The organism is Azospirillum sp. UENF 211521 (assembly GCF_058780535.1).
The window spans coordinates 1,128,896-1,351,014 of the sequence record NZ_JBSNCF010000001.1; the positions used below are offsets into that span (position 1 = coordinate 1,128,896).

Below are 222,119 nucleotides of genomic sequence, written 5' to 3' on the forward strand. Positions count from 1 at the left end.
ACGATGGCCGCGTTGGTGGTGACGCCCGTCTGGGTGATCGTGCCGCCGCTGTGGTCCAGTCGCTCGAAGGCGCGCACCCCGTTGCCGGGGTCCTTGTTGCCGGTGCGGTCGCTCAGAACGAAATCGGCGAACTGGGTTTCGGACGCCTTGAAGCCGGACGTGGAGGCGTTCGCGATGTTGTTCGAAATGGTGCCCAGGGCGCGGTTCTGCGCCGTCAGCCCGAGAACGCCATTGTTGAAGATCGTGGTGATGCCCATGGTCCGGCCGCCTTGTTCCCGTCCGTGCGCGTCCGCCGGAACGCGCCGAACATGGAAGTGCAACCGTCGTGCCAGAAAGCGGTCACCCGCTGAAACAACCCTCCCCGCGGCGGGGGGCGGACTTGCTCGGGCCGCGGGAAACAGGGGATGGGCAGAAATTTCCCGGCGGAAGCGGCTCCTCACCGTCCGCTGGGCAGCTTTCGCCCACCCGGCACCCTCAGTCGGCTAGCTTCAGTCGGCCGGCCTCAGTCGACCGGCCTCAATCGACAGGCTCGAACATCTTGGTCTGGGAATTGATGGCCCACAGGTCGCCGCTGTCCAGATCGAACCACCAGCCGTGCAGTTCCAGCGACCCGGCCTCCACCCGCTCGCGGACGAAGGGGAAGGTCATCAGGTTGTCGACCGAGGTGCGGACGGCGGCGCGCTCGATCACGTCGGGCTTCTGCTGGAGACGCTCGAACTCGGCCTTGCGCCGTTCCTCGTCGGTGTCCCCCTGGGCGGGCGGGATGTAGGGATCGAGCGCCGCGCTGGCGATGGACACCCAGGGCGACACGAAGTCGTTCTGGTCCGGCTCGCCCTTGCGCAGGCGGATCAGCCCCTGGATGCCGCCGCACAGGGCGTGGCCCAGCACGATGACGTGGCTGACCTGGAGCACCCGCACCGCGTACTCGATGGCCGCCGAGGTGCCGTGGTAGCTGCCGTCCGGCTGGTAGGGCGGAACGAGGTTGGCGACGTTGCGGACGACGAACATCTCGCCCGGCTCGGCCTCGGTCAGCAGCGCCGGATCGACGCGGCTGTCGGAGCAGCCGATCATCAGGATCTTCGGCTTCTGCCCCTGCTCGACGAGCTGGCGCATGCTGTCGGGCCGGCGCTCGTAGTAACGCGCCCGGAAACCTTTCATCCCGGCGAGAAGCTGACGAATCGGAACGTCCTGGTCGCGGGTGTGTGGCATCGTTCTGATACCCCTCATCGGTCGGGATTTAGCGGATGCGGTATAGCCCAGGCCGGGTCATGTTTCCAGAACCTCCGCAGGCGCCGGCTCGCCCCAGCGGCGGACAATGCCCGCGTCCAGCCCGAACAGGTCGAGCGCACGCCCGACGGCATGGTCGACCAGATCGTCGATGGTCTGCGGGCGGCTGTAGAAGGCGGGAACCGGCGGGGCGATCACCGCCCCCATCTCGGCCAGCTGGGTCATCGTGCGCAGGTGCCCGAGATGCAGCGGCGTCTCGCGCACCATCAGCACCAGCGGGCGGCGCTCCTTCAGCGTGACGTCGGCCGCACGGGTCAGCAGGGTGGAGGTCACGCCCGTGGCGATTTCGCTCATCGTGCGGACGGAACAGGGGGCAACGATCATGCCCATGGCGCGGAAGCTGCCGCTGGCGATGGCCGCGCCGATGTCGGCGGCGGCGTAGGACACGTCGGCCAGAGCGCGCAGCTCCGCCACCTTCATGTCCGTCTCATGGGCCAGGGTGACCTCGGCGGACCGGCTGACCACGAGGTGCGATTCGACGCCGATCCGGCGGAGCACGGACAGCAAGCGGACGCCCAGGATCACGCCCGAGGCTCCGCTGATGCCGACGACAAGACGGGAGGGTGCAGTCATGGCGAAGAAGTAGCGCGCGGGTGGGGTGTCGTCCAGAGCGCGGTCTTCACGGGCCTTTCCGCAGGGCCGGCGCCGGGGACGGAGGGACGGCCATCCCCGGGGCACACAAGCAAAAAGCCCCCCTCCCGTCGGGGGAGAGGGGCCGGAAAAGCGGCGTCAGCGCGCCTCTTCCCGCTCCGAATAGGGCGACTCGTCGCCGTAGCCGTCCTCGCCGTCCTGCGCCTCGCGCTCCTCCTGCGACAGAGGAACACCGCCGCGACGGACCGCCAGGGCCAGCGCCTCCTCCAGCTCGCGCTGGGTGCACAGACCGAGCAGCACGGGGTTGCGCGGCTTGATGTTCGGGGCGTTCCAGTGCGTGCGGTCGCGCACCGCCGCGATGGTCGGCTTGGTCGTGCCGATCAGGCGGCAGAGCTGGGCGTCCGACAGCTCCGGATGATGCTTCAGCAACCAGGCGATGGCGTCGGGCTTGTCGCCGCGCTTGGTGATCGGGGTGTAACGCGGACCCTTCGACCGCGCCGCCGGGAGCGGCAGGTCGGGGACCAGCAGCTTCAGGCGCAGGTCCTGGTTGCGCTCGCAGCGCTCGATCTCGCCCTTCGTCAACTGACCGTTGGCCACCGGGTCCAGCCCGACCATGCCGACCGCCACCTCGCCATCGGCGATGGCCTGGACCTCCAGGGAATGCAGGCCGCAGAAGGCGGCAATCTGCTCGAAGGTCAAGGATGTGTTCTCGACCAGCCAGACGGCCGTCGCTTTCGGCATCAAGGGCAGTGCCATCGTCCCTCCTGACAACTCCAACCCGACCGCACCCGCTGGCGGGTGGCGCGATCGGCCATACTTTACCGGATGGTCCCGAGCTTCGCCCTCCATATCAGGGCCGGAACCGGTCGATGTAAGCGTGCTCGGGCAGGCGGCCGGGAAAACCCGGACACCGATCCTTCTGCTAACCGTCTTGGCGCGCTTTAGCAAGCCCACCCGGCGGTTCGGGAACAGGAATGAAGCGAAAAAAATGCTTGAAAGGGAATTCCCGGCTGTGCTGCCGGGGAATTCCCTTCGCAATCCTACGGTCCGCGGCGGCACTGACGATCAGCGGCCGACCGTCATGACGATCTTGCCGATGTGCGCGCTGGATTCCATCAGCGCGTGCGCCTCGGCCGCCTGCTCCAGGGTAAACACCTTGTGGATGACCGGCTTGACCGTGCCGCCTTCCAGCAGCGGCCAGACCTTTGCGCGCAGGGCGGCGGCGATGCGGCCCTTCTCCTCGACCGAGCGGGCGCGCAGGGTGGAGCCGGTGAGGGTCAGGCGCTTGGTCATCACCGGGAACATGTTGATGGAGACCTTCGGCCCCTGGAGGAAGGCGATGGAGACGTGCCGCCCGTCCGGGGCCATGATGCCGATGTCGCGGGCGATGTAATCGCCGCCGACCATGTCCAGCACCACGTCGACGCCGCGTCCGCCGGTCTCCTTCTGAATGACCGCGGCGAAGTCCTCGGTCTTGTAGTCGATGGCGCGGTCGGCGCCGAGTTCCTCGCAGGCGCGGCACTTCTCGGCGCTGCCGGCGGTGGTGAACACCTTGGCGCCGAAGGCCTTGGCGAGCTGGATGGCCGTGGTGCCGATGCCGCTGGAACCGCCATGGACCAGCAGGGTCTCGCCGGGCTTCAGCGCGCCGCGCTCGAACACGTTGGTCCAGACGGTGAAGAAGGTTTCCGGCACCGCGGCGGCCTCGACCATGCCGTAGCCCTTGGGAACGGGCAGGAGCTGGGGCGCCGGGACAACGCAATACTGGGCGTAGCCGCCGCCGGAGATCAGGGCACAGACCGCGTCGTCGGCGGCCCACTCCGTCACGCCCTCGCCGATGGCGACGACGCGCCCGGCGATCTCCAGGCCGGGCAGGTCGGAGGCGCCCGGCGGCGGGTCGTAGCGGCCCTGGCGTTGCAGCATGTCCGGGCGGTTCACGCCCGCCGCCTCCACCGCCACCAGGACCTCGCCGGGGCCGGGCACCGGGGCGGGGCGCTGCACGGTGCGCAGGACCTCCGGGCCGCCGGGTTGCGAAATCTCCACGCAGGTCATGCTGTCCGGCAGGGCGATGCCCATGGTCTCTTCCCCATTCCTCGTTGACGCGGTGTCCACCGATCCGGCCGTCGCCGCTCCGGGCGGCCGGGCCGTTTGTGTCCGCAGGCGTCCAAAGTTAGAATTCCGCACCGGCGCTGACAAGCACGCCCCGCCGGCCTTTCCGACGGGCGGGAAGCGGACGGCGCGGGGCAGGGATGCGCGGAAGCGGGAGGAGAAGCCCAATGGACATCGACGATCTGGAGCCGCGCAAGGCCAAGCCGGCGCTGAAGGACCTGACCGCGCTGGGCGTGGCGGAGCTGAAGGACTACATCGCCGGGCTGGAGGCGGAAATCGCCCGCGCCCGCGCCGCCATCGCCGCCAAGGAGGCGCAGAAGAACGCCGCCGAGGCCTTCTTCAAGAAGTCGTCCTGAGAAGGGCGGATAAAGATTTTCCCTCTCCCGCCCCGGGAGAGGGAATAAGGCTGTGAAAGCTCAGTCCGCGCCGACCAGATCGCGGTAGCAGTGCCAGGAGGCGTGGCCGATCAGCGGCAGGGCCAGCGCCAAGCCGAGGAAGCCGGTGACCATCCCCGCCGCGGTGAACAGCACGATCAGGAAGGCCCAGCCGGCCATGGTCCGCAGATTCGCGCGCAGCACGGCGACGCTGGTCGCCATGGCGGTGAAGCTGTCGGTTTCGCGGTCGAGCAGCATCGGGATCGACACCACGCTGATGGCAAAGACCGCCGTGGCGATGACGCCGCCGACGATGGTGCCGGTCAGCAGGAAGGGGAACGTCTGGGCCGAGAAGAAGATGCGGTCGACGAGTTGGTCGAAGGCCGGCGGCTCCGTCGCGAAGAACAGCGCGAAGATCAGGAAGGCGATGCGGATCCAGGCCAGCATGGCCAGCGTCAGCGCCAGCCCGATCCCGGCGATCTGCACGCCGTTGCGGCGGTAGGCCCCGGCGACCTTCATCAGGGTCGGAGTCTCCCCCGCTCCAGCAGGCGGCTGGTCTCGTAGAGGCCGACGGCGAACACCGGCCCCAGCAGCATGAAGCCCGCCGCCATCGGCAGGACGAGATAATGCATGTCCTGCATCGACAGCACCGCCACGAGCGCGAAGCTGGACAGCACCGCGAGCAGGCCATAGGCGGCGCTGACTGCCGGGCTGGCGCACATGTCGCGCCAGCCGGCGCTCAGCCACAGCCAGGGGCGGTCGACGTCGACGCTGCGAATTCGTGGAAGATAGGGCGCCGGCTTGTGGAACTCGGAGGGTTCCTTGCGCCGGACCGGCCGATGGAATTGGGACGCACCGCGGTGAGACGACATGTCGACCATGATGATGGTCCTCCCCTTTGCCCATTGCGCCTCTCGTCAGCGCAACTGTAGCAAAGCGGTCCGCGGCGATCCAGATTGTCTTATGGACGAATTGTTAGAGTACCAAATTGTCACAAAAGCGATACCAAAGCACGGGCTCGGCCGTTACTCGTCCCCCGTCCCGTCCTCGACCTTCTTGCCGTCCAGCTCCGCCGCGCGGCGCTCGGCCTCCTGGCGGTCGCGCAACTTCTCGGTCTTGGTGCGGCCGAAGCGGATGCGGTTCGCCTCCGCGTTTTTTTCACGCTCTTCCTTCTGGCGCATCTTCCGGAAGCGGTTCAGGTTGACGACATCGGCCATGGGGGAAATCTCCGCAGGGCGGGGCATTTGATCCTTCGTTCAACGCGGCCGTTGGAATGCCCAAATTGCTTGTTTTCTTTCGGGACGATAGTTTAGCGAAACCCCGTGCCACCCGGAAGACCGGAGCGGGCGCCAGCGGTTCTCGCGGCTTGTGGCGGCAACACGGCGACTCAACAGCCGAACGGTGGGGAAGGCGCGTCAACCGGTGAAGAGATTCCTGATCGCAGCTCTGATAGTCGTCGGTCTGCTGGTGGCCGCGGTGCTGATCGTGCCCAGCGTCGTCGATTGGAACGCCTACAAAGCCCAGATCGCGGAGCGGGTGTCCGCCGCGACGGGGCGTGAGGTGGAGCTGAGGGGCGACATCGGCCTGTCGCTGCTGCCGGCCCCGGCGCTGACCGTGCGCGACGCCCGTCTGGCCAACGCGCCCGGCGGGTCGGAGCAGGACATGGCCCGCCTGAAGGAGCTGGACGTCCGCGTGGCGCTCGGCCCGCTGCTCAGCGGCCACATCCAGGTGCAGAGCATCCGCCTGATCGATCCCACCTTCCTGTTCGAAACATTGCCCGACGGGCGCTTCAACTGGGACCTGTCCGGCGCCGGGCGACCGGCCGGCGCGGAGCGGAGCGGGTTCGGCGACGGGCTGGCCTCGGCGGTCAGCTTCGACCAGGTGACGGTGCAGAACGGCACCATCCAGTACCGCGACGCCCGCACCGGCCAGTCGGAGGTGATCGACCAGGTCGACGCGCGCATCGTCGCCGGCAGCTTCACCGGGCCGTTCCAGGGGCAGGGCAGCTTTCGCGCGCGCGGCGTGCCGCTGCGCGGGGAGATGTTCGTCAGCCGGCTGATCGACGGCGCCGCCGTCCAGGTCCGGGCCGCCCTGTCGATGGCCGACACCGACGCCACGCTGCGCTTCGCCGGGATCGTGACCAACCCGCCGGGCAACGGCGGGTCGCGCGCCCAGGGCGACCTGCGCGCCGAGGGCAGCGACCTGTCCCGCGCCCTGGCCCTGGTCCGCAACGGTGCGGCGGCCGGCGAGGACCGGAAGGCGAACGCGTTGCTCGCCCAGTCCTTCGGCATCCGCACGGCCGTCGAGGCGTCGCCGACCACGGCGACCTTCACCAATCTGGAGGCGCAACTCGGCGACACGCGCGCCACCGGCACGGCGACCCTGCGCAGCGGAGCGCCGGCGCGGGCGGAACTGACCCTGGCTTTGAACCGGCTGGACCTCGACGCCTGGCTGGAGCGCGCCCGGTCGAGCGGCGGCGCGGAGACCGGCGCCCCGTCGACCGCTCGCAACGGCAACGGGGGCAAGGGCGCGGCGCCCAGCGCCCCATCCGTTGGCGCCCCCTCCGCCGGCGCTCCTTCGGGTAGCGTCGGCCAGCCGGGCGGCTTCGCCCTGCCGGACGCGCTGGACGCCAAGCTCGATCTCGCGGTGGACGGCATCACCTACAACGGCGGCGTGATGCGCCAGGGGCGGGTGGAGGCCAGCCTGACCGGCGGCACGCTGAACATCGACCGTATCAGCGCGCTGCTGCCCGGCGGGTCCGACATCGTGGCGGCGGGCGAGCTGGCGGCGGCCAACGGCCAGCCCAACCTCAACCTGCGGATGGAGGCGAACGCCGACAACCTGCGCGCCCTGCTGGAGTGGCTGCGGGTGGACGTCCGCGCCGTGCCGGCGGATCGCCTGCGCCGGGCCTCGATCGCCGCGCAGCTGCAGGGCCGGCCGGGGCGTGTGGACGTGAGCGGGCTCGACCTGCGGGTCGACGCCAGCCGGCTGACCGGCGCCGTCGCCTATGTGGACCGTGGCCGGCCCGCCTTCGGGGCGCGGCTCGACCTCGACCGGCTGAACCTCGACGCCTATCTGCCCCCGCCGGGCGGCGCCAACGCGGCCCAGACCGCTCCCGCCGCGAACGGGACGGCGGCCCCGGCGCGCAACGGAAATTCATCCGGCAATTCGTCGATGACCCCGGCCCGGCTGCTGGCCGGCGTGGACGCGAATCTGGAAGTGTCGGTCGGCCAGTTGACCGTGCGCAACACGCCGGTGCAGGGGCTTCGGCTCGACGCCACCGCCGCGGGCGGCGCCCTGTCGATCAAAGAGGCGACGGTGCAGGACGCCGCCGGGGTGAAGCTCCGCCTGGACGGGCAGATCGCCGGGCTGGAGCCGCTGCGCGGCGCCCATCTGACGCTGAACGCCGAGGCCCCCAGCCTGGATGGGGTGGCGCGCGCCGTTCCCTGGCCGGAGGGCGCGCCCTCGCCGGAGCGGCTGGGCGCGGTGAAGGCGCAGGCCCGCCTGTCGGGCGACGCCGACCGTTTGGCGGTCGAGCTGGGCGTCGAGGCGGTCGAAGGCTCGCTGGAGGCGGGCGGCACACTGTCGAACGTCGAGAAGGACCCCAGCGCCGACCTCAAGCTGCGCGTCAAGCATCCGGAACTGGCCCGGCTGGCCAGCCTGTTCGCCGATACTCCGCCCGCCGGTGGCGCGGGGCCGGCCTCCTTCGGCCCGATGGACCTCTACACGGAGCTGGCGGGGACGCGGAAGGCGTTCACCCTGGGCAACATCCAGGGGACGGTGGCCGGTGTCACCGTCAAGGGCAAGGCCAGCGCCGACCTCAACGGCAGCAAGCCGCGGGTCGAGGCCGACCTGCAGACCGGCGACCTGGAGCTGGACCGGCTGGCGGCGCTCCCCGCCGCGGCGGCCCGCCCGGCGGGTGCCCCGTCTCCATCGGCCGAGACGTCCTCGGGCGCGCCCGCCGCGACGGGGGATTTCAGCGGGCTGCGCCGCTTCGACGGACGCTTCGCGCTGACCGCCTCCGCCCTCGTCAAGGGCGGCACGCGGATCGAGAATCCGGCCCTGCGCGCCACCGTGACCAACGGCGTGCTGACGGTGGAGCGTTTCGACGGTGCCCTGATGGGCGGCCAGCTCGGCGCCACCGGGCGGCTCGCCGCGCCGGGCAACCAGACGCCGACCGCCGAGGCCACCATCACCCTGTCCAAGGCCAAGCTGGCCGAGGCGGTGGGCGGCGGGCTGGGTGGCGGAGCGCTGGAGATCGCCGGGGGCGTTCTGGACGCCGAGGCCAACCTGACGACCAGCGGCGCCGACGGCGACGCCATGCTCAAGGCGCTGGGCGGCCAGGGCCGGATCAGCGCCCGCGACGGCCTGCTGCGCGGCTTCGACCTGGGCGCCCTGCGCGACCGGCTGACAAAGCTGGAGCGCCCGCAGGAGTTGCTGGGCGCGGTGATGGGCGGCCTTCAGGGCGGCGAGACGCGCTTCGCCCGGCTGGACGGCAGCTTCGCCATCGACAAGGGCGTGGCCCGCACCGAGGACACGCGCCTGACTTCCGACCTGGGCGAGGCGGTGGCGGTGGGGCAGGTCAACCTGCCGGCGCAGACCATCGACATGCGCGTCCGCCTGACCGTGCAGTCCGATCAGTCGCTGCCCCCGCTGACCGTCCGCATGACCGGCGCGCTCGACAAGCCCACCCGCTCCTTCGAGATGCAGGAGGTGCAGGAGCATTTCGCCCGCCGCGCCGCCGAGGGTCTGCTGAACAAGGTGGTGCCGAAGGACCTGCCGATTCCCGGGGGCGGCAACGCGCCGAAGCCGGACGCGCTGTTGAAGGGGCTGATCGACGGGCTGCGGCGTTGAGAGGCGCGCGCGTGGCGCATCGCGTCCAAGCCCCGTGACGCATTGCGTCCAAGCCCCGTGACGCATTGCGTCCAAGCCCCGTGACGCATTGCGTCCAAGCCCGTTGAAGTTCCGTGGGGCGGGTCCCATAATGCGACAGACAAGAAGCGGATTTTGAGTCGATGCAGGTGGACAATAAGATTCTGGACGATCTGGCCCGCGTCGCGGGCGGTGCGCTCGGCGCGCTGTCGTCCCTGCGTGAGGAAGCCGAGGCGCAGATGCGCCAGCAGTTCGAGCGCGTGCTGTCGCGCATGGACGTGGTGAGCCGCGAAGAGCACGAGGCCGTCCGCGCCATGGCCGCCAAGGCCCGTGAGGAGCAGGAGACCATGGCCGAGCGGCTCGCCGCTCTGGAGGCCACGGTCGCGGCGCTCAAGGCCGAACGCGACTCGAAGCCGGACACGGGCGCCTCCGCCCCCGCAGCGGCTCCCTCCGTCGGTCCCATCGCGGGCGGGGGCACCGGACCGGTCTGATCCGGTTCCCGCCACGCCTCCGATCCTTCACGGATGCAGTGCCGAAAACCAGTTGCGCCGGCCAGACCCTTTTGGCACGGTGCCCTGGGTGGTATTCATCCGTCTGCCAGCCACAACATCTCGGGGCTTCCCCTTCTCGCGCGAAGGCGGAGCAGCCCCGGGGCGGTTCCGTCCACCGCGCCTTTACAGGAGGACGCCGACATGTCGGCTGTTGCCGTCGACACCCCCTCATCCGCGCACAATCCCCTGGACATCGTCGAGGAGATCGTCACCGCCAACGAATGGCCCTTCGAGCGGGCCGGCGAGGACGAGCTGATCGTCGAGATCGGCGGGCGCTGGTGCGATTACCGGCTCTATTTCGTCTGGCAGTCCGACGTCAGCGCGATGCAGTTCTCCTGCCAGTTCGACATGAAGGTCCCGGCGGCGCGCCGGTCCTCGGTCAATGATCTGCTGGCGGAGGTGAACGCGCGCATGTGGCTCGGCCATTTCGACGTCTGCTCCGAGGAGCACACCCCGATGTTCCGCCAGACCATGCTGCTGCGCGGTTCGCGCGGCGCGACGGTCGAGCAGCTCGAGGACCTCGTCGAGATCGCCCTGTCGGAGTGCGAGCGGTTCTACCCCGCCTTCCAGTTCGTGATCTGGGGCGGCAAGTCGGCGTCCGAAGCGGTGTCCGCCGCCATCCTCGACACCGCGGGGGAGGCGTGACCGCCATGGCGCAGGGTGGAAGGCAGGGCTGCTCGTTGCTTCTGGCCGGCTGCGGCAAGATGGGCGGCGCGATGCTCGACGGCTGGCTGACGGCCGGCATCGCCTCCAGCGTCGCCGTGGTCGAGCCGTCGGGCCTGCCGGAGTCGCTGCGCGGCAACCCCGCCGTCGCCCTGGCGAGCGGTCCGGATGCTCTGCCCGCCGGTTTCGCACCGGATGTGGTGGTCCTTGCGGTGAAGCCGCAGGTGATGGATTCGGTTCTGCCCGCCTACCGGGCTCTGGTCCGCCCCGGCACGGTGTTCCTCTCCGTCGCCGCCGGCAAGACCATCGCCTCCTTCGAAGCGGCGCTGGGCGAGGGAGCGGCCATCGTCCGCTCCATGCCCAACACGCCCGCCGCCATCGGCCGCGGCATGACCGTCGCCGTCGGCAACCCGGTGGTGACCGAGGCGCAGAAGACGCTGTGCGATTCGCTGCTGCGCGCGGTCGGCGACGTGGCCTGGGTTGAGGACGAGTCGCTTCTCGATCCGGTGACCGCCGTCTCGGGCAGTGGTCCCGCCTATGTCTTCCTGATGGTGGAGGCCATGGCGAAGGCCGGCGAGGCCGCCGGATTGCCCGCCGAACTTGCCATGCGTCTGGCGCGGGCCACCGTTGCGGGCGCTGGCGAGCTGCTTCACCAGTCCCCGACCGCCGCCGCCGACCTGCGCAAGGCGGTGACCAGCCCCAACGGCACCACCCAGGCGGCGCTCGACGTCCTGATGGCCGGTGACGGCATGCAGCCGCTGTTCGACCGCGCCGTGGCTGCCGCCGCGAACCGTTCCCGCGAATTGGCGAAGTAACGCGGCATGGCGGCCCTCAGCCCTTCCGCCCAACGGGTTCAAGCCTTGCTGGATGGCTTCGGCCACGGCCACAGCGTGGTCGAGCATGAGGGCAGCACCCGGACGTCGGAGGACGCCGCGACCGCCGTCGGCTGCGCCGTGGCGCAGATTGCCAAGTCCTTGATCTTCCGCGCGAAAGACAGCGGCCGGCCGGTGCTGGTGGTGGCCAGCGGGGCCAACCGGGTGGACGAGAAGGCGGTGGGCCGGCTGATCGGCGAGAAGATCGAGCGGGCCGATCCCGACTTTGTTCGGGAGAGCACCGGCTTCGCCATCGGCGGGGTGCCTCCCATCGGCCACGCCGTGCCGCCGCTGGTCCTGATCGACGCCGACCTGCTGGCGTTGGACGCCATCTGGGCCGCCGCCGGCACCCCCAACGCGGTCTTCCGCCTGACTCCGGCGCAGCTCGTCGCCATGACCGGCGGGCGGGTCGAAACCGTCCGCAAGGGCTGAGCGCACCCCGCGAAAACCGGTCAAGCGGTCAGGATGCCGCAGCGCGGCATGATCGCGCATCGCCCGGCCACCCCTCTTCCAAGCCTCTGGATTCTCTGGCAAGACTCTCCGCAACGAGTTCTTGAACAGAGACGCATCAGGGAGGCATCCGTGACCGACGCCCGGCATAACCCGTACGAGACCGACCTCGACCAGAACGCCGCCAACACGGTGCCGCTGTCGCCGCTTTCGTTCCTGCGCCGCACCGCCGCCGTCTACCCGCAACGCACCGCCGTGATCCACGGCCCGGTCCGCCGCACCTGGGCGGAAACCTACGAGCGCTGCGTGCGCCTCGCCTCGGCCCTGGCCAAGCGCGGCATCGGGCTGGGCGACACGGTCGCGGTGATGGCCCCCAACACGCCGGAATCCTTCGAGGCGCATTTCGGCGTCCCGATGGCCGGCGCGGTCCTGAACGCCCTGAACATCCGCCTGGACGCCGAGGCGCTGGCCTTCATCCTGGAGCATGGCGAGGCCAAGGTCCTGCTGACCGACCGGGAATTCTCCGGCGTCATTTCCAAGGCCGTCCACATGCTGGAGCCGAAGCGCCGCCCCATCGTCATCGACATCGACGACCCGCAGGCCAAGGGCGGCGAACTGATCGGCGAGCAGACCTACGAGCAGTTCCTGGAGACCGGCGACCCGGCCTATGAATGGGCGATGCCGTCCGACGAGTGGCAGGCCATCGCGCTGAACTACACCAGCGGCACCACCGGCAACCCCAAGGGCGTCGTCTACCACCACCGCGGCGCCTACCTGAACGCCATGGGCAACGTGCTGACCTGGGCGATGCCGCACCATCCCGTCTATCTGTGGACCCTGCCGATGTTCCACTGCAACGGCTGGTGCTTCCCCTGGACGGTCACCGCCATGGCCGGCACCAACGTCTGCGTGCGCACCATCACCGCCAAGGGCATCTACGACGCGCTGGCCGACCTCGGCGTCACCCACATGTGCGGCGCCCCCATCATCATGGGCCTGATCGTCAACGCGCCGGAGGAGCAGAAGCGGGAAATCCCGCGCGGCGTCAAGATGATGACCGCCGGCGCCGCCCCGCCCGCCGCGGTGATCGAGAAGATCGAGCGGATGGGCTTCGACGTGACCCACGTCTACGGCCTGACCGAGGTCTACGGCCCGGTCACCATCTGCGCCTGGCACGAGCACTGGAACGACCTGCCGCTGGAGGAGCGCGCGGCGCTGAAGGCGCGGCAGGGCGTGAACTACGCCACGCTGGAAGGGCTGATGGTCGCCGACCCCAACACGCTCCAGCCGACCCGCAAGGACGGCGTGACGATGGGCGAGATATTCATGCGCGGCAACACCGTCATGAAGGGCTATCTGAAGAATCCGCGGGCCACCGAGGAGGCCTTCTCCGGCGGCTGGTTCCACACCGGCGACCTCGGCGTCTGGCATCCCGACGGCTACATCGAACTGAAGGACCGCTCCAAGGACATCATCATCTCCGGTGGCGAGAACATCTCGACCATCGAGGTCGAATCGGTCCTCTACAAGCATCCGGACATCGTCGAGGCCGCCGTGGTCGCCCGCCCGGACGAGAAGTGGGGCGAGACGCCCTGCGCCTTCGTCACCGTCAAGGAGGGCAAGCAGCTGACCGAGGCGGAGGTGATCGCCTATTGCCGCGAGCATCTGGCCCACTTCAAGTGCCCGCGCACCGTCGTCTTCACCGCCCTGCCGAAGACCTCGACCGGCAAGATCCAGAAATACGTGCTGCGCGACCAGGCCCGCGCGCTGAACGGAGCGAAGGTGTGAGCGCTGTGACCGGGGGCTTCGGCCCCCTTCTGCCCGAGGAACGGGCGGACGCCGCGACCCTGGTTCGCCAGGGTTTCGGCATTCCCCGCGAGTATTTCGACCGGTCGGTGGAGTTGTTCGGGCCGGGCGTGATGCGTGGTCTGCGCGCCGGGCCGGAGGCAGGCCGCGCCGGCCAGCTCGTCGGCTGCGCCGCCGTCTGGCCGATGGAGCAATGGTTCGGCGGTCGTCCTGTGCCGTCCTGCGGCGTGGCGGCGGTCGCCGTCGATCCGGCGGAGCGCGGGCGCGGCTATGGAAGCGCGCTGATGCGCGGCCTGCTGGAGGAGGCGCGGGCCGGGGGCGCCGCGCTGTCGGCGCTCTACCCGGCGACCCTGCCGCTCTACACCCGCCTGGGATTCGGGCGGGGCGGGGTGTCCTTCGACTGGAGCGCGCCGCCGGCCGCCCTGTCCGCCGGGCCGCCGCCGGGGGATGGCTGGATCCGCCGCACCGACGCCAGCGACGCCAGCGAGCTTGCGGCGCTACGCCGCAGCCTGCTCGCCACCACCAACGGTCTGGTGGTGCGCAATGAGGGGCTGTGGAGTTTCGCCCTCTGCCCGGACGGCGTCCCATCCGATGTTTACACCTTGGGTGGCGCTGGCGGTGCGGAGGGATACGTTGCGGTGGCACCGCCGGCCGACCGGAAGCTCAATGTTGCGGATCTCTGCCTCCTCAGCCCGCGGGCGGTGCGGCTGGTGCAGGGCTTCCTGGCCGGTTACCGGGCGCAGGTCGACCGCGTGACGTGGCGCGGCGGACCGGACGATCCGCTGGTTCTGCTGGCGCCGGAGCGTGGGGTGCGCGCCGACGCGTGCGACGAATGGTTGTTGCGCATTCTCGACCTGCCGCGCGCCCTGGAAAGCCGCGGATACCCGCCTGGGGTTGCGGGAGAGCTGATCCTGGAGGTGTCGGACGCGCTGATTCCGGAGAATTCCGGCAGCTTCCGGTTGCGGCTGTCCGAGGGGAACGCGTCCGTGCGCCCGTTGCGGAGGACGCCGAACAGAGCGGAAAAGGCGGGTGGGACGACGGACGACGCGGTGCTGTCGCTGTCCATCGGCGCTCTCGCCAGCCTCTACAGCGGGCATAAGGGGCCGCATGTTCTCCGACAGGTTGGTCTTCTGCGCGGCGGTGAAGACGCGGTGGCGCTGGCGGCGCGGTTTTTCTCGGGGCCGGCGCCCTGGATGCCGGACCGGTTCTGAAGCGGTGTTACCAGTTGCGTTTATCAAACCAGAAATTAACCCTTTCTGCTGTATCCCTTAATGACAAAGGCATGACGACGGCCGGCGAACAAGGCCGTACGATCCGGGGGAGCCCGATTTCATGACGATTGGAACGCGGATTGCGCTCGGTTTTGCGGCGGTCCTTCTGATGACGGTTGGCGTGGCGTTCGTTGGTTGGAACAGCCTGCGCACCTACGCGGGACGCGTCGATCTGGCGGCCCACACAGCCGAACTGGACGCCCGGCTGAAAACCGTGCGGATCGAGGAAGCCCGCTTCGTCACCGAGCGCGACTCCAAGGCCGCCGACAATGTGCCCGGCATGTTGGACCGGCTGCGCGAAGAGGCGCAGGGCACGCGGTCCGCGCTGGAGGACGCCGGCAGCGTCCGGCTGGTCGACGAGATCCTGGCCGGCATCGCCGGCTACCGCAGCGCCTTCGCCAACTTCGTCGCCCAGGACCAGGAGGCCCGCGCCCGCACCCAGAGCATGGAGACGCGCGCCCAGGCCCTGCGGGAGATCGCGGAGAAGATCGGCACGCAGCAGTCCGACCGCTACGACCAGAACATGGTCAGCCTGAAGGACGCGGAGCACGCCGTGCGGCAGAGCCGTGACACCTCCGACCGCGCCGACCGGCTGATCGAGATGGTGCTGGAGGCGCGGCGCCTGCAGTCCGACTTCGCCCACACCCGCAACCCCGCCACGATGGCGGCCGCCGGGGAGGCCATCGCGGCGCTGCTGGCGAACGCCGAGGCCATCGAGAAGGACCTCGTCGGCACCAACGACGAGGAGCTGGCCCAGCGGATCGTCACCATCGCCGGCGCCTACCGCATGGTGTTCGATCAGACCCGCACCGAGGGCGCCGGGGAGTCGGCCAGCGGCCGCATCCAGGCGCTGGACCGCCACGCCCAGGAAATCCAGAACCTCGCCCACGAGATGCAGGAGAACCAGGCGATGGTCTCCAGCGCGCTCCAGGAGGCCGCGAACTTCGCCCAGAGCGAGGTGAACGAGGCCGTCCAGCTGCGCGGCATCGCCATGCGCCTGATCCAGGGCGCGCAGTCCGCCATGCTGGGGCAGCGTGACTTCATCCTGATGAACGGCGAGGAGCCCCGCAACCGGGTGCATGGCGCGGTCAAGGAGACGCTGGCGCTCGCCACCCAGGCCGGCGCCGTGCTCGTCGATTCGGAAGGGCGCGCGCTGATCGCCGCCATCACCGAGGCGGCCCAGGCCTTCGACCGCGAGTTCGCCGCCCTGGTCACGACCAGCGAGAACCAGCGCACCGCCTCCAAGACCATGGCCAAGGCGGCCGGCGACGTCAGCGAGCAGGTGGCCCGTCTCGTCTCCATCCAGCGCGACGACCGCGAGAACGGGCGCAGCGGGGCGGAGCTGATCATCATCATCGGCGCCGCCGTGGCGCTGGCGCTCGGCGTGCTGATGGCGTGGATCATCGACCGCGCCATCACCCACCCGATGCACGCCATGACCAAGGCGATGGGGCGGCTGGCCGAGGGCGACCTGACGGTGGACATCCCCGGCAGCAGCCGCAAGGACGAGCTGCGCGCCATGGCCGAGGCGCTCAGCGTCTTCAAGGAGAACGCCCTGGAGATGCAGCGCATGGAGGGCGAGCGGGAGGAGATGCGCCGGCAGATCGACGCCGACCGCCGCCGCACCATGAACGAGTTCGCCAACGGCTTCGAGCAGGCGGTGTCGGGCGTCGTCCAGTCGCTGACCGAATCCGCCGGCAACCTCGGCCGCGACGCGCAGGAGATGTCGTCGGACGCCGCCCTGACCACCGCCAAGTCGAGCGCCGTCGCCGCGGCGTCGGAGCAGGCGTCGAGCAACGTGCAGACCGTCGCCGCGGCGGCGGAGGAGCTGTCCTCCTCCATCGCCGAGATTTCCCGTCAGCTCAACAGCAGCTCCCAGGTGGCGGTCGGCGCGGCGGCCAAGGCGACCGAGACCAACGGCATCGTCGAAGGGCTGGCCGAGGCCGCCCAGCGCATCGGGCAGGTGGTCGACCTGATCGGCGAGATCGCCGAGCAGACCAATCTGCTGGCGCTCAACGCCACCATCGAGGCGGCGCGCGCCGGGGAGGCCGGAAAGGGCTTCGCCGTCGTGGCGACGGAGGTGAAGAATCTCGCCGGGCAGACCGCCAAGGCGACCGAGGAGATCTCCAGCCAGGTGGCGCAGATGCAGGCGGCAACGGGCGGGGCGGTGGGCGCCATCCGCACCATCTCCGACGCGGTCGGCACCATAAGCAGCACGGTGACCGAGATCGCCCGCGCCATGGAGCAGCAGGGGCTCGCCACCCGCGAGATCGCCCAGAACGTCAACCAGGCCGCCGAGGGCACGCAGGAGGTGATGCACCACATCGCCGAGGTGACCAACGCCGCCACCAAGACCGGGGGAGCCGCCGACGCGGTTCTGGACGCCAGCCGCACCTTGACCCGGCAGGCCGAGCATCTACGGTCCGAGGTGCAGGGCTTCCTCAACAAGGTGCGGACCGCCTGACGGACGTCCATCCGGGGAGCGGGCCCGCGGGGGGAGGGGGACGAGGCCGAATTTTCGCCCGTCCCGTCCCCGTTGCTTTCGCGCGGGGCATCTGTTAAGCCGCGCCGTGCCCCACGGACGTGAGACCTCATGGCCTTCCCCTTGTCACAGCGCGATTCCACACGGGGAATTCCCGACGCGATTCTTGCGGGAACGGCCGGTCTGCTCGTCGCTCTGCTCGGTCCGCTGGCCGCCATGGCGCCGCGCGGCCTGCCGGTGTGGGTCATCCTGATTGCCGGTCTGTCGCTGGCCGGTCTGCTCCGCCGCGGCGCCCTGGGGCGGCTTCAGCGGGCGATGCCGGGCACGGCGGTCGTCCTGGCCTTCCTGGCGCTGGCCACCCTGTCCATCCTGTGGAGCCCGTCGCCGCGCGCCGGCCTGACGGTGGTGGAAATCGGCTATGTCGGTCTCGGCGCGCTGGCCGGCGGGGCATGGCTGTCCTCGCTGCCGGCGGTGGAGGCGCGCCGCCTGACCGGCCTGTTCCTCCTGGGTGTCTTCGCCGGCGTGCTTCTGTTCACGGTGGAGGCGGCGCTGGATTTCCCGCTGCACCGCTGGTGGAACCATGTGCCCGCCAACGCCGAGATCGCCGAAAGCAACGTGCCGAAGCGGACGGCGGTGCTGCTCTGCCTGCTGGTCTGGCCGGCGGCGATGGCGCTCGACCGGGCCGGACGGCGGGGGCTGGCCTTCGTGCTTCCCGCGGTCTTCGCCGGCGCCTGCCTGCTGTTGACCAGCCGGTCGGCCATGCTGGGGATCGCCGCCGGCGGGGTGGCCTTCGCGCTGGCCGTCTGGTCGCCGCGGCTGGTCCGCGGGGCGCTCGCCGCGGTCCTCGGCATCGCCTTCACCTTCGTGCTTCCGCTGGTGCTGCTGTTCGACCGCGTGCTGAATCTGGACGGCGCCGATTGGCTGTTCCGATCCGCCCAGCACCGCGTCGAGATTTGGGGGATGGCCGCCGGCCGGGCGCTGGAAACCCCTGTCTTCGGGCAGGGGATCGACGCCTCCCGGGCGCTCGACCCGGACGGGGCGGTGTCGCGTTTCGGCACGCTGACCGACAGCCTGCTGCCGCTGCATCCCCACAACGCCTTCCTCCAGGTCTGGCTGGAGCTCGGCGCGGTCGGGGCGGCGCTGGCTCTGGCGGCGGCCCTGCTGCTCCTGCTCGGCACCGGCCGGATGGAGCGGCGCCTGCAACCCTTCGCGCTGGCCCTTTTCGCGTCGGCGCTGGCGATGGCGAGCACGGCCTACGGGATCTGGCAGGCGTGGTGGATGGGCGGCATGCTGGCCGCCGGCCTGATGCTCCGGCTGGCCGCCCGCACCCCGGCGGGGGGCGAATGACGGGAACGTTCGGCAACGGCCGCCGCCGCATCCTGATCATCAAGCTAGGGGCCTTCGGCGACTTCTTCCTGGCCCAGACCGCCTTCTCCGCCATCCGGCGGCATCACGCCGCCGATCATCTCGCGCTGCTGACCCTGCCGTCCCTGGCCCCGCTCGCCCGCCTCAGCGGCCTGTTCGACGAGGTTCTGGAGGACCCGCGCGGCCGTTCCATCGGCGCCTATCGGCGGGTTCGCCGCCTGCTGCGCGCCGGGCGCTTCGACCGGGTCTACGATCTCCAGGCGCAGCCGCGCACCGACCGCTATTTCTGGCTGCTCGCCCCCGGTCCGTGGCCGGAATGGTCGGGCACGGCCTGGGGCGCCTCGCACCGCGACAAGTATCCGGGGCGGCGCAAGGTGCCGGTGATCGAGCGCTACACCCGGCAGTTGGCGCCCTTCGGAATCGTGCCCGACGCGGTGCCGGACCTGTCCTGGCTCGATGCCGACACCGGCGGGTTCGGCATCGCCGCGCCCTACGCCCTGCTGATCCCCGGCTCCTCCCCGGGACGCCCCGACAAGCGCTGGCCGGTGGAGCGCTACGGCGAACTGGCGCGTGCGCTGGCCGCGCGCGGCATCACGCCGGTCGTGCTGGGCACCGCCATCGAGGCGGACCTCGCCCGGGCCATTGTGGACGCCTGTCCGCAGGCGGTGGACCTGACCAGCCGCACCGGCGTGCCGGAAATCGCCGGGCTGGCCCGCCGGGCCTGGGCGACGGTTGGCAACGACACCGGCCCCACCCATCTGGTCGCGGCCGTCGGCGGTCCCGTGCTGGGCCTTTTCTGCGACGCCTCCGTCCCCATCCACGCCAACGGGCCGCGCATGGTCGTCCACCACCGTCCGTCCTTCGCCGACATGGACGTGGCCGGCGTGCTGGCGGCGATCGATGCTCTTCCGCCGAACCGCTAGTGTGCCGCCGATCATGTTGCAGGAGCCATGAAGGATTTGAGCAGACAGGACGCCAGCGCCATGCCCGCCGATGCGGTCACCCTGCCCGCCGGAAAGCCGGGTGGACGCCTGATGCTGCTCGCCAAGCTGGCGGTGACCCTGGCGGTTCTCGGCGTGCTGGGCGCCAAGGCCGACTGGCCGGCCCTGCTGACGCGGGTCGCCGGAGCGGACCCGGCTTGGCTGGCCGCCGGCTTCCTGGCCAAGTTTCTGTCGGTGGTCTGCGCGGCCGAGCGTTGGCGCGACTCCCTGTGGGCCGCCGGCGAGCGGGTCTCGCACGGGCTGGCGATGCGGCTGATGTTCACCGGCCTGTTCTTCGGGCAGGTACTGCCGGGCGCGCTGGGCGGCGACGTGGTGCGCGGCTGGCTGACCTACCGGGGCGGCGCGTCCTCCGCCGCCGTGGTGCTGGCGCTGGTTCTGGACCGGCTGCTGGCGCTGGTCGGCTGCATCCTGCTGCTGTTCCTCGGCCTGCCGCATCTGGTCGCCACCGCGCCGCCCGCGGTCGCCTGGGCCGGGCCGGCGGCGGTCCTGCTGCTCGCGGTCGCCATGGTCGTTGGGCTCCAGGCCGACCGCCTGCCGCTGCCGGACATCCTGCTGCGCCCTCCGGTGCGGGCGGCGCAGGCGCAGGTGGCCCGCCTGCGCGTAGCGTTGCTCGGCCGCGCGGCGTTGGCCGGGCTGCTGCACAGCGCGGCGGTGCATCTGTGCACCGTGTTCGCGGTGATCGCCTACGCCCAGGCCCTGGGCATTCCCGTGCGGGTCCTGGACGCGCTGGCCGTAGTGCCGATGACCATCTTCGCGGCGGCCCTGCCGATCTCGCTGAACGGCTGGGGCGTGCGGGAGGGAGCCTTCGTCGCCGGTTTCGCGCTCTACGGTCTCGGGGCCACCGACGCGCTGGCCCTGTCGCTGATGATCGGCCTGTCGGTCACCCTGTCGTCGCTGCCCGGTGGCCTGCTCTGGCTCAGCCTGAAGGGCTCTGCGCGCTCCTGAGCCGGCCCAGCGCCCAGCCCGCGGCGTCGCGCACCACATCGCTGGTGTCCTCGAGTAGCCACTCGGCCACCGCGGCGTGGCGGGCGTCGCCGCTGTTGCCCAGGGCCACCAGCACGTTGCGCACGAAGCGGTCGCGGCCGATCCGCTTGATCGGCGAGCCGCTGAACACCTGCCGGAAGCCCGCGTCGTCCAACTGCGCCAGATCGGCCAGCCGCGGCGCCGTCAGCTCTGCCCGCGGCAGGAAGGCCGCCTCGCGCGAGCGTTTGGCGAACTTGTTCCACGGGCAGGCGGCCAGGCAATCGTCGCAACCGTAGATGCGGTTGCCCATCAGCGGGCGCAACTCCTCGGGGATCGGTCCCTTGTGCTCGATGGTCAGGTAGGAGATGCAGCGCCGCGCGTCCAACTGGTTGGGAGCGGGAAAGGCGGCGGTGGGGCAGGCGTCCAGGCAGCGCCGGCACTGGCCGCAGCGGTCCACCCCCGGCGGATCCGGTGGCAGCTCCAGCGTCGTGTAGACCTCGCCCAGGAACAGCCAGGAGCCGTGGGTCCGCGACACGAGGTTGGTGTGCTTGCCCTGCCAGCCCAGCCCGGCCTTCTCGGCCAGCGGCTTCTCCATCACCGGGGCGGTGTCGACGAAGACCTTCAGCTCCGCCTTGAAGCGGTGGGCGATCCATTGGCCCAGCGTCTTCAGCCGGCCCTTGATGAGGTCGTGATAGTCGCGGTTCTTCGCATAGACCGACACGATGCCGCGGTCGGGATGCTCCAGCAGGGCGCGCGGGTCCTCCGCCGGGGCGTAGCTGGTGCCGAGCGCGATGACGGTGCGGGCCTCCGGCCAAAGGGCCTGGGGATGGACGCGACGGTCGGCCTTGTCGTCCATCCAGCCCATGTCGCCGTGCCGGCCCTGGCGCAGGAATTCGGCCAGCCGTTCCCTAGCCTCCGGACCCAGCTCCGCCCGCGCAAAACCCACCGCGTCGAAGCCCAGCGACAGGGCGCGGTCGCGGATCGCTTCACGGGTGGAGGTGGTGGGGTCGGACATGGTGATGGCTTGATCGCTTAGCCCTCTCCCCTCTGGGGAGAGGGTGGCCCGGAGGGCCGGTGAGGGGGATGCGCATGGCGTGAGGTTCGGCAGAAGCTCACCCCCCTCACCCTAACCCTCTCCCCAGAGGGGAGAGGGGATTTGGGAGGGTTACACTCCCGGATCAGCCGCGGCCGCGGTAGGTTTGGACGTCCTGCGACGGAATCCACACGCCCTTCGGCGGTTCGCCGGTGGCGTAGAACACGTCGATGGGGATGCCGCCGCGCGGGTACCAATAGCCGCCGATGCGCAGCCACACCGGCTTCAGCTCGTCCACCAGACGCTTGCCGATGCCGACCGTGCAGGCCTCGTGGAAGGCGCCGTGGTTGCGGAAGCTGGTCAGGAACAGCTTGAGCGACTTCGACTCCACCAGCCACTCGCCCGGCACGTAGTCGATGACCAGATGGGCGAAGTCCGGCTGGCCGGTGATCGGGCAGAGCGAGGTGAACTCCGGCGCGGTGAAGCGTACGACGTAGTTCTCACCGGGGTTCGGATTCGGCACGCGCTCCAGCACCGCCTCCTCCGGCGTCTTCGGCTGGACGGTGGCGCCGCCGAGCTGGGTCAGGCCGGCGTAGATGTTCTCAGACATCGGCGGATTCCTTCTTGGCGGGCTTCGCCGGCTTGGCCGGCTTCACCTTCAGGTGGGCCAGCGGGTCTTCGGTGGCCGGGATGTCGCCCTCGTTCAGGCGGGCCTCCAGCGCGCCCGCGACCTCGTCGAAGCGGCCGTCCTCGATGGCCTGCCGAAGCTCGGCCATCAGGTCCTGGTAGTAATGCAGGTTGTGCCAAGTCAGCAGCATCGGCCCCAGCATCTCGCCCGCCTTGAACAGGTGGTGCAGATAGGCGCGGCTGTGGTTGCGGCACGCCGGGCAGCCGCACTCCTCGTCGAGCGGGCGCTCGTCGTGGGCGTTGCGGGCGTTGCGGATGTTGATGGTGCCGCGCCGCACGAAGGCCTGACCGGTGCGGCCCGAGCGGGTGGGCATCACGCAGTCGAACATGTCGACGCCGCGCCGCACCGCACCGATCAGGTCGCTGGGACGGCCGACGCCCATCAGGTAGCGCGGGCGCTCCTTGACCATCAGCGGTTCGGTGAAGTCGAGCACGGTGAACATCGTCTCCTGGCCCTCGCCCACGGCCAGCCCGCCGATGGCGTAGCCGTCAAAGCCGATGTCGGACAGGGCCGCCACGCTCTCCGCCCGTAGGTCGGCGTAGACGCCGCCCTGGACGATGCCGAACAGGCCGTAGCCGGGCCGCTCGACGAAGGCGTCCTTGCTGCGCTTGGCCCAGCGCATCGACAGGCGCATGGAGGAAGCGGCCTGGGCCTCCGTCGCCGGGAAGGGGGTGCACTCGTCCAGGCACATGGTGATGTTGCTGTCCAGCAGATGCTGGATCTGGATCGAGCGTTCCGGCGTCAGATGGTGCTTGCTCCCGTCGAGGTGGGATTTGAAGGTCACCCCCTCCTCGGTCATGGTGCGCAGGTCCGACAGGGACATGACCTGGAAGCCGCCGCTGTCCGTCAGGATCGGCTTGTCCCAGTTCATGAAGCGGTGCAGGCCGCCCAACTGCCCGACGCGCTCCGCCGTGGGGCGCAGCATCAGGTGGTAGGTGTTGCCCAGCAGGATTTCCGCGCCGGTGGACTTGACCGCGTCGCTGGTCATCGCCTTGACGGTGGCGGCGGTGCCCACGGGCATGAAGGCCGGCGTGTTGATGACGCCGTGCGCGGTGGAGACCCGCCCGCGCCGGGCGCGCCCGTCGGTCTTCAGAAGCTCGAACCCGATCCCGGTCATCACACCCTCCGGAGCAGCGACGCGTCGCCGTAGCTGAAGAAACGATAGTTCTGGCCGATGGCGTGCGCGTAGGCCGCCTTCATCCTGTCCATGCCGGCGAAGGCGCAGACCAGCATGAACAGGGTGGAGCGGGGCAGGTGGAAGTTGGTCACCAGAAGGTCCACGATCTTGAAGCGGTAGCCGGGGGTGATGAAGATGTCGGTGTCGCCGCTGAAGGCCCGGATGCTGCGGTCGTCCAACCCCGCCGTCTCCAGGATGCGCAGCGCCGTGGTGCCGACCGACACGATCCGCCCGCCCGCGGCGCGGGTGGCGTTGATGGCCTCGGCCGTCTCCGCGGAGATTTCGCCCCACTCGCTGTGCATGCGGTGCTCGGCGATGTCGTCCACCTTGACCGGCAGGAAGGTCCCGGCCCCGACATGCAGCGTCACCGGCACGCGGCGGACGCCGCGCGCGTCGAGCGCGGCCAGAAGCTCCGGCGTGAAGTGCAGCCCGGCGGTGGGGGCGGCGACGGCGCCCTCGCGCGCGGCGAAGACGGTTTGGTAGTCGGCCGAGTCCTGCTCGTCCGCCTCGCGCCGGATGTAGGGGGGCAGAGGCATCCGGCCGTGGCGGTGCAGCGCCTCCATCAGCGCCGGCCCGCCCTTGGAGAAGCGCAGGCGCACCTCCATCCCATCCTTGGCGACGACCTCCGCCGCGAAATCCTCGGCGATGGCGATCACGTCGCCGGGCTTCAGCCGTTTGCCGGGGCGGGCGAAGGTCGCCCATTCCCGCTCACCCTCGCGCTTGTGGAGCGTGATCTCCACCCGCACCTCGCCGCGCCGGCCGTCCAGCCGGGCGGGGATGACGCGGGTGTCGTTGACGACCATCAGGTCGCCCGGCTCCAGCAGGGCGGGCAGGTCGCGGACGGTGCGGTCGTGCAGACGCTCCGCCACGTCGAGCAGACGGGCGGCGTCACGCGGCTTGGCCGGATGCTCGGCGATGCGGTCCGGCGGAAGGTCGAAGTCGAAATCGGCGGTCTTCATGGGAGCCGCTCGTATAGACCAAAGCGGTGGGAGGGGGGAAGCATTACGAGTCGGGGTTCATTCGGGCAAAGGAAGGGCCTGGGCGGTCAGGGCGGCGGTCTGGCGGGCGTGCAGGACGTCCACGTCGAAGCCCTGGATCATCTCCTGGAACAGCCGGTACCAGTTCACCTCGGCCTGGAGATGCAGGAAGACGGAGCCAAGGCCGATGGCCGCGCGGTCCATGAAGACGAACTCCCGCGGCACCTCCACCCCGCCGACGCGGCGCAGCTCGGCATGGACCTTGGCGGCGGTCTCGCGGCCGTAATGGCCGGAGTTGGTCTCCTCGATGCGGCGGCTGCGGTCGTCCATGATCGGGGCGTAGACGAAGCGCGCCCAGATGTTCAGAACGTCCACCAGCTCCTTGGTCGGGTTGGCGAAGCCCCAGGTGCGGTAGGCCTCCACCGCCTTGTCCTGGTTGCCGGTCTGCAGCGCGTCGTAGAGATCGATCACCCCCTTCACGAAGCGGGCCGGGAAGACGCGGATGCAGCCGAAATCCAGCAGGTTGATCCCGCGGTCGGGCCGCACCGTGTAGTTCCCCAGATGCGGGTCGCCGTGGATGATGCCGTAGCCGTAGAAGGGCACGTACCAAGCCCGGAACATGTTCATCGCCAGCGCGTCGCGAGCGTCCGGCTGGTCCTTGACGAAGTCCAGGATCTTGCGGCCTTCCACCCATTCCAGCGTCAGCAGGCGCCGGGTGGAGAGGTCGGGCACCACCGCCGGCACATGAACGCCGGAGGTGTCGGCCAGCATGGCGCGGTAGAGGCGGGCGTGCTTGGCCTCGCGCTCGTAATCCAGCTCCTCGCGCAGCCGGGCGCCGATCTCCGCCTGGATCTGCTTGGTGGAGATGGCGCTGTCGGTGCGCTCGAAGATGGCGAAGATCAGGCCGAGCTGGCGCAGGTCCGCCTCCACGGCGGAGGCCATGTCCGGGTACTGGAGCTTGCAGGCGAGGGTCTGCCCGTCCAGCCCGACGGCCCGGTGCACCTGCCCCAGCGAGGCCGCCGCCGCCGCTGTCTGTTCGAAGTGCCGGAAGCGCTTGTGCCAGGCGGGGCCCAACTCGCTTGCCATGCGGCGCTTGACGAAGGGCCAGCCCATCGACGGCGCGTCTGCCTGGAGCTGCGAGAGCTCCTGCACATACTCGCGGGGCAGTGCGTCGGGGATGGTGGACAGCAGTTGCGCCACCTTCATCAGCGGACCTTTCAGCCCGCCCAGCGCGGCGCGCAATTCGGCGGCGTGGCGATCCCGCTCCAGGGGGATGCCCAGCACCCGTTCTCCGGCGAAACGGGCCGCAAGGCCCCCCACGGCGGTTCCGACCCGCGCATACCGCGCGATCCGGCCGCCAAGCCTGTTCTCATCCGTGTTCGGCATGCCGAATAGGTGGGTGCGGCGGGGCCGAAAGGCGAGTCCCCTGGCGTCGCCTCAGGTGGCGGGGCCGATCCGGACCAGGCCCGGCAATCCGCTTCGGGCAGCGACTTCCGCCAGTTTGCGGTCAGCGGTCACCAGTCCCACGTTCCTCGACCAAGCGAGAGCCAGATAGAGGCAATCGACCAAGGGATGCCGAAGTGTGCCGCTGAGGTCGAGCGCACGCTCCGCCACATCCACCGCCGGAGTCAGCGTCAGCGGGAGTTGGGCGACCAATCCACGCAGGCGGCCCAAGAGCGTGTCGGCATCCGACGTCTCCAAAGTGCCCGTGTGGACGCGTTTGGCGAGCGCCGCAGCCACTTCGATGAGCAGAATATCGGGCGCCAGCAGCGGCCTTTCCTGGGCAAGGAACGCAAGTGCGTCTGAGCTTGCGTCTTCCCTGATGATCCATTTCACGGCGACACTGGCGTCTACGACGACCGCTTGGCCCGCCACGCTCACCGGTCGCGCCATTCACGGATCAGCGGCGTGCTGTCGGGAAGCACACCGTACTTGCGGGCAAGTTCGTCTTGCTCCCGCTGGAGTTCCTCAATGAGCGCCGCACGGCCGGGGCGCGCGGCCTGCGACAGGATGGCGCCGACCTCCTCCTCGACCGAACGCCCGTTAATCGCGGCGCGTTCGGTCAGAGTCGCGTGCAGCGCTTCGTCGATTTCGAGCCTGACGATCTTGCCCATTTCGCTCTCCTGGGGGTCGGTGACACTGTAACCCGCTTGCGCGGGATGGTGCCACCGTTCCGCAGGATCACCGAACTCACCCGCCCGGCGCGATGTTCTGGTTCACGCAGAACAGGTTGGTCGGGTCGTATTTCGCCTTCAGTGCCCGCAGGCGTTCGTAGTTCGGCCCATAGGCGGCCTGGACGCGCTGTTCGTCGTCGGTGACGAAGTTCACGTAGACGCCGCCGGTGGCGTAGCGGGCGGTCCGGTCGGAGACGCCGCGCGCCCATTGGATGCAGGCGCTGTCCTCCGGCGGGGTGTTCCAGCGCGCGTGGACGTTCATGACGAACAGGGCGTCGCGGTGCGGGTAGGCGGTGGCGTCCGCCGGCACGCGATTGGCCGCAGCGCCGAGCAGGCCGACGAAGATCTCGCATTGGTCGGAGGGCAGTCTCCCGGCCTCCTCGACCAGCATGTCGATCAGCCCGTCCTCCAGCCCGGTGAAGTTCTGCGATTTCCAGTAGTTCCGCGCGCCCGGCACCAGAAGCGGGTCAAAGGCCGCCTGCCACGCCACGTAAGGCATGAGGCCGAAATGCTCGCCGACGGGCGTGCCCAGCGACAGCACCGGTTCCAGCGCCTTGCGGGCCGCCGCCTCGTCGTCTCCGGCGTAAATGACGGGCATGACGACCACCTCCTTGCCATGAACGTCCGGCGGCAGGAAGGGCAGGGGCGGTGCCTTGCGCAGCACCATCCAGGCGGTGGCCTCGTCGGGCAGGGCCGCCGTGGCGTCGCGGTAGCGGCGCATCAGGTCGCCGGCCCCGGCGAAGGGATGGACGACCAGCCCGGCGAACACCATCGGTCCCACGGGGTGCAGGCGGAAGGTGAAGGAGGTGACGACGCCGAAGTTGCCGCCGCCGCCGCGGATGGCCCAGAAGAGGTCGGCGTTCTCGTCGGCGCCGGCCCTGAGGAACCGGCCGTCGGCGGTGACCACGTCGGCGGACAGCAGATTGTCCACCGTCAGCCCATACTTGCGGGTCAGCCAGCCGAACCCGCCGCCCAGCGTCAGCCCGGCGATGCCGGTGGTGGAGTTGATGCCGACCGGCACGGCCAGCCCGAAAGCCTGCGTCTCCCGGTCGAGGTCACTCAGCGTGGCGCCGGGCGCCACCCGCGCCGTCCGGCTGATCGGGTCGACATGGACGAAGCGCAACGCGCCGAGGTCGATCAGCAGGCCGCCGTCGCACAGGGAGTTGCCGGCGATGTTGTGACCGCCGCCGCGCACCGAGACCAGCAGCCCATTCTCCCGCGCGAAGCGCACCGCCTGCATGACGTCGGCGGCCCCGGCGCAGCGGGCGATCAGGCCGGGCCGGCGGTCGATCATGGCGTTCCAGATCGTCCGGGCCTCGTCATAGCCCGGCGACCGCGGGGTCAGCAGCGGGCCGCGCAGACGGGCGGCAAGATCGTTGACGGCGTCCTCGGAAAGGGTCGCGTCCCGCCGGTCGGCGGTGCGAAGCGTGAAATCGCCCATCAAGCACCTCCCACGTCAAAGCAGCAATTTTCGCGAATATCCGGAGCGGATTGGCGCAACAAGGGTAAATTTTCACCCCTGCACAGGCCATCCGGGAAAGGACTCCCTCCGGTGTTCTTCCGGACGGAGCCACCCCTCAATTCGGTGTTTTTTGCGGCTTTGACGGTGAGGGGCGGTGGATCAGCCGCCCTGGCTGCGGATCCAGGCGGCGGTGGCGCTGTCCATGGTGTTCTTGTGGTTGATGAACCACTCCGGCACAACTTCGGTCAGATAGCCGCGGACCAGGGCCAGATTGCCGGCGGCCATGCGTTTGGCGATGCCTTCCAGTTCCAGACGGACGCGGTTGTGCTCGTGCACATGGATGGGGGTCGGCGGGAAGCCGTACTGGTGCATCAACTCCTCCTCGCGGGCCAGATGGTCGCGGAGGTGCTGGGCGAAGGCGGTGAAATGGGCGGGCAGGTCGGCGTCGGGAGCCTTGGCGGCTTCGGCCAGAAGCTCGATGGTTTCCTTGTGGTCGGCGTCGATGATGGCGTTGCCGACTTCCAGGGACGGGCTCCAGGCGGGGATCGAGAGGGTGGGCATGGTGCTCTCCGAAGGGATCGTTGGAGGCCACCATACCCATCCCCCGATTATGGATTCTTGACGTCCGTCAAGAAAACCCGGTCAGGACTGATTTTCCAGCTCGTCAACAAAGCCGCGGATGACGTTCAACCCCTTCTGCCAGAAGGCCGGATCGCTGGCGTCCAGCCCGAAGGGGGCCAGAAGCTCCTGGTGGCGCAGCGTGCCGCCCGCCGATAGCATCGCCAGATACTTCTCCGCGAAGCCCTTCTCCGACTCCTGGTAGACCGCGTAGAGCGAGTTCACCAGGCAGTCGCCGAACGCGTAGGCGTAGACGTAGAAGGGCGAGTGGATGAAGTGCGGGATGTAGGACCAGTAGTTCCGGTAGCCCTCGTCGAAGCGCAGCGCCGGGCCGAGGCTTTCGGTCTGCACCGCCATCCAGATCTCGCCCAGCCGCTCCGCCGTCAGTTCGCCCTCGCGGCGCTCGGTGTGGACGCGGCGCTCGAAGTCGAAGAAGGCGATTTGGCGGACCACCGTGTTCAGCATGTCCTCGACCTTCGAGGCCAGCATGATCTTGCGGCGCTTCGGGTCGGTCTCGCGGTCGAGCAGGGCGCGGAAGGTCAGCATCTCGCCGAACACCGACGCGGTCTCCGCCAGGGTCAGCGGCGTGTCGGACAGCAGGTGCCCCTGGCCGCCGGCCAGGATCTGGTGCACGCCGTGGCCCAGCTCATGCGCGAGCGTCATCACGTCGCGCGTTTTGCCCTGATAGTTGACCAGCAGATAGGGGTGGACACTGGGCACCGTGGGGTGGGCGAAGGCGCCCGGCGCCTTGCCGGGGCGCACCGGCGCGTCGATCCAGGCGTTGTCGAAGAAGCGCTTGCCCAGTGAGGCCAGATCCGGCGAGAAGCGGCCGTAGGCGCCCAGGACCAGATCGCGCGCCTCGTCCCAGCGGATGCTGCGGTCGGCGTCGTCGGGCAGCGGGGCGTTGCGGTCCCAGTAATCCAGATGGTCCTGCCCGAACCACTTGGCCTTCATCGCGTAGTAGCGGTGGGACAGGGCCGGGTAAGCGTCCTTCACCGCCGCAGCCAGCGCGTCCACCACCTCGTCCTCGACGCGGTTGGACAGGTTGCGGGCCGAGGTGGGCGCCTTGTAGTTGCGCCACTTGTCGTCGATCTCCTTGTCCTTGGCCAGGGTGTTGGTGACCAGGGCGAACAGGCGGATGTTGTCGCCCATCACCCGGCCGATCACCGTCCCGGCCTCCTTGCGGACCTCCGGACGGCGGTCGGACAGGCGGTTCAGCGCCTCCGCGCAGGTCAGCTCCTTCCCGCCGATGGGAAAGCGCAAGCTGGCGATGGTCTCGTCGAACAGGCGGTTCCAGGCGGCGCGCCCGACCACATGCTTCTCATGGAGCAGGCGTTCGACCTCGTCGGAAAGCTGGTGCTCGCGGAACAGGCGGACGTCGCGCAGCCAGGGGGCATAGCGGGCGAGGTCCTTCGACGCCTTCAGCTTGGCGTCCAGCACCTTGTCGTCCAGCCGGTTGATCTCCAGCGTGAAGAAGACGAGGTGGGTGGAGATGCCGTTCACCCGCTCCTGCGCCGACTGGTAGAACTTGGCGATGGCCGGGTCGGTCATGTTGCCGTTGTAGACCAGCCCGGCGTAGGACATCACCCGCGACAGCACCTCGTCGATGCGCTCGTACTCGCGGATGGCGGCGGCGAAGGCGTTGCCGTCCAGCCCGGCCAGCTTGGTCGCGTAGGTCTCGTAGAAGTCCTTGGAGGCGCGTTCCATCCGCTCCAGGTCGGCCTTCAGCTCCGGCGAGTCCATGCCCGGATAGAGGTCGGTCAGGTCCCAAGAGGGCAGGGCGCCGAGGTCCGGCCCGTCCCCCGTGGCGGCCAGGGCAGTGTCGGGCGCGGTGGTCTGGGGAGCGCCAAGGAAATCGCCAATCGGGTGCCGGGTGGCGCTGCGGGTCATCTGTCCCTCCGTTCTGGGCTTTGGCCGTTCTGGGCTTGGGCCGTTCTGAGCTTTGGAACCGGATATAAGCGCCGCGTGCGACCGGGGGAAGGATGCGTTGCGGTATCGGCTCAGGGAGCCTGGCTTTCCTGCGCGCGGCGGATCGCCGCCTCCACGCATTGCAGGTGCAGCTTCTTGCGGGCGAGCTGGCGGGTCCGCCGCTCCTCAAGGTCGGTGGTCGGCATCGCCTCGATGGCGCAGCCGCGCCAGCCGTTGGCGTCGAGCGCGCGGGCGACCTCCGCGTAACCGAAATAGCCCTTGTCCGGCTGCTCCCATGGGGCGCGGAAGTCGGCGCGGCGCAGGACGAAGCGGTTGGACTGGCTGGACCCGCCGAGACTGGTCAGCCGGGCCACGATCAGCCGCTCGCCGTTGGTGTGGACGACGGTCAGGATCGGGCGGATGCCGAAGACGGGCGGGTCGCTGCTCATGGGACCATCCATAGCGCTCCGGCGCTGGTTAGGCCAGCAACAATGGCCAGCGATAACTGGATGCAATGCCGATATCCGCGCCAGTCGATTTTCGCTCGGATGATCATCCACTCTTAACGAAGAATAAGCCAATATTGGCCGCGAGATTGCAGAATAACATACCGCAGTATGATTGTTATAATTGGTGCGGAGATTGGCGGTCTAATAAGTCAGCATTGCTTTGCATGCTGCCTTGTCCGCAATCGTAATAGGCGGCATCATCGGTCCATTACGGTGAAACGGAGAGAGTATTATGGCGCTAGGAGCATGGCTGCGCGTGTCGCTGGCGGTGGCGATCATCGGGCTATCGACCCTTTTGTCGGGGCATGCCTCGGCGCTGTCACCGCGTCAGTATCGTTGGGACGAACTGCCGGGCGATGCCTTCAACGCCCAGGGCAGTGCGCTCAAGGCGAGCGTTTACGTATCCGTGGGCGCGCGGGTGCGGGGCAAGGCTCCGCTTCTGGTCCTTCTTCACGGCTGCGAGCAGGATGCGTCGTCTTTCTTCACGGATTCCGGATGGATGGACATAGCTGACCGCTACGGCCTTATCGTCCTGCTGCCGGAGCAGCAGCACAATGCCTTTGCCATGGTCGGAGGGGCCTCCCGCTATGGCAACCCGCTCGGCTGCTTCAATTTCGCCGACCGCCTGACCAGTCCGCTGAAGGGCGGTGTCCCACGGGAAGCGGGGGCTATCGTCTCCATGGTCGACGCGGTGCGCGCGGGCAAGGGGCTTGACCGCGACGGTCCCCGAATCGAGGACGGACGTGTCTATGTCACCGGCCTGTCGGCGGGGGCGGGCATGGCGGCGACCCTGCTGGCCGACTTCCCGCAGGTCTTCGCGGGCGGGGCGCTCTTCGCTGGCGTTCCGGCACTGTGCGCCCAGAGCATGCAGTCTGCCGCGTCGCTTTGCGGCATCTCGGTTATGCGCGGTTGCGCCGAGGTGAAGGCGCGCTCCGGCGGCTACGACAGCCGCGAATGGACGAAGGCGGTGCAGCGCGCCCAGCACCCCGCCGGGCGTCCGCGCGTGCTGATCGTCCAGGGCACGGCAGACTGCACCGTGGACCCGCAGAACGCCCTCTACCTGACCAACCAGTGGACGGCTTTCCACAGCTTGAAGGCGGATGCTCCCGTGGTCATCGGGCAGGAGCCGTCCTGGCCGGACCGCGCCGTGCGGCAGGGCTTCGCCCCGGCGGGAGCCAATACCCTGTGGGTCGAGACGGTGCTTTTGAAGGATGTCGGCCACGTCATGCCCATCGACACGAGCAACGCGCAACACCCCTGTGGGCGGGTGCGGGTGTCGGACACGAAGACCTACATCGAGGATGTCGGCTTCTGCGGCGCGGCGCTGGCCGCCGAGTTCCTGCAACTGGAGCAGTAACACCCGCTTGAGGGGCGGCGAGGGGGTCCAGCACTCACCAAAGTGGTGCGACAGCCCGCCGCACCTTCCGGAATGCCGTTTGCCAAACGATGCGGATCTGACGCAGATTGGGGCCGCTGCGTGAACGTTCATTGCGCGGCTGCGGAGAAACGCGAACCAAACAAAATATAAGGGACGCCCCCATGAGCCAAAGCTCGGCCGATCGCTACAACCAGATCCACGCCCGTTCCCTGTCCGATCCCGACGGATTTTGGGGCGAGGCGGCGGAAGACATCACCTGGATCAAGCGTTGGGACAAGGTGCTGGACGACAGCAACGCGCCCTTCTACCGCTGGTTCACCGGCGGCGTCCTGAACACCTGCTACAACGCCGTCGACCGCCATGTGGAGGCCGGACGCGGCGCCCAGGCGGCGATCATCTACGACAGCCCGGTCACCAAGACCGTGCAGACCATCACCTACGCCGAACTTCAGGATCAGGTCGCCCGCTTCGCCGGCGCGCTGCGCGCCCAGGGCGTGGAGAAGGGCGACCGCGTCATCCTGTACATGCCGATGATCCCGCAGTCGCTGGTCGCCATGCTGGCCTGCGCGCGTCTCGGTGCGGTGCATTCGGTGGTGTTCGGCGGCTTCGCCCCGCACGAGCTGGCGACCCGCATCAACGACTCCCGGCCGAAGGCCATCGTCTCGGCCTCCTGCGGCATCGAGCCGAACCGCGTCGTCAAGTACAAGCCGATGCTCGACGCCGCCATCGAGCAGGCGGAGCACAAGCCGTCCAGCGTCATCGTCTTCCAGCGCCCGCAGGAGACCGCGACCCTGGTCGAAGGCCGCGACGTGGATTGGGCGGAGGCCGTCGCCAAGGCCGTACCGGCGGAATGCGTGCCGGTGGCCGCGACCGACCCGCTCTACATCCTCTACACCTCGGGCACCACGGGCCAGCCGAAGGGCGTCATCCGCGACAACGGCGGCCACGCCGTGGCGCTGAAGTGGACGATGAAGAACATCTACAACGTCGAGCCGGGCGAGGTGTACTGGGCGGCGTCGGACGTGGGCTGGGTGGTCGGCCACTCCTACATCGTCTACGGCCCGCTGCTGCACGGCTGCACCACGGTGGTGTTCGAGGGCAAGCCGGTGGGCACGCCGGACGCCGGCACCTTCTGGCGGGTGATCGAGCAGCACAAGATCGGCACGCTGTTCACCGCCCCGACCGCCTTCCGCGCCATCAAGCGCGAGGACCCCAACGCCGAATTGCTGAAGAAGTACGACCTGTCGCACTTCCGCGCCCTGTTCCTGGCCGGCGAGCGCTCGGACCCCGACACGCTGCATTGGGCCGAGGACAATCTGAACGTTCCGGTCATCGACCACTGGTGGCAGACCGAGACCGGCTGGGCGATCTCCGGCAACCCGCTGGGCGTGCAACTCTTCCCGATCAAGTACGGCTCCGCCACCCGCCCCATGCCGGGCTGGGACGTGCAGATCCTGAACGCCGAGAACAAGGAGGTGCCGCGCGGCGACATCGGCGCCATCTGCGTGAAGCTGCCTCTGCCTCCGGGCACGCTGCCGACGCTGTGGAACGCCGATGACCGCTACCGGAAGTCCTACCTGTCCGACTATCCCGGCTACTACCAGACCGGCGACGCGGGCTTCATCGACGACGACGGCTACGTCTACATCATGGCCCGCACCGACGACATCATCAACGTCGCCGGCCACCGCCTGTCCACCGGCGGCATGGAGGAGGTTCTGGCCAGCCACAAGGACGTGGCGGAATGCGCGGTGATCGGCGTCGCCGACGACCTGAAGGGGCAGGTGCCGCTGGGCTTCCTCTGCCTGAAGGCCGGCGTGACCCGCCCGCACGAGGAGATCGTCAAGGAGGTGGTCCAACTCGTCCGCGAGCAGATCGGCCCGGTCGCCGACTTCAAGCGCGCCGTGGTGGTGGAGCGCCTGCCGAAGACCCGCTCCGGCAAGATCCTGCGCGGCACCATGCAGAAGATTGCCGACAACCAAGACTACAAGACGCCTGCGACCATCGACGATCCGGGCATCCTGCCGGAGATCGCCGAGGCGCTGCAGTCGCTCGGCTACGCCAAGACGCATCAGGCCGGTTGACCGGTTCCGCGTTCGAAGCCCCTTCCCCGGCATGGCCCGGGGGAGGGGTTTCCTTTGTCGGCTAAGCCTTGACCAGCGCGGTCAGGGACTCGTCCAGCTCGTCCAGCCGGGCCTGTTCGGCCTCCAGCTCGGCCAGCGCGCGGCGGGCGTTGGTGATGTCGAGGTCGAGCTGGTCGCGGCGCCGCCGGATCAGTTCCTCCAGCGGCGTCAGCTCCTCCACCGCCAGCGCCTGGGCGATGGCCGCGTTGCTGCCGCCGCCCAGCGCCAGCCGCAGCATGCGCGTGGTCGGGCGGATGCCCTGGGCCTCCAGATGGCGGGCGGTGACCAGGATTTCGATGGTGTCGTGATGGCGTGCCATGGCCCCGCCCTGATGACGCAGTGCGGTGGATTGTGCCAAGCCGCGCACCGGTTTCGAGGGCTTATCCGCGCGCAGCGGCGATATGCCACAAGCCGGCGCTCCAAAGGAGACGGTTTTCGGCCCCGCCACCTTTCCGCCGAATTTTTGCTGCACGGGCATCAAAGTCTGGAATAAACGATGAGCGGGGGGCGTTCATCCTGGCGTACCGGGTCCTGAATGGGGCTCGGCCCTGGGAGGCCGCGCCACCCGTTCCTACCTGAAGGAGTGCCATGATCCGCCACCCGGCGGTCCGTGGAGCCTTCGAGGCAACAATCGGGTGCGCGGTTGAGCACGTTCGGGGTCGAGCTGGAAGTCCACATTGCGTCGCTGCGCCGCTACGCGCGCGCGTTGCTGCGCAACCGTTCGGATGCCGAGGATCTGGTGCAGGAGGCGTTGACGCGGGCGGTGGCGCGCGCCGACACCTTCAAGGCGGGGACGAACCTGCGGGCGTGGCTTTTCACCATCCTGCACAACGTCCATGTCAATCAGGTCCGCTCCAAAGCGTCGCGGCCCGACGAGGTCGATGTGGACAGCGTCGAGTCGAAGCTGGTGACCCCGGCCCGGCAGGAGGAACGTGTGGAGTTGCGCGAGATGATGCGCGCGCTCGACGACCTGCCGGAGGAACAGCGCAAGGTGCTGCTCCTCGTCGCGCTGGAGGGCCTGAAATACGAAGAGGTCGCCGAGACGCTCGGCGTGCCGATCGGGACCGTCATGTCGCGCCTCTCGCGGGCGCGCGAGGCGGTCAGGGCGAAGCTGGCGAACGAGGGCTCGGTGGCCCTCAGGCGGGTGAAGTGATGAACGCGCATTGCGTAACGGACGACGAACTGCACGCCTATGTGGATGGGCAACTGGCTCCGGAACGCCGGCTCTTCGTGGAGCGATGGCTGGCCGATGACCCGGATGCCGCCCGCCGGGCGGAGGATTACCGCGCCCAGGCCGCGTTGCTGCACGAACTCTTCGACCCCGTGCTGCGCGAGCCGGCAAGCGGCCCGGTCGATGAACTGACGGGCAAGCTGCGCGGGCGCATGCCCGGCAACGACAACGCCGCCCCCTGGCACGCCCGCCACTGGGTGCGCATGGCCGCGGCGGTGATGCTGATCGTCGGCGGGGCCGGCGGCGGCTGGCTGGGCCGCGGCGCCGTCGACCAGTCGCCGGTCGTCCAGCAGCGCCAGACGCTCCAGACCTTCGCCGAGGAGGCCACCCAGGCCCACCGCTTCTACACCTCCGACGAGCGCTTCCAGGTGGAGCTTGGCGCCGACAACCAGGACGAGCTGAACAGCTGGCTGTCCAAGCGCGTCGGCCGCGACGTGTTCGGCCCGGACCTCGGCGGGGTCGGGCTGCGGCTGATCGGCGGGCGGTCGCTGCCCACCGAGTTGGGGGCCGGCGCCCAGTACATGTACGTGAACGAGGCGAACAAGCGCGTCACCCTGTTCGTCGGCGCCCCGCGCTCCGGCAACCCGGCGAAGTTCGGCTTCTCGCAGAACGGCGACGTGGCGACCATCTACTGGGTGGAGGGGCCGCTGGCCTATGCGCTGGCCGGCCGGATGTCCAAGGAGGACCTGCTGCGCGTCGCCGAGGCCGTCTACAACGACGTCAAGGCCGGCCCGCGCCGCCCCGAGCCACAATCCCAGCAGAACCCGCAGCCCCAACAGCAACAGCAGCAGGAGCAGCAGCCCCAGCCGCAGCAGGACCAGCCGCCGGCCGGCGTCCAGCCGATCAGCGACACGCACAAGCCGAAGGACAGCTGAGGTCGGAACGGAACCGTTGTGCGAGGGGCTCCCACCGCCCCTCGCACATCCTGTCGGGATGATGCGACCCTTTATCATGTGACGTTGAGATAGCCTTCCGCCTTTCGTTTCCCGGTTTACTCTTGTCCCGCCGCCGCTCCACAATGCGCCGGTGACGGCGCGGAACGGGGCATGCGGGACTGGTACTTCATCGGCGACAGCCACGTGCAAGCCTTCGAGGTCGCCGCAACGTTGCGTCTGCTCAACCGTCCGGCGCGCTGTCTGCCGGTCCCCGGAGCGACCTCGGTCGGCCTGCGCAACCCGGAGAGCCAGACCCACGCGGTCGCTCTCTTCAAGGAGGCGCTGCTCCCCGCCCAGGCGGACGCCATTCCTGTGATCCAACTCGGCGAGGTCGATTGCGGGTTCGTCATCTGGTGGCGGGCGCAGAGGCACGGTGATTGCGTCGAGCGGCAGTTGGAGGACTCGGTGGCCGCCTGCGCCGCCTTCGTGGATGATCTGCTGGAGGGCGGCTATCCCACGCTGGTGCTGACCGGGGCGGTGCTGCCGACCATCCGCGACGGCGAGACCCGTGGGAAGGTCGCGCGCGCCCGGCACGAGGTCACCGCCACGCTGCGCCAGCGCACCGAACTGACCCACCGCTACAACGCCCTCCTGCGCAACGAGGCGGCGGCGCGCGGGCTGCCCTTCATCGACATCACGCCGTGCATCACCGACCCGGACAGCGGTCTGGTCGCCGAGGCGTTCCGCAGCCCGAATCCCGGCGACCACCACCTCCACCCCATCCGCGCCGCCGAGGTCTGGGCGGAGGCGCTGAACGCGCTGGACCTGCCGTCATGACCGACGCGATGGACTTTCTCCGCGCGGGCGCCGCCGCGCTTCAGCGGGGCGACCGGGCCGGCGCGGAACGCCGGGTCGTCCGTGCGCTGGCGCTGGTCCCCGGCCATGGCGAGGCCTGGAACATCCTGGGCGTTCTGGCGGTTTCGGGAGGCGACCCTGGCGGGGGAGAGGCGCGCTTCCGCCGGGCGTCGGCCTGCGCGCCCGACAACCCCGCCTACGCGCGCAGCCAAGCGGAATGCCTGAAGCGTCAGGGGCGGGCGGACAGGGCATCGGCCCTGCTGGCCGGCGCCGTGCGCCGCGCCGTGCTGTCGCCGGATCTTGCCTGCGATCTCGGCGATTTGCGGCTGGGCGCGCGGGATGTCGCCGCCGCGATGGCGCTCTATCGGCTTGCTCTGGTCCTGGCCCCCGGCCATGCCCGCAGCCAGAACAACTTGGCGGAGGCGCTGGGCACGGCGGAACGGCCGGAGGCGGCGGCCGAGGCCTTCGCCCGGCTGGCGGTGCTGCGCGGCACGGCCGCCGCCTGGGGGGCGGCGGGGGCGGCGCTGCTGGCGGCGTGGCGGCAGGACGAGGCGCGCGCTGCGCTGCGCCGGGCGGCAGCGCTCGACCCGTCCGCGGCCGAGCCCTGGGCCAACCTGGGCTTTGCCGGGCTGGGGCGGCACGCGGTCGCCCTGGCCGAGGCCGCCTTCGAGCGCGCCTTGCGTCTGGCGCCGGGGATGGACACGGCGCGGGCAGGGCGGGGAACGCTGCGGATGCTCACCGGGCGCCTGCGCGCCGGGGCGGCGGATTACGAGGCGCGGTTGAGCCTGCCCGCCTTCGCGCCGTCGCGCTCCTACAGCCGGCCGGTCTGGGACGGTCGGGTCCGGCCGGGCCGGACGCTGCTGATCCACGCCGACCGCGGCCATGGCGACGCCATCCAGTTCATTCGCTACGCCCCGCTGCTGCGGGCGCAGGGGATGCGCGTGGTCTTCCACGGGCCGGAGGGGCTGCTCGCCCTGTTCCGCGCGTCGGAGCTGGCGGACGAGCTGTCCGGGCTCGACGGGCCGCCGCCGGCCCACGACGTCCATATCCCCATCATGAGCCTGATCCATCGCATGGGCACCGACCTGGACAGCGTGCCCGCCGCCGTTCCCTATCTGCGGGCGCCCGACGCGGCGGCGCGGCGGTGGGCGGACCGGCTGGCCGGGCTGCGCGGGGTGAAGGCGGGGCTGGTCTGGCACGGTTCGGTCGCCTTTCCCTACCACCGCCAGCGCTCGCCGGGGTTCGAGGCGGTGCGGCCGCTGTCCGGTATCCCCGGCGTGACGGCGGTCCTGCTCCAGGTCGGGCACGGGCGTTCGGAACTGGAGCGCTGCCCCCCGTTCGGACCGGTCCTGGACCTTGGAGCGGAACTGCGCGATTTCGCCGACACCGCCGCGGCCATCCAGGCGCTGGACATCGTCATCAGCCCCTGCACCGCCGTGGCCCACCTCGCCGGAGCGCTGGGGAAACCGGTGGCGGTGCTGCTCGACCAAGGGGCGGAATGGCGCTGGATGCACGGGCGGACGGATTCGCCCTGGTACCCGACGGCCCGTCTCTACCGCCAATCCGTGTTCGGCAACTGGACGGAGCCGGTGGACCGGCTGCGCCGCGATCTGACTAAAGCGGGCTTTCCTTGGAGGATCCGGTCTGCTTAGACGCACTCCCTCCAAAAATATTCTGCATTTGCTTCATGGTGGGTGTTTCGTTGATTGAAACGGTTTTCTTTTCGGAACTCCATTGTTCCAGATAAATTTTCTTTTCAAATTCCTCAATTGGAATGCCGCTGCTCGTCACTTCACAGGGAACCGGTGCTGGATCCTTTTCCGAGCGGAGTTCATTGTACGGCATATTTGTTTCTTTGTTGAAGCGATGCACAACAAAGGATTTTCTTCTGACAGAGGTTCGGCATACCGCCCATCTGATCTCGATCAGCCGGCCTTTCCACTTGTCCACGGCATAGGCAAGAATTGCACTGAGTGGAACGATGCAGTCCGGACGGGCCTGAATCAAGTAGGTGTCGGTATCCCAAGGCCCTTCCAGAAAAGCCTGAGCGCGCATCTCGCACTCCAAGGAAATGGAGTCGCACGAATAATGCTCGCAGAGCGGAGTGGTCACCACCCCCGTGGGCAGAGGGGATGTGAAGGCGCCCTTGAGGATCGCGGATGAAAAATCTTTCCCCACCGAGTTTCCCTGGCATCCGTACCAAGTGAGGGCCACTTTCTCCGGCACGTTGCACAAGAGATTTTCGTCGCACCGCCCGTGGCCGCCAATGAATATTATGATCATCTCCGTCTCCTTCGCCTTGCTCCATGATGACGGGCCATGATGGTGATTCGTGAACTTGGGCGTTCACGTGTCAGGCGACGGGCAACCTTAACCAAGGAGGTCCGGACATGGGTGGTCCGGACATGGGTGGTCCAGACAGGGGCGGCACGGCATGGCTTTTCGCCCGCACGCGCGATGGATGTGCACGCTCCACCAAAAGCGGTCGGCTCTTGGTGGAGCGTGCAGGAGCAGCTTGCGCGCAGGTGCGGCAGCCCTACGGCAGCGGCTCTTGATCCTGACCTTTCAAAATCAAGAGCTTCTGCGGTTGCCAACCGTCGGCGCGGATATCGGCGATCATCATCAATGACGGTCGATATCACGCCGCGGCCGATATTACTCAGCCGCCAACGGCTGCGGGGCGGCGGGCTGGCGGAAGCCGTCGAGCAGGGCGGCCTCCTTCGCCTTGGCCGCCGCGACGTTGCGGGCCTTCACCGGGCCGTAGCCGCGCATTTCCTGCGGCAGGCGGGCGATCTCCACCGCCGTGGCGTGGTTGTCGCGGGTCAGGCCGTGCAGGATTTCGCCCATGATCGCTTCGTACTCCGCGATCAGGCGGCGCTCCATGCGACGCTCGGCCAGCCAGCCGAAGGGGTCGAGCGGACTGCCGCGCAGGCGCTTGCCTTTGGCGAGCAGGCGCAGGGCTTTCAGCATCCACGGGCCGAAGCGCTTCTTCTTCGGCTCACCGCCGTCCTCGCCGCTCTCGCCCATCACCGGCGGGGCCATGTGGAAGACCAGCTTGTAGTCGCCCTCGAACATCCGCCCGACCTGCTCGACGAAGCCGGTGTCGGTGTAGAGCCGGGCCACCTCATACTCGTCCTTATAGGCGAGCAGCTTGAAATATCCCTTGGCGACGGCCTCGGTCAGGGCGGTGGAGCCGGGAAGCCTCTGCCCCTCGACGCGCCGCGTCCAGTCGACCAGCGCGTGGTAGCGGCTGGCGTAGGCCGCGTCCTGATAGTCGGTCAGGAAGGCGGTGCGGCGGGCGATGGCCTCGTCCAGGCTGGCCGAGGGGCGGCGCTGGTCGAGGATGAACAGGTCATGAGATGCCGCCTGCTCCTGCGGCGGGTTGGCGGCGGCTTCCACCGCGGCCAGATCGACGGCGGCGCGGCGGCCCCAGTTGAAGGCGTCGGTGTTCATCTTGACCGCCACGCCGTTCAGCTCGATCGCCTTCAGGATGGCCTCGGCGGTGATCGGGATCAGACCCTTCTGCCACGCGTAGCCCATCAGGAAGGGGTTGGTGGCGATGCTGTCGCCCATCAGCGCGGTTGCCAGTTTGGTCGCGTCGAAGGCGTTCACCGCACCCTCGCCGCAGGCCTTGCGGATGTCGGCCACCAGATCGCGCACCGGCACCGCGAAATCCGGCTTCTTCAGGAAGTCCACGGTGATGGTGTCGTGGGTGTTGATGACCGCGCGGGTGTGGCCGTGCGCCATCTTCGACAGGGCGTCGCCCGCCCCGGCGACGATCAGGTCGCAGCCCACCACCGCGTCGGCCCCGCCCGCCGCGATGCGGACGGAATGGATGTCCTCCGGCGTGGCGGCGATGCGGATGTGGCTGGTCACCGCACCGCCCTTCTGGGCGAGGCCGGTCATGTCGAGCACGCCGACGCCCTTGCCCTCGATGTGGGCGGCCATGCCGAGCAGGGCGCCGATGGTCACCACGCCGGTGCCGCCGACGCCGGTGACGTAGATGCCCCAGGGCCGGTCGAGCGCGGGCAGGGTCGGGGTGCGCAGGTCCGACGCGTCGGCCCCGACCTTGGCCGCGGCCGGTTTCGGCTTGCGGAGCTGCCCGCCCTCCACCGTCACGAAGCTGGGGCAGAAGCCCTTGGTGCAGGAATAATCCTTGTTGCAGCTCGACTGGTCGATCTGGCGCTTGCGCCCGAACTCGGTCTCCAGCGGCACCACCGACACGCAGGAGGATTTGGCGGAACAGTCGCCGCAGCCCTCGCAGACCAGCTCGTTGATGATCACGCGCTTGGCCGGGTCGACCATCTTGCCGCGCTTGCGGCGGCGGCGCTTCTCGGTGGCGCAGGTCTGGTCGTAGATCAGGACGCTGACGCCGGACACCTCGCGCATCTCCTTCTGCACGCGGTCCAGGTCGTCGCGGTGCTCGACGCTGGTGTACTGGGGCAGGCCGTCGCCGATGCCGTACTTCTCCGGTTCGTCGGACACGACGACGATGCGGCCCACGCCCTCGGCGCGGAGCTGGTTGGCGAGCGACTGGACGGTCAGCGTGCCGTCCACCGGCTGGCCGCCGGTCATCGCCACGGCGTCGTTGAAGAGGATCTTGTAGGTGATGTTGGCCTTCGCTGCGATGGACTGGCGGATGGCCAGGATGCCGGAGTGGTAGTAGGTGCCGTCGCCGAGGTTGGCGAAGATGTGCTTCTCCTCGGTGAAGGGCGCCTGACCGACCCAGGGCACGCCCTCGCCGCCCATCTGGGTGAAGGTGTCGGTCTTGCGGTCCAGCCACGTCGCCATGTAGTGGCAGCCGATGCCGCCCAGCGCGCGGCTGCCCTCCGGCACATGGGTGGAGGTGTTGTGCGGACAGCCGGAGCAGAAGGTCGGCTTGCGGATGACGCGGGCCTGATGGGCCTTCTGCTTTTCCTGGGCGTCCAGGAAGGCGACGCGGCGCTTCAGGTTCTCGTTGTCGACGAAGCGCTCCAGCCGGCGCCCGATGACCACGGCGATCTGTGCGGGCGACAGCTCACCGGCGGAGGGGAGGATCCACTCGCCATGCTCGTCGAACTTGCCGACCACCTTCGGGCGGACGTCGGGATGCCAGTTGTAGAGCTGCTCCTTGAGCTGGTTCTCGATGACCGCGCGCTTCTCCTCGACCACGACGATCTCGTCGAGCCCCTCGGCGAAGTGGCGCACGCCGTCGCGCTCCAGCGGCCAGGGCATGCCGACCTTGTAGACGGTGAGGCCCCAGTCGGCGGCCATCGCCTCGGTGATTCCCAGCTCGTCGAAGGCCTGCCGGACGTCCAGATAGCTCTTGCCGGTGGTGACGATGCCGAAGCGCGGGCGGGGGGAGGACACCATCACCTTGTCCAGCCGGTTGGCACGCGCGAACGCCAGGGCGGCGTACAGCTTGTGCTTCATCAGCCGGTATTCCTGCTCCAGCGGCGGGTCGGGCCAGCGGATGTTCAGGCCGCCCGGCGGCATCGCGAAGTCGGCGGGGACGATCGGGCTGACGCGGTGCGGGTCGATGGTCACCGAGGCCGAGGTGTCCACCGTCTCGGCGATCGTCTTCATGGCGATCCAGCAGCCGGAATAGCGGCTCATCGCCCAGCCGATCAGGCCGTAATCCAGGATCTCCTGCACGCCCGACGGGTTCAGCACGGGAATCATCGCGTGCATGAAGGCGTGTTCGGACTGGTGCGGGAAGGTGGAGGACTTGGCGTTGTGGTCGTCGCCGGTCAGCACCAGCACGCCGCCGTTGCGCGAGGTGCCGGCGGCGTTGGCGTGCTTGAACACGTCGCCCGACCGGTCGACACCCGGACCCTTGCCGTACCACATGGAATAGACGCCGTCGTACTTGGCGCCGGGGAACATGCCGACCTGCTGGCTGCCCCAGACGGCGGTGGCGCCCAGCTCCTCGTTCACGCCGGGCTGGAAGCGGATGTGGTTCTTCTCCAGGAACTTGCGCGCGTTCCACAAATTCTGGTCGAAGCCGCCCAAGGGCGATCCGCGGTAACCCGAAATGAAACAGGCGGTGTTCAACCCGGCGGCAAGATCGCGCTGGCGCTGCATCATCGGAAGGCGCACGAGCGCCTGGGTTCCCGTCAGGTACACGCGCCCCTGTTCAAGCGCGTACTTGTCGTCAAGGGTCACGGTTGCGAGAGCCATTGTTCCATCCCCTTTGTGGCGCCCTGAAAAGCGCTGTTCGGGGCGCGTTCGCCGCGCCGCTTCTTGTGTTTGTTCGACAAGCAAAAAGGTAACGAAGGCTGTCTTATTCGGCAACTGGCGCCGGACCCCCTCCTGCAAAAAGCAAGGAACGGTCCGGCGCTCGCAGCGCTGTGAAACGGACGGGCGGGAATCGCCCTCCGGCGGGACATTCCCGCTCGCGTTCCAATGCGTTTGACCGCTGCCCCCTCCCTAACCCTCCCCCTCTTCGAGGTGGAGGGGATTGCCGCCGCTTCGCGGAAGGCACCCTCTCCTGCGATAGCGGGGGAGGGCTGGGGTGGGGGCCACTTACCCGATATGGGACGTCTTCAGACCGGCGGGAGGGGAGAATGACCGGAGGAGGGGCCAGCCTCGCCCCCATGGTCCGGCGCACCGAAGGCGCCATCCGGCCACAGGCTGGGGCCGGTGCCGTCGCGCAGGCTGAGGCTGCGCACCATGGCGCGCAGGGCGCCGATCATCACGCGCAGGGCGGCGGTGGACTCCGTCCCGCCGCCGATGCTGACCGTCCAGCGCAGGGCGTCCATGTGGGCCTGCACCGCCTCCTGGAAGCTTTCTCCGTCATGGTCCACCCAGGTGATGCAGGTGGACAGCGAGGCGACGATCGCGGTGGCCGCGGCGTTGCCGGCGGCGGCCAGCTGCAGGTCGGACACCGCGTGGCGCAGCCGGGTGCCCAGCGCGTCGGGGTTGGCCAGTGCCCTTTCCATCCGGTCGAGCGCCAGCACCAGATGGACCATCTTCGGGTCGGTGGAGCGCAGCGGACCTGTTCCCGCTGTGGACGGGCCGGGCAGGCGCGGCGGCGGCGGGGGGAGGCGCAGCGGGGCGGGGACGGAGGAGATCGCCGGGCGGGTCGGCGCCGCGTGCGAAGGGGAGGGCGTGTTGCTGTTCGTCGGCTTGGCGGCGCCCGCCTCGGCTTGGGAGCGGCCACCCCGGCGTGGGTTGGTCAGCACGGTTTCGATGCGCCGGGCGATGGTGCTGGCGGAGGCCGGCTTGGCGAGGACGGTGTCCGCTCCGGCGTCCCAGGCGGCGCGCACGGTGGCGACGTCGGCGTTGGCGGTCAGCACGATGATCGGCAAGTCGGGGCTGAGGCAACTGGCCGAGCCGCGCACCCAGCGGACAAGCTGCCCGCCGCCCACCGGTTCCATCACCCAGTCGGTGACCATCAGGTCATAGGGCTCGCGGCGCATCAGCTCCATCGCCTCCCGCCCGTTGGCGGCCGGGGCGACCTGACCGACCCCCCAATGTTCCAGCATATCCCGCAGCGCCCGCAGCAGCAGCGGGTTGTTCTCGACGACCAGGATCTTCAGGTGGGTCGGGTAGCGGCGCGGCATGTCGGGTCCGAAGGTTCGGGAACGAAGCGTTACCGAATATCCGAACGCCGCCCTGGGATTTCAGGACGCGGAGACGTGTTAGCGCCAAACGGCGCGCGACCGGGGGAGCCTTTTCGCCTCATGGAGTGCGCCTGGTCTTCGGCTCCCCCGTCCGGGGACTTGGTCGAGGTCCGGGGTGCCTCTAGCGGACCAATGCAAGATCCTTCAGGACAGCCACCTCGTGGGCCTGCTCGTCCAGGCGGGCCTTCACGGCGTCGCCGATGGAGATCACCCCGGCAAGGTCGCCCGCGTCGTTGCACACCGGCACATGGCGGTGGCGACGCAGGGTCATCATCTGCATCAGGTCCTTGATCGTATCCTCCGGCCGGCAGGTCTTGACCTGACGGGTCATCAGATCCTCCACCGGCATGTCCAGCGCATCGGCGCCATGCATCGCCACGGCGCGGACGATGTCGCGCTCCGACAGGATGCCGGCCAGCCGGCCCCGGCGGTCGCACACTACCAAGGCGCCGATGCGCCGCTCGGTCAGCGTGCGGGCGGCGGTCCGGATGGATTCGGACGGCAGGATCGATGCGACGTTATGGCCTTTGCGGTTCAGAACCTCGGAAACGACGGTCATGTCCACCCTCCCTCTTTGGGGTTGGCGAATCGGCGGGGTCCGATTCGGAATGAGCCTGGAGCGGCCGGCGGTTCCGGCAAGGGCTTGGCGGTCCGGATTGGAAAATCGGTTTTGCCGTCTCGACGGGGCCGCTATGCATGAATGCGTGGCAACCGCCGGGTGGCGGAGGAAAGGGAGCGCGCGCATGACCACCGAGCAGAGGGTTCTTCGCCTGTCCATCGCCGTCACGGTGCTGCTGGCGGGCGCCGGCATCCTGTTCGGCCTGCTGTCGGGCTCCTTCGCCATCGTCTTCGACGGCATCTATGCGCTGGTGGACGCCAGCATGACGATGGTGACGCTGCTGGTGTCGAACCTGATCACCGCCTCGACCGCCACCTTGAGCACCGGCGGACCGCGCCGCGGAAAGCTGGCCGAGCGTTTCACCATGGGCTTCTGGCATCTCGAACCCATGGTCCTCGGGCTGAACGCCACCCTGTTGATGGGGGCGGCGATCTACGCGCTCATCAACGCCGTAGGCAGCCTGATGACCGGCGGCCGCGATCTGGCCTTCGACCACGCGATCGCCTACGCGGCGGTGACGGTTCTCGTCGCGGCCGGCATGGCGGTCTTCGCGACGCGGGCGAACCGGACCGTCCGCTCCGATTTCCTGGCGCTTGACGCGAAGGCCTGGATCATGTCGGCGGCGCTCACCGCGGCGCTGCTCGTCGCCTTCGTGTTCGGGTATCTGATCCAGGGCACCCGGCTTCACTGGATGTCGCCCTACATCGACCCGGCGGCGCTGGCCCTGGTCTGTCTGGTGGTCATCCCGATCCCGGTCGGCACGATGCGGCGGGCGCTGGCCGATGTCCTTCTGGTCACGCCCGCCGACCTCAAACGGCACGTCGATGCCGTCGCGTCGGACATCGTGCAGCGCCATGGCCTCGCCTCCTACCGCGCCTATGTCGCGCGGGTGGGGCGGGGGCGGCAGATCGAGCTGTTCTTCATCGTCCCGCGCGGCTGGCCGCCGCGCACGCTGGAGGAGTGGGACAAAATCCGCGACGAGGTGGGTGCCGCGATCGGCGGCGAAGGCCCCGACCGCTGGCTCACCATCGTCTTCACCAGTGATCCGGAATGGGCGGAGTGATGACCGGTCCTGTGGACGGTCCGGTTCGTGTATATTAGAGTGTCCTTGATAAACGGTGCGCGTGGCGCGGGCGGAGGGTGACGGAATGGCCGGCAATTGCTGTGGAGGCTCCTGTGGGGGCGGCGGGGGCGGCGGTCGTCCGAATGGCGGGCGGCAGGCTGATTATCGCCGCACCCTGCGCATGGCTCTGCTCGTCAACGGGCTGATGGCCGCCGTCGCTCTGGCCGCGGGGCTGGAGACGCAGTCCATGGCCTTGCGGGCGAGCGCGCTGGATTTCCTGGCAGCCGCGCTGACCCATGGCGCCGGCCTGTGGATGATGGGGCGGGGGCTGGAGTTCCGCGGCTGGGCCACGCTGGCACGAGGGCTGGCGCTGACCGTCCTCGGGCTGGGGCTGGTGGCCGCCACGGCGTGGAGCGCCATCGCCGGCACCGTTCCTGACGCGCCGGTGATGAGCCTCGTCGCGCTTCTCGGCGTGGGGACGAGCCTGTCGGTGGCGGTCCTGCTGTTCGCCGGACGGCGCGGCGGAGTGTCGCTGCGCGCGGTCTGGCTGTGCGCCCGCAACGGCGTGCTGACCAACGCCGCGGTGATGATGGCGGCGGCGGGCGTTTGGACGATGGGGCAGGGCTGGCCGGACCATCTGGTCGCCGCGGTCATCGCCGCCACGGTGCTGTCCACCGCCGTCACGGCGCTGCGGCAGGCGGTGGCCGAACTCCGCGCGTGGCACGCCCCCGCCGACCCGACCGGGCTGGGCAAGGGGGCTTGACAGGGCCGCATCCCTGTGGCGAACTCGACGCCATGATTTTCGTTGCGCCCTCCCTGTCGTGTCGTTGGTGGTGGCCCGTCTAACCGGGCCGGCCAGCCGACGCGCGTGAGCGCACAGAGTATCGAAAGGCCGCCCGGAGCTTCCGGGCGGCCTTTTTCCTGACCAGGAAATCCAGGTGTCGAGCAAGGGAACTCCGGGTGTCCGTCCGCCAACGGATCGACCATCGGAGACCCCACCATGTATCCCGCCGATCTCCTCGCTTCCCCCGGCCTCCTCGAACCGCTGCGTTTCCGGACGCGCGGCGGTGTCACCGTCACGCGGCGGGCGATGGCGCTCGACCCGCAAGGCGCTCTCGATCCGGTGATCGACGCGCTGGACCGCCGCCGCGGCCTGCTGCTGTCCAGCGGGGTGGAGGCGCCGGGCCGCTACCGCCGCCACGCGCTGGGCTTCACCGATCCGCCGCTGGCACTCACCGCGCGCGGACGGACGTTGCGCCTCGACGCGCTGAACGCGCGGGGCCGGGTGCTGCTGCCAGCCATCGCCGAGGCCCTGCGCGGTTTGGAGGCGCTGGCCGGGCTGGAGGAGGAGCCGTCGCGCGTCACCGCCCTGGTCCGCAAGCCCCAGCATCCCTTCCCGGAGGAGGAGCGGAGCCGCCAACCCTCCGTCTTCTCGGTCCTGCGCGCGGTGCTGAACCTGTTCGCCGCCCCCGACGACCCGATTCTCGGACTCTATGGGGCCTTCGCCTACGACCTCGCCTTCCAGTTCGAGCCGATCCGCCTGCGGCTGGAGCGGCCGGACGACCAGCGTGATCTGGTGCTCTACCTGCCGGACCGGCTCGTCGCCCTGGACCCGGTGGCGGGCCTCGCGCGGCTCGTCGAGTATGAGTTCGTCACGGCGGCGGGCAGCACCGAGGGGCTGGAGCGCGCCGGGCGCGACCACCCGTACCGCCCCGACACCAACACAGAAACCGGCTGCGACCACGCGCCCGGCGCGTATCAGCGAGTTGTCGAGAATGCCAAGGCCGCTTTCCGTCGCGGCGACCTGTTCGAGGTGGTTCCCGGCCAGACCTTCGCCGAGCCCTGCGCCGACGCGCCCTCGGCGGTGTTCCGGCGGCTGCGCGCCGCCAACCCGGCGCCCTACGAGGCCTTCGTCAACCTCGGGCGGGGCGAGTTCCTCGTCGCCGCCAGCCCGGAGATGTACGTGCGGGTGGCGGGCGGTCGAATGGGCGGGCGGGTGGAGACCTGCCCGATCTCCGGCACCGTGGCGCGCGGGGCCGACGCGCTGGGCGACGCGGCGCAGGTCCTTCGCCTGCTGACCTCGGCCAAGGACGCGGCGGAACTGACCATGTGCACCGACGTGGACCGCAACGACAAGGCGCGGGTGTGCGAGCCGGGGTCCGTCCGGGTGATCGGGCGGCGGATGATCGAGCTGTACTCCCGCCTGATCCACACGGTGGACCATGTGGAGGGGCGGCTGCGGCCCGGTCTGGACGCGCTGGACGCCTTCCTCACCCACACCTGGGCGGTGACGGTGACCGGGGCGCCCAAGCGCTGGGCCATGCAGTTCCTGGAGGACACGGAGCAATCGCCGCGGCGCTGGTACGGCGGGGCCTTCGGCCGCCTGGGCTTCGACGGCGGGATGGACACCGGCCTGACCCTGCGCACCATCCGCATGGCCGAGGGCGTTGCCTACGTGCGGGCGGGGGCGACGCTGCTGTCCGACAGCGACCCGGACGCGGAGGACGCGGAGTGCCGCCTGAAGGCCGCCGCCTTCCGCGACGCCATCCGCGGGACGACGGTGGGTGCGGCGCCCGCTCTTCCGGCGGCTCCCAACGGCGGGCGGGGCCGGCGGGTGCTGCTGGTGGATCACGACGACAGCTTCGTCCACACGCTGGCCGACTATCTGCGCCAGACCGGCGCGTCGGTGACGACGCTGCGTCACAGCCACGCGCGGGCGGCGCTGGCGGAGCGGAAGCCGGATCTGGTCGTGCTGTCCCCCGGTCCGGGACGCCCGGCGGATTTCGACGTGGCCGGCACCATCGACGCGGCGCTGGCGCTCGGCCTGCCGGTCTTCGGCGTCTGCCTGGGCTTGCAGGGGATGGTGGAGCGGTTCGGCGGCGCGCTTGACGTTTTGCCGGAGCCGGTCCACGGCAAGGCGACGGAGGTCCGGGTGCTGGGCGGCGCGCTGTTCGCCGGCCTGCCGGAGCGGATGAGGGTCGGTCGCTACCACTCGCTGGTGGCGCGGCGCGACCGGCTGCCGGCAGACCTTACGGTGACCGCGGAAACCGCCGACGGTCTGGTGATGGCGGTCGAGCACCGGCGGCTTCCGCTCGCCGCGGTGCAGTTCCACCCCGAGTCGATCCTGTCGCTCGACGGTGGGGCCGGTCTCGCCCTGCTGGGCAACGTGATGGACCGGCTGGCCGCCGGCGTCTTTGCAGACGCGGCGGCGTGACGGGGAAGAGGCCGGGGGTGGTTACTCCACCATCCCCAGCGCTTCCTTGTAGAGTTCCAGGATGGCTTCCTGTTCCTGGCGGTCGGCCTTGTCCATTTTGCGCAGCCGGATGATCTGGCGGATGATCTTGGTGTCGAAACCGGTGCCCTTGGCCTCGGAGTAGACCTCCTTGATGTCCTCCTGCAGGCCGCGCTTCTCTTCTTCCAGGCGCTCGATGCGCTCCACGAAGGATTTCAGGCGATCCGCCGCAATGCCGCCGACGTCGGACATGATAAGGGTAACCTCAAATTGGGTGCTTCCGGGGAATCCGGCGCGGACGATATCGGCGGTCGCCGTCGATGGCAAGCGACTCCCGGCGTCGTCGGCGCGGATGCCACAGGGCGCGGCAAACCGCAGCAACGTCTCGGCGGGGTGTGCCCGGATAGTGGGATACGCCCGTGGCGACGAGCGTCGCCCCGGACGGACGCCTGATGCGAAAGACCGATGGCGGGAGCGTGCGAAAGCGGCGACCTTGCACTTTCCGTTGCACGCGGGCGTGCCATCCCTCTCCGGGCTGTTGCGCCGCACCCATCACCGCTGGTAATACCATCGACGCTCTTGAGCTTCACAAAGTCACATAAATCCGGCATTGATGCCGACGGTCTAGGCCGATTGCACGCAAATCGGCCACTTGCGGCAGGGGAGATAAAGAACCATGAAAATCGCCATACCCAGGGAGCGGCGCGCGGGCGAGAATCGCGTCGCGGCTTCTCCGGAGACGGTCAAGAAACTCAAAGCCCTCAGCCTGGAAGTGGTCGTGGAGACCGGCGCCGGTCTGGGCTCGAACCTGCCGGACCGGGTCTATCAGGACGCCGGCGCGGAGATCGCGCCGGACGCCGCGTCGGCGCTGGCCGACGCCGACATCGTGCTGAAGGTGCAGCGCCCGCTGCTGGCCGGGGAGGGGGACCTCGACGAGCTGGCGCTGATCAAGCGCGGCGCGCTGCTGTTCGCCATCCTCAACCCCTACAACAGCCGCGACCACGTGGCCGCCTACGCCGCGGCCGGGGTGAACGCGTTTGCCATGGAGTTCATGCCGCGCATCACCCGCGCCCAGGTCATGGACGTGCTGTCCTCGCAGGCCAACCTCGCCGGCTACAAGGCGGTGGTCGATGCGGCCAGCGAGTACGGCCGCGCCTACCCGATGATGATGACCGCGGCGGGCACGGTGCCGCCGGCGCGCGCCTTCATCATGGGCGTCGGCGTCGCCGGTCTGCAGGCCATCGCCACGGCCAAGCGGCTGGGCGCCATCGTCTCGGCGACCGACGTGCGCCCGGCGGTGAAGGAGCAGGTGCAGTCGCTGGGCGGCAGCTTCGTCGCGGTGGAGAACGACGAGTTCAAGCAGGCGGAAACCGCGGGCGGCTACGCCAAGGAGATGTCGGACGACTACAAGCGCCAGCAGGCGGCGCTGGTGGCCGAGCACATCAAGAAGCAGGACATCGTCATCACCACCGCGCTGATCCCCGGGCGCAAGGCGCCGATCCTGGTGACGCGCGAGCATGTGGCGTCGATGAAGCCGGGCTCGGTGCTGATCGATCTGGCGGTGGAGCAGGGTGGCAACGTCGAGGGCTCGGAACTGGGCAAGGTGGTCGTCACCGACAGCGGGGTGAAGATCGTCGGCCACGCCAACTACCCCAGCCGCATCGCCGAGAGCGCCTCGCTCTTGTACGCCAAGAACCTGCTCGCTCTGCTGCAGTCGCTGCACGACAAGGAGAAGGGCGTCACGCTCAACTGGGACGATGAGATCGTGAAGGCCATCGCGCTCACCCGCGATGGGCAGGTCGTTCATCCCGCCTTCGCCGGCCAGACGGTCTAAAGGCCGGACGGAATTAGGGAGAGACACATGGATCAGACTCAATTGTCCAACCGCGTCGCCGAGCTGAAGGCTCAGCTCGCCGCGGCCAGCCAGCAGATCGACGCGCTCGCCGCCCAGGCCGCCGCGCTCGGCCACGCCGCTCCCGTCGCGGACGCGGCGAGCCACGGCAACTTCTTCATCACCGGCCTGACGGTGTTCGTGCTGGCCTGCTTCGTGGGCTACTACGTGGTGTGGCGGGTGACGCCGGCGCTGCACTCGCCGCTGATGGCGGTGACCAACGCGGTGTCCTCGGTGATCATCGTCGGCGCCCTGATCGCCGCCGGCCCGGCCGGCTTCGGCTTCTCCAAGATCATGGGCTTCCTCGCCGTCATCCTGGCCAGCGTCAACATCTTCGGCGGCTTCCTGGTCACCCAGCGCATGCTGTCGATGTTCAAGAAGAAGGGCAAGTAACCATGGAAACCCTGTCCGCCCTTCTCTATCTGGTCGCCTCGGTCTGCTTCATCATGGCGCTGCGCGGCCTGTCCAGCCCGGAGACCTCCCGCCAGGGCAACTTCTTCGGCATGGCCGGCATGACCATCGCCGTGCTGACCACGCTGGCCCTGCCCATCGTCCAGTCCTACTGGATGATCGTGCTCGGCATCGCCATCGGCGGCGGCATCGGCTACGTCATCGCCAAGAAGATCGAGATGACCGCCCTGCCGCAGCTCGTCGCCGCCTTCCACTCGCTGGTCGGTCTGGCCGCGGTGTTCGTGGCGCTGTCGGCCTTCTACTCGCCCGAGGCCTACGGCATCGGCGTCCCCGGCGCCATCGCCAAGGGTTCGCTGGTCGAGATGGCGCTCGGCACCGCCATCGGCGCCATCACCTTCACCGGCTCGATCGTCGCCTTCGCCAAGCTGCAGGGCTTGGTCACCGGCAAGCCGCTGGTCTTCCCCTTCCAGCACCACCTCAACGCCGCCCTCGGCGTGCTGACCATCCTCCTCATCGTCTGGCTGGTGCAGAGCAACTCCGGCGTGGCGATGTGGATCATCGTTCTGGTCGCGCTGGCGCTTGGCTTCCTGCTGATCCTGCCGATCGGCGGCGCCGATATGCCGGTGGTGATCTCGATGCTGAACAGCTACTCGGGCTGGGCGGCGGCGGGCATCGGCTTCACGCTGCAGAACAACCTGCTGATCGTCACGGGCGCGCTGGTCGGCTCGTCGGGCGCCATCCTGTCCTACATCATGTGCAAGGGCATGAACCGCTCGATCTTCAACGTCATCCTGGGCGGCTTCGGCGGCGACAGTGGGGCGGCGTCGGCGGCGGCGGGCGGCGGTGAGCGCGGCACGGTCAAGGCCGGCTCGCCGGAGGACGCGGCCTACATCATGAAGAACGCCCAGTCGGTGATCATCGTCCCGGGCTACGGCATGGCGGTGGCCCAGGCCCAGCACGCGCTGCGCGAGATGGCCGACCTGCTGAAGAAGGAGGGCGTCGAGGTCAAGTACGCCATCCATCCGGTGGCGGGGCGCATGCCCGGGCACATGAACGTGCTGCTGGCCGAGGCCAACGTGCCCTACGACGAGGTGTTCGAGCTGGAGGACATCAACCGCGACTTCGGCACGGCGGACGTGGCCTTCGTGATCGGCGCCAACGACGTGACCAACCCGGCGGCCAAGACCGATCCGCAGTCGCCGATCTACGGCATGCCGATCCTCGACGTCGAGAAGGCCAAGACGGTGTTCTTCATCAAGCGCGGCATGGCCGCCGGCTACGCCGGTGTCGAGAACGAGCTGTTCTTCCGCCCCAACACCATGATGCTGTTCGGCGACGCCAAGAAGGTCACCGAAGAGGTCGTGAAGTCGATGGAGTAACCCGCACCCTTACCGGTGTGGCGTAAGATGAACCCCCGGGGCCGGCGCGCCCCGGGGGTTTCTTTTTGCCATCACAAGAAACGGAGAGAGGACGCCATGCCCGCCTACATCATCGCCGACGTGAACGTGACGAATCCCGCGGCCTATGAAAACTACAAGAAGCTGACCCCGAACGCGGTCGCCCAAAATGGCGGGCGCTTCATCGCCCGCGGCGGGCAGGCGGAGGCGCTGGAAGGCGGCTGGCAGCCCAACCGCGTGGTCATCCTGGAGTTCCCGGATTACGCCGCCGCCAAGGCCTTTTACGACAGCCCCGAATACCGTGAAGCGCGCGAGGCCCGGAAAGACGCCGCTGACTTCCGCATGATCGTGGTGGACGGCGCCTGACGCTCCCCGGAACAAGAAAAAGCCGTGCGAGGCCGCACGGCTTTTTCTTTGGGGCAGGGGAGGGTGCCCTATGCCTTCCTGATGCCGAAGCAATGCTCCGGACCGGGGAAGCTGCGGGCCTTCACCTCGGCGGCGTAGGTCGCGGCGGCCTCGCCGATGGCGGTGCCGAGCTGGGCGTAGCGCTTGACGAACTTGGGCTGGAACTCGCCGAACAGGCCGAACATGTCGTCCGACACCAGGACCTGCCCGTCGCAGGCGGGGGAGGCGCCGATGCCGATGGTCGGGATGGTCACATCCTCGGTGATCTGGCGGGCCAGCGACTCCATCGTGCCTTCGATGACCAGCGAGAAGGCGCCGGCCTCGGCGATGGCGCGGGCGTCGGCGCGGATGCGCTCCGCCGCTTCCGGATCGCGGCCCACCGCCTTGTAGCCGCCGAGCGCGTTGACCGACTGCGGCAGCAGCCCGACATGGCCCATCACCGGCACGCCGCGGGTGGTCAGGTAGGCCACCGTCTCGGCCATCTCCAGCCCGCCTTCCACCTTCACCGCCTGGGCACCGCTCTCCGCCATGACGCGGGCGGCGTTGCGGAAGGCCACCTGGGGGCTCTCCTGATAGCTGCCGAAGGGCAGGTCCACCACCACGCAGGCGTGGCGCGAGCCGCGTACCACGGCGGCGCCGTGGGCGATCATCATGTCGAGCGTGACGGGCAGCGTGCTGTCGAAGCCGTAAATCACCATGCCCAGCGAGTCGCCGACCAGCAGCAGGTCGACATGCGGGTCCAGCAGCCGGGCGACCGGGGTCGTGTAGGCGGTCAGGCAGACGATCGGCTCTCCGCCCTTGCGCGCGCGCAGCGCCGGCACGGAGACGCGCGGAGTGTCCTTGGATGCGCTCATTGGCGACCCTCCCCATTCTTTTCTTGGCAGGCTTTATTCGGTGCGGCGAAGCGGACCGCAGATGCACCAAAACCGCCCACGCGCAGACGCGGGGCGGCAGGTGCAAGACACAAGAGGGGCAAGCGCGCGAACGCGCATGGATGCCCGGCGCGCCGAAGCGCGCCTGTCAATCCGGCGCGAAACGCGCCTGAGGATTAATAGCCCTCGCGCTCCATACGCTTGCGGAGCAGCTTGCGGGTGCGACGCACCGCCTCAGCCTTCTCACGCGCGCGCTTCTCCGAGGGCTTCTCGTAGTTCCGGCGCAGCTTCATTTCCCGGAAAATGCCCTCGCGCTGCATCTTCTTCTTCAGCGCGCGGAGGGCCTGATCGACGTTGTTGTCTCGGACCAGAACTTGCACGTTAACCGTCACCTTTATCAAGTGAGCCGAGTTGCCATGAAGCAACAAACAGGCATGCGACAGGCATGCGCTTTCGGGCGCACCCCTTGTGTGGACCTTTATGTAGCACGGACGGGGCCGCCTGTGAAGCGGAGTCTTCCAACCCTGCGTGTTCCGCTGCGACAATGCGTGGGCAAAACGGTTGCCCGGCGGCCCGTGGCGCCCAGATAATAGGGCATGGCCCTGTTGAAGATCGCCCGCATGGGGCACCCGGTGCTGCGCAAGGTCGCGGACCCGGTGCCCGACCCGACGGCCCCGGAGATCCGGCGGCTGGCTTCCGACATGATCGACACCATGCTGGACGCGCCCGGAGTCGGGCTGGCGGCCCCGCAAGTGCACGAATCGCTGCGCATGATCGTGTTCCGCGTTCCCGCCATGCGTTCCGGCGGCGAGCCGGTGGAGCCGACCGTCCTCATCAACCCGGTGATCGAGCCGCTGGACGATGGGATGGAGCACGGGATGGAGGGCTGCCTGTCGATTCCCGAGCTGCGCGGCGTCGTTCCACGATTCGCGCGCATCCGCTACCGCGGCGTCGGGCTGGACGGCGAACCGATCGAGCGCGAAGCGGAGGGATTCCACGCCCGGGTCATCCAGCACGAGTGCGATCACCTGGACGGCGTGCTTTACATCGACCGGATGACCGATCTGCGCTATCTGGCCTTCACCGACGAGGCGCATCACGTGACCGAGGCGCTGGAACAGCAGGAGGGGAGAGACTGACATGGACGCTGCGCTGGATATGGACGCGGTGCGGGACGACATCCTGCTCTCCACCCTTCCCAACATCGTGTTCGACGGCTGGAGCCAGCAGGCGCTGCGCGACGGCGCGCAGATGGCCGGCTACGACACGGCGACCATGCACCGCGCCTTTCCCGGGGGCGTGCCGGAACTGGTCGAGCATTTCGGCGCCTGGACCGACCGCCGCATGCTGGCGGAGCTGGACAAGCATCCGCTCGATGAGATGAAGGTGCGCGAGAAGATCGCGCTCGCCATCCGCACGCATTTCGAGGTGCTTGAGCCGCACATGGAGGCCAAGCGCCGGCTGCTCGCCTACCTCGCCATGCCGCAGAACATCGCCATGGGGCTGAGCATGCTCTACCGCACGGTGGACGCCATGTGGTTCGCGGCGGGCGACACGGCCACCGATTTCAACCACTACACCAAGCGGGCGACGCTGGCCGCGGTGCTCAGCTCCGCCACCTTCTACTGGCTGGACGACCAGTCGGAGGGCCATGCCGAGACCTGGGCCTTCGTGGATCGCCGGCTCGGCGACGTGATGAGCATGGGCAAGGCGATGTCCGCCATGGGCCGCGCCGGGCGCCTGCTCAGCCATCTGCCGAGTCCGGCGCGCTTCGCCCGTCAGGTGCGCCAGCGCGCTGGCAACACGCCGGTGGACACCGCCTCCGCCCATATGGCGGAGAACATCTGACGCCTCAAACTTTCGCTTTCCTGCGGGACGGTTTCTTGACGGCGGCGGTGCGGATCGCCGCCGCCAAGGCCGGACGGGCCCAGAGCAGAAGCTCGTCCGGGTCATCCAGCGCCGAGTCGGGCGGGGGGAAGTAGGGCAGGACCGTCGGCTTGTCGTCGAAGGGCTTGAAGGGGCGCAGGCCCATCGCCTCGTACTCTGCGCGGTTGCCGTCGTCGGTCTTGAAATACAGGACGTTGCGGGCGACCAGAGCGAAGACGACGCCGTCGCAATAGACCGCGTAACCGCCGAACATGCGGCGGGCGGTGATGGCTCCCAACGGTGTCAGCGACTCGCACAGGAAACGGACGAGTTCGCTGACCGTGGCCATGGTGGGGAGCCTGTTGGTAAAAGCCTATTTTTTGCGGAAGGCGTCGAGCGCCACGACCTCACCGCGCTTCGGCTCCTCGCCGGAACGGTCGGAGTCGGGCTTGCCGGATTCGGCCTTGCCGATATCCGACTTGGCGAGCTTCGCGATGGACGGCTTCGCCCCATCCTTGCCGTCCGCAGCCTTCTTCTCCGACGCCTCACGCGCGGGAATGGTGGCGATCTCCGCCGATTCGGCGGGCTCCACCGGCTGGAACTGGAGGGCGAAATTCTCCGACGGGTCGGCGAAGGTGGTGATGGCAGCGTAGGGAATCACCAGCCGCTCATGCACGTTGTTGAAGCTCAGCGTCACCTCGAAATGATCGTCCAGCGCCTCCAGCCCGTAGAACTGGTACTGGATGACGATGGTCATCTCGTTGGGATACTGGGACGACAGATATTCGGGGATGTCGACGCCCGGGTAACCCGTCCGGAAGGTCAGGTAGAAGTGATGATCGCCGGGGAGCCCGCGGTCCGTCACCTGGCGGAGCGCGTCACGGACGACACCGCGCAGGGCGGCCTCGACCATGCGGTCATAACGCAACTGCTCTCTCGGCATTCTTGGGCGGGTCCTTAACGCCAGACGGGTAAGTGTGGGCCTTCTGTTGCTAGGCGGCCCACGGCCCCACCCTCAGGTGCTACCCATCGGGGATTGATTTCGGTCAGTTACCGCTGTTAGGCGGCAACGGCGACCGGAGCAACGTTGTCGTTGGCAACTATTGCAATGGCCCGATAACGGCGGAACCATGCCGGGCGAAGACCATGCCTTTACCACGCGTGTCGATCCTATTTCGCCCCCAACGAACCCGCTCCCTACGGCAACGCCCGAGAGACCGGTGGTTTGTTTGGTGGAGGCGCCGGGTACCGCCCCCGGGTCCACAACGCTTATTCCGCAAGGCGTTTATCGCCATAGTCGGCTGCTGCCGACGGACCCAATATAGGCCCTTCGTCCGGATATGGAAAGGGGGTGCGGCGGATTCTGACCAGAGGCCGCCGCGAAGGGGGTGACTGGCCGGGTCCGGGGACGTAGAGTGCCGCCCGAATTTCAGTCCCCGGAGTACCCATGCCGATCACGCCCGAGCAGCGCGCCGAGATCGACCGCCTGCGCGCCGTCACCGCCACCACCCGCCGCGCCACCGTTCCGGCCCTGGAGGAGATCCTCTACGAGCCGCTGGAGGTCCTGGACCACGGCTTCGTGCGCGTCGTCGACTACATGGGCGACGATTCGGCCGTCGTCCAGGCGGCGCGCGTGTCCTACGGCAAGGGCACCAAGAAGGTCACCGAGGACGCCGGTCTCATCAAGTATCTGATGCGCCACCGCCACTCGACCCCGTTCGAGATGTGCGAAATCAAGTTCCACGTCAAGCTGCCGATCTTCGTGGCCCGCCAGTGGATTCGCCACCGCACGGCGAACGTCAACGAATACTCCGCGCGCTACTCCATCCTCGATCGCGAGTTCTACATCCCGACGCCCGAGAACCTGGGCGCCCAGGCCGTCGTCAACCGGCAGGGCCGCGGCGACGTCCTCCAGGGCGACGAGGCGGCGGCGGTGATGAAGCTGCTGCGCGACGATTCGGAGGCGGTCTACGCCCACTACGAGGAGATGCTGAACCAGCGCGAGGACGGCACCACCATCGCGGAGGGCCGCCAGGGTCTGGCGCGCGAACTGGCGCGCATGAACCTGACGCTGAACTACTACACCCAGTGGTATTGGAAGGTTGATCTCCACAACCTCCTGCATTTCCTCAGCCTGCGCGCCGACCCGCACGCCCAGTACGAGATCCGCGTCTACGCGGAGGCCATGCTGGACGTGGTCAAGCGCTGGGTCCCCGCCGTGTTCGACGCCTTCAGCGAGTACCGGCTGGGCGGCACCCACATGTCGAAGACCGGGCTGGAGGTCGTGAAGCGCCTGCTCTCCGGCGAGGCCGTGACCCAGGAGGCCAGCGGCCTGTCCAAACGCGAGTGGCGGGAGCTGATGGACCAGCTCGGCCGCGCCGAGTAACGCCCGCTCCAACCCTGCAAGGACCAGCCGTCATGACGCCGCCCAAGATGACGCCGCACGAGGCCGATGGACTCCACCGCCAGGGCCTCGTTGCGGCGCAGGCCGGGCGGTTCGACGAGGCGCTGGAGCTGATCGGGCGGGCCATCGCGGCCTATCCCTCGGTCCCCGTCTGGTGGGCCAATTACGGGCTGGTGATGGAAAGCCTGGGCGACGTCGCCGGGGCGGCCAACGCCTACGCCGGGGCGCTGAACCTCGATCCATCGCTGGAGATGGCGATGGACGGGCTGCTCACCATGGCGGAGGCAGTGCGCCAAGCCAGCGATTCGGCGCGCGCGGAGGCCTTCTTCCGCCGCGCCATCGCGCTGAACCCGAAGACGCTGGCGGCCGTCGCCAATCTGGGCGTGCTGCTGCGCGCCCAGGCGCGGCGAGCGGAGGCGGTGACGCTCTATGAGAGGGCCGGGCGGCTCGACCCGGCCAACTGGGCGCACCCCTACAACCTCGGCAACGCGCTGGCCGAGATGAACCGGCTGGGCGAGGCCGACGACGCCTATGGAGCGGCGCTGGCCCTGGCGCCGGGCCGGGCGGAGGTGCGGGCGAACCGCGCCACCCGTGTGCTCGCCATGCAGGGGCGGACGGACGAGGCCCTGGCGGAGATCGAGGCCGTGGTGGCGCAGCATGGCACCGTCGATTCGCTGCACGCCTCGCGCCTCTACCTGATGCAGTTCGTGCCGGGGCTGACCATGCCGGCGATCGCCCAGGCCCACGCGGACTGGGGCGCCCGCTACCCCGACCGTCCGGCGCCCGCGGTGGCCGCTCCGGCCCCGAAGATCCGCATCGGCTATGTCTCGCCGGACTTCCGCGCGCATCCCGTGGGATTCTTCCTGGAGCCGGTGCTGGCGAACCACGACCGCTCGGCCTTCGAGGTCGTCTGCTACGCCAACACCGCCAACCCGGACTGGAAGACGGAGCGGCTGATGGCCCAGGCCGACCACTGGGTCTGGACCACCGGCCTGGACGATGCGGCCCTGGCCCAGCGCATCCAGGCGGACGGCATCCACATCCTGGTCGATCTGGCGGGCCAGACCTTCGGCAACCGCCTGCCGGTCTTCGCGCGGCGCGCGGCGCCGGTGCAGGCGACCTGGGCGGGCTATGTCGGCACCACCGGCCTGCCGGCCATGGACTATCTGATTTCCGATTCGCGGCAGAGCCCGCCGGGATCGGACGGCTGGTGCATCGAGGGCGTCGTGCGCATGCCCGACGCCTACGTGCCCTGGGCGCCGCCCGAGGACGCGCCGGCCGTGGCTCCGCTGCCGCTGGCGGCGCGCGGTCACGTCACCTTTGGGTCCTTCAACGCGCTGCCCAAGCTGAACGCCGAGGTCGCGGCGCTGTGGGCGCGCGTGCTGGGCGCCGTCCCCGGTTCCCGCCTGCTGCTGCGCACGCCGGGGCTGGACGACGCCGGCACCGCGGCCCGCACGCTGGCCCTGTTCGAACGGGCCGGGCTGAACCCGGCGCGGGTCGATCTGCGGGGTGGGGCGCCGCATCGGGAGTTCCTGGCCGGTTACGGCGAGGTCGATGTGGCGCTCGACCCCTTCCCCTATTCCGGCGGTCTGACGACCCTGGAGGCGCTGTGGATGGGCGTGCCGGTGGTGACGCTGGGCGGCGACCGCTTCTGCGCCCGCCATTCGGTGACGCACCTCGCCTCGGCGGGGTTGTCCGATCTGGTGGCCGACGGGCCGGACGGCTACGTCACCAAGGCGGCGGCGCTGGTGGCCGACCCAGCGGGGCTGACGGCCCTGCGCGGCGGGCTGCGGGACCGGCTGGCGGCGTCCCCGGCGCTGAACGGCGTGCGCTTCACCCGCGCGCTGGAAGCCGCCTACGGCGTGATGTGGCAGCGCTTCCAGGGCGGACAGGGGCGGGCGAGCTTCGCCCTCAGTTTCGACTGAGCCAGCTTCGATTAAAGGAGATCAGGCGCGCTCCGACCCCGGCGCGCCGGTGCTCCACAGCAGCCCCAGCACCACGCCCTTGCAGCGCGGCAGCAGCAGGCCGGTCAGCAGCAGGGTCAGCAATGGCCAGATGGTGAGATGCACCCAGGTCGCCGGCTCGTAGCGCTGCTCGACCGAGAGGACCGCCGGGATGATGATGTGGCCGACGATCAGGATGGTCATCCAGGGCGGGGCGTCGTCGGCGCGCAGGTGGCCGAACGCCTCGCCGCAATGGGCGCAATGGTCGACCGGCTTCAGGTAGTTCCGCAGCAGGCGCCCGCGTCCGCAGGCCGGGCATTGCCCCATCAGCCCACGCAGCGCCGCCGTCGTTTTCGACCGCGCACCGTCCTGAGTGCCGTCTTCCACCGTCCTGTCTTCCGCCGTCATGACCGTACCCCTGCGATCCGCTCCCCGAAGGGCCACATATGGGGAGGGAGCGACCGATCGTCACGCCGTTCCGTCACCCGCACCCCGGGGTTGCGCCGCGCGCAGGGCCTCCACGCGGCGGGCGATGTTCTCCAGCCGCATCTGAAGCTCATGGGCGCACAGCGCGTGCGCGGCGGCGCGGGCCTCCGCCTCGATGTCGGCGATGGCGGATTCGAGGGCTTGGAGTCGGGCTTGAAGTCGGGCGTCGTGCGGGTCGTCGCTCATCGGATTCCTGTTCGGGCAGTTGACGGACCGGCCCCTGGGCGTCTACGGGATGCACAAACCCTCCCCGGGAGCCTGGAGCCATGACGATCACCCGCCTGTTTCTCGCCGCCGCCACGGCGGCTGTCGCGCTGACCAGCGCCGCCGCCTTCGCCCAGACCAAGACCGTCGCGATCACCGCCATCGTCGAGCATCCGGCGTTGGACGCCACGCGCGACGGCGTGATCGAGGCGCTCAAGGCCGCGGGCTACACGCCGGGTGACTCTCTGAAGGTCGAGTATCAGAGCGCCCAGGGCAACCCCGCAACCGCCGCGCAGATCGCGCGCCAGTTCGCCGGCGCCCGTCCGGACGTCATCGTGCCGATCTCCACCCCCTCCGCCCAGGCCGTCGTCGCCTCGACCCGCGACATCCCGGTGGTCTTCACCGCGGTGACCGACCCGGTCGGCGCGCAGCTCGTCCGCAGCCTGGACAAGCCGGGCGCCAACGTCACCGGCGTGTCGGACATGGCCCCGGTGGCCGAGCATGTCGCGCTGATCCGCGAGATCGTGCCGTCGGTCAAGCGTCTGGGCGTTCTCTACAACGCGGGCGAGCCGAACTCCGTCTCGCTGGTCAAGGCGCTGAAGGACGAGGCGCAGAAGGCCGGGCTGACGGTGGTCGAGGCGACCGCCACCAAGTCCGCCGACGCCCAGCCCGCCGCCCGCAGCCTCGTCGGCAAGGCCGACGCGATCTACGTGCCGCTGGACAACACGGTCGTCTCGGCGCTGGAGAGCGTCGTCGCGGTGGGCCAGCAGGCCAAGCTGCCGGTCTTCTCCGCCGACACCGACAGCGTGGCGCGCGGCACGGTGGCCTCCATCGGCTTCGACTACCGGCAAGTCGGCCGCCAGACCGGCGAGGCCGTGGTCCGCATCCTCAAGGGCGAGAAGCCGGGCGACGTCCCGGTGACCTTCGCCAAGGGCACCGACCTGTTCGTGAATCCGAAATCCGCGGCGGCGATGGGCGTGACCATCCCCGAGGCGGTGACCCGGCGCGCGACCAAGGTGGTCGGGCAGTAAGTTTAAGCAGTAAGTTTAATCGGTAAGGACCAAGTTCCGCTGGCTCTGCCCCGTCCCTAGCCCTCCCCCGCCTTCGGCGAGGGAGGGGACTGATTCTCCCTTTCTCGCGTGAGCGGGGGAGGGTCGGGGAGGGGGCGAACCGGCGAAGCCGGATACACACATGAGTGAAATCGCCTTCTTCGGGGCCGTCGAGATCGGGCTGGTGTACGCGCTGGTCGCCCTCGGCGTGTACCTGTCCTTCCGGGTGCTCGATTTTCCGGACCTGACGGTGGACGGCAGCTTCCCGCTGGGGGCGGCGGTCTGCGCCACGCTGCTGGTCGCCGGGGTCAACCCGTGGGCCGCCAGCCTCGTCGCGGCGCTGGCCGGGTCGATGGCCGGGCTGGTCACGGCGACGCTGAACGTCCGCTTCAAGATCCTGCACCTGCTGGCCAGCATCCTGACCATGATCGCGTTGTTCTCGGTGAACCTGCGCGTGATGGGCCGCCCGAACGTGGCGCTGCTGATGCAAGACACGGTGCTGACGCCCTTCTACGGGCTGGGGCTGCCCGACCATGTGGTGCGGCCGCTCGTCGTCCTGGTCGTCGTCGTCGTGATCGTCCTGCTGCTGGCCCGCTTCCTGAACAGCGAGTTCGGCCTCGCCATGCGGGCGACCGGCGTCAACGCCCGGATGGCCCGCGCCCAGGGGGTTCAGACGGACTTCCACATCTACGCCGGCATGGCCCTGTCGAACGGTCTGTGCGCCCTGGCTGGCGCGCTATTCGCCCAGACCAACGGCTTCGCCGACGTGACCACCGGCATCGGCACCATCGTGGTCGGTCTGGCCGCGGTGATCGTCGGCGAGACGGTGCTGCCGGCCCGCGCGATGCTGTGGGCGCTGGTCGGCTGCGTCGTCGGCTCCATCCTCTACCGTCTGGCGGTCCAGCTGGCCCTGTCGGCGGACGCCATCGGGCTCCAGGCCTCCGACCTCAACCTCGTCACCGCCGTCCTGGTCGCGGTGGCGCTGATCCTGCCGCGGATGCGGCTGAAAGCCGCGTCGAAGAAGAGAGAGGCCGTCCGATGATCACGGTCAACGGCATCCACGTCACCTTCGGGCGCGGCACTCCGCTGGAGAAGCACGCCCTGCGCGGCGTCGACCTGACGATTCCGGAAGGGCAGTTCGTCACCGTGATCGGCTCCAACGGCGCCGGCAAATCCACCTTCCTGGGCGCGCTGGCCGGCGACGTGATCGCCGAGGAGGGCCGCATCGCCATCGACGGCGTGGACGTCACCCGCTGGGCGACGCCGAAGCGCGCCTCGCTGGTCGCCCGCGTCTTCCAGGACCCGATGGTCGGAAGCTGCACCGCGCTGACCATCGAGGAGAACATGGCGCTGGCCGCCGCCCGCGGACGGCGCCGCGGCCTGGGCTCCGCCCTGCGCGGCGACCGCCGCCGGCATTTCCGCGAGCGCATCGCGGAGCTGGGGCTGGGGCTGGAGAACCGGCTGCACGACCGCATGGGCCTGCTGTCGGGCGGGCAGCGGCAGGCGGTCAGCCTGCTGATGGCGACGCTCGCCGGGTCGAAGATCCTGCTGCTCGACGAGCACACGGCGGCGCTCGACCCCGGAACGGCGGAGTTCGTGCTCGGCCTGACCCGCCGCATCGTCGAGGAGAACCGGCTGACCACGCTGATGGTCACCCATTCCATGCGGCAGGCGCTGGATTACGGCGACCGCACGGTGATGCTGCACGAGGGGCGGATCGTGCTCGACGTGTCGGGGGAGCAGCGCGCCGGGCTGGACGTGCCGCATCTGCTGGCGCTGTTCGCCAAGCAACGCGGCGGCGAGGACATCACCGACGACAGCCTGCTGATCGGCTGAGGCGGGGGAGGGGCGTCAGACGGACTTGCGGTCGCGCTCCTTCTCCGGTTCCTCGCGGTCGGCCTCGAACAGGGCTTGGAGCTCGGCGGCGGCCTGGCGGGAAGTCTGGATCAGGCGGTTCTCGTCGTGGTGCACGGCGTGCTGCCGGATCAGGGTGCGCTCGTCATGCTCGCGGAAGGTGTCCAGCGTGTGGCGGGTCTCTTCCGGCGGCAGGCCCAGCGATTCCAGCACGCCGCCGGTCAGCCGCAGGCTCGAATCGTAGGTCTCGCGCACGAAATGCGTAACCCCGCGGTCCATCAGGAAATGGGCGTGGCGGCGGTTGCGGGCGCGGGCGTGGATGACGAGGTGGGGGAAATGGCGCGTCGCCAGCTCCACCACACGCAGCGACTGCTCCATGTCCTCCAGCGCCACCACCAGCACCTTGGCCTTGTCGGCCCCGGCGGCGCGCAGCAGGTCGAGCCGCGACGGGTCGCCGTAATAGACCTTGTTGCCGAACCGCCGCACGACGTCGACCTGCTCGGCGCTCTGCTCCAGCGCCGTGAAGGGGATGCCGCGCAGCCGCAGCACGCGCCCGACGATCTGCCCGACCCGGCCGAAGCCGCAGATCAGCACCGGCGGCTCCCCGTCCGGCGCGATGGTGTCGTAGGGGCGGACGGGCTTCACGATCAGCCTCGGCGCCAGCCAGCGCTCCTCCGCCGCGAAGACGAAGGGGGTGGCGATCATCGACAGGGTGACCACCAGCATGGCCGTCGCCGCCTGTCCCCCGCTCATCGCCCCGACGCCGACGGCCAGCCCGAACAGCACGAAGCCGAACTCGCCGCCCTGGCTCAGCACGGTGGACAGCCGCGTCGAGCCGCCCGGACGCAGCCCGGATAGGCGGGCCAGCCCGAACAGAGCCGCCGCCTTCAGCGCCATCAGGCCGAGCGCCAGCGACAGGTAGCGCACCGGCTCGGCCATCAGCGCCGCCACGTCGGCCCCCATGCCCACCGAGACGAAGAACAGGCCGAGCAGCAGCCCCTCGAACGGCGCGATGTCCGCCTGCACCTCGTGCCGGTATTCCGAATCGGACAGCAGCACCCCGGCCATGAAGGCGCCGAGCGACATGGACAGCCCCGCCCAGGCGGCGAACAGGGCGGTGCCCAGCACGATCAGCAGGGCGGTGGCGGTGAAGATCTCCGGCGTCCGGGCGCCGTCCACGGCGCGCAGCACCGGGCGCAGCAGGTAGCGCCCGCCGGCCAGGATCACCGCGATCGCCCCGCCGGCCTTCAGCACGGCCAGCCACGCCGTCCCGGCGTCCGGCACCTCTCCGGCGCCATGGCCGAGCAGGGGCAGCAGCGCCACCGCCGGGATGATGGCGAGGTCCTGGAAGAGCAGGATGGAGAAGGCGCTGCGCCCGGCGTTGGTGGTCAGCAACTCCCGCTCCGCCAGCATGGGCAGCACCATGGCGGTGGAGGAGAGAGACAGGCCGAATCCGGTCACCGCGGCGGCGGCGGGGGAGAAACCCAGCAGGAGAATGGCGGAGGCGGCGATCACGATGGTTGTCACCGCGACCTGGGCGCCGCCGAGCCCCAGGACCGATCGTCGCATCACCCAGAGGCGGGCAGGGCGCAGTTCGAGTCCGATCAGGAACAGCAGCATGATGACGCCGAGTTCCGAGACGTGCCGGATCGCTTCGACGTCCGTCACCAGCCCGAGCCCGCCCGGCCCGATGGCCAGCCCCGCGGCCAGATAGCCGAGCGGCCCGCCGAAGCCGATCCGCTTGGCCACCGGCACCGCCAGGACCACGGCGGCCAGCAGCACCACCAACGTCACGAAATCCGGCATTGGCCCCGTCCGCGCTGTGTCGAGGGACGGAATATGGGGGGTTCTTGCCCCCGGCAAAACATTGCCCCCTCCCTATCCCTCCCCCGCTGACGCAGGGGAGGGGACAAAACTCCCTCTCCTGCGAAGCGGGGGAGGGAAGGGGCCCGCGGCGCAAGCCGTGGGAAGGGTGGGGGCAAGCACGCCCCCTTACGACACCACGATCCGCGGCGCCGCTCGCGCCGGACCCTGCTCGCCGGCGATCTTCTCCCACAGGCGCTTGGCAATCCCGCGGTAGACCTTCGCGTGCTCCGACTCGGGCTGGGACACCACGATGGGCTGGCCCTGGTCGGAGGTTTCGCGGATGTCGAGGTGCAGCGGGACCTCGCCGAGGAACTCCATGCCCAGGTCGGACGCTTCCTTGCGGGCGCCGCCGTGGCTGAAGATGTCCGTGCGGTGGCCGCAGTTGGGGCAGCAGAAGTAGCTCATGTTCTCGATGATGCCGAGGACGGGCACGTCCACGCGGCGGAACATGTTCAGCCCCTTGCGGGCGTCGAGCAGCGCGATGTCCTGCGGGGTCGAGACGATCACCGCGCCGGCCAGCGGCACCTGCTGCGCCATGGTGAGCTGGGCGTCGCCGGTGCCCGGCGGCATGTCGACCACCAGAACGTCCAGCGTGCCCCAGTTCACGTCGCGCAGCATCTGCTGGAGCGCGCTCATCACCATCGGGCCGCGCCAGATCATCGGCGTATCCTCGGCGACCAGGAAGCCCATCGACATCACCTTGATGCCGTAGTTCTCCATCGGCTCGAGGATCTTGCCGTCGCGGCTGGTCGGCCGGCCGGAGATGCCCAGCATGCGCGGCATGGACGGGCCGTAGATGTCGGCGTCCAGAAGCCCGACCTTCAACCCGTTCGCCGCCATGGCGAGGGCGAGGTTGCTGGCCGTGGTGGACTTGCCGACGCCGCCCTTGCCCGACGCGACGGCGACGATGGCCTTCACGCCCGGCACCAGCGGCTTCTGCTCCGCCGGCTGCCCATGGGAGTGGCCGCCGTGGGAGTGGCCGTGCCCGCCATGGGAATGCCCGTGATCGTGCCCGTGACCCTGCTGCGGGGCCGCACCCTGCCCGGCGGGGCGGTGCGCCGTCAGGACCGCGGTGACCGACAGAATGCCCGGCAGGGCCTCCACCGCCTTCTCGGCGGCGTGGCGCACCGGCTCGGCCTGGGCGCCGCGTTTGGGGTCCACTTCGATCGAAAAGGCGACGTGCCCGTCACGCACGACAAGGCCGGAAAGCATGCCGAGGCTGACGACGTCCTTGCCCCGTTCCGGATCGACAACCGTCCTCAGAGCTTCAAGGACTTGAGCTTCGCTGACCTGCGCCATGGTTGAAAACTCCGCTTCCTTCCCGATATTGGCGGATATCCGTCGGTGAAATCCTTCCCCGAATGGGATGGGCACTATAGGGCCGGCGGACAATAATGGTAAAGGGATCGGACGGTCCGGAAACGATTTGTTTTCCGGAATTTCCGTCCCAAGAATTGAGAGAGCGCGAAGGGGAACGAACGGAATGCCGTGGAGCAATCAGGGAGGGGGCGGCGGTGGCGGCCCCTGGGGTCCTCCGCCGGGTGGCGGCGGTCAGAATCCGTGGGGCCGTCCGCCGGGTGGCGGTGGAGGCGGCGGTGGTGGCGGCGGCGGAGGGCCGCAGCCGCCGGACCTGGAGGATCTGCTGCGCCGCGGCCAGGACCGCCTGAAGCGGGTGATGCCGGGCGGCGTCGGCAGCGGCCGGGGCATCGCGCTCGTCGTCGGCCTGCTGGCCGTGGTCTGGCTGGCCAGCGGCATCTACCGCGTCGAGGCGGACGAGCAGGGCGTCGTGCTGCGCTTCGGCCAGTGGGTGCGCACCGAGCAGCCCGGTCTGCGCTACCATTTGCCGTCGCCCATCGAGACGGTGCTGATGCCCAAGGTGACGCGCGTCAACCGCATCGAGGTCGGCTACCGCTCGGCCGGCGACGGGCGTCGCGGCGACCGTGACGTTCCCGACGAGTCGCTGATGCTGACCGGCGACGAGAACATCATCGACATCGACTTCACCGTCTTCTGGGTCATCAAGGACGCGGGCGAGTATCTGTTCAAGATCCGCGACCCCGAGGCCACCGTGAAGAAGGCGGCGGAAAGCGCGATGCGCGAGGTCATCGGCCGCACCGACCTGCAGCCGGCCCTGACCGAGGCCCGCCAGCAGATCGAAACCTCCACCCGCCAGCTCCTCCAGGCCATGCTGGACGACTATGAGGGCGGCATCGAGGTGACGCAGGTGCAGCTGCAGAAGGCCGACCCGCCGTCGCCCGTCATCGACGCCTTCAACGACGTGCAGCGCGCCCGCGCCGACCGCGAGCGCGCCCGCAACGAGGCCGAGGCCTACCGGAACGACGTGATCCCGCGCGCCCGAGGCGACGCGGAGCGGCTGATCCAGGAAGCGTCCGCCTACCGCGAGCAGGTCGTGAACCTGGCCCAGGGTGACGCCGACCGCTTCCGCAAGGTGTTCGACGCCTACTCGACCGCCAAGGACGTGACCGCCAAGCGCATGTATCTGGAGACCATGGAAGAGATCCTGAGCGGCGCCAACAAGGTCATCATCGACGGCAACGCGCAGGGTGCCCAGGGCGTGGTTCCCTATCTGCCGCTCAACCAGCTCCAGCCTGCTCCGGCGCGGCCCGCCGGCCAGCAGCCGGCCCGTTGAGGAGGGATGCCATGAACCGCACTTTGTTGGTCGCCGGCATCGGCATCCTCGCCGCGGGCGTGCTCGCCTCGGCCTCGCTGTTCACGGTGAACGAGGCGCAGCAGGCGCTCGTCCTCCAGTTCGGCGAGCCGATGCGCGTCATCCGCGAACCCGGCCTGAAGGCCAAGGTTCCCTTCATCCAGGAAGTCCGCATCCTCGACCGACGCGTGCTCGACCTCGACCCGCCGGTGGAGCAGGTCATCCTGGCCGACCAGAAGCGCCTGGATGTGGACGCCTTCGCGCGCTACCGCATCCTGGACCCGCTGCGCTTCTACCAGACCGCCGGCAACGAGGCGGTGGCCGAGACGCGGATGAACGCCATCGTGAACTCGGCGCTCCGCCGCGTTCTCGGCAGCGTGACGCTGCTCGCCATCCTGTCGGACGAGCGTCCGCGCGTGATGAACGACATCCGCGGGCAGGTGAACGACGAGGCGAAGCGCTTCGGCATCGAGATCGTCGATGTCCGCATCCGCCGCGCCGACCTGCCGGAGGAGACCAGCCAGTCGATCTTCGCCCGCATGCGGTCGGAGCGTGAGCGCGAAGCCGCCGAGGCCCGCGCCCAGGGTCAGGAGCAGTCGCAGCAGATCCGCTCCCGCGCGGACCGCGAGCGCACCGTCATCCTGGCCGAAGCGCAGCGCGATTCGCAGATCCTGCGCGGTGAGGGCGACAACCAGGCGCTGAAGATGATCGCCGAGGCGACGTCGCAGGACCCGCAGTTCTACAGCTTCTACCGGACGCTCGAAGCCTACCGGAAGTCGCTGAACAAGGACGACACCACCATGGTGCTGTCCCCGAGCGGCGAGTTCTTCCGCTACTTCGGCGACATCACCGGCGGCGGCAACGGCCAGCCGGCGCCGGCTTCGGGCAATGGTGCCGTGCCGCAGCGGGCTCCGGCCCCGGCGACCGCCCAGCAGCAGTAAGACGTCGCGCTCGTCTCCCCTTCCCCCGTCCCGGGGGAGGGGGTGGGGTGGGGGCTCCCGTTCTCCCACCCCGATTTTGTCTTCCCGCCCAGTCTTCCTTCTCGGAAATGCCGCTCGACCGATGACGGATTTTCTCACCGCGCTGGCCCTGGTCCTGGTGATCGAGGGCGTGCTCTACGCGCTGTTCCCGTCCGCGATGCGGCGTCTGATCGTCGAAGCGCTGACGATGCCGGAGAACCGGCTGCGCACCGTCGGGCTGGTGACGGCGATGGCAGGCGTCGGATTCGTCTGGCTTCTGCGCGGCGCCTGACACCCTTTTGCCGCGCGCGCGTCGCTGGACCCCGCCGCCATTTTCCGGCCATACTCCGACTTCTATACTCGCGCGTCCTCCGTGGCGGATGGGCTCCGTGCGCCTTTGCTTGAAGCGATGACGCGCGGGGATTACATCCGGCACACGGATCGGTGAAGCGCCCCCTCGGGCCGCGAGTCGCAGGACGCCGCGGGCCGATTGGAACAGATGGCCGATTGGAACAAGAAGGTGCCGGATGTCCGGCAGGGAGAGCTGAGTTGAACCCGAACCACCCCATCCACCGCGCCGAATCCGGCCGCCGGCTGCGCATCGTGCCGCTGATCGCCGCTCTCCTGTTGGGGCTGTCCGCCGCCGTCGGCACCCCCGCCATGGCCCAGTCGCGCCCGGCGCCGACCAGCTTCGCCGACCTGTCGGAAAAGCTGCTGCCCGCCGTGGTCAACATCTCCACCAGCCAGGCGGTGCCGCAGCGCCAGCAGGGCGCCCGTCCCGAGATGCCGCAGTTCCCTCCGGGCTCGCCGTTCGAGGAGTTCTTCCGCGACTTCTTCGACCGTCAGCAGCAGGACCAGCCGCAGCAGCCGCGCAAGTCGACCTCGCTCGGCTCCGGCTTCATCATCGACGCCAAGAACGGCTACGTGGTCACCAACAACCACGTCATCCAGGACGCCGACGAGATCACCGTCATCCTGCAGGACGACACCAACATCAAGGCGGAGCTGATCGGCAAGGACCCGAAGACCGACGTCGCCCTGCTGAAGATCACCACCAACCACCCGCTGGTCGCCGTTCCTTTCGGCGATTCGGACGCCATGCGCGTGGGCGACTGGGTGCTGGCCATCGGCAACCCGTTCGGCCTGGGCGGCTCGGTCACCGCCGGCATCATCTCGGCCCGCCAGCGCGACATCAACGCCGGCCCCTACGACGACTTCCTGCAGACCGACGCCTCGATCAACCGCGGCAACTCCGGCGGCCCGATGTTCAACCTGAACGGCGAGGTCATCGGCATCAACACGGCGATCTTCTCGCCGTCGGGCGGTTCGGTCGGCATCGGCTTCGCCATCCCGTCCAACCTCGCCAAGCAGGTGGTCGCGCAGCTCCGTGAGTACGGCAAGACCCGCCGCGGCTGGCTGGGCGTGCGCATCCAGGGCGTGACCCCGGAGATCGCCGAGAGCCTGGGCCTGCAGGGCCACAAGGGCGCGCTGGTCGCCTCCATCACCCCGAACGGTCCGGCGGCCAAGGCCGGCATCCAGGCGGGCGACGTGGTGACCAAGTTCGACGGCAAGGAAATTAACGAGATGCGCCGCCTGCCGCGCGTCGTTGCCGAAACGCCGATCGACAAGGCCGTCCCGGTCGAGGTGTGGCGCAAGGGCAAGTCGCAGCAGCTCCAGGTGAAGGTGGGCGAGCTTGAGGCCGCCGAGGAATCGGGCCTGCTCGCCGCCAATCCGGAGGAGCAGCGCCGCCAGCCGCAGCAGGCCCCGGCCCAGAAGCCCACCGAGACGCTGGGCCTGAAGCTGACCAACATCACGCCCGAGCTGCGTCAGCAGTTCGAGATCAAGCCCGAATTGAAGGGCGTCGTGGTGACCGAGGTGGCCGGCAATTCCACCGCGTCGGAGAAGGGCATCCGCGCCGGCGACGTCATCATCGAGGTCGGACAGGAGGAGGTCCGCAAGCCGGAGGACGTGACGTCCAAGATCCAGAAGGCCAAGGAGCAGGGCAAGAAGTCCATCCTGCTGCTGGTGGACCGTCACGGCGACCTGCGCTTCGTCGCCATCCCGCTCAGCCAGGGCTGATCCGGGGGCTGTCCCCAAACGAAAAGGGCACCGGCGGGAGATCGCCGGTGCCCTTTCGCTTTGTGAAGTGCGTTGGTGGGCGATCAGCCCTCCACGAACTCGCCGATCCGGTAGCCCTGGGCGAACAGCAGGGCGGTGAGGTCGCCATGGTCCACGCGGGCGCGGGCCTGGGCGGCCACCGTCGGCTTGGCATGGAAGGCGACGCCCAGCCCGGCGGCCAGCAGCATCGGCAGGTCGTTCGCGCCATCGCCGACGGCCATCGTCTCGACGGTCGGGACGTGGCGCTCCCCGGCGTAGGCGAGCAGGGACTCCAGCTTGCTGTCCTTGTCGAGGATCGGCTCGACCACCGCGCCGGTCATGACGCCGTCGACCACCTCCAGCAAGTTGCCGCGGTCATCGTCGAAGCCGACCCACTGGCGAACCCGCTCCGTGAAGCAGCGGAAGCCGCCGGAGACCAGCACGCAGGTCGCCCCGTTGGCGCGCATGGTGGAAACCAAAGTCTTGGCGCCCGGCATCAGGGTGGCGCGCTGCCACACCTCGTCGATGACGCTCTCGTTCAGGCCCTTGAGCAGGGCGACCCGCTCGCGCACCGCGCCCTTGAAGTCGATCTCACCATTCATGGCGCGGGCGGTGATCGCGGCGATGTGGTCCTTCAGCCCGACGTAATCGCCCAACTCGTCCAGCATCTCCTGCTCGATGATCGTCGATTCCATGTCGGCGACCAGCAGGCGCTTCTTCCGGTTGCCCGGCTTCTGGGCGATCACGTCGATGGCAAGGCCGTCCAGCGCGCGGCGGACGGCGGCTTCGGCCTGCTCGGGCACCAGCCCTTCCTCGGCGATGTCGCAGGCGCGGTCCGGCGCCAGCCAGTCCGGCTTGGCGGTGTCGGCTCCCAGCGCGGTCAGGGACGCGCGGGCGGCCTGCACGGCCTGCTCGTCGAGAACGGCGGAGGCGGCGGCGATCAGCGTAACGACAGCGCTCATGGCGGGGCGATCCTGGAAGAGCCGTGGGGAAGGGCGCGCGCGCTCCCTAGCACAGCCGGGAGTTTGCGCCAACCCACTCCGCCAAGCGTCGTAGACATTCCGCGCCGGGGACCCGGAAGCTTCCCGCCGCGTTTCCGCTGAAATCGCGGGAGGGTTCGTCCATGATCCAGCGGCCTGCCACCCTTCTTACTCCATCCATTCTCGCTTTCACCCTGATCCTGGCCGGATGCGGCGCCGGGACCGATCTGGCGCAGCGACCTCCGCCCGGCTATGTCGGCGACGTGGCGGCGCGCGTCTCCGCGGTGGATTGGGCGCAGGCCCGCCCCGTGACGGTTCAGTTGGACGAGTTCCGGTTCCAGCCCGACCGTCTGGCCTTCGAGCGGGGAACCCCGTACCGCCTGACGCTGGAGAACCGTGGCAACGTCGCGCACACCTTCACCTCCGAAGGCTTCTTCAAGGCCATCGCGGTGCGCCGGGTCACCACCGCGCAAGGCGCCGTGGAGACGCCGGCCCTGGTGAATCTGGAGATTCCCGCCGGCCAGACCGACGTGGTGGAGTTCGTTCCGGTCGAGGCCGGAACCTACGACCTGGCCTGCCACGAACCGCTGCACAGCAGCTTCGGCATGACTGGGACGATCACGGTTCGCTGAGGGCCCGCACCGGTCGCCGCACCGGTCGCCCTTGCCAAGCCGAGCCTTCCCCTGCCATACGCTGTAGCCGGAGGAACGTCAGGCAAGGCGACATGGCAGAGGACAGCCCGCGGAACCGGGATGTGCAGCACCGGCATGTGGTGGTGATCGGCGGCCCGACAGCCTCGGGCAAGTCGGGCATGGCGCTCGACATCGCCCTGGCGCGCAACGGCACGGTCATCAACGCCGACAGCATGCAGCTTTACGCCGAGCTGGACGTGCTGACCGCCCGTCCGGGGGCGGAGGATCTGGCGCAGGCCCCGCACCGCCTCTACGGCGTGCTTTCCGCGGCGGCGCGCGGGTCCGCCGCGCGCTGGCGCGACATGGCGCTGGCCGAGATCGCCGCCGCTCACGCCGCCGGGCGGCTGCCCATCGTCGTCGGTGGCACCGGCCTCTACCTGCGCACGCTGATGGAGGGCTTGAGCGCCGTTCCCGCCGTCCCGGACGAGGTCCGCAAGGCCGCCCACGCCCGGCTCCAAAAGCTGGGGGGCGAGGCGTTCCGTGCGGAGCTGGTGAGCCGCGACCCGGCCTCGGCCAAGCTGAACCCCGGCGACACCACCCGCCTGACCCGCGCCTGGGAAGTGCTGGAAGCCACCGGCCATCCGCTGTCCCACTGGCAGACCCAGCGCGCCGAAGGCGCGCCGGAGGGGCTGGCCTTCTCCGTGCTGGTGATCGACCCGCCGCGCGACGCGCTCTACGCCAACTGCGACCGCCGCTTCCGCGTGATGATGGGGCAGGGGGCGCTGGAGGAGGTGCGGCGGCTCGACGCGCTCGGCCTCGATGCGGACCTGCCGGCGATGAAGGCGCTGGGCGTGCCGGAACTGCGCGACCATCTGCGCGGCGCGCTGACCCTCGACGAAGCCATTGCGCTGGCTCAGCAATCGACGCGCCGCTACGCGAAGCGGCAGGTCACATGGTTCCGCCACCAGCTCGCGGCGCGGCCCCCGGCCTCCGCGCTGCATGGCTGCCATACGATCAATTCGCTCTACACAAGACCACTTAGTGAAGCAATACTGACCTATCTTGAAACGACGTTGCGTCGTTGACCCTCAGGAGGATTGAAAGTGACGGTCGATTGGGGAAACGTGTTTGCCGGTCGCGTCGCCGGTATGGGAGCTTCGGAAATCCGGGAGCTGCTGAAGCTGCTCGAACGGCCGGAAATCATCTCCTTCGCCGGAGGCATCCCGGACCCCGATTTCTTCCCGACCGCGGCCATCGCCCGCGCCTATGAGAAGATCTTCCAGTCCAACAGCGGGGCCGGCGGCGCGCTTCAGTACACCATCAGCGAGGGCTTCACGCCGCTGCGCGAGTGGATCTGCGCCTATCTGGGCCGCCGCGGCATCCAGGCCGGGCTGGACGAGGTGCTGGTGACCAGCGGCTCGCAGCAGGCGCTGGAGTTCGTCGGCAAGCTGCTGATCGGGCCGGGCGAAAAGATCCTGGTGACCCGCCCGACCTATCTCGGCGCGCTCCAGGCCTTCTCGCCCTACGAGCCGCAGTATCTTTCGGTTCCCGGCGACGCCGAGGGGCCGGACCTCGCCGCGGTTGAGGCGGCGCTGGAGCAGAAGCCGAAGTTCTTCTACCTCGTCCCCGACTTCCAGAACCCCAACGGCACGACGATCTCGCTGGCCCGCCGCGAGGCGCTGCTCGACCTCTGCGCCGAGCACGGCGTGCCGATCGTCGAGGACGCCGCCTACACCGAGCTGCGCTACGAGGGCGAGCCGATCCCGTCCCTCGTCGCGCTGGACGCCGCCCGCAACGGCGGCAAGATCACCAACGTGCTCTTCTGCGGCTCCTTCTCCAAGACGATGGTGCCGGCGCTGCGCGTGGGCTGGATCAACGGCCCGGCCGAGGTCATCAACCGGCTGGTCCTGATGAAGCAGGCCGGCGACCTGCACACCAGCACCATCAACCAGATCGTGCTGCACGACGTGGTGTCGCAGAATTTCGACAGCCACATCCGCCGCCTGCGCGCCGGCTACAAGGAGCGCCGCGACGCCATGCTGACCGCGCTGGACGAGTTCGCCCCGGCCGGGGTGACCTGGACCAAGCCGGAAGGCGGCATGTTCGTCTGGATCGAGCTGCCGGAGGGCACTGACGGGGTGGACCTGCTGGCCCGCGCCATCAAGGAGGCCAACGTCGCCTTCGTCCCCGGTTCGGCCTTCCACGCCGACCGCTCGGGCAAGAACACGCTGCGCCTCAGCTTCTCCAACAACAATCCGGAGCGCATCCGCGAAGGCATCCGCCGCCTCTGCGGGCTGCTTCAGACCGTCGCGGCGTAACCTCCGCCCGTCGTCGCGCAACGGCCTGCCTCCGCACCCGCGGGGCAGGCCGTTCGTGTTTCCGGGCAGCTTTGCGGGGAGGGCGGTCTTTCCAGCTTGCGAAATATTTGGAAAAACTGCGGCAAAAAATCTTTTCGATCATTCGCAAAATGGGTTGACCAAGGACTGGCGGATTGTCTAGTTTGCCGGTCCCGGCCTTCGCCTTTGGGGATAACCCCTTGTTTTCCCAGCAGGCCATCGCCGGGGTTTGAGAAGGAACAGGGCCGCCCGTGAAAAGAGGGGCCCCCATTGGAAGGTCGTGAGCTATGCCCGAACAGAAGCTGACCGGCGCGCAGATCGTCATCAAGGCCCTGAAGGATCAGGGCGTAGACATCATCTTCGGTTATCCGGGCGGCGCGGTACTTCCGATCTACGACGCCATCTTCCAGCAGAACGACATCAAGCACATCCTCGTCCGGCATGAGCAGGCCGCCGTGCACGCCGCGGAAGGCTACGCCCGCTCCACCGGCAAAGTGGGCTGCGTGCTGGTGACCTCCGGCCCCGGCGCCACCAACGCCGTGACGGGCCTGCTCGACGCGCTGTGCGACAGCATTCCGCTGGTCTGCCTGTCCGGGCAGGTGCCGACCCACCTGATCGGCAACGACGCCTTCCAGGAGGCCGACACCACCGGCATCACGCGCCCCTGCACCAAGCACAATTACCTGGTGAAGGACGTCAACCAGCTGGCCCGCACGATGCACGAGGCCTTCTACGTGGCGCGCAGCGGCCGCCCCGGCCCGGTGCTGGTCGACATCCCGAAGGACGTGCAGTTCGCCGACGGCACCTACATCCCGCCGACCGAGGTCAAGCACAAGACCTACCGCCCGCAGGTGAAGCCCGAGATCGCCCGCGTGGAGGAGGCCATCGAGCTGATCGCCACCGCCAAGCGCCCGATCTTCTACACCGGCGGCGGCGTGGTGAACGCCGGCCCGATCGCGGCCAAGCTGCTGACCCAGTTCGTGAAGCTGACCGGCTTCCCGATCACCTCGACCCTGATGGGGCTGGGCGCCTTCCCGGCGTCGGACCCGCAGTGGCTGGGCATGCTGGGCATGCACGGCACGTACGAGGCGAACCTCGCCATGTACAACTGCGACGTCATGATCAACATCGGCGCCCGCTTCGACGACCGCGTGACCGGCAAGCTGTCGGAATTCGCGCCGGGCTCGAAGAAGATCCACGTCGACATCGACCCCAGCTCGATCAACAAGAACGTCGCGGTGGACATCCCCATCGTCGGTGACGCCGGCGCCGTCCTGGAGGACATGATGCGCATCTGGAAGGCCCGCCAGAAGCGCGCCGACCAGACCGCCATGAAGGAGTGGTGGGGCCAGATCGAGGGCTGGCGCGCCCGCAATTGCCTGAACTACAACCGCACCGAGGCGGTCATCAAGCCGCAGTACGCGCTGGAGCGGCTGCGCGAGGCGCTGCGCGGCAAGAACCATTACGTGACGACCGAGGTCGGCCAGCACCAGATGTGGGCCGCCCAGTTCCTGCCCTTCGACGAGCCGAACCGCTGGATGACCTCCGGCGGCCTGGGCACCATGGGCTATGGCCTGCCGGCGGCCATCGGCGCCCAGCTCGCCCACCCCGACGCCATCGTCGTGGACGTGTCGGGCGAGGCCTCCTTCCTGATGAACATGCAGGAGATCGGCACGGCGGTGCAGTACCGCGCCCCGGTCAAGATCTTCATCCTGAACAACAAGTACATGGGCATGGTGCGCCAGTGGCAGGAGCTGCTGCACGGCTCCCGCTACTCCAACAGCTACTCCGAGGCGCTGCCCGACTTCGTGAAGCTGGCGGAAAGCTGGGGCTGCGTCGGCCTGCGCGCGACCACGGTGGCCGAGGTGGACGAGGTCATCGAGAAGATGTTGGCCGTCACCGACCGCCCCTGCATCATCGACATCGCCGTGGACCCGAAGGAGAACTGCTTCCCGATGATCCCCGGCGGCAAGGCCCACAACGAAATCCTGTTCGGTCCGGAGGACAGCCCGTCCGACGCCACGCCGGAAGACGGCATGGTGCTGGTCTGATCGCGGCGACCAAGACGAACGGTTGAAGGCCCTCTGGCGGAGTACGGATCGTGGAAGAGAAGATCGAGAAGCACACCATCGCCGTGCTGGTGGACAACGAGCCGGGCGTGCTGGCCCGCGTCATCGGCCTGTTCTCGGGCCGCGGCTACAACATCGAAAGCCTGACGGTGGCGGAGGTGAACAACGCCGACCACCTGTCGCGCATCACCCTGGTCACCTCCGGCACCCGCATGGTGGTGGAGCAGATCAAGGCCCAGCTCGACCGCCTCGTGCCGGTGCACAAGGTGCACGACCTGACGGACGAGGGTCCGTCGGTGGAGCGCGAACTGGCGCTGGTCAAGGTCGCCGGCACCGGCGAGCGCCGCATCGAGGCGCTGCGCCTGGCCGACATCTTCAAGGCGAAGGTGGTGGACGCCACCCTGACCTCCTTCGTGTTCGAACTGACCGGCACGACGGCGGAGGTCGACGATTTCGTCGGGCTGATGGCCCAACTCGGCCTCGTCGAGGCCAGCCGGACCGGCGTCGTCGCCATGTCCAAGGGAGCCACCGGCTTCTGATCCCGGCCTTATGACGGCCAGGATGATGGCGGGCCATGAGTTTGAAGCGACCCAGCCCGCCGTCCTTTATCCGTCTACCGAACAGTGTTCTGCTTGACGCGGCCCTTTCGCCGGTGGAGTAATTCCGCTGCGCAAAACTCGCACCACCAGATCGAAAAATCCAAGGAAGACCACCATGCGCGTCTATTATGATCGTGATGCCGACGTGAACCTGATCAAGGGGAAGAAGGTCGTCATCGTCGGCTACGGCAGCCAGGGCCACGCCCACGCCAACAACCTGCGTGACAGCGGTGTGAAGGACGTGCGCATCGCCCTCCGCCCCGGCTCGGCCACCATCAAGAAGGCTGAGGCCGCCGGCTTCACGGTCATGGCTCCGGGCGAGGCCGCCGCCTGGGCCGACGTGGTGATGATCCTCACCCCGGACGAGCTGCAGGCCGACCTGTACCGCGACGACCTCGCCAAGAACCTGAAGGAAGGCGCCGCTCTGGCCTTCGCGCACGGCCTGAACGTGCACTTCAACCTGATCGAGCCGCGCGCCGACCTCGACGTGTTCATGATCGCGCCGAAGGGCCCCGGCCACACCGTCCGCGGCGAGTACCAGCGCGGCGGCGGCGTGCCCTGCCTCGTGGCCGTGCACCAGAACGCTTCGGGCAACGGGCTGGACATCGCCCTGTCCTACGCCTCGGCCATCGGCGGCGGCCGCGCCGGCATCATCGAGACGACCTTCAAGGAAGAGTGCGAAACCGACCTGTTCGGCGAGCAGGCCGTGCTCTGCGGCGGCCTGACCGAGCTGATCAAGGCCGGCTACGAGACGCTGACCGAGGCCGGCTACGCCCCGGAGATGGCCTATTTCGAGTGCCTGCACGAGGTGAAGCTGATCGTCGACCTCATGTATGAGGGCGGCATGGCCAACATGCGCTACTCGATCTCCAACACCGCCGAATACGGCGACTACAAGACCGGCCCGCGCATCATCACCCCGGAGACCAAGGCCGAGATGAAGCGCGTTCTGGAGGACATCCAGACCGGCCGCTTCGTCCGCGACTGGATGCTGGAGTGCAAAGCCGGCCAGCCGTCCTTCAAGGCGACCCGCCGCCGCAACGCCGAGCATTCGATCGAGCAGGTCGGCGAGAAGCTGCGCGCCATGATGCCGTGGATCGCCGAGCGCCGTCTGGTCGACAAGTCCAAGAACTGATCGGTTCCTGGACTGGACATGGAAAAGCGCGCCGTAAGGCGCGCTTTTTCGTTTGTGGAGGGAGGATTGGGACGATCTGTGCCCCCTCCCTAACCCTCCCCCGCTTCGCGAGGGAGAGGACCAAACTCCCTCCACCGCGAAGCGGGGGAGGGCCGGGGAGGGGGCAGCCGGAGGATTCCCCTCACACATCCCCCCGCGACCGGTCCGCCCGCGGACGCTCGTCGAGCAGCGGCCGGCCGGTCTGCACGAAATGCACCACCTCCGCGATGTTGGTGGCGTGGTCGCCGATGCGCTCCAGGCTTTTGGCGATGAACAGCAGGTGCATGTGGGCGGTGAACATCTCCGGCAGGCGGCCGGCCGACTGGTTGATGCTCTCGCACAGGCTGGTGTAGAGCGCGTCGACCTCGTCGTCGGTGCGCCAGACGCGCAACGCCAGTTCGACGTCGCCGTCCACATAGGCGTCCACCGCGGTGGTCAGGCGCTGGCGCACCAGACGGCCCAGGTTGGGCAGGGTGCTCATCGCCGGGGATTCGGGGAATTCGGCCACGGAGACGGCGCGGCGGGCGGTGTTGGCGGCGTGGTCGCCGACGCGCTCCAGGTTGCCGGCGATCTTCAGGGCGGCGATCACCTCGCGCAGGTCGTCGGCCACCGGCTGGCGCAGCACCAGCATGCGCATGCAGTTCGCCTCGATCTCGTGCTCATAGCTGTCGAGGCGTGCGTCGGACTCGACGATGGCGCGGGCCTGCTCCGGGTTGCGCTGGGTCAGGCAGGTCAGCGCGCCGTCCAGCTGGGTTTCCGCGGCGCCCGCCATCTGCACGATGCTGGCCTTCAGCCGCTTCATGGCGTCTTCGAACGCGGTGACGATGTGCGGGGCGGGGTGCTTCATGGGACTGGCCTTATCGGTGCGGCGGACGGCCGGAAACCTTACCGGTTCGCGGCCCGGCAGGCCAGCGCCGTCGCTGCGGGGGATGCGGCGCGCGGTGCATGGGGACGGTTGATTTCGCATGTGCGGAATGGCAAGAGTTCGGCCCTCCTACCCCTTTTGACCGAGCGCGGACGCCAACCGTCATGATCGAACGCCGTTTCGAACAGATCATCTTCGCCAGCCGCTGGCTGCTCGCCCCCTTCTATCTGGGGCTCGTCGTGTCGCTGGTGCTCCTGCTCGCGAAGTTCACCCAGGAGATCTTCCACATCGTCCCGCACGTGCTGGAGATGCAGGAGAAGGACGTCCTCCTGGCCGTGCTGACCCTGATCGACCTGTCGCTGGCCGGCAACCTGCTGCTGATGGTGATCTTTTCGGGATACGAGAACTTCGTGTCCAAGATCGACGTGGCCGACCACAAGGACCGGCCGGACTGGATGGGCAAGGTCGACTTCGGCGGGCTGAAGCTGAAGCTGATCGCCTCCATCGTGGCGATCTCCGGCATCCACCTGCTGAAGGCCTTCATGAACATCGACCACATCAGCAAGGAGAACCTGATGTGGATGGTCGTCGTCCACATGACCTTCGTGCTGTCCGGCGTGCTGCTGGCCCTGATGGACCGGCTGGAGGGGAGTCATCGAGGAGCGCACGGCACGGCCGCGGCCGCTGCGAAATCCGACCATCATTGAGGCCGCCGGAGCGGTTTCAAACCCGACACAAAGCCGTTGCGGCGGGTGGGGAATCAGCCTAAGGATAGCCCCCGGCGCGAGCGGGGCGGTGGCCCGGATGCCGGAGGCTTCCGCCTTCTGTTGACGGAAAATTAACCCTGACGCGGCAGTGTGGCGAACACCGGAGGACGGCGTTCCGCCAGGACTTCGGGGATTGGACATTCCGCCGGGACCGGCCTTGCCTCAAGGACCGCCTCCCATCGACCAGAGCGCCGGACCGGCGCCGGCATCCGCCCCACGGGCGCCGGAAACAGGGTTCGGCAAGGCGTGCCGTCTGCACTCTCCGCTTGAGCGCGAAGGGGCATTCGTCTATGGAACCGTTGGCGGGCGTGGCCCTCCGCACCGGAGCGGGCACATCGCCGGCAAGGCCGTCTCAACCGCATTGAAGAGTTAGTCGGGTCCATGCTTTCCAAACTCCTCGGCGTGCTTTCCGCCGACATGGCGATCGATTTGGGGACGGCCAACACCCTGGTCTATGTCAAGGGCCGCGGCATCGTTCTGAACGAACCCTCGGTCGTGGCCATCGCCAACGTCCGCGGCAAGAAGCAGGTGCTGGCCGTCGGCGACGAGGCGAAGATGATGCTGGGCCGCACGCCCGGCAACATCCAGGCCATCCGCCCCCTCCGCGACGGCGTCATCGCCGACTTCGAAGTCGCCGAGGAGATGATCAAGCACTTCATCCGCAAGGTGCACAACCGGCGCAGCTTCGCCAGCCCGCAGGTCATCATCTGCGTGCCGTCGGGCTCCACCGCCGTGGAGCGCCGCGCGATCCAGGAATTGGCGGAGGCCGCCGGCGCCCGCCGCGTCTTCCTGATCGAGGAGCCGATGGCCGCCGCGATCGGCGCCGGGCTTCCGGTGACGGAGCCGACCGGTTCCATGGTCGTCGACATCGGCGGCGGCACCACCGAGGTGGCCGTGCTGTCGCTGGGCGGCATCGTCTATTCCCGCTCGGTCCGCGTGGGCGGCGACAAGATGGACGAGGCCATCATCGGCTACATCCGCCGCACCCACAACCTCCTGGTCGGCGAAGGCTCGGCGGAGCGGATCAAGAAGGAAATCGGCTCGGCCTGCCCGCCGGAAGACGGCGAAGGCCGCATCCTGGAGATCAAGGGCCGCGACCTGATGAACGGCGTGCCCAAGGAACTCATCATCTCCGAGCGGCAGATCGCCGAGTCCCTGGCGGAGCCGGTGTCGGCCATCGTCGAGGCGGTGAAGGTCGCGCTGGAGCACACGGCGCCGGAACTGGCCGCGGACATCGTGGACAAGGGCATCGTGCTGACCGGCGGCGGCGCCCTGCTGGGCAACCTGGACTTCGTCCTGCGCCACGCCACCGGCCTGCCGGTGTCGATCGCCGACGACCCGCTGTCCTGCGTCGCGCTGGGCACCGGGCGGGCGCTCGAAGAGATGAAGACGTTGCGAAACGTCTTGGTCAGCGCCTACTGATTGGTGTATTGCTCGCTTGGGTTCCCCCGGTGGTTCGTCCATTCGCCGGCGTAGCCGGGGGCGGATCGCGTACCTGGACGGGATGATCCTGTGAAGCCTCGCAATTCCGGTTCCGTCGTGCGCCTTGCCGCCCCGCTGCGGGCGCTCGCCCAGCGCTTCTCCTTCCTGTTGCTGGTGCTCGCCTCGATCGCCCTGATGATGGTGGGCCGGATCGACGCGCTGTCGGTGGACAGCGCGCGCGCCCGGGTGACCGACGCCTTCGCCCCGATCCTCGACGCGATCTCGCGCCCCGCCGCCACCGCCGCCCATGTCGTGGAGTCGGTGGTCGAGGTGCAGAACGCCTTCGAGGAGAACCAGCGGCTGAAGGCGGAGAACGCGCGGCTGCTGCAGTGGAAGCAGGCGGCGCTGCGGCTGGAGGCGGAGAACATCAGCCTCCGCTCGCTGCTGAAGGCGACGCCGGAGCCGTCCTCCTCCTTCATCACGGCGCGGGTCATCGCCGCTCCGGGCAGCTCTTTCCTGCGCACGCTGGTGGTCACCGCCGGCCGCCGCGACGGGGTGCGCAAGGGGCAGGCGGCCATCGCCGGCAGCGGGCTGGTCGGCCGGGTGATCGAGGTCGGGGAATGGTCGTCCCGCGTCCTCCTGCTGACCGACATCAACACGCGCATCCCCGTCGTTCTGGAGCGCTCGCGCCAGCGGGCGGTGATGGCGGGCGACAATTCCGACCAGACCCGGCTTCTCTACCTGCCGCCGGAAGCGCCGGTGCAGGTGGGCGAGCGGGTGGTGACCTCCGGTCACGGCGGGCAGTTCCCGCCGGGCCTGCCGGTGGGCGTGGTGTCCTCGGCCGGTGAACGTGGCGTCCGTGTGCAGCCGAACGTCGACCTGTCGCGGGTGGAGCACCTGCAGCTGGTCGAGTTCACCCTGCCGGGAAGCGAGACGGAACCGTCGTCCGAGTCGAAATGACGCTGACCCTGTGGCAGCGGCTGGACAAGACGGGGCGGAATCTCGCTCCGTTCGCGGTGACGGTCATGCTGGCGCTGGCCGGGATGATCCCGGTGCCGCTGCCCGGCTATGCGTCGGTGGCGCCTTTCCTGACCGCCGTCGCCGTCTATTATTGGGCGATCCACCGGCCCGATCTGATGGGGCCGGGCACCGCCTTTCTGATCGGTTTGCTGCAGGACCTGCTGACCGGCGGACCGCTGGGGGTGAACGCTCTGGTGCTGGTGCTGGTCCATTGGGCGGTGTCCAGCCAGCGGCGCGTGCTGGTGTCCAGCACCTTCGCCCTGATGTGGTTCGGCTTCGGCTTGGTCATGATGGGCGTGGCCTGCATCCAGTGGCTGGCCTTTTCGGCGCTTCAGGCGACGGTGCTGCCGTTCCGGCCGGCGCTGTTCCAGGCGCTGCTGACCATGGCCTTCTTCCCGGCGATCGCCTGGATGCTGATCCGCGTCCATCGGGCGTTTCTGCAGGGGTGATCGGCGGGCGTGAGGGCAAGGATGATCTGGCAGGGGATGTGAGCCTTTGACTGCGATGGACCGCGACACCGACCGCTACCGCCTGCTGACCCGCCGCGCCGCCGTGCTGGGTGGGCTGAAGCTTGCCGGTCTGTCCGCTCTGGTCGGGCGGCTCTATTACCTGCAGGTGGTGGAATCCGCGCGCTACACCATGCTGGCGGAGGAGAACCGCATCAGCCTGCGCCTGGTCGCCCCGTCGCGCGGCACCATCGTCGACCGGTTCGGCGCGCCGCTGGCGGTGAACCAGCAGAATTACCGCGTCGTCGTGGTGTCGGAGCGCACGCGCAACATCCAGGACACGCTCGACAAGATCTCGAAGATCGTCCCGCTGACCGACGGCGACCGCCGCCGCGTCATGCGCGAGCTGCACCGCAAACGCCGCTTCGTGCCGGTCACCGTGCGCGAGAACCTGACCTGGGAGCAGGTCGCCACCATCGAGATGAACACGCCGGACCTGCCCGGCGTCGCCATCGAGGTCGGCGAGATCCGCCACTACCCGGAGGCGGAGGCGACCGCCCACATCCTGGGCTATGTCGGCGCCGTGTCGGAGGCGGAGCTGAACGGCGACCCCGTTCTGTCGCTGCCCGGCTTCCGCATCGGCAAGGCGGGGATGGAGAAGTATCACGAGAAGGCGCTGCGCGGCACGGCGGGCACCAGCCAGCTCGAGGTCAACGCGGTCGGGCGCGTCATCCGCGAGCTGTCGCGCGACGAGGGGCAGCCGGGCCGCGAGGTCCAGCTGACCATCGACATCGGCCTGCAGAAGTTCGTGCAGCAGCGGCTGGCGCAGGAGGTCAGCGCCTCCTGCGTGGTGATGGACGTGCACACCGGCGGCATCTACGCCCTGTGCTCCCACCCCAGCTACGACCCCAACCAGTTCACCATGGGCATCAGCGCCGAGCTGTGGGAGGAGCTGCTCTCCAACCAGGCAACCCCGCTGAACAACAAGGCGGTGGCCGGGCAGTACCCTCCGGGCTCGACCTTCAAGCCGGTGGTGGCCCTGGCGGCGCTGGAGTCCGGCTTGATCAGCCGCAACCACTCGGTCTTCTGCCCGGGCCACATGGACCTCGGCGACCACCGCTTCCATTGCTGGAAGAAGGGCGGGCACGGCACGGTGGACGTGGTCGGCGCGCTGCGCCATTCCTGCGACGTCTGGTTCTACGACGTGTCGCGGCGCATCGGCATCGACCGCATCGCCGAGATGGCCAACCGCTTCGACATGGGGCAGCTGACCGGGCTGGACCTGCCGCACGAGCGGCCGGGCCTGATCCCGTCCATCGACTGGAAGAAGGGCGCGCTCGGCAAGCCCTGGGCGCAGGGCGAGACGCTGATCGCGGCGATCGGGCAGGGCTATGTGCTGTCCACGCCGATGCAGCTCGTCGCCATGACGGCGCGGCTGGCCAACGGCGGTTTCGCGGTGAAGCCCCACCTGACCAAGCAGATCAAGGCGCTGTCCGGCGAGCAGACGAGCTGGCCGCCGATCGGGGTCAAGAAGGAGAACCTCGACCTCGTCCTGCGCGGCCTCTACGAGGTGACCAACGCGCCGAACGGCACCGCCTACAAGTCGCGCATCACCGAGCCCGGCTATGAGATGGCCGGCAAGACCGGCTCCGCCCAGGTCCGCCGCATCACCATGGCGGAGCGCAGCACCGGCGTGAAGAAGAACGAGGACCTGCCCTGGCGGGAGCGCGACCACGCGCTGTTCATCTCCTACGCGCCGGTCAGCTCCCCGCGCTACGCCTGCGCGGTGTTCGTGGAGCATGGCGGCGGCGGGTCCACCGCGGCGGCGCCGATCGCGCGCGACATCCTGCTGGAATGCCAGAAGCGCGATCCGGGCCGCGCCGCCGTGGCGGAGAGCGCTCCGCCGCCCCCGCCGCCGGGGGGCACCCGGGGCTAGGGGCTTCGGAGCCGCGCGGCCGCTTACGCCGCGCGGACCTCGGCGAGGAACTGGTCCACCTGATGCTTGAGGCTTGAGGCACGCTCGGCCAGCTGGTCGGCGGCGGTCTTCACGCTGTGGGTGGCGGCGCTGGTCTCCGCCTCCGCCTGCTGGATGCCGGCGACGTTGCTCGACACCTCGGCGGTGCCGCCGGCGGCCTGCTGGGCGTTGCGGCTGATCTCGCCGGTCGCCGCGCTCTGCTGCTCGACCGAGGCGGCCATCTCCGCGGTGGAGCGGTCGATGTCCTCGACCTGGGTGATGATGGCGCGCATGGCCTCCACCGTCCGCCCGGATGCGCTCTTCACCGCGGCGATCTGGTTGCCGATCTGCTCGGTCATCGCGTGGGTCTGGTTGGCAAGGTTCTTCACCTCGCTGGCCACCACGGCGAAACCCTTGCCGGCCTCCCCGGCGCGGGCGGCCTCGATGGTGGCGTTCAGCGCCAGCAGGTTGGTTTGCGAGGCGACGGCGTTGATCGAGGCGACGATCTGGTCGACCTGTTCGATGGCAGCGGCCAGGGCGTCGAGCTGGGCCTGGGCCTGATTGGCCCCCTCGGCGGCGGCCTTGGAGCGGGCGGCGGAGCGGGTGACGCGTTCGGCCAGCTCATGGATGGAGGCGGACATCTCCTCCGACGCCGAGGCGACGGTCTGGACGTTGGCGCTGGCCTCCTCCGAGGCGCCGGCGACGGCGTTGCACTGGGCGCCGACCTCCTCGACCGCGGAGGCGAGCTGGGCGGCGGTGGCTTGCAGCTCGGTGGCGGCGCCGCCGACGTCGTTCACGATGACGCCGACCTGCGACTCGAAGCGGCCGGCCAGGGCGAGCATCGCGGCGCGCTTCTCCGCCTGGGAGCGGGCCTCGGCCTCCTTGGCCTCGCGCTCCATGGCGCGGCTGTGCAGCAGGTTGCGCTTGAACACGTCGGCGGTGGCGGCGATGGCGCCGACCTCGTCCTTGCGGTCGGTGCCGTAGACCTCGGTGTCGAGCTTGCCGTCGGCGAGGCCGCGCAGGCAGGCGACGATGGCGTTGACCGGCCGGACAATGCCGAACTGCGACATCAGCCAGCCCAGCAGCAGGCCGGCCAGGATGCCGACCGACGCGGCGGCGATGAGCTGGGTGGTCCGCCGCTCCGCCAGTTGGGTGGCGTCGTCCGACAGGCGGGACGCCTCCTCGTCCGTGTAGGCGGTGTAGGCCATAGTCATCTGCTGAAGCTTATTCGCAACCTCGGCGCTCTTCTCCACCGAGGCGAGAATCTCGCGTTGGACGCTGACGTTTCCGTTCGCCCCGATCCGGCGCGCCACGGTCAGCGTCTCTTGAAGTTCCCGGTTGTAATAGGACGTCAGCAACGTCGAGAACTCGCCCAACAGGCGCTTCTGCTCGGGATCGCCGGATTCGATGATCTTGCCGAGATGGGTGACGATGGTGTCGCGGGTTTTGGCGATGCTGGAGGTGACCTGTTCAAGGTCGTTGGGATTGGCGGCCAGCCGGTACTCGTCGCGGATCAGCTCGACCACCAAGCGGTTCAAGCGCGCGCCGATCCTCATCTCCTCACCCGACACCTTGATCTCGTCGGTCGCGCGATTCAAGGCATCCAAACCGGAAATGGAAGTGGCGGTGATGCCGCCACAGATTGTGGCCAGCAGAACAATGATTGACAAAATTTTTGTGGATATTTTCAGGTTGCCTAGGAGCATGGGGAGGACTCTCTTTTGGAGCCCCGACTCTCTGGGTATGCCGTGGCAGGACTCGAGGGGAGGGGCTTGTTTGCACACATAAGTGTGTACGTCTCTTACCTATTTTATATCTAAACATTTGTCAGCTGAATGTGACATGCGGTTTTGCGCCGCGATAACCGCCAGGAACCGACCGCCGTCCGCGCTGTTTTTTTGAGGGATTAAAATCTGGGTGAGCAGATATGGCCGGCGGACTGACCAATTGGCTGGTGGATGTGATGCACACGATGAATTACGTGGGCATTTTCCTGCTGCTGGTTCTGGCGCGGGTTATCCCGCCCGTTCCCGCGGAATCGGTCATTCCATTGGCTGGCATCGCGGCGGCGCAGGGCGAGTACAACCTGCTCGGCGTTGCCTTGGCCGGTGGGTTGGGCTCGCTGGCCGGGCAACTGGTGTGGTTCCTGCCCAGCCGCCTGATGGGCCGCGACCGGCTGGAGGCGTTTCTAAAACGCTACGGTCACTGGTTGACGATCCACCCCAGGAAGGTCCGACGAAGCACGGAGTGGTTTGGAAAGCATGGCGGGATCGCCGTCTTCCTGACCCAGCCGGTGCCCGGGGTACGGACGCTGATCTCGATCCCGGCGGGGGCCTGCCGGATGTCGATCCCGCTCTACTGCCTCTATTCCGGGGCCGGGTCGATCCTGTGGACGCTGCTGCTCGCCTGGACGGGCTACATGCTCTCCCGCTGGCCGTTCGCGCACAGCCTGGTGGGCTATTTCACCGTGGGTCTGCTGGTGGTTCTGGTCGGGCTCTATCTGTACAGGCTGGTCAGCCATTTCCACGGCATACGCCGCGCCCAAAAATCCCCCGGCGGCGACCCGCCGGTGGCCGGGGCCCCGTTCAGTCCCTGAGTTCAGCCCGTAAGGATCAACCCATGGCCCAGGAGGCCATGCCGGTGAAGGCCATGCCCAGCGCCCAAATGCCGAAGGCCGCCAGCGCCACTCCCGTGCAATGGTTCAGCCGGGTCAGCCCGCGGTCGGAAATGCGGTGGCGCACCGCGGCAACACCCATCGACAGGGCGAGCCACCACAGCGACGCTCCGATGAAGACGCCGGCCACCAGCGTGGAAGCGTCCACCCGCCCCAGATTGCCGCCCAGCCCGAAGCCGGCGAAGATGGCGATGAAGGCCATGATGGTCGCCGGGTTGGTCAGGGTCAGCGACAGGCCCGTCATGAAGCCGCCGAGGAAGGACGGCGTGTCGGGGGCGCTGGCCGCCTCGCGCTCCTCGTCCTCCGGTTTCTGGCGGAAGGTGCGGATGGCCACCACGATCAGGAAGATGCCGCCGACGAGCTGGAAGGCGATCTCGTGCCCCTGCAGGAAGTCCAGGGCGGCGGACACGCCGAAGGCGGCGATGGCGCCGTAGATGGTGTCGGCCACGGCGGCGCCGAAGCCGGTGAAGAAACCCATCAGCGGCCCGTGCTGCAGCGTGCGCCGGATGCACAGCAGACCGATGGGACCGACGGGGGCGGCGATGGCGATTCCAAGGACGATGCCCTGCAGCAGCACCACCAGACCATGCACGCCGATCACCTCGTCCAATATGGGATTCCCCTCCTCCGGGCAATGGCGGGCGTGATAGCGGGCCACCGCCCTTCCGTCAACCGGCGTCGCGGGGGGAGGTCCCGCAAAGGGCTTTTGCCTGCGGCGGAAATCCCTCCCGCCATGTGCCCCCTGTCACCGGGCGGGAGGAGCGGCTATCCTGGCCGCCACGCCCCGGCAAGCGGGCGCACCGGAACGGGGAAGCGGAACGATGACGATGACGCGCATTCTGACCATCCTGGCCCTGTCGCTGACGGCGGCGACCGTTCCCGCCGCGGGGCCCGCCCTGGCAGCGGACGAATTCATGCCGGCGGTGGTGTTCGACCAGGGCGGCAAGTTCGACAAGTCCTTCAACGAGGCGGCCTACAACGGGGCGGAGCGCTTCAAGAAGGAGACCGGGATCGTCTACCGCGAGTTCGAGGTCACCAGCGAGAGCCAGCGCGAGCAGGCGCTGCGCAACATGGCGCGGCGCGGCGCCACCGTCATCACGGCGGTCGGCTTCTCCCAGTCCGCCGCCGTGGACAAGGTGTCGCGGGAGTATCCCAACACGAAATTCTGCCTGATCGACGACAAGCTGGACCTGCCCAACGTCCAATCGGTGACCTTCAAGGAGCATGAGGGCTCGTTCCTCGTCGGCATGCTGGCGGCGCTGGCCTCGCAGAGCGGCAAGGTGGGCTTCATCGGGGGCATGGACATCCCGCTGATCCGCAACTTCCTGACCGGCTACGAGCAGGGCGTTCGCCATGTGAAGGCGGACGGCGAGGTCTTCACCAACATGACCGGCACCACGCCCGCCGCCTGGAACGACCCAACCCGCGGGGCGGAGCTGGCCAAGAGCCAGTTCGGGCGCGGCGCCGACGTGGTCTTCGCGGCGGCCGGGGCGACCGGGCTGGGCGTTCTCCAGGCCGCGGCGGACGCCGGCAAGCTGGGCGTCGGGGTGGACAGCAACCAGAACTGGATCCACCCGGGCAAGATCCTGACATCCATGGTCAAGCGGGTGGACGTGACCGTCTACGACTGCATGAAGTCGGCCAGGGACGGCAGCTGGACGGCTGGGCACCGCGTCGTCGGGCTGAAGGAGGAAGGCGTCGGCTACGCGCTCGACGAGAACAACCGCAAGCTGGTCACGGCGGAGATGGAGACGGCCGTCGAGGACGCCAAGCGCAAGATCATCGCGGGCGAGCTGGTGGTGAAGCCGTATCAGCCGTGAGCTGAGTTTCCGCGTTGCCGAGCATTGCCCCCTCCCTGACCCTCCCCCGCTGGGCGGGGGAGGGAAATCGGCCCTCTCCTGCGAAGCGGGGGAGGGAAGGGGCCCGCGGCGAAGCCGTGGGAAGGGTGGGGGCAAGGACCTTCCAATCATGAAAGTCCCCATGCCCCAACACCCTCCCGCTTTGGAAACCCGCGGCGTCAACAAGTGGTTCGGCGCCAACCACGCCAATCGCGACGTGTCGCTGGCTGTGCCGAAGGGCACCATCCACGGCGTGATCGGCGAGAACGGCGCCGGCAAGTCGACGATCATGAGCATCGTCTACGGCTATCTGCCCGCCGACGGCGGCACGATCCTGGTGGACGGCCGCCCGGTGGCGGTGCGCAGCCCGCGCGACGCCCTGGCTGTCGGGATCGGCATGGTCCACCAGCATTTCATGCTCGTCGATCCCTTCACCGTGCTGGAGAACGTGCTGCTGGGGGCGGAGGGTGGCGTCACCCTGGCCGCCGGAATGGCGCGGGCGCGGGCGGAGCTGACCCGGCTCGCCCGCGACTACGGGCTGGAGGTGGACCTCGACCGTCCGGTCGGCGAGCTGCCGGTGGGGGCGCAGCAGAGGGTGGAGATCCTCAAGGCGCTCTACCGCGGCGCCGACCTCCTGATCCTCGACGAGCCCACGGGCGTCCTGACCCCGCAGGAGACCGACCACCTCTTCCGCATCCTCCGCGCCTTGCGCGGGCAGGGAAAGACGGTCGTCATCATCACCCACAAGCTGCGCGAGATCATGGAGCTGACCGACAACGTGACGGTCATGCGCCGCGGGCAGGTGGTGGCGAACGTCGCCACCGCCGACACCAGCCGCGAGGCGCTGGCCGAACTGATGGTCGGGCGCAAGGTGCTGCTGCGGGTGGAGAAGGCGCCAGCCACGCCCGGCCCGGCGGTGCTGGAGGTCTCCGGCCTGCGCGTGTGCGACGGCGCCGGGGTGGAGCGGGTGAAGGGCGTCGGGCTGACCGTGCGCGCCGGGGAGATCGTCGGCATCGCCGGTGTCTCCGGCAATGGCCAGTCCGAACTGCTGGAAGCGCTGGCCGGGATGCGCACGCCGGCGGGTGGCTCCGTCCGCCTGCGCGGGGAGGAGCTGGCCGACCGGCCCGACCGCTTCACCGCGCGGGGGCTGCGCGCCCTCGGCGTCGGCCATGTGCCGGAGGACCGGCAGAGGGTCGGCCTCGTCACGAGTTTCGAGGCGCAGGAATGCGCGATCCTCGGCCATCAGGGCGATCCGGCCTTCAACGGGCGGCTGCTGATGGACCGCCGCGCCCTGTTTGACCGCTGTGCGGCGGAGATGGACGCCTACGACGTGCGCCCGCGCGACCCGCGCCTGCCCGCCGCCAACTTCTCCGGCGGCAACCAGCAGAAGATCGTGCTGGCCCGCGAGATGGAGCGGAATCCCGACCTGCTGCTGGTTGGCCAGCCCACCCGCGGCGTGGACATCGGCGCCATCGAGTTCATCCACCGCCGTCTGGTGGCACTGCGCGACCAGGGCAAGGCGATACTGCTGGTGTCGGTGGAGTTGGACGAGATCCGCGCCCTGTCCGACCGCATCCTGGTCATGTTCGACGGCCGGCTGGTGGGTGAGGTCGCCCCGGACGAGGCGGACGAGCGGCGTCTCGGCCTGATGATGGCCGGGGTGACGGAGGCAGCGTAAGGTTGACCCCGAACGCTCCCGCTTGCGCTGGCCCCGTGCGCGGGGCACTTTCCTTGACGCCGGGACGCTCGAACCGTCCGGTCTGTGAACGGAAATCACCACGGATGGAGCCGGGATGGCGCAGGACGCGGCGCAGGGGGGACGGGCCGGGGCTTCGGCCGGCCGGGCGCGATTCCCGGCTGGGTCGGCTACGCGCTTCTGCCGCTGCTGAACCTGCTGGCCGCCCTCGTCCTGTCCGGGCTGGTCATCCTGGTGATCGGCGAGAATCCGCTCGACGTGCTGGCGCTGCTGGTGACCGAGGCGGTCGGCTACCCCGAGGCCATCGGCTACACCCTCTACTACACGACCAGCTACATCTTCACCGGGCTGGCGGTCGCCATCGCCTTCCATTGCGGGCTGTTCAACATCGGCGGGGAGGGGCAGGCCTATCTCGGCGGGCTGGGGGCCGGGCTGGTCGGGCTGGCTCTGACCGGCTGGCCCTGGCCGGTGGCGGCGCTGGGCGCGGTGGTCCTGTCGGCTCTGTTCGGGGCGGTCTGGGGGGCGGTTCCCGGCTGGCTCCAGGCCAAACGCGGCAGCCACATCGTCATCACGACGATCATGTTCAACTTCATCGCCGCGGCGATCATGACCTACCTGCTGGTGGACGTGCTGATCCGCCCCGGATCGCAGTCGCCGGAAACGCGGGAGTTCGATCCCGGCGTCTGGCTGCCGACCATGGACCGGGCGCTCGGCTGGTTCGGCGTCGCCATCCCGGCCTCGCCGCTGAATCTGTCCTTCCTGTGGGCGCTGGCCTGCTGCGCGCTGTTTTACCTGTTCCTGTGGCGGACCCGCTGGGGCTACGAGATCCGCACGGTCGGGCGGAACGAGCGGGCGGCGATCTACGCCGGCATCTCGCCGGCGCGGAACATCATCCTCGCCATGGCGATCTCCGGGGCGTTTGCCGGCTTCGTCGGCGTGAACGAAATCATGGGGGTGCAGCACCGCATCCTGCTGAACTTCACCGGCGGGGTGGGCTTCGTCGGCATCGCCGTGGCGCTGATGGGGCGCAACCATCCGGTGGGGATCATCCTGGCGGCGCTGCTGTTCGGCGTGCTGGCGCAGGGGGGCGGACAGGTGTCCTTCGAATACCCCACCGTGAACCGGGAGCTGGTGATGGTCATCCAGGGCCTCGTCATCCTGTTCGCCGGGGCGCTGGAGAACCTGTTCAAGCCGCGGGTCGAGGCGCTGTTCCGCCGTCGTCGCGAGTGGCGCGGCGGGGGCCATGACGGGGGAACAGCGCATGGATGACGCCCTGCTCGTCGTCCTGCTGCTGGCTGACGCCACCATCCGCGTGGCGACCCCGCTGGTGCTCGCCGCCTTCGCGGCGCTGTACAGCGAGCGGGCGGGGGTGGTGGACATCGGGCTGGAGGGCAAGATGCTGGCCGGCGCCTTCTTCGCCGCCGCCGTCGCCTCCTCCACCGGAAACCCCTGGCTGGGCCTGGGCGCCGCCATCGCGGCCTCGGTGGCGCTGGCGCTGGTCCATGGCTTCGCCTGCATCACCCACAAGGGCAACCAAGTGGTGTCGGGCATGGCGATCAACATCCTGGTCGCCGGGCTGGCGCCGACGCTGGCCTACGCCTGGTTCCGCCAGGGCGGCCAGACCCCTCTGCTGCCGGGGGAGGCGCGGTTGCCACAAATCCATCTGCCGGGGGTGGAGGCATTGTCCGGGATTCCGATCCTCGGCCCCGTCTACCGGGAGCTGATCGACGACGCCAACGTGCTGATCTGGCTGACCGTCCTTCTGGTGGTGGCGACCCACTGGCTGTTCACCCGCTCGCGCTTCGGGCTGCGGCTGCGCGCGGTGGGGGAGAACCCGTCGGCGGTCGACACGGCGGGCCTGTCGGTCACGCGGCTGCGCTATCAGGCGGTCATCATCACCGGGGTGCTGACCGGCATCGCCGGCGCCTACCTGTCCACCGCGCACGGCGCCGGATTCGTGCGCGACATGACGGCGGGCAAGGGCTATCTGGCGCTGGCCGCGCTGATCTTCGGGAAATGGCGGCCCTGGCCGACGCTGTTCGCCTGCCTGCTCTTCGCCTTCACCGACGCGGTGCAGGTGCGCCTGCAAGGCGTGCCGCTGCCGGTGGTGGGGGTGATCCCGGTGCAGTTCATCCAGATGCTGCCCTATGTGCTGACCGTGCTTCTGCTCGCCGGCTTCGTCGGGCGGGCGGTGGCGCCCAAGGCCAGCGGCGTCCCCTATGTGAAGGAACGGTGATGAGCGACCCGCAAAACGTCCCCGACTCCCTGCTTGCTGCCGCCCGCGACGCGATGGCGCAGGCCTACGCGCCCTATTCTCATTTTTCGGTCGGTGCGGCCATCTTGGGCGAATCCGGGCGCATCCACGCCGGGGCGAATGTGGAGAACGCCGCCTACCCGCAGGGTCAGTGCGCCGAGGCCTCGGCCATCGGGGCGATGATCCTGGCCGGGGACCGAAGCATCCGGGCGATCGTCGTGATGGGCGGCCGGACCGGCGACGGCCGGCTGTGCACGCCCTGCGGCGGCTGCCGCCAGCGGTTGCGCGAGTTCGCCAAACCCGACACGCCGATTCATGTCTGTGGACCGGAAGGGCTTCGGCAAACGTTTCGGTTGGACGAGTTGCTGCCGCACTCCTTCGGCCCTGACAATCTCGACTTCTGAGGGGAACTGACCGCCATGACCGCCGCACGCGCCGCCGCGGAAATCCTGCACCGGGTCCCCGGCTTCCGCCCGCGGGTGGGGATCGTGCTCGGCTCCGGCCTGGGCGGGGTCGCCGACCGCATCGAGGGGGCGACCGTCATGCCCTACGGCGACCTGCCCGGCTTCCCGCTGCCCAGCGTCGAGGGGCACATGGGCCGGCTGGTGCTGGGCCATCTCGGCGGCCAGCCCGTCGCCTGCATGCAGGGCCGCGTCCACGCCTACGAGGGCAACGGCTTCGACGCGCTGAAGACGGCGGTCCGTGCGCTGAAGCTGGCCGGCTGCGACACGCTGGTGCTGACCTGCGCCGCCGGCTCGCTGCGGGTGGAGGTCGGGCCGGGGCGGCTGATGGCGATTTCCGATCACATCAACATGCTGGGCGCCAACCCGCTGACCGGCCCCAACGAGGACAGCTTCGGCCCGCGCTTTCCCAGCATGACCGACGCCTGGGACCCGGCCCTGCGCGCGCTGATGCGGCGCCGGGCGCTGGAGCTGAACATCGATCTGGTCGAGGGCGTGTACGCCGCCTATCCCGGCCCCTCCTTCGAGACGCCGGCCGAGGTCCGGATGTTGAAGGTCCTGGGCGCGGACGCGGTCGGCATGTCCACGGTGCCCGAATGCATCGTCGCGCGGCATTGCGGCCTGCGGGTCGTGGGCTGCGCGGTCATCACCAACCTGGGGGTGGGACTCGGCGACGGGCCGGTGGACCATGACCAGACCCTGCGCGCCGCCTCGGCCGCCGCCTCCGACCTGGAGCGGCTGCTGACCGGCTTTCTCGACGGGCTGAACATAGACGAAGGACGCCGGTCATGAAACTTCCCGCCGATCTGCAACGGGCGCTCGACAGCGCGACCGCCGTCAAGGCCGACGCCAAGGGGGCCGGCCGCGCCGTCGGCCTGCTCGACCTGACCAGCCTGAACGACGACGACACCGAGCAGGCGGTGGAGGCGCTGTGCAAACGCGCCGTCACCCCCGCCGGCAAGGTCGCCGCGGTGTGCGTCTGGCCCCGCTTCGTCAAGACCGCGCGCAAGGCGCTGAAGGGCAGCGGCGTGAAGATCGCCACCGTCGTCAACTTCCCTTCGGGGGAGGCCGACGCGGCGACGGTGGCGGCGGAGACCAAGGCGGCCATCAAGGACGGCGCGCAGGAGATCGACGTGGTGCTTCCCTACCGCGCCTTCATCGACGGCGCCCGCACCCAGCCGATGAACGTGATCCGCGCCTGCCGCGAGGCCTGCGGGACCGACGTGACCATGAAGGTGATCCTGGAGTCCGGCTGCTTCCCCGATCCGGAGCTGTTGGCCTGGGCCGCTCGCGACTCCATCGCCGCCGGGGCGGATTTCCTGAAAACCTCCACCGGCAAGGTGCAGCCGGCCGCGACGCTGGAGGCGGCGGCGCTGCTGCTGCACGTCATCCATGAATCGGGCAAGCCGGTGGGCTTCAAGGCGGCGGGCGGCATCCGCGACGCCGATGGGGCGGCGGCCTTCCTGGCGCTTGCCACCGCGATCCAGGGCAAGGGCTGGGCCAAGCCGGAGACCTTCCGCTTCGGCGCGTCGGCGCTGCTCGAACTCGCTGCTCGCCACCGCCGGCCATGGCGGCGGCAAGGGTGAGGGAAAGGGCGAGGGCAAGGATGGGAAGGACGGCAAGGGCGACGGCAAGGGCGGTGGGGCGGTTGCCCAGCCGGCCGCCGCCGGCTATTGATCCGCGCGACAGACCAGACCACGGAACGGACGCACGGATGCTTCCCCAGGAACTGATTCGCAAGAAGCGCGACGGCGCACGCCTGGACGCGGCGGAGATCGGCGCCTTCGTGCGCGGCATCACCGACGGCTCCGTCACCGAAGGGCAGGCGGCGGCCTTCGCCATGGCCGTCTTCTTCCGCGGCATGACACTGGAGGAGCGGGTGGCACTGACGCTGGCCATGCGGGATTCCGGGACGGTGATGCGCTGGGACCATCTCGACCTGCCCGGTCCGGTGGTCGACAAGCATTCGACCGGCGGCGTCGGCGACAAGGTCAGCCTGATCCTCGCCCCGGCGCTGGCCGCCTGCGGCGGCTTCGTGCCGATGGTCTCGGGGCGCGGGCTGGGCCACACCGGCGGCACGCTCGACAAATTCGAGAGCATCCCCGGCTACCGCGCCAAGCCCGACCGGGCGACGCTGGAACGGGTGGTCAAGGAGGTCGGCTGCGCGGTGATCGGCGCCACCGACGACATCGCCCCCGCCGACCGCCGGCTCTACGCCATCCGCGACGTGACGGCGACGGTGGAGACCATCGACCTGCTGACCTCCTCGATCCTGTCGAAGAAGCTGGCGGCCGGGCTGGACGCGCTGGTGATGGACGTGAAGTTCGGCTCCGGCGCCTTCCTGCCCGACATCGCCAAGGCGCGGGAGCTGGCCGACAGCCTCGTCACCGTGGCCGAGGGCGCCGGGCTGCCCACCGTCGCGCTGCTGACCGACATGAACGAGGTGCTGGGCCTGACCGCCGGCAACGCGCTGGAGATGCGGGAGTGCATCGACATCCTGCGCAGCGGCGCGGCCGACTCCCGGCTCTACGAGGTCACCGCCGCCCAGGCCGCCGAGCTGCTGGTGCTGGCCGGGCTGGTCCCCGACGCCGCCGCCGGCCGCACCCGCTTCGACCAGGCGATGGCGAGCGGGCAGGCCGCCGAGCGCTTCGCCCGCATGGTCCACGCGCTGGGCGGCCCGGCGGACCTGCTGGACGCGCCGGACCGCTATCTCGACGCCGCCCCCGTCGTCCAGCCGGTCTTCGCCGAGCGGGCGGGCGTGGTGGCGGCCATCGACGTGCGGGCGGTCGGCATCGCCGTGGTGGCCCTGGGCGGCGGGCGGACCAAGACGACCGATCCCATCGACTTTGCGGTCGGGCTTGCCGACGTCGCCGGGCTGGGCGCTTCGGTGGGACCGGCGGAGCGCCCGCTCGCCGTCGTCCACGCCCGCAGCGCGGCGCAGGCGGAGGACGCGGCGGCGCTGCTCCGCCGCGCCTTCACCTTGGCCGACAGCGCTCCGCCGGCCGGACCGCTGATCGCCGACCGCATCCGGCTGTAAGAGGCGGCTTCACGCGGCACGGCGTCCGTCCTCGGCCTGCCGCGCCCGCGCCGGCCCCACCAGAGCCTCCGCGGCGCGGCGGCCCGAGATGACGCAGGCCTCGACCCCCGGACCGGGGAAGACCCCGCCACCGGCCAACAGCAGGCCGGGCACCGGCGACTTGGCGGGAAGCGCCGGATCGGTGCCGTAGATCGCCCCCTCCGTCGTGTGGGCGTAGCGGGCGAAGGTGGCGGCGCTGGCGTCCTGCCGGTGCAGGATGTGGCGCTCCAGATCCGGGATCACGGCCGCGGCCGCGGCGATCATCGCGTCGCCCTCCCGTGTCTTCCGCGCGCGGTAGTCGGGGGCGGAGCGGTCCCAGGCGGCGCCCGCCGGGTCCAGCCGCATCAGCGTCAGCGCCGCGCAACCCGACGGAGCCAGATTTGAGTCATGGGCGGAAGGCAGGGCCAGCGCCAAGCCGGTCTCCCTCAGAAAGGTCATCGCCGGCAGGTCCGGGCGTATGTCCAGGGCCAGCGTGACCAGAAAGGCCGAGGTCGTGGGGCGCAGCGCGCGGTATTGGTCCGCGCTCCCGGCGGGCAGATGCTCCTCCCCCACCAGTTCCAGCAGGGTCCGCCGGGCGTCGGCGTTGGAGATCACCGCGGCGGCGGCGATGCGCTCTCCATCCAAGGTCTCGACCCCGGCGGCCCGGCCGTTCTCGACCAGGATGCGACGGACGGGGGTGCGCAGCCGGACCTCGCCGCCCTTGGCGCGGATCGCCTCGACCAGAGCGTCGGCGAGCCGCTGCGATCCGCCCTCCGGGTAGGCGCCGCCGTCGAAGACATAGCCGAAAATCGGCGCCATCTGGGTGGCGCCCAGCCGCTCCGGCCGGTCGGACAGGTAGCCGGTCAGGCTGGACAGCAGGGCGCGAGCCCCGGCGTCGGGCACATAATGCGCCAGCATCTCCAGAAAGCCGCGGTCCTGCCAACGGAAGGCCTGCGGGCACTCCAGCGGATAGGCGCGCATCGCCGCGACGTCGCGCGGGATGTGGGGAAGGCCGGTGTCGGCGCAGCCGCGGTAGAGGTCGCGGTAAACCCCGCGCATCTCCTCCAGAAAGGCGGTGGCCCCAGCGGCGCTGCCGGGATGCTCCCGCGCGATCAGGGCGGCCAGACCCTCGGCGTCGACGGGCAGCGGCTGAAGGGCGCCGTTCCGGACGATGCCGCGGGTCACCGGCTGCCAGCGCACGCGGTCCGCCACGCCGACCGTGCGCAGCAGATGCCCGACCGGGCCATCCGGATGGGTGCCGCTGACGTCGTGCACCCCGGCGTCGAAGGTGAATCGCCCCATCGACCCGTCGCGCAGCCAGACCTTGCGGTCCCAGGAGGAGCAATAGCCGCCCGGACGGTCGTGCGCCTCCAGAACGGTGACGCGGACCCCGGCCTCCGCCAGCAGGGCCGCCGCGGTCAGCCCGCCGATGCCGGCGCCCACCACGACGACACCGTCCTTCTGCCCGAGCACGGCGGGGGCGGGCCAGCGGTGGGGCTCCCGCTCGGCCAGACGGCGGGCGACGGTCCGGTCGACCAGCCAGTCCGGCAATCGACGGGTCGCCAGCATACCGGCCAGGGTGGCGAGGGTCGAGGTGACGACGCCGACCTCGGTCGCGATGGCGAAGCCGCCGGCGCCGGCCAGGAAGACCACACCCCACAGCGCGGTGACCGCCTTGTTGATGGCGACGAACTGCGGCAGATGCCACAGGCCGGGCGGAGTCGTTTCGCGGGCATAGGGCAGGGTGAAGGGGCGGCCCAGCGCGAGCGAGGCGAAGGCCATGCCGGCCAGGGCGAGATGGACGGTCATCCCCATGCGCTCGAACGGCCCGCTGAGGAGCAGCGCGGCGAAGAAGGCGGCGGCGACCAGTTCCGGCGCCTTCGGCGAACCGCGCCGCCAATCCTGGGCGCAGAGCGCCAGGCTGAGCAGCAGCGCCGCCAGCACGGCCGCCGCATGGCCCGCCGGCTGCAGAACGCCGAAGGCGATCCAGGGCGAAAATCCGACGAGGATGCGGATCGATTGGGGCATCGGCTTGGACAGGAGCATGGCGGACCCTTGGTGTGATGGAAATGTCCGCCAGACTGTCCGATGCGCCGGATGGGACCAGCGCCGATCCGCGAAAAGCCGGGTTCGCTTCGCCAAACGTCCGCCCGGCGATTCACGAAGCGTGAATTGCCGACGCCCCCCGAGGCGATGCGGCGCGGGCCAGACCTGCGGTTGCGGCATTGGGCAGCGTCATGGTTGCTCAGATACTGTGCAATCATGACCCAAACCGCCGCTCTTCCCGCCGCTGCCGCCAGCGATGACACCCGCCGTGCTATCGGCTGCTTCGTGCTGGCCATCTTCCTGTTCGCGGGCATGGACACGCTCATCAAATATCTGAGCAGCGGCTACCCGGTGGCGCAGCTCATGTTCGCGCGGTCGGTGGTGGCGGTGGTGCTGGTCGGCGGCATTTCGGTGGCGCGCGGCGGCTGGGGCGGGATGCGCACGCAGCGCCCGGTCGCCCACGTCCTCCGCTCGCTCGCCGGGCTGCTGTCGATGGGCTGCTTCTTCTATGCCTTCAAGCACTTGCCGTTGGCTGAGGTCTATGTGCTGAGCTTCGCCGGCCCCCTGTTCATCACGGCGCTGTCCATGCCGCTGCTCGGCGAGCCGGTGGGGTGGCGGCGCTGGGCGGCGGTGCTGGTCGGGTTCGGCGGCGTGGTGGTGATGGCCCGCCCGGAGGCCGACGCGCCGCTCCTGCCGATTCTCGTGGGCGTGGCAGCGGCCTTCTTCTACGCGCTGGCGATGATCGCGGTGCGCGGCCTGTCGCGGACGGAGAGCAACACCGCCATCGTCGTCTATCTGCTGCTGACCACCACGGTGGTGAGCGGCGTGGCGGCGATCCCCGACTGGGTGCAGCCGGGCGGGTTCGACCTGTGGCTGATGCTTCTGGTCGGCACGCTGGGCGGGGCGGCGCAGGTGCTGATGACCCAGGCCTTCCGCCTGGGCCGCGCCGCGGTGGTGGCGCCCTTCGAATACACGGGGATGATCTGGGCGACCCTGCTCGGCTTCCTGGTCTTCGGCGACGTGCCGACCCCTACGGTCCTGGCCGGGGCTGGGATCATCATCGCCAGCGGGCTCTACATCCTCTACCGGGAAACGCGGCGCCGCGGCGACTGATCGGTCAGGCCGCGGCGGAGAAGGTCAAGCCGCTGTCCGCGACACGCGGCGGGTCGGTCAGCGCGACGATCCGGCTGCGCTCCAGCACGCGCCGGATGCGCGGCGGGTGGTTCTCGAAGGCGATGACGCCGCCGCGCTCAAGCACGGCCTTGCGCAGAGCCAGCAATATCCCGATGCCGCAGGAATCGAGGAACTCCACCCGTCCCAGATCGACGCGCAGGGTCAGGGTCCGCGCATCCGCGGCGCGGCGGAGCAGGGGCGTCAGCCCCGGCAGGGCGGCGTGGTCGATGCGCCCCGACAGGACGGCCCGCAGCCCGCAGCCGTCCGGCGCGGCGGCGAAGCGGTGGAGGGTGACGGTGCCGTGCGACGGGGTGGGCCGCATGCTGCGTGACGACTTTCCGGTTGGGGCGACGATCCGGCGTGGGCCGGGGGCGGCGGAAGGAACCACGGGAAGCGCGACTCTCCGGTGTCTGTTGCGTTGCGAAATTGTGAAAAGGCGCCGGGCCGCCGCTTGACAGCCGGGCGCCGGGCTCACACTGTGCACACGAACGGCTGGGGTGCCTGCCGCAAGGCGGGCTGAGACCACACCCATCGAACCTGATCTGGGTCATGCCAGCGAAGGGAGCCAAGCGTTCGAGGCTGTGCCGCCGCTACACCCCTGGCCTCCTCGTCCTCGCGCGGTTCTTCGCCGGGCAGGAGGAGACACATCCATGCGGCGCTTCCTTTCCATCCTCTCGGCAACCGTCTTTACGGCGTCCCTCCTGTCCGGCGCGGCGCGGGCGGGCGATGCCTCGGTCCCCGTGCTGGTGCCGCTGACCGGCTTCCTGTCGCTGGAGGGGACGAGCCAGCGCAACGGCGCCGTCCTGGCGCTGAAGGACGCGCCCGCGGGTGTGACGGTGCGGTCGGAGGTGATCGACACCGGCACCTCGCCGGAGGCTGCGGTCACGGCGCTGGAGCGCGCGGCGGGCGGCACGGTCACGGCGGTGGCGGCCAGCATGCTGGGCACGCAGATGCTGGCGATGCTGCCGCTGGCCCAGGATTACAAGATTCCGCTGGTCACCGTGTCGGGCACGGCGAGCATCACCGAGCAGGGCAACCCCTGGGTCTTCCGCTTCTTCCCCGGCGACGCCGTGACCAAGGAGGCTCACGCCCGCTACGTGACGGAGGAGTTGGGCAGGAAGCGCCCGGCGGTGATCTACCAGACGACGGCCTACGGCCAGAGCGGCAAGGCCCATCTGGAGCAGGCCTTCAAAAAGCTCGGCGTCGAGCCGGTGTTCGAGGAGGGGGTGGACCCCGCCGCCAAGGATCTGCTGCCGGTCCTGACCAAGGCGTTGGCGGCCAAGCCCGACGTGCTGGTGCTGCACCTGCATTCCGGCCCGACCGCCCTGTTCATCCGGCAGGCGGCCGCCAACGGGGTGGCGGTGCCCATCGTCGCCGGTTCCGCCATGCACCAGCCGAGCACCGCGGCGCTTCTGGAACCGGCCGAACTGAAGGGCGTGTGCGCCGAGACGGCGGCCTCGCCGATCTCCGGCGGCAGCCCGGAGGTGGAAGCCTTCACCACGGCCTACCGCACCGCCTTCAACGCGGAGCCGGACGCCTTCGCGCTCGGCCAGTATGACGGCATCCGCATGGTGCTGGCGGCGGTGCAGGATGGGGCGGGGAACGCGGAGGCCGTGCGCAAGGCCCTGTCCACCGGGACCCACCAGGGTCTCGCCATGACCTACAAGTCGGACGGCAAGGGCAACATGGCGCACTCCGCCGTGATCGTCTGCTACGACGGCGCCTCGCGCGTGCCGGCGATCGCCAAGCGCTACGACAACCTGACCGGCGTGGTGACCGGCATGGTGAAGTGAGCATGTCTTGATCACCCTGCAGCTTCTCGTCAACGGTCTGGCCCTGGGTGCGGCCTACGCGCTGGTCGCGCTGGGCTTCGTGCTGGTGCTGAACGCCACGGCGGCGGTGAATTTCGCGCAGGGTGACCTCGTGATGGCCGGCGGGCTGCTCGGCGTGGCGCTGGCGCCGCATCTGCCGGGGTATCTGCCGCTGCCCGGGCTGCTCCTGCTGCCGGTGGTGCTGGTGCTGATGGCCGGGCTGGGGCTGCTGCTGGCAGCGGCGGCCTATCTGCCGCTGCGCCGCCGTCCGCCGGTGGCGGTCTTCATCAGCACCATCGCAGCGGGGATCATCCTGCAGAACGGCGCCTCCGTCCTGTTCGGACCGGAGCCGCGCGCGGCACCGCCGCTCCTGGGTGGGGGAACGCTCGACCTCGGCGGGCTGGTGGTGGCGGAGCAGTCGCTGGCGATCATCGCCGTCGCCGCTCTGCTGATCGCCGGGCAGCAATGGCTGTTCGGGCGGACCCAACTCGGCCGCCGCCTGCGCGCCACGGCCCAGGACCCGGAGATGGCACGGGCTTGCGGCGTGCCGGTGACGGCGATGATCCTGATCACCTTCGCGCTGGGCACCGCCTTCGCCGGGGCGGCGGGGCTGCTGCTGGCCAACCGCTACTTCGTCACGCCCACGGCGGGCGGCGACCTGATCCTGAAAGCCTACATCGCGGTGACCATCGGCGGCTGGGGCTCGGTTCCGGGCGCGGTGGCCGGCGCGCTGCTGATCGCGCTGTTCGAGGTCGGGGTGTCGTCGGTGCTGTCCTATCCGGTGGCGCTGGGGCTGCTCTACGCCACGCTGCTGGTCATTCTGGTCGCCCGCCCGCAGGGGCTGTTCGGCGAGGCGGCGCGGCGTCGTGCGTAAGGGCGTGCGCAAGTTGTGGGCGCTGGCCCCCACCCTGACCCTCCCCCGCTGGGCGGGGGAGGGGATTGGGGTCGCGGTGCTGCTGGCGTACGCGCTGCTGTACGCGTCGCCCTACGGGCTGCGCGTGCTGACCGTGGCGGGGGTGTACGCGCTGGCCGCCATCGGGTTCCAGATCGTCTTCGGGCTGGGCGGTGCGCTGTCGCTGGCCCATGGCGCTTTCTTCGGGATCGGGGCCTACGCGACGGGCATCCTGGGCAGCCAGTGGGGGTGGGGCTTTGCCGCGACCTTTCCGGTGTCGCTGCTGGTGCCGCTGCTGCTGGCCCTGCTGGTCGGGTTGCCGGTGCTGCGGCTGGAATCCCATTACTTCGCGCTGGCGACGCTGGGGATCGCGCAGGTCGTCCATCTGCTGGCGGTCAACAGCCCCGCCCTGACCGGCGGCGCCAACGGATTGCCGGGGGTGCCGGGCATCGTCCTGTTCGGCTGGGCGGTGCCGCGTGGCCTGCCGCTGGCGGCGGTGGTCTGGGGCTTCGTGGCGCTGGGCGGGCTGCTCGCCTGGAGGCTGGCGCGCGGGCGCTGGGGGCGGGCGCTGACGCTGGTGCGCGACGACCCGCTGGCCGCCGGCACGCTGGGTCTGGACGTCGGCGGGCTGCGGCTGGCCGCCTTCACGCTGAGCGCCGTCTATGCCGGGGCGGCGGGCGCCTTGGCGGTGCACACCCAGCGCGTCGTCTCGCCGGAGGTGCTGGAATTTCCGGTCATGGTCTCCGTCCTGACCATCGCTGTGGTCGGCGGGCGGGGGCGGGTGGCCGGGGCGATCCTGGGAGCGGTGCTGCTGCTCCACCTGCCGGAGTGGTTCCGCTTTCTGGAGCGCAGCTATCTGATCGTCTACGGCGTGGCGCTGCTCGCCACCATCGTTCTGGCGCCGCACGGGCTGACCGGCCTGCTCGACCGGCTGTTCCCGGCCCGCCCGGCACTCCTGCCGAAGCCCGAAGCTCCGCCGGAAATGGCCATTCCGAATGGACCTTTGCTGCGGGTGGAAGGGCTGACCAAGGGCTTCGGCGGGGTGCGGGCGGTGGACGGTGTGTCGCTGACTCTGGAGGCCGGGACCATCACCGGGCTGATCGGCCCCAACGGCTCCGGCAAGACGACGCTGGTCAACCTGATCTCCGGCCTTGAGACTCCGGATGGCGGGCGGGTGCTGATGGGTGATGTGGATTTGGCGGGAAAGCGGCCCGACCGCATCGCCCGCGCCGGGATCGCCCGCACCTTCCAAGCGGTCAGCCTGCCCGACGGCGCCAACGTTCTGGCCGCCGTAGCCGCGGCGCGGCTGGAGCGCGACGGCTCGATCGCCCAGGCCGAGGCCCACGCCCTGTGGGCGTTGGAGCGGCTGGGCGCCGCGGACCTCGCCGCGAAGCCCTGCGCCGGGCTGCCCGCCGCGCTGCGCCGCCGGGTGGAGCTGGCCCGCGCGCTGGCCCGCCAGCCCGCCGTCCTGCTGCTCGACGAACCGGCGGCGGGGTTGACCGACGGGGAGAAGGCGGAGTTGGCTGGTCACCTGCGCGCCATCGCCGCCACCGGCACCGCGCTTCTGGTGGTGGAGCACGACATGGGCTTCCTGCTGCCGCTTGTCGGCCATGTGCTGTGCCTGGACCAGGGGCGCCCGCTCTACGCCGGCCCACCGGAAGGGGTGCGCAGCGATCCGGCCGTGGTCGCCGCCTATCTGGGGGAGGGCGCGTGATGAGCGAACCTCTGTTGCAGGTCGAGGGGCTGACCGCCGGCTATGGCGGAGCGGTGGCGGTGGACCGCCTGTCGCTGTCCGTGGGAGCGGGGGAGGCGGTGGCCCTGTTGGGCGCCAACGGGGCGGGCAAGTCGACGTTGCTGAAGGCCATCCTCGGTCTCGTCCCGGCGACGGGCGGGCGGGTCCGGCTGGAGGGCGCGGAGATTGGCGCCCTCGCCTTGGAGCGGCGGGTGCGCCTTGGCCTGGGCTATGTGCCGGAGGGGCGGCGCGTCTTTCCCGGCATGAGCGTGCGCGACAATCTGGAGGTGGCGAGCTGGCAGGACCGGGCCGGGCGCGCCCGGGATCTGGAGCGCGTCTTCGCCCTGTTTCCGGCGCTGGCGGGCAAGGCGGAGGAGCGGGCGTGGCGCCTGTCCGGCGGGCAGCAGCAGATGCTGGCGGTCGGCCGCGCGCTGATGGGCCGCCCGCGCGTCCTGCTGCTCGACGAACCGTCGCTCGGCCTGTCGCCCAAGCTGGCCGGGGAGGTCTTCGCCGCCGTCCGCGCCATCGCCGCCACCGGGACGGCGGTTCTGGTCGCCGAGCAGAGCGCCGCCCGCGCCCTGTCCGCCGCCGGGCGTGTCGTGCTGCTGCGCCTTGGTCAGGCGGTGCACGACGGGCCGGTGGACACCCTTCCCGCCGAGGCGCTGCGGGACGCCTTTCTGGGCGGCTGATCGCGTTGCGGAGGGTGGCGCCGGACGCAATTCGGCATTGCGGCAACAGGCCGGGATCTTTGTCGTGACTTTCTCGTCTTGCGCTTGCCGATCCCCAACGGCGGGGCTAGCTTCCGGCGTCGCACCGCCCGTAAGGATTACCTCTGCCATGTTGGACAAAGCCGTCGCTGCTGCACTTTCCTCCCTTCTTCTGCTGGGCGCCGCCGCTGCCCACGCCGATGGGGCGCAGGTGGCGGAGCTGGTCCCCGTGAACCCGCCGACCATGTATTACCCGGCGCCGTCCTCCGGACCGGCACCGGCGCCCCGCACCGTCGCGCCCTCGGCACCCGCGGCGCCGGCGGCGGCCGCCGATCCGACCGAGAAGACCGGGCCGGCCGAGCTTGAGGACGGCTGGGAAGGCGGCCCGTCGCGTGACCGGGACGGCAAGTTCGCCTATTGCGCCATCGAGGGCCGCTTCGACACCGGCCATGTCCTGATGATCGCGCGCAACGTCAAGGGCGAGGTCAATCTCGGCATGGGCATCCCGGGCGCCGAGCTGCCGAACGGCGAGCAGTGGAAGGTCAAGGTCGTGGTGGACGGCAAGCTGACGCGCGAGCGGCGCGCGCTGGCGCCGAAGCCGGACATGCTGGTCATCCCCAACGGCAAGGACGAGGAACTTTACACCGCCCTGATGAACGGCAAGGAGGTGGTCTTCGCCTCCGACGCCGACCGCATGGCCTTCGCGCTGAAGGGCACCAAGAAGGTGCTCACCGACCTGAAGACCTGCGTCGACAAGGCCGGCGCCGTTCCGCCCATCGACACCCGCACCAAGAAGGTCGCGGCCCGCCCCGACGAGCTGCCGGAGGGGCTGGCCGACCTGCTGAAGGCGGCCGGCGTGCGCGACGTCAAGCGCGTGTCGCTGGAGAATGTGCCGAAGGGCGAGCGTCCCGCCGACATGGCGTGGCGCATCGGCCCGATCGTCGGCGGCATCCGCGAGCGGATGGTCGAGGAGGGCTCCAAGCTGGAGGACCTGTCCGCCGGCTACGTCGACGCCATGAAGAAGCGCTGCGAGGGCGGCACGCCGACCGCGTCGCTGAGCGCCGTCGAGGACCTGCCCGGCCTGATGCTGCGCACCGGGTCGGTCGACTGCGCGCTGAAGGAGGGCAAAATGCACGTCTCGCTGACCTTCTTCCTGTCGCCGGGCCGCCTGTTCACCATCCTGTTCCACGAGGCGCAGGAGGCCGACATTGGGCTGGCCGACAAGGTGCGCGACAATCTGGCGGAGGTGCTGCGCCGCCTCGCCGTCAACCCGCCGACGGCCCAGCCGTCCTCCGGGCAGTCGCCCGCCGCTCCGGCGCCGGCCCAGACGGGCAAGCCCTAAGGGGGTAGGTCGGCGCCCTGCGGTTGACGGGGCGGAGGCAGGGCACACATTGACCGGCATGCCGGACGACATGACGGGAATCCGGGGCGCCGCGGGGGATGCGGCTGGCGCCCTGACCAGAGCACGAAACCCCGGCCGGCGGTTCCTCAGGGTGCTGACACGGCGGAGCCTGCGTGACAGCGTGCTGGGCGTGCTGATGCTCGCCGGGGCGATCGGCGCCGGGGTCGGGCTCGCCGTCGCTCTGCTCCACGAACTCGTGGTCTGGACACAGTCCTTCGTCTTCTCGGTGGCCCACGGCCAGGATCTGGGCGAGGCCGCGCTGTCCGATCCCTGGCGGACGGTGCTGGTGCCGACCCTCGGCGGCCTGCTGCTCGGCGTGATGGTGAAGCTGGTGCGGCGCTGGCGGCCCAACGACATCGTCGACCCCGTCGAGGCGAACGCCCTCTACGGCGGCAAGATGTCCCTGATCGACAGCCTGCGCCTGACCCTGGCGACCCTGCTGTCCAACGGCTCCGGCGCGTCGGTGGGGATGGAGGCGGCCTACACCCAGGCGGGGTCGGGCCTCGCCTCGACGCTCGGCCAGAAGCTCCGCCTGCGGCGGGCGGATTTGCGCACGCTGGTCGGCTGCGGGGCGGCTGCGGCGATCGCCGCCGCCTACGGCGCGCCGCTGGCCGGCGCCTTCTACGCCTTCGAACTGGTCATGGGCGGCTACACCATCGCCACGCTGGCCCCGATCGGGGCGGCATCGGTTGCCGCTGTCGCGGTGGCTCACTGGCTGACCGACCCGTCGCCGGCCCTGTTCTTCGGCCGGCCGGCGGCTGTGGAGGGCTGGGACTATGTGGCCTGCGGAGTTCTCGGCTTTCTGGCGGGCTGGCTGAGCATCCTCGCCATGCAGGCGGTGACGGTGGCCGAGCGCGGCTTCCGCGCGCTGCCCATCCCCGTCTGGGGGCGCCCGGCGCTGGGCGGGCTCGCGCTCGGCGCGCTGGCCCTGGCTGTGCCGCAGGTGCTGGGCGCCGGACCCGGCGCCGACCCGTCCCAACTGGCCCGCGGGCTGGAGGCCATGGCGGTCCTGCTGGCCGCCAAGATCGTCGCGTCGGCCCTGTCGCTCGGCTCCGGCTTCCGCGGCGGGCTGTTCAGCGCCTCGCTTCTTCTGGGCGGGTTGTTCGGCGGGCTGGCCTACGGGGTGATCGAGCTGCTGGTGCCGGGGCTGGGGCTCGACCGGATGCTGCTGGTGCTGGCCGGCATGGGGGCGGTGGCCGCCGGCATCATCGGCGCGCCGGTCACCATGGTGCTTCTCGTGCTGGAGGCGACGCAGGATTTCTGGGCGGCGTCCGGCGTGCTGATCGGCGTGGTGGTGTCGACCACCGTGGTCCGGCAGGCCTTCGGCTATTCCTTCGCGACGTGGCGCTTCCACCTGCGCGGCGTGCCGATCCGTGGCGCCTATGACGTCGGCTGGGTGTCGGAGCTGACGGCGATGCGGCTGATGCGCGGCGACGTGAAGACGATCCTGACCACCCAGACGCTCGACACGCTGCGCCGCCTGCACCCGCTGGGCGCCGCCAAGACCGTCTTCGCGGTGGAGCCGGACGGCTCCTACGCCGGCATCATCGACATGGGCGCCGTCCATGACCCGTCGCTCGGCGAGGAGGACGCGAAGACGCCGGTCGGCGAACTGGCCAAGCACGCCGACGACTTCCTGCGCCCGGGCGACGATGTGCGCAGCGTGCTCAACCGCTTCAGCAGCGCCGAGGTGGAGGCCCTGCCGGTCGTGACGTCGCCCACCGACCGCCGGATCGTCGGCTACGTCACCGAGGCCTACGCCCTGCGCCGCTACAGCCAGGAGCTGGAGCGGCAGCGCGGCGAGGAGCTGGGCGAACGCAGCCTCTACGGGCGGGACTGACCGACGCCCTTTTCCGGCGACGGTTACGGCGCGGATGGCCGGCGCCGCGGGTTCGCGAGGAAGAAGCGCAGCATCTCCCGCGAGGCGTCCGGCCCGCGCGGGTCGGTGTAGGAGCCGGACGGGCTGCCGCCGGCCCAGGCGTGCCCCGCGCCCCGGATCGTCCACTGCTCGCACAGCGCACGACCGGCGGCGTCGGTGTGGATGTGGCGCCTGTAGCCATGCCCGCCCGGCACCTGACCGTGCTCCACCGCAACCCGCGCTCCCGCCGCCCCCATCCTGGACTGCGCGGCGACGTCGTCGCCATTGCGCGGGTGAACCGTGGTGTCCCGGTCGCCGTGGAAGACGATGGTCGGCACGGCGGGCCCGGCTTGCCGTTCCGCCGGACTCCCGCCCTGGCGCATGGCGACGAAGGCGGAGGGAATGTCGGAGGCGGCACCCCGGGGGAGGCCGGAATGCACCCCAACGGCGGCGTAGAGATCGGGGTAGGCGGCCCCCATGATGACCGCTGCCGCCCCGCCGGCCGAGAGGCCCGCGACGAAGACGCGGTCCGCGTCGACGGCGTGGTCGCGCATGACCTGCCGGGTGATCCCCGCGATCAGCGAGGGTTCTCCGTCGCCGCGCCGTTGGTCGAGCGGGTTGAACCAGTTCCAGCATTTCTGAGCGTTGGCCGAGGAGGGCTGTGCCGGGTAGACGACCAGAACAGCCATGTTCCTCCGCCAGCGCGTTCATGCGGGTGCCGGCGGCGAAATCGTCCGGCGATTGGGTGCAGCCGTGCAGCATCACCAGCAGGGGACGCGGCCGGCCGTCACCGCGGTTGGCGGGGACATAGAGCTTGTAGGAGCGCGTGCCGGCATTGTTGGTGAAAGAGGCCGTCGTGAAGGCGGCGCCGTCCGGCAGCGGGTCGGCGGCGGGACGGAGGGTGCCGTTCCCCCCGAAACCGGCACCGGTCGGCAGGACCCCGGCGGCAAGGCCGCGCAGGGTCTTGCCCAGGCCCGCCCGCGGTCCGGGGTGGAAGCGGCCGGCAAACGCGCCGGCGGGTTTGAACGCCGTGGCGCGGTGCGGCGGCACCGGGTCCGGCGTGTCGTTCACCGTGACCGGCTCGACATCGATGATGGTTGGGTCGGCGCCGGGCGGCACCGGCGCGGTACCCCGCAACAGGCGTTGCAGGTGAGCGGTCGCCCCGGCGAGGTCGCCGGCCTGGGTGAGGCGCAGCGCCTCGGCCATTCCAGTGGGGACACGGTTGTTCATGTCGGAAGCTTTCCGGGCTCGGACAAGGCAGGCGGAAAAAGCCCTGTCCGTCGTCTTTCAGGAAGGCGGCCAGCGCCGTTAGCCCATGCGGTCGGCGAGAGCCGCCTTGACGGCGCTGCTGGCGTGCAGCGCCCCCAGCACGGCGACCGAGGCGATGGTGGCGCGGGCAAGTTCGGGGGTGACGTCCCGGGCGATGGTGGCCAGCCCGAGGACGCGGATGTGGAGCATCCGTCCGGCCTCCCGCGCCGCTTCGAGGTCGTCGCGGGAGTAGTGGCGCAGGCCGAGGTCGACGCTCTTGCGCGTCACGGCCTGTCGCAAGGCGTCGCCATGCCGGTCGATCTGGTTGCGGATGGCGGTGCGGATGAGGTCCGTGCGATTCGCATAGAAACCTTCCTGCACCAGCAGGTCGATGTGACCGAGGTCGATGTAGCCGAGGTTGATCGTGATCTTTTCGCTGTCCCCGGACTTCGGCTTCGGATCGAGTTCGTTGGCGGACATCCCGTTGCCATCCTTCTACCATCCACAGGGATGGTAAATGGGGGTGGCAGCGAGCTGTTCAAGGGGCAAGGGGGCAAGGGGGAACGGCGGCGTTGGGGGAACGCCGTTCCGGAAAGCCGCGCTTTCGGGAGCATCGCGTAAGGTCCCCCTCCCCGAAAAGGAGAGAGGGTTGGGACGGCTGACGGAGGAGGCCTCGTCAGTAGACCTCCGGGACCCAGTTCTGCTTCGACTTCTTCGGCCGCTTGTAGCCGTCGTCGCTCTGCCGCGGCGGCAGGTCCAGCTCGACCGGGGCGATGTCCTGGTAGGGGATCTGCTGCAGCAGGTGGCTGATGCAGTTCAGCCGGGCCTTCTTCTTGTCGTCGGCGTCGACGATGTACCAGGGCGTCAGCTTCTTGTCGGTGTGCTCCAGCATGGCGTCCTTGGCCTTGGAGTACTCGACCCAGTGCTTGCGCGATTCGAGGTCCATCGGGCTGAGCTTCCAGCGCTTGATCGGGTTGCGCATCCGCTCGGTGAAGCGCTTCTCCTGCTCCTCGTCGCTGACCGAGAACCAGTATTTGATCAGGATGATGCCCGACTGGACCAGCATCTCCTCGAACAGTGGGCAGGCACGCAGGAACTCCTGGTACTCCGCGTCGGTGCAGAAGCCCATGACATGCTCGACGCCGGCGCGGTTGTACCAGCTGCGATCGAACAGGACGATCTCACCCTTGGCGGGAAGCTGCGCCACGTAGCGCTGGAAGTACCATTGCCCGCGCTCCTTCTCGGTCGGTGTGCCGAGCGCCACGATCCGGCAGACGCGGGGGTTGAGGCTTTCGGTGATGCGCTTGATGACACCGCCCTTGCCGGCGGCGTCGCGCCCCTCGAACAGCACGCAGACCTTCAGCCCGTTGACCCGCACCCATTCCTGCAGCTTGATCAGCTCGAACTGCAGCCGGGCCAGCTCGTCGATGTACTTCATCTTCTTGCCGCCCTTCGCCGGCTTGCCGCCGCCCTTGCCGCCGCCGAGGTCGCGCCAGTGGGATTCGATGGCCGCGGCCTCCTTGGCGTTGCGCAGCACCTCGCCGCCGGTGGCCGGAACGCCGAGCCCGAGGTCCTTCAGCTTCAGCGCCTTGCGCTTCTTCCGCGGCTTCTCCTCCGCCCCGGCCACGGCACCCGTCTTGACCTCGTCCATCGAACGCACCCTTGCTTATTGTTTTACCCGCCAACCAACGCTAGGAGATGCCGGCGCATCAGGCAACCGCCCGCGCACACACCGCGACGAAGTGACCGGGGGTGGGGCCTGTTTTCAGTCCTTCCCATTACCGTCGAAGGTCAGATGGACGCCCAGAACCTCCGCGGCGATCCGGGCGACGGTCAGGTCGATGGGCGGCGGTGCGACGTTGACGCCGCGGCTCAGCGCCTCGGTCACGATCTCCATCACCTTCAGGCGGGCGTGCCATTTTGAGTTGGCCGGGACGACCCGCCAGGGCGCCGTCTCGGTCGAGGTCTTCTCGAACATCGCCTCGATGGCCTTGCTGTAGTCGTCCCAGCGGGCGCGGTTGCGCAGGTCCTCCTCGGTCAGCTTCCAGCGCTTGTAGGGATTGCTCAGCCGCTCGCGGAAGCGGTTGAGCTGTTCGTCGGGGGTAATGTGCATGAAGATCTTGATGATGCGGGCCCCGTCGTCGGTCAGCATCTTCTCGAACTGATTGATCTCGTCGTAGGCGCGCTTCCACTGCTCCTTTTCGGCGAAGCCCTCGACCCGCTCCACCAGCACGCGGCCGTACCAGGAGCGGTCGAAGATGGCGAAGGTGCCGGGGGCGGGCAGCTTGGTCCAGAAGCGGTAGAGGTAGTGCTTGCCCTGCTCGTCCGCCGCCGGAGCGCCGATCGGCCAGACGTGGAAGCCGCGGGGGTCGAGCGGCTCGGTCAGGCGGCGGATGCAGCCGCCCTTGCCGGCGGCGTCCCAGCCCTCGAACACCAGGATGGCGCGGCGCTTCTCGTGCCAGTAGGTCTGTTGGATGTGCAGCAGGTCCTTCTGGAGTTTGGCGAGGCGGCGTTCGTAGTCGTCCTTGCTGCCGATGCCCTCCGCCGTCATATCGAGCTTGTCGAGACGGATCTTGCCGTTTCCGTTGCCCATGCACGCACCTTTCGAAATGTCTGGCCCAAATGTCAGGTTTCGGAACCTTCGCGTTTCGCAGGGGTTGAGCGCGTGCGCCCCGCAGGGCGCGCGTTGCAACCTCGCGATGGTCCTTCCGGTGACGCCCTTTGGCCGGTGACGGTCTGCTGGACGATTTACGGGAGGCGCCACGCTTGTCAACCAGCGGCGACCGGCTGGCGTGCCGCTGCCGACCAGGAGGATGTCCCCGATGGCCACCGCCGGACCGCGCATCTACAACCTGTTTCCCACGCTCGTCGGCCCGATGCGCGACTGGGCGGGGCATCTGCCCCGCATCCAGGGCATGGGCTTCGACTGGCTGTTCCTGAACCCGATCCATTATCCCGGCTTCTCCGGCAGCCTCTACGCCGTGAAGGACTATTACCGGCTGCACGATCGCATCCAGGGCGGCGCGCCGGAGCATCCGGACGAGCTGCTGCGCGGCTTCATCGCCGAGGCGGGACGGCACGGCCAGTCGGTCATGCTCGACCTCGTCATCAACCACACCGCCAAGGACGCGATCCTGGTCGGCGAGCATCCGGACTGGTACCGGCGCGATGGCAACGGCGAGCTGTACAGCCCGCGCGCCGTCGACCCGGTGGACCCGTCGCGGGTGACCATCTGGGGCGACCTCGCCATGCTCGACTACGAGCGGGCCGAGGTCCGGGTAGGGCTGACCGACTATTGGACGCGGTACCTGCGCCATTACATCGGGCTCGGCGTGAAGGGCTTCCGCTGCGACGCCGCCTACCAGATCCCGGCGGAGGTGTGGAAGACGCTGATCGAGCGCTCCCGTGAGGTCGATCCGGAGGTCAAGTTCTTCGCCGAGACGCTGGGCTGCACGGTGGAGCAGGTGCGCGACCTCTGCGGGGCGGGCTTCGACTTCCTGTTCAACAGCGCCAAATGGTGGGACTTCAAGTCCGACTGGCTGCTCGACCAGTATGACGAGTTCCGCTGGATCGCCCCGTCCATCGCCTTCCCGGAGAGCCACGACACCGACCGTCTGGCGGCGGAGGTCGGCAGCCAGGACAGCGAGCGGCTGGCCGCCCAGCTGAAGATGCATTACCTGTTCGCCGCCTCCTTCTCGACCGGCGTGATGATGCCGGTGGGCTACGAGTACGGCTTCACCCGCAAGCTGGACGTGGTGAACACGACGCCGGACGATTGGGAGCAGCCGAAGCTGGATCTGACCGGCTTCATCGGGGCGGTCAACGCCATGAAGGCGGACAGCCCGGCGCTGAACGTCGAAGGGCCACAGCGGCGGGTGACCGCGCCGCACAACCCGGTGATCGGGCTGATCCGTGAGACCAGCGGCTGGGCCAACGGGAGCGGGGAGGGCTGTTCCGTCCTGCTCATCAACCCCGACGAGACCCAGCCCCACGCCATCGACCCCGGACCGCTGCTGGCCAGCACCGGCGGCGGCTTCGCCGACTTCGAGGACGTGACTCCGGAGGCGCCGCCGCTGCCCTTCGAGCCGGGTCGCGACCTGCGCCTGCGCCCGCTGGAGATGCGCGTCTTCCGCGCCCGCCCGGCGCAGAGCCGCCCCATCGAGCTGAACCATCTGGGCGAGCGCGGGGCGGAGCACGACGCCGGCACCCGCGCCTGGATGGATGAGCTGGCGTCGCGCCGCGTCACCATCGAGAACGTCTATCCGGAGCTGGACGGCGGGCGTTTCCCGGTCAAGCGGGTGGTCGGCGACGTCATGGAGGTGTGGGCGGACATCTACACCGACGGCACCTTCGTCCTCGGCGCCGCCGTCACCCACCGCCCGGTCGACGAGGAGGAGTGGCGCGAGGTGCCCATGACCTTCGTCGACAACGACCGCTGGATGGGAAAGCTGCCGCTGACCCGCAACACGCGCTACCAGTACAGCATCCTGGCGTGGCGCGACGTCTGGGAAAGCTGGCGCGCCGACTTCAAGAAGAAGAACGACGCCGGGCTGGACGTCGGTCTGGAACTGATCGAGGGGCGCCGCTTCGTCGAGCACGCGGTCGGGCTGAATGAGGGCGAGGGCCGCGCCGCGCTGGAGCGGGTGGTCGAGCGGATGACCAGCCTGCAGGGGGCGGAACTGACCGCCTACGCCCTGTCGGACGAGCCGCGGCAGGCCATGGCGACGTATGGCGAGCGGCAGTATCTGTCCCGCTACGGCTGCGACCTGGAGGTCTATGTGGACCGCACCGCGGCCCGCTACTCCGCGTGGTTCGAGATCTTCCCGCGCTCGGCCTCGCCGGACCCGTCGCGGCCCGGCACCTTCGACGACGTGTCCAACATGCTGCCCTTCATCCGGGGCATGGGCTTCGACGTGCTGTATTTCCCGCCGATCCACCCGATCGGGCGCAGCTTCCGCAAGGGGCGCAACAACACGCTGAACCCCGGCCCGAACGACCCCGGCGTGCCCTACGCCATCGGCGCCTCGGAGGGCGGACACGCCGACATCGACCCGATGATCGGCGACTTCGAGGGCTTCCGCCGGCTGGTCAAGGAGGCGCGCCGCCACGGCATCGAGATCGCGCTGGACTTCGCCGTCCAGTGCTCTCCCGACCATCCCTGGATCAAGTCACACCCGCAGTGGTTCTACTGGCGCCCCGACGGCACGATCCGCTACGCCGAGAACCCGCCGAAGAAGTACCAGGACATCGTCAACGTCAGCTTCTACCGCGAGTCCTACCCGGACCTGTGGTACGCGCTGCGCGACGTGGTGCTGTTCTGGTGCGACGAGGGGGTGCGCATCTTCCGCGTCGACAACCCGCACACCAAGCCCTTCCCCTTCTGGGAATGGATGATCCGCGAGGTGCAGGACCGCTTCCCCGACGCGCTGTTCCTGGCCGAAGCCTTCACCCGGCCCAAGCTGATGCGGCGGCTGGCGAAGATCGGTTTCACCCAGTCCTACAGCTACTTCACGTGGCGCAACACCAAGGCGGAACTGACCGAGTATCTGACGGAGCTGACCCAGGGCGAGTCCAAGGACTACATGCAGCCCAACTTCTTCGCCAACACGCCGGACATCCTGCCGCCGATCCTGGTCCATGGCGGGCGGCCCGCCCACATGATGCGCGCCGTGCTGGCCGGGACCTTGTCGGGCGTCTACGGCCTCTACGCTCCGTATTTCGTCTGCGAAGCCGACCCCTATCCGGGCAAGGAGGAGTACAACCACTCCGAAAAATACGAGATCCGGCACTGGGATTGGGACAAGCCCGGCAACATCGTCGACTACGTGACGCGGCTGAACAAGATCCGCGCGGAGAACCCGGCACTCCACACATTCACGAACCTGAAGTTCTACAACGCCTACGACGACAACATCCTGCTCTACGGCAAGATGACCGAGAGCAAGGACAACGTCATCCTGATCGCGGTGAACCTCGACCCGCACAACGGCCATGGCGGCACCATCGAGGTTCCGCTGTGGGAACTGGGGTTGGACGACGGCGCGCATGTCCAGGTGGAGGATTTGTTCACCGGCCAGCGCTTCACCTGGATCGGCAAGTTCCAGCATGTCTGGCTGGACCCGCAGCAGAACCCGGCGGCGATCTGGCGCATCCGTCCGCCGGGGCGGTGAGGGAAGGGGGCGCGCGTATAGCCCCCCTCCCGGCCTCCCCCCGCTGACGCAGGGGGAGGAGTTAAGCCCTCCCCTGCGAAGCGGGGGAGGGTTGGGTGGGGGCCCGTCTCAACCACTCCCCACACCACCGCCTCACCGAAACGCTGGCGTTCCCGCCCCGCTCAAGCTAGAACCGCGCCGGTCCGTGACGGTTCTTCCTGGCGGGGGACGGGTGCAGTACCGACTCGACGACGAGGCGTCCCTGTGTTCGATCGACATCCTGGCTCAGGCGGTCGAGCGCATCTGCGTCAAAGGCGTGCTGGAGCTGCGCATGCTGCGCAACGCGCTCCGCGAGGCCGCCACCAGCCCGACCCCGGACGCGGTCAAGTTCGCCTTTGCCATGTTCTCGCGGGTGGACGGTGACTACCGCCGCCTGATCGCTCACGAGGCGCTGACCCTCGCGACCGAGCAAAGGGGGCGTTACGCGGCCCCCCGGCCGCGGGCGGTGCGCCGCCCACGGATGCTCTAGCCCGCTCAGGCCAACGCCGGCGCAAATTCCATGGTGGGCACCACCAGCGTCTCCACCGCCGGGCGGGCGAACAGGTAGCCCTGCATCAGCGTGATGCCCAGGTCGCGCAGCGCCGTCGCCTCGCCGGGCGTTTCGATGCCCTCCGCCACCGGGGTGATGCCGAGATCGCGGCACACGGTGAGGATGGCGCTGACGATGCTGCGGCGGGCTCGGTCGGTGTCGATGGAGCGGGTCAGCTCCATGTCCAGCTTGATGATGTCCGGCTGGAACTCGGCGAGCAGGTTCAAACCGGAATAGCCCGACCCGAAATCGTCGATGGCGGTGTGGAAGCCCTGGCGCTTGTATTCGGTGAAGATCGACTTCAGATGGGCGCCGTCGACGACCCGCTCGTTCTCCGTCACCTCGAAGATGATGCGCTCCGGCGGGAAGCCGGTGCGCCTGGCGGCGGCGAGCGTGGCGCGGATGCAGGCTTCGGGCTGATAGACGGCGTTGGGCAGGAAGTTGATCGACAGCCGGGTGTCGGGCTGCTGGCCCATGCCCAGGCTGGCGGCCAGCTCGATGGCCTTGACCCGGCAGGCCTGGTCGAAGGCGTAGCGGTTGGCCTCGGTTACTTGGCTCAGCACCCAACCGGCACCCTGGCCGTCGAGGCCGCGCACCAGCGCCTCGTGCGCCCAGGGCCGCCCGCCGCCGCCAACATCGACAATCGGCTGGAAGGCCATGGTGAAATCGAACCCCAAACCCTCGGTGCACTGCCCGCCGCACCCGCCGCCCCTGATACGCTCCGCCGTCATGCCCGTTTCTCTCTTGGGGTGATTCTATGTTAATTCATTATAGCACCTATATTGTCTCAAATTTATTCAACGCAAGCTGTGACATCGGGTCTGGAAATAGGGCCTATGACGTCGTTACTCCGTTCTTCGTCATTCCGCAGCGGCTTTACTATGCGTCTGGATCGCGGTCCATACGGACAGCGGGGTCGCCGGCATGTCGATGTGGTCGATTCCATACTCCGACAGCGCGTCCACCAGAGCGTTGATGACCGCGGGCGGCGCGCCGATGGCCCCGGCCTCGCCGGCGCCCTTCATGCCCAGCGCGTTGGTGGTGCTGGGCACGCAGTTCAGCTTGATGCGGATGTCCGGCACGTCCACCGCGCGCGGCATCTGGTAGTCCATGAAGGAGCCGCTGAGCAGCTGCCCGCTGTCCGGGTCGAACACCACCCGTTCCTGAAGCGCCTGCCCGATGCCCTGGGCGACGCCGCCATGGACCTGACCCATGACCAGCAGCGGGTTCACCACCGTTCCGAAATCGTCGACCACGGTGTAAGCGACGACCTCGACCACCCCGGTGTCGGGATCGACCTCGACCTCCGCAACGTGGCAGCCGTTGGGGAATGTGTTGGCCGGCGGGGTCCAGCGGGCCACCTCGGTGAAGGCGATGGGGCCTTGCGCAGCGGCCTTGGCGGCCACCTCCTTGAAGGAGACGCTCCGGTCGGTGCCGACGACGCTGAAGCGGCCCTCGACGAACTCAACGTCCACCGCGGCGGTCTCCAGCAGGTCGGCGGCGACTTCGGTCGCCTTGGTCACCACACGCGCGGCACCCTCGGCCAGGGCCGCTCCGCCCACCGGGACCGAGCGTGAGCCGCCGGTGCCGGCCCCCCAGGACACGCGGTCGGTGTCGCCCTGCACGACCTCCACATCCTCCGGCGGGACGCCCAGCCGGTCGGCGATGATCTGCTTGTAGGCGGTCTCGTGGCCCTGGCCGTTGGTCTGGGTGCCGATCATCAGGACGATGCGTCCGTCGCCGTTGACCTGCACGGTGGCCTGCTCCGCACCGCCGCCCGCGCAGGCCTCGATGTAGGTGGCGATGCCCGCCCCGCGCAGCTTCCCGCGCGCCTTTGCCGCCACCTTGCGGGCGGGCAGGCCGGCGTGGTCGGACAGCTCCAGCCCGTCGCGCAGATTCTGCTCGAACTCGCCGGTGTCGTAGGTCTGGCCCATCGGCGTGGCGTAGGGCATGGCGGCGGGCGGGATGAAGTTGCGCCGCCGGATCTCCGCCGGGCCGAGGCCGGTGACGCGCCCGGCATGGTCGATCAGCCGCTCCAGCAGATAGGCCGCCTCCGGCCGGCCGGCGCCGCGGTAGGCGTCCACCGGCTGGGTGTTGGTGAAGACGCCCTTCACCCGCACATAGACCGCCGGGGTGGTGTAGGAGCCGACGAGCATCGCCGATCCGGCGTCGGTCGGGATGAAGGGGCCGTAGTTCGACAGGTAGGCCCCCAGATTGGCGACCGTGTCCACCCGCAACCCGAGGAAGCGCCCGTCGCCGTCCAGCGCCAGCCGGGCGCGGCTGACATGGTCACGCCCGTGGTCGTCGCTGAGGAAGCCCTCGGTCCGCTCCGCCGCCCATTTCACCGGCCGGTTCAGGCGGCGCGCGGCGAACAGGCAGACCATGTATTCCGGGTAGTTGAACAGCTTCATGCCGAAGCCGCCGCCGACGTCGGTGGTGACGACGCGGAATTTCTCCTCCGGCAGGCCGAAGAGCTGGGCGAACTGCTTGCGCAGCCCGTGCACGCCCTGGCTGGTGACGTAGATGACCAGCCGTCCGGTCTCCGCCTCCACCGCGGCGAGGCAGGCGCGGCCCTCCATCGGGTTGGCGACGACGCGGTTGTTGACGATCTCCAACTCCACCACGCGGGCGGCCTTGGCAATCGCCGACTCCACCGCCGCCTCCTCGCCCTGCTCCCAGTCGAAGCAGAGGTTGCCCGGCGCCTCGTCCCACACCTGCGGGCGGCCCGCCTCCAGAGCCTCCGCCGTGCCGGCGATGGCGGGCCGGTTGTCGTAATCGACCATCACCAGCTCCGCCGCGTCGCGGGCGGCGTCCAGCGTTTCGGCCACCACCACGGCGACCGGATCGCCGACATGGCGCACGCGTCCCTTGGCCAGCGCCGGACGGGGCGGGGCGACGTAGGGGGAGCCGTCGCGCTGGGTCAGCGCCGCGGCGCAGGGGATCGGCTGGACGCCGTCCGCCTCCAGGTCGGCCACGGTGAAGACGCCGAGCACCCCCGGCTGCTGCGCCGCCTCCGCCGCGTCGATTCCGCGGATGTCGGCGTGGGCGTGGGGGGAGCGCACGAAGACCGCGAAGGTCTGGCCAGGAAGCGACACGTCGTCGGTGTAGCGCCCGCCGCCGGTCAGCAGGCGCGCGTCTTCGGTGCGGGGGACCGGCTGGCCGATGCCGAACTTCATCATGGGGCGGGGCTTTCCTATCGCGTGGAGAGACACCCGGAGAAGATAGGCGGAGCCTTGGCCGGCGGAAACCCTCGGTTGGGCATAAGCCGGCGGTGGCGTGGGGGCTCCGGGCCACCTATTCTTAGGCCATGTGCGGACGCATGATACTCGCCACGCCGGCCGCGGAGGTTCAGCGGCTGTTCGGCTTCCCCGAACTGCCGAACCTCCAGCCCCGCTGGAACGTGGCTCCCACCCAGCCGGTGCCCGCCGTGCGGCGGGAGGAGGATGGGCGCCATCTGGTCACCCTGCGTTGGGGCCTCGTGCCTTTTTGGGCGGACGACCCGTCCATCGGGGCGCGGCTGATCAACGCGCGCGGGGAGACGCTGGCCGAGAAGCCGTCCTTCCGGGAGGCGTTCCGCAAGCGGCGCTGCCTCGTCCCGGTGGACGGATTCTATGAGTGGAAGGCCGAGGGCAAGCGCAAGCAGGGCTATGCCATCCGCCGCCGCGACCGCGCGCCCTTCGCCTTCGCCGGCCTGTGGGAGCGCTGGAACGGTCCGAAGGGCGGCCCGGCCCTTGCGGAGCCCTTGGAGACGCTGACCATCGTCACCACCACGGCGAACGCGGTGCTGAAGCCGCTGCACGATCGCATGCCGGTGATCCTCGACGAGACGGACTGGGACCTGTGGCTGGACCCCGCCGCCCCGCTGCCGGTGCTGGAAGGGCTTCTGAAGCCGGCGCCCGACGCGCTGCTGGAGACCCATCCGGTGGGGCCGCGCGTCAACAACGTGCGCAACGACGATGAGGCGTGCGCGGCTCCCTTGGACGATGCACCGCCCGATGATGCTTGGCCCGATGACGCGCCGACCCTGTTCTGAGTGGCTTGCTCCTTTGGTGGCGATTCTTCTCATTGGCTCAACCGGAACGGCGTATGCCCAGGGAGGGACGACCAAAGGCAAGGTCGCCAACACCCCCAATGAAACGTTAAAAGGACAGGGTGTCGCCATGGAGGGCGATACGCTGTCCATCAAGGGCGCGCCGGTTCGCCTGATGGGGATCGACGCCCCCGACGTCGGGCAGAAATGCCGGAACCGTTACGGGCATGAGTTGGACTGCTTCCGCATCGCCACCGCGGTGCTGGCCAGCCTGATCAAGGACCAGGAGGTGACCTGCACCATCGCCGAACGCGACCGCAACGGCCAGCAATTGGGCGAATGCCGGGTGCTCGGCGTCGATCTGGGGGCGGCCATGGTGGCGCGCGGCTGGGCCTTCGCCTACCGCAGCCTGTCGCCGGCCTACGCCTCCAGCGAAGCCTTCGCGCAGAGCCGCCGGCTGGGCCTGTGGGCTGGTCAGGTGGAGAAGCCCTGGCAATGGCGGTCGCGCCAGCAGCGTGAGCAGGCGCGGTAGATCTGCCGGTCGGCATCGGCCATGCGGACTCTGCCAACGGAGGAAGGGGGACTCGGCCTTTTTTTCGGTTCGCCCTCCTTGGGGGGCGTGATAGTGTTTCAGAGTGTTAACAAGTTATGAATCAAGCCGACCGGCCAGCGCCCCTCGGTGCCGAAGGCCGGACGGACCCACCCACCGGCGCGGAAGAACGGGTCATGCAAGTCTACGCACGCCAGCTTTACGATCATCTCCCTTACCTGCGCCGCTACGCGCGTGCGCTGACCGGAGCGACCGAACGCGGTGACGATCTCGTGACGCGTTGCGTCGAAGTCGCCGTGATGGCTCCCTCCCGCTTCGGTCTGGAAGCCGGGGTGCGGGTACCGCTCTACGCCCTGCTGCATCTGCTGTTCGACGAGGACGGGGACGGGCAGCCGACCCCGTCGCCGCACCCCATCGAACGGGCGCTGGCGTCCCTGCCGGAAGGCGAGCGGCGCATGTATCTGCTGATTACGCTGGAAGGGCTGACGGTCCCCGAGGCCGCCCAGGTGCTGCAGGTTCCCGCGCCGGAGGCCCACGAACGGCTGACCATCGCCCGCGACAAGGTGCGCAACGCCCTGACCCAGCGGGTGCTGGTGGTCGAGGACAACCCGATCCTGGCGATGGAGATCGGTTCGCTGGTCACCGACATGGGCCACGTCGTCTGCGGCACCGCCAACAACGAGCAGGAGGCCCTGGAACTGCTGGAGGCCGAGAAGCCGACGCTGGCTCTGCTCGACGTCCGGCTGGCCGACGGCGGCAGCGGGGTGGAGGTCGCCCGCCGGCTGCGCCAGAAGCGCGCCATGCGGACGATTTTTGTCACGGCCTTCGACGGCGACCTGGAGGAGGCGGACGCCCGCCATCTCGGCCAGATCGTCCGCAAGCCTTTCACCAACGAGGCGATCCAGGCAGCCATCTCCCGCGCGGTCTTCATGCCGAGCCCGGTGGCGTTGGCATAGGTGGCGCAAGCGGCGCTGGCGTAGCCCGAGGTTCGGTTCGGACATGCGAAAAGGGCGGCCCCGTCGGGCCGCCCTTTGCATGTGCGTTGCCGTGTTTCCGCCGGTCAGACGGTGGTGCGGCGCCCGGCGATCATGCGGTAGATGGCCAGGATGATGATGGCCCCGACGATGGCGCCGATGAAGCCGGCCCCTTCGCCCGCCCGGTACCAGCCCACGGCCTCGCCCAGATAGGTGGCGACGAAGGCACCCGCGATGCCGAGCAGCGTGGTGATGATGAAGCCGCCCGGATCACGGCCCGGCATCAGGAACTTCGCGACGATGCCGGCCAGGAAGCCGATGATGATCGTCCACAGAATACCCATAACCTCTCTCCCTCCAGTATCGGTGTCCTCGATCCCACGCAGCCATAACGCCCAAAACGGCGTTTGGTTCTGCCCGAAGGAGGATCCCCTTGCGGATAAACCCACCTGGAGCATGGCCGGGAGGGAGAAGGGTTAGGGGTGGAATCAGCTCCGCAAGGCGCGGATGTTGGCGGCGTAGCGGTCCGGCCCGCCGGTGAAGGTGGCGGTTCCGGCGACCAGAACGTCGGCCCCAGCCTCGATGGCGATGCGCGCGGTCTCGCCGTTGATCCCGCCGTCCACTTGCAGGTCGATGGGCTTGCCCAGCGCGTCGATGCGGCGGCGCAACTCATGGATCTTGGGAAGCTGGCTGGCGATGAAGCTCTGCCCGCCGAAGCCCGGGTTGACCGTCATGACCAGGATGAGGTCGAGGTCTTCGAGCAGATAGTCGACGGCCTCCAGCGGGGTGGCCGGATTCAGCGACAGGCCGGCCTTCTTGCCCAGCGACTTGATGAGCTGGATGGTGCGGTGGACGTGGGCGCCGGCCTCCGCGTGGACGGTGATGATGTCGGCGCCGGCGTCCGCAAAGGCGGCGATGTAGGGATCCACCGGGGCGATCATCAGATGCACGTCGAAGGGCTTCGCCGTGTGCGGGCGCAGCGCCTTCACCACCGCCGGGCCGATGGTGATGTTGGGGACGAAATGGCCGTCCATCACGTCGATGTGGATGTAGTCGGCGCCCGCCGCATCGATGGCGCGCACTTCCTCGCCCAGCCGGGCGAAATCGGCGGAGAGGATGGACGGGGCGATCTTGACCGGGCGCATGGCGGAAATCCTTGGCGTGAGCGATGCGGGAAAGGGCGGTGGAAAATCCGCCTTCCCATACCACGGCTCCCCCGCCGCCCCAACCCCTCTCGCCGTTCCGTTCAGGGCCAAGCCGCTTGATGGTCCCTCTCCCGTCCCGGGAGAGGGAAGGGACCCACGCAAAGCGTGGGAAGGGTGAGGGTGCCGTCGAGAATCGGTGCCTCAATCCTTGTGCGACCCTCACCCGGCGCTTTCAGCGCCACCCTCTCCCGGGGCGGGAGAGGGGAATCAACGGCGATTGCTCCGCCGTTCCGGAAGAACCGTTAGGCCGGCTTGCAGCCGGGCTTCAGCCCAGGATCGCCGGAGAAGCTGCCGTCGTCCGCCGGGTCGCTTCCCGCGCCGTAGTCGGCGTTGAGCATCCCTTCCAGCGCCTCCAGCCGGGGGGTGGCGGCGGCGAAGGCGTCGCGCTCGACGGCACGGTAATGCCCGATCACCCGTTCGCCGAAGGCGGTCAGCGCGGTTCCGCCGCCGTGCTTGCCCCCTACCGCGGCGGAGACCACCGGCTCGGCGAAGATGCGGTTGAGGTCGTCGACCAGCAGCCAGGCGCGGCGGTAGGACATGCCCAGCGTCCGCGCGGCGGCGGAGATGGAACCGGTCTCCCGGATCCGCTCCAGCAGCATGATCTTGCCCGGCCCGACCGAGCCGCCGGTGTCGAAGTCGATGCGGATGCGCAGGCGGGTCATGGCGCCGCCCAGGACGTGGTCGCCGCGGCGGACCGCGCCCGGCCTTTGCCCCCGTTCACCCCAACCATGCGCGCTTCTCCGCTCCGCTCCCTTGGAGCGGGAGACTGACCGTCCCCCGCCCAAAAGGCAAGGCGCGGTTCAGAAGCCGGCCAGCACGATCTTGCCCTTGGCCCGCCCGCTTTCCAGCAGGGCGTGGGCGCGCGTCAGGTTGGCGGCGTTGATGGTGCCGAACGTCTCGGCCAGCGTCGTGCGGACGGTGCCGGCGTCGACGAGGCGCGACACCTCGCTGAGCAGAACGTGCTGGGCGTCGATGTCGGCGGTGCCGAACACGGGCCGGGTGAACATGAACTCCCAATGCAGCGACACGCTCTTGCGCTTCAGCACCATGACGTCCAGCCCCGCCGGATCGTCGATCAGCGCGACGCGGCCCTGCGGGGCGATCAGGGTAGCGATCTCCGGCAGGTGGGCGCCGGTGTCGTTGGTCGAGAAGACGAAGGCCGGGGCGCCGATGCCCAACGCCTCCACCTGGGCGGCCAGCGGCTTGCGGTGGTCGACGACATGGTGGGCGCCCAGGTCCCGGCACCAAGCCTGCGTCTCCTCGCGGGAGGCGGTGGCGATGACCGTCAGGTCGGTCAGTTGCCGGGCGAGCTGGATGGCGATGGAACCGACGCCGCCGGCCCCGCCGACGATCAGGATGGCGTTCGCCGCCCCCGGCACCGGGCGCCGCACGTCCAGCCGGTCGAACATGGCCTCCCACGCGGTGATGCTGGTCAGCGGCAGAGCGGCGGCCTGGGCGAAGTCGAGGCTGGCGGGCTTCGGCCCGACGATGCGCTCGTCCACCAGATGGAACTCGGCGTTGGTGCCGTCGCGATCGATGGCCCCGGCGTAGAAGACGGCGTCGCCCGGCTTGAACAGGGTGGCCTGCGGCCCGGCGGCGACCACGGTGCCGGCGGCGTCCCAGCCCAGCACCTTCATGGCGCCCGGTGCCGGCGGCATGTTGCGGCGGACCTTGGTGTCCACGGGGTTGACCGAGACGGCCTCGATCTTGACCAGCAGGTCGCGGCCCTGGGGCCCGGGGCGGGGCCGCTCGACATCGATCAGGGCGTCGGGGGCGTCGATGGGCAGGGATTGGGTGAAGGCGACGGCGCGCATGGCCTCAAGTCCTTATGCTTGTTGCGGCGTGGTGTGCTCTGCCGACAGACTTGCGCCTTGCAGCACTGGGGCGCAAGAATGCACATGAAACGCACATAGTGTCGAAAAGGATACCGTCATGGCCCGTGTTCCCCACGCCAACCTGGACTGCTCGCCGGGCTGCCCGGTGGAGGGTGTCCTCGCCATCATCGGCGGCAAGTGGAAGGGGCTGATCCTCTACCATCTGCTGGCCGGCACGCTGCGCTTCAACGAGATCCGCCGCCGCGTGCCGAACGTCACCCAGCGCATGCTGACCACCCAGCTCCGCGAGTTGGAGGCGGACGGGCTGCTGGTCCGCACCGTCTACGCGGAGGTGCCGCCGCGTGTCGAATACAGCCTGTCGCCGCGCGGGCGGAGCCTGGAGCCGATCATCCTGGCGCTGAAGGCCTGGGGTGAGGAGCATCTGCGCCCAGCCATCCCGAAAGCCGTCGTCGCGGCATGAGCGGCTTCGTCCCGCCCCCGCCGCAGCGTCCGTGGGGGCACCGCCTGTTCTTCCCCGCCGCCGCGCTCTATGGGGCGCTCAGCGTGCCCCTGTGGGTGGCCGGCTATGTCGGCTGGCTCGGCATCGGCTGGACCCCGGCGCTCCACGCGCACGAGATGCTGATGGGCTATGCGCTGGCGGTGGTCGGCGGCTTCCTGCTGACGCGGCCGTCCGGGACGGCGCTGGGCGTCGCCTTCGCCGCGTGGCTGGCCGGGCGGCTGGCGGTGCTGGCCGGCCTGTCGCCGGAGATCGCGGCGCCGCTGGCGCTGGCCTATCCGGTGGCGCTGTTCGTGATCGCCGGCGTGCCTTTCCTGCGCGCCGCCAAGAGCGGCCATAACCTGCTGTTCGGCCCGGTGATCGGCGCCTTCGCTCTGGCCGAGGCGCTGGTCTGGTGGGGCGGCGACGGCGGGCGGACGGGCGCCCTGTTCGCGCTTCATCTCGTCGGCATCCTGATGCTGGTGATGGGCGGGCGCATCATCCCGTCGGCCACGGCGGGAGAGGTCCGCAAGCAGGGCGGGACGCTGGTCGAGCGGGTGCAGCCGCGCCTGGAATGGGCCGGCGTCGCCGGGGCGGTGCTGGCCGCCCTGACCGTGGCCGCCGGAGCGACGAGCGGTCCGCCGGCCTGGATCGGGGCGGCGGGCGCGGCGCTGGCCGGAGTGACCGCCTGGGCGCGTCTGGCGCGCTGGCGGACCGGTGCCGTGCTGAAGCGTCCCGACCTGTGGAGCCTGCATCTGGGCTACGGCTGGCTCGGGCTTGGCTGGCTGTTCCTTGGGATGGAGCGGCTGGCCCCGCTGGCCGGCGGGGCGGGCTGGCACGTCATCGGGGCGGGCGGGCTCGGCACGCTGGCGGCTTCGATGATGGTGCGCGCGACCCTGCAGCGCGAGGCGCTGCCGCCGGACTTTCCCCGGCCCGCCACCGCCGCCATAGCCCTGGTCGGGCTGGCCGCCGCGCTGCGCGTCGCCGCGGCCAGCACGGCGCCGGACCTGCTGATGCCCGCGGCGGCGCTGGCCTGGATGGCGGCGCATCTGCTGGTGCTTTGGGTGCTGCTGCGTGTGCCGAAGCGGATCCGGGCGTGAATTCGGCGCCCTGATTTTTGGCGTTCCGGTTCTGGTCTTCGCGCAGCGCCATCGCTATGGTGCGCCGGGTGCAACTGAGGTCGGCGCGTTCCATGGAAACCTTGCCGTTCGAGGCCGAGACCGCCGTCGTCATCTGCGCCGATCGTGGCGTGTTCGAGCTTCTGGTCGGGCTTCTGCTGTCGCTGCGCCCGCTGGACCACCGGCGCTACCGGGTCTGTCTGATCGATGTCGGGCTGACCGCCGCGCAGCGCGACCATGTGGCGCCGCTCTGCGACCGCATCGCGCCGGTGCGGGACGATCTGGTTGTCTGGCCGCACCCGCAACTGGTGGCGCAATTGGACCGGCAGATTCCCTTCTGGAAGGCGATGCTCTGCCGCCCGTTCCTGCGCGACTACTTTCCCGGTTTCCAATGCTACCTGCATCTGGACGCCAACATCTGGGTTCAGAGTTCCACCGCGTTGGACGCCGCGGTCGAGGGGGTGCGCGGCGGGCGCGCCGTGATCGTCCCGGAGGCCGACGCGGCCTATCCCTTCCTGGCCTCGCACACCGCCAACGCCCAGTCCGTGGCGGAGCGCGCCAAGCTGATTACGCGCTTCTTCGGCGAGGAGATCGCCGCTCTGGCCGGTTCGCTGCCCTATTACAATCTGGGCTTCTACGGGCTCCGCCACGACGCGCCCCATTGGGACCTGTTCCGGGACAGCCTGCGCGACGCGACGCGGACCACCTTTCATTTCCTGTGCGAACAGATCGTCCTCAACATCGTGATGTTCCAGGTGAGGACCACGCTGCTGCTGCCGGCGACGGCCAATTGGATGTGCAACATGGCCACGCCCATGCGCGGCGCGGACGGGCTGTGGCGCTCGCCCGTCTACCCCCACACGGCGATCGACCTGCTGCACCTGACCGGCACGGACAAGTTGGAGCGTTACCAGCCGCTCGGGCTGCTCTACGACGGGGGGCGCTATCTGGAGGGCATCGCGCATCTGGCGGCTCCCCATGCTCAGGTCGGCTGACCGCCGGACCTTGTGCAACGGCTTGACGGTCGCCGCCCCAACCCCCGACACTCCGGGGCAACGGCCTCCACCGAGGGCCATGAGAGGCGGGCAAACCCGCAAGGGGGGATCATGAGCGACGCGTTGGAACCGGCCCGCAGCGCGGGCGTCGTCGGGCTCGGCTCCATGGGCATGGGGGTGGCGCTGTCGCTGCTCCGCGCCGGCTTCCGGGTCGTCGGCTGCGACCTCGACGCCGCCAAATGCATGAGTCTCGTCACGCATGGCGGGGAGGCCGCGGGATCGCCCGCCGACGTCGGGCGCCGGGTGGACCGTGTCATCGTCCTGGTCGCCACGGCGGAGCAGGCGGAGGAGGTGCTGTTCGGCGCCGAGGGCGTGGCCGGCACCCTGCCGAAGGGCGGCGTGGTCGTCCTGTCCACCAGCGTCCCGCCGGACATGGCCGCCGCCATCGGCCGCCGCCTCGCCGAGCGGGACCTGCTGATGCTCGACGCGCCGGTCGGCGGCGGCCCGGTGCGGGCGGCGGAGGGGCGCATGGTGGTGATGGCCTCCGGCCCCGAGGACGCCTTCGCGCGGGCGGCCGATCTGATCGCCGCCGCGTCGGGCACGCTGCACCGCGTCGGCACCGAGCACGGGCAGGGCTCCGCCGTGAAGGCGGTGGAGCAGATGCTGACCGGCATCCACGCCGCCGCGGTGGCGGAGGCCACGGCCTTCGGCGTGCGCGCCGGGGTCGATCCGCAGCGGTTGGCCGAGATCCTCGCCGCTGGCCCCTTCCACATCCCGTCGCAACGGCCGCTGGGCATCGTCGGGGCGGACCTGGGCAACGTAATGGACGCCGCGCGGCGGATGACCGTGCCGACCCCGCTGGCCGCCTCCGCCCTGCAACTCTTCACCATGGCCGCCGCGGTCGGGCTGGGGCGTAAGGGCGACGGCGCGCTTGCCCGGATTTTTGACCGGCTGGCCGGCAACCCGCAGGAGAGCTGAGAAACCATGTCATCGACACACAAATCCCTGGTTGTCACTGGGGGCGGCCGGGGCATCGGGGCGGCGGTCGCCCGCATGGCCGCGCAGCGCGGCTACGCCGTCACCTTCTCCTACATCGGCAACGCGGCGGCAGCCGAGACCACGCTGGTGGCGATCCGCGAGACCGGCGGGCAGGCCCAGGCGGTGAAGGGCGACGCCGCCCGCGAAGACGACATCCGCGCTCTGTTCGACGCGGCGGAGGACCGCTTTGGCCCCACCGCCGGCCTGGTCAACAACGCCGGCATCATCGGCCCCTACGGACGGCTCGACGAGGCCGCGCCGGACGACCTGCGCCGCATGCTGGACATCAACGTGACCGGCGCCGTGCTCTGCGCGCGGGAGGCGGTGCGCCGGATGTCCACCCGCCACGGCGGGAAAGGCGGCGGCATCGTCAACATCGGCTCCATCGCCGCCGTGCTGGGCTCGCCCAACGAGTATGTGGGCTACGCGGCCAGCAAGGGCGCGGTGGACAGCCTGACCGTCGGCCTCGCCCGCGAGGTGGCGAAGGAGGGCATCCGCGTGAACTGCGTGCGGCCCGGCCTGATCGACACCGACATCCAGATCATCCCCGGCATCGGCAACCGGCTCGACAACCCCGCCTTGATCCCGCCCGCCGGGCGCGCCGGGACGGCGGACGAGGTCGCCGAAACCGTGCTGTGGCTGCTGTCCGACGCCGCGTCCTATGTGACCGGCGCCCTTCTCAACGTCTCCGGAGGCCGCTGAGCCATGCCCGCGTCGAATTCCTTCGCCATCGGCCACCAGGACATCGTGGAAGCCGCGGCGCGGCTGGACGGCGTCGCCGTGCGCACGCCGCTGCTGGAGAACGCCCTGCTGAACGAGCGGGTTGGCGGTCGCGTCCTGCTGAAGCCGGAGGTCCTGCAGCGCAGCGGCTCCTTCAAGTTCCGCGGCGCTTTCAACCGGCTGTCCCAACTGACGCCGGCGGAGCGCCGGGGCGGGGTGGTCGCCTGGTCGTCGGGCAACCACGCCCAGGGCGTCGCGGCGGCGGCGGCGCTGCTGGGCATGCCCGCGGTCATCGTCATGCCCAGCGACGCGCCGGCCCTGAAGATCGCCAACACCCGCGGCTACGGCGCCGAGGTGGTGCTCTACGACCGCTGGACCGAGAGCCGCGAAGCCATCGCCACGGCCATTGCGGCGGAGCGGGGGGCGACGACCGTGCCGCCCTACGACGACCCGCACATCATGGCCGGGCAGGGCACGGTCGGCCTGGAGATCGCCGCGCAGGCGCAGGCCATCGGCGCGGTTCCCGACGACGTGATCGCGCCGTGCAGCGGCGGCGGGCTTATGTCCGGCGTCGCCACGGCGGTCCGCCACAACTTCCCCGACACCCGCCTGTGGGCGGCGGAGCCGGCGGGCTTCGACGACGTGGCGCGCTCGCTGGCCGCCGGGGAGCGGGTTGAGAACACCGCCGGGCAACGCTCCATCTGCGACGCGCTGCTGACCCCGACGCCGGGCGCCCTGACCTTCCCGGTGATGAAGGGCCTGCTGTCCGGCAGCCTCGCCGTCACCGACGCCGAGGTGAAGGCCGCCATGGCCTACGCCTTCACCGTGCTGAAGCTGGTGGTCGAGCCGGGCGGGGCGGTCGGGCTGGCCGCCGTGCTGACCGGCAAGCTGCCGGCGGCGGGCCGCACCGTCGTGGTGGTGCTGAGTGGCGGCAACGTCGAGGCGGCGACCTTCACGGACGCGCTGGCGTCGTCGTAGTGCGCTCCAACACGTAATAGGCGGCGCCGGGGGCGAACTTCCGGCGCAGCGAGTCGCGGTGGTAGGCGATGTTCCACCGCGTCAGCGCGCAGGCCGCCTCGTCCAGCCGCACCAGCAGCGGGTTGCCGTAGGGCAGGGGGACGCCAAGCAGCGGCCCCAGCCGCTCGGTCAGCGGGAAGGAGCAGAAGCGGCGCTGCTGCACCATGAAGCCCAGCCGGGCGAAGCGCTCCTCCAGCCACGCCACGGGGAAGCCGCGCTCGTTGGCGGTCAGGCCGCGGCGGGGCTGGCGCCAGTCGCCCATGGTGCTGATCGGTTCGCGCAGAATGAACAGGCCGCCGGGGGCGGTGACGCGGGCGAACTCGGCGAGCAGGGCTCCGGCGTTGGGGATGTGGTGCAGCGTGTGCAGGCAGACGGTCAGGTCGTTCGCCCCGTCCGCGCAGTCGATGCGCCCGCCCAGCGTCGGACGGCGGTACTCGGCGGGGGTGCCGGCGATGTCGGTCCGCCAGAAACGCTCGATGGGCTCGACGGCCAGGAAGCGGTCCACCTGCCCGGCGATCGGCGCCACGTCGTCCCCCGCGGCGCAGCCGAAGGCCAGCGCCTGCCGAAACCGCCGTCCGGCCAGAAAGCGGAAGGCATGGCGGTGGTTCAGCGCGTGGTATTCGTAGCGGTAGCCGGGCCGCTCCGGCGCCGTGCGCGCAAATTCCTCCTCCGGGTTCCGCGCCGCGACGCCGTACCAGCCGGCGATACGGGCCGCATCGAAGTCGTCGCCATAGAGGGCGGCGCCGGAGAAATACCGTTCCTCGAAACTGGCGGTCTCGAAGCTGGCGGACTCAAACGTGGCGGTCATGGGGGCTGGCGCTCCGCTGAATGGACCACGCGACGATAGCGCGCCGGTTCCGGCGGAAACATTCAGCTTGCCCGCCTAGGACGGAGGAGGAGTCCTATTGCGGAGCGCGATCGCGTGGCGTGAAAGGGAGCACCTCCGGTTGGTGGGCTCCTATCCTTATGAAGGCGCTACAGCCGGATGTCGCTCTGGAACAGGCCGAGGTCGAGATGTTCCATCGGGACGCGGCGGGCGCGGCGGCGGCTGAAGCGCTGGACGGCGTGACGGGCGCGACCGATGAGGGCGGCGTAGCTCTTCAACGTCTTGGGCATGTCCGTTCTTCCCAATCTGTGTAAGGGGTGAACGGATCACAGCTATGACGGGTCCATGTGACAAATTCTATCGCACTGCACACCGGCCCGAGGAACGCCGGGCGGCGCCACCTGTTCGAGAAGGAATACCCCGAAAAACTCGCGTGAAGCATGGTGAGGAGGCGGCGATGAGCGGCGTTCTGAAGGCCGTCATTTTCGACGTGGACGGCACCCTGGTCGAACTCGGTGGACCTGCACGCCCACGCCTGGGTGGAGGCGATCCGGCATTTCGGCTACCACGCGGAGTTCGACGCGGTGCGTTCCCAGATCGGCAAGGGCGGCGACCAGTTGATGCCGGTCTTCGTGCCGGAGGAGGACCTGGACCGCATCGAGGACGAGCTGGACCATTTCCGGCACGAGCTGTTCGCCCGCAAATACATGCCGAAGGTCCGCGGCTTCCGCCGGGTGCGCGGCCTGTTCCAGCATCTCCACGCCGAGGGGCTGCGCATCGCGCTCGCCTCCTCCGCCAAGGGGGACGAGCTGGAGCGATACAAGCGCGCGGCGGAGATCGAGGATTTGGTGGACGTGGAGACCTCCTCCGACGACGCCGAGCGGTCGAAACCGCATCCGGACATTTTCGAGGCGGCGTTGAAGCGGCTTGGCCTGCCGGCGGAGGAGGCTGTGGTGGTCGGCGACAGCCCCTGGGACGCCAAGGCCGCGGGACGCGCCGGTCTGACCGTGGTCGGCGTGCTGTGCGGCGGCTTTGCCGAACAGGATCTGCGCAAGGCCGGCTGCGCGGAGATCTTCCGTGATCCGGAAGACCTCCAGCGCCGCTTCGCTACCAGCCTCATCGGGAAACGCAGCCCACGCGCCATGGGGCTCTCTCAGCCCGGTGGGCCTCAGCCGGGCCGGCCGTCGGCCCGCGGCGCGAGCAGGATGGGCGCGTAGACGTACAGGTAGCAGGCGAAGGCCGCGATCCAGGCCGCACCGGCGCCCTCCAGGGCGGTCCAGTAGAGGCCGCCCGGCAGCTCGGGCGCCAGGACCCGCAGCAATGCTGCGGCGGTCAGCAGGATGTAGCCGGCCACGGTCGGGCGGGTCACCACCAGCATCCGCCCGGTGTGGCCGAGTGTGGCCCGCGTCATCACCGCCAGGATCATCGTGGCGAAGGCCCCCGCGGTCAGGGCATGGACCCAGGCGGAGCTTTCCACGCCCGCTCCCAGCAGATGCGCGGCCTTCAGCGCCAGCGCCGCCGGCACCCAGGCGTAGCCGAGGTGCAGCACCCACAGGATCGGCTGGTCGAGTGTCTTCGCCGGCTGCCAACCGCCCAACCGCAGGGCGTGGGCGAGCGCCGCGACGAGCGCCAGCAGACCGGCGACGGCGGTGCCCGGCAGGGCGAGATCGGCGGGGATCATCAGCAGGGTCGAGACGAGCGTCACCTTCTCCACCCAGGGCCGGGAGACGACGGTGCCGTCCAGCCCGCGCAACCGCAGGGCGTTGCGGGTGAAGGCCGGGACGATGCGCCCGCCGATCACCGCGATCATCATCAGCACGACGCCGATGGCCAGCGTCTCACCCAGCGCGGTGCCGCCCGGCAGCACGCCCAGCCAGTCGAGATGGAACAGCAGGTTGGCGGCGGTCAGCAGGCCCAGCAGGGCGAGGAAGGCGGTGTTGCGGATCTTGCCCGCCGCCACCAGCGGCCCGGCCAGCGCCACGCCGAGCGCCGGCAGAAAGGCGAGGTCGAGGATGGCCGCAACCGGCAGGGGCACGCCGAGGACGGGCAGCAGCGCCACCCGCCCGGCCAGCCACAGCGCCGTCAGGCCGGCGAGCGGCAGGCCGGACAGCGCCTTGGTGCCCGTCCAACTCGGCACTGCGGTAAGCAGGAAACCGGCCACCGCGGCGACCACGAAGGCGAACAGCATCTCGTGCGCGTGCCAGGAGGCCGCCGGGACGGCGCCGTCCGGCCAGGACCCGGTCGCCAGCACGGCGATCCAGGCCGCGAGCAGGACGGGTGCGGCAAGGCCCGAGAGCAGGAAGAAGGGCCGGAACCCATAGGCGAAGATCAGGGGGACCGGCGGTCGGTCGGGCTGGTCGGCAACGGAACTGGTCATGGCGTTCCCCGCGCGTTGGAGGCATCGGTCATGCCGTCACACTGCGCCGGGGGCGGTCACCCTTCTTTGACCGCCGTCAAACAGAAACCCTCCAAACAAAAATCTGGCGCGTCGGAGAAAAAGCCGAGGTCAGACCGTGATGCCGTTCTCGGCCATCAGGCGCTTCAGCGCGTCGCGGGCGGGCGCGTCCAGCACGGGCAGGCCGTCTCGGGCGGTCAGCACGAAAGCGCCGGGATCGGCCAGGGTGCGCAGGGCGAAACCGCCCACGCGCGGCGGGCCGCTGCTCAGCGGCGCGTCCTCGTAGATCGGCGAGAAGGTGCAGCCCAGAAGCATGGCGCGGGCGATCAACGCCTCGTCCGAGGAGCCGCCCGACGCCGGGCTGTTGATGCCGAACAGCAGCCGTTCGGCCTCGCCGCTGGTGACGAGCCCGCGTTCCTGCAGGATGTCCACCATGGCGGACGTTGTCATCACCGGCGCGGCGCGCCCCTTCCAGCAGAAGCGCCCGTCGTCCCACCCGATGTCCAGGCAGCGGTAGATCATGTGCGGATCGGCGCCGCCGGGCGACCCGGCGACGATGTAGTTGACCCGAAGCAACCCGTTCCACGCCCCGGCCGGAGCGACGATGCAGGAAACACCGCGCCGGGTCAGGCGCAGATAGGTGTCGTTGATGCCCGAAGGCTCGAAATCGAACAGCATGGCTGGCTCACCTTGATCGGGGACCCCGCTCCCCTCGAACGAAAAAGGTGAGCACGGGTTCCCGCAAGGCAACATGGCCATGCGTATGGTATTCCTCTCCGCACGCGCAAAAAGGGTATAGGCGAAAGCTCAGGACTTCGGGCGGAATGCCTTGCAGACCAATGGGTCAGTGTCGATGCGCGCCGCGCCGATCAGATCGAGGCAGTACGGAATTGCCGGGAAGACCGCCATCAGGCAGTCGTGAATGGCGGAAGGCTTGCCCGGAAGGTTCACGATCAGGCTGGAGCCGCGGATTCCCGCGGTCTGGCGCGACAGGATGGCGGTGGGCACCACGGTCAGGCTGACCGAGCGCATCAGCTCCCCGAAGCCGGGCATCATCTTTTCGCAGACCTGCTCCGTCGCCTCCGGCGTCACGTCGCGCGGGGCGGGACCGGTGCCGCCGGTGGTCACGATCAGGTCGCAACGTTCCCGGTCGGCCAGCTCGATCAGGGTGGCGGCGATGCCCTCGCGGTCGTCGGGGATGACCCGGGCCACCGGCTCCCAGGGGGAGGCGACGATGCGCTCCAGTTCCTCCCGGATGGCCGGGCCGCCCTTGTCCTCGTAGATGCCCTGGCTGGCGCGGTCGGACACGGTGACGATGCCGATGCGGGCGGGCTGTGCGGAGGTCATGGGCGGCGGTCCTTGCGGTGCGTGCGGCAGGCTTACTTGCTGCCCGGCGCCAGGAACACGCTCTTGTAGCTGTCCCGGTCGCCGTTGTTGGTGTCGGTCAGCTGGAAGGTGACCGGGGTGGAGGCGTCCGGCACCGACTCACGCGGCACCGTGACGTAGACGCGGTAGGTCGCCACGCTGTCCGGCGAGGCGGAGATGTGGCTGACCGCGCTGCCGCTGTCCTCGTCGCGCTCGCCCACCACCTTCACCTCGGCGCCGGTGATGCCGGCGGCGGCCAGCGTGTAGGAGCGGTCCTGGCGGGTCTTGTTGGACACCTTGAAGGTGTAGGCGTTGCGGATGGTGCCGTCCTGCAGCGTGACGAACAGTGGGGCGCGGTCGCGCTGCACGGCGATGTCCAGCCGCGGCCGCAGCGCGTAGCTCCAGGCCATGGCGCCGGTGATCACCAGCATCAGCAGGCCGTAGACGATGGTGCGCGGGCGGATCAGCCGCCACTGGTAGGGCTTGCCCTGGGCGCGGGTGTCCTGGGCGGCCAGGCTGTCGAAGCGGATCAGGCCCTTCGGCAGCTCCTGCGACACCATGATGTTGTCGCAGGCGTCGGCGCACAGGCCGCAATTGATGCAGTCCGCCTGCTCGCCGGTGCGGATGTCGACCCCGACCGGGCAGACCTGCACGCACTGGCCGCAGTCGATGCAGTCGCCGAAGCCCTTGGTCCGGCGCTCGTCCCAGCTCTGCGACTTGCGCTTCGGGCCGCGGGTGTCGCCGCGCAGCGTGTCGTAGGTGACGACGAGGCTGTGCTCATCGAGCATCGCGGTCTGGATGCGCGGCCACGGGCACATGTAGTAGCACATCTGCTCGCGGGTCCAGCCGGCCATGACGTAGGTCATGCCCGCGAACAGCGCGAAGAAGCCCGCCGCCTCGTAGGACGCGTTGAAGGTCAGCAGATCGACGGCGAGCCGCGGCGCGTCGGTGAAGAAGGCGACGAAGCCGAAGCCGGTGACGACGGACAGAGCCAGCCAGCCGGCGTGCTTCCCGGCCTTGCGCAGGACCTTCTTCGCGCTCCAGGGGGCCTTGTCCAGGCGGATGCGTTCCGCCCGGTCGCCTTCGAAGGCGCGCTCGATCCAGACGAACAGGTCGGTCCACACCGTCTGCGGGCAGGTGAAGCCGCACCACACGCGCCCGGCCAGCGCCGTCGCCAGGAACAGCCCCAGCGCCGCCACGATCAGGACGCCGGTCAGGTAGTAGATCTCCTGCGGCCAGATTTCGATCCAGAAGATGAAGAAGCGCGGCGTCGTCAGGTCGAACAGCACCGCCTGGGCCGGCGCGTCGGGGCCGCGTTCCCAGCGAATCCAGGGGGCGATGAAGAAGACCGCCAGAAGCATCCAGGTCAGGATGGTTTTCCACCGCCGATAGCGTCCGGAGACGGCCTTCGGGTGGATTTTCTTCTGGCTTTCGAAGAACTGGATTTTCGCCGGCGTGACAGCGCTTCCGTCGGGCATATCGTCTGCCTTGGCTCCGGATAGGGACGCAAGACCGGACAATAGCGGACAGGACCCGATCGCCTCTTGATCGGGATCAAGACGTGAACGGATTCGAAAAACCCCTAGAAATTATAAGGATTTTTCAGCGGCGCTGGTGACCGGCCGGGATTACCGGCTGTAATACGTCCATCGGCCGATTGGCTCAAGCTTCGTTTCGCAATGCGGAAACGTTTCCGCCCTCCGCGGCCACGGCGTCGGGCGCCGCGTCCTGCGGCTCCGGGCGGGACGGCGAGGGGCGGGTGACGATGTACGCGGCCACCGCCGCCATGCAGGTTCCGGCCAGGATGGGGACCAGCGGGCGGCTGGCGGTCAGCGCGACGATCGCCCAGCTCACCCCCATGCCGATCAGCGCCGCCGCCTTGGCCTTGCGGGGGATCGCCCCTTCGGACTGCCAGTCGCGCAGCAGCGGGCCGAAGCGCGGGTCGCGGTACAGCCGGTCGCGGAGCGCCGGGCTGCTCTTGGCGAAAGCCCCGGCGGCCAGCAGCAAGAACGGGGTGGTCGGCAGGAGCGGCAGCACCGTGCCGGCGATGCCAAGCCCGACCGCGGCGTAGCCCAGCGCCAGCCACATCCGGCGCCGCAGGGGCGAGGCGCAGATGGGGTCGTCCTCCGGAGGGGCGGTCTGGTCATCCATGGGGTGAATGTAGGACGCTCACAGGGCCAGGACCAGCGCCGCGTAGCGGGCGGCTTTGCCCGCCGTGACCAGCAGCAGGAAAATCCGGATGTCCACCCGCAGGATGCCGGCCACCAGCGTCAGCGGATCGCCGATCACGGGCATCCAGGCGAGCAGCAGCGACCACACGCCGAAGCGCTGGTACCAGCGGGTGGCCCGCGCGACCATCGTGGCGGGAACCGGAAACCAGCGGCGGTCCTGGAAATGCATCAGGTAGCGGCCGAGCGCCCAATTGACGACCGATCCCAGCACGTTGCCCGCCGTGGCGAACAGCAGAAGCGCCAGATGATCGTAGTTGCCGGAGGCGTGCATGCCGACCAGCAGGATTTCCGATTGCGCCGGGAAGATGGTCGCGGCGAGGAACGCGGTCAGGAACAGCCCGCCGTAGGCGGCGATTTCGGGCATGCGGCGGGCAGTCCTTCCAGGCGAGGGGGCGGCGGAGGCTAGAACATGGGTGCGCATACAGGATTGCGGGAGGCGCCATGGTGCAGGTGCGGTGATCTGGTGTAGATTCATTTTGCGTGAATTCGCAGCGGATCGACGCGGAATGCCCAACCCGTCTCGCGCGGTGGGCGTCGTCTTGGGGACTCGCAGGGCTGTCTTGGGGAATGAAGGGGAGTGTTCGCGGATGGCCGCTGCCGGGCTTGCCCGCTTCGATGCCGACGGGCGCCTGATCTGGGCCAACGCCGTGTTCCGGGCGTCGCTGGGCGGTTGTCCAGGTGACCGCCTCGATGCCCTTTTGGCCGCGCATCCGGCCTGTGGGGACGCGGCGTCGGCGGCGGATCGGCTGCGCGCCGGCCGGCCAGTGGCGCTCGCGGCGTCGCCCGGCGGCGGGCGTCCGACGCTGATCCCGGCGGAAGGCGAGGGTGGCGAGCTGGTGCTGACCCTTGCCGATGACGGCGCCCTGGCGGTCCCGCCGGACGAGACCGGGTTCATCGGTCTGGAGGACCTGCTGGGCGACCGGGCCGGCGAGGCGGAGCGGGCGATCATGCAGGCCATCGCCGTTCCCCTGGTGGTGACGCGGCTGTCCGACGGACTGGTGATGGCGGTCAACCAGCCCGCCGGCCTGCTGTTCGGTGTGCCGCTCGACGCGGTGGTGGGGCGCAGCTTCGCCAGCGATTACTACACCGACCCGGCGGAGCGGGAGCGGCTGCTCACCGCCCTGCGCGACGGGGCCGGCAGTGTGGACGGTTTCGAGACGCGGCTGTGCCGGCCCGACGGCAGCGACCTCTGGGCGATGGTGTCCGCCCGGCGCTTCCGCTTCCGTGGCGAGAGCGCCATGCTGGCCTGCATCAGCGACATCTCCGCCCGCAAGCGCACCGAACAGGCGCTCGAAGCCCAGTGGGACCAGACCCGGGCGGTTCTCAACGGGCTGGGCCAGGGCGTGATGGCGTTCGACCGGGCGCTGCGCCTGGTCGCCTGGAACGGACGCGTCACGGAACTGCTGGGGCTGGAACCGGAAGCCCTCGGCTACCACACACCCTACGCCGCTATTGCCCGGCGGGTCGCGCAGGGGCTGGCCTTCGGGCCGGGGAGCGTGTGCCCCGCCGCCGTGCCCGACGATCAGCCCATGGAAGGGGCCGGGGCCGGCGCGTCCGCGGCCCTCGGCGTGCCGCTTCCCGTCCGGCCCGCTCCGGACGATCGGGCCTGGGAATGCACCCGGTCCGACGGGCAGGTTCTGGAATGCCTGATCCGGCCCCTGCCGGACGGCGGATTCGTCGTCACCTACACCGACGTGACCGAGCGGCGGAACGCCGAGCGGGAGATCATTGCCAGCCGGGAGCTGTTCGAGCTGGCCATCCGGGCGGCGCGCGAAGGCATTTCGCAATGGGACCTGCGCACGGGGCAACTGTGGCTGTCGCCCTACTGGTGGGGAATGCTCGGCTACGGCGAGAGCGAGATGGTCAACACCGCCGCCCGCTGGACCGAGCTGATCCTGCCCGAGGACCGCGAGTTGTCGATGCATATGGCCCGCGATCTCGTCAACGGGGTGGTGAACGAGTGCCAGTTCGTCCAGCGCTTCCGCCACAAGCGCGGGACCGTGGTCCATATGCTGACCCGGGCCATCCGCGTCCTCGGTCCGGACGGAGCGCTCTTCCGCATCGTCGGTTCGCACACCGACGTGTCGGACCGGGTCCACGCGGAGGAGCGCGTCCACGCCGCGCGGGAGGAGGCCGAACGCGCGCTCCGCGACCTGAAGGAGGCCCAGGCCCATCTGATCCAGTCCGAGAAGATGGCGGCGCTGGGATCCCTGGTGGCGGGAGTGGCGCACGAGATCAACACGCCCATCGGCATCGCCCTGACCGGCGCCTCGCTGGTGGCGGAGCGCACCCGCCTCATCCGGCGCGATTTCGAGGCGGGAACGCTGCGCCGGCCCGATTTCGCCGACTTCCTTGAGATGGCGGGGGAGGCGGCGCAGCTGATGCTGCTGAACATCGACCGCGCCGCCCAGCTCATCCAGAGCTTCAAGCAGATCGCCGTGGATCAGGCGAGCGAGGAGCGCCGCGTCTTCGACCTGCGCGACTACATCGACGAGGTCCTGCGCAGCCTGGGCGTCCGCATCAAGCGGGCGGCCCACGGCGTGGAGGTGGATTGCCCGGCGGACCTGCTGATCGACGGCTATCCGGGGGCGCTCAGCCAGGTGTTGACCAACCTGGTGATGAACTCGATCATCCACGGCTACGCCGCGGGGCAGCACGGCCTGCTGCGCGTCTCCGCGCGTGGGGTGGGCGCTGACGAGGTGGAGCTGATCTACGCCGACGACGGACGGGGCATCCCGGCCGAACTGCAGGGCAAGGTGTTCGAACCCTTCTTCACCACCAGCCGCGGCACGGGGGGCAGCGGGCTGGGGCTGAACATCGTCTACAACATCGTCACCCGCAAGCTGAGGGGCCGCATCGCGCTGGACAGCGCGCCGGGCCGCGGCACCGCCTTCACCCTGCGCTTCCCCCGCGTCGCGCCGGCGGACCGTGCCCCGGCCTGACGGCGCCGCGGAGCCTCGTCGGGCGACTCGTTACTGGGCGTCCACCCAGGCGATGCGCAGGATGTTGGTGTTGCCGGGGGTGCCGAAGGGCACGCCGGCGGTGATGACCAGCCGCTGCCCCTCCACCGCCAGCCCGTCCTCGTAGGCGCAGCGGGCGGCCTTCTGAACCATCTCGTTGAAGTCGGCGACGTCGGCGGAATGCACGCTGTGCACCCCGTAGGCGAGCTGGAGCCGCCGCGCCGTCTCCAGGCTGGAGGTCAGGCACATGATCGGCACCTCCGGCCGTTCACGGGCGGCGCGCAGGGTGGTCGAGCCGCTGGTGGTGTAGGTGACGATGGCCGCGGCCTGGATGGTGTGGGCGACCTGACGCGCCGCCGCGGTGACGGCGTCGGTGGAGGTCTGCTGCGGGTCGGGATGCTGGGCGTCGGTGATGGTGCGGTAGAGCGGGTCCTGTTCGACCCGGCGGGCGATGCGGTCCATCATCGACACCGCCTCGATGGGGTAGGTGCCCGCCGCCGTCTCGGCCGAGAGCATCACGGCGTCCGCCCCGTCATAGACCGCGGTGGCGACGTCCGACGCCTCGGCGCGGGTCGGGGCGGGGGAGCCGATCATCGACTCGAGCATCTGCGTGGCGACGATCACCGGCTTGCCGGCCTTGCGCGATTCGCGGATGATGCGCTTCTGGATGCTCGGCACGTCCTCCGCCGGCATCTCGACGCCGAGGTCGCCGCGGGCGACCATGACGCCGTCCGACAGCTCGACGATGCGCTCCAGATGCTGGATGGCCTGCGGCTTCTCCATCTTCGACAACAGGGCGGCTCGCCCGGCGACCAGCTTGCGTGCCTCGGCCACGTCCTCGGGCCGCTGCACGAAGGACAGGGCCACCCAGTCCACTCCCTGGTCGAGCGCGAAGGCGAGATCCTCGTGGTCCTTCGGCGTCAGCGGCGTCAGCGGCAGGACGACGCCCGGCACGTTCACGCCCTTGCGGTCGGACAGGCGGCTGCCGGACAGCACGACGCAGTCGGCGTGGTCGGGGCTGCAGCCGACGACGCGCAGGCGGACCTTCCCATCATCCACCAGCAGCTCCGCCTCCGGCTCCAGGGCGGCGAAGATTTCCGGGTGGGGCAGGCCGACGCGGGTCGCGTCGCCCGGCTCGGTGGAGAGGTCGAGGCGGATGCGGTGCCCCGGCTCGACGGTGACCGGGCCATCGGCGAAGGTGCCCAGCCGCAGTTTCGGCCCCTGCAGGTCGGCCATCACCGCGATGGGGTGGTCGAGTTCCGCCTCCAGCGCGCGCAGCGTGGCGAGGCGCTGGCCGTGGTCTTCGTGCGTGCCGTGGCTGAAGTTCAGGCGGAAGACGTCCACGCCCGCCTCGAACAGCGCGCGGATCATCTCCGGCGTCGCGGTGGCCGGCCCCAGCGTGGCGACGATCTTGGTCAGGCGGAAGCGCCGGAAGGGGATGACTTTGCGGGTCATGGGTCTGCCTTCTGATGTGCGCCGTTCGGGTTGTTCCGTTCGGGGCGGGCCGTTCATCTCAAGAGCTGCCGTCCGGCTTGTCAACCGCGGCCATCCTCCCCACAATGGACAGGCACCGGGAAAAGCACGGTAACGCCGCAGAACGGCCTTGACAGATTTCCGGCTTTTTCTATAGTCGCACCCTCTCGCGGCCTACCGGGCCTGGCGGGAGACATTGTGCGTCCCGTATCCGGGAGCCGCCTCGGGCCTTCGGGCCTCTGGCATCCGGATCGGGGATCAATCGGTGTGTAGGCGGCCCATGAGGGCTGCCGTTGAGATATCGAGGAGAGCAGGCGTGGCGCGTATCGCTGGCGTCAACATCCCCGCGCAGAAGCGCGTGGAGATTGCGTTGACCTACATTCATGGCATCGGCCCCTTCAAGGCCAAGGAAATCTGCACGAAGCTGGAGATCCCGGCGGAGCGCCGTGTGAACCAGCTCACGGACGACGAGATCCTCAAGATCCGCGAGACCATCGACGCCGACTACCGCGTCGAGGGCGACCTGCGCCGTTCGGTCGCCATGAACATCAAGCGTCTGATGGACATGGCCTGCTACCGTGGCCTGCGTCACCGCAAGGGCCTGCCGGTCCGCGGCCAGCGCACCCACACGAACGCCCGCACCCGCAAGGGTCCGGCCAAGCCGATCGCCGGCAAGAAGAAGTAAGAGGACGCACGGACCATGGCCAAGCCCTCAGCCGCTTCGCAGCGTCTTCGTCGTCGCGAGCGCAAGAACATCACCGCCGGCGTCGCGCACGTGAACGCCTCCTTCAACAACACGATGATCACCATCACCGACGCGCAGGGCAACACCATTGCCTGGTCGTCGTCGGGCACGATGGGCTTCAAGGGTTCGCGCAAGTCGACCCCCTACGCCGCCCAGGTCGCCGCCGAGGACGCGGGCCGCAAGGCCCAGGAGCACGGCATGAAGACCCTCGAGGTCGAGGTGAAGGGTCCGGGTTCGGGGCGTGAGTCGGCGCTGCGCGCTCTGCAGTCGATCGGCTTCCAGATCACCTCGATCCGCGACGTCACGCCGATTCCGCACAACGGCGTCCGTCCGCCGAAGAAGCGTCGCGTCTAAGAAGCATCGCTACTCCGCACCCGCGGGGATCCGCCGTTCCGGGACAGGCGCCGCAGCCATCGCGGCGCCATCGGATGGGAACGGCCGGTCCCCGCGGACGTGTGTCCACCCCGATGGCATGAGGTAATACCGTGGCTCTTCAGAAGAACTGGCAGGAACTGATCAAGCCGAACAAGCTGGACATCCAGCCCGGTGACGACGCCGACCGCACGGCGACCGTCGTGGCCGAGCCGCTGGAGCGTGGCTTCGGTCTGACGCTCGGCAACGCGCTGCGCCGCGTGCTGCTCTCCTCGCTGCAGGGTGCGGCCGTCACGGCGATCCACATCGACGGCGTGCTGCACGAGTTCTCGTCGATCCCCGGCGTGCGCGAGGACGTGACCGACATCGTCCTCAACATCAAGTCGATGGGTCTGCGCATGGGCGGCGACGGCCCGAAGCGCATGCGCCTGCGCGCCGAAGGCCCCGGCGAGGTGAAGGCCGGCATGATCGAGACCGGCGCGGACATCCAGGTGATGGACCCGGACCTCGTGATCTGCACGCTGGACAACGGCGCGCGCCTGAACATGGAACTGACGGTCGAGACCGGCAAGGGCTACGTCCCGGCCAGCCAGAACCGTCCGGAAGACGCCCCGATCGGCCTGATCCCGGTCGACGCGCTGTTCTCGCCGGTCCGCAAGATCTCCTACAAGGTCGACAACGCCCGCGTCGGGCAGGTCACCGACTATGACCGCCTGTCGATGGTCGTCGAGACCAACGGCGCCGTGAAGCCGGACGACGCGGTGGCGCTCGCCGCCCGCATCCTCCAGGACCAGCTGCAGCTGTTCATCAACTTCGAGGAGCCGACCCACGCGGTCGCCGAGGAGAAGCACGAGGAGGTTCCGTTCAACAAGAACCTGCTCCGCAAGGTGGACGAGCTGGAACTGTCGGTCCGTTCGGCCAACTGCCTCAAGAACGACAACATCGTCTACATCGGCGATCTGGTGCAGAAGACGGAGGCGGAGATGCTCCGCACGCCGAACTTCGGCCGCAAGTCGCTGAACGAGATCAAGGAAGTGCTGGCCCAGATGGGTCTGCACCTCGGTATGGAAATCCCGAACTGGCCGCCCGAGAACATCGAAGAGCTGGCCAAGCGTCTGGAAGAGCCGTACTAAGTCTCGCACGTTCCATTGCCCCCTCCCTGACCCTCCCCCGCCTTCGGCGAGGGAGGGGACAAGCTCCCTCTCCCGCGCGAGCGGGGGAGTGCCGGGGAGGGGGCATTCGTTCCCAGGGCCACCAACCGGCCCGCCCCGCGCCGTACCAGCTCTAACGACTGGGCGGTCGGGTTCACCACCGGCTCCCCGAGGGGGGCCACGCCATGAAGGAGGACCGTCATGCGTCACGGCGTTTCCGGACGTAAGTTCAGCAAGACCACCAGCCACCGCAAGGCCATGTTCTCGAACATGGCGAATGCGCTGATCAAGCACGAGCAGATCAAGACGACCCTGCCGAAGGCCAAGGATCTGCGCCCGATCGTCGAGCGTCTGATCACGCTCGGCAAGAAGGGTGGCCTCGCCAACCGCCGTCTCGCCTTCGCGCAGCTGCGTGACGACGCGATGGTGACCAAGCTGTTCACCGTTCTGGCCGACCGCTACAAGGACCGTCAGGGTGGCTACAGCCGCGTCCTGAAGGCCGGCTTCCGCTACGGCGACGCCGCCGCCATGGGCGTGATCGAGCTGGTCGACCGCGACGTCGCCGCCAAGGGCCAGGATTCGGGCCCGGTGGAGATCAAGGACGAGGTCGAGGCCGAGGGCTGAGCCCACGGTTGAGCGTTCGTGAAATCTTGTCGCCGCCGTTGCCCCTGGGCGCCGGACGACGATATAGGTGACCGACCGGCCCTCCCTTCGGGTTCATCCCCGGAGGGAGGGTTTCCGGTTTTCGGGTTCCGTCACTTCGGGAGGGCGCCGCGCGCGCGGTATGCTGAAACCTCTCTACAACCGGATTCTCAAGCTCTCCGCCCGCAAGGACGCCGTCTGGTGGATGTCCGCCGTCTCCTTCGCGGAAAGCTCCTTCTTCCCTCTGCCGCCCGACATCATGCTGGTGCCGATGTGTCTGGCGGAGCCCAAGAAGCTCTGGCGCTACACCAACATTTGCGCGCTGGCCTCGCTGATCGGCGGGATGTTCGGCTACGCGGTCGGGTTCTACCTGTTCGAGAGCATCGGACGGCTGATCATCGACCTCTACAACGCGCAGGAGTCATTCCAGCGCTTTCAGGACATGTTCGCCGAATTCGGTCCCTGGTTCCTGATCCTCAAGGGCATCACGCCCATTCCCTACAAATTGCTGACGATCACCGCGGGATTCGCGCACCTCGACCTGACGGTGTTCATCCTGTGCTCGATCGTCGCACGATTCTCGCGATTCTACATGATCGCGATCCTGCTGCATTTCTACGGGCCGCAGGTGCGCGACATCATCGAGAAGCGGCTGATGCTGGTGACGACCGTTCTGCTGGTCATCATCATCGGCGGATTGCTCAGCTTCAAGTTCGTGTGAGCGGCGCGGGGCCCGGCCCCGCGCGTCACCTTTACTTCCCGGCAAACATCAATCGGGCATCCCGCGGTCCTGGCGGTTGCGCTCCGACGGGGGCAGGGCGTTGCGCTCGCGGCGGTCGCGCATGACCATCACGCCGATGGCCAGCGCCATGGCGATGCCGGCCAGCAGGGGCAGGACGACCTCGCCGGCGCTGACGGTGGGCATGGAGAGCATGCGCACGATGAGCAGCAGCAGCCCGCCGATCAGCAGCGCCACGAAGACGGTGGTCGATGTCCGGCGGCGCGGCGACGGGCCGGGATTGTTGGGACTCATTTGAGGCATTCCCTTATCGCTTGCGTTCCCGGCATAGTGGGCGCCGAGCCCGCGGCATGGTCCAATCCGGGGGACCATCCGCCAACGTCCGGGGTCACGCAAGAACAATGGGAGTCAAAGCCGCGATGTTCCGTCCGAAACTCATTCTGGGGCCGGTGCTGGCCCTCGCCCTGGTTGCGCTCGCCGCCTGCGCGGACGCGCCGGGGCGTTCGTCCGGCGCCGCCGTGGGCGGTGCTCCGGCGGCCTCCACCACGGTCCCCACAACGGCTCCCGCCGGGGCACCGGCGTCCTCGCGCCCGGCCCGCGGGGTCGAAGATCCGTCGCTTCGCCTCGACGGCGGCGTCGGCAGCGACGATTCCTGCCGCTCCCAGTGTGAGCGCAGCAACAACTCCTGCATGGACTCGGTCGCCGCGCGCGCGCAGAGCGGGCTCGACCGTCCGGACCGCGGCGGCATCTTCTCGCCGACCGACAACTGCCAGCATTCGCTGCGCATGTGCTACCAGCGCTGCGGCGCGCCCACCAACCAGTGACCGGTCCGGTGCGATCGGTGGATCGGCGATGAGCAAACGCGGCGACTCCGGAGCCACCGGCGGCCTGTTCGAGGCGGGCGCCCCCCGCCCGCTGGCCGACCGGCTGCGCCCGCGCAGCCTGGGCGAGGTGGTCGGTCAGGAGCATCTGCTGAAGCCCGACGGCCCGCTGGGCCGCATGGTCGCCGCGCGCCGGCTGGCCTCCATGATCCTGTGGGGGCCGCCCGGCTGCGGCAAGACGACCATCGCGCGGCTGCTCGCCCTGTCCACCGACCTGCATTTCGAGCCGCTGTCGGCGGTCTTCTCCGGCGTGGCCGACCTGCGCAAGGTCTTCGACGCCGCCCGGGCGCGGCGTGCGGCCGGGCAGGGCACGCTGCTGTTCATCGACGAGATCCACCGCTTCAACCGCTCCCAGCAGGACGGCTTCCTGCCCTATGTGGAGGACGGCACCGTCACGCTGGTCGGCGCCACCACCGAGAATCCGTCCTTCGAGCTGAACGCGGCGCTTCTGTCGCGCGCCCAGGTCTTCGTGCTGAACCGGCTCGACGACGCGGCGCTGGAAAAGCTGCTGACACGGGCCGAGGCGGAGATGGGCCGTCCGCTGCCGCTGACGCCGGACGCGCGGGCCGCGCTGAAGGCGATGGCCGACGGCGACGGGCGCTTCTGCCTGAATCTCTGTGAGGAGCTGTTCGCCCTGCCGGTGCCGGAGGACGGCGCGCGTCTCGACAACAACGCGCTCGCCACCGCCATCCAGCGCCGCGCCCCGCTCTACGACAAGGCGCAGGAGGGGCATTACAACCTCATCAGCGCGCTGCACAAGTCGCTGCGCGGGTCGGACACCGACGCGGCGCTCTACTGGTACGCCCGCATGCTGGAGGGCGGGGAGGACCCGCGCTACATCGCCCGCCGGCTGACCCGCTTCGCGGTGGAGGACATCGGCATGGCCGACCCCAACGCGCTCGCCCAGGCCACCGCCGCCTGGGAGGCCTACGAGCGGCTGGGCAGCCCGGAGGGGGAATTGGCCATCGCGCAACTGGTGATCTATCTGGGGACGGCGCCGAAGTCGAACGCCGGCTACACCGCCTACAAGAGCGCGGTGCGCGCCGCCAAGGAAACCGGCAGCCTGATGCCGCCCAAGCACATCCTGAACGCCCCGACCAAGCTGATGAAGCAGATTGGCTACGGCAAGGGCTACGAGTACGACCACGACACGGCGGACGGCTTCTCCGGCCAGAACTACTTCCCGGAGGGCATGGCGCGACGCGCCTTCTACCAGCCGGTCGAGCGCGGATTCGAGCGCGAGATCAAGAAGCGCCAGGACTACTGGGCGCGCCTGCGCGACCGCAAGGCCGCTGACGGGGACGAATAGGGCGCATCACGGCTTCGGGTAGGCGACTCCGAGGATCCAGACCGGGGCGTGCGGCGGGCCGGCGCGTTCGAACACGTAGGTCACGGTGGCGCTGGTGAAGGGTTTGGCGTCGGTGCAGCGGCCGGTATCATCCGTTTCCCCGCACCACAGCGCGGGGACCCGCACGCTCAGCGTCTTGCCGAACTGGGTGCCGCCAAGCTCCTCGCCGCACAGGACCTCGCCCGGATGGCCGGTCACCGCGTTCCACGCCGCCCGCCACGCCCAGAGATCCGCGAAAAGAGGCATGCCGACCTCCTGCACGGCGTTCGGCAGCGGCGGCGCGCCGAAGATGTGCCGGGTGAGGCGCCCGCCGAACGCCGTGTTGAGCGCGGGCTCGGCGGAGCGCAGGACGCTTGGGATGTCCAGGCACGGATCGCTTCGGGCCGGGGCGGCGGTGAAGACGAGGAGGGCGGTGAGAAGACCTGAGATTGAGCGAATGGTCATTGGAGGGTCCGTATGCAATTCCCGCGTGTTGAAATCCGGACGCTCGGAATCAGGGTTCGTGAAATGGCGGGAGAAGCGTGCTCATGACGACGGATGACGCGGTTCCGGCGTTCTCACGCTTCATCGCCATCGACTGGTCGGGCGCCGCCGGCAAGCGCTACGCCGGCGTCGCGGTCGCCGAATGCGGCGTGGAAGGGCCGCCGCGGACCGTCGCGCCCACGGAGCGGCAATGGTCGCGCACCGCCGTGTTCGACTGGCTGCTTGACGGGCTGGAGCGGGGGCCGGCGCTGGTTGGGATCGATTGCGCCTTCTCGCTGCCCTTCGACGTGGCTCGGCGCTATTTCCCCGACCCCGACGCGGTGACAGCCTTCGACCTGTGGGACCGGGTGGAAGCGGTGGCCGGGGCGGAGCCGGACTTCGCCGGGGGCGGCTTCGCGGCGCACCCGGACTACGGCGCCGATTTCTGGCGCGCCGGGACGCAGCCGGACTGGTACCGCGACCCGCACCGGCTGACCGAGCGGGTGTGCCGCGCCGACGGCTACGGCAGCCCGCAGAGCCCCTACAAGTTGATCGGCGCCAAGCAGGTGGGGAAGGGCGGGCTGGCCGGGATGCGGATGCTGCGCGCGCTGAAGCGGGCGGCGCCGGACCAGGTGGCGGTCTGGCCCTTCGACGCGCCGGGGCCGGGCCATACCGTCTTCTGCGAGATCTACCCGCGCCTGTTCCTCATCCGCGCCGGCTTCGGGCTGCGCAAGATCCGCGACGGGGCGGCGGTCGACGCCGCGCTGGCCGCCCTCGGCGCGCCGCCCGCCGGCCTGTCCGGGCCGGTGAGCGACCATGACGCGGACGCGCTGGTCTCCGCGGCGGGGCTGCGCCGGCTGGCCGGGCGGGAGGCGGTGTGGAGTCCGCCGGCCATGGACGCGCGGGCGCGGCGGCAGGAGGGCTGGATCTTCGGCGTGGGCGAGCGGGATGGCGGGGACGCCGCGCCCGGCGCGTGACAAACCGCCGTATTTCTGGCTCTAATCCGCGCGGGATGCCCGTCGTCCCGTCCGTTCCGGAGGTTCCGTGATCGCATCACCGTCCACGCTCGCCGCGGTCGCCGTCGGCGGCGCTGTCGGTTCCATGGCGCGCTATCTGCTGATGACGGCGGTCGGCCATTGGCTGGGCACGCAGTTTCCCTACGGGACGCTGATCGTGAACGCCGTGGGCTGCTTCACCATGGGCGCGCTGGCGGAGCTGGCCGCGCTGGTGTGGTCGCCCTCGCCGGAGCTGCGGGCGCTGCTGATGGTCGGGGTGCTGGGGGGATTCACGACCTTCTCCTCCTTCACGCTCGACGTCGGGCTGCTGGTGGAGCGGAACGCCCTGTCGGCGGCGGCGGGTTACATCCTGGCCTCGATGGTGCTGACCATCGCGGGTTTCTTTGCCGGCCTCGCGGTCGTGCGTTCTCTTGTTTCGGTGCCCGTTTGATGAGTGAGAACAAGTCCCCCAGCGTGGAAACCCGGACCGTGACGTCCGACGAGGCCGACGTCCGCCTCGACCGCTGGTTCAAGCGCCATTTCCCCGACGTGGGGCACGGCTATCTGCAGAAGCTGCTGCGCACCGGCCAGGTCCGCGTGGACGGCAAGCGGGCGGAGACCTCGACCCGGCTCGCCGCCGGCCAGTCCATCCGCATCCCGCCGCTGGCCGACTGGGCCAAGCCGGAGGGCGCCGCCCCGGCCCCCGCGCCGAAGAAGCCGGCCATGTCGGACAAGGACATCGCGGCGCTCCAGGCGCTGGTTCTCTTCAAGGACGGCGACGTCATCGCGCTGAACAAGCCGGCGGGCCTCGCCGTCCAGGGCGGCACCAACACCACCAAGCATCTCGACGCCATGCTGGACGCCCTGCGCTTCGACGCGAAGGAGCGGCCCAAGCTGGTCCACCGGCTGGACAAGGACACCTCGGGCGTCCTGCTGCTGGCGCGCAACACCTTCGCGGCGTCCAAGCTGACCGAGCAGTTCCGCGGCCGCGACGTGCGCAAGATCTACTGGGCCGCCACGGTCGGCGTTCCGAAGCCCTACCAGGGCAAGATCGACCTCGCGCTGGCCAAGGAAGGCGGGCCGCAGGGCGAGCGGGTGGCCGGCGACGAGGACGACGGCAAGCGTGCCGTCACCTACTACTCGGTGCTGGAAAACCTGGGCAAGCAGGCGGCCTTCGTCGCCATGTGGCCGCGCACGGGGCGCACCCACCAGCTCCGCGTCCACATGAATGCCATCGGCACGCCGATCCTGGGCGACGGCAAGTATGCCGGCCAGGGTGCCCATCTTCCGGGCGCCGAGATTCAGAAGAAGCTGCACCTGCACGCCCGCCGCCTGATCCTGCCGCACCCGCGCGGCGGCAACCGGATGATCGACGTGACGGCGCCGCTGCCCGACCACATGCTGACGACCTGGAAATATCTGGGCTTCAGCGCCAGCCTGAAGGGCGACCCGTTCGAGGGGGTAGAGTGAAGGCGGGGGCCTCACCCCGCCTCGCGCCCCTCCAGAAACGCCGTAAGCTGCTCCGCCGCCTGCCCGACATGGTCGGTGACGAGCCGGCAGGCCGTGTCCGCGTCTCCCGCCCGGCAGGCCGCGAGCAGCGCGCGATGCTCGTCCTGCGACCGCGGCCGATAGCCCAGCGCCGCGAATTGGAAGCGCAGGTAGCGGTCGGCGGCCAGCAGATGCTGCTCCGTCAGCGCCAGCAGCCGGGGCCGCCCGGCCCGCGCGTAGAGCGTCATGTGGAAGCGCCGGTTCAGCTCTCCCATGCGGCCGGGATCGGCCTCTCCATCCATCTCCGCGATCAGCTCCTCCGCCTGATCGAGGTCCGCCGCCGTCAGGCCGGGCAGCGACAGGCGCAGCGCCATCGGTTCCAGCGCCATGCGGATCGCCCCGATGTCGGCGCCGTCCGCCGCCGAGATTTCCGCGACGACCGCGCCGCGGTGCGGGTGGAACTCGGCCAGCGCCCGCGCCTCCAGCTGGCGCAGCGCTTCGCGCACCGGCATGCGGCTGACCCCGAAGGTCTCCGCCAGTTCCTCCTGCCGCAGCGGCGTGCCCGGCGCGATGACCCCGGTCAGGATCGCCTCGCGCAGCGTCGCCTCCACGAATTCCGTGGTGGTGCGGTGGCGCGGCTGCGCCCGCGCCACGAGGCGCGACAGCCCGTCGTTGACCGCCATGCGTGATCTCCCCTTGCCAGGATATTGGATCCAATCTATCACCAGTCTCATCGTCCCGCACGCCCGATGGAGGGTCCCAAGCCATGTCCTCTTCCGACACCGTCCCGGCGACGGGCCTTTCGACGGGGCTTTCCCTGCGCGCGGTCGGCGCCGGCCTGCTGGCGGCCCTGGTCGGCTACGCCAGTTCGGTGGCGGTGGTCATCCATGGCCTGACCGCCGTGGGCGCCAGCACGGAGCAGGTGGTGTCGGGCCTCGTCCTGCTGGGCTTCGCCATGGGTCTGACGGCGATGGGCCTCAGCCTGCACCGGCGCAAGCCGATCAGCATCGCCTGGACGACGCCGGGCATGGCCCTGCTCGCCGCCACCGGCGCGGTGGAGGGTGGGTTCCCCGCCGCGGTGGGGGCCTTCGTGGCGACCGGCGTGCTGATCGTCCTGGCCGGGCTGTGGTCGCCGCTGGGCCGCTGGATCGCGGCGATTCCCAAGCCGCTGGCCAACGGCATGCTGGCCGGCATCCTGCTGAAGCTGTGTCTGGCCCCCTTCCTGGCGGTGTCGCAGGCGCCGGGAATGGCGCTGCTGGTGCTGGCGACCTGGGCGGTGGTGGGGCGGGTGGCGCGGCTCTACGCCGTGCCCGCCGCGGTGGCGGTGGCGCTGGGGGCGATGGCGCTCGACTCATCCGGCGGTTTGGCCGGCGGGGCGGCGCTGTCCGGCGCGCTGTGGCCGGGCGTGACTTTCGTCCAGCCGGTGTTCACCTGGGAAGCAATGGTCGGCATCGCCCTGCCGCTGTTCGTCGTCACCATGGCGTCGCAGAACATTCCCGGCCTCGCCGTTCTGGCGACCTACAACTACACGCCGCCGACCCGTCCGATCTTTCTGGCGACGGGGGCGGCCTCCGCCCTGACGGCGCTGGGCGGCGCCCCCACCATCAACCTCGCGGCGATCACCGCGGCGCTCTGCGCCAGCCCGGACGCCGACCCCAATCCGGCGCGGCGCTGGCAGGCCGCCTTCGTCGGCGGCATCGGCTACATCCTGTTCGCCGGGCTGGCCGGGGTGACGGCGGTGATGGTCACCCGTTCCCCGCCGATCCTGATCGAGGCGGTGGCCGGGTTGGCCCTGGTCGGGGCCTTCGGCGCCGCCTTGTTGGGCGCCGTGCAGGTGGAGGCGAACCGCACGGCCGCGCTGGTCACCATGCTGGTCACCGCCTCCGGACTGTCCTTCGCCGGGGTGGGCTCGGCCTTCTGGGGGCTGCTGCTGGGCGGCGCGGTCCATCTGCTCCATTGGCGCCCTTCGGTGTCGCAGCCGGCGAAGTGAGTTGCGCTTTGCCGGTATGGGCCGCATAAGTCCGGTACGACCCGCGTCCCGGAGGCGATGCCCGTGAGCAGCTCAGAGAATGCCCGTCCCCTGCGGCTGGCCCTGTTCGATTGCGACGGCACGCTGGTGGACAGCCAGTTCGCCATCATCGACGCCATGACCACCGCCTGGGCCGCCCACGGGCTGGGCGAGCCGGACCCGCTGGAGGTGCGCCGCATGGTCGGCCTGCCGCTGGTGCAGGCGGTGTCGCAACTGTTGCCGGACCTGGACACCGACCGTCATGTGGCCGTGGCGGAAAGCTACAAGGACGCCTTCGCGGCGCTGCGCCACCGCGGCGACCTGCACGAGCCGCTGTTCCCCGGCCTGCGCGACACGCTGGACGCGCTGGAGGCGGAGGGCGTTCTGCTCGGCGTGGCGACCGGCAAGTCGCGGCGCGGGCTGGACGCCGTGCTGGCCCACCATGGGCTGACGGAGCGCTTCGTCACTCTCCAGACCAGCGACGTCGGTCCCGGCAAGCCGCACCCCGACATGGTCTACCGCGCCCTGGCCGAAACCGGGGTGGAGGCGGCGCGGACGGTTGTGATCGGCGACACCACCTACGACATTCGGATGGCCCGCAACGCGCGGGTCGCGTCGGTCGGCGTCTCCTGGGGCTATCACGCGGTGGCCGAGTTGGAGGCCGCCGGGGCCGACCGCATCGTCCACCGCGGGCGCGCGGTGGCCGGCGCCGTGCTGGACCTGTTGCACCGTTAAGAGAGACTTCGAAGGACCCCGATGAAGCGCTTCTACAAGACCGCCTCCGTCGACGAGGCCGCCGGCGGCGGCTTCGAGGTGCGCCTGGACAACCGCCCGATCCGCAGCCCGGCCAAGGCGCCGCTGGTCTTCGCGAGCTGGCCGCTGGCCCAGGCCGTCGCCGCCGAATGGGACGCGCAGCCCGAGGACATCGCCCCGGACAGCATGCCGCTGATGCAGCTCGCCAGCACGGCGGTGGACCTGATCGGCAAGGGCCGCGTCGTCATCGTGGACGGCGTGGCCGCCTATGCGGAGACGGACCTGCTTTGCTACCGCGCGGAGCATCCCCGGAAGTTGGTGGAGTTGCAGGCGCAGCGCTGGCAGCCGCTGCTCGACTGGGCGACGCTGCGCTACGACGCGCCGCTGCACGTCAACGCCGGGCTGATGCCGAAGCCGCAGCCGCCCGAGGCGCTGCGCGCCCTGCGCAACGCGGTGGAGGCCTACGACGACTGGACGCTGTCGGCGCTCCAGACCGCGACCGGCTCCTGCGGCTCGCTGATCGTCGCTCTGGCGCTGGTCGAGGGGCACATCGACGCCGAGGAGGCCTTCGCGGTGTCGCAGCTCGATGAGACCTTCCAGATCGAAGCCTGGGGTGAGGACCCGGAAGCGACCAAGCGCCGCGCCGCCCTGCGCGTGGACATCGCCGCCTGCCGCCGCTTCGTCGATCTGCTGCGGGCCTGATCATCCTTCGGGTGGGGACGGAATAAAGCGGCGCGGTGGGCGTCCTGTCAGTGAGGGCCGGGTCAAATCGCCCGCCCCGTCACGACAGGGAGGTTCCGTCCATGCACCGCTTCACCCGTTTTGTTGCCGCTGCGGCCACCGCACTCGCGCTCGGTCTCGTGGCGCCTTCCGCCTTTGCACAGGGCACCATGCCCGCAAAGACCGGCCAGTCGGCCGGCGGCCCCGTGCTGACCGACAGCAAGGGCATGACGCTGTATGTCTTCGACCGCGATGCGGGCGGCAAGTCCGCCTGCAACGGGCAGTGCGCCACCAACTGGCCGCCGCTGATGGCTCCGGCGGGCGCCAAGGCGATGGGCGACTACTCGGTCGTCACCCGCGACGACGGCACCATGCAGTGGGCCTACAAGGGCAAGCCGCTCTACGGCTGGGCGAAGGACGGCAAGCCGGGCGACACCACCGGCGATGGGGTGAACAACGTCTGGCACGTCGCGCGTCCGTAAGCACGACTCCGAACAGGGAAAAGCCCCCGCGGCGCTTGGCCGCGGGGGCTTTTCATGACCGGACCGGCGATTACTGGCCGGTGCCCGACGGAGCGGCCGGCGGGGTGCCGGTGGCGCCGCCCGGAGCGGTCATGGTGCCGGAGGTCCCGGTGGAGGAGCGGCTCGCCGCGCCGTTCACCGTGTCGCCGGCCTTGTCCTTGTTGCGGTTCAGCGAGGTGGTGGTGTCGGAATACTCGAACTCCGGCATCTCCTTCACCTGATCACGGGTCATGCCCGAGAGCTGGACGCGCTCCTGCTGGGCGTCCCAGTTGGCGTTGCCGATGTCCACGGCGATCTGCTTCTCGCCGATGCCGAGGAAGCCGCCCGAGGAGATCACGAGCTGGCGGGCCTGGCCGTTGCTGTCGAGGATGATGTCCTCGACCTCGCCGACCTTCTCGTTGTCGGTGCCGTAGACGTTCTTGCCCATCATGTTCTCGGCGCTGGCGAGCGTGCCGCCGGTCAGGCCCGCGGCGCTGCCGGTGGTGGCGCTGCCGCTCTTGTTCATCTCGGTCGCGGTCGGGGCGCCGGTGGTGGGGCTGCCGGTGGTCGGCGACGTGGTCTGCGCCATCGCCGTGCCGGTCATCAGCGCCAGGACGGACGCAGCCGCGATGATTTCCCTACGCATAACTCACTCCTCTCCGTGTTTCGGCGTTTCTGTCGAGTGCCTTGGTTTGTCTCGGTAAGGCAGATCGACAACAGGGCCTCGGTGGGAATGGTCACGCGGAAAATCGAAAAAATCTTTCGGCTAGTCCGTCCAAGTTTCGGGAATAAAAGTCACGAAGAACTCAAAAGCTTGCCCAGACTGGCTTTGCCGGCGTGACTGTGGCCTCTCCGGCTGTCAAGACCAATCCGTCTTGCCCCGCACGGGTGAGGTCTTCCAGCCGCAACAAGGCGAGCGCCGTCGAGCCATGGCCGCTGCGGATCTCGCCGATCTCCTTGCCGTCGAGCGTCACCGGCGTGCCGGGAGCGGGCAGGGGGCCGTCCAGCGTCACCGGGAACAGCTTCTTCCTGATCAGGGCACGGTACTTGGTGCGGGCGGTCAACTCCTGCCCCATGTAGCAGCCCTTGTCCCAGGAGATGGCGTTGAGGTCGTCCAGATCATTCTCCAGCGGCAGCGCCTTGTCGGGCGTGAGGTCGCGGCTGCCCTCCGGAACGCCGAGCGACAGGCGCAGCCGGTCGTAGTCCTCCGCGCCGCGCGGAACGAAGCCCGCCGCCTCCAGCGCCGCCGCGGCGCTCTCGCGCGGCAGGAAGGCGCGGGCGCCCAGCGCCGGCAGACGCGGGTCGGTGAAGGCGACGCCGCCCGCGAAGGGCACCGCCGCACCGGCCTCCTCCGGCAAACCCAGCCGCGTAAGCGCGTCGCCGCCGAACAGGACGACGGCCAGCATGGCGCCGGCGCGGTCCTCCAGCGTGATCTTGGAGCGCAGCTTGTACATCTTCAGGCGGCGCAGGAATTCCTCGCGCCGGTCCGTCTCGGGGTCGAGCAGAAGGGCACCGTCCGATTCGGCGATGCGGAAATCGTGCAGGAACTTGCCCTGCGGGGTCAGGAAGAGGGCGTAGACGGCGCGGTCCGCGGCGACGCGGCGCACGTCGTTGGACACCAGCCCTTGCAGGAAGGCCGCCCGGTCCTCGCCCGCGACCGCGATGACGCCCCGGTCCTCCAGGATCGCGTAGCCCGCCTGTTCCGCCGTCATGCCCTTGCTCCGAATGTCCCGTTCAAGTCCCCGATAGTTGGGCGAAGGGGGCAGGGGAGGCAAGGGTGGCGAGGTCTGTGCCCTTGCATGGCGCGTCCGCCTTTTCCGCGGACGCGCCACGGTGCAAGCCGTGGTCGATGGACCTTCAGGTGGGCGGTCAGCCGGCCGGAGGTTCGATCCGCAGGACCTGCACCGACTTGGTGCGGCCGTCGAGCGTGCCGTAGGCGATGGATTGCCCCTCGGACAGGCCGAGCAGGGCGGCGCCCACCGGGGTCAGGATCGAGATGCCGTCCTGGCGCCGGGCCGCTTCGTCCGGTGTGATGAGTGTGGCGGTGTGCCGCGTGCCCCGGTCGTCCGCGAAGGTGACCCGGCTGCCGAGCCGGACGAAGGGCATTCCGCCGTCGTCGGAATAATCCGCGACATCGGCGCGGTCGACCTCGCGCTGGAGGAAGTCGATGACGCCGGCGGGCTGGCTGAGATGGGCGAGAAGGACGTCGAGACGCCCAAGGTCATGGGGGGTGATTCGGATCGGCGGCGGATCGCCGAGCATCGACTTGCGGTTCATTCCAAAAGCTCCATAAGCAAAGGCCGCCGGAAATGGCGGCCCTTCCCATAGCTGAGGACGACGGCGGCCTCTTGTCAACCGTGCGGCGGCGTGGCATCTGTCCGTGTGCGAAGCAACTGCTGATTTGTTGGGTCATCTGCCGCTTTGTTGGGCTGCGACAGGCGCCCGAAACGGGGCGAATGACCGCAGGCTGGGCAATCGCTTCCCCTGTTGACGGCGAACAGCCTTGACGGGCAAGACTCTCCGAAAGTGGCATGGCTTTGGCAATGCCCTGCCGACTTCACCCCTACCCGGTTCGCCTCCTTGGATTCCCCATCCGTGTCATCCCCACCGCACCGGCTCGAACTGCGCGGCATCACCAAGCGCTTTCCGGGCTGTCTGGCGAACGATCAGGTCGATCTCGTCCTCCGTCCGGGCGAGATCCACGCGCTGCTGGGCGAGAACGGCGCCGGCAAGTCGACGCTGGTGAAGATCATCTACGGCGTGCTGCACGCCGACGCCGGCCGGATCCAATGGAACGGGCAGGACACGCACATCTCCGACCCGGCGGGCGCCCGCCGGCTGGGCATCGGCATGGTGTTCCAGCATTTCTCCCTGTTCGACACGCTGACGGTCGCCGAGAACATCTCGCTCGGCCTGGATCAGCCCGGCCCGATGGACGCGCTGTCGGCGCGCATCGCCGAGGTGTCGGAACGCTACGGCCTGTCGCTGGACCCGCGCCGCCACGTCCACAACCTGTCGGTCGGCGAGCGGCAGCGGGTGGAGATCGTGCGCTGCCTGCTCCAGGACCCCAAGCTGCTGATCATGGACGAGCCGACCTCGGTCCTGACGCCGCAGGAGGCGACCCGACTGTTCGAGACGTTGCGCCGGCTGGCGGCGGAGGGCTGCACGATCCTCTACATCAGCCACAAGCTGGAAGAGATCCGCGCGCTCTGCGACACCGCCACCGTGCTGCGCGGCGGGCGCGTCGTGGGAAGCTGCGATCCGCGGAAGGAAACGGCGCGCAGCCTTGCCGAGATGATGATCGGCACCGAGTTGTCGACCCCGGAGCGGCTGCCGCAGGGCGAGGCCGGGGCGGCGAAACTGCAGGTGCGGCATCTCTCCACGACGTCCGACAACCCCTTCGCCACCAACCTGAAGGACGTGTCCTTCGAGGTGCGGGCCGGCGAGATCATGGGAATCGCCGGTGTGGCCGGCAACGGCCAAGCGGAGCTGATGGCCGCGCTGAGCGGCGAGGCTCTGGTGCCCGACCCCGCCTCGGTCGCCATCGAGGGCCGGCCGGCCGGCCATCTCGGCCCGCGCGAGCGGCGCCTGCTCGGCCTTGCTTTCGTGCCGGAGGAGCGGCTGGGCCGCGGCGCCGTGCCGGAGCTGAGCCTGTCGGAGAACGCGCTGCTCTCCGGCTACGCCCGCGAGCCGCTGGTGCGCAGCGGGCTGGTCCATTTCGGGCGTGCCCGCTCCTACGCCGAGCGGATCATCGGCGCCTTCAACGTGGTCACCCATGGCCACCGGGCGGAGGCGCGCTCGCTGTCGGGCGGCAACCTTCAGAAATTCATTATCGGCCGCGAAATCCTGCAGAAGCCGCGCCTGCTGGTGGTCGGCCAGCCGACCTGGGGCGTGGACGCGGGGGCTGCGGCGGCGATCCACCGGGCGCTGATCGACCTCGCCCGGTCCGGCGCTGCCGTCCTGGTCATCAGCCAGGACCTGGATGAGCTGTTCGTGCTGAGCGACCGCATCGCCGTGCTGTTCCACGGCCATTTGTCGGAGAGCCGCCCGACCCACCACACCAGCGTGGAGGAGATCGGCCTGCTGATGGGCGGCCTGTTCAACCACCCGCCCGACGAGGATGAGGAGTGATGGGACCAACGCTTCATACCCTCTCCCCTCTGGGGAGAGGGAAGGGTGAGGGGGATGCCCTTCTGCCGAACGCCGCGCCCTGCGCAACCCCCTCACCCCAACCCTCTCTCCGCTCCCGGCGGACCTTCGGTCCGCCTGCCGCGTCAGCGCAAACTTCGTTTGCGTGTGAGCGGAGGGGAGAGGGGGATGTTTTCGGCGGAGCCTTTTCATGACCCTCCTCCGTCTCGAACCCCGCGGCGAGGCGTCGCGCGCGATGGTCTACGCCACGCCGCTGCTGGCGGTCGCGCTCACGCTCGTCAGCGGCTTCCTGCTGTTCTGGGCCATGGGCTTCGACCCGGTCAAGGCGCTGCACGCCTTCTTCATCGCGCCGCTGATGTCGCTGCGCGGCCTCGGCGAGCTGGCGGTGAAGGCGACCCCGCTGGTGCTCTGCGCCATCGGGCTGGCCATCGGCTTCCGCGCCAACGTCTGGAACATCGGAGCCGAGGGGCAGCTCACGCTCGGCGCCATCACCGGCGGCGGGCTGGCGCTGGCCTTCTACGGCGAGGGCGGCTGGTGGCTGCTGCCGCTGATGATCGTCGCGGGCATGGCCGGCGGTGCTCTGTGGGCGGCGATTCCCGCCTTCCTGCGGGTGCGCTTCAACGCCAGCGAGATCCTGACCAGCCTGATGCTGAACTACGTGGCGCTGCATCTGCTGAACTACCTGATGCACGGCCCCTACCGCGACCCCGACGGCTTCGCCTTCCCGGAATCCCGCCTGTTCGAGGCCGACGCGGTGCTGCCGCTGCTCGTCGCCGGGACGCGCGTCCATCTGGGATCGCTGTTCGCCCTGCTGGCGGTAGCGGCGGGCTGGTTCCTGATGGCGCGGACCTTCATCGGCTTCCAGATCAAGGTCATCGGCCTCACCCCGACGGCGGCGGGCTATGCCGGCTTCAACCAGAAGAAGATCATCTGGCTGACGCTGCTGCTTTCCGGCGCGCTGGCCGGTCTGGCCGGTCTGGGCGAGGTTGCCGGACCGATCGGCCAGATGAACCCGACCATCTCCCCCGGCTACGGCTACACCGCCATCATCGTCGCCTTCCTGGGGCGGCTGCACCCGGTGGGCATCCTGCTCGCCGGCTTCCTGATGGCGCTGTCCTTCATCGGCGGCGAGGCGGCGCAGATCGCGCTCGGCCTGCCCAAGGCCATCACCGGCGTGTTCCAGGGCATGCTGCTGTTCTTCCTGCTGGCGACCGACGTGCTGATCCGTTACCGCGTGCGCTTCGGCGCGAAAGGTGCTGCCGGGTCCGGGGTGGGGAGGGCCGCGGCATGAGCGCCGAACTGGCCCTGATCGGCCCGATCCTGGCGGCCATGCTGGCCGCCGCCACGCCGCTGCTGTTCGCCGCACTGGGCGAGCTGGTGGTGGAGAAGTCCGGCGTCCTGAACCTGGGTGTGGAAGGCATGATGCTGGTCGGCGCCGTCTGCGGCTTCGCCGTGGCGGTGCAGACCGGCAGCTCCACGCTCGGCTTCGTCGCCGGTGCGGCGGCGGGGGCGGGCATGGCGGCGCTGTTCGGCGTGCTGACCCTGTTCCTGCTCGCCAATCAGGTGGCGACCGGACTGGCGCTGACGCTGTTCGGCGTCGGCCTGTCGGCGCTGATCGGGCAGGGCTTCGTCGGCATCCCCATCGCCGATGTGCCGGAACTCTACATCCCCGGACTGACCGACCTGCCGGTGATCGGCAAGGCGCTGTTCGGGCAGGACGCGCTGGTCTATCTGGCGCTGGCGGCGGTGCCGGCGGTGCACTGGTTCCTCTACGCCACGCGCAAGGGGCTGATCCTGCGCGCGGTCGGCGAAAACCACGCGGCGGCCCACGCGCTCGGCTACAAGGTCATCCGCATCCGCTTCCTCGCCGTGCTGTTCGGCGGTGCGATGAGCGGCATGGGCGGGGCCTTTCTGTCGCTGGACTACACGCCGATGTGGGCGGAGGGCATCTCCTCCGGGCGCGGCTGGATCGCGCTGGCGCTGGTGGTCTTCGCCACCTGGAAGCCGGGCCGCGTGCTGCTCGGCGCCTGGCTGTTCGGCGGGGTCACCATCGCGCAGCTCCACGTCCAGGGGCTGGGAATCGACATTCCGTCACAACTCTTGTCGATGCTGCCTTATCTGGCTACCGTCGTCGTTCTGGTGGTGATTTCACGGGATGTCGCCCGAATCCGGCTGAACGCGCCGGCCAGCCTCGGGAAGGTTTTCCATCCCGATGCCTGACGGGCCTTGCCTGACGGGCGCCGGTATGTCTGCAAGTCTTACGTTCGTGCTCAATCAATTGGATCAGGGAGCAAACACGTGAACAGAAGGACCATGGGCAAGGCCCTGATGGGTCTGGCCACCGGCGCCGCCATGCTGGCGCTGGGCGTCGGCGCGGCCGACGCGCAGGAGAAGATGAAGGTCGGCTTCGTCTATGTCGGTCCGATCAGCGACCACGGCTACAGCTACCAGCACGACCAGGGCCGTCTGGCCGTGGAGAAGGAGCTGGGCGACAAGGTCACCACCACCTTCGTCGAGAACGTCCCCGAGGGCGCCGACGCCGAGCGCGTGATCGAGCAGCTGGCCTCCTCCGGCCACAAGCTGATCTTCACGACCTCCTTCGGCTTCATGAACCCGACGCTGAAGGTCGCGCAGCGCCATCCCGACGTGAAGTTCGAGCACGCCACCGGCTACAAGCGCTCGGCCAACGTCGCCACCTATTCCGCGCGCTTCTACGAGGCCCGCACGGTCATCGGCCAGATCGCCGGCCAGATGACCAAGTCGAACATCATCGGCTACATCGGCTCCTTCCCGATCCCCGAGGTCGTCAGCGGCATCAACGCCTTCACCATCGCCATGCGCGAGGTGAACCCGAAGGCCGAGGTGCGCGTCGTCTGGGTGAACAGCTGGTACGACCCCGGCAAGGAAGCCGAGGCCGCCAAGGCGCTGATCGACCAGGGCGCCGACGTGATCTCGTTGCACACCGACAGCCCGGCGGCCATCCAGGTCGCGCAGGAGCGCGGCCTGTGGGTGTTCGGCCAGTCGTCGGACATGACCCGCTTCGGCCCGAAGGCGCACCTGACCGCCATCGTCGACGACTGGCGCGAGTATTACGTGAACCGCGTCAAGGCGGCGCTGGACGGCTCCTGGAAGTCGCAGGACACCTGGGGCGGCTTCAAGGACCACATGCTGTTCCTGGCCCCCTACAACCCGGCTCTCCCGGCGGACGTCGTCGCGGCGGCCGAGAAGACCCGCACCGACATCATGGAAGGCAAGCGCCACTCCTTCCAGGGCCCGGTGAAGGACCAGTCCGGCAAGGTCGTGATCGCCGAGGGCAAGCAGGCCACCGACGAGCAGATCCTGAAGATGGACTGGTACGTCGAGGGTGTGCAGGGCAAGGTTCCGAAGTAAGCCGGAACCGGTCACCAAGTGAGAAAAGGGAGGCTCCGGCCTCCCTTTTTTTGTTGCCCGCTTTTTATGGGCGGCTGCTCAGCCCGGCTGGCGGCCCAGCGCGGCCCAGCCGGCGGGGGCGAGACGCATCACCTCCGGCCCGCTTCCGGCGGGGTTGGGCTCCATCGTCACCAACTCCCGGTTCTCGAACCAGACCCATCGGGGGACCTCGGCCGCGGTGGGGACCCAGCCCTCGGCCATCTTTTCCAGCACCGCCAGATCGGCGGCGGCGATCGGGAATTTCGGCTTCGCCGGGGCACGTTTGGGTGCGGCGGTGGTGGGCGGGGGCGCCGTCGGGGCATCCTGCCCGGCGCGGGCGTGTATCCAGGCCGTCTGGAAGGCGGTCAGCGCCGCGTTCAACTCGCCGCGCAGCGGCTCGGACGGGCAACGCAGATAACGGTCCAGCAGGGCGTGCAGGGACTCGGCGGAAGGGGGCGGCGTCTCGGGCATGGGGCGGTTCCGTGGTCGGCGTGGTCCGGCACCGCAGCCATAGACGCAAGGGGCGGGAGAAGACAAGGGGCAGGAAAAGAAAGGCTCCGCCGCTTCAGGGAGCGCGGCGGAGCCTGTCGAGGAGGCACAATCCCCTGTGCTGCCTAAATTCAAACACACCGCCGGCCCTGCGGTTCCACCTTCCCTTCCGGGGTGACCCGCAAGGCTGCGGTCCGAAAGCCGGGACGACGCGTTGACAGCCGCAGGACAGGCTCTCGCGTCGGAAAGGGAAGCGCATCGTGGGGAACGGATTCCGGAAGGCGTCGCGGGTCATGTATTTCCTGGCGACCGGCGTGTTGATGCTGTTCGCCCTGGTGTTCATCGGCGTGGCCGCCTATTCGGTGTTCCACAGCCTTCTGCTCCTCGACATCGAGGCGACGACGCACGGGCTGCTGGACGGCGTCGGCATGATCGTGCTGGCCATCGCCGTCTTCGAGATCGCCAAGTATCTCTATGAGGAGGAGCTGGAGCACGACCGCGAGTTGCGCCACGCCGACGAGGCGCGGCGCACCCTGACCAAGTTCCTGACCACCATCATCATCGCCGCCAGCCTGGAAGGGCTGGTGCTGGTGTTCGAGGCGCGGACCTCGCAGATGAGCGACATGGTGTATCCCGCCATCCTCCTGATGGTCATCGTCTTCATGGTGCTTGGGCTCGGGCTCTACCAGCTGATCAGCCGTCGGGCGGAGACCATCGATCCGAAGGAGGGGGATTCCTGACCGTCCCCCGCGTTCCAACATGTCTGGAAGGAGTTGTTGATTCCTCCCAGCCAGAGCGGAGCGCCCCCATGTTCGACCCCGCCCAGATCGGCCGCATCTCTCCCGTGGAGCAGGCCGACGCCCTGCGCACCCTGATCGCCGTTTTCGCCACCGCGGTGGTGCGGCCCGGCGAGTCGGCGCCGCGCAACGCCGTCAGCGCCGAGATCGTCGACATCCTCGACGAGGTGCCGCCGGAGCGGGTGGAGGCGGTGGCCCAGCTCTTCACCATGATGGCGCTGCGCCTGCGGCGGAAGGGGCGACCGCGCCGCACGGCCTTCCGGCTGACCCTGGAGACGGCGCTGCTCGCCCGTTCCTACGTCGGGGAGCCGGCGCCGCGCAACGAGACCAGCTACCTGTCGTCCGACCGCCCCGGCCTTGGGACGATCGACCACGCCTGCAACGCGATGCTGGAGCGCATGGCCGGGGTGCCGGACGAGGAGCAGCGGGCGTGGCTGACCGCCCAGGTCATCGCCACCGGCCTGATCGACGCCGACCGCCGCCACCGGCTGGGCGGCCCCGACCGCGACCTGGGCGACATGGCGGTGGCGGAATTCCTGCTGCGCACGGCGGCCCAGTATCTCGCCGCCACCGCCGTCCGCACCCCGCCTGGCGACAGCAAAAGCTGAGACCGCGGCGGCGGGCTCACTGCAGGGCGATGATCGCGGCCATGGTCGCGTAGCGCTCGATCGACTGGGAGGAGGGCGAGCGCATCGCCTGTCGGGTGATGGCGAGCTGATTCTCGTGCGAGACCGGCTGGCGCACCCCCAGATGGGCGACCACCTTGGCGAGCGGCACGACGTGGGCGGAGGCCAACTCCCAGTTCACGATGGCGCCGCCCGCCGGGCGTCCGGGTGTGACGGCGGATTGTGCGGCCCGCAGGGTGATCGCCGAGGCCAGCGACTCCAGCCCGGTCACCGGGACGAAATACAGCGTGAAGCTCCGCGAGGTGGGCCGCCAGGGTTCCGCCGAGCGGGAGTCGGGGAAAGCGAGGCCGGTCTGCTCGTGGAACAGGCGTTGGAGCGCTGCGAGCGGGCTGGTGACGCTCTCGTAGCCGCCGCCGGGAACCGCCCATTGGCCCGCGGCGTCGACGACGCGCGGCTCCGCCGGGCTGCGCCCCCACCACGTGCTGACCTCGCGCCGCCGGACGATCAGGACCTTCGTCCCCTCCAGAAACGCCACATGGACATGGCGCATCGCCTCTTCTCCGCATCCCGTTGGCTTCGCTGCCGGAGACGGGCGGGAGAGGCACGGCGTGAACGGTCTAAGGAGAAGGGACCACGCGGTTCCGCCCTTCGGCCTTCGCCCGATACAGCGCGGCGTCGGCCACCCGGAGCGCGTCGTCGATGCCGCCGGGGGCGTCCGGCGCGACGGGCGCGACGCCGAAGCTGGCGGTCATGTGGAACGAATCGCCGTCCGGCCCCATCTCCTGCGCGGCGACGCGCTGGCGCAAGCGCTCCGCCACGACCGAGGCGTCCGTCAGCGCGGTGTTGGGAAGCAGAACCACGAACTCCTCCCCGCCGTAGCGACCGACCAGATCGCCGGGACGCAGGGCGCCGTCCAGCGTCCGGACGAAGCGCTGCAAGGCCTCGTCGCCGGCGGCGTGGCCGCGGCTGTCGTTGATGCGTTTGAAATGGTCGATGTCGGCGATCAGCAGGGACAGAGGTTGCCGTGACCGCTGCGCCCGCCGGATCTCCTCACCCGCTCGGTCCAGAAGGGCGCGCCGGTTGGCGACGCCGGTCAGCGGGTCGGTCTGCGCCTGAGCAACCAGCAAACGGTGCATGTCGGTGATGCGGCCGCCCGCCTTCAGCCGCGCCTTGAGGTGGGCGCGGTTCACCGGCTTGTGGATGAAGTCGTCCGCTCCGGCGTCCAGCGCCTTCATCTCATAGAAGGGTTCATCATGGGACGTCATGAGGATCAGGTAGCTGTAGGCGGTGCGCGGATCGGCCTTCAGAAGCCAGCACACCTCCAGCCCCGACAGCCGAGGCATTTCCCAATCGATGATGGCGATGTCGAAGGGTTCGGCCTGGGCAAGATTCAGCGCTTCCCGGCCATCCCTGGCCAGGATGACCTCATGCCCGTAGGACGCCACCTGCTCCGAGAGCATGGTGCGCATCAGGACCGTATCGTCGGCGATGAGCACGCGCATGGCGGGAAACTGCCTCATACCTTCGTCTGCGGTCAATAAGTGGCGGGCGTCCACGGTGTCATTTGTGGGTGTTCACCTCTGCCGTCCTATCGCCTTCACGGTAACGTTGCGCCTAAGGTCGTGGTCGCGGCGCTGCGGCCCTTGCGGCATAGTACGGGCCGAAACGGGGCGCCCAAGTCCGGGCGCGCAACGCGAGAGGGGACAGCATGGCCCGCTACACGGGCGTCTATGGATTTCCGGAATCGGCCGACGGCGCGCGGCGTCTGGCCGAGGCTCTGAACGTTCCCTGCCACATCGCCGAACTGCACCGCTTTCCCGACGGCGAAAGCCTCGTCCGCCTTCCCGAAGCCGTGGAACGGGCGGTGGTCTACCGCTCGCTCGATCGCCCGAACGACAAGCTGGTGGAACTGACGCTGGCCGCCTCCGTCCTGCGCCGCCAGGGCGCCACGGAGCTGTGCCTCGTCGCCCCCTACATGGCCTACATGCGCCAGGACGCGGTGTTCCGCCCCGGCGAGCCGGTCAGCCAGACGGTGGTGGGCGACTGGCTGGGCCGGTTGTATGACCGCTTCGTCTGCGTGGAGCCGCACCTGCACCGCACCCACACGCTGGACGAGGTGTTCGTCGGGCGTCCGTCCGTCTGCCTCAGCGGCGCCGGGGCCATCGCCGAGCGGCTGCGCCAGGACGGGGCCGCGCCCGACACCGTGATCGTCGGCCCGGACGAGGAGGCCGCTCCGCTGGTCGAGGCGGTGGCCGGGCCGCTCAGCCTCACCGCCCTGGTCGGGCGCAAGGAGCGTCGCGGCGACCGTGACGTGACGGTGACCCTGCCCGCCGATGCGCCCCTGGCCGGCCGGCCGGTGGTGATCGTCGACGACGTCATCAGCTCCGGCGAGACCATCTTCTCCTGCGCGCGGGCCGCACGGGCTGCGGGCGCGGCATCGGTCCGCGTGTTCGGGGTCCACGCCCTGTTCGACGCGGCGGTGGCCGCCCGTTTCCAATCCGAAGGTCTGGGAGCGCCGTTGTCCTGCGACGGGGTTCCGCACCCCAGCAACGCCCTGCCGCTCGCCCGGCTGATCGCCGACGCTCTGGCAGCCTCCTGTTGATGGCCCCCTGTTGACGGGCCGGTAACCCTTCGTCGGGCAGGATAGAGGGACAGGGCACAACAAGGCGGGGTTTCGCCATGACACTGTCCCTCACCTTCCACGGCGCCGTCGGCACGGTCACCGGGTCCTGCTTCCGCATCCGGACCGGCGACGGCGACCTGCTGATCGACTGCGGCCTGTTCCAGGGCACCAAGACGGTCAAGGAGCTGAATTACCGGCCCTTCCCCTTCAAGCCGTCCGCCGTGAAGGCGGTGCTGCTGACCCACGCGCACATCGACCATTCCGGCCTGCTGCCGAAGCTGGTCCGCCAGGGCTTCAAGGGGCGGGTGCACACCACGGCCGGCACCGCCGACCTGCTGGCCTACATGCTGCCCGACAGCGGCTACATCCAGGAGACGGAAGTCGAGCGGCTGAACCGCCGCAACCGCCAGCGCGGGCGCCCGGCGGTGGAGCCGATCTACACCCAGGCCGACGCCCAGGCGGCCATCCGCCACCTGCACGCGGTCGATTACGGGGAGTGGGTGAAGGTGCTGCCCGGCATCCGCGCCCGCTTCTGGCAGGCCGGCCACATCCTCGGCTCGGCGTCGGTGGAGCTGGAGGTGACGCGCGGCGGGACGGCGGAGACGATCCTGTTCTCCGGCGACCTCGGGCCGGGCGGCAAATCCTTCCACGCCGACGCGGAGGGGCCGCCGCGGCCCGACTGGATGGTGCTGGAGACCACCTACGGCAACCGCGAGCGGGTCGAGGTGGGCGAGGCCGAGCGGCAGGCCCTGCTGCGCGACGAGGTGCGGGCGGCGCTCGCCGCGGGCGGCCCGCTGCTGATCCCGGCCTTCGCGGTGGAACGCACGCAGGAGCTGCTCTACGACCTGCACCGGCTGTTCGACCGTGGCGAAATTCCGCTGGTCGACGTGTTTCTCGACTCGCCGCTGGCCGACTCCGTCACCGGGGTGTTCCGCCGCCATCTGGCCGATCTCGGCACCGGGGGCGATCCCTTCGCCCGGCCCAACCTGCACCGTGTGCGCTCCGTCGCGGAGAGCCAAAAGCTCAACGCGATCAGGGGTGGCGCCATCATCATGGCGGCCAGCGGCATGTGCGACGCCGGGCGCATCCGCCATCACCTGAAGAACCATCTGTGGCGCCCGGAGGCCACGGTCCTGCTGGTCGGCTATCAGGCGCCGGGCACGCTGGGCCACCTGTTGCAGCAGGGGGCGGCCACCGTCCGCATCCATGGCGAGGAGATCGCGGTGCGCGCCCGCATCCGGTCGCTGGACGTCTATTCCGGCCACGCCGACCGCAGCAGCCTGCTGGCCTGGGTGGCGGCGCGGCAGGGCGTGAAGCGCGGCCTGTTCCTGGTGCATGGCGAGGAGGACGCCCGCGCCGGCCTGCGCGACGCGCTGGTCCGCCGCGGCTGGGATCCGGCGCTGATCCGCCTGCCCGAGCTGGACGAGGTGGCCGACCTGAGCGCCGCCGTCCCGGTCCGGGAGCCGGCCGAGGCCCAGGGCGGTCCACCACGGCTGGAGCCGGAGGCGGTGGCCGCCAAACGGGACTGGCACAACCGCTACGCCGCCTTCCTGCTCGACCTGCACCGGGCGCTCGACGCCGCCCCCGACGACGCGGCGCGCGAGGCGCTGCTCCGCGGAATGGGCGACCGCCTGCCGCAGGCGCCGGAGCGGCCGGCGACGTGAACGTCCTGCCCCGGGCCGGGCGGCGCGTGCTATAGATCGATGACAGCCGCGAAACAAAAGGATGACGGGGCGATGGGGAAGGTGGCGAACATCGTGGTCCAGATGGCGCGCAAGCTGACCGACGACAACGCCCGGCTGGGCCGCGTCCGCAACGCCGGCAAGCCCAAGACCTTTCCCCATTTCCGCGAGATCCGGAACGCCTATCTGGACATCCAGGGGCTGGTCTTCTCCATCCAGGAGCGCCTGCCCGAGACGGGGAACGACCTGCCGCCGAACTTCCCGCAATGGGTGATCCGGCAGAAGCTGACGGCCATCGCCCATTTCACCGACATCAGCTACGCCTTCGTCAGCGATCCGCCGCTGGCGCTGACCAGCTCGCTCGGCGCCTTCGACGTGCTCCAGGCGGAACAGAAGGCCTTTTCGGAGACGCTGAACGCCTTCGACATGATGCTGATGGAGGCGGGCATCGACGACAAGACCGCCGACGAGTTGGACGCCACGCGCACCAAGATCGAGCAGATCCTGCGCATGATCGACACGCTTTTGCAGAACAGCCCCAAGGTGTTGCAGGAGTTTTGAACGCCGTCGCACGCTTCGGGCGATTTCGCCCTGATTTATACGCTTCTCGCACGGGCCCAATCTGGTTAAGGTCTACCGGCGCGCGTTGTCCCGACGGTCGGAATCCGGGGCGCGGCGCCACAGGCAGCTTCGGTACGGCCCCATGCAGAGGTCTTCCAGCCCCGATCCGATTGACCTTGCGCCGGGCGAGACCATCACCGATTCCATGGCCGCTTCCACCGCCGGTGCGGTGGCCATTCCCAAGCGCCTCCCCCTTCTGGTTCTGCTGGCGGCACTTCTTCTGACGGCTCTGGTGTGGCAGGACAGCCGCCAGCGCGTCGCCGCGGAGGCCGAGGGCCGGTTCGCCTTGCGGGTGGAGGAGCTGCATCGCCGTTTCGAGAGTCAGATCCAGGCCTACGTGCAGGTGACGCGCTCCGCGGCCGCCCTGTTCACCGCCTACCCGGAGGTGAAGCGCGCCGAATGGAACCGCTTCGTCGACGGGCTGCATCTGGCCGAGCGTTTTCCCGCGATCGGTGCCGTCGCCTTCGCGCGGGTCGCCGACCAATGGACCGGACCGGAACTGGTGACGGAGGCCCGGATGGACGGGCTGCGCGGTTTCCGCATCTGGCCGGACACGGCCGGTCCGATGCGGCTCGTCACGCTGTACGCCGCCCCGGTCAACGAACGCACGCTGCGCACGCTCGGCTACGATCTGCTGGCGGAGCCGGTGCGTCGCGCCGCCGCCGAGCAGGCGCGGGACAGCGGCGAGCCGACAATCGTCCGCACCGCCGGCCTGAAGCTCGACGAGGGTGAGCCGTCACCGCCGGCCGTCATCGTCTTCCAGGCCGTCTACCGCGACGGGCGCAGCCCGGCCACGCTGGAGCAGCGGCGGGCGAGCTTCGCCGGTCTGGTGATGACGCCGATCCAGGTGGCTCCGCTGGCCGAGTCCGTGTTCGGCCGGATGGGCGACGTCGCGGCGACGGTGTTCGAAGGGCGGGGGGAGTTCCCGCTCTACCGCAGCCGCCCGGAGTCGCCGGACCGGCCGTTGCTGAGCACAAGCCGCGACCTTGCCCTGCTCAACCGCGTCTGGGCGGTCCAGTACGAAAGCCGGTCGAGTTTCGAGGAGGGGCTGGATCCTTGGAAGCCGACGCTGGTCCTGGCGGCCGGGCTGTCGCTCAGCCTGCTGTTGTCGGCCCTGCTGTGGGCGCTGGCGGCGACGCGGCACCGGGCGCTGGTGATCGCAAGGCGCATCACCGCCTCGTTGCGCCGCCGCGAGACGGAACTGGACCTGCTGTTCAACCAGGCGCCGCTGGGCATCGCCCTCGTCGGGCCGGACGGCCGGATCACCGACTGCAATCCCGCCTTCGCCCGCACGGTCGGGGTGGCGCGCGACGCGCTGGTCGGAACGGACATGAGGCTGCGCGCGCCGGACCCGGCGGTGACCGCCGCCATCGACTCCGCGATCGCCGGGGAGAGCCTGCGGCTGGAGGTCGACCGCCTGCTGATGGCCGGGGGGCGGCACAGCCACTTTTCCCTCCATCTCCAGCCGGTGTCCACCCCCGGCGATCCGCCCTTCGTCATGGCCTTCGTCGAGGATGTCGGCGACAAGCGGCGGGCCGAGCAGCACGTCCATTATCTGGCCCATTACGACCCGCTGACCGGCCTGCCCAACCGCGTCCTGCTGTTCGACCGCATCGCCCAGGCGGCCCGCGAGGCGCGACGCGACGGCGCGCGGGTCGCCGTGCTGTTCATCGATCTGGACCGCTTCAAGATCATCAACGACAGCCTGGGCCATTCCTTCGGCGACGAGGTGCTGCGGTCGGTGGCGCGGCGGCTGCACGGGGCGATGCGCCCGTCGGACACGGTGGGCCGGCTGGGCGGCGACGAGTTCCTGATCGTCGTCCCGAACATCCCGACGCCGGGCGTCGCCGCCGCGGTGGCGGAAAAGGTGATGGCCCAGCTTGCCACCCCCTTCGCCATCGGCGGGCGGAACTTCGTGGTGTCGCCCAGCATCGGCATCAGCCTGTTTCCCGACGACGCCGAGGATGCCGAGGGGCTGATCCGCTGCGCCGACATCGCCATGTACAACGCCAAGGACGCCGGGCGGAACGCCTACCGCTTCGTGACGCGCGAGATGGGGGCGCGGTCCCGCGAGCGCCTGGACCTGGAGGCGGCGCTCCGCCACGCCCTGCAGAACCGCGAGCTGTTCCTGGTCTACCAGCCGCAGCTGCGCATTTCCGACGACCTCGTGGTCGGAGTGGAGGCTCTGCTGCGCTGGCGCCATCCGGAAGCCGGCCTCATCATGCCGAACCGCTTCCTGCCCGTGGCCGAGGAGACCGGCCTGATCCAGGCCATCGGCGATTGGGTGCTGGACGAGGTGTGCGCCCAGATCCGCCGCTGGCACGACCAGATCGGCCTGACGGTGCCGGTCGCCGTCAACGTCTCCGCCCAGCAGTTCCGCGACGGGCAGCTTCCCGTCAAGGTGGGCGCCGCGCTGGACCGCAACGGCCTCCAGGGCTGGGAGCTGGAGATCGAGGTCACCGAGGGCACCCTGATCGACGACATCCCCTCGGCCATCGCGACGCTGCGCGCGCTGAAGCAGCGCGGCTGCCTGATCGCGCTGGACGATTTCGGCACCGGCTATTCGTCTCTCAGCTATCTGCACCGTTTCCCGATCGACAAGCTGAAGATCGACCGGTCCTTCATCCACGATTTGGAGCAGGATGGAACCGGCGACTCCATCCCGCGCGCCATCGTCGGGCTGGGCCGCAGCCTGGGCCTGTCGGTGGTCGCCGAGGGCGTGGAGACGGAGGCGCAGCTCCAGCTTCTGCGCAGCCTGAGATGCGAGAGCTTCCAGGGCTACCTGTTCAGCCGCCCCGTCCTGGCGGAGGAGTTGGAGCCGATCCTGGCGCTGCGCGCCACCCGCGGGCGCCGCCACGCTCCCGTGACGGAGGCGGCGAGGGAGTCGGTGTAGAGCGGCGGTCAGCGGGGAAAGGTGACCATGCCTTCTTCCGCGGCCTGCCATGCCGGCTTGGCGTTGTGGCCGATGGTGCGCCCTTCCTCGTCCATCCGGTCCCGATGCCGCCGCATCGACCGGCGGTGCCGGTTCAGCCCCGACGCTGCCTCCTCGTTCCGCACCCAGCCCCGAGCCAGCGCCGCCCCGGCCAGCACGCCGAAACCGGCGACCACCGCGGCGGTGACCCAGGGATGCATCCTGGCCTCGGTGTAGAGGCTGGTTTCCCGCACGAAGCGATGCCGGCCGGCGCGTTCCCGCCCGTCGTCGCCGTGGCTGTGCAGGGCGTCGTTGCGCGGGCGGAGCAGCCCGCCGGAGCGGATGACCCGCGGCAGGGTCCGCTCCATGATCCGGTCGGTGAGCCGCGGCGCGAAGGTTTCCGCCAGCGCGAACAGCTTGGCGCCGCCGCCGACATAAAGGTCGCGCATCGGCCGGCGGGCGCAATGCAGGATGGCCTTCGCCACGACCTCCGGCGCGTATACCGGGGGCGGGTTGCTCGGCTCCGCGTCCAGCAGGTTCAGGGCGTGGTCCTCGTACAGGCTGTCGACGGCCGCCGGCTTGATCAGGCTGACTGAGATGGGCAGGCCCTCCGACTCCAGCTCCATGCGCAGCGCGTCGGTGAAGCCCTTCACGGCGTGCTTTGTGGCGACATAGGCGCCCTGGAGCGGGATGGCGCGGTCGGACAGCACGCTGCCGATGTTGATCAGCGCCCCGCCGTTCTGACGCAGGTGGGGTATGGCCGCCAGCGAGCCGTTGACCACGCCCCAATAGTTCGTCTCGAACAGGCGGCGGTGGTCGTCCGGGGCGGTGTCCAGAAGTTTGCCGATGATCGCCACGCCGGCGTTGTTCACCCAGGTGTCGATCCGGCCGTAGCTGCGGACCGCTGCGTCGGCCACCCGCCGCAGGGCGTCGGCGTCGGCCACATCGGCGACGCAGTGGATCGCGTCCCCGCCTTCCGCGCGGATCTCTTCCGCCACCTGGGCGAGCGCGTCGCGGTCGCGGGCGGCCAGGACGACCTTCGCGCCCTGGCTTGCGGCCATGCGGGCGGTGACCAGCCCGATGCCGCTCGACGCGCCGGTGATGACGATCACCTGCTCATCAATGGGTTTGAGCCGCGCTTGCATGGGTGCCGTTCCTCCATCGTTCGATCGTCGGAATCCGTGCCTCATCCGCTGTGAACAGGCGGTGCGGCGGAGCGTTGCCGACGGCTGGTGCGTCCGGGCCACTCCAAAAGGAGGGTTGGCGGGCCGGCGAAGCGGCACAGCTTTACCGGGACCTGTCAGGCGGGGAGGACCCAGCGCCCATGCTCAAAACAGCCGCCAAAGCCGGCGGAACTCGCCGACCGATTCCGCCGGGTGCGCGCCACCTCGGCGGAACTGGCCGTCGGGCTGTCGCCGGAGGATCAGGTGGTGCAGTCCATGCCGGACGCCAGCCCGGTCAAATGGCATCTGGCCCACACGACGTGGTTCTTCGAAACCTTTCTGCTGATCCCGAATCTGCCGGGCTACCGGGCCTTCGACCCGGCCTTCGGCTATCTCTTCAACTCCTATTACGAAACCGTCGGGGCCCGGCATCCGCGGCCCCGGCGCGGTCTGGTGACGCGGCCCGGCGTGGCCGAGGTGGCGGCCTACCGCGACCATGTCGACGCCGCCATGCTGACCCTGCTGGAGCGGCCCGACGCCGAACGGCTGGCTCCGCTGGTGACGCTCGGCCTGTCCCATGAGGAGCAGCATCAGGAGCTGATCCTGATGGACCTGCTGCACCTGTTCTCCTGCAACCCGGTCGCGCCGGCCTACCGGCCCTACCGCCCGGCCTTGCGCGGCGGCGCCCATGAGGGGCGCTGGATTGCGGTGGACGGCGGGATCGTCGCAGTCGGGCATGAGGGCGAGGGCTTCGCCTTCGACAACGAGGGGCCGCGGCACGAGGTGCTGCTGCGCCCCTTCCGCCTGTTCTCCCGCTTGGTTACCAACGGGGAGTGGCGGGCCTTCGTCGAGGACGGCGGCTACCGCAATCCGGCGCTCTGGCTGTCCGACGGCTGGGCGACGGTCAACGCCGAGGGCTGGGAGGCCCCGGCCTATTGGCGGCGCGGCGAGGACGGCGGCTGGCGGGAGTTCACCCTGCTCGGCGAGCATCCGCTGGACGACGACGCGCCGGTCTGCCACGTCGGCTTCTACGAGGCCGACGCCTTCGCCCGCTGGGCCGGCAAGCGCCTGCCGACCGAGGCCGAATGGGAAACTGCCGCCGCCGGGCTATCCCCCACCGGCAACACGCTGGGCAGCGGGCTGCTGCGCCCGGTCGCCGCCGCGGCGGGGGAGGGCCTCGTCCAGATGTTCGGCGACGCCTGGGAATGGACGGCCAGCGCCTACAGCGGCTACCCGGGCTTCCGCCCCGCCGCCGGGGCCGTCGGCGAATACAACGGCAAGTTCATGGCCAACCAGTATGTGCTGCGCGGCGGATGCTGCGCCACGCCGGACGGCCATGTCCGCTCCACCTACCGGAATTTCTTCTATCCGCACCAACGCTGGATGTTCAGCGGCGTGCGCCTCGCGGAGGACGCTTGATGACCGCAATTTCCGCCGCCCGCGCCCATCTGGCCCAGGGGCCGGCGCAGGCCCCGGCGCCGGACGACGTGTTCCTGGCCGACGTGCTGGACGGCCTGTCCCGCCCGGCCAAGAGCCTCCCCTGCAAGTACTTCTACGACGCCGAGGGCTCGGCCCTGTTCGACGCGATCTGCACGCTCGACGAGTATTACCCGACGCGGACCGAGACCGCGCTGCTGCACGACCGCGCGGACGAGATCGCCGCTCTCGCCGGGCGCGGCGCCACCCTGGTGGAACTGGGCAGTGGGTCGAGCGTCAAGGTGCGCATCCTGCTCGACGCGCTGGACGCGCCGGCCATGTATGTGCCGGTGGACATCAGCCGCGACCATCTGATCGCCGCCGCCGCCCGCCTGGCCGGCGACTATCCGGCGGTGACGGTGGTGCCGGTGGCCGCCGATTATGTGCGGGGCTTCGCGCTGCCGAGGGGCGTCGCGCCGGAACGGACGATGGCCTTTTTCCCCGGCAGCACCATCGGCAATTTCCGGCCCGCCGAGGCGATGGCCTTCCTGGACACGCTCGGGCGGCGGCTTGGGGCCGGCGCCCGGCTGCTGATCGGCGTGGACCTGCGCAAGGACCCGGCGGTGCTGGAGGCCGCCTACGACGACGCGCGCGGGGTGACCGCCGCCTTCAACATGAACCTGCTCGCCCGCATCAACCGCGAGCTGGACGGCACCTTCGACCTCGACCGCTTCGCCCATGTCGCCCGCTACGACACGGGACGCGGGCGGATCGAGATGCATCTGCGCAGCCTGGACGACCAGACGGTCCGCATCGCCGGCCATCCCGTCCGTTTCGCCCGCGGTGAGACGATCCACACCGAGAACTCCTACAAGTATTCCGTTCCCGGCTTCCGCCGCCTCGCCGCCCGCGCCGGCTGGGGTACGGAGCGCAGCTGGACCGACGAGCGGAGCCTGTTCAGCCTGCACTGGATGGTTCGGCATGGCTGACCCCGTTTGGCACCGGGAACACCGTATCCGGACCGGGGTTGAGTCCGGTCGAAACACCGCAACAACGGGACAGGACCCATGACCAGCATCTTCGACCGGATCAAGCAGGATCACGACACCATCCGCCGCCTGCTCGACGCGGCCGAGAAGGCGGACGGCGACGGGCGCGCTGCCTACGAGGACCTGCAGCGCGAGCTGTGGGCCCATGGCAAGATCGAGGAGGCCGTCTTCTACCAGTCGCTGTCCAAGGCCAAGAACACCAAGCAGGAGACCACCGAGGGCCTGAACGAGCACCACATCATCAACGGCTTCCTCGACGAGCTGAATGCCATGCCCGCTGACAGCACCGCCTGGAAGGCGAAGCTCCAGGTGCTGGGCGAGGTCACCCGCCACCACCTCGACGAGGAGGAGGAAGAGCTGTTCGAGGAGGCCAAGAAGGCGCTCGACGACAAGCGCGCCGAGGAACTCGGCAGCATCTACGGCGAGCGCAAGAAGCAGATGCTGGCCGCCCTGGCCCCGCTGCCCAAGAGCGCGTGACCGCGCACGCGACGGCATTCCGGTGAAACGGAAGACCGCAGTCTCTTGCGCCGGGGCTTCCCGGCGTGACAGGCTGCGGTCTTCCGTTCCGCTGCACGAACCGTCGCCATGCCCCCGATCGCAAAAACCCCGATCGCCAAACCCGCCCCGAAGTCCGCCGCCGGCTCGCTCGCCTCCTTCGCGCCCTGGGCGGGGGAGGGCGGCGTCCGCGTCTATCTGCGGCCGGTGGGGCTGCTGCCCATCGCCGCCTGGAGCGCCGGGGCGGCGGTGCCGCTGGCCGGCGGGCGCTTCGCCTTCGCCACCGCCGAACTGATCGTCCGGCAGGGTGCGCGGATCGAGCGGGCCTTCGCGCCGCTGACCGAGATCATGGCCTGGGGGTGGGAGCGCGGGACCGCCGTCGCGCAGAGCCTCGACCAGCGGCTGGGCGCGCTGACCCGCGGGCGGGCGCCGTTCGGGGGTCTGGACCTTGGGCGCCCGCAGATCATGGCCATCGTCAACGTGACGCCCGACAGCTTCTCCGACGGCGGCGACTTCTTCGACGCCAAGGCGGCCATCGCCCATGGCGAAGCGATGCTGGAGGCCGGGGCCGACCTGCTGGACGTCGGCGGCGAATCCACCCGTCCCGGCTCCGCGCCCGTGTCGCCCGAGGAGGAGGAGGCCCGCGTCCTGCCGGTGGTCCGCCACTTCGCAGCCAAGGGCGCCGTGGTCTCGGTGGACACGCGGCACGCGCGGGTGATGCGCGCGGCGCTCGACGCCGGGGCGGTGCTGATCAACGACGTGGCCGGGCTGCGCGACCCCGGCGCGCTGCCGCTGGTGGCGGAGAAGGCGGCCCCCGTGGTGGTCATGCACATGCGGGGCGAACCCGGCACCATGCAGCAGAACCCGGTCTATGAGGACGCTGCGCTCGACGTCTTCGATTGGCTGGAGGAGCGGGTGGAGGCCTGCCGCGCCGCCGGGGTGGCGCTGGAGCGCATCGCCGTCGATCCCGGGATCGGCTTCGGCAAGACGGTGGAGCACAATCTCGCCATCCTGCGCCACACCGCCCTGTATCATGGGCTGGGCTGCGCCCTGCTGATCGGGCTGTCGCGCAAGACGCTGATCGGCAAGCTGTCGCGGAACGAGCCGCCCAAGGAACGGCTGCCCGGATCGCTGGCCGCCGGTCTGGAAACGCTGAATCAGGGCGCGCAGATCCTGCGTGTGCATGACGTTCCCCAAACGGTCCAGGCGCGCGCCGTCTGGGAGGGGCTGCATCCCGCACGGATGCCGTGATCGCATGGCCCATGTAACCCTTTGGCGTCTGCGCGGAAGGGTTCTTGACCGTGCCCCCCGCGCCAAGCGATGACATTTTCACACATCCGCGATTGCGGTACAGTGACTGGGCCATTCCCGAGGGTTTTCATGACGCGACACCTGTTCGGCACCGACGGCATCCGTGGCACCGCCAACATCGATCCGATGACGGCGGAAACCGCCCTGCGCGTCGCGATGGCGTCCGCCCTGCAGTTCCGCCGGGGCGACCACCGGCACCGCGTGGTGATCGGCAAGGACACCCGCCTGTCGGGTTATCTGCTGGAGCCGGCGCTGACCGCGGGCTTCATCTCCATGGGCATGGACGTGGTGCTGCTCGGCCCGGTGCCGACGCCCGCCGTCGCCATGCTGACGCGCTCGCTGCGCGCCGATCTCGGCGTGATGATCTCCGCCTCGCACAACCCGTACCAGGACAACGGCATCAAGCTGTTCGGACCGGACGGCTACAAGCTGTCGGACGCGGTGGAGATGGCCATTGAGACGCGCATGGGCCAGCCCTTCGCGCCGGACCTCGCTGGTTCCGCCGATCTCGGCCGCGCCTCCCGCCTGGAGGATTCGACGGGCCGCTACATCGAGTATGTGAAGAACACCTTCCCACGCGGCCTGCGGCTCGACGGGCTGAAGATCGTCGTGGACTGCGCCAACGGCGCCGCCTACCGCGTCGCCCCGAAGGTGCTGTACGAGCTGGGGGCCGACGTGATCCCGGTCGGGGTCAACCCGGACGGCCTGAACATCAACAAGGATTGCGGCGCCACCGCGACCCGGACCCTGCAGGAGCAGGTGGTGGCCCACGGCGCCCATCTGGGCATCGCGCTGGACGGCGACGCCGACCGCCTGATCATGGTCGACGAGGCCGGGCGCGTCGTGGACGGCGACCAGGTGATGGCGCTCATCGCCTCCTCCTGGGCGCAGGCGCAGACGCTGAAGGGTGGCGGCGTGGTCGCCACGGTGATGTCCAACCTGGGCATGGAGCGCCATCTCCAGGGGCTGGGCATCGCTCTGGTCCGCACGCCGGTCGGCGACCGCTATGTGGTGGAACATATGCGCGAGCACGGCTACAACGTCGGTGGGGAGCAGTCGGGGCACGTCGTGCTGTCCGATTACTCCACGACCGGCGACGGGCTGATCGCCGCACTCCAGGTCCTGGCGGTGCTGATCCAGTCCGGCGGCCGGGCGGCCAGCGAGGTCTGCCAGGTCTTCGCCCCGGTTCCGCAGAAGCTGACCAACGTCCGCTTCGCCGCCGGGTCGAAGCCGTTGGAGATCGCCTCCGTCCAGGCGGCGATCCGCGACGGCGAGGCGCGGCTGAACGGGTCGGGACGCATCCTGATCCGCAAGTCGGGGACCGAGCCGGTGATCCGCGTCATGGCGGAAGGCGACGACGAAGGGCTGGTGCACGCGGTGGTGGCCGATATTGCCGGCGCCATCATGGACGCCGCCCGGCTGGAGACCGCCTCCTAAGGCCAACCCTCCAACCAGACGACCAGACGGAAGCAATCCCGATGCAGGCCCACCCGATCAACGGCCGTGTTCTCATCGTCGCCGGATCCGATTCCGGCGGCGGTGCCGGCATCCAGGCGGACATCAAGGCGGTCAGCGCGCTGAACGCCTTCGCCATGACCGCCATCGCGGCGCTGACCGCGCAGAACACGACGGGGGTCTATGGTGTGCTCCCGGTGGACCCGGCCTTCGTCGCCCTGCAGATGAAGGTGGTGCTGGAGGATCTCGGGGCCGACAGCATCAAGATCGGCATGCTCGCCACCGCCGCCGTCATCGAGGCGGTGGCCGGCGAGTATGAGGCGCGGGCCATCAACGTTCCGCTGGTCGTCGATCCGGTGATGGTTTCGAAGAGCGGCCATTTCCTGCTGGAGCCGGACGCCGTGCAGACCCTGCGCAAGCGCCTGCTGCCCCATGCGGAGCTGGTCACCCCCAACCTGCCGGAGGCCGAGGCGCTGACCGACATCCCGGTGCGCAACCTGGACGACATGCGCCGCGCCGCCGAGTTGATCCGCACCTTCGGGCCGAAGACCGTCCTGCTGAAGGGCGGCCATCTGGAGGACGAGCGGCTGTGCGACCTGCTGCTCACCGAGGATGGCGAGGAAGTGTTCGAGGGGCGGCGCATCCACACCCCGCACACCCACGGCACCGGCTGCACCCTGGCCTCGGCCATCGCCGCCGGCATCGCCCAGGGATTGACCGTGCGTGATTCGGTGGCCCGCGCCCGTGCCTATGTGGACGAGGCCATCCGCTCCGCCCCCGGTTTCGGCCATGGCCACGGCCCGCTGAACCATCTGCACACGGTCCGGCCGTTCCCGTAAGGGCGCGGCTTTTCCGCTTCTCCTCAATCACACGATCGACAGCATCGCCGTCTGCGGATTCTCCAGCAGGTCGGCCAGCGTGCGCAGGCCGCGCGCCAGCTCGTCCCGGCTGTGCGGGTGGCAGAGGCCCAGCCGCACGGCGTGGGGGGCGCTGGCCCGGCCCACGGCGAACACGTCGCCGCCCGTCACCTTCACGCCGCGCCGCAGCGCCTCCGCGATGAAGTCGTCGCGCCGCCAGGGCTCGGGCAGGACCAGCCAGAGATGCTGTGCCGAGGCGTGCCCGCAGACGGCGCTGGCGGGCAGGATGGAGCGGGCGATCTGCTGGCGCGCCATGGCTTCGCCGCGCTGGGCCTCGGCGATCCGGTCGGCGCCGCCGTCGGTGATCCAGCGCGTCGCGACCTCCGGCGGCAGGGGCGGGGAGGAGTATTGCAGTGCGCGGATGACCGCCTCCACCCGCGGCACCAGGGCCGGCGGGGCGACCACGTAGCCGACGCGCAGCCCGGCCGAGACGCTCTTGGACAGGCTGTTGACGTAGATCGTGACGTCCGGGGCGATGGCCTGGATGGGCTTCGCGTCATGGACCAGGAAGCCGAACACGTCGTCCTCGACCAGCACCACCCCGTAGCGGCGGGCGATGGCGGCGATCTCCACGCGCCGGGCCTGCGGCATGACGGAGGCCGTGGGGTTGTGCAGGGTCGGCACCAGATACAGCGCCTTGGGCGCCAGACGGCGGCAGGCGCTGTCGAAACTGTCCGGGACCACGCCATGCTCGTCGATGGCGATGCCTTCCAGGTGATAGCCCTCGACGGCGCTCAGCGTCTTCATGCCGTAGTTGGTCAGCCGCTCCGTCAGCACGACGTCGCCGGGGCGCGCCACCGCGGCCAGCGCCACCGCCATGGCGTTCTGCGCGCCCGTGGTCAGCAGGACCGTGTCGGCAGACGTGGCCACCCGGTGCTGCCGCGTCAGCCACTGCGCCCCGGCGGCGCGGTGCGCGGGCAGGCCGGCGTGCGGCGCGTATTCCAGAAGCGCCCCGAGATTCGGTGACGCGCCGATGGCGGCCAGGGTGGCGCCCATCATCGGCACCGACATCGGGTGTTCCGGCGTCACGACGGTCATGTTGATGACCGACGGTTCCGGCCGGGGCGTCCAAGTGAAGGGGTCGGACGGGGGCATGTGGCGCTGCCCCTGCACGAAGGTGCCGCGCCCGACCTCGCCGCCGATCAGCCCGCGCTTCTCCGCCTCCGTATAGGCGCGGGTGATGGTCCCGACGGTGACGCCGAGGCGGTAGGCGAGGTCGCGGTGGGTGGGAAGCCGGGTGCCGGGGGCGAGCCGTCCGTTGGCGATGTCGTCGGACAGGGCGTCGGCGATGGCGCGGTAACGGGGGCCTTGCCGCCCCTCCAGATCAGGAACCCACTGTGTCATGGGGACAATGATGACATTGTACCGATCCGCAGGCAAGTGTCACCGCATTGTCGCGATTGTACGTGTCGGGTTGCGCCGAGCACGCGGGAACCCGGACGGCCAAGCGGGCGTTGCAGTCAGGACCGCCCGGCGCCGCTTCGGCATCCCTTTCGCGCCGGGCACAGCCGGGAGAATTCAGGCATGAGCGCCGAAAACGCCATCCGACACACCTACGACCGCGTCTTTGGGGGCGCGCGGAATCTCGGGCCGCTGGAACGCGCCGTGTCCACCGGCCTCGGCCTCGTCATGGCGGCGGGCGGAGTGCGCCGCGGCGCCGACGTGCGGGGCGCCATCATGGGGCTGGCCGGCGCCGCCCTGGTGGCCCGCGGCATGAGCGGACACTGCCCGCTGAAGGCCATGGTGGCCGACGAGGACCACGACCGCCTGTCCGGCCCGCGGTCGGAGCGCTACAGCCCCGGCGAAGGGCCGCTGGAGCGCACGCCGGCCCGCACCGGGGCTTTTTCCTGACGGAACGGCCCCGTCAGGGGATGACGGTCACAGGCAGACGATCGCGAACATCACGGTCATGAGGATGAGGAAGCGGCGCGGCGGCGCCGCTTCCACTCCTTCCAGCGCCGCTCGCCCCGCACCAACGCGCGGTTGATCGGCGGGCGAAGGAACGGAACGTCGTAGGCGAGCAGCACGAGGCCGAGAGGCAGCATCCAGATTCCCAGCACGGGCAGGAAGCTGAGCAGCCCGCCGAGAATCAGCAGCAGCCCGGCCGGGACGCGCACCCAGGTCGCCCGCGGCTCGCGGAGCCAGGCCAGCACGCGCGCCATGGAGTCGGGAAGCTTCTCCTGGATGCGATCCACCCGCCGTTCGAGGCGTCTGTGGTGCTGGTCGCTCAACGCGGCACTCTCCATGTTGTTGATCCGGCTCTCAGTTGTTGATGCGTGACGCGGCGCTCCAGCTTGCCGGACCGGCCGCTCCCAAGCCGCCATATGGGAACAGCCGGGCGCGTTCCAAGCTCCCGTTCGCGTGGCTCCCGCGAGGGGGCAGGTCTCTTGAAAGGCGCCGGCCACACGGCCAACTATTAGGGCAACCAGGGTCCGGGCCCCTCTGGCGGCCGAGTTGCCGCTATGCGCCCACCGCCGGTCGGAGGCCTGCCGGTCAGAGTCATGCCGGTCGCAGGCCCGCCGGTCAGAGGCTTGAACGAGGGAGTTTTCGCAATGTTCGACCAGTATCCCAACCAGAGCCGGTGGGGCGCCGGTGCCGCGGGCGTGGACCGTGCGGCGTTCGACGAGGGCCTGCGCAAGCACATGCTGCGGGTCTACAACTTCATGATGCTCGGCCTTGGCGTGACCGGTCTGGTGGCGCTGTTCGTGGCGAGCACGCCGGCGCTGTATGTGCCGATCTTCACGACCCCGCTGAAGTGGGTGGTGATGCTGGCGCCGCTGGCCTTCATCATGGTGCTGTCCTTCCGCTTCCACGCGATGTCGGCGAGCGCGCTGCAGGGGCTGTTCTGGGCCTTCTGCGCGGTGATGGGCGTGTCGATGGCGTCGATCTTCCTGGTCTTCACCGGGGCCAGCGTGGCGCGGGTGTTCTTCATCACCGCGGCGATGTTCGCGGCGATGAGCCTGTGGGGCTACACCACCAAGGCCGACCTGTCGAAGATGGGCTCGTTCCTGATGATGGGCCTGATCGGCATCGTCATCGCCAGCCTCGTCAACATCTTCGTCGGCTCCAGCGCGCTGCAGTTCGCCGTCTCGGTGATCGGCGTGGTGATCTTCACCGGCCTGACCGCCTACGACACCCAGCGCATCAAGGAGGAGTACGCCGAGGGCTACGGCCATGAGGCCAACACCAAGCTCGCCGTCATGGGCGCCCTCTCGCTCTACCTCAACTTCATCAACCTCTTCCAGATGCTCCTCCAGCTCATGGGCAACCGCGAGTAACGGGACCGCATCCGGCGCCATCCAAGGCGCTCTTCCGGGCCGGCCGCTTTCCGCGGCCGGCCTTTTTTATGCCTGGACGGTGAGGTCGAAGGAGAGTGGGCTCGTCCAGGGGGTGTGTCACGGGTGGGTGTGGCCGTCGGGATACATCCGATATCGGAAATGTAGTGGTGACAATAACGACATTGACCGGGGCGATTGCGCGGACATAATCACCATTGTCTCGATTGTTCGGGGCCGAATGTTTTGATGAAGGAGGCACATTATGCGCACCACGGAAGCGACCCGCTCGTCCGGATCGTCCTCGTTCACGACCGTCTTCAAGGTCATCGCGCGCGCCCTCACCGTCGGCATCCGCCCCGTCTGGTTCGTGATGGAGGCCGGCCTGAACGGCTACGAGCGGTGGCGGCAGCGGCAGGCTCTGATGCGGCTGGACGACCATCTGCTGAAGGACATTGGCGTGTCCCGCGCCGATGTGGACAGCGAGGTCAACAAGCCCTTCTGGCGGGGTTGAGCCGATGAGCGCCGATGCGATCCTCTACGCCGTCGAGCCCGACCTGACCGCCGACGCCTTCATCGACGTGCTCCACCGCTCCGGGCTGGCCGAGCGCCGGCCCGTGGCGGACCGCCCGCGGGTGGAGGCGATGCTGCGCAACGCCGGCCTGATCGTCACCGCCCGCGACGCGGACGGGCAACTGGTCGGCGTCGCCCGGTCCGTCACCGATTTCGCCTTCTGCTGCTACCTGTCCGATCTCGCCGTCGACCGCGCCCGTCAGGGGCGCGGCATCGGCAAGGAGCTGATGCGCCGCACCCGCGCCGCGGTGGGGGAGGGCGTCACCTGCCTTCTCCTGTCGGCGCCCAAGGCGATCGGCTTCTATGAGGCGGCGGGGATGGAGCGGCACCCCCAGGCGTTCCTGTTCACCGAGAAACCGTAAGGAGGCACCGTGCGCCTTCCCCTGTATCAGGTTGATGCCTTCGCGGACGCGGTGTTCGCGGGCAACCCGGCGGCGGTCGTGCCGCTGGAGGACTGGCTTCCCGACGCGACGCTCCAGGCCATCGCGGCGGAAAACAACCTGGCGGAGACCGCCTTCCTCGTCCGCCGCGGCGACGGTTACGAGATTCGCTGGTTCACCCCGACGGTCGAGGTGGACCTGTGCGGCCACGCCACGCTGGCCTCGGCCTTCGTCATCGCGACGATGCTGGAGTGGGGCTGCCCGCGCATCGACTTCGCCACCCGGGAAGCCGGGACCCTCAGCGTCACCCGCAACGGCGACCTCTACACGCTGGATTTCCCCAGCCGCCCGCCGGAGCCGCTGGCCGGGCCGCCGGCCGGCCTGCTCGACGCGCTGGGCGGACCGCTGCCGACAGCGCTGCTGAAGGCGCGCGACCTCGTGGTCGTCTATGACGACGAGGCGACGGTGCGCGCCCTGACCCCCGACATGAGCGCCCTGGCCCGGCTGGAGGATTTTTACGCGGTCATCGTGACGGCGCCGGGCGGCGGCGGCGTGGACTTCGTCTCCCGCTTCTTCGCGCCGGCCCAGGGGATTCCCGAAGACCCGGTGACCGGCTCCGCCCATTGCACGCTGATCCCCTATTGGGCGCGGAGGCTGGGCAAGGAGCGGCTCAAGGCCCGGCAGGTCTCGGCCCGCGGCGGTTCCCTGTCCTGTGAACTGGCCGGCGACCGTGTGAAGATCGCCGGGAAAGCGGTTCTCTATATGGATGGCGCCATCTACATTTAGCGCCGTCCATACGAGGACCGACGGAACGGGAGGGCAGCGGGCATGGCAGGGCGTTACTTCGAGGATTTCCGCGTCGGTGACGTGATCGAGACCGAAGGGGCGACGGTCACCGACAGCCAGATCATGGATTTCGCCCAGCGCTTCGACCCGCAGCCTTTCCACATGGACGCGGTGGCCGCGGCGGAGGGGCCGTTCGGCGGGCTGATCGCCAGCGGCTTCCACACCCTGTCCCTGACCTTCCGGCTGTTCCGTGACACCGGGGCCATCACCGGCACCAGCCTGGGCGGCTCGGGCGGCGACGAACTGCGCTGGCTGCGCCCGGTGCGGCCCGGCGACACGCTGCGCGTCCGGGTCGAGGTGGTGGAGGCCATCCCGTCCCGCCGCGGCGACCGCGGCACGGTCCGGCTGGCCTACACCACGCTGAACCAGCATGGCGAGGCGGTGATGACCGTCACCTTGAACCACATCGTGGCCACCCGCAGCATTCCCGCCGAGTAGGCCGGCCGAATAAGAAGGACAAGCGCGGCCTGTTCCGTCGCGCGTCTTGATCCGCAGCCCCGGCCCCTGTATAGCCTCGCCCCTTCCATCACGGCGGGGGTTCCCATGACGGCTTGCGGCCTCGATTTCGGCACGTCCAACACGACGCTCGGCGTGCGGACGGCGTCCGCGGCCGCCGGCATGGGAGGGGGCGGTTACGGACTGCTTGCCCTCGACGGCGCGCGGACGACCCTGCCCAGCGCCGTTTTCTTCGATTTCGAAGCCGACGCGGTGACGGTCGGGCAGGCGGCCATCGACTCCTATGCCTCGGGCGTCGAGGGGCGTTTGATGCGCTCGATCAAGTCGATGCTGGGCACCGACCTGATCGACGCCGACACCGCGCTGCGCAAGGGGCGCATCACCTTCCGCGCGGTCATCGCCACCTTCCTGGCCGCGGTCAAGGAGCGGGCGGAAACCGCGCTCGGTGGCGAGCTGACCGACGTGGTGCTCGGGCGCCCGGTGCATTTCGTCGACGGCGACCCGGCGGGCGACGCCGCGGCGGAGGAGGTGCTGGGCGAGATCGCCCGCTCCGTCGGTTTCCGCGGCATTTCCTTCCAATACGAGCCGATCGCCGCCGCGCTCGACTACGAGCAGCAGGTGGAGCGCGAGGAACTGGCCCTGATCGCCGACATCGGCGGCGGCACGTCGGACTTCTCCATCGTCCGCATCGGGCCGGAGCGGCGCGGGCGGGCCGACCGCAGCGCCGACATCCTGGCCAACGACGGCATCCGCGTCGGCGGCACCGATTTCGACCGCGACCTGTCGCTGGCGACGGCCATGCCGCTGCTCGGCCACGGCAGCGCCATGAAGCGTCCCGGTCTGCTGGCCCCCAAGCATCTGTTCTTCGATCTGGCGACCTGGTCGAAGATCAACTTTCTCTACACCGCCAAGGCGATGGCCGACCTGGAGCGCCTGAAGCGCGATTCCGCGACTCCGGACCGCATCGAGCGGCTGATCGGCGTGGTCGAGCACCGGCTGGGCCACGCCCTGGCCATGGCGGTGGAGCGCACCAAGATCGCGCTGTCCGACGGGCCGGAGGCCGGCCTGTTGCTGGATTGGGGCGGCGGTGGCCTGACGCGCCCGGTGTCGGTGGACGAGTTGAACGAGGCGACGGCGATCCTGGCCGGACGCATCGGCGGGCGGGTGCGCGCCTGTCTGGCCGAGGCCGGCACGCTGCCGGCGGAGATCGACGCGGTGTTCCTGACCGGCGGCTCCACGTTGCTGCCGCAGGTGCGGGCGGCCATCCTGGCCGAACTGCCCGGTGCCCGCGTGGTGGAGGGCAACATCTTCGGCTCGGTCGGCACCGGCCTGACCATCGAGGCGGCCCGGCGCTTCGGCGGCACCGCCTGAGGCGTCCTTCAAGTCCCAGACACGAAAAAGCCCACCGACGGTGTCGCCGGTGGGCTTTTTCGTGCTCTGTTCCGCGGATCGGTCCTCCGGTCGTGCCCGCCGCGCCGCGAGGGCAGGGCGGACACCGGAGGACCGAAGTCCAATGGATCAGACCGAGTAGTACATCTTGTACTCGATCGGGTGCGGCATGGTCTCGAAGGCCAGCAGCTCCTCGGTGCGCAGGTCGATGTAGGACTCGATCATGTCCTTGGTGAACACATCGCCCTTCTGCAGGAAGGCGCTGTCGGCCTTCAGGCTGTCCAGGGCCTCGCGCAGCGAGCCGCAAACCGTCGGAACCTTGGCCAGCTCTTCGGCCGGCAGGTCGTACAGGTTCTTGTCCATCGCCTCGCCCGGATGGATCTTGTTCTGGATGCCGTCCAGACCGGCCATCAGCAGGGCGGCGAAGGCCAGGTACGGGTTGGCCGACGGATCCGGGAAGCGGACCTCGACGCGCTTGCCCTTCGGCGAGGCGACGTACGGGATGCGGCAGGAGGCCGAACGGTTGCGGGCCGAGTAGGCCAGCAGAACCGGAGCCTCATAGCCCGGGACCAGACGCTTGTAGGAGTTGGTCGTCGGGTTGGTGAAGGCGTTCAGCGCCTTGGCGTGCTTGATGATGCCGCCGATGTAGTACAGCGCCAGCTCCGACAGGTCTGCGTACTGGTTGCCGGCGAACAGCGGCTGGCCTTCCTTCCAGATCGACTGGTGCATGTGCATGCCCGAGCCGTTGTCGCCGAAGACGGGCTTCGGCATGAAGGTCGCGGTCTTGCCGTAGGCGTGGGCGACGTTGTGCACGACGTACTTGTAGTACTGCATGTTGTCGCCGGTGCGGACCAGCGTGTCGAACTTGATGCCCAGCTCATGCTGCGAAGCGGCCACCTCGTGGTGGTGCTTCTCGACCGGCACGCCCATCTCGGCGAGAACGCTCAGCATCTCGGCGCGCAGGTCCGAGCCGCTGTCGACCGGAGCGACCGGGAAGTAGCCGCCCTTGACGCCCGGGCGGTGGCCCAGGTTGCCGTCCTCATAGTCCTTGTCCGAGGTGTACGGGCCTTCCTCCGAGTTCGAACTCGTAGGACACCTTGTTCATCTCGACCTTGAACTTGACGTCGTCGAAGACGAAGAACTCGGCTTCCGGGCCGAAGTAGGCGGTGTCGCCGATGCCGGCCGACGCCATGTACTTCTCGGCGGCCTTCGCGATGCCGCGCGGGCAGCGGGCGTAGGGCTGGCCGGTTGACGGCTCGTACACGTCGCAGAGGATGTTCAGCGTCGGCTGGGCCGAGAACGGGTCCATGACGGCGGTGGTCGGGTCGAGCTGGAGGATCATGTCCGACTCGTTGATCGCCTTCCAACCGGCGATCGAGGAGCCGTCGAACATGATGCCGTCCTCGAACACGTCCTCGTCGATGGTCGAGACGTGCTGAGCGGTGTGGTGCAGCTTGCCGCGCGGGTCGGTGAAGCGGAGGTCCACGTACTTGACGTCGTGTTCCTTGATCAGGTCGAAGACCTTGCTGATGTCGGACATATCTCTTTTTCCACGCTTAAGAGGTTTGGGTCCCGCTGCGTCAAACCGACCAAGGGGCGGGTGACGGCGCTCGCGGCGGACGTTATGTCATGCCTTTCCCAAGCACACAACGTGACAGCACAAAAAGTCGCGCCCGGATGGGCCTCCACGCACGGATCGTTCCGCTCGCGGTTGCGACGGTCTGCGTCGGCCCGATCGGTGTCGGCCGGCTTTGCGTCGGTTGTGGGCGGGGCTGGTTCATGTTGGCCGGTGGTCGGGTTTTCGGGACGCGATCAGATCGCGTCGCCTCCCTTCTCGCCGGTCCGGATGCGGACAACTTCTTCCACGGGGGTGACGAAGATCTTGCCGTCGCCGATGCGGCCGGTGTGGGCGGCCTGCTGGATCGCCTCGATCGCCCGCTCCACCAGGGAGTCCTCCATCACCACCTCGATCTTCACCTTCGGCAGGAAGTCGACCACATACTCCGCGCCGCGGTACAGCTCGGTGTGCCCCTTCTGACGGCCGAAGCCCTTGGCCTCGGTGACGGTGATGCCCTTGATGCCGACCTCGTGAAGGGCTTCCTTCACTTCGTCGAGTTTGAACGGCTTAATGATGGCTTCGATCTTCTTCATGGGTCTCTCGTGTACGAGGTGCCAACGTCGACAGGCACCGTCCACGGCTCTGCCGACAATCCGATGTAAAGCACGTTGCGTGCCAATCGGAGCGGTTGCGATCCGGCTGCGTGGGATGCCGGGCCGCAGCGGGCCGATGCCACCGCGGGCGGCACGCGACTGCCAACGGATAGGGCGAAGTGAACAATATTTGTGCACACGCTGCAAGCAATCCGCGCAGCCATCCCCTTTCGGAGGGGGTAAGGCGGTCTTTTCACATTGATGATTTCGGTGGAAAATAGAGCTTGACCCGCCCCGTCCCTTGAGGCAAATAGGCGACCCCGGTGGCGGTGGTAGCTCAGTTGGTAGAGCTCTCGGTTGTGGTCCGAGCGGTCGTGGGTTCGAGTTCCATCCATCGCCCCAGTCCTCCTTAGACGGCGGATGCGCGCGTGTCGTCGGTGTTTCTCGCCGACATTGCATCGACCGAAACGGTGGCAGGGGTTTTTCGGACGGGTCGTTCCGTCCTCCGGTGGCGGTGGTAGCTCAGTTGGTAGAGCTCTCGGTTGTGGTCCGAGCGGTCGTGGGTTCGAGTCCCATCCATCGCCCCATCCTCCCTTTCCAAGTCCCGTGCCAGACCGGCCAACCCTTCCATTCCCCGTGTGCCCAGCTATCCTGCGGCCGTCGCGGCGCTTATTGTGCCGGGTGACGATCACGCGGTTTTGCGGCGGGTGTGGCGATGGACGAACTGCTTTCCGTGGCGGAGATGTATCGCGCCGACGCGCTGACCATGGCGGGCGGCGTGCCGGGACCCGTGCTGATGGAGGCGGCGGGGGCCGCGGTGGTGCGTGCGGTCTGCGAGCGCTGGGCGCCGCACCCGACCGTCGTGCTGTGCGGGCCGGGCAACAACGGCGGCGACGGCTTCGTCATCGCGCGTCTTCTTCTTGAAGCGGGCTGGCCGGTGCGGCTGGCCCTGCTGGGATCGCGCTCCGCCCTGCGCGGCGACGCGGCGGTGGCCGCCGGGCGCTGGACCGGGCCGGTGGAAGCCGCCGACCCCTGGCTGCTGGAGGGCAATCCCCTGGTCATCGACGCGCTGTTCGGAGCCGGGCTGGCCCGCCCGCTCGACGGAATGGCGAAAGAGGTGGTCGAGGCGATGGCGGGACGCACCGTCGTCGCCGTGGACGTGCCGAGCGGCCTGCACGGCGACAGCGGCCAAGTGATGGGAGCGGCCCCGCAGGCGGCGCTGACCGTCACCTTCTTCCGCCGCAAGCCCGGCCATCTGCTGCTGCCCGGCCGGGTCCTCTGCGGGGAGGTGGTGGTCGCCGACATCGGCATTCCCGACACCGTGCTGGACGCCCTCGCACCACAAATCCTGGTGAACGGCCCCGACCTGTGGCGGCAGCGCTACCCCTGGCCGCGGCTCGATGCGCACAAATACGCGCGGGGGCACGCGCTGGTGCTGGGCGGGGCGCGGATGACCGGAGCGGCGCGGCTGTCGGCGCGGGGCGCGCTGCGCGCCGGGGCGGGGCTGGTCACGGTGGCCTGTCCGCCCGACTCGGTGCCGATCTACGCCGCCGGGTCGCCCAGCCTGATCGTGACCGACGTGGCGGACGGCGCCGCCTTCGCGGCGCTGTTGGCGGACCCGCGCAGGAACGCGGTGCTGCTGGGGCCGGGGGCCGAAGTCGGGCAGGGCACGCGGGACCATGTCCTCGCTGCGTTGGCCGCGGGAAAGGCCTGCGTGCTGGATGCCGACGCGCTGACCAGCTTCGCCGAGTCGCCCGCCAACCTGCTCGGCCGGCTGAACGAACGCTGCCTGCTGACCCCGCACGAGGGCGAGTTCGCCCGGGTTTTTCCGGACATTGCGGCGCAGGAGGGCGGCAAATTGACCCGCGCCCGCGCCGCGGCGGAGCGCAGTGGGGCCGTCGTTCTTCTGAAGGGCGCCGACACGGTGGTCGCGGCGCCGGATGGGCGGGCCGTCGTCAACGCCAACGCTCCGGCCGATCTGGCGACCGCCGGGTCGGGGGATGTGTTGGCGGGCATCGCGCTCGGGCTGATCGCCCAGGGGATGGACGCGTTTGACGCCGCCTGCGCCGCGGTCTGGCTGCACGGCGAGGCGGCGACCGCGTTCGGGCCGGGTCTGATCGCCGAGGATCTGCCGGACGCTCTGCCGGCGGTGCTGAAGCGGTTGAAGGCGGGCGGGCACTGACCGGCCGTCCCCGGGGCATACATACGCCTGGACAGGGGACCTACTCTTAAGGCCGGGCTCAAGCTATGGCTTGCCGAGAGCGCGTCCACACGCCAGACTCTGGGTATGAGCGAGACGCCCGAAACCAAACCCGCCGGGACCAAGTCCATGGGGTCCATCCCGGCCCAGCCCCCCGTCGTCGGGGCGGGAACGCCGCCGGGCCTGCTTGACCGCACCCTGGATACGCTGCGCGCTGGCTGGCGCGAGATCGCCGCCTCCGCCCGCGGGGTGGTCGGCGCCGCGCCGCGCGCCAATCTGCCCAAGGAGGACGCGGAGCGGCTGAAGGAGCAGATCGAAGCCTGCCTGGAGGGCCGCGGCGGCGAGGTGTCGGCGCGGGCGCGGGCGGCGCAACTCGGCCGCACCTATCTGGCGCTGGACGGGCAGGGGCGGCGCAACTTCCTGATGATGCTGGCGCGTGACTTCGACGTGGACCGCGCCGCCGTCGACCAGGCGATGGCGACCTTTCAGACGGCGGGCGACCCGGTGTCGCGCGGCCATGCCGAGCGCGCCCTGCGCCGCGCGCTGGAGCCGCCCCGGCTGCGGCTGCTGACCCAGTTCAACGGCCTGCCGGAAGGCGTGAAGTTCCTGGTCGACCTGCGCGCCGAGCTGATGGAGATGGCCCGCGGGGAGCCGCTGCTCCAGGCGCTGGAGGACGATCTCAAGAGCCTGCTGCGCAACTGGTTCGACGTCGGCTTCCTGGAGATGCGCCGCATCACCTGGGACAGCCCGGCCTCGCTGCTGGAAAAGCTCATCAAGTACGAGGCGGTGCACGAGATCAGCGGCTGGCGGGATTTGAAGGACCGCCTCGATTCCGACCGCCGCTGCTTCGCCTTCTTCCACCCGCGCATGCCGAACGAGCCGCTGATCTTCGTCGAGGTCGCGCTGGTCCAGGGCATGTCGGACAACGTCCAGGCGCTGCTCGATCCCTCCGCACCGGTCTGCGACCCGAAGAGCGCCGACAGCGCCATCTTCTATTCAATCTCCAACGCCCAGGTCGGGCTGGCGGGAATCAGCTTCGGCAACTTCCTGATCAAGCGGGTGGTGGACGGGTTGGCCGGCGAGTTTCCCAACATCAAATGCTTTGCCACCCTGTCGCCGATTCCCGGCTTTCGCCGCTGGCTGGACCGGGAATTGGCCGAGCGCGCTGATTCGCTGCTCACCCCGCCCGAGGCGGAACGCATCGCGGAGGTCATGGCCGGTCGTCCGGGCGCCGGCGAATCGGACATGGACACCGAGGCGGACGAGCGCCCGGTGCTGGCCGGCGCTTTGGCTCTGCCGGAGTGGCACACCGACGAGGAGCTTCAGAAGTCGCTGCGCGGCCCGCTGACGCGGCTGTGCGCGCATTACCTGACGACCGCGCGCGCGTCGGACCGTCGCAGCGAACGGCCGGGCGCAGCGCCGGCACGGGCGCTCGACCCGGTCGCCCACTTCCACCTCAGCAACGGTGCCCGCATGGAACGGCTGAACTGGCTGGGCGACCGCTCGCCCAAGGGGGTTCGGCAGTCCTGCGGGATGATGATCAACTACCGCTACAAGCTGGGCGAAATCGACGCCAACCACGAGGCATACCGGGGGGAGGGCAGGGTCAACGCCTCCTCCGCGATCCGGTCGTTGGGCAAGGGGGGCGCGTGAGCCGGTCCGCCCCTGCACCCGCTCCCTCGCGCCGCACCCTCCAATGGCGTGCGGAACGGCGCCCATTTTGCCTGTTTGCGGCGCGAACCCTGTGCTATAGAGCGGACTTCGCCGGCAGTCCGTCGGGTGTTCCGCACCCGTCGCGGGCTGTCTATGCCATTGCGGGCGTGGCGGAACTGGTAGACGCGCCGGATTTAGGTTCCGGTGACTTCGGTCGTGGGGGTTCGAGTCCCTTCGCCCGCACCATGGCAACAGCTTGGACCGCATGGGAACACACGGTTTCGGGCCGCCCGGACGGGCGCCGCCGGGCCGGACAACGAGATAGGCTTTCGTTCCGATGAACATCACCGAGACCAGCGCCGACGGCCTGAAGCGCGAGTACAAGGTCGTCATTTCCGCCCAGGATATCGAACAGAAGGTGCAGGGCCGGCTCGAAGAGCTGCGCCGGACGGTGCAGCTCCCCGGCTTCCGTCCGGGCAAGGTGCCGGTTGCCGTGATCAAGCAGCGCTACGGCGGCAGCGTGCTGGCCGAGGCTCTGGAGGATGCGATCGCCGACAGCTCGCGCCAAGCGCTGAACGAGCGCGGCCTGCGCATCGCCATGCAGCCGAAGATCAACGTCGAGAAGTACGAGGACGGCGGCGACCTGTCCTACACCATGGGCGTCGAGCTTCTGCCGGACATCGAGCCGGGCGACCTCAGCGGCCTGGAGCTTGAGAAGCCGGTCGCCGCGGTCGAGGACTCGGCCGTCGACGAGGCGCTGACCCGTCTGGCCTCGGCCCATTCGGTGCAGGCTCCGGTCACCGAGGACCGCGCGGCCGAGAAGGGCGACATCGCCGTGATCGACTTCGCCGGTTCGGTCGATGGCGAGGCCCTGCCGGGCATGGACGGCAAGGACTACCCGCTGGAGCTGGGCGCCAACCAGTTCGTTCCGGGCTTCGAGGACCAGCTGGTCGGCGCCAAGGCCGGCGAGCACCGCACGGTGAAGGTCACCTTCCCGGCCGACTACCCGCACGACCGCCTGAAGGGCGCGGACACCGTGTTCGAGGTGGACGTCAAGGAACTCCGCAAGAACGTCCCGGCCGAGGTCAACGACGACCTCGCCAAGGAGTTCGGCATGGAGAGCCTGGAGAAGCTGCGCGAGGCCGTCGGCGACCGCATCAAGAGCGAGTACGCCAACGTGTCGCGCCTGCGCGTCAAGCGCCAGCTCCTCGACAAGCTGGCCGAGGCCCACTCCTTCGAGGTCCCGCCGGGCATGGTGGACGTCGAGTTCGAGGGCATCTGGCAGCGCCTTCAGCAGGAGCTGAAGAACGGCACCGCCGGTGAGGACGCCGGCAAGCCGGAAGAGGAGCTGAAGACCGAGTACCGCGGCATCGCCGAGCGCCGCGTGCGCCTGGGCCTGCTGCTGTCGGAGATCGGCCGCCGCAACGACATCCAGGTGACCCAGGACGAGATCAACCGCGCCCTGATCGCGGAAGCCCGCCGCTTCCCCGGCCAGGAGCGTCAGGTGTTCGAGTTCTTCAAGCAGAACCGGGAAGCGCTGGAAAACCTCCGCGCCCCGATCTTCGAGGACAAGGTCGTCGACTACATCCTGGAGCAGGCCAAGGTCAGCGAGAAGCCGGTGTCCGCCGAAGAGCTTATGAAGGACCCCGACGAGGAGGCCGAGGCGGCCTGACGTCAGAAAGGTTGAGGGGCGGCCTACCGGTCGCCCCTTTCCATTCCTATATGTAGACTGCTCAGACGACTAACCGAGCTGCGGGAGCAGGGAAGACCACCATGTACGACTTCGAACCGAAGATGAATGCTCTGGTCCCGATGGTCATCGAGCAGACCAACCGGGGCGAACGAGCGTACGATATTTACTCGCGCCTGCTGAAGGAACGGATCATCTTCTTGATCGGTGGCGTGAACGACGCCGTCGCCAGCCTGATCTGCTCGCAGCTGCTGTTCCTGGAATCGGAAAACCCGAGCAAGGACATCGCGCTCTACATCAACTCGCCAGGCGGCTACGTCTCGGCCGGCCTCGCCATCTACGACACCATGCAGTACATCCGTCCGCAGGTGTCGACGGTGTGCATGGGGCAGGCGGCCTCGATGGGCTCGCTCCTGCTCGCCGCCGGCGCGCCGGGCAAGCGCTTCTCGCTGCCCAACAGCCGGATCATGATCCACCAGCCGTCGGGCGGCGCCCAGGGCCAGGCCTCGGACATCGAGATCCAGGCCCAGGAGATCCTGAAGCTGCGTTCGCGCCTCAACGACATCTACGTCAAGCACACCGGCCAGTCGCTCGACACCATCGAGGCGGCCATGGAGCGTGACAAGTTCATGTCGCCGGAAGAGGCCAAGGCCTTCGGCCTGATCGACGAGGTCGTGGAAAAGCGCCCCGGCTCGGTCGGCGACGGCAGCGCCGCCTGAGGGCACGCGCGAACTAATGATTGATTGCGCCGGTTCCCTGTTGTTGAATGATGGGGAACCGGTCCGATGGATCGGGTTCGAAGGATGAGTGAGCGGATGCGTTAACCTTGTCGCGGGCCTTCCCCGTGACAACCTTTGAAAGGACCGGCGTCGGGGGACGCCGAAGGCGGTTGACAGGGTATACGGATCAGTCCCCCGCGAGATGACGGAGTACCGATGAGCAAGTCCAGCAGCGGCGATTCGAAGAACACGCTCTACTGCTCCTTTTGCGGCAAGAGCCAGCACGAGGTCCGCAAGCTGATTGCCGGTCCGACGGTGTTCATCTGCGATGAATGCGTCGAGCTGTGCATGGACATCATTCGCGAGGAGAACAAGACGACCCTCGTGAAGTCCCGCGACGGCGTGCCGACCCCGCGCGACATCCATGCGGTACTGGACGATTACGTGATCGGCCAGCATCACGCGAAACGGGTCCTTTCTGTTGCGGTGCACAACCATTATAAGCGGTTGGCGCACGGCACGAAGCACAACGACGTCGAACTGGCGAAGTCCAACATCCTGCTGGTCGGCCCCACCGGCTGCGGCAAGACGCTGCTCGCCCAGACGCTCGCCCGGATCATCGACGTTCCCTTCACCATGGCCGACGCCACGACCCTGACCGAGGCGGGCTATGTCGGCGAGGACGTCGAGAACATCATCCTGAAGCTGCTCCAGGCCGCCGACTACAACGTCGAGCGGGCGCAGCGCGGCATCGTCTACATCGACGAGGTCGACAAGATCAGCCGCAAGTCCGACAACCCCTCGATCACGCGCGACGTGTCGGGCGAGGGCGTGCAGCAGGCCCTGCTGAAGATCATGGAAGGCACCGTCGCCTCCGTGCCCCCGCAGGGCGGCCGCAAGCACCCGCAGCAGGAGTTCCTGCAGGTCGACACCAGCAACATCCTGTTCATCTGCGGCGGCGCCTTCGCCGGGCTGGACAAGATCATCGCGCAGCGCGGCAAGGGCACGTCGATCGGCTTCGGCGCCGACGTCCGTGGCCCGGACGAGCGCTCGACCGGCGACATCCTGCGCGAGGTCGAGCCCGAGGATCTGCTGAAGTTCGGCCTGATCCCCGAGTTCATCGGCCGTCTGCCGGTGGTTGCCACGCTGGCCGATCTGGACGAGTCGGCCCTGGTCGAGATCCTCACCAAGCCGAAGAACGCCCTGGTCAAGCAGTACCAGCGCCTGTTCGAGATGGAGGACGTCCGTCTGGAATTCTCCGACGACGCCCTGCGCACGATCTCCCACAAGGCGATCCAGCGGAAGACCGGCGCGCGCGGCCTGCGGTCGATCATGGAGTCGATCCTGCTCGACCCGATGTTCGACCTGCCCGGCCTGTCCGGGGTGGAGAGCATCCTGGTCAACAAGGAGGTGGTCGAGGGGCGGGCCAAGCCGCTCTACGTCCACGCCGAGCGCCGCGGGGAGCAGCAGGCACCGGGTGCCTGAGGTTGTCACGGCCGATCAGCATCGGATACGGGGAAGGGCGCCTTTGGGCGCCCTTCGTCGTTTCCGGCATTTGCGGACATTTGGGGCGCCGGCCGGGCCGCGGCGCGGCCGGACCGGCATGCCGCACCGCCATACGGAATTGGGGTTCTGACCCTTGAAGGGGGGCTATGGCTGTGCCACGTTAGAAAAAGTGCCGGTTTTCGATCCCTGTGCTCATCCCCCGAGGCGGGGGTCTTCCCAGGCCCATCCCGGGCTGACGGCGTCCCAATGAAAGAGGCCCAATCAATGTTCGAAATCCCTCGTGGTGCCCTCTATCCGGTCCTGCCGCTCCGCGACATCGTGGTTTTCCCCCACATGATCGTGCCTCTTTTCGTCGGCCGCGAGAAATCCGTGCGCGCCCTGGAAGACGTGATGAAGGACGACAAGCAGATCCTTCTCGTCACCCAGAAGAACGCCGCGCAGGACGATCCGACGCCGGCCGATATCTACAGCGTCGGCACCGTTGGGACCGTGTTGCAGCTGCTGAAGCTGCCCGACGGAACGGTGAAGGTGCTCGTGGAGGGCGGCCAGCGCGCGTCCATCACCAAGTTCGCCGAGAACGAGGATTTCTTCCAGGCCCACGCCGACCTCGTCGAGGAGAAGGTCGGGGAAAGCCAGGAGCTTGAGGCGCTGGGACGGGCCGTCGTCTCGCAGTTCGAGCAGTACATCAAGCTCAACAAGAAAATCCCGCCGGAGGTCCTGGTCTCGATCAACCAGATCGAGGAGCCGGGCAAGCTGGCGGACACCGTCGCCTCCCACCTCGCGCTGAAGATTCCGGAGAAGCAGCAGCTCCTGGAATGCGCCACGGTGTCGGAGCGGCTGGAGCGGGTCTATGCCTTCATGGAAGGCGAGATCGGCGTCCTGCAGGTGGAAAAGCGCATCCGCAACCGCGTCAAGCGGCAGATGGAGAAGACCCAGCGCGAGTACTACCTCAACGAACAGCTCAAGGCGATCCAGAAGGAACTCGGCGAGACCGAGGACGGCCGCGACGAGTCGGCCGAGTTGGAAGAGAAGATCAACAAGACCCGCTTCTCCAAGGAAGCCCGCGACAAGGCCCTGGCCGAGCTGAAGAAGCTGCGTTCCATGAGCCCGATGTCGGCCGAGGCGACGGTGGTGCGCAACTACCTGGACTGGATGCTGTCCATTCCGTGGAAGAAGCGCACCAAGGTGAAGAAGGACCTGAAACTCGCGCAGAAGATCCTCGACGCCGACCATTACGGCCTGGAGAAGGTCAAGGAACGCATCCTCGAGTATCTCGCGGTCCAGAACCGCATGAACAAGGTGAAGGGGCCGATCCTCTGCCTCGTCGGGCCGCCCGGCGTCGGCAAGACCTCGCTCGGCAAGTCGATCGCCAAGTCCACGGGCCGCAACTTCGTGCGCATGTCGCTCGGCGGCGTGCGGGACGAGGCCGAGGTCCGCGGCCACCGGCGCACCTACATCGGCTCGATGCCCGGCAAGGTCATCCAGGGCATGAAGAAGGCGAAGTCGTCCAACCCGCTGTTCCTGCTGGACGAGATCGACAAGCTCGGCGCCGACTGGCGCGGCGACCCGTCGTCGGCCCTGCTGGAGGTCCTCGACCCCGAGCAGAACGGCACCTTCAACGACCATTACCTGGAGGTCGACTACGATCTGTCGGACGTGATGTTCGTCTGCACGGCCAACACGATGCGCATGCCGCAGCCGCTGCTGGACCGCATGGAGATCATCCGAGTCGCCGGCTACACCGAGGATGAGAAGGTCGAGATTTCCAAGCGCCACCTGATCGAGAAGCAGGTGGAGGCCAACGGCCTCAAGAAGGGCGAGTTCGCCATCTCCGACGACGCGCTGCGTGACCTGATCCGCTACTACACGCGGGAAGCCGGCGTCCGCAGCCTGGAACGCGAGATCGCCAACCTCTGCCGCAAGGCCGTGAAGGAGATCCTGATGAAGGGCTCCGCCGGCGCCAAGGTCTCGGTCACCCGCCGGAACCTCGACAAGTACGCCGGTGTCCGCCGCTTCCACTTCGGCGAGGCGGAGCTTGAGGACTTGGTGGGCGTGACCACCGGTCTGGCCTGGACGGAAGTCGGCGGCGAGCTGCTCTCCATCGAGGCGGTTGCCCTGCCCGGCAAGGGCCGGGTGACCACCACCGGCAAGCTCGGCGACGTCATGAAGGAGTTGGTGCAGGCGGCCGAGAGCTACGTCAAGTCGCGCGCCACCGCCTTCGGCATCAAGCCGACGCTCTTCGAGAAGCGGGACATCCATGTCCACGTGCCCGAAGGCGCCACCCCGAAGGACGGTCCGTCGGCCGGCGTGGCGATGATCACCTCGATCGTGTCGGTCCTCACCGGCATCGCGGTCCGCAAGGATGTGGCGATGACCGGTGAGATCACCCTGCGCGGCCGGGTGCTGCCGATCGGCGGCCTGAAGGAGAAGCTGCTGGCCGCTCTGCGCGGCGGCCTCAAGCATGTGCTGATCCCGAAGGACAACGAGAAGGATCTCGCTGAGATCCCGGACAACGTGAAGCGCGGGCTGGAGATCATCCCGGTCAGCACGGTGGACGACGTCCTGAAGCACGCCCTGGTCCGCGCAGTCGAGCCGATCGAGTGGAAGGAGCCGGAAGCGGTCGAGCCGGCGGTCGCCAAGCCGCAGCCCGACGGCGGCGGCGAGGTGCTGCGTCACTGATCCCGTCCGGCGTTTAAAGCGCCGTTAAAGCGCCATCGCGCGTCGCATCGCCCGCCCGTCTGCAATTGACGGGCGGGCGATGTCGCGTTTATCGTTTGAAAGCGCGAAGTCATTGGGCGGCTTTGCTTCCATTTTCTTTGCCGAAGCGGGAAGGGGGGAAGTAAGTGAACAAAAACGATCTGGTGGCGCACGTCGCCGATGCTGTGGGTTTATCTAAAACTGATGCGACCAAGGCGGTCGATGCGGTTTTTGATGGCATCGCCGACTCGTTGAAGAACGGCGAGGAGGTCCGCCTGGTCGGCTTCGGCACCTTCGCGGTGTCCGAGCGCGCCGCCAGCGAGGGCCGGAACCCGCGCACCGGCGAGAAGATCGCCATCCCCGCGTCGAAACAGCCCAAGTTCAAGCCGGGCAAGACGCTGAAGGACGGTCTGAAGTGATGACGTCTTGAACGGCCGAGTCAATCCGGGCATAGTGCGCGCCGGTCAGCACCCGCTGGCCGGCTTTGCTTTTGTCTGAGCGGAACGTTCGGGCATTGGCGCGGCGCGGGCGATTAGCTCAGCGGTAGAGCATCTCGTTTACACCGAGAGGGTCGGGGGTTCGAAACCCTCATCGCCCACCAGCGCGCCCGGCCATCCGGACCGGCACTTTTCAAATTCGTGATTGACAGGCGATGCGTCGGGCGGATAGAAACCGCCCATCGGCGACGGGCGACTGCCCTGGACACTGCGCTGCGCCCCCTGACACGGACGCTTGTTTTGCGCAGTTGATGTCGCCGCGTTGCGCGGGTGTAGCTCAGTTGGTTAGAGCGCCGGCCTGTCACGCCGGAGGCCGCGGGTTCAAGTCCCGTCACTCGCGCCATTCTCCCATCATCTCCTCTCTCCTTTTCGTAATGAAAACGAAGCGTTCGCGGCTTTACCGACGGGCTCGTGATCCCTATATCCGGTTAGCTCGACCCGCATATCCGATAAGCCGGATAGAGAGAAGGGTCATTTAAAAAGTTTGGTAATACCAAGGACATCCGCTCATTTCCGCAGAGTGGATTCGTTGGCCGAAAGCGATTCAAAGCGCTTTCCTTGATCACGCTCTCGTCATATATTCCGGCCCGTCTGATGGGCTAATCCAAGGCATTCCAGCCACGACACCGCGCGTCGGCCGATTACGGGCCGTACCGGCGATCGTGGCGTGGGCTTATGGGAGGACCGCGGTGACCAACCCGCTGATCATTGAGTACCTTCCGATCCTGGTGTTCCTGTTGATCGGTATCGCGCTGGCCGTGGTGATGGTTGGCGCGTCTTACGTCATCAGCCCGAAGAATCCGGATTCGGAGAAGCTCTCCCCCTACGAGTGCGGCTTCGAGCCGTTCGAGGATGCCCGCACGAAGTTCGACGTGCGGTTTTACCTGGTCTCCATCCTCTTCATCATCTTCGACCTCGAGGTCGCCTTCCTGTTCCCGTGGGCCGTGGCGCTCGGGGACATCGGCCTGTTCGGCTTCTGGTCGATGATTGTGTTCCTGGGGATCCTGACCATCGGCTTCATTTATGAGTGGAAGAAAGGAGCTCTGGAATGGGAGTAGAGGCTGCCAAGCTGGCGCCGATTCCGCCCGGACCGGAACAGGACGCCTATCTCCGCGCGGTCACCGAGGAGATCCAGGAAAAGGGCTTCATCACGGCGAAGTACGAGGACGTGCTCGCCTGGGCCCGCACCGGTTCCCTGTGGCCGATGACCTTCGGTCTGGCCTGCTGCGCGGTGGAGATGATCCACGCCTACATGAGCCGGTACGACCTGGACCGCTTCGGCGTCATTCCGCGCCCCAGCCCACGCCAGTCCGACTGCATGATCGTGGCCGGCACGCTGACCAACAAGATGGCCCCCGCGCTGCGCAAGGTCTATGACCAGATGCCGGAACCGCGCTGGGTGATCTCGATGGGCTCCTGCGCCAACGGCGGCGGCTACTATCACTATTCCTACTCGGTGGTGCGCGGCTGCAACCGGATCGTTCCGGTCGATATCTATGTGCCGGGCTGTCCTCCGACCGCGGAAGCGCTGGTCTACGGCATTCTGCAACTCCAAAAGAAGATCCGGCGCGGCAACCGCATCGCTCGCTGAATAAGAAAAAGGCAGGTCCTGGCCATGTCCGAACAGGCGTTGAAGGAACTTGGGGACCATATCGCCGCGACGCTCGGCGATGACGTCCTGAAGGTCGAGCTGAAGCTTGGCGAGCTGATGGTGACCGTCCGCCGGCCCTCGCTCATCAAGTCGCTCACCTTCCTGCGCGACGATCCGACCTGCTCGTTCGAGCAGCTGCTCGACGTCACCGCTGTGGATTGGCCGGAGCGGGAGGAACGCTTCGAGGTCGTCTACATCCTTTTGAGCTACAAGCACAATCGGCGCCTCCGCGTGAAGGTCACGACCGACGAGGACACCCCGGTGGCTTCGGCCGTGCCGGTGTACAACGCGGCGGGCTGGTTCGAGCGTGAAACCTGGGACATGTTCGGGATCTTCTTCTCCGACCATCCGGACCTGCGCCGCATCCTGACCGATTACGGTTTCGAAGGTCACCCGTTGCGCAAAGACTTCCCGATGACGGGCTATGTCGAGTGCCGCTACGACGAGGACCAGAAGCGCGTCGTCTACGAACCCGTCCGCCTGACGCAGGATTTCCGCAGCTTCGACTTCCTGTCGCCCTGGGAAGGCATGACGAACGTGATGCTGCCCGGCGACGAGAAGGCCCAGGCCCCTGACACCGGGAGCAAGCCGTGACCATCGCCACGTCCGCACACCCCTCCGCCGGCCAGTCCGGCGGCAAGACCCAGATCAAGCCCTACACCATGAACTTCGGGCCGCAGCACCCTGCGGCCCACGGCGTGTTGCGTCTGGTGATGGAGCTGAACGGCGAGGTCGTCGAGCGCTGCGACCCGCACATCGGCCTGCTGCACCGCGGCACCGAGAAGCTGATCGAGTACAAGACCTATCTGCAGGCCGTTCCGTATTTCGACCGCCTGGACTACGTCAGCCCGATGTGCATGGAGCACGCCTATGTGCTCGGCATCGAGAACCTGCTGCAGATCAAGGCGCCGCTGCGCGCCCAGTACATCCGCGTCCTCTTCTCCGAGATCACGCGCATCCTGAACCACATCCTGTCGATCACCACCGGCGCGCTCGACGTCGGCGCGATCACGCCGGCGCTGTGGGGCTTCGAGGAACGCGAGATCCTCATGGAGTTCTACGAGCGTGTGTGCGGTGCGCGCCTGCATGCGAACTACTTCCGTCCCGGCGGCGTCGCCTGGGATCTGCCCGCTGGCCTGACCGACGACATCTGGGAGTTCACGGAGCGCTTCCCGAAGTTTGTTGACGACATTGACAATCTGCTGACGAACAATCGCATTTTCAAGCAGCGGACCGTCGACATCGGCGTCGTCACCAAGGAAGAGGCGTTCAACTGGGGCTTCACCGGCCCGATGCTGCGCGGTTCGGGCGTCGCCTGGGACCTGCGCAAGTCGCAGCCCTACGAAGTCTACGACCGCATGGACTTCGACGTGCCGGTCGGCCTGACCGGCGACTGCTGGGCGCGCTACCTCGTCCGCATGGAGGAGATGCGCCAGTCCAACCGCATGATCCGCCAGTGCCTGAAGGAGCTTCCCGAAGGCCCGGTGCGCGCGGAGGAGCGCAAGGTCTCCCCGCCGCCGCGCGGCGAGATGAAGCGGTCGATGGAAGCGCTGATCCATCACTTCAAGCTCTTCACCGAGGGCTTCCACGTCCCGGCGGGCGAAACCTACACCGCCATCGAGGCGCCGAAGGGCGAGTTCGGCGTGTATCTGGTCTCGGACGGCACGAACAAGCCGTACCGCTGCAAGATCCGCGCGCCGGGCTTCGCCCACCTGCAGGGCCTCGACTTCATGTCGAAGGGCCACATGCTGGCCGACGCGGTGGCCAACATCGCGTCCATGGACATCGTGTTCGGAGAAATTGACCGATGAGCGCCCCGGCTCACGACCCGGCCAAGGAGCCGGCCTCCTTCGCCTTCACTCCGGAAAATCTGGAACGGGCAAAGGCCATCATCGCGAAGTACCCGGCGGGCAAGCAGGCCAGCGCCTGCATGCCGCTGCTCGATCTGGCCCAGCGCCAGAGCGAGGGCTGGCTGCCGCGCGTCGCCATGGACGCCGTGGCCGACCTGCTCGGCATGCCGCGCATCCGCGTGTACGAGGTCGCGACCTTCTACACGATGTACAACAAGACCCCGGTCGGCAAGCACGTCATTCAGGTCTGCACGACCACGCCGTGCTGGCTGCGCGGGTCGGACGACATCGTGCACACCTGCGAGCGCAAGCTGGGCATCGGTGTCGGCGAGACGACGGCCGACGGCCAGTTCACGCTGCGCGAGGTCGAATGCTCGGGCGCCTGCGTCAACGCGCCGGTGGTCCAGATCGGCGACGACTATTATGAAGACGTCAGCCCGGAACACATGGAAAAGATCATCGACGCCCTCAAGGGCGGCGAGGTCCCCAAGCACGGCTCGCAGATCGGCCGGCAGTCCTCCGAACCGGTGGGCGGCCCGACGACTCTGAAGGCCTTCACCACCACGGCCGATTGAGGGGGATGCGATGCTTCGCGACGAGGACCGCATTTTCACCAACCTGTACGGCTACCAGAGCTTCGGCCTGGACGCCGCCCGGAAGCGTGGTGACTGGGACAACACCAAGGCCCTGATCGCCCAGGGCAAGGAATGGATCATCGAGCAGGTCAAGGAGTCCGGCCTGCGCGGGCGCGGCGGCGCCGGCTTCTCGACCGGCATGAAGTGGTCCTTCATGCCGAAGAACGTGACGGACAAGCCGGTCTACCTCGTCATCAACGCCGACGAGGGCGAGCCGGGCACCTGCAAGGACCGCGACATCCTGCGCCACGATCCGCACAAGCTGATCGAAGGCTGCCTGATCGCCGGTTTCGCCATCGGCGCGTCCGCCTGCTACATCTACATCCGCGGCGAGTTCTACAACGAAGGCTCCAACGTCCAGCGCGCCATCGACGAGGCGTACGAGGCGGGGCTGATCGGCAAGAACGCCTGCGGCACCGGTTACGACTACGACATCTACATCCACCGCGGCGCGGGCGCGTACATCTGCGGCGAGGAGACGGCGCTCATCGAGTCCATCGAGGGCAAGAAGGGCCAGCCGCGCAACAAGCCGCCGTTCCCCGCCCAGGCCGGTCTCTATTCCTGCCCGACCACGGTGAACAACGTCGAGTCCATCGCGGTGGTTCCGACCATCCTGCGCCGCGGTGCGGCGTGGTTCGCCGGTCTCGGCCGTCCGAAGAACACCGGCACCAAGCTCTTCTGCATCTCCGGGCACGTCAACAAGCCGTGCAACGTGGAAGAGGAGATGGGCATTCCGCTGAAGGAGCTGATCGAGAAGCACGCCGGCGGCGTGCGCGGCGGGTGGGACAACCTGCTGGCGATCATCCCCGGCGGCTCGTCGGTGCCGCTGCTGCCGAAGTCGATCTGCGACACGGTCCTGATGGACTTCGACAGCCTGCGCGACGTGCGGTCCGGCCTGGGCACCGCGGCGGTGATCGTGATGGACAAGTCCACCGACGTGGTGAAGGCCATCGCCCGCCTGTCCCAGTTCTACGCCCATGAGAGCTGCGGCCAGTGCACGCCGTGCCGCGAGGGCACCGGCTGGATGAACCGCATCATGCAGCGCATGGTGACCGGCAACGCGCGGGTCGAGGAAATCGACATGCTGCTGGAGGTCACCAAGCAGATCGAGGGGCACACCATCTGCGCGCTCGGCGATGCCGCGGCCTGGCCGATCCAGGGCCTGTTCCGGCATTTCCGGCCGGAGGTCGAGCGCCGCATCCTCGACTATCGCAACGCCGCCAAGTCCTTGGCGGCCGAGTAAGGAGCCCGGTTTCCCATGCCGAAACTCACCATCGACGGGATCGAGATCGAAGTCGAGCCGGGCACCTCGATCCTGCAGGCCTGCGAACAGCTGGGCATCGAGATCCCGCGCTTCTGCTACCACGAGCGTCTGAGCGTGCCGGCGAACTGCCGCATGTGTCTCGTGGAGATGGAGCGCGCGCCGAAGCCGGTGGCCGCCTGCGCCATGCCCTGCGGCGACGGGATGGTCGTCAAGACCAACACCGAGCTCGTGCACAAGGCCCGCAAGGGCGTCATGGAATTCCTGCTGATCAACCACCCGCTGGACTGTCCGATCTGCGACCAGGGCGGCGAGTGCGATCTCCAGGACCAGGCGATGGCCTACGGCTTCGACCGTGGCCGCTACGGCGAGAACAAGCGCGCCGTCCAGGACAAGTACATGGGGCCGCTGATCCGGACCGAGATGACGCGCTGCATCCACTGCACGCGCTGCATCCGCTTCGTGAACGAGATCGCCGGCGTTCCCGACCTCGGCGCGGTGAACCGCGGCGAGCACATGGAAATCACCACCTTCGTCGAGAAGGCCATCGGGTCGGAGCTGTCGGGCAACCTCGCCGACGTCTGTCCGGTGGGCGCGCTGCTGTCCAAGCCCTACGCCTTCACGGCCCGTCCGTGGGAGCTGCGCAAGACTGAGACGGTCGACGTGCTGGACGCGGTCGGCTCGAACATCCGGGTCGACACCCGCGGCCCCGAGGTGATGCGCGTCCTGCCGCGCGTCAACGAGGACGTCAACGAGGAGTGGATCGCCGACAAGACCCGCTTCGCCTATGACGGGCTGAAGCGCCAGCGTCTCGACCGCCCCTACGTCCGCAAGGACGGCAAGCTCCAGCCGGCAACCTGGGCCGAGGCCTTCCAGGCCGTCGCCGCCAAGGTCAAGGGTGTTCCGGGCAACCGCATCGCCGCGATCGCCGGCGATCTGGCCGACACCGAGTCCATGCTGGCGCTCAAGGAGCTGATGGCGGGCCTCGGCTCCGCCAACATCGACTGCCGCCAGGACGGCGCCCTGTTCGACACGTCGTCCCGTGCGGGCTACCTGTTCAACAGCGGCATTGCCGGGATCGAGCGGGCGGACGTCATCCTGCTGGTCGGCACCAACCCGCGTTGGGAAGCCACCATCGTCAACGCCCGCATCCGCAAGCGCTACCTGATGGGTGGCCTGAAGGTCGCGGTGATCGGCGAGGCCCGCGAGCTGACCTACCCGTATAGCCATCTCGGCACGGGCACCGAAGCCCTGCAGCAGCTCGTCGACGGCACGCACGCCTTCGCCGACGCGCTGCGCGGCGCCAAGAACCCGATGGTCATCCTCGGCGCCGGTGCCTTCCGCCGCAAGGACGGCGCCGCCGTCCAGGCCGCGGTGCGCAAGCTGGCCGAGACCTTCAACGTGGTTCAGGACGGCTGGAACGGCTTCAACGTGCTGCACACGGCGGCGTCCCGCGTTGGCGGTCTCGACATCGGCTTCCTGCCGGGCGAGGGCGGTCGCGGCACCGCCGGCATCGTCGAGGGGGCAGGGAAGGGCGAGATCGACGTGGTGTACCTGCTGGGCGCCGACGAGATCGACACCGCCGCGCTCGGCAACGCCTTCGTGGTCTACCAGGGCCACCACGGCGACAAGGGCGCCCACCGCGCCGACGTCATCCTGCCGGGTGCAGCCTACACCGAGAAGAACGCCCTCTACGTCAACACCGAGGGCCGCCCGCAGCAGGCGCGTCTCGCCACCTTCCCGCCCGGCGAGGCGCGGGAGGACTGGAAGATCCTGCGCGCCCTGTCGGAACAGCTCGGCCACAAGCTGCCCTACGACAGCCTGACGCAGATCCGTCGCCGTCTGGCCGAGGTCAACCCGGTCTTCGCGGCGGTCGGCACGGTCACGCCGGCCCCCTGGGCGCCGTTCGGCGTGGAAGGACTGGTCGACGACTCGCCCTTCTTCTCGTCGGTCGCGAACTACTACATGACCGATCCGATCAGCCGCGCCTCGGTGACCATGGCTCGTTGCGCCGAGACGTTTGTGAAGCACGCCGAGAGCGCTCAGGAGAGGACCGGTACCCATGGCTGAGTTCTGGAGCGGCTTCCTTCTGCCGCTGATCATCATCGTCCTCAAGATCCTGGCGATCGTCGTGCCGCTCCTGGTGGCCGTGGCCTTCATGACCTACGCCGAGCGTAAGATCATGGGCGCCATGCAGCTCCGCCAGGGTCCGAACATCGTCGGCCCGTTCGGGCTTCTGCAGCCTTTCGCGGACGGCCTGAAGCTGTTCGCGAAGGAGCAGATCCTGCCGGTCGGCGCGAACCGCTTCGTGTTCTACTTGGCGCCGATGCTGACCTTCTTCCTGGCGCTGGTCGCCTGGGCGGTCATCCCCTTCGACTACGGCATGGTGCTGGCTGACATCAACGTCGGCATCCTGTACCTGTTCGCGATCTCGTCGCTGGGCGTGTACGGCATCGTGATGGCCGGATGGGCGTCGAACTCGCGCTACGCCTTCCTCGGCGCGCTGCGCTCGGCGGCGCAGATGGTGTCCTACGAGGTCTCGATGGGCCTCGTCATCATCTCCGTCCTGCTCTGCGTCGGCTCGCTGAACCTGACGAAGATCGTCGAGGCGCAGGAGACGATCTGGTTCGCCATCCCGCTGCTGCCGATGTTCGTCATCTTCTTCATCTCGGCGCTGGCGGAAACCAACCGGTCGCCCTTCGACCTGCCGGAAGGCGAGTCGGAGCTGGTGGCCGGCTTCATGGTGGAATACAGCTCGGCCCCCTTCGCGCTCTTCTTCCTTGGCGAATACGCCAACATGATCCTGATGAGCGCGATGACCAGCATCCTGTTCCTGGGAGGCTGGCTGCCGCCGCTGCCGTTCGCGCCCTTCACGTGGATCCCCGGCCCGATCTGGTTCGCCCTGAAGATCGCCTTCTGCCTGTTCGTCTATGTGTGGGTCCGCGCGACCATGCCGCGCTACCGCTACGACCAGCTGATGCGTCTGGGTTGGAAGGTGTTCCTGCCGTTCTCGCTGCTGTGGGTCGTGCTGACGGCCGGCGTGCTGGTGACGTTCGGCTGGCTGCCGAAATGACCGGCGCCTGAACGGACCATCGGATCGAGTTTCAAAGAGAAAGCGCGGGCGCTACCCGGAACGGGGCGCCCGCTAGGAAGGAGACGAAGAGGCCATGGCGTTCCTCGATCGTGCGGCGCGCAGCCTGTTCCTGACCGAACTTTTGGGCGGCCTCGGGCTCACCCTGCGCTACATGTTCAAGCCCAAGGTGACCCTGAACTACCCGTTCGAAAAGGGCCCCATCAGCCCCCGCTTCCGCGGCGAGCACGTCCTGCGCCGGTATCCCGGCGGCGAGGAACGCTGCATCGCCTGCAAGCTGTGCGAGGCGGTGTGTCCGGCCCTGGCCATCACCATCGAGGCCGAACCGCGTGAGGACGGCAGCCGCCGCACCACGCGTTACGACATCGACATGACGAAGTGTATCTACTGCGGCTATTGCCAGGAGGCTTGCCCGGTGGACGCCATCGTGATGGGGCCGAACTTCGAGTTCTCCACCGAGAACCGTGAAGAGCTTTTCTACAACAAGCAGAAGCTGCTGGCGAACGGCGACCGCTGGGAAGCGGAAATCGCCCAGAACCTCGCGGCCGAGGCGCCGTACCGGTAAGTCTTTGCAGTGCGGTAAGCGGAAACGGGGATAACGATGATTGTTCAAGGCATCGCCTTCTACGTCTTTGCTGCGCTGCTGGTGGCCTCCGGTGTGATGGTCATCTCGGCGCGGAATCCGGTTCATTCGGTCCTTTATCTGGTCCTGGCCTTTTTCCAGGCCGCCGGCCTGTGCGTGCTGCTCGGGGCCGAGTTCATCGCGATGATCCTGGTGATCGTCTATGTGGGCGCGGTCGCAGTGCTGTTCCTGTTCGTGGTGATGATGCTCGACATCAACTTCCGCGAGCTGCGGGCGGGCGCGCTCCAGTACCTGCCGATCGGCGGGCTGATCGGTCTCATCCTGCTGGCCGAACTGGCCGCCGTTCTCGGCGGCTGGATCATCGCGCCGGCCGCGGAGAAGGCCGCCTCGGCGCCGGTTGCGGCGATGCCCGGTGCGACCAACACCGAGCAGCTCGGTCAGCTGATCTACACCCACTACGTCTATCTGTTCCAGGCGTCGGGCATCGTGCTGCTGATCGCCATGATCGGCGCCATCGTCCTGACCCTGCGTCAGCGCGAGGGTGTCCGGAAGCAGAACATCGGCTCCCAGCTCGCCCGTCGGCGCGAGGACGTGGTCGCCATCCGCAAGGTGCCGACCGGGGAGGGCGTGTGATCATGGAAATCGGTCTCGGGCATTATCTGACGGTCTCGGCCATCATCTTCACGCTCGGCGTCCTCGGCATCTTCCTCAACCGGAAGAACGTCATCATCATCCTGATGTCGATCGAGATGATGCTGCTCGCCGTGAACCTGAATCTGGTCTCGTTCTCGGTCTTCCTGAACGATCTGGTCGGGCAGGTCTTCTCCATGATCATCCTGACCGTCGCCGCCGCCGAGGCGGCCATCGGTCTCGCCATCCTGGTGGTGTACTTCCGCAACCGCGGCTCCATCCGGGTCGAAGACATCAATCTGATGAGGGGCTAAGGCAGCGCCATGGAAGTCCTTGTCGTATTCCTCCCGCTCCTGGCGTTCCTCGTCGCGGGTTCCATCGCCCTGTTCGGCGGGCCGAAGGCGGAGCCGGCGCATGCCGGCGGCCACGATCACCATGGGCATGACCACGGTCATGGCCACGACGCCCATGGGCACGGTGCGCACGCTCACGACGAGCATCACGATGATGCGCATCACGACGACGGGCACGACGACCATCACGTCGTCGCCGGGCCGCCCACCGTGGGCGACCGCGCCGCACAGTTCGTCACCACCGGTGCCGTCCTGCTCTCCGCGGTCCTGTCCTGGGTGCTGTTCTTCGACGTCGCCGTCGGCGGCCATCCCCGCACGATCGAGCTGATGAGCTGGATTCGCAGCGGCGGCCTGGACCTGTCCTGGGCGCTGCGCGTCGACCAGCTCACCGCGGTCATGCTGGTGGTGGTCAACACCGTCTCGTCGATGGTCCACCTCTACTCCATCGGCTACATGGCCGAGGACCCGCAGAAGCCGCGCTTCATGGGCTACCTGTCGCTGTTCACCTTCGCCATGCTGATGCTGGTGACGGCCGACAACCTCGTGCAGCTCTTCTTCGGCTGGGAAGGCGTGGGTCTCGCCTCCTACCTGCTCATCAACTTCTGGTACGAGAAGCCCTCGGCCAACAACGCGGCGATCAAGGCGTTCCTGGTCAACCGCGTCGGCGACTTCGGCTTCGTGCTCGGCATCTTCGCGATCTTCGTGCTGACGGGCTCCGTCCAGTTCGACGCGATCTTCGCCAAGGCGCCGGAGCTGGCCGGCCAGACGCTGCATTTCCTCAGCTGGAACTTCGACGCGCTGACCATCACCTGCCTGCTGCTCTTCATCGGCGCCATGGGCAAGTCGGCCCAGCTCGGCCTGCACACCTGGCTGCCGGACGCCATGGAGGGCCCGACCCCGGTGTCGGCGCTCATCCACGCGGCCACCATGGTGACCGCCGGCGTGTTCATGGTCTGCCGCCTGTCCCCGGTCTTCGAATACGCCCCGACGGCGCTGGAGATCGTGGCCGTGGTCGGCGCCCTGACGGCCTTCGTCGCGGCGACCATCGGGTTCACCCAGTTCGACATCAAGCGCGTCATCGCCTATTCGACCATGAGCCAGCTCGGCTACATGTTCTTCGCCGCGGGCGTCTCCGCCTACGGCGCGGCGATGTTCCACCTGTTCACGCATGCCTTCTTCAAGGCCCTGCTGTTCCTCGGCGCCGGCTCGGTGATCCACGCCCTGCACCATGAGCAGGACATGCGCAACATGGGCGGCGTCTGGCGGAAGATCCCCTTCACCTACGCGGTGATGTGGATCGGCAACCTCGCGCTGGCCGGTCTGCCTTTCTTCGCCGGCTACTACTCCAAGGACATGATCCTGGAGGCGGCCTTCGCCTCGGCCAGCCCGGTCGGCAAGTTCGCCTTCGCGCTCGGCATCGCCGCGGCCCTGCTGACCGCCTTCTACTCCTGGCGCCTGCTGTTCATGACCTTCCACGGCAAGCCGCGGATGGAGAAGTCGGTCTTCGACCACGCCCATGAATCGCCGATCGTCATGCTGATCCCGCTGGGCGTCCTGGCCGTGGGCGCGCTGTTCGCCGGCTTCGGCTTCCACGAGCTGTTCATCGGCCACAGCATGGAGCATTTCTGGGGCAAGACCATCCTGGTGTTGGCGGACAACAACAGCATCGAGGCGGCCCATCACCACACCCCGGGCTGGGTCAAGCTGGCTCCGCTGGTCGTCGGCCTGATCGGCATCGCGCTCGCCTACATCATGTACATGGCGATCCCGGGCCTGCCCGAGAAGGTCGCCGGCACGTTCCGTGGCGTGCACCAGTTCCTGTACAACAAGTGGTATTTCGACGAGCTGTACGACCGTCTGTTCGTGCGTACGGCCAAGTATCTGGGCTACGGCCTGTGGAAATCCGGCGACGGCGCCGTGATCGACGGTGTCGGTCCGGACGGGATCGCCGCCGTCACCCGCGACGTCGCGGCGCGCGCCAGCCGCCTCCAGTCCGGCTACGTCTATCACTACGCTTTCGCGATGGTGATCGGCGTGGTGCTGCTGGTCGCCTGGCTGTCTGTGTTCGGTTGAGCGGTTTGAAGGGGAACAAGAACAATGGCTAGCTGGCCGCTCCTGTCGTTCACGACCTTCCTGCCGCTGGCCGGTGTGGCGCTGATCCTGCTCTTCTGCAGGGGCAACACGCCGGATGTGGTTCGGAACGTCCGTTACGTCGCGCTCTGGACGACGGTCATCACCTTCGTCCTGTCGCTGTTCATCTGGTTCAACTTCGACCCGCGCAACCCGGGCTACCAGCTCGTGGAGAAGGCGGCGTGGATTCCCGAGTTCGGGATCTCCTACCACATGGGTGTGGACGGCATTTCGATGCTGTTCGTCATCCTCTCCACCTTCCTGATGCCGCTCTGCATCCTCTCCTCCTGGGAGGCGGTGCAGACCCGGGTGAAGGAATACATGATCGCCTTCCTCGTGCTGGAAACCCTCATGGTGGGGATGTTCTGCGCGCTGGATTTCGTCCTCTTCTACATGTTCTTCGAGGGCGTGCTGATCCCGATGTTCCTGATCATCGGTGTCTGGGGCGGCGCGCGGCGCGTCTACGCGGCGTTCAAGTTCTTCCTCTACACGCTGCTCGGTTCGGTCCTGATGCTGCTGGCCATCCTGGCCATGTACTTCGCGGCCGGCACGACGGACATCCCGACGATCACGGCGACCCATTTCCCGCGCAACATGCAGCTCTGGCTGTGGCTGGCCTTCTTCGCGTCCTTCGCGGTGAAGGTGCCGATGTGGCCGGTGCACACCTGGCTCCCCGACGCGCACGTCGAAGCGCCGACCGCCGGGTCGGTCATCCTGGCCGGCGTTCTGCTGAAGATGGGCGGCTACGGCTTCCTGCGCTTCAACATCCCGATGCTGCCCGAGGCGACCGAGTATTTCGCCCCGATGGTCTACGCCCTGTCGATCGTAGCGGTGATCTACACCTCCCTCGTCGCCCTGGCGCAGGAGGATATGAAGAAGCTGATCGCCTACTCGTCCGTCGCCCACATGGGCTTCGTCACCATCGGCATGTTCGCGCTGAACCAGCAGGGCATCGAGGGCTCGATCTTCACGATGCTGTCGCACGGCATCGTCTCGGGCGCGCTCTTCCTCTGCGTCGGCGTCGTCTATGACCGGCTGCACACCCGCGAGATCGCCCGCTACGGCGGTCTGGTGAAGAACATGCCGAAATACGCGGTGGTCTTCCTGTTCATGACCATGGCCTCGGTCGGCCTGCCGGGCACCTCCGGCTTCGTCGGCGAGTTCCTGGTCCTGCTCGGCGCCTTCCGCGACAACACCTGGGTCGCCTTCCTGGCCGCCACCGGCCTGATCCTGGGCCCGGCCTACGCGCTGTGGCTGTTCCGCCGCGTCGTGTACGGCAAGCTGGTCAAGGCGGACGTCCGCGCGATGTTCGACCTGAACACCCGCGAGGTTGCCATCTTCCTGCCGCTGATCGTCGTGGTGCTGTGGATGGGCGTCTACCCGAACAGCTTCCTGAACGTCACTTCGGCGTCGGTCGGGCAGCTGATCCAGACCTACCAGACCAAGCTGGCCGCCGCTCAGGGCGGGGCCGACGTCTCCGTCGCCGCGCGCTAGAGGTTCCGACATGACCGCTGTGTTTCCCGACATCTGGCCGGCCCTGCCGGAAATCTTCCTCGCCTGCGCCGGCATGGCCCTGCTGCTGATCGGCGTGTTCCGCGGCGACGGCTTCACGCGCCCCATCGGCTACATGACGATGGTGGCGCTGCTGCTGGCCGCCATATTGACCATGGGCTACGGCACCGGCCGGGTCGTCACCTTCAACGGCCTCTTCGTGATGGACGCCTTCGGCGTCTTCATGAAGGTGCTGATCCTCGTCGCCGCCTCGCTGTCGGTCCTCCTCGCGCTCGGCTTCAACGAGCGCGAGAAGATGGCCCGGTTCGAGTTCCCGGTGCTGATGCTCTTCGCAACGCTCGGCATGCTGATGATGGTGTCGGCCAACGACCTCATCTCCCTCTATGTCGGGCTGGAGACGCAGAGCCTCGCGCTCTACGTCATCGCCGCCTTCCGCCGCGACAGCGCCAAGTCGTCGGAAGCGGGCCTGAAGTACTTTGTGCTCGGCTCGCTCTCCTCGGGCATGCTGCTGTACGGCGCCTCGATGGTCTACGGCTTCGCCGGCACGACCTCCTTCGACAAGATCGCCGCCCTGTTCGCCGGCGGCGCGCATCCGTCGGTGGGCGTCATCATCGGTCTGGTCTTCGTCGCCGCCGGCCTGGCCTTCAAGATTTCCGCCGTTCCGTTCCACATGTGGACGCCGGACGTCTACGAGGGCGCACCGACCCCGGTCACGGCCTTCTTCGCCGCCGCCCCGAAGGTCGCCGCCATCGCGCTGTTCACCCGCCTGCTGATCGAGCCGTTCGGTCATCTGGCCCACCAGTGGCAGCAGATCATCATCGTCAGCTCGATCCTCTCGATGTCGCTCGGCGCCTTCGCGGCGATCACCCAGAGCAACATCAAGCGGCTGATGGCCTACAGCTCCATCGGCCACGTCGGCTACGCCCTGGTCGGCCTCGCGTCCGGCACCCAGGAAGGCGTGCGCGGCGTGCTGATCTACATGGCGGTCTACATCGTCATGAACATCGGCACCTTCGCGGTCATCCTGTGCATGAAGCAGCAGGGCCGCATGGTCGAGGAGATCAAGGACCTCGCCGGCCTGTCGCGCACCAACCCGCTGCTGGCGGGTGCGATGGCGGTGTTCATGTTCTCCATGGCCGGCATCCCGCCGATGGCCGGCTTCTTCAGCAAGCTTTACGTCTTCCTCGCCGCCATCGAGGCGCAGCTCTACACGCTGGCGGTGATCGGCGTGCTGACCAGCGTCGTGGGCGCCTTCTACTATCTGCGCATCATCAAGATCATGTACTTCGATGAGCCGGTTGAGGCGTTCGACAAGATCAACGACGACGGGATGACGGGCATCCTGGTCGCCACCGGCCTGTTCACTCTGCTGTTCTTCGTGGTTCCGGCGCCGATCCTGAACTACGCGGCGGCGGCGGCGGCCTCGCTGTTCGCCGGATGACGGCAGGCAACGAAGCGGAGGCGGCGCGTTTGCGCCTGCCTCCGGGCTTCCGGGTGATGGCCTTCGACTCCGTCGGCAGCACGAACGACGAGGCGAAGGCCTTTGCGCGTTCAGGGGCGGCCGAAGGCACCATCGTCTGGGCCAAGCGGCAGGAGTCGGGCCGCGGCCGCCGCGGCCGGGCCTGGACCTCGCCGGAAGGCAATCTCTACAGTTCCACCATTCTGCGTCCCTCGCGCCCGCCGGCCGAGGCGGCGCAGATTTCGTTCGTGGCGGCGCTTGCGATCGCCGACACCGCTGCCGCCGTCCTTCCCGATCCCGACGGGGTGCGCTGCAAGTGGCCGAACGACGTGCTGGTGAACGGTCGCAAGCTGTCCGGCATCCTGCTCGAGTCGGAGGCCTCGGCCGGGGGAGGGGTCTCCTGGCTGGTGCTCGGCGTCGGCATCAACCTGCGGCATTTTCCCGAAGGCACGGATTACGCGGCCACCTCGCTGGCGGCGGAGGGCGCCCCGTCGCTCCAGCCTTCGGCGCTCCTGGAAATCTATGCCGAGCAGTTGGCGCGCTGGTACGGGCTGTGGACGGAGCATGGCTTCGGCCCGGTGCGCGCCGCTTGGCTGAAGCGGGCGCGGGGTCTGGGCGAGCCCATCGTCGTCCGTCTGCCGGACCGCACGCTGACTGGCACCTTCGCCGATCTGGACAGCGACGGCGTTCTGTTGCTTGATCGGGATGACGGGGCGGGGCGCCAGCGCATCGCCGCCGGAGACGTGTTTTTCCCACCCGCGGTGGAGACCTGAGAGATGCTGCTCGCCATCGACGCCGGAAACACCAACGTGGTGTTCGCGATCTATGAGGGCGACGAACAGCGCGGCCTGTGGCGCACGGCGACCGACAAGAAGCGCACCGCCGACGAGTACATGGTGTGGCTGACCCACTTGATGGCGCTGAAGGGGATGGGGCCGGCGGACATCGACAGCACCATCATCGCCAGCGTGGTGCCCGGCGCCACCTTCAACCTGAAGCGCCTGTGCAAGGACCATTTCGGCTGCGAACCGCTGGTGGTCGGCCAGCCGGACGTCGATCTCGGCACCCGCGCGCTGGTCGACCGCCCCGAGGAGGTCGGCGCCGACCGGTTGGTCAACACGGTGGCTGCCGCGGCGACCTACCAGACGCCGCTGATCGTCATCGACTTCGGGACGGCGACGACCTTCGACGTGGTCGACCGCGACGGCAACTACCGCGGCGGCGTCATTGCGCCGGGGTTGAACCTGTCGCTGGAGGCGCTGCAGATGGCGGCGAGCAAGCTGCCCCGCGTGGAGATCCAGCAGCCGGGCCACGTCATCGGCACCAACACCGTCGAATGCATGCAGTCCGGCGTCTTCTGGGGTTACGTCGGCCTGATCGAAGGGCTGGTCAACCGCATCCGGGCGGAGTACGGCGAGCCGATGACGGTCGTCGCGACCGGAGGGCTGGGTGTGCTTTTCGCCAAGGCAACCCATGTAATCGAACACACCGACGGCGAACTCACGCTGCGCGGCCTCCTCCTGATCCACAAGCGCAACACGGCCCAATGACCCATCCCGACTCCGCTCCCTCCGTCCACCCGGTCGAGGGAGACGGCGACCTGTTCGCTCCCGAGGACGACGCGCTCTACTTCCTGCCGCTGGGCGGTTCGGGCGAGATCGGCATGAACCTCAACCTCTACGGCCATCGCGGCAAGTGGTTGATGGTGGATCTCGGCATCTCCTTCGCGGACGACACGATGCCGGGGCTGGACGTCATCATGCCGGACCCCGCCTTCATCGCGGAGCGACGGCACGACCTTGTGGGCATCGTGGTCACCCACGCGCACGAGGATCACCTGGGGGCCATCCAGTATCTGTGGCCGCAGCTCCGCGTGCCCGTCTACTGCACGCCCTTCACCGCGGCCGTCCTGCGCGCCAAGCTGCACGAGCGCGGGCTCGCCGGGGTGGTGCCGGTGCATGAGGTGGCGCTGGGCAGCACCATCGAGGTCGGCCCCTTTTCAGTCGAATACGTGACGGTCACCCATTCCATCCCGGAGCCCAACGCCCTGGCGATCCGCACCGCCGCCGGCACCGTGCTGCACACCGGCGACTGGAAGCTCGACCCAGAGCCGCTGGTGGGGAAGGCCGCCGACGAGGAGCGGCTGCGCGCCATCGGCGACGAGGGCGTGCTGGCGCTGATCGGCGACAGCACCAACGCCCTGGTGCCCGGCAGCTCCGGGTCGGAAGGGAGCGTGCGCAAGACGCTGACCGAGCTGATCGGACAGTTTCCCGACGTGCGTGTCGCGGTGAGCTGCTTCGCGACCAACGTCGCGCGGCTGGAGAGCATCGCTCACGCGGCGGCGGCGCACGGGCGCCACGTCGCTCTGGTCGGGCGATCGATGTGGCGGATCAACGAGGCCGCGCGCTCCAACGGCTACCTCGCCGACCTGCCGGCCTTCCTGACCGAGCATGACGCCAACTACGTGCCGCGCGACAAGCTGGTGCTGGTCTGCACCGGCAGCCAGGGGGAGCCGCGCTCCGCGCTCGCCCGCATCGCGTCGGACGACCATCCGCAGGTGTCGCTGCAGCGCGGCGATGTGGTGATCTTCTCCTCGCGCGAGATTCCCGGCAACGAACGGGCCATCGGCCGCATGCAGAATATGCTGGTCGGGCAGGGCATCCGCATCGTCACCGCCGACGAGGCGCCGGTTCATGTGTCCGGCCACCCGGCGCAGGACGAGCTGGTCCGCATGTACCAGTGGGTGCGCCCGCGCATCGCCATGCCGGTCCACGGCGAGCAGCGCCACCAGCTGGAGCACGCCAAGCTGGCCCGCGCCTGTCAGGTGCCGGAGGCTCTGGTGCCCGGCAACGGCGACCTGATCCGTCTGACGCCCGACGCGCCGCCGCGCGTGGTGGCCCAGGTGCGGGCCGGTCGCATGGCGCTGGACGGCAAGCGGCTGATCCCGCTCGACACCGGGCTGATGCGGGCGCGTCACCGGATGGTCCACAACGGCGCCGCCGTCGTCACGCTGGTGATGAACGGCAAGGGTGAGCTGGTGACCGCGCCGCAGATCGCGGTGATGGGGCTGCTCGACGACTCGGCGGACCGCGACATGCTGCTCGATGTGGTGGACGCGGTGCGCGAGGCCGTCGCCGAGATGCCGAAATCGGCGCGGTCGGACGACGAGCAGGTGCGCGCCGCCGCCCGGATCGCCGTCCGCCGCTGCTTCAACGCGACGCACGGCAAGAAGCCGGTGACCGACGTCCATCTGGTCCGTGTATAAATCTTTGCGACGTTACGCCTTTCGGGAGGACCCATGATCGGGAAGCTGAACCACGTCGCCATCGTCGTGCCGGACCTGACGGCGGCGACCGCGCTCTACCGCGACACGCTGGGTGCGGCGGTGTCGCAGCCGGTGGACCTGCCGCCGCACGGCGTCACCGTCGTCTTCGTCGAGCTGCCCAACACGAAGATCGAGCTGCTCCATCCCTTCGGCGAGTCGTCGCCGATCGCCGGCTTCCTCCAGAAGAACCCGTCGGGCGGCATCCACCACATCTGCTACGAGGTGGACGACATCCTGGCCGCCCGCGACCGGCTGAAGGCGCAGGGCGCCCGCGTGCTGGGCGATGGCGAGCCGAAGATCGGCGCCCACGACAAGCCGGTGCTGTTCCTGCACCCCAAGGACTTCTGCGGCACCCTGGTGGAGCTGGAGCAGGCCTGAGGCAAGGCGCGAAGACCGGAGGCATGCGATGGGCTGGGTGACGGGCATCAGCGTCTATGTGGTCGTCTGGTGGGTGGTGCTGTTCGCGGTGCTGCCCTGGGGCGTGCGCACCCCGGCTCAGCCCGAGCCGGGCATGGCGAGCAGCGCCCCGGAACGCCCGCGCATCCTCCTGAAATTCGCCGCCACGACGCTGGTCGCGGCGGTGGTCTGGCTGGTCATCTTCGGCATCGTGCAGTCGGATCTGATTTCCTTCCGCGAGATGGCCAAGCCGCACTGATCCCCCTCCCGGAAGGAGCCTCTGCGTGAGCCTGACCTACTGCGACGCGGCACCGGGCCACGCGCATCACGGCCCCTACCACGACGCCGAATACGGATTCCCCAGCGCCGACGACCAAGTGCTGTTCGAGCGGCTGGTGCTGGAAATCAATCAAGCCGGCCTGTCCTGGCTGACCATCCTGAAGAAGCGCGAGGCTTTCCGCGCCGCCTTCGACGGCTTCGACATCGACCGCGTCGCCGCCTATGGCGAGGCGGAGCGGGAGCGGCTGCTCGCCGATCCCGGGATCATCCGCAACCGCCTGAAGATCGACGCCGCCATCGAGAACGCGCGGCGGATCGTGGCCTTGCGCGGAACGCACGGGTCTTTCGAGGGCTGGCTGCGCGCCCATCACCCTTTGGGCAAGGCGGACTGGGTCCGGTTGTTCAAGCGGACCTTTCGTTTCACCGGCGGCGAGATCACCGGCGAATTTCTGATGAGTCTCGGCTATTTGCCGGGCGCGCATCAGCCCGGCTGTCCGGTCTGGTCCGAGGTCGCCGCGCTCGATCCTCCTTGGATGGTCGCCGTTCGGCAGGGGTTCGCAGGATACGACGCTTATAAAGCGGGCATATCGGCGCCTATGACGTAATCAACCGCCTATGTCTTGGGCGAAATCTACGAATTCTTTGCTGACGACTTGGTTTAGTCCAAATTCCGTCTTGTCATCGGGTGGGGTCGGGTTCAATGTATTTGGTGTGACGAGAGGGGTTCTTCCCTCTTTTCCGACGCCTGGTGGCGATTCCTCCCTAAACCTCGGGCCGCGCCGCGATCGCCGCGCGGTCCTTTTTTCGTCCCGGCCCGCTCACAGTGCCGACGCCGGCGTTCGTCTGTAGGCGGACGCAGCGTTGTGCTACGGTACAGAATGAATTAACCCTTTGCGGGTATAGCTCATCCAACTGTGCAGGAGGCGGGCGAGCGTCCGGTCCGGCTTTGGATTCACATGCGGCGGTGTTCGCAGCCGGACTTTGCGGCCGTCAGCGGGGAGAACGATGCCGAGGCGCCGATGACCGCGGGTGACAACGAGAAGTTCGAGCAGTTCGCGGCCATTCTGACCACCGAACTGCTTGACCGCACCCGCAAGAGTCTTGAACTGCTGACCCCCGAAGAGCAGCCGGCGGCCAAGCTCCCCTTTGCGCTGACTCCGTCCTTTCAGGAAATCTACGCCGAACTGGTGCGCGTCGGGATTTTCCCGGTTCTGCTCAGCCGCCGTCCGGTGCGGGCCATCGTCGGCGATGTGGATTGGCCACGCGACGGGCGCGATTATCTGCTGACCGTCCTCGACGACCGCTCCAACGCCGTCTTCACCGCCTGGGATTACGCCTGGGACGCGTTGTGGGACGAACGGAAGGTGGGGGCGGACAGCGGCTCCTCGGCGCCGGCCAAGAAAAAGGG

The 222,119-nt window shown here is 69.0% G+C and carries 209 protein-coding genes, 5 tRNA genes, 1 other RNA gene, 4 pseudogenes and 1 riboswitch (2 of these 220 running past the window's edge); of the genes and pseudogenes, 146 read left to right on the plus strand and 73 right to left on the minus strand.

Features of this window, described 5'->3' with window-relative positions; all coding sequences use genetic code 11:
- The 5 genes from ACWPN5_RS05215 to ACWPN5_RS05235 all read right to left on the minus strand — a co-directional run.
- A protein-coding gene (locus ACWPN5_RS05215; RefSeq protein ID WP_492294626.1) for a flagellar hook-basal body complex protein crosses the window boundary here: on the minus strand, positions 1–257 show its start. 1,114 nt of this gene lie to the left of the window's left edge; only the first 257 of its 1,371 coding nucleotides appear in the window; the start codon lies at positions 255–257; its stop codon lies beyond the left edge, outside the window.
- 259 nt (positions 258–516) lie between these two features.
- A complete protein-coding gene (locus ACWPN5_RS05220) occupies positions 517–1,209 on the minus strand; it encodes a carbonic anhydrase (protein ID WP_137140232.1) in 693 nt (230 codons plus the stop codon).
- A gap of 57 nt (positions 1,210–1,266) precedes the next feature.
- Positions 1,267–1,860 carry a UbiX family flavin prenyltransferase gene (locus ACWPN5_RS05225; protein WP_492294629.1) on the minus strand — a complete coding sequence of 198 codons (594 nt, stop codon included), beginning with the start codon at positions 1,858–1,860 and terminating at the stop codon, positions 1,267–1,269.
- Positions 1,861–2,016: 156 nt separating this feature from the next.
- Positions 2,017–2,634, minus strand: coding sequence for a DUF1013 domain-containing protein (locus ACWPN5_RS05230; protein ID WP_145679542.1), 618 nt, complete (start codon positions 2,632–2,634; stop codon positions 2,017–2,019).
- Positions 2,635–2,943: 309 nt separating this feature from the next.
- Positions 2,944–3,951: an NAD(P)H-quinone oxidoreductase gene (locus tag ACWPN5_RS05235; protein WP_145684374.1), complete on the minus strand. Its 1,008-nt coding sequence runs from the start codon at positions 3,949–3,951 to the stop codon at positions 2,944–2,946.
- Between the two features lie 200 nt (positions 3,952–4,151).
- Here ACWPN5_RS05235 and ACWPN5_RS05240 point away from each other — a divergent pair, with 200 nt between their 5' ends.
- A complete protein-coding gene (locus ACWPN5_RS05240; RefSeq protein ID WP_145684381.1) occupies positions 4,152–4,340 on the plus strand; it encodes a DUF1192 domain-containing protein in 189 nt (62 codons plus the stop codon).
- Positions 4,341–4,400: 60 nt separating this feature from the next.
- On the opposite strand, the pseudogene ACWPN5_RS05245 reads toward ACWPN5_RS05240, so the two are convergent.
- Both ACWPN5_RS05245 and ACWPN5_RS05250 read right to left on the minus strand, forming a co-directional pair.
- Positions 4,401–5,239, minus strand: a pseudogene (locus ACWPN5_RS05245) (DUF2189 domain-containing protein).
- Positions 5,240–5,383: 144 nt separating this feature from the next.
- Positions 5,384–5,575 carry a DUF4169 family protein gene (locus ACWPN5_RS05250; protein WP_145684396.1) on the minus strand — a complete coding sequence of 64 codons (192 nt, stop codon included), beginning with the start codon at positions 5,573–5,575 and terminating at the stop codon, positions 5,384–5,386.
- 205 nt (positions 5,576–5,780) lie between these two features.
- Between ACWPN5_RS05250 and ACWPN5_RS05255 the strand changes: the two genes are divergently transcribed.
- From ACWPN5_RS05255 to ACWPN5_RS05305, 11 genes are all read left to right on the plus strand, one after another.
- Positions 5,781–9,212 carry an AsmA family protein gene (locus ACWPN5_RS05255; protein ID WP_492294632.1) on the plus strand — a complete coding sequence of 1,144 codons (3,432 nt, stop codon included), beginning with the start codon at positions 5,781–5,783 and terminating at the stop codon, positions 9,210–9,212.
- Between the two features lie 161 nt (positions 9,213–9,373).
- A complete protein-coding gene (locus ACWPN5_RS05260; RefSeq protein WP_145684405.1) occupies positions 9,374–9,721 on the plus strand; it encodes an accessory factor UbiK family protein in 348 nt (115 codons plus the stop codon).
- A 201-nt stretch (positions 9,722–9,922) separates the two neighbouring features.
- Positions 9,923–10,426, plus strand: a complete 504-nt coding sequence (locus ACWPN5_RS05265; RefSeq protein ID WP_109068036.1) for a type III secretion system chaperone family protein — start codon at positions 9,923–9,925, stop codon at positions 10,424–10,426.
- 5 nt (positions 10,427–10,431) lie between these two features.
- Entirely contained in the window at positions 10,432–11,259 is an 828-nt protein-coding gene (proC, locus tag ACWPN5_RS05270; RefSeq protein ID WP_200476961.1) for a pyrroline-5-carboxylate reductase, read from the plus strand.
- A gap of 6 nt (positions 11,260–11,265) precedes the next feature.
- On the plus strand, positions 11,266–11,748 hold the full coding sequence (locus ACWPN5_RS05275; protein WP_145684416.1) for a YbaK/EbsC family protein: 483 nt from the start codon (positions 11,266–11,268) through the stop codon (positions 11,746–11,748).
- Positions 11,749–11,898: 150 nt separating this feature from the next.
- Positions 11,899–13,554: an acyl-CoA synthetase gene (locus ACWPN5_RS05280; protein WP_200476960.1), complete on the plus strand. Its 1,656-nt coding sequence runs from the start codon at positions 11,899–11,901 to the stop codon at positions 13,552–13,554.
- Entirely contained in the window at positions 13,551–14,783 is a 1,233-nt protein-coding gene (locus ACWPN5_RS05285; protein WP_492294636.1) for a GNAT family N-acetyltransferase, read from the plus strand. Before ACWPN5_RS05280 ends, ACWPN5_RS05285 begins: the two co-directional genes overlap by 4 nt.
- A gap of 121 nt (positions 14,784–14,904) precedes the next feature.
- Positions 14,905–17,307 carry a methyl-accepting chemotaxis protein gene (locus ACWPN5_RS05290; RefSeq protein ID WP_492294638.1) on the plus strand — a complete coding sequence of 801 codons (2,403 nt, stop codon included), beginning with the start codon at positions 14,905–14,907 and terminating at the stop codon, positions 17,305–17,307.
- 129 nt (positions 17,308–17,436) lie between these two features.
- Positions 17,437–18,672, plus strand: a complete 1,236-nt coding sequence (locus ACWPN5_RS05295; RefSeq protein WP_492294640.1) for an O-antigen ligase family protein — start codon at positions 17,437–17,439, stop codon at positions 18,670–18,672.
- Entirely contained in the window at positions 18,669–19,613 is a 945-nt protein-coding gene (locus tag ACWPN5_RS05300; RefSeq protein WP_492294642.1) for a glycosyltransferase family 9 protein, read from the plus strand. The genes ACWPN5_RS05295 and ACWPN5_RS05300 overlap by 4 nt, the downstream gene beginning before the upstream one ends.
- A 36-nt stretch (positions 19,614–19,649) precedes the next feature.
- Entirely contained in the window at positions 19,650–20,636 is a 987-nt protein-coding gene (locus ACWPN5_RS05305) for a lysylphosphatidylglycerol synthase transmembrane domain-containing protein (protein WP_492294644.1), read from the plus strand.
- Here the strand turns inward: ACWPN5_RS05305 and queG are convergent.
- From queG to ACWPN5_RS05360, 11 genes are all read right to left on the minus strand, one after another.
- Complete coding sequence (queG, locus tag ACWPN5_RS05310) at positions 20,608–21,669, minus strand: tRNA epoxyqueuosine(34) reductase QueG (RefSeq protein ID WP_492294646.1); 1,062 nt, start codon at positions 21,667–21,669, stop codon at positions 20,608–20,610. The genes ACWPN5_RS05305 and queG overlap by 29 nt on opposite strands.
- A gap of 163 nt (positions 21,670–21,832) precedes the next feature.
- Complete coding sequence (gene queF / locus ACWPN5_RS05315; protein ID WP_035672604.1) at positions 21,833–22,297, minus strand: preQ(1) synthase; 465 nt, start codon at positions 22,295–22,297, stop codon at positions 21,833–21,835.
- Positions 22,290–23,492: a tRNA guanosine(34) transglycosylase Tgt gene (tgt, locus tag ACWPN5_RS05320; protein WP_492294649.1), complete on the minus strand. Its 1,203-nt coding sequence runs from the start codon at positions 23,490–23,492 to the stop codon at positions 22,290–22,292. The genes queF and tgt overlap by 8 nt, the downstream gene beginning before the upstream one ends.
- Entirely contained in the window at positions 23,492–24,511 is a 1,020-nt protein-coding gene (gene queA / locus ACWPN5_RS05325; protein WP_200476956.1) for a tRNA preQ1(34) S-adenosylmethionine ribosyltransferase-isomerase QueA, read from the minus strand. Before queA ends, tgt begins: the two co-directional genes overlap by 1 nt.
- Before the next feature lie 57 nt (positions 24,512–24,568).
- Positions 24,569–25,915 (minus strand): ABC1 kinase family protein, encoded by a 1,347-nt coding sequence (locus ACWPN5_RS05330; RefSeq protein WP_492294652.1) that lies wholly within the window; start codon positions 25,913–25,915, stop codon positions 24,569–24,571.
- A gap of 51 nt (positions 25,916–25,966) precedes the next feature.
- The gene (locus ACWPN5_RS05335; RefSeq protein WP_492294654.1) at positions 25,967–26,422 is read right to left on the minus strand and encodes a type II toxin-antitoxin system VapC family toxin; all 456 of its coding nucleotides are present in this window, start codon (positions 26,420–26,422) and stop codon (positions 25,967–25,969) included.
- Positions 26,407–26,643, minus strand: a complete 237-nt coding sequence (locus ACWPN5_RS05340) for a FitA-like ribbon-helix-helix domain-containing protein (protein ID WP_145679522.1) — start codon at positions 26,641–26,643, stop codon at positions 26,407–26,409. The genes ACWPN5_RS05335 and ACWPN5_RS05340 overlap by 16 nt, the downstream gene beginning before the upstream one ends.
- 76 nt (positions 26,644–26,719) lie before the next feature.
- A complete protein-coding gene (locus ACWPN5_RS05345) occupies positions 26,720–28,144 on the minus strand; it encodes an FAD-binding oxidoreductase (RefSeq protein ID WP_492294657.1) in 1,425 nt (474 codons plus the stop codon).
- Between the two features lie 180 nt (positions 28,145–28,324).
- Entirely contained in the window at positions 28,325–28,726 is a 402-nt protein-coding gene (locus ACWPN5_RS05350) for a bacteriohemerythrin (protein ID WP_145684467.1), read from the minus strand.
- A gap of 81 nt (positions 28,727–28,807) precedes the next feature.
- Positions 28,808–30,673, minus strand: a complete 1,866-nt coding sequence (locus ACWPN5_RS05355; RefSeq protein WP_492294659.1) for a M3 family oligoendopeptidase — start codon at positions 30,671–30,673, stop codon at positions 28,808–28,810.
- A 110-nt stretch (positions 30,674–30,783) separates the two neighbouring features.
- Positions 30,784–31,140 (minus strand): hypothetical protein, encoded by a 357-nt coding sequence (locus tag ACWPN5_RS05360; RefSeq protein ID WP_145684471.1) that lies wholly within the window; start codon positions 31,138–31,140, stop codon positions 30,784–30,786.
- A 292-nt stretch (positions 31,141–31,432) separates the two neighbouring features.
- On the opposite strand from ACWPN5_RS05360, the gene ACWPN5_RS05365 reads away from it, so the two are divergent.
- Together ACWPN5_RS05365 and ACWPN5_RS05370 are read left to right on the plus strand one after the other, a co-directional pair.
- Positions 31,433–32,557: an extracellular catalytic domain type 1 short-chain-length polyhydroxyalkanoate depolymerase gene (locus tag ACWPN5_RS05365; RefSeq protein ID WP_492294662.1), complete on the plus strand. Its 1,125-nt coding sequence runs from the start codon at positions 31,433–31,435 to the stop codon at positions 32,555–32,557.
- A gap of 182 nt (positions 32,558–32,739) precedes the next feature.
- Positions 32,740–34,662, plus strand: a complete 1,923-nt coding sequence (locus ACWPN5_RS05370) for a propionyl-CoA synthetase (protein WP_492294664.1) — start codon at positions 32,740–32,742, stop codon at positions 34,660–34,662.
- A 61-nt stretch (positions 34,663–34,723) separates the two neighbouring features.
- On the opposite strand, the gene ACWPN5_RS05375 is transcribed toward ACWPN5_RS05370, so the two are convergent.
- Positions 34,724–35,020, minus strand: a complete 297-nt coding sequence (locus tag ACWPN5_RS05375) for a DNA-binding protein (RefSeq protein ID WP_200476950.1) — start codon at positions 35,018–35,020, stop codon at positions 34,724–34,726.
- Between the two features lie 324 nt (positions 35,021–35,344).
- On the opposite strand from ACWPN5_RS05375, the gene ACWPN5_RS05380 reads away from it, so the two are divergent.
- The 4 genes from ACWPN5_RS05380 (at position 35,345) to ACWPN5_RS05395 (ending at position 39,314) form a co-directional block, all read left to right on the plus strand.
- On the plus strand, positions 35,345–35,854 hold the full coding sequence (locus tag ACWPN5_RS05380) for a sigma-70 family RNA polymerase sigma factor (protein ID WP_014239953.1): 510 nt from the start codon (positions 35,345–35,347) through the stop codon (positions 35,852–35,854).
- A complete protein-coding gene (locus tag ACWPN5_RS05385; RefSeq protein WP_200476949.1) occupies positions 35,854–36,807 on the plus strand; it encodes an anti-sigma factor family protein in 954 nt (317 codons plus the stop codon). The genes ACWPN5_RS05380 and ACWPN5_RS05385 overlap by 1 nt, the downstream gene beginning before the upstream one ends.
- 171 nt (positions 36,808–36,978) lie before the next feature.
- Positions 36,979–37,644: an SGNH/GDSL hydrolase family protein gene (locus ACWPN5_RS05390; RefSeq protein ID WP_492294667.1), complete on the plus strand. Its 666-nt coding sequence runs from the start codon at positions 36,979–36,981 to the stop codon at positions 37,642–37,644.
- On the plus strand, positions 37,641–39,314 hold the full coding sequence (locus ACWPN5_RS05395; protein WP_492294669.1) for a tetratricopeptide repeat protein: 1,674 nt from the start codon (positions 37,641–37,643) through the stop codon (positions 39,312–39,314). Before ACWPN5_RS05390 ends, ACWPN5_RS05395 begins: the two co-directional genes overlap by 4 nt.
- Here ACWPN5_RS05395 and ACWPN5_RS05400 read toward each other — a convergent pair.
- The 4 genes and pseudogenes from ACWPN5_RS05400 to ACWPN5_RS05415 all read right to left on the minus strand — a co-directional run bounded on the left by ACWPN5_RS05400 (position 39,277) and on the right by ACWPN5_RS05415 (position 45,825).
- Entirely contained in the window at positions 39,277–39,945 is a 669-nt protein-coding gene (locus ACWPN5_RS05400) for a hypothetical protein (RefSeq protein ID WP_145684485.1), read from the minus strand. The two genes, ACWPN5_RS05395 and ACWPN5_RS05400, sit on opposite strands and share 38 nt — an antisense overlap.
- Before the next feature lie 372 nt (positions 39,946–40,317).
- A pseudogene (locus ACWPN5_RS05405) lies at positions 40,318–43,824 on the minus strand (indolepyruvate ferredoxin oxidoreductase family protein); the annotation flags it as partial.
- Positions 43,825–44,186: 362 nt separating this feature from the next.
- Complete coding sequence (locus ACWPN5_RS05410; RefSeq protein ID WP_492294671.1) at positions 44,187–45,206, minus strand: response regulator; 1,020 nt, start codon at positions 45,204–45,206, stop codon at positions 44,187–44,189.
- Between the two features lie 181 nt (positions 45,207–45,387).
- Positions 45,388–45,825 carry a CBS domain-containing protein gene (locus ACWPN5_RS05415; RefSeq protein WP_145679512.1) on the minus strand — a complete coding sequence of 146 codons (438 nt, stop codon included), beginning with the start codon at positions 45,823–45,825 and terminating at the stop codon, positions 45,388–45,390.
- Between the two features lie 184 nt (positions 45,826–46,009).
- On the opposite strand from ACWPN5_RS05415, the gene ACWPN5_RS05420 reads away from it, so the two are divergent.
- The 3 genes from ACWPN5_RS05420 (at position 46,010) to ACWPN5_RS05430 (ending at position 50,162) form a co-directional block, all read left to right on the plus strand.
- Positions 46,010–46,948, plus strand: a complete 939-nt coding sequence (locus ACWPN5_RS05420) for a cation diffusion facilitator family transporter (protein WP_145684492.1) — start codon at positions 46,010–46,012, stop codon at positions 46,946–46,948.
- A gap of 181 nt (positions 46,949–47,129) precedes the next feature.
- Complete coding sequence (locus ACWPN5_RS05425) at positions 47,130–47,711, plus strand: cation efflux transmembrane domain-containing protein (RefSeq protein WP_492294674.1); 582 nt, start codon at positions 47,130–47,132, stop codon at positions 47,709–47,711.
- A gap of 237 nt (positions 47,712–47,948) precedes the next feature.
- Positions 47,949–50,162, plus strand: a complete 2,214-nt coding sequence (locus ACWPN5_RS05430; protein WP_492294676.1) for an anthranilate synthase — start codon at positions 47,949–47,951, stop codon at positions 50,160–50,162.
- Positions 50,163–50,183: 21 nt separating this feature from the next.
- On the opposite strand, the gene ACWPN5_RS05435 is transcribed toward ACWPN5_RS05430, so the two are convergent.
- The gene (locus ACWPN5_RS05435; RefSeq protein WP_014239966.1) at positions 50,184–50,432 is read right to left on the minus strand and encodes a DUF2312 domain-containing protein; all 249 of its coding nucleotides are present in this window, start codon (positions 50,430–50,432) and stop codon (positions 50,184–50,186) included.
- 424 nt (positions 50,433–50,856) lie between these two features.
- Here ACWPN5_RS05435 and ACWPN5_RS05440 point away from each other — a divergent pair, with 424 nt between their 5' ends.
- From ACWPN5_RS05440 to ACWPN5_RS05455, 4 genes are all read left to right on the plus strand, one after another.
- On the plus strand, positions 50,857–52,014 hold the full coding sequence (locus ACWPN5_RS05440) for a Re/Si-specific NAD(P)(+) transhydrogenase subunit alpha (protein ID WP_492294678.1): 1,158 nt from the start codon (positions 50,857–50,859) through the stop codon (positions 52,012–52,014).
- A 27-nt stretch (positions 52,015–52,041) separates the two neighbouring features.
- Positions 52,042–52,464, plus strand: a complete 423-nt coding sequence (locus ACWPN5_RS05445) for an NAD(P) transhydrogenase subunit alpha part 2 (RefSeq protein WP_014239968.1) — start codon at positions 52,042–52,044, stop codon at positions 52,462–52,464.
- 2 nt (positions 52,465–52,466) lie between these two features.
- Positions 52,467–53,861: an NAD(P)(+) transhydrogenase (Re/Si-specific) subunit beta gene (locus tag ACWPN5_RS05450; protein WP_014239969.1), complete on the plus strand. Its 1,395-nt coding sequence runs from the start codon at positions 52,467–52,469 to the stop codon at positions 53,859–53,861.
- 96 nt (positions 53,862–53,957) lie between these two features.
- Positions 53,958–54,245: a DUF1330 domain-containing protein gene (locus tag ACWPN5_RS05455; RefSeq protein WP_145684501.1), complete on the plus strand. Its 288-nt coding sequence runs from the start codon at positions 53,958–53,960 to the stop codon at positions 54,243–54,245.
- Positions 54,246–54,313: 68 nt separating this feature from the next.
- Here ACWPN5_RS05455 and panB read toward each other — a convergent pair whose 3' ends face one another.
- The gene (gene panB, locus ACWPN5_RS05460) at positions 54,314–55,138 is read right to left on the minus strand and encodes a 3-methyl-2-oxobutanoate hydroxymethyltransferase (protein ID WP_137140269.1); all 825 of its coding nucleotides are present in this window, start codon (positions 55,136–55,138) and stop codon (positions 54,314–54,316) included.
- Positions 55,139–55,332: 194 nt separating this feature from the next.
- Positions 55,333–55,536 carry a 30S ribosomal protein S21 gene (gene rpsU, locus ACWPN5_RS05465; protein ID WP_012974546.1) on the minus strand — a complete coding sequence of 68 codons (204 nt, stop codon included), beginning with the start codon at positions 55,534–55,536 and terminating at the stop codon, positions 55,333–55,335.
- A gap of 216 nt (positions 55,537–55,752) precedes the next feature.
- Between rpsU and def the strand changes: the two genes are divergently transcribed.
- A complete protein-coding gene (gene def / locus ACWPN5_RS05470; RefSeq protein WP_145684503.1) occupies positions 55,753–56,295 on the plus strand; it encodes a peptide deformylase in 543 nt (180 codons plus the stop codon).
- Position 56,296: 1 nt separating this feature from the next.
- Positions 56,297–57,004, plus strand: a complete 708-nt coding sequence (locus ACWPN5_RS05475; RefSeq protein WP_145684506.1) for a COQ9 family protein — start codon at positions 56,297–56,299, stop codon at positions 57,002–57,004.
- A gap of 4 nt (positions 57,005–57,008) precedes the next feature.
- On the opposite strand, the gene ACWPN5_RS05480 is transcribed toward ACWPN5_RS05475, so the two are convergent.
- From ACWPN5_RS05480 to ssrA, 3 genes are all read right to left on the minus strand, one after another.
- Positions 57,009–57,371: a TfoX/Sxy family protein gene (locus tag ACWPN5_RS05480; RefSeq protein WP_492294682.1), complete on the minus strand. Its 363-nt coding sequence runs from the start codon at positions 57,369–57,371 to the stop codon at positions 57,009–57,011.
- Positions 57,372–57,395: 24 nt separating this feature from the next.
- Positions 57,396–57,965 carry an SspB family protein gene (locus ACWPN5_RS05485; protein WP_041810983.1) on the minus strand — a complete coding sequence of 190 codons (570 nt, stop codon included), beginning with the start codon at positions 57,963–57,965 and terminating at the stop codon, positions 57,396–57,398.
- 31 nt (positions 57,966–57,996) lie between these two features.
- Positions 57,997–58,373, minus strand: a transfer-messenger RNA (tmRNA) gene (gene ssrA / locus ACWPN5_RS05490).
- A 96-nt stretch (positions 58,374–58,469) separates the two neighbouring features.
- Here ssrA and thyX point away from each other — a divergent pair.
- Positions 58,470–59,408: an FAD-dependent thymidylate synthase gene (thyX, locus tag ACWPN5_RS05495; RefSeq protein ID WP_492294684.1), complete on the plus strand. Its 939-nt coding sequence runs from the start codon at positions 58,470–58,472 to the stop codon at positions 59,406–59,408.
- Positions 59,409–59,440: 32 nt separating this feature from the next.
- The gene (locus ACWPN5_RS05500) at positions 59,441–61,351 is read left to right on the plus strand and encodes an O-linked N-acetylglucosamine transferase, SPINDLY family protein (protein WP_492294686.1); all 1,911 of its coding nucleotides are present in this window, start codon (positions 59,441–59,443) and stop codon (positions 61,349–61,351) included.
- Positions 61,352–61,372: 21 nt separating this feature from the next.
- Here the strand turns inward: ACWPN5_RS05500 and ACWPN5_RS05505 are convergent, their stop codons facing one another.
- Positions 61,373–61,777 (minus strand): DUF983 domain-containing protein, encoded by a 405-nt coding sequence (locus ACWPN5_RS05505; RefSeq protein ID WP_014239979.1) that lies wholly within the window; start codon positions 61,775–61,777, stop codon positions 61,373–61,375.
- Positions 61,778–61,837: 60 nt separating this feature from the next.
- Complete coding sequence (locus ACWPN5_RS05510) at positions 61,838–62,041, minus strand: hypothetical protein (protein WP_492294688.1); 204 nt, start codon at positions 62,039–62,041, stop codon at positions 61,838–61,840.
- An 80-nt stretch (positions 62,042–62,121) separates the two neighbouring features.
- Here ACWPN5_RS05510 and ACWPN5_RS05515 point away from each other — a divergent pair, with 80 nt between their 5' ends.
- The 3 genes from ACWPN5_RS05515 to ACWPN5_RS05525 all read left to right on the plus strand — a co-directional run bounded on the left by ACWPN5_RS05515 (position 62,122) and on the right by ACWPN5_RS05525 (position 64,944).
- Positions 62,122–63,090 carry an ABC transporter substrate-binding protein gene (locus tag ACWPN5_RS05515; RefSeq protein WP_200479460.1) on the plus strand — a complete coding sequence of 323 codons (969 nt, stop codon included), beginning with the start codon at positions 62,122–62,124 and terminating at the stop codon, positions 63,088–63,090.
- 160 nt (positions 63,091–63,250) lie between these two features.
- On the plus strand, positions 63,251–64,150 hold the full coding sequence (locus ACWPN5_RS05520) for an ABC transporter permease (RefSeq protein ID WP_145684518.1): 900 nt from the start codon (positions 63,251–63,253) through the stop codon (positions 64,148–64,150).
- Positions 64,147–64,944: an ABC transporter ATP-binding protein gene (locus ACWPN5_RS05525; protein ID WP_014239983.1), complete on the plus strand. Its 798-nt coding sequence runs from the start codon at positions 64,147–64,149 to the stop codon at positions 64,942–64,944. The genes ACWPN5_RS05520 and ACWPN5_RS05525 overlap by 4 nt, the downstream gene beginning before the upstream one ends.
- 15 nt (positions 64,945–64,959) lie before the next feature.
- On the opposite strand, the gene ACWPN5_RS05530 is transcribed toward ACWPN5_RS05525, so the two are convergent.
- Positions 64,960–66,768, minus strand: a complete 1,809-nt coding sequence (locus ACWPN5_RS05530) for a monovalent cation:proton antiporter-2 (CPA2) family protein (protein ID WP_492294692.1) — start codon at positions 66,766–66,768, stop codon at positions 64,960–64,962.
- Between the two features lie 186 nt (positions 66,769–66,954).
- Positions 66,955–68,127, minus strand: coding sequence for an iron-sulfur cluster carrier protein ApbC (gene apbC / locus ACWPN5_RS05535; RefSeq protein WP_492294694.1), 1,173 nt, complete (start codon positions 68,125–68,127; stop codon positions 66,955–66,957).
- Positions 68,128–68,311: 184 nt separating this feature from the next.
- On the opposite strand from apbC, the gene hflK reads away from it, so the two are divergent.
- From hflK to ACWPN5_RS05555, 4 genes are all read left to right on the plus strand, one after another.
- The gene (hflK, locus tag ACWPN5_RS05540; protein WP_038528604.1) at positions 68,312–69,478 is read left to right on the plus strand and encodes an FtsH protease activity modulator HflK; all 1,167 of its coding nucleotides are present in this window, start codon (positions 68,312–68,314) and stop codon (positions 69,476–69,478) included.
- An 11-nt stretch (positions 69,479–69,489) separates the two neighbouring features.
- Positions 69,490–70,437, plus strand: a complete 948-nt coding sequence (gene hflC / locus ACWPN5_RS05545) for a protease modulator HflC (protein WP_145684524.1) — start codon at positions 69,490–69,492, stop codon at positions 70,435–70,437.
- 121 nt (positions 70,438–70,558) lie between these two features.
- On the plus strand, positions 70,559–70,747 hold the full coding sequence (locus ACWPN5_RS05550) for a DUF2065 domain-containing protein (protein WP_014239988.1): 189 nt from the start codon (positions 70,559–70,561) through the stop codon (positions 70,745–70,747).
- Between the two features lie 257 nt (positions 70,748–71,004).
- On the plus strand, positions 71,005–72,534 hold the full coding sequence (locus ACWPN5_RS05555; protein WP_492294699.1) for a DegQ family serine endoprotease: 1,530 nt from the start codon (positions 71,005–71,007) through the stop codon (positions 72,532–72,534).
- 83 nt (positions 72,535–72,617) lie between these two features.
- Here the strand turns inward: ACWPN5_RS05555 and serB are convergent, their stop codons facing one another.
- Positions 72,618–73,514 carry a phosphoserine phosphatase SerB gene (gene serB, locus ACWPN5_RS05560; RefSeq protein WP_492294701.1) on the minus strand — a complete coding sequence of 299 codons (897 nt, stop codon included), beginning with the start codon at positions 73,512–73,514 and terminating at the stop codon, positions 72,618–72,620.
- 161 nt (positions 73,515–73,675) lie between these two features.
- On the opposite strand from serB, the gene ACWPN5_RS05565 reads away from it, so the two are divergent.
- The 6 genes from ACWPN5_RS05565 (at position 73,676) to ilvC (ending at position 80,303) form a co-directional block, all read left to right on the plus strand.
- On the plus strand, positions 73,676–74,164 hold the full coding sequence (locus ACWPN5_RS05565; protein WP_492294703.1) for a cupredoxin domain-containing protein: 489 nt from the start codon (positions 73,676–73,678) through the stop codon (positions 74,162–74,164).
- 92 nt (positions 74,165–74,256) lie between these two features.
- On the plus strand, positions 74,257–75,249 hold the full coding sequence (gene miaA, locus ACWPN5_RS05570; RefSeq protein WP_492294705.1) for a tRNA (adenosine(37)-N6)-dimethylallyltransferase MiaA: 993 nt from the start codon (positions 74,257–74,259) through the stop codon (positions 75,247–75,249).
- A gap of 18 nt (positions 75,250–75,267) precedes the next feature.
- Complete coding sequence (locus ACWPN5_RS05575) at positions 75,268–76,482, plus strand: aminotransferase-like domain-containing protein (protein ID WP_492294707.1); 1,215 nt, start codon at positions 75,268–75,270, stop codon at positions 76,480–76,482.
- 305 nt (positions 76,483–76,787) lie between these two features.
- The gene (locus tag ACWPN5_RS05580) at positions 76,788–78,551 is read left to right on the plus strand and encodes an acetolactate synthase 3 large subunit (RefSeq protein ID WP_145678329.1); all 1,764 of its coding nucleotides are present in this window, start codon (positions 76,788–76,790) and stop codon (positions 78,549–78,551) included.
- A gap of 50 nt (positions 78,552–78,601) precedes the next feature.
- A complete protein-coding gene (ilvN, locus tag ACWPN5_RS05585) occupies positions 78,602–79,108 on the plus strand; it encodes an acetolactate synthase small subunit (protein WP_014239995.1) in 507 nt (168 codons plus the stop codon).
- Between the two features lie 175 nt (positions 79,109–79,283).
- On the plus strand, positions 79,284–80,303 hold the full coding sequence (gene ilvC, locus ACWPN5_RS05590) for a ketol-acid reductoisomerase (RefSeq protein ID WP_014239996.1): 1,020 nt from the start codon (positions 79,284–79,286) through the stop codon (positions 80,301–80,303).
- 181 nt (positions 80,304–80,484) lie between these two features.
- Here ilvC and phoU read toward each other — a convergent pair whose 3' ends face one another.
- On the minus strand, positions 80,485–81,189 hold the full coding sequence (phoU, locus tag ACWPN5_RS05595; RefSeq protein ID WP_492294710.1) for a phosphate signaling complex protein PhoU: 705 nt from the start codon (positions 81,187–81,189) through the stop codon (positions 80,485–80,487).
- A 182-nt stretch (positions 81,190–81,371) separates the two neighbouring features.
- Here phoU and ACWPN5_RS05600 point away from each other — a divergent pair, with 182 nt between their 5' ends.
- From ACWPN5_RS05600 to mrdA, 5 genes are all read left to right on the plus strand, one after another.
- Positions 81,372–81,914, plus strand: a complete 543-nt coding sequence (locus ACWPN5_RS05600) for a TIGR00645 family protein (protein ID WP_492294712.1) — start codon at positions 81,372–81,374, stop codon at positions 81,912–81,914.
- 441 nt (positions 81,915–82,355) lie between these two features.
- Entirely contained in the window at positions 82,356–83,396 is a 1,041-nt protein-coding gene (locus ACWPN5_RS05605; RefSeq protein ID WP_492294714.1) for a rod shape-determining protein, read from the plus strand.
- Positions 83,397–83,486: 90 nt separating this feature from the next.
- Positions 83,487–84,356, plus strand: a complete 870-nt coding sequence (gene mreC / locus ACWPN5_RS05610) for a rod shape-determining protein MreC (protein ID WP_145678326.1) — start codon at positions 83,487–83,489, stop codon at positions 84,354–84,356.
- Entirely contained in the window at positions 84,353–84,865 is a 513-nt protein-coding gene (gene mreD, locus ACWPN5_RS05615) for a rod shape-determining protein MreD (protein WP_014240002.1), read from the plus strand. Before mreC ends, mreD begins: the two co-directional genes overlap by 4 nt.
- 55 nt (positions 84,866–84,920) lie before the next feature.
- On the plus strand, positions 84,921–86,798 hold the full coding sequence (mrdA, locus tag ACWPN5_RS05620) for a penicillin-binding protein 2 (protein ID WP_137114267.1): 1,878 nt from the start codon (positions 84,921–84,923) through the stop codon (positions 86,796–86,798).
- A gap of 23 nt (positions 86,799–86,821) precedes the next feature.
- On the opposite strand, the gene ACWPN5_RS05625 is transcribed toward mrdA, so the two are convergent.
- The gene (locus ACWPN5_RS05625; protein ID WP_492294717.1) at positions 86,822–88,414 is read right to left on the minus strand and encodes a methyl-accepting chemotaxis protein; all 1,593 of its coding nucleotides are present in this window, start codon (positions 88,412–88,414) and stop codon (positions 86,822–86,824) included.
- 365 nt (positions 88,415–88,779) lie between these two features.
- On the opposite strand from ACWPN5_RS05625, the gene ACWPN5_RS05630 reads away from it, so the two are divergent.
- Positions 88,780–89,412 carry a DedA family protein gene (locus tag ACWPN5_RS05630; protein ID WP_492294719.1) on the plus strand — a complete coding sequence of 211 codons (633 nt, stop codon included), beginning with the start codon at positions 88,780–88,782 and terminating at the stop codon, positions 89,410–89,412.
- A 16-nt stretch (positions 89,413–89,428) separates the two neighbouring features.
- Here the strand turns inward: ACWPN5_RS05630 and ACWPN5_RS05635 are convergent, their stop codons facing one another.
- Complete coding sequence (locus ACWPN5_RS05635; RefSeq protein WP_492294721.1) at positions 89,429–90,148, minus strand: LysE family translocator; 720 nt, start codon at positions 90,146–90,148, stop codon at positions 89,429–89,431.
- Between the two features lie 163 nt (positions 90,149–90,311).
- Between ACWPN5_RS05635 and ACWPN5_RS05640 the strand changes: the two genes are divergently transcribed.
- The 8 genes from ACWPN5_RS05640 (at position 90,312) to deoA (ending at position 98,776) form a co-directional block, all read left to right on the plus strand.
- Complete coding sequence (locus ACWPN5_RS05640) at positions 90,312–91,310, plus strand: BMP family lipoprotein (RefSeq protein ID WP_145684553.1); 999 nt, start codon at positions 90,312–90,314, stop codon at positions 91,308–91,310.
- A 148-nt stretch (positions 91,311–91,458) separates the two neighbouring features.
- Entirely contained in the window at positions 91,459–93,006 is a 1,548-nt protein-coding gene (locus ACWPN5_RS05645) for an ABC transporter ATP-binding protein (RefSeq protein WP_492294723.1), read from the plus strand.
- 84 nt (positions 93,007–93,090) lie between these two features.
- Positions 93,091–94,293 carry an ABC transporter permease gene (locus ACWPN5_RS05650; RefSeq protein WP_492294725.1) on the plus strand — a complete coding sequence of 401 codons (1,203 nt, stop codon included), beginning with the start codon at positions 93,091–93,093 and terminating at the stop codon, positions 94,291–94,293.
- Complete coding sequence (locus ACWPN5_RS05655; RefSeq protein ID WP_145684557.1) at positions 94,286–95,260, plus strand: ABC transporter permease; 975 nt, start codon at positions 94,286–94,288, stop codon at positions 95,258–95,260. The genes ACWPN5_RS05650 and ACWPN5_RS05655 overlap by 8 nt, the downstream gene beginning before the upstream one ends.
- The gene (gene cdd / locus ACWPN5_RS05660; protein WP_492294728.1) at positions 95,260–95,682 is read left to right on the plus strand and encodes a cytidine deaminase; all 423 of its coding nucleotides are present in this window, start codon (positions 95,260–95,262) and stop codon (positions 95,680–95,682) included. The genes ACWPN5_RS05655 and cdd overlap by 1 nt, the downstream gene beginning before the upstream one ends.
- 15 nt (positions 95,683–95,697) lie before the next feature.
- Positions 95,698–96,531: a purine-nucleoside phosphorylase gene (locus ACWPN5_RS05665; RefSeq protein WP_014240013.1), complete on the plus strand. Its 834-nt coding sequence runs from the start codon at positions 95,698–95,700 to the stop codon at positions 96,529–96,531.
- Positions 96,528–97,325, plus strand: coding sequence for a deoxyribose-phosphate aldolase (gene deoC / locus ACWPN5_RS05670; RefSeq protein WP_492294730.1), 798 nt, complete (start codon positions 96,528–96,530; stop codon positions 97,323–97,325). Before ACWPN5_RS05665 ends, deoC begins: the two co-directional genes overlap by 4 nt.
- 128 nt (positions 97,326–97,453) lie before the next feature.
- Positions 97,454–98,776 carry a thymidine phosphorylase gene (gene deoA, locus ACWPN5_RS05675; protein WP_145684568.1) on the plus strand — a complete coding sequence of 441 codons (1,323 nt, stop codon included), beginning with the start codon at positions 97,454–97,456 and terminating at the stop codon, positions 98,774–98,776.
- 9 nt (positions 98,777–98,785) lie between these two features.
- Here deoA and ACWPN5_RS05680 read toward each other — a convergent pair whose 3' ends face one another.
- Entirely contained in the window at positions 98,786–100,840 is a 2,055-nt protein-coding gene (locus ACWPN5_RS05680; RefSeq protein WP_492294732.1) for an FAD-dependent oxidoreductase, read from the minus strand.
- A 216-nt stretch (positions 100,841–101,056) separates the two neighbouring features.
- Here ACWPN5_RS05680 and ACWPN5_RS05685 point away from each other — a divergent pair, with 216 nt between their 5' ends.
- Positions 101,057–101,953, plus strand: a complete 897-nt coding sequence (locus ACWPN5_RS05685) for a DMT family transporter (protein WP_145684584.1) — start codon at positions 101,057–101,059, stop codon at positions 101,951–101,953.
- A gap of 4 nt (positions 101,954–101,957) precedes the next feature.
- Here ACWPN5_RS05685 and ACWPN5_RS05690 read toward each other — a convergent pair whose 3' ends face one another.
- Complete coding sequence (locus tag ACWPN5_RS05690) at positions 101,958–102,335, minus strand: STAS domain-containing protein (RefSeq protein WP_145684591.1); 378 nt, start codon at positions 102,333–102,335, stop codon at positions 101,958–101,960.
- A 161-nt stretch (positions 102,336–102,496) separates the two neighbouring features.
- A riboswitch (TPP riboswitch) is annotated at positions 102,497–102,594 on the plus strand.
- Positions 102,595–102,663: 69 nt separating this feature from the next.
- Between ACWPN5_RS05690 and ACWPN5_RS05695 the strand changes: the two genes are divergently transcribed.
- From ACWPN5_RS05695 to ACWPN5_RS05720, 6 genes are all read left to right on the plus strand, one after another.
- Positions 102,664–103,806 carry an ABC transporter substrate-binding protein gene (locus ACWPN5_RS05695; protein ID WP_145684598.1) on the plus strand — a complete coding sequence of 381 codons (1,143 nt, stop codon included), beginning with the start codon at positions 102,664–102,666 and terminating at the stop codon, positions 103,804–103,806.
- Positions 103,807–103,813: 7 nt separating this feature from the next.
- Positions 103,814–104,698 carry a branched-chain amino acid ABC transporter permease gene (locus ACWPN5_RS05700; RefSeq protein ID WP_094304366.1) on the plus strand — a complete coding sequence of 295 codons (885 nt, stop codon included), beginning with the start codon at positions 103,814–103,816 and terminating at the stop codon, positions 104,696–104,698.
- 4 nt (positions 104,699–104,702) lie between these two features.
- A complete protein-coding gene (locus ACWPN5_RS05705; protein WP_492294735.1) occupies positions 104,703–106,430 on the plus strand; it encodes a branched-chain amino acid ABC transporter ATP-binding protein/permease in 1,728 nt (575 codons plus the stop codon).
- A complete protein-coding gene (locus tag ACWPN5_RS05710) occupies positions 106,430–107,137 on the plus strand; it encodes an ABC transporter ATP-binding protein (protein WP_492294737.1) in 708 nt (235 codons plus the stop codon). The genes ACWPN5_RS05705 and ACWPN5_RS05710 overlap by 1 nt, the downstream gene beginning before the upstream one ends.
- Positions 107,138–107,285: 148 nt before the next feature.
- The gene (locus ACWPN5_RS05715; RefSeq protein ID WP_145684621.1) at positions 107,286–108,497 is read left to right on the plus strand and encodes a hypothetical protein; all 1,212 of its coding nucleotides are present in this window, start codon (positions 107,286–107,288) and stop codon (positions 108,495–108,497) included.
- A 151-nt stretch (positions 108,498–108,648) separates the two neighbouring features.
- Positions 108,649–110,397, plus strand: a complete 1,749-nt coding sequence (locus ACWPN5_RS05720) for a chloride channel protein (RefSeq protein ID WP_307833744.1) — start codon at positions 108,649–108,651, stop codon at positions 110,395–110,397.
- A 23-nt stretch (positions 110,398–110,420) separates the two neighbouring features.
- On the opposite strand, the gene ACWPN5_RS05725 is transcribed toward ACWPN5_RS05720, so the two are convergent.
- The 5 genes and pseudogenes from ACWPN5_RS05725 to ACWPN5_RS05745 all read right to left on the minus strand — a co-directional run bounded on the left by ACWPN5_RS05725 (position 110,421) and on the right by ACWPN5_RS05745 (position 114,256).
- Positions 110,421–111,104, minus strand: a complete 684-nt coding sequence (locus ACWPN5_RS05725) for an extracellular catalytic domain type 1 short-chain-length polyhydroxyalkanoate depolymerase (protein WP_492294740.1) — start codon at positions 111,102–111,104, stop codon at positions 110,421–110,423.
- A gap of 49 nt (positions 111,105–111,153) precedes the next feature.
- A pseudogene (locus ACWPN5_RS05730) lies at positions 111,154–111,645 on the minus strand (extracellular catalytic domain type 1 short-chain-length polyhydroxyalkanoate depolymerase); the annotation flags it as partial.
- A 78-nt stretch (positions 111,646–111,723) separates the two neighbouring features.
- Positions 111,724–112,143, minus strand: a complete 420-nt coding sequence (locus ACWPN5_RS05735) for a CopG family transcriptional regulator (protein WP_145684632.1) — start codon at positions 112,141–112,143, stop codon at positions 111,724–111,726.
- A gap of 196 nt (positions 112,144–112,339) precedes the next feature.
- A complete protein-coding gene (gene ppk2 / locus ACWPN5_RS05740; protein WP_492294742.1) occupies positions 112,340–113,314 on the minus strand; it encodes a polyphosphate kinase 2 in 975 nt (324 codons plus the stop codon).
- Positions 113,315–113,428: 114 nt separating this feature from the next.
- Positions 113,429–114,256, minus strand: a complete 828-nt coding sequence (locus ACWPN5_RS05745) for a polyphosphate kinase 2 family protein (RefSeq protein WP_492294744.1) — start codon at positions 114,254–114,256, stop codon at positions 113,429–113,431.
- 229 nt (positions 114,257–114,485) lie between these two features.
- Here ACWPN5_RS05745 and ACWPN5_RS05750 point away from each other — a divergent pair, with 229 nt between their 5' ends.
- Positions 114,486–117,833, plus strand: coding sequence for a maltotransferase domain-containing protein (locus tag ACWPN5_RS05750; RefSeq protein WP_492294746.1), 3,348 nt, complete (start codon positions 114,486–114,488; stop codon positions 117,831–117,833).
- Between the two features lie 184 nt (positions 117,834–118,017).
- Entirely contained in the window at positions 118,018–118,341 is a 324-nt protein-coding gene (locus tag ACWPN5_RS05755; protein WP_137102712.1) for a hypothetical protein, read from the plus strand.
- 5 nt (positions 118,342–118,346) lie between these two features.
- On the opposite strand, the gene ACWPN5_RS05760 is transcribed toward ACWPN5_RS05755, so the two are convergent.
- Positions 118,347–119,132 (minus strand): EAL domain-containing protein, encoded by a 786-nt coding sequence (locus ACWPN5_RS05760; protein ID WP_145684652.1) that lies wholly within the window; start codon positions 119,130–119,132, stop codon positions 118,347–118,349.
- A gap of 129 nt (positions 119,133–119,261) precedes the next feature.
- A complete protein-coding gene (locus ACWPN5_RS05765; protein WP_492294748.1) occupies positions 119,262–121,580 on the minus strand; it encodes a xanthine dehydrogenase family protein molybdopterin-binding subunit in 2,319 nt (772 codons plus the stop codon).
- A 140-nt stretch (positions 121,581–121,720) separates the two neighbouring features.
- Between ACWPN5_RS05765 and ACWPN5_RS05770 the strand changes: the two genes are divergently transcribed.
- From ACWPN5_RS05770 to ACWPN5_RS05780, 3 genes are all read left to right on the plus strand, one after another.
- On the plus strand, positions 121,721–122,434 hold the full coding sequence (locus ACWPN5_RS05770) for an SOS response-associated peptidase (RefSeq protein ID WP_492294750.1): 714 nt from the start codon (positions 121,721–121,723) through the stop codon (positions 122,432–122,434).
- A 127-nt stretch (positions 122,435–122,561) separates the two neighbouring features.
- Positions 122,562–122,963, plus strand: coding sequence for a thermonuclease family protein (locus ACWPN5_RS05775; protein WP_038528531.1), 402 nt, complete (start codon positions 122,562–122,564; stop codon positions 122,961–122,963).
- A gap of 194 nt (positions 122,964–123,157) precedes the next feature.
- Positions 123,158–123,937 (plus strand): response regulator, encoded by a 780-nt coding sequence (locus ACWPN5_RS05780; protein WP_492294752.1) that lies wholly within the window; start codon positions 123,158–123,160, stop codon positions 123,935–123,937.
- A 104-nt stretch (positions 123,938–124,041) separates the two neighbouring features.
- Here ACWPN5_RS05780 and ACWPN5_RS05785 read toward each other — a convergent pair whose 3' ends face one another.
- From ACWPN5_RS05785 to ACWPN5_RS05800, 4 genes are all read right to left on the minus strand, one after another.
- The gene (locus tag ACWPN5_RS05785) at positions 124,042–124,299 is read right to left on the minus strand and encodes a GlsB/YeaQ/YmgE family stress response membrane protein (protein ID WP_014240033.1); all 258 of its coding nucleotides are present in this window, start codon (positions 124,297–124,299) and stop codon (positions 124,042–124,044) included.
- Between the two features lie 144 nt (positions 124,300–124,443).
- Positions 124,444–125,100, minus strand: coding sequence for a ribulose-phosphate 3-epimerase (gene rpe, locus ACWPN5_RS05790; RefSeq protein ID WP_145684661.1), 657 nt, complete (start codon positions 125,098–125,100; stop codon positions 124,444–124,446).
- Between the two features lie 302 nt (positions 125,101–125,402).
- Entirely contained in the window at positions 125,403–125,822 is a 420-nt protein-coding gene (locus tag ACWPN5_RS05795) for a winged helix-turn-helix domain-containing protein (RefSeq protein WP_145684663.1), read from the minus strand.
- 138 nt (positions 125,823–125,960) lie between these two features.
- Positions 125,961–126,974 carry a zinc-binding alcohol dehydrogenase family protein gene (locus ACWPN5_RS05800; protein ID WP_492294755.1) on the minus strand — a complete coding sequence of 338 codons (1,014 nt, stop codon included), beginning with the start codon at positions 126,972–126,974 and terminating at the stop codon, positions 125,961–125,963.
- A 118-nt stretch (positions 126,975–127,092) separates the two neighbouring features.
- Between ACWPN5_RS05800 and ACWPN5_RS05805 the strand changes: the two genes are divergently transcribed.
- The 6 genes from ACWPN5_RS05805 to ACWPN5_RS05830 all read left to right on the plus strand — a co-directional run bounded on the left by ACWPN5_RS05805 (position 127,093) and on the right by ACWPN5_RS05830 (position 132,319).
- The gene (locus ACWPN5_RS05805) at positions 127,093–127,455 is read left to right on the plus strand and encodes a winged helix-turn-helix transcriptional regulator (RefSeq protein WP_145684667.1); all 363 of its coding nucleotides are present in this window, start codon (positions 127,093–127,095) and stop codon (positions 127,453–127,455) included.
- Positions 127,452–128,570 carry an NnrS family protein gene (locus ACWPN5_RS05810; RefSeq protein WP_492294757.1) on the plus strand — a complete coding sequence of 373 codons (1,119 nt, stop codon included), beginning with the start codon at positions 127,452–127,454 and terminating at the stop codon, positions 128,568–128,570. The genes ACWPN5_RS05805 and ACWPN5_RS05810 overlap by 4 nt, the downstream gene beginning before the upstream one ends.
- A 92-nt stretch (positions 128,571–128,662) precedes the next feature.
- Positions 128,663–129,583, plus strand: a complete 921-nt coding sequence (locus ACWPN5_RS05815) for a hypothetical protein (protein ID WP_492294759.1) — start codon at positions 128,663–128,665, stop codon at positions 129,581–129,583.
- A gap of 111 nt (positions 129,584–129,694) precedes the next feature.
- Positions 129,695–130,561: an NAD(P)-dependent oxidoreductase gene (locus tag ACWPN5_RS05820; RefSeq protein WP_492294761.1), complete on the plus strand. Its 867-nt coding sequence runs from the start codon at positions 129,695–129,697 to the stop codon at positions 130,559–130,561.
- Between the two features lie 6 nt (positions 130,562–130,567).
- Positions 130,568–131,323 (plus strand): SDR family oxidoreductase, encoded by a 756-nt coding sequence (locus ACWPN5_RS05825; RefSeq protein WP_186466101.1) that lies wholly within the window; start codon positions 130,568–130,570, stop codon positions 131,321–131,323.
- Between the two features lie 3 nt (positions 131,324–131,326).
- On the plus strand, positions 131,327–132,319 hold the full coding sequence (locus tag ACWPN5_RS05830) for a threonine/serine dehydratase family protein (protein WP_492294764.1): 993 nt from the start codon (positions 131,327–131,329) through the stop codon (positions 132,317–132,319).
- Here ACWPN5_RS05830 and ACWPN5_RS05835 read toward each other — a convergent pair.
- Both ACWPN5_RS05835 and ACWPN5_RS05840 read right to left on the minus strand, forming a co-directional pair.
- Positions 132,294–133,166, minus strand: a complete 873-nt coding sequence (locus tag ACWPN5_RS05835) for a class I SAM-dependent methyltransferase (RefSeq protein WP_492294766.1) — start codon at positions 133,164–133,166, stop codon at positions 132,294–132,296. The two genes, ACWPN5_RS05830 and ACWPN5_RS05835, sit on opposite strands and share 26 nt — an antisense overlap.
- A 167-nt stretch (positions 133,167–133,333) precedes the next feature.
- The gene (locus tag ACWPN5_RS05840) at positions 133,334–133,474 is read right to left on the minus strand and encodes a hypothetical protein (RefSeq protein ID WP_160174807.1); all 141 of its coding nucleotides are present in this window, start codon (positions 133,472–133,474) and stop codon (positions 133,334–133,336) included.
- Positions 133,475–133,699: 225 nt separating this feature from the next.
- On the opposite strand from ACWPN5_RS05840, the gene ACWPN5_RS05845 reads away from it, so the two are divergent.
- Positions 133,700–134,401 carry an HAD family hydrolase gene (locus ACWPN5_RS05845; RefSeq protein ID WP_492294768.1) on the plus strand — a complete coding sequence of 234 codons (702 nt, stop codon included), beginning with the start codon at positions 133,700–133,702 and terminating at the stop codon, positions 134,399–134,401.
- Here ACWPN5_RS05845 and ACWPN5_RS05850 read toward each other — a convergent pair.
- From ACWPN5_RS05850 to ACWPN5_RS05875, 6 genes are all read right to left on the minus strand, one after another.
- Positions 134,353–135,561 carry an NnrS family protein gene (locus ACWPN5_RS05850; protein ID WP_492294770.1) on the minus strand — a complete coding sequence of 403 codons (1,209 nt, stop codon included), beginning with the start codon at positions 135,559–135,561 and terminating at the stop codon, positions 134,353–134,355. The genes ACWPN5_RS05845 and ACWPN5_RS05850 overlap by 49 nt on opposite strands.
- 129 nt (positions 135,562–135,690) lie before the next feature.
- Entirely contained in the window at positions 135,691–136,257 is a 567-nt protein-coding gene (locus ACWPN5_RS05855; protein WP_038528507.1) for a hypothetical protein, read from the minus strand.
- Positions 136,258–136,386: 129 nt separating this feature from the next.
- Positions 136,387–136,926, minus strand: coding sequence for a molybdopterin adenylyltransferase (gene mog, locus ACWPN5_RS05860; RefSeq protein WP_492294772.1), 540 nt, complete (start codon positions 136,924–136,926; stop codon positions 136,387–136,389).
- Between the two features lie 32 nt (positions 136,927–136,958).
- Entirely contained in the window at positions 136,959–138,422 is a 1,464-nt protein-coding gene (ccoG, locus tag ACWPN5_RS05865) for a cytochrome c oxidase accessory protein CcoG (protein WP_492294774.1), read from the minus strand.
- Between the two features lie 184 nt (positions 138,423–138,606).
- Positions 138,607–139,095 carry a YbaN family protein gene (locus ACWPN5_RS05870; RefSeq protein ID WP_492294776.1) on the minus strand — a complete coding sequence of 163 codons (489 nt, stop codon included), beginning with the start codon at positions 139,093–139,095 and terminating at the stop codon, positions 138,607–138,609.
- Positions 139,096–139,113: 18 nt separating this feature from the next.
- Positions 139,114–139,539 carry a YqaA family protein gene (locus ACWPN5_RS05875; protein ID WP_145684691.1) on the minus strand — a complete coding sequence of 142 codons (426 nt, stop codon included), beginning with the start codon at positions 139,537–139,539 and terminating at the stop codon, positions 139,114–139,116.
- Positions 139,540–139,762: 223 nt separating this feature from the next.
- On the opposite strand from ACWPN5_RS05875, the gene ACWPN5_RS05880 reads away from it, so the two are divergent.
- Positions 139,763–142,117, plus strand: coding sequence for a PAS domain-containing sensor histidine kinase (locus ACWPN5_RS05880; protein WP_492294778.1), 2,355 nt, complete (start codon positions 139,763–139,765; stop codon positions 142,115–142,117).
- Between the two features lie 30 nt (positions 142,118–142,147).
- Here the strand turns inward: ACWPN5_RS05880 and pyk are convergent, their stop codons facing one another.
- Positions 142,148–143,590, minus strand: a complete 1,443-nt coding sequence (pyk, locus tag ACWPN5_RS05885; RefSeq protein ID WP_200478385.1) for a pyruvate kinase — start codon at positions 143,588–143,590, stop codon at positions 142,148–142,150.
- Between the two features lie 334 nt (positions 143,591–143,924).
- On the opposite strand from pyk, the gene rpsM reads away from it, so the two are divergent.
- The 5 genes from rpsM (at position 143,925) to ACWPN5_RS05910 (ending at position 147,239) form a co-directional block, all read left to right on the plus strand.
- Complete coding sequence (gene rpsM / locus ACWPN5_RS05890; protein ID WP_014240054.1) at positions 143,925–144,293, plus strand: 30S ribosomal protein S13; 369 nt, start codon at positions 143,925–143,927, stop codon at positions 144,291–144,293.
- A 15-nt stretch (positions 144,294–144,308) separates the two neighbouring features.
- The gene (rpsK, locus tag ACWPN5_RS05895) at positions 144,309–144,707 is read left to right on the plus strand and encodes a 30S ribosomal protein S11 (protein WP_012974490.1); all 399 of its coding nucleotides are present in this window, start codon (positions 144,309–144,311) and stop codon (positions 144,705–144,707) included.
- Positions 144,708–144,838: 131 nt separating this feature from the next.
- Positions 144,839–145,858 (plus strand): DNA-directed RNA polymerase subunit alpha, encoded by a 1,020-nt coding sequence (locus ACWPN5_RS05900; protein ID WP_014240055.1) that lies wholly within the window; start codon positions 144,839–144,841, stop codon positions 145,856–145,858.
- 219 nt (positions 145,859–146,077) lie between these two features.
- A complete protein-coding gene (rplQ, locus tag ACWPN5_RS05905; RefSeq protein ID WP_094304321.1) occupies positions 146,078–146,500 on the plus strand; it encodes a 50S ribosomal protein L17 in 423 nt (140 codons plus the stop codon).
- A 160-nt stretch (positions 146,501–146,660) separates the two neighbouring features.
- Positions 146,661–147,239, plus strand: coding sequence for a YqaA family protein (locus ACWPN5_RS05910; RefSeq protein WP_109071710.1), 579 nt, complete (start codon positions 146,661–146,663; stop codon positions 147,237–147,239).
- 48 nt (positions 147,240–147,287) lie between these two features.
- Here ACWPN5_RS05910 and ACWPN5_RS05915 read toward each other — a convergent pair whose 3' ends face one another.
- A complete protein-coding gene (locus tag ACWPN5_RS05915; protein WP_145684712.1) occupies positions 147,288–147,551 on the minus strand; it encodes a hypothetical protein in 264 nt (87 codons plus the stop codon).
- 125 nt (positions 147,552–147,676) lie between these two features.
- On the opposite strand from ACWPN5_RS05915, the gene ACWPN5_RS05920 reads away from it, so the two are divergent.
- Both ACWPN5_RS05920 and ACWPN5_RS05925 read left to right on the plus strand, forming a co-directional pair.
- Positions 147,677–148,081 (plus strand): hypothetical protein, encoded by a 405-nt coding sequence (locus tag ACWPN5_RS05920; protein WP_492294781.1) that lies wholly within the window; start codon positions 147,677–147,679, stop codon positions 148,079–148,081.
- A 28-nt stretch (positions 148,082–148,109) separates the two neighbouring features.
- Complete coding sequence (locus tag ACWPN5_RS05925) at positions 148,110–149,447, plus strand: replication-associated recombination protein A (RefSeq protein WP_492294783.1); 1,338 nt, start codon at positions 148,110–148,112, stop codon at positions 149,445–149,447.
- Positions 149,448–149,453: 6 nt separating this feature from the next.
- On the opposite strand, the gene ACWPN5_RS05930 is transcribed toward ACWPN5_RS05925, so the two are convergent.
- Positions 149,454–149,930 (minus strand): hypothetical protein, encoded by a 477-nt coding sequence (locus tag ACWPN5_RS05930; RefSeq protein WP_492294785.1) that lies wholly within the window; start codon positions 149,928–149,930, stop codon positions 149,454–149,456.
- Between the two features lie 83 nt (positions 149,931–150,013).
- On the opposite strand from ACWPN5_RS05930, the gene ACWPN5_RS05935 reads away from it, so the two are divergent.
- From ACWPN5_RS05935 to ACWPN5_RS05945, 3 genes are all read left to right on the plus strand, one after another.
- Positions 150,014–150,925 carry a hypothetical protein gene (locus ACWPN5_RS05935; RefSeq protein WP_492294787.1) on the plus strand — a complete coding sequence of 304 codons (912 nt, stop codon included), beginning with the start codon at positions 150,014–150,016 and terminating at the stop codon, positions 150,923–150,925.
- A 67-nt stretch (positions 150,926–150,992) separates the two neighbouring features.
- Positions 150,993–151,394, plus strand: a complete 402-nt coding sequence (gene crcB / locus ACWPN5_RS05940) for a fluoride efflux transporter CrcB (RefSeq protein ID WP_492294789.1) — start codon at positions 150,993–150,995, stop codon at positions 151,392–151,394.
- A complete protein-coding gene (locus tag ACWPN5_RS05945) occupies positions 151,394–152,413 on the plus strand; it encodes an RluA family pseudouridine synthase (RefSeq protein ID WP_492294791.1) in 1,020 nt (339 codons plus the stop codon). The genes crcB and ACWPN5_RS05945 overlap by 1 nt, the downstream gene beginning before the upstream one ends.
- 11 nt (positions 152,414–152,424) lie before the next feature.
- Here ACWPN5_RS05945 and ACWPN5_RS05950 read toward each other — a convergent pair whose 3' ends face one another.
- Positions 152,425–153,114, minus strand: a complete 690-nt coding sequence (locus ACWPN5_RS05950) for a GntR family transcriptional regulator (RefSeq protein WP_349595303.1) — start codon at positions 153,112–153,114, stop codon at positions 152,425–152,427.
- 83 nt (positions 153,115–153,197) lie between these two features.
- Between ACWPN5_RS05950 and ACWPN5_RS05955 the strand changes: the two genes are divergently transcribed.
- The 4 genes from ACWPN5_RS05955 to ACWPN5_RS05970 all read left to right on the plus strand — a co-directional run bounded on the left by ACWPN5_RS05955 (position 153,198) and on the right by ACWPN5_RS05970 (position 156,394).
- A complete protein-coding gene (locus ACWPN5_RS05955) occupies positions 153,198–154,421 on the plus strand; it encodes a benzoate/H(+) symporter BenE family transporter (RefSeq protein ID WP_492294794.1) in 1,224 nt (407 codons plus the stop codon).
- A 57-nt stretch (positions 154,422–154,478) separates the two neighbouring features.
- Positions 154,479–155,174, plus strand: coding sequence for an HAD-IA family hydrolase (locus tag ACWPN5_RS05960; protein ID WP_200476639.1), 696 nt, complete (start codon positions 154,479–154,481; stop codon positions 155,172–155,174).
- Between the two features lie 21 nt (positions 155,175–155,195).
- On the plus strand, positions 155,196–155,894 hold the full coding sequence (locus ACWPN5_RS05965; protein WP_492294797.1) for an ATP12 family chaperone protein: 699 nt from the start codon (positions 155,196–155,198) through the stop codon (positions 155,892–155,894).
- A 101-nt stretch (positions 155,895–155,995) separates the two neighbouring features.
- Positions 155,996–156,394 (plus strand): COG4315 family predicted lipoprotein, encoded by a 399-nt coding sequence (locus ACWPN5_RS05970; protein ID WP_492294799.1) that lies wholly within the window; start codon positions 155,996–155,998, stop codon positions 156,392–156,394.
- A 70-nt stretch (positions 156,395–156,464) separates the two neighbouring features.
- On the opposite strand, the gene ACWPN5_RS05975 is transcribed toward ACWPN5_RS05970, so the two are convergent.
- The 3 genes from ACWPN5_RS05975 to ACWPN5_RS05985 all read right to left on the minus strand — a co-directional run bounded on the left by ACWPN5_RS05975 (position 156,465) and on the right by ACWPN5_RS05985 (position 158,689).
- Positions 156,465–157,058 (minus strand): PRC-barrel domain-containing protein, encoded by a 594-nt coding sequence (locus tag ACWPN5_RS05975; protein WP_145678269.1) that lies wholly within the window; start codon positions 157,056–157,058, stop codon positions 156,465–156,467.
- 160 nt (positions 157,059–157,218) lie between these two features.
- Positions 157,219–158,124 carry a CAF17-like 4Fe-4S cluster assembly/insertion protein YgfZ gene (ygfZ, locus tag ACWPN5_RS05980; RefSeq protein WP_492294802.1) on the minus strand — a complete coding sequence of 302 codons (906 nt, stop codon included), beginning with the start codon at positions 158,122–158,124 and terminating at the stop codon, positions 157,219–157,221.
- A gap of 157 nt (positions 158,125–158,281) precedes the next feature.
- Positions 158,282–158,689, minus strand: a complete 408-nt coding sequence (locus tag ACWPN5_RS05985) for a GreA/GreB family elongation factor (protein WP_145678267.1) — start codon at positions 158,687–158,689, stop codon at positions 158,282–158,284.
- 318 nt (positions 158,690–159,007) lie between these two features.
- On the opposite strand from ACWPN5_RS05985, the gene ACWPN5_RS05990 reads away from it, so the two are divergent.
- From ACWPN5_RS05990 to ACWPN5_RS06005, 4 genes are all read left to right on the plus strand, one after another.
- Positions 159,008–160,543 carry an ABC transporter ATP-binding protein gene (locus ACWPN5_RS05990; protein ID WP_492294804.1) on the plus strand — a complete coding sequence of 512 codons (1,536 nt, stop codon included), beginning with the start codon at positions 159,008–159,010 and terminating at the stop codon, positions 160,541–160,543.
- A gap of 208 nt (positions 160,544–160,751) precedes the next feature.
- A complete protein-coding gene (locus ACWPN5_RS05995) occupies positions 160,752–161,852 on the plus strand; it encodes an ABC transporter permease (protein ID WP_038528467.1) in 1,101 nt (366 codons plus the stop codon).
- Positions 161,849–162,781, plus strand: coding sequence for an ABC transporter permease (locus ACWPN5_RS06000; protein WP_145678264.1), 933 nt, complete (start codon positions 161,849–161,851; stop codon positions 162,779–162,781). The genes ACWPN5_RS05995 and ACWPN5_RS06000 overlap by 4 nt, the downstream gene beginning before the upstream one ends.
- A 93-nt stretch (positions 162,782–162,874) precedes the next feature.
- Positions 162,875–163,951, plus strand: a complete 1,077-nt coding sequence (locus tag ACWPN5_RS06005) for a BMP family ABC transporter substrate-binding protein (RefSeq protein WP_137115912.1) — start codon at positions 162,875–162,877, stop codon at positions 163,949–163,951.
- A gap of 78 nt (positions 163,952–164,029) precedes the next feature.
- Here ACWPN5_RS06005 and ACWPN5_RS06010 read toward each other — a convergent pair whose 3' ends face one another.
- On the minus strand, positions 164,030–164,440 hold the full coding sequence (locus ACWPN5_RS06010) for a hypothetical protein (RefSeq protein ID WP_200476644.1): 411 nt from the start codon (positions 164,438–164,440) through the stop codon (positions 164,030–164,032).
- A gap of 278 nt (positions 164,441–164,718) precedes the next feature.
- Here ACWPN5_RS06010 and ACWPN5_RS06015 point away from each other — a divergent pair, with 278 nt between their 5' ends.
- Positions 164,719–165,198, plus strand: coding sequence for a hypothetical protein (locus tag ACWPN5_RS06015; protein ID WP_145684777.1), 480 nt, complete (start codon positions 164,719–164,721; stop codon positions 165,196–165,198).
- Between the two features lie 68 nt (positions 165,199–165,266).
- A complete protein-coding gene (locus ACWPN5_RS06020; protein WP_145684779.1) occupies positions 165,267–165,863 on the plus strand; it encodes a hypothetical protein in 597 nt (198 codons plus the stop codon).
- A 16-nt stretch (positions 165,864–165,879) separates the two neighbouring features.
- Here ACWPN5_RS06020 and ACWPN5_RS06025 read toward each other — a convergent pair whose 3' ends face one another.
- Both ACWPN5_RS06025 and ACWPN5_RS06030 read right to left on the minus strand, forming a co-directional pair.
- The gene (locus ACWPN5_RS06025) at positions 165,880–166,431 is read right to left on the minus strand and encodes an NUDIX domain-containing protein (RefSeq protein WP_145684781.1); all 552 of its coding nucleotides are present in this window, start codon (positions 166,429–166,431) and stop codon (positions 165,880–165,882) included.
- A gap of 67 nt (positions 166,432–166,498) precedes the next feature.
- A complete protein-coding gene (locus ACWPN5_RS06030) occupies positions 166,499–167,383 on the minus strand; it encodes a GGDEF domain-containing protein (RefSeq protein WP_492294808.1) in 885 nt (294 codons plus the stop codon).
- Between the two features lie 206 nt (positions 167,384–167,589).
- Between ACWPN5_RS06030 and ACWPN5_RS06035 the strand changes: the two genes are divergently transcribed.
- From ACWPN5_RS06035 to ACWPN5_RS06050, 4 genes are all read left to right on the plus strand, one after another.
- Positions 167,590–168,483, plus strand: coding sequence for a ribose-phosphate diphosphokinase (locus ACWPN5_RS06035; RefSeq protein ID WP_145684785.1), 894 nt, complete (start codon positions 167,590–167,592; stop codon positions 168,481–168,483).
- Between the two features lie 77 nt (positions 168,484–168,560).
- Positions 168,561–170,168 carry an MBL fold metallo-hydrolase gene (locus ACWPN5_RS06040; protein ID WP_492294810.1) on the plus strand — a complete coding sequence of 536 codons (1,608 nt, stop codon included), beginning with the start codon at positions 168,561–168,563 and terminating at the stop codon, positions 170,166–170,168.
- Between the two features lie 72 nt (positions 170,169–170,240).
- On the plus strand, positions 170,241–170,747 hold the full coding sequence (locus ACWPN5_RS06045) for a hypothetical protein (protein ID WP_145684789.1): 507 nt from the start codon (positions 170,241–170,243) through the stop codon (positions 170,745–170,747).
- A gap of 142 nt (positions 170,748–170,889) precedes the next feature.
- The gene (locus ACWPN5_RS06050; RefSeq protein WP_492294812.1) at positions 170,890–173,700 is read left to right on the plus strand and encodes a bifunctional diguanylate cyclase/phosphodiesterase; all 2,811 of its coding nucleotides are present in this window, start codon (positions 170,890–170,892) and stop codon (positions 173,698–173,700) included.
- 8 nt (positions 173,701–173,708) lie between these two features.
- On the opposite strand, the gene ACWPN5_RS06055 is transcribed toward ACWPN5_RS06050, so the two are convergent.
- Entirely contained in the window at positions 173,709–174,863 is a 1,155-nt protein-coding gene (locus tag ACWPN5_RS06055) for an SDR family oxidoreductase (protein WP_145684791.1), read from the minus strand.
- A gap of 231 nt (positions 174,864–175,094) precedes the next feature.
- Here ACWPN5_RS06055 and egtB point away from each other — a divergent pair, with 231 nt between their 5' ends.
- The 6 genes from egtB to thiD all read left to right on the plus strand — a co-directional run bounded on the left by egtB (position 175,095) and on the right by thiD (position 181,446).
- The gene (gene egtB, locus ACWPN5_RS06060; protein WP_492294814.1) at positions 175,095–176,300 is read left to right on the plus strand and encodes an ergothioneine biosynthesis protein EgtB; all 1,206 of its coding nucleotides are present in this window, start codon (positions 175,095–175,097) and stop codon (positions 176,298–176,300) included.
- A complete protein-coding gene (gene egtD / locus ACWPN5_RS06065; RefSeq protein WP_492294816.1) occupies positions 176,300–177,286 on the plus strand; it encodes an L-histidine N(alpha)-methyltransferase in 987 nt (328 codons plus the stop codon). The genes egtB and egtD overlap by 1 nt, the downstream gene beginning before the upstream one ends.
- 78 nt (positions 177,287–177,364) lie before the next feature.
- Positions 177,365–177,823: a hemerythrin domain-containing protein gene (locus ACWPN5_RS06070; RefSeq protein ID WP_014240091.1), complete on the plus strand. Its 459-nt coding sequence runs from the start codon at positions 177,365–177,367 to the stop codon at positions 177,821–177,823.
- A gap of 108 nt (positions 177,824–177,931) precedes the next feature.
- Positions 177,932–179,092: a dihydropteroate synthase gene (gene folP / locus ACWPN5_RS06075; RefSeq protein ID WP_492294818.1), complete on the plus strand. Its 1,161-nt coding sequence runs from the start codon at positions 177,932–177,934 to the stop codon at positions 179,090–179,092.
- A 129-nt stretch (positions 179,093–179,221) separates the two neighbouring features.
- Positions 179,222–180,589, plus strand: a complete 1,368-nt coding sequence (glmM, locus tag ACWPN5_RS06080; protein WP_492294820.1) for a phosphoglucosamine mutase — start codon at positions 179,222–179,224, stop codon at positions 180,587–180,589.
- A 41-nt stretch (positions 180,590–180,630) separates the two neighbouring features.
- Positions 180,631–181,446 (plus strand): bifunctional hydroxymethylpyrimidine kinase/phosphomethylpyrimidine kinase, encoded by an 816-nt coding sequence (gene thiD, locus ACWPN5_RS06085; RefSeq protein ID WP_492294822.1) that lies wholly within the window; start codon positions 180,631–180,633, stop codon positions 181,444–181,446.
- 27 nt (positions 181,447–181,473) lie between these two features.
- Here thiD and ACWPN5_RS06090 read toward each other — a convergent pair whose 3' ends face one another.
- Positions 181,474–182,868, minus strand: coding sequence for an aminotransferase-like domain-containing protein (locus ACWPN5_RS06090; protein WP_492294824.1), 1,395 nt, complete (start codon positions 182,866–182,868; stop codon positions 181,474–181,476).
- Between the two features lie 180 nt (positions 182,869–183,048).
- On the opposite strand from ACWPN5_RS06090, the gene ACWPN5_RS06095 reads away from it, so the two are divergent.
- Positions 183,049–183,375 carry a YgaP family membrane protein gene (locus ACWPN5_RS06095; RefSeq protein ID WP_145684806.1) on the plus strand — a complete coding sequence of 109 codons (327 nt, stop codon included), beginning with the start codon at positions 183,049–183,051 and terminating at the stop codon, positions 183,373–183,375.
- A gap of 56 nt (positions 183,376–183,431) precedes the next feature.
- Here ACWPN5_RS06095 and ACWPN5_RS06100 read toward each other — a convergent pair whose 3' ends face one another.
- Positions 183,432–183,770: a hypothetical protein gene (locus ACWPN5_RS06100; protein ID WP_051658087.1), complete on the minus strand. Its 339-nt coding sequence runs from the start codon at positions 183,768–183,770 to the stop codon at positions 183,432–183,434.
- Between the two features lie 306 nt (positions 183,771–184,076).
- Between ACWPN5_RS06100 and ACWPN5_RS06105 the strand changes: the two genes are divergently transcribed.
- The 6 genes from ACWPN5_RS06105 (at position 184,077) to ACWPN5_RS06130 (ending at position 188,425) form a co-directional block, all read left to right on the plus strand.
- Positions 184,077–184,802: a Bax inhibitor-1/YccA family protein gene (locus tag ACWPN5_RS06105; protein ID WP_492294826.1), complete on the plus strand. Its 726-nt coding sequence runs from the start codon at positions 184,077–184,079 to the stop codon at positions 184,800–184,802.
- A 262-nt stretch (positions 184,803–185,064) separates the two neighbouring features.
- Positions 185,065–185,313 carry a DUF1127 domain-containing protein gene (locus ACWPN5_RS06110; RefSeq protein WP_109469165.1) on the plus strand — a complete coding sequence of 83 codons (249 nt, stop codon included), beginning with the start codon at positions 185,065–185,067 and terminating at the stop codon, positions 185,311–185,313.
- 4 nt (positions 185,314–185,317) lie between these two features.
- A complete protein-coding gene (locus tag ACWPN5_RS06115) occupies positions 185,318–185,734 on the plus strand; it encodes a GNAT family N-acetyltransferase (protein ID WP_492294828.1) in 417 nt (138 codons plus the stop codon).
- Between the two features lie 9 nt (positions 185,735–185,743).
- A complete protein-coding gene (locus ACWPN5_RS06120; protein ID WP_492294830.1) occupies positions 185,744–186,538 on the plus strand; it encodes a PhzF family phenazine biosynthesis protein in 795 nt (264 codons plus the stop codon).
- A gap of 42 nt (positions 186,539–186,580) precedes the next feature.
- Positions 186,581–187,036: a MaoC family dehydratase gene (locus ACWPN5_RS06125; protein WP_145684813.1), complete on the plus strand. Its 456-nt coding sequence runs from the start codon at positions 186,581–186,583 to the stop codon at positions 187,034–187,036.
- Positions 187,037–187,141: 105 nt separating this feature from the next.
- Entirely contained in the window at positions 187,142–188,425 is a 1,284-nt protein-coding gene (locus ACWPN5_RS06130; RefSeq protein ID WP_145684816.1) for an Hsp70 family protein, read from the plus strand.
- A 147-nt stretch (positions 188,426–188,572) separates the two neighbouring features.
- Here the strand turns inward: ACWPN5_RS06130 and glnA are convergent.
- Together glnA and ACWPN5_RS06140 are read right to left on the minus strand one after the other, a co-directional pair.
- Positions 188,573–189,983 (minus strand): annotated as a pseudogene (glnA, locus tag ACWPN5_RS06135) (type I glutamate--ammonia ligase).
- A gap of 272 nt (positions 189,984–190,255) precedes the next feature.
- Complete coding sequence (locus tag ACWPN5_RS06140; protein WP_014240107.1) at positions 190,256–190,594, minus strand: P-II family nitrogen regulator; 339 nt, start codon at positions 190,592–190,594, stop codon at positions 190,256–190,258.
- A 326-nt stretch (positions 190,595–190,920) separates the two neighbouring features.
- Between ACWPN5_RS06140 and ACWPN5_RS06145 the strand changes: the two genes are divergently transcribed.
- The 33 genes from ACWPN5_RS06145 to ACWPN5_RS06305 all read left to right on the plus strand — a co-directional run.
- Positions 190,921–190,996 (plus strand) — tRNA-His (locus tag ACWPN5_RS06145).
- 109 nt (positions 190,997–191,105) lie between these two features.
- Positions 191,106–191,181 (plus strand) — tRNA-His (locus ACWPN5_RS06150).
- A 128-nt stretch (positions 191,182–191,309) separates the two neighbouring features.
- Positions 191,310–192,776, plus strand: a complete 1,467-nt coding sequence (locus tag ACWPN5_RS06155) for an NAD(P)H-hydrate dehydratase (protein ID WP_492294833.1) — start codon at positions 191,310–191,312, stop codon at positions 192,774–192,776.
- Positions 192,777–192,923: 147 nt separating this feature from the next.
- Entirely contained in the window at positions 192,924–194,447 is a 1,524-nt protein-coding gene (locus tag ACWPN5_RS06160) for a malonyl-CoA decarboxylase (RefSeq protein ID WP_492294835.1), read from the plus strand.
- Between the two features lie 161 nt (positions 194,448–194,608).
- A tRNA-Leu gene (locus ACWPN5_RS06165) sits at positions 194,609–194,693 on the plus strand.
- A 91-nt stretch (positions 194,694–194,784) separates the two neighbouring features.
- Complete coding sequence (gene tig / locus ACWPN5_RS06170) at positions 194,785–196,119, plus strand: trigger factor (protein ID WP_492294837.1); 1,335 nt, start codon at positions 194,785–194,787, stop codon at positions 196,117–196,119.
- A gap of 101 nt (positions 196,120–196,220) precedes the next feature.
- Complete coding sequence (clpP, locus tag ACWPN5_RS06175; RefSeq protein WP_145684838.1) at positions 196,221–196,856, plus strand: ATP-dependent Clp endopeptidase proteolytic subunit ClpP; 636 nt, start codon at positions 196,221–196,223, stop codon at positions 196,854–196,856.
- 216 nt (positions 196,857–197,072) lie between these two features.
- Entirely contained in the window at positions 197,073–198,341 is a 1,269-nt protein-coding gene (clpX, locus tag ACWPN5_RS06180) for an ATP-dependent Clp protease ATP-binding subunit ClpX (RefSeq protein WP_014240114.1), read from the plus strand.
- 285 nt (positions 198,342–198,626) lie between these two features.
- A complete protein-coding gene (gene lon / locus ACWPN5_RS06185) occupies positions 198,627–201,041 on the plus strand; it encodes an endopeptidase La (RefSeq protein WP_492294839.1) in 2,415 nt (804 codons plus the stop codon).
- Positions 201,042–201,205: 164 nt separating this feature from the next.
- Positions 201,206–201,478, plus strand: coding sequence for an HU family DNA-binding protein (locus ACWPN5_RS06190; protein WP_038528397.1), 273 nt, complete (start codon positions 201,206–201,208; stop codon positions 201,476–201,478).
- A 107-nt stretch (positions 201,479–201,585) separates the two neighbouring features.
- Positions 201,586–201,660 (plus strand) — tRNA-Val (locus ACWPN5_RS06195).
- Between the two features lie 162 nt (positions 201,661–201,822).
- Positions 201,823–201,899, plus strand: a tRNA-Asp gene (locus tag ACWPN5_RS06200).
- Positions 201,900–202,245: 346 nt separating this feature from the next.
- Positions 202,246–202,614, plus strand: coding sequence for an NADH-quinone oxidoreductase subunit A (locus ACWPN5_RS06205; RefSeq protein ID WP_014240120.1), 369 nt, complete (start codon positions 202,246–202,248; stop codon positions 202,612–202,614).
- On the plus strand, positions 202,605–203,147 hold the full coding sequence (locus ACWPN5_RS06210) for a NuoB/complex I 20 kDa subunit family protein (RefSeq protein ID WP_492294841.1): 543 nt from the start codon (positions 202,605–202,607) through the stop codon (positions 203,145–203,147). Before ACWPN5_RS06205 ends, ACWPN5_RS06210 begins: the two co-directional genes overlap by 10 nt.
- 24 nt (positions 203,148–203,171) lie before the next feature.
- Entirely contained in the window at positions 203,172–203,801 is a 630-nt protein-coding gene (locus ACWPN5_RS06215; protein ID WP_014240122.1) for an NADH-quinone oxidoreductase subunit C, read from the plus strand.
- Between the two features lie 68 nt (positions 203,802–203,869).
- On the plus strand, positions 203,870–205,018 hold the full coding sequence (locus ACWPN5_RS06220) for an NADH-quinone oxidoreductase subunit D (protein ID WP_035673062.1): 1,149 nt from the start codon (positions 203,870–203,872) through the stop codon (positions 205,016–205,018).
- The gene (nuoE, locus tag ACWPN5_RS06225) at positions 205,015–205,632 is read left to right on the plus strand and encodes an NADH-quinone oxidoreductase subunit NuoE (protein ID WP_145684843.1); all 618 of its coding nucleotides are present in this window, start codon (positions 205,015–205,017) and stop codon (positions 205,630–205,632) included. The genes ACWPN5_RS06220 and nuoE overlap by 4 nt, the downstream gene beginning before the upstream one ends.
- Positions 205,633–205,642: 10 nt before the next feature.
- Entirely contained in the window at positions 205,643–206,935 is a 1,293-nt protein-coding gene (gene nuoF / locus ACWPN5_RS06230; protein ID WP_014240125.1) for an NADH-quinone oxidoreductase subunit NuoF, read from the plus strand.
- A gap of 15 nt (positions 206,936–206,950) precedes the next feature.
- A complete protein-coding gene (gene nuoG, locus ACWPN5_RS06235; RefSeq protein WP_200476658.1) occupies positions 206,951–209,023 on the plus strand; it encodes an NADH-quinone oxidoreductase subunit NuoG in 2,073 nt (690 codons plus the stop codon).
- Entirely contained in the window at positions 209,016–210,026 is a 1,011-nt protein-coding gene (gene nuoH, locus ACWPN5_RS06240; RefSeq protein WP_014240127.1) for an NADH-quinone oxidoreductase subunit NuoH, read from the plus strand. Before nuoG ends, nuoH begins: the two co-directional genes overlap by 8 nt.
- Positions 210,027–210,120: 94 nt before the next feature.
- Positions 210,121–210,609, plus strand: coding sequence for an NADH-quinone oxidoreductase subunit NuoI (gene nuoI, locus ACWPN5_RS06245; protein WP_014240128.1), 489 nt, complete (start codon positions 210,121–210,123; stop codon positions 210,607–210,609).
- Positions 210,610–210,645: 36 nt separating this feature from the next.
- Positions 210,646–211,260 (plus strand): NADH-quinone oxidoreductase subunit J, encoded by a 615-nt coding sequence (locus tag ACWPN5_RS06250; RefSeq protein ID WP_114858448.1) that lies wholly within the window; start codon positions 210,646–210,648, stop codon positions 211,258–211,260.
- 2 nt (positions 211,261–211,262) lie between these two features.
- The gene (gene nuoK / locus ACWPN5_RS06255; protein WP_014240130.1) at positions 211,263–211,571 is read left to right on the plus strand and encodes an NADH-quinone oxidoreductase subunit NuoK; all 309 of its coding nucleotides are present in this window, start codon (positions 211,263–211,265) and stop codon (positions 211,569–211,571) included.
- Between the two features lie 9 nt (positions 211,572–211,580).
- Positions 211,581–213,683 (plus strand): NADH-quinone oxidoreductase subunit L, encoded by a 2,103-nt coding sequence (nuoL, locus tag ACWPN5_RS06260; RefSeq protein ID WP_200476659.1) that lies wholly within the window; start codon positions 211,581–211,583, stop codon positions 213,681–213,683.
- A gap of 24 nt (positions 213,684–213,707) precedes the next feature.
- Positions 213,708–215,234, plus strand: coding sequence for an NADH-quinone oxidoreductase subunit M (locus ACWPN5_RS06265; protein ID WP_014240132.1), 1,527 nt, complete (start codon positions 213,708–213,710; stop codon positions 215,232–215,234).
- 10 nt (positions 215,235–215,244) lie between these two features.
- Complete coding sequence (nuoN, locus tag ACWPN5_RS06270; protein ID WP_145684850.1) at positions 215,245–216,693, plus strand: NADH-quinone oxidoreductase subunit NuoN; 1,449 nt, start codon at positions 215,245–215,247, stop codon at positions 216,691–216,693.
- Entirely contained in the window at positions 216,690–217,484 is a 795-nt protein-coding gene (locus tag ACWPN5_RS06275; protein ID WP_145684853.1) for a biotin--[acetyl-CoA-carboxylase] ligase, read from the plus strand. Before nuoN ends, ACWPN5_RS06275 begins: the two co-directional genes overlap by 4 nt.
- Before the next feature lie 3 nt (positions 217,485–217,487).
- Positions 217,488–218,261: a type III pantothenate kinase gene (locus ACWPN5_RS06280; protein WP_145684855.1), complete on the plus strand. Its 774-nt coding sequence runs from the start codon at positions 217,488–217,490 to the stop codon at positions 218,259–218,261.
- The gene (locus ACWPN5_RS06285; RefSeq protein ID WP_492294846.1) at positions 218,258–219,976 is read left to right on the plus strand and encodes a ribonuclease J; all 1,719 of its coding nucleotides are present in this window, start codon (positions 218,258–218,260) and stop codon (positions 219,974–219,976) included. The genes ACWPN5_RS06280 and ACWPN5_RS06285 overlap by 4 nt, the downstream gene beginning before the upstream one ends.
- 33 nt (positions 219,977–220,009) lie before the next feature.
- Entirely contained in the window at positions 220,010–220,414 is a 405-nt protein-coding gene (mce, locus tag ACWPN5_RS06290; protein WP_145684866.1) for a methylmalonyl-CoA epimerase, read from the plus strand.
- A 28-nt stretch (positions 220,415–220,442) separates the two neighbouring features.
- On the plus strand, positions 220,443–220,691 hold the full coding sequence (locus tag ACWPN5_RS06295) for a DUF1467 family protein (RefSeq protein ID WP_014240138.1): 249 nt from the start codon (positions 220,443–220,445) through the stop codon (positions 220,689–220,691).
- Between the two features lie 25 nt (positions 220,692–220,716).
- Entirely contained in the window at positions 220,717–221,316 is a 600-nt protein-coding gene (locus ACWPN5_RS06300) for a DNA-3-methyladenine glycosylase I (RefSeq protein WP_492294848.1), read from the plus strand.
- Between the two features lie 414 nt (positions 221,317–221,730).
- Positions 221,731–222,119, plus strand: partial view of a hypothetical protein gene (locus tag ACWPN5_RS06305; RefSeq protein WP_145684881.1) — the start only. 496 nt of this gene lie beyond the right edge of the window; 389 of the gene's 885 nt are visible here — the first part of the coding sequence; the start codon lies at positions 221,731–221,733; its stop codon lies off the right edge, out of view.

Excerpts from the sequence above, each read along its gene's own strand:
- ACWPN5_RS05225 (WP_492294629.1), bottom strand. The coding sequence starts at position 1,860 with ATGACTGCACCCTCCCGTCTTGTCGTCGGCATCAGCGGAGCCTCGGGC.
- rplQ (WP_094304321.1), top strand. The coding sequence starts at position 146,078 with ATGCGTCACGGCGTTTCCGGACGTAAGTTCAGCAAGACCACCAGCCAC.
- nuoN (WP_145684850.1), top strand. The coding sequence starts at position 215,245 with ATGACCGCTGTGTTTCCCGACATCTGGCCGGCCCTGCCGGAAATCTTC.
- ACWPN5_RS05930 (WP_492294785.1), bottom strand. The coding sequence starts at position 149,930 with ATGACCATTCGCTCAATCTCAGGTCTTCTCACCGCCCTCCTCGTCTTC.
- nuoH (WP_014240127.1), top strand. The coding sequence starts at position 209,016 with ATGGCTGAGTTCTGGAGCGGCTTCCTTCTGCCGCTGATCATCATCGTC.
- ACWPN5_RS05240 (WP_145684381.1), top strand. The coding sequence starts at position 4,152 with ATGGACATCGACGATCTGGAGCCGCGCAAGGCCAAGCCGGCGCTGAAG.
- thiD (WP_492294822.1), top strand. The coding sequence starts at position 180,631 with ATGCAGGCCCACCCGATCAACGGCCGTGTTCTCATCGTCGCCGGATCC.
- ACWPN5_RS05920 (WP_492294781.1), top strand. The coding sequence starts at position 147,677 with ATGTTCCGTCCGAAACTCATTCTGGGGCCGGTGCTGGCCCTCGCCCTG.
- ACWPN5_RS05910 (WP_109071710.1), top strand. The coding sequence starts at position 146,661 with ATGCTGAAACCTCTCTACAACCGGATTCTCAAGCTCTCCGCCCGCAAG.
- ACWPN5_RS05230 (WP_145679542.1), bottom strand. The coding sequence starts at position 2,634 with ATGGCACTGCCCTTGATGCCGAAAGCGACGGCCGTCTGGCTGGTCGAG.
- phoU (WP_492294710.1), bottom strand. The coding sequence starts at position 81,189 with ATGAAGCACCCCGCCCCGCACATCGTCACCGCGTTCGAAGACGCCATG.
- ACWPN5_RS05440 (WP_492294678.1), top strand. The coding sequence starts at position 50,857 with ATGAAAATCGCCATACCCAGGGAGCGGCGCGCGGGCGAGAATCGCGTC.
- mreD (WP_014240002.1), top strand. The coding sequence starts at position 84,353 with ATGACGCTGACCCTGTGGCAGCGGCTGGACAAGACGGGGCGGAATCTC.
- glmM (WP_492294820.1), top strand. The coding sequence starts at position 179,222 with ATGACGCGACACCTGTTCGGCACCGACGGCATCCGTGGCACCGCCAAC.
- ACWPN5_RS05775 (WP_038528531.1), top strand. The coding sequence starts at position 122,562 with ATGGAGGGCGATACGCTGTCCATCAAGGGCGCGCCGGTTCGCCTGATG.
- ACWPN5_RS05295 (WP_492294640.1), top strand. The coding sequence starts at position 17,437 with ATGGCCTTCCCCTTGTCACAGCGCGATTCCACACGGGGAATTCCCGAC.
- ACWPN5_RS05855 (WP_038528507.1), bottom strand. The coding sequence starts at position 136,257 with ATGCTGTTCGATTTCGAGCCTTCGGGCATCAACGACACCTATCTGCGC.
- ACWPN5_RS05420 (WP_145684492.1), top strand. The coding sequence starts at position 46,010 with ATGACCACCGAGCAGAGGGTTCTTCGCCTGTCCATCGCCGTCACGGTG.
- ACWPN5_RS05780 (WP_492294752.1), top strand. The coding sequence starts at position 123,158 with ATGCAAGTCTACGCACGCCAGCTTTACGATCATCTCCCTTACCTGCGC.
- ACWPN5_RS05525 (WP_014239983.1), top strand. The coding sequence starts at position 64,147 with ATGATCACGGTCAACGGCATCCACGTCACCTTCGGGCGCGGCACTCCG.
- mrdA (WP_137114267.1), top strand. The coding sequence starts at position 84,921 with ATGGACCGCGACACCGACCGCTACCGCCTGCTGACCCGCCGCGCCGCC.
- ACWPN5_RS05695 (WP_145684598.1), top strand. The coding sequence starts at position 102,664 with ATGCGGCGCTTCCTTTCCATCCTCTCGGCAACCGTCTTTACGGCGTCC.
- ACWPN5_RS05220 (WP_137140232.1), bottom strand. The coding sequence starts at position 1,209 with ATGCCACACACCCGCGACCAGGACGTTCCGATTCGTCAGCTTCTCGCC.
- ACWPN5_RS05520 (WP_145684518.1), top strand. The coding sequence starts at position 63,251 with ATGAGTGAAATCGCCTTCTTCGGGGCCGTCGAGATCGGGCTGGTGTAC.
- ACWPN5_RS05715 (WP_145684621.1), top strand. The coding sequence starts at position 107,286 with ATGTTGGACAAAGCCGTCGCTGCTGCACTTTCCTCCCTTCTTCTGCTG.
- ACWPN5_RS05475 (WP_145684506.1), top strand. The coding sequence starts at position 56,297 with ATGGACGCTGCGCTGGATATGGACGCGGTGCGGGACGACATCCTGCTC.
- ACWPN5_RS06020 (WP_145684779.1), top strand. The coding sequence starts at position 165,267 with ATGTTCGACCCCGCCCAGATCGGCCGCATCTCTCCCGTGGAGCAGGCC.
- ACWPN5_RS05955 (WP_492294794.1), top strand. The coding sequence starts at position 153,198 with ATGTCCTCTTCCGACACCGTCCCGGCGACGGGCCTTTCGACGGGGCTT.
- queF (WP_035672604.1), bottom strand. The coding sequence starts at position 22,297 with ATGTCTGAGAACATCTACGCCGGCCTGACCCAGCTCGGCGGCGCCACC.
- ACWPN5_RS05875 (WP_145684691.1), bottom strand. The coding sequence starts at position 139,539 with ATGCCCGAAATCGCCGCCTACGGCGGGCTGTTCCTGACCGCGTTCCTC.
- ACWPN5_RS05835 (WP_492294766.1), bottom strand. The coding sequence starts at position 133,166 with ATGACCGCCACGTTTGAGTCCGCCAGCTTCGAGACCGCCAGTTTCGAG.
- ACWPN5_RS05985 (WP_145678267.1), bottom strand. The coding sequence starts at position 158,689 with ATGAACCGCAAGTCGATGCTCGGCGATCCGCCGCCGATCCGAATCACC.
- ACWPN5_RS06295 (WP_014240138.1), top strand. The coding sequence starts at position 220,443 with ATGGGCTGGGTGACGGGCATCAGCGTCTATGTGGTCGTCTGGTGGGTG.
- ACWPN5_RS05480 (WP_492294682.1), bottom strand. The coding sequence starts at position 57,371 with ATGGCCACGGTCAGCGAACTCGTCCGTTTCCTGTGCGAGTCGCTGACA.
- def (WP_145684503.1), top strand. The coding sequence starts at position 55,753 with ATGGCCCTGTTGAAGATCGCCCGCATGGGGCACCCGGTGCTGCGCAAG.
- ACWPN5_RS05600 (WP_492294712.1), top strand. The coding sequence starts at position 81,372 with ATGATCGAACGCCGTTTCGAACAGATCATCTTCGCCAGCCGCTGGCTG.
- lon (WP_492294839.1), top strand. The coding sequence starts at position 198,627 with ATGTTCGAAATCCCTCGTGGTGCCCTCTATCCGGTCCTGCCGCTCCGC.
- ACWPN5_RS05925 (WP_492294783.1), top strand. The coding sequence starts at position 148,110 with ATGAGCAAACGCGGCGACTCCGGAGCCACCGGCGGCCTGTTCGAGGCG.
- ACWPN5_RS05820 (WP_492294761.1), top strand. The coding sequence starts at position 129,695 with ATGAGCGACGCGTTGGAACCGGCCCGCAGCGCGGGCGTCGTCGGGCTC.
- ACWPN5_RS06010 (WP_200476644.1), bottom strand. The coding sequence starts at position 164,440 with ATGCCCGAGACGCCGCCCCCTTCCGCCGAGTCCCTGCACGCCCTGCTG.
- ccoG (WP_492294774.1), bottom strand. The coding sequence starts at position 138,422 with ATGCCCGACGGAAGCGCTGTCACGCCGGCGAAAATCCAGTTCTTCGAA.
- cdd (WP_492294728.1), top strand. The coding sequence starts at position 95,260 with ATGAGCGACCCGCAAAACGTCCCCGACTCCCTGCTTGCTGCCGCCCGC.
- ACWPN5_RS05450 (WP_014239969.1), top strand. The coding sequence starts at position 52,467 with ATGGAAACCCTGTCCGCCCTTCTCTATCTGGTCGCCTCGGTCTGCTTC.
- ACWPN5_RS06280 (WP_145684855.1), top strand. The coding sequence starts at position 217,488 with ATGCTGCTCGCCATCGACGCCGGAAACACCAACGTGGTGTTCGCGATC.
- ACWPN5_RS06070 (WP_014240091.1), top strand. The coding sequence starts at position 177,365 with ATGACCAGCATCTTCGACCGGATCAAGCAGGATCACGACACCATCCGC.
- ACWPN5_RS05355 (WP_492294659.1), bottom strand. The coding sequence starts at position 30,673 with ATGACCCGCAGCGCCACCCGGCACCCGATTGGCGATTTCCTTGGCGCT.
- tig (WP_492294837.1), top strand. The coding sequence starts at position 194,785 with ATGAACATCACCGAGACCAGCGCCGACGGCCTGAAGCGCGAGTACAAG.
- hflK (WP_038528604.1), top strand. The coding sequence starts at position 68,312 with ATGCCGTGGAGCAATCAGGGAGGGGGCGGCGGTGGCGGCCCCTGGGGT.
- hflC (WP_145684524.1), top strand. The coding sequence starts at position 69,490 with ATGAACCGCACTTTGTTGGTCGCCGGCATCGGCATCCTCGCCGCGGGC.
- ACWPN5_RS05290 (WP_492294638.1), top strand. The coding sequence starts at position 14,905 with ATGACGATTGGAACGCGGATTGCGCTCGGTTTTGCGGCGGTCCTTCTG.
- ACWPN5_RS05640 (WP_145684553.1), top strand. The coding sequence starts at position 90,312 with ATGACGATGACGCGCATTCTGACCATCCTGGCCCTGTCGCTGACGGCG.
- ACWPN5_RS06275 (WP_145684853.1), top strand. The coding sequence starts at position 216,690 with ATGACGGCAGGCAACGAAGCGGAGGCGGCGCGTTTGCGCCTGCCTCCG.
- ACWPN5_RS05995 (WP_038528467.1), top strand. The coding sequence starts at position 160,752 with ATGACCCTCCTCCGTCTCGAACCCCGCGGCGAGGCGTCGCGCGCGATG.
- ACWPN5_RS05630 (WP_492294719.1), top strand. The coding sequence starts at position 88,780 with ATGCACACGATGAATTACGTGGGCATTTTCCTGCTGCTGGTTCTGGCG.
- mog (WP_492294772.1), bottom strand. The coding sequence starts at position 136,926 with ATGACCTCCGCACAGCCCGCCCGCATCGGCATCGTCACCGTGTCCGAC.
- ACWPN5_RS05435 (WP_014239966.1), bottom strand. The coding sequence starts at position 50,432 with ATGTCCGACGTCGGCGGCATTGCGGCGGATCGCCTGAAATCCTTCGTG.
- ACWPN5_RS05870 (WP_492294776.1), bottom strand. The coding sequence starts at position 139,095 with ATGGATGACCAGACCGCCCCTCCGGAGGACGACCCCATCTGCGCCTCG.
- ACWPN5_RS05455 (WP_145684501.1), top strand. The coding sequence starts at position 53,958 with ATGCCCGCCTACATCATCGCCGACGTGAACGTGACGAATCCCGCGGCC.
- ACWPN5_RS05960 (WP_200476639.1), top strand. The coding sequence starts at position 154,479 with ATGCCCGTGAGCAGCTCAGAGAATGCCCGTCCCCTGCGGCTGGCCCTG.
- ACWPN5_RS06220 (WP_035673062.1), top strand. The coding sequence starts at position 203,870 with ATGAACTTCGGGCCGCAGCACCCTGCGGCCCACGGCGTGTTGCGTCTG.
- ACWPN5_RS05235 (WP_145684374.1), bottom strand. The coding sequence starts at position 3,951 with ATGGGCATCGCCCTGCCGGACAGCATGACCTGCGTGGAGATTTCGCAA.
- ACWPN5_RS06040 (WP_492294810.1), top strand. The coding sequence starts at position 168,561 with ATGACACTGTCCCTCACCTTCCACGGCGCCGTCGGCACGGTCACCGGG.
- ACWPN5_RS05935 (WP_492294787.1), top strand. The coding sequence starts at position 150,014 with ATGACGACGGATGACGCGGTTCCGGCGTTCTCACGCTTCATCGCCATC.
- queG (WP_492294646.1), bottom strand. The coding sequence starts at position 21,669 with ATGTCCGACCCCACCACCTCCACCCGTGAAGCGATCCGCGACCGCGCC.
- ACWPN5_RS05655 (WP_145684557.1), top strand. The coding sequence starts at position 94,286 with ATGGATGACGCCCTGCTCGTCGTCCTGCTGCTGGCTGACGCCACCATC.
- ACWPN5_RS05880 (WP_492294778.1), top strand. The coding sequence starts at position 139,763 with ATGGCCGCTGCCGGGCTTGCCCGCTTCGATGCCGACGGGCGCCTGATC.
- ACWPN5_RS05805 (WP_145684667.1), top strand. The coding sequence starts at position 127,093 with ATGGCCCGTGTTCCCCACGCCAACCTGGACTGCTCGCCGGGCTGCCCG.
- clpX (WP_014240114.1), top strand. The coding sequence starts at position 197,073 with ATGAGCAAGTCCAGCAGCGGCGATTCGAAGAACACGCTCTACTGCTCC.
- deoA (WP_145684568.1), top strand. The coding sequence starts at position 97,454 with ATGCTTCCCCAGGAACTGATTCGCAAGAAGCGCGACGGCGCACGCCTG.
- ACWPN5_RS05510 (WP_492294688.1), bottom strand. The coding sequence starts at position 62,041 with ATGAGCGACGACCCGCACGACGCCCGACTTCAAGCCCGACTCCAAGCC.
- ACWPN5_RS05430 (WP_492294676.1), top strand. The coding sequence starts at position 47,949 with ATGTATCCCGCCGATCTCCTCGCTTCCCCCGGCCTCCTCGAACCGCTG.
- serB (WP_492294701.1), bottom strand. The coding sequence starts at position 73,514 with ATGAGCGCTGTCGTTACGCTGATCGCCGCCGCCTCCGCCGTTCTCGAC.
- ACWPN5_RS06285 (WP_492294846.1), top strand. The coding sequence starts at position 218,258 with ATGACCCATCCCGACTCCGCTCCCTCCGTCCACCCGGTCGAGGGAGAC.
- ACWPN5_RS06110 (WP_109469165.1), top strand. The coding sequence starts at position 185,065 with ATGCGCACCACGGAAGCGACCCGCTCGTCCGGATCGTCCTCGTTCACG.
- mce (WP_145684866.1), top strand. The coding sequence starts at position 220,010 with ATGATCGGGAAGCTGAACCACGTCGCCATCGTCGTGCCGGACCTGACG.
- ACWPN5_RS05815 (WP_492294759.1), top strand. The coding sequence starts at position 128,663 with ATGGAAACCTTGCCGTTCGAGGCCGAGACCGCCGTCGTCATCTGCGCC.
- ACWPN5_RS05915 (WP_145684712.1), bottom strand. The coding sequence starts at position 147,551 with ATGAGTCCCAACAATCCCGGCCCGTCGCCGCGCCGCCGGACATCGACC.
- ACWPN5_RS05425 (WP_492294674.1), top strand. The coding sequence starts at position 47,130 with ATGGCTCTGCTCGTCAACGGGCTGATGGCCGCCGTCGCTCTGGCCGCG.
- miaA (WP_492294705.1), top strand. The coding sequence starts at position 74,257 with ATGGCAGAGGACAGCCCGCGGAACCGGGATGTGCAGCACCGGCATGTG.
- ACWPN5_RS05795 (WP_145684663.1), bottom strand. The coding sequence starts at position 125,822 with ATGACCCGCCTGCGCATCCGCATCGACTTCGACACCGGCGGCTCGGTC.
- ACWPN5_RS05565 (WP_492294703.1), top strand. The coding sequence starts at position 73,676 with ATGATCCAGCGGCCTGCCACCCTTCTTACTCCATCCATTCTCGCTTTC.
- rpe (WP_145684661.1), bottom strand. The coding sequence starts at position 125,100 with ATGCGCCCGGTCAAGATCGCCCCGTCCATCCTCTCCGCCGATTTCGCC.
- ACWPN5_RS05645 (WP_492294723.1), top strand. The coding sequence starts at position 91,459 with ATGAAAGTCCCCATGCCCCAACACCCTCCCGCTTTGGAAACCCGCGGC.
- ACWPN5_RS06265 (WP_014240132.1), top strand. The coding sequence starts at position 213,708 with ATGGCTAGCTGGCCGCTCCTGTCGTTCACGACCTTCCTGCCGCTGGCC.
- ACWPN5_RS05335 (WP_492294654.1), bottom strand. The coding sequence starts at position 26,422 with ATGGCGCGACCGGTGAGCGTGGCGGGCCAAGCGGTCGTCGTAGACGCC.
- tgt (WP_492294649.1), bottom strand. The coding sequence starts at position 23,492 with ATGACCGGGATCGGGTTCGAGCTTCTGAAGACCGACGGGCGCGCCCGG.
- ACWPN5_RS05265 (WP_109068036.1), top strand. The coding sequence starts at position 9,923 with ATGTCGGCTGTTGCCGTCGACACCCCCTCATCCGCGCACAATCCCCTG.
- ACWPN5_RS05745 (WP_492294744.1), bottom strand. The coding sequence starts at position 114,256 with ATGGGCAACGGAAACGGCAAGATCCGTCTCGACAAGCTCGATATGACG.
- ACWPN5_RS06055 (WP_145684791.1), bottom strand. The coding sequence starts at position 174,863 with ATGCAAGCGCGGCTCAAACCCATTGATGAGCAGGTGATCGTCATCACC.
- ACWPN5_RS06140 (WP_014240107.1), bottom strand. The coding sequence starts at position 190,594 with ATGAAGAAGATCGAAGCCATCATTAAGCCGTTCAAACTCGACGAAGTG.
- ppk2 (WP_492294742.1), bottom strand. The coding sequence starts at position 113,314 with ATGGACGAGGTCAAGACGGGTGCCGTGGCCGGGGCGGAGGAGAAGCCG.
- queA (WP_200476956.1), bottom strand. The coding sequence starts at position 24,511 with ATGAAGACCGCCGATTTCGACTTCGACCTTCCGCCGGACCGCATCGCC.
- nuoI (WP_014240128.1), top strand. The coding sequence starts at position 210,121 with ATGGCGTTCCTCGATCGTGCGGCGCGCAGCCTGTTCCTGACCGAACTT.
- ACWPN5_RS05965 (WP_492294797.1), top strand. The coding sequence starts at position 155,196 with ATGAAGCGCTTCTACAAGACCGCCTCCGTCGACGAGGCCGCCGGCGGC.
- ACWPN5_RS06025 (WP_145684781.1), bottom strand. The coding sequence starts at position 166,431 with ATGCGCCATGTCCATGTGGCGTTTCTGGAGGGGACGAAGGTCCTGATC.
- ACWPN5_RS05685 (WP_145684584.1), top strand. The coding sequence starts at position 101,057 with ATGACCCAAACCGCCGCTCTTCCCGCCGCTGCCGCCAGCGATGACACC.
- ACWPN5_RS05690 (WP_145684591.1), bottom strand. The coding sequence starts at position 102,335 with ATGCGGCCCACCCCGTCGCACGGCACCGTCACCCTCCACCGCTTCGCC.
- rpsK (WP_012974490.1), top strand. The coding sequence starts at position 144,309 with ATGGCCAAGCCCTCAGCCGCTTCGCAGCGTCTTCGTCGTCGCGAGCGC.
- ACWPN5_RS05950 (WP_349595303.1), bottom strand. The coding sequence starts at position 153,114 with ATGGCGGTCAACGACGGGCTGTCGCGCCTCGTGGCGCGGGCGCAGCCG.
- ACWPN5_RS05735 (WP_145684632.1), bottom strand. The coding sequence starts at position 112,143 with ATGTCCGCCAACGAACTCGATCCGAAGCCGAAGTCCGGGGACAGCGAA.
- ACWPN5_RS05760 (WP_145684652.1), bottom strand. The coding sequence starts at position 119,132 with ATGACGGCGGAGCGTATCAGGGGCGGCGGGTGCGGCGGGCAGTGCACC.
- ACWPN5_RS06100 (WP_051658087.1), bottom strand. The coding sequence starts at position 183,770 with ATGGAGAGTGCCGCGTTGAGCGACCAGCACCACAGACGCCTCGAACGG.
- ACWPN5_RS06035 (WP_145684785.1), top strand. The coding sequence starts at position 167,590 with ATGGCCCGCTACACGGGCGTCTATGGATTTCCGGAATCGGCCGACGGC.
- ACWPN5_RS06250 (WP_114858448.1), top strand. The coding sequence starts at position 210,646 with ATGATTGTTCAAGGCATCGCCTTCTACGTCTTTGCTGCGCTGCTGGTG.
- ACWPN5_RS05550 (WP_014239988.1), top strand. The coding sequence starts at position 70,559 with ATGACGGATTTTCTCACCGCGCTGGCCCTGGTCCTGGTGATCGAGGGC.
- thyX (WP_492294684.1), top strand. The coding sequence starts at position 58,470 with ATGCCGATCACGCCCGAGCAGCGCGCCGAGATCGACCGCCTGCGCGCC.
- ACWPN5_RS05300 (WP_492294642.1), top strand. The coding sequence starts at position 18,669 with ATGACGGGAACGTTCGGCAACGGCCGCCGCCGCATCCTGATCATCAAG.
- ACWPN5_RS05275 (WP_145684416.1), top strand. The coding sequence starts at position 11,266 with ATGGCGGCCCTCAGCCCTTCCGCCCAACGGGTTCAAGCCTTGCTGGAT.
- ACWPN5_RS05395 (WP_492294669.1), top strand. The coding sequence starts at position 37,641 with ATGACCGACGCGATGGACTTTCTCCGCGCGGGCGCCGCCGCGCTTCAG.
- ACWPN5_RS05765 (WP_492294748.1), bottom strand. The coding sequence starts at position 121,580 with ATGATGAAGTTCGGCATCGGCCAGCCGGTCCCCCGCACCGAAGACGCG.
- ACWPN5_RS06125 (WP_145684813.1), top strand. The coding sequence starts at position 186,581 with ATGGCAGGGCGTTACTTCGAGGATTTCCGCGTCGGTGACGTGATCGAG.
- ACWPN5_RS05485 (WP_041810983.1), bottom strand. The coding sequence starts at position 57,965 with ATGCCGAGAGAGCAGTTGCGTTATGACCGCATGGTCGAGGCCGCCCTG.
- ACWPN5_RS05385 (WP_200476949.1), top strand. The coding sequence starts at position 35,854 with ATGAACGCGCATTGCGTAACGGACGACGAACTGCACGCCTATGTGGAT.
- ACWPN5_RS05680 (WP_492294732.1), bottom strand. The coding sequence starts at position 100,840 with ATGCTCCTGTCCAAGCCGATGCCCCAATCGATCCGCATCCTCGTCGGA.
- ACWPN5_RS06095 (WP_145684806.1), top strand. The coding sequence starts at position 183,049 with ATGAGCGCCGAAAACGCCATCCGACACACCTACGACCGCGTCTTTGGG.
- apbC (WP_492294694.1), bottom strand. The coding sequence starts at position 68,127 with ATGGCGCAGGTCAGCGAAGCTCAAGTCCTTGAAGCTCTGAGGACGGTT.
- ACWPN5_RS05830 (WP_492294764.1), top strand. The coding sequence starts at position 131,327 with ATGCCCGCGTCGAATTCCTTCGCCATCGGCCACCAGGACATCGTGGAA.
- ACWPN5_RS05390 (WP_492294667.1), top strand. The coding sequence starts at position 36,979 with ATGCGGGACTGGTACTTCATCGGCGACAGCCACGTGCAAGCCTTCGAG.
- ACWPN5_RS05825 (WP_186466101.1), top strand. The coding sequence starts at position 130,568 with ATGTCATCGACACACAAATCCCTGGTTGTCACTGGGGGCGGCCGGGGC.
- ACWPN5_RS05250 (WP_145684396.1), bottom strand. The coding sequence starts at position 5,575 with ATGGCCGATGTCGTCAACCTGAACCGCTTCCGGAAGATGCGCCAGAAG.
- ACWPN5_RS06130 (WP_145684816.1), top strand. The coding sequence starts at position 187,142 with ATGACGGCTTGCGGCCTCGATTTCGGCACGTCCAACACGACGCTCGGC.
- ACWPN5_RS06090 (WP_492294824.1), bottom strand. The coding sequence starts at position 182,868 with ATGACACAGTGGGTTCCTGATCTGGAGGGGCGGCAAGGCCCCCGTTAC.
- ACWPN5_RS05770 (WP_492294750.1), top strand. The coding sequence starts at position 121,721 with ATGATACTCGCCACGCCGGCCGCGGAGGTTCAGCGGCTGTTCGGCTTC.
- ACWPN5_RS05350 (WP_145684467.1), bottom strand. The coding sequence starts at position 28,726 with ATGCCCACCCTCTCGATCCCCGCCTGGAGCCCGTCCCTGGAAGTCGGC.
- ACWPN5_RS05330 (WP_492294652.1), bottom strand. The coding sequence starts at position 25,915 with ATGCCGAACACGGATGAGAACAGGCTTGGCGGCCGGATCGCGCGGTAT.
- ACWPN5_RS06005 (WP_137115912.1), top strand. The coding sequence starts at position 162,875 with ATGGGCAAGGCCCTGATGGGTCTGGCCACCGGCGCCGCCATGCTGGCG.
- ACWPN5_RS05260 (WP_145684405.1), top strand. The coding sequence starts at position 9,374 with ATGCAGGTGGACAATAAGATTCTGGACGATCTGGCCCGCGTCGCGGGC.
- ACWPN5_RS06050 (WP_492294812.1), top strand. The coding sequence starts at position 170,890 with ATGCAGAGGTCTTCCAGCCCCGATCCGATTGACCTTGCGCCGGGCGAG.
- ACWPN5_RS05410 (WP_492294671.1), bottom strand. The coding sequence starts at position 45,206 with ATGCCGCGCCGCTACCCGACCCACCTGAAGATCCTGGTCGTCGAGAAC.
- ACWPN5_RS05515 (WP_200479460.1), top strand. The coding sequence starts at position 62,122 with ATGACGATCACCCGCCTGTTTCTCGCCGCCGCCACGGCGGCTGTCGCG.
- ACWPN5_RS05530 (WP_492294692.1), bottom strand. The coding sequence starts at position 66,768 with ATGCCGGATTTCGTGACGTTGGTGGTGCTGCTGGCCGCCGTGGTCCTG.
- deoC (WP_492294730.1), top strand. The coding sequence starts at position 96,528 with ATGAAACTTCCCGCCGATCTGCAACGGGCGCTCGACAGCGCGACCGCC.
- ACWPN5_RS05345 (WP_492294657.1), bottom strand. The coding sequence starts at position 28,144 with ATGGGCGATTTCACGCTTCGCACCGCCGACCGGCGGGACGCGACCCTT.
- ACWPN5_RS05750 (WP_492294746.1), top strand. The coding sequence starts at position 114,486 with ATGGCCACCGCCGGACCGCGCATCTACAACCTGTTTCCCACGCTCGTC.
- ACWPN5_RS05725 (WP_492294740.1), bottom strand. The coding sequence starts at position 111,104 with ATGGCTGTTCTGGTCGTCTACCCGGCACAGCCCTCCTCGGCCAACGCT.
- pyk (WP_200478385.1), bottom strand. The coding sequence starts at position 143,590 with ATGACCCGCAAAGTCATCCCCTTCCGGCGCTTCCGCCTGACCAAGATC.
- ACWPN5_RS06210 (WP_492294841.1), top strand. The coding sequence starts at position 202,605 with ATGGGAGTAGAGGCTGCCAAGCTGGCGCCGATTCCGCCCGGACCGGAA.
- ygfZ (WP_492294802.1), bottom strand. The coding sequence starts at position 158,124 with ATGACGGCGGAACAGGCGGGCTACGCGATCCTGGAGGACCGGGGCGTC.
- ACWPN5_RS06030 (WP_492294808.1), bottom strand. The coding sequence starts at position 167,383 with ATGCGCGTGCTCATCGCCGACGATACGGTCCTGATGCGCACCATGCTC.
- egtD (WP_492294816.1), top strand. The coding sequence starts at position 176,300 with ATGACCGCAATTTCCGCCGCCCGCGCCCATCTGGCCCAGGGGCCGGCG.
- ACWPN5_RS05360 (WP_145684471.1), bottom strand. The coding sequence starts at position 31,140 with ATGAGCAGCGACCCGCCCGTCTTCGGCATCCGCCCGATCCTGACCGTC.
- ACWPN5_RS05840 (WP_160174807.1), bottom strand. The coding sequence starts at position 133,474 with ATGCCCAAGACGTTGAAGAGCTACGCCGCCCTCATCGGTCGCGCCCGT.
- nuoK (WP_014240130.1), top strand. The coding sequence starts at position 211,263 with ATGGAAATCGGTCTCGGGCATTATCTGACGGTCTCGGCCATCATCTTC.
- ACWPN5_RS05975 (WP_145678269.1), bottom strand. The coding sequence starts at position 157,058 with ATGCGTAGGGAAATCATCGCGGCTGCGTCCGTCCTGGCGCTGATGACC.
- ACWPN5_RS06215 (WP_014240122.1), top strand. The coding sequence starts at position 203,172 with ATGTCCGAACAGGCGTTGAAGGAACTTGGGGACCATATCGCCGCGACG.
- ACWPN5_RS05365 (WP_492294662.1), top strand. The coding sequence starts at position 31,433 with ATGGCGCTAGGAGCATGGCTGCGCGTGTCGCTGGCGGTGGCGATCATC.
- ACWPN5_RS05785 (WP_014240033.1), bottom strand. The coding sequence starts at position 124,299 with ATGGGTATTCTGTGGACGATCATCATCGGCTTCCTGGCCGGCATCGTC.
- ACWPN5_RS05400 (WP_145684485.1), bottom strand. The coding sequence starts at position 39,945 with ATGATCATAATATTCATTGGCGGCCACGGGCGGTGCGACGAAAATCTC.
- ACWPN5_RS05500 (WP_492294686.1), top strand. The coding sequence starts at position 59,441 with ATGACGCCGCCCAAGATGACGCCGCACGAGGCCGATGGACTCCACCGC.
- ACWPN5_RS05415 (WP_145679512.1), bottom strand. The coding sequence starts at position 45,825 with ATGACCGTCGTTTCCGAGGTTCTGAACCGCAAAGGCCATAACGTCGCA.
- ACWPN5_RS05375 (WP_200476950.1), bottom strand. The coding sequence starts at position 35,020 with ATGGCACGCCATCACGACACCATCGAAATCCTGGTCACCGCCCGCCAT.
- ACWPN5_RS05505 (WP_014239979.1), bottom strand. The coding sequence starts at position 61,777 with ATGACGGCGGAAGACAGGACGGTGGAAGACGGCACTCAGGACGGTGCG.
- nuoL (WP_200476659.1), top strand. The coding sequence starts at position 211,581 with ATGGAAGTCCTTGTCGTATTCCTCCCGCTCCTGGCGTTCCTCGTCGCG.
- ACWPN5_RS05710 (WP_492294737.1), top strand. The coding sequence starts at position 106,430 with ATGAGCGAACCTCTGTTGCAGGTCGAGGGGCTGACCGCCGGCTATGGC.
- ACWPN5_RS05340 (WP_145679522.1), bottom strand. The coding sequence starts at position 26,643 with ATGGGCAAGATCGTCAGGCTCGAAATCGACGAAGCGCTGCACGCGACT.
- ACWPN5_RS06160 (WP_492294835.1), top strand. The coding sequence starts at position 192,924 with ATGGGGTCCATCCCGGCCCAGCCCCCCGTCGTCGGGGCGGGAACGCCG.
- ACWPN5_RS05665 (WP_014240013.1), top strand. The coding sequence starts at position 95,698 with ATGACCGCCGCACGCGCCGCCGCGGAAATCCTGCACCGGGTCCCCGGC.
- ACWPN5_RS05850 (WP_492294770.1), bottom strand. The coding sequence starts at position 135,561 with ATGACCAGTTCCGTTGCCGACCAGCCCGACCGACCGCCGGTCCCCCTG.
- ACWPN5_RS06000 (WP_145678264.1), top strand. The coding sequence starts at position 161,849 with ATGAGCGCCGAACTGGCCCTGATCGGCCCGATCCTGGCGGCCATGCTG.
- ACWPN5_RS05970 (WP_492294799.1), top strand. The coding sequence starts at position 155,996 with ATGCACCGCTTCACCCGTTTTGTTGCCGCTGCGGCCACCGCACTCGCG.
- clpP (WP_145684838.1), top strand. The coding sequence starts at position 196,221 with ATGTACGACTTCGAACCGAAGATGAATGCTCTGGTCCCGATGGTCATC.
- ACWPN5_RS05810 (WP_492294757.1), top strand. The coding sequence starts at position 127,452 with ATGAGCGGCTTCGTCCCGCCCCCGCCGCAGCGTCCGTGGGGGCACCGC.
- ilvC (WP_014239996.1), top strand. The coding sequence starts at position 79,284 with ATGCGCGTCTATTATGATCGTGATGCCGACGTGAACCTGATCAAGGGG.
- ACWPN5_RS05800 (WP_492294755.1), bottom strand. The coding sequence starts at position 126,974 with ATGCGCGCCGTCGCCTTCACCCAATCCCTGCCCATCGACGCCCCCGAC.
- ACWPN5_RS05445 (WP_014239968.1), top strand. The coding sequence starts at position 52,042 with ATGGATCAGACTCAATTGTCCAACCGCGTCGCCGAGCTGAAGGCTCAG.
- nuoE (WP_145684843.1), top strand. The coding sequence starts at position 205,015 with ATGAGCGCCCCGGCTCACGACCCGGCCAAGGAGCCGGCCTCCTTCGCC.
- ACWPN5_RS05370 (WP_492294664.1), top strand. The coding sequence starts at position 32,740 with ATGAGCCAAAGCTCGGCCGATCGCTACAACCAGATCCACGCCCGTTCC.
- folP (WP_492294818.1), top strand. The coding sequence starts at position 177,932 with ATGCCCCCGATCGCAAAAACCCCGATCGCCAAACCCGCCCCGAAGTCC.
- ACWPN5_RS05945 (WP_492294791.1), top strand. The coding sequence starts at position 151,394 with ATGAGTGAGAACAAGTCCCCCAGCGTGGAAACCCGGACCGTGACGTCC.
- ACWPN5_RS06115 (WP_492294828.1), top strand. The coding sequence starts at position 185,318 with ATGAGCGCCGATGCGATCCTCTACGCCGTCGAGCCCGACCTGACCGCC.
- nuoF (WP_014240125.1), top strand. The coding sequence starts at position 205,643 with ATGCTTCGCGACGAGGACCGCATTTTCACCAACCTGTACGGCTACCAG.
- ACWPN5_RS05605 (WP_492294714.1), top strand. The coding sequence starts at position 82,356 with ATGCTTTCCAAACTCCTCGGCGTGCTTTCCGCCGACATGGCGATCGAT.
- ACWPN5_RS05580 (WP_145678329.1), top strand. The coding sequence starts at position 76,788 with ATGCCCGAACAGAAGCTGACCGGCGCGCAGATCGTCATCAAGGCCCTG.
- ACWPN5_RS06045 (WP_145684789.1), top strand. The coding sequence starts at position 170,241 with ATGGGGAAGGTGGCGAACATCGTGGTCCAGATGGCGCGCAAGCTGACC.
- nuoG (WP_200476658.1), top strand. The coding sequence starts at position 206,951 with ATGCCGAAACTCACCATCGACGGGATCGAGATCGAAGTCGAGCCGGGC.
- ACWPN5_RS06105 (WP_492294826.1), top strand. The coding sequence starts at position 184,077 with ATGTTCGACCAGTATCCCAACCAGAGCCGGTGGGGCGCCGGTGCCGCG.
- panB (WP_137140269.1), bottom strand. The coding sequence starts at position 55,138 with ATGAGCGCATCCAAGGACACTCCGCGCGTCTCCGTGCCGGCGCTGCGC.
- ACWPN5_RS06155 (WP_492294833.1), top strand. The coding sequence starts at position 191,310 with ATGGACGAACTGCTTTCCGTGGCGGAGATGTATCGCGCCGACGCGCTG.
- proC (WP_200476961.1), top strand. The coding sequence starts at position 10,432 with ATGGCGCAGGGTGGAAGGCAGGGCTGCTCGTTGCTTCTGGCCGGCTGC.